This is a genomic window from Sulfuricurvum sp. (genome assembly GCF_028710345.1).
GTDB lineage: Bacteria > Campylobacterota > Campylobacteria > Campylobacterales > Sulfurimonadaceae > Sulfuricurvum.
This window is the reverse complement of record NZ_JAQTUH010000001.1, coordinates 288,358-490,255: the sequence shown is the minus strand read 5'-3', so window position 1 is coordinate 490,255 and position 201,898 is coordinate 288,358. Positions and strand designations below refer to the sequence as shown.

Genomic DNA, 201,898 nt, shown 5'->3' with positions numbered 1-201,898 from the left:
TACTTAGTTTTCAATGATCTCAAACTCAAACTTAACCCTTCTTTCGAAGCGTCTCATCGTTTGTGGACGGGAATTATAGGGGAAAATGAAATGAATGTCAAGAGCTTTTCGAAAGAATTTAAAAGAAATTGCAAAAAACTTTGAAAAAAGGAAATAATGTGCCGTTTTTCCTCCATCTTCTATTATATAGGAAGGGAATCATCACGTGAGACATCCACCATTACATTGAGTCTGCTCAGCCCACTCCCTTGAACGACCCCCTGCATTGGTGAACAATCGTCATAATCTCGACCATATCCCAATACGATATGTTGATATGAGGGGATGATATTGTTCGTTGGATCAAAATCGAACCATCCGAAGTTCGGTATAAATACAGAGAACCATGCATGAGAAGCATCGGCACCGAAAAATTTCTCTTCCCCCTCAAGTGGAAGTGTCTCTAAATAGCCACTCATATATCGGACACTCAGTCCAATAGAGCGTAAAGCGGTAATGGAGAGATGGGCAAAATCTTGACATACCCCTTTGCGTTCACGAAATACTTCCTCAACCGGTGTACTCAAGTCACTAAAACCTGAAACAAACTGAAAATCGTTAAATACACGATTCATAAACGCTTCAACACATCCATATAAAGATTTATCCGGTGCGAATGAGAGAAGTACATACTCTCGTAAATCATGATTAGCGAGTGGAATATAACGGCTGGGGAGGCGGTATTGCAGTGCATCGATGACATCAGGGGTATTGGCATGAAAGGCATCAAGCATCTCTGTGTAGGTAACACGCCGTGCTTCATGTGCCAATTTTGCATGGTGTTCAACCGCTTCATAATCGATAGCAACGCACGATCTGGCAGTGACTTTGAGATGGTGGTGGGGCTCACGAATCAGAAGATGACAAAGATGGTTACCGAAATAATCATCATAACTCTCCATCTCACTCACTATCGGGTCAGTGGATAAAGAGTAATCGACTAATGTTTGTGTCGGGGTATTTCGTGGCCGTAAACGGATTAAATTGTGACTAAAGCTAACCCACTGCTGGTACGAAAATTGGGTGCTATGAAAAATATGGTACAGCATGGTTACTCATCATAATGGGAAAAATAGGTTTTTGAAAGTTCATCAGCGGCGATTAACAATTTATCGGCGATTAAAGACAATAGATTATCCAAATTTTCACGGACAACCGTATCTTTATCCAAAAACGACAAATGCTCAATTCGCTCTAAACGTAACAATGAAAAAGCTTCAAAAAGGGGCTCTTCGTAACGGCTAAGATACATCTCATGTTTAAATTTCGGCAATTTCGGTAATGCTTTTAGCAGTTGATTTATTTCACTGATTAACGATTTTGGAAATTTTATATTGAGCACTAAAAATTCGCTGACATGGACTAAATTAATAGAGGCGCGGTAATGGGCACGATAAGCATTAAGGCTCTCACTGCTTCCTAATAGGGTCTCTAATATCTCGTATTCCACAAACGGTTCATAGACATTGGTTAGCATCGCACGTGCTTTAGAAATCAAAAGGTTGGAACGTTCTAAATGTGCACCGATATCGTAGAGTACCAGCCCCTGTTCTGCAAACAAACTCTCTTCAATCAACCCTTTATACGCCATCAAATGAACCAAAAGTTTATCGATTCCCGAAATCATAGCGCGTTGTGTCGGGGCTTTTTGGTGGGTGAAATCGTTCCATTCACGCATAAGGCGATCTAAAATTCTCCACCCTTCGATAGGGAGAAGGTTTTTTGTACTGGTACTGGCATTGAAAAGCATCCCCAACGCCTGAGACAATGATCCGATCCGAGCGTTATCCGACATTACCGACCAAATTTCTATTAACGGATCGGGAATTTCATCCTCATCTCTCCCTAAAAATCCCGGATAGGTCATTGTTAAGTGTGTAAGGGTCGTACACAATACCTCTTGAACCCTCTCATCTGCATGACGATCATAACGGGTAGCATTCACGAGACTTTTTAGGGTGAGGCGAATCATCCGTGCATTGGTGATGGAACGCATTAGATAACGCCCCAACCAAAACAGATTCTCGGCTCGTAGACTCGGTATATTTTCTAATGAATTTTCAGATGATCCTCGGGCTTTAAAAACATTGGTCATACTAAGAGGTAGTGTGGAGGGTAATTGAACCATACTTTGAAACATTCCGTCCATCTTTTGGGTCATTGTCATGGATGTACTGTTTTCTGAATCATCGGGCGTACTTAAAATCCATAAATCTTTACTGCTTCCCCCACCTTGTCCTGAAACCACCAATGCATCTGCACTGCTCTCAACCCGCACCAAAGCTCCCGGCATAACGGTATAACTCTCATCTGAGTGAATCGCGAATGATCGAATTACCACTTTACGGGGGAGAATTTTCCCTTGTGTGTAACTCGGTGCCGTCGCGAATTGAACCTCTTCTTGACCGACGTATCGATACGGTTCTGCCTCAATTTTTGCCCTCAGCGCGTCAAGTTCACCCGTAGAGAGGTTTTTACCCAAATACAAAGCACTACGGTCGATGGTTTTAATCATTAAGGTGGAGAGATGTTCCAAAACGTACTCACGCTCGTTGGGTTGACCACACCACCATGTCGCTATTTGGGGTAAAATCAACTCTTCATTGAGATAATAGTGTGCAAGACGCGGTAAAAACGGATAGAGTCCTAAATTTTCCAAAATACCGGCACCCAAAGGGTTTGCCATAGAAACCCCCTGTTTACGAAGCACTTGAACCAATCCCGAAACACCAAGTCTCGAATCAGCGCGCAATTCCAACGGGTCACAATAACTCTCATCTACTCGTCGGACTACCGCATCAATCCGTCGGAGCCCTTTGAGACTTTTGAGCCATAAAGCGCCCCCTTTGGCTAACAAATCCTGACCTTGGACGAGGGTGAGTCCTAGAAAAGAGCTGAGATAGGAGTGTTCAAAATAGGTCTCATTGTGCGGACCTGGGGAGAGTAAAACGTTAAGCGGATCATTGGAGTTGCTTTTGCTTAATCCTAAGAGCATCGTTTTGAACTTATCAAAAAAGAGGTGAAGTCGTCGAATCGAAAGGTGTTGAAAAAGGGTCTGCATCGCGCTGTTCATCGTCAAACGATTCTCTACCGCGTAACCCAATCCCGAAGGTGCTTGTGTACGGTCACTCACCACCCACATTTTACCATCAGGTCCACGCGCCAAATCAACGGCTAGAATCATCATCGGGTAGGCAATATCATTAAATAGTCCATGAACTTCACGCAAAAACCCGCTATGGGCAAAAATAACCTCACTGGGGATAATATCCTCTTTTAAAAGACGCTGTTCTCCGTAGATATCTTTAAAAATGAGATTTAGGAGGGTTGAGCGTTGTTTTACCCCCTCTTCGATACGTTTCCAATCATTCCCCTCTAATAGAAGCGGAATAGGATCGAGACTCCATGGTCTGGAGATACCGTTAGGGTCATTGTAGACATTATAGGTTACTCCATTATCTTCCAAACGCCAATCAATCTCCTGACGTTTCGTTTCAAGCTGATCGAGTCCTAACTCTTCGAGATTGGCTACTAGCTGTTTCCAGTGGTCTCGAACATTACCCTCATCATCAAACATCTCATCATACGATCCACTCTTATAATTCTCAAACATCATTGTTTATTAGGACTCCACTTACGGCGTAAATCTAATGTATGCGGATACTCTAAGCTCCCTGGAAGTTCTTGATACGCAAAACTTTTTTTCGCGGTATGTTTCTCAACAACTCGTCCTATTTTTTCATCTTTAGAGAGTTCTTGTTCTCGGATAATCGGCTCATGTACCTCTTCCATCTCCCCTTGGGTATGACCAAATCCCCAAAACCGACTGATACGGCGAGATTGTGCTTCAAGGGTATTGACTGGGAAAGTATCGTACGATCGTCCCCCCGGATGGGAGACAAAATAGGTAAAGCCCCCGACAGAGCGACGATTCCATGTATCGACAAGATCAAATACCAACGGCGTATCCACCCCAATCGTCGGATGGAGTGCTGACCACGGTTGCCAAGCACGGTAACGTACCCCTGAGACGTATTCCCCTTCTACTCCCGTATTAACCAAAGGAACTTTGACTCCATTACACGTCAATACATACCGCTCATCGACGAAATTAGAGACTTTAACCTGTACCCGCTCCAGTGAAGAATCGACATAACGGGCTGTCCCTTGTGAACTTGATTCCTCTCCTAAAACATGCCACGGCTCAATAGCACCGCGAAGTTCACAATGAACCCCTTCGATTTGTGTCATACCATAGAGTGGAAAGCGAAATTCGAAAAATGGATCGAACCAATCATTCTCAAACGCGTACCCTTCTGAGCGTAAAAACTCCACAATATCACGAATATCTTCACGAACATAATGCTCAATTAAAAACTTATCGTGCAGTTGAGTCCCCCAACGTACCAATTTATGACGGTACGGTTTTTTCCAGAAAAGGGAGACGAGTGTTCGAACTAACAACATCTGCACCAATGACATCTGTGCATGCGGCGGCATTTCAAATCCGCGCAACTCTAAAATCCCTAGCCGACCTGTCGAAGAGTCAGGTGAGTAGAGTTTATCGATACAAAACTCACTGCGGTGGGTATTCCCCGTCAAGTCGGTAAGCATATGACGGAACAGTCGGTCAGTCAACCAAAACGGGATTGGTTCACCATGAGGGATTTGGTTAAAAGCGATTTCGAGTTCATACAGATTTTCAAGTCTCCCCTCATCAACACGCGGTGCTTGGGAAGTAGGTCCGATAAACGCACCAGAGAAAAGATACGAGAGGCTTGGATGGTGTTGCCAAAAAGTGAGCAATGAACGCAAAAGCTCAGGGTTTCGGAGCAATGGACTATCACTCGGGGTAAGTCCTCCGATAGTGACATGATTTCCACCACCTGTCCCCCCTTGTTTACCGTCTTGCATAAATTTGAGTGTCCCTAGACGGGATTGATGTGCCTCTTCGTAGAGGGTGGTGATGACGTGACTTAGTTCTTCCCAACTCGTTGTTGGATGGATATTGACCTCGATTACTCCCGGATCGGGAGTAACTCTCATTTTTTCAATTCGTAGGTCATGTGGTGGTTCATATCCCTCAATCATGACTGCCATATTGAGTGCTTCTGCCGTCTCTTCGATGGAGGCTATCAAATCCAAAAAGGCTTCGGTATTGGTAATCGGAGGGAGAAAAATAAAGAGTTTATTCTCCCGTATCTCGATACTCAACGCGGTACGGACAAAAACTTCATAATCGGTTGAGGATTTAGTCTTTTTGCTCACTTTTTCTCCACGCACCTTTACGGCACTGTGATATTCACCTAAAGAGGGAAATGCCCCGAACAAATCGGGTTCAAAACTTTGTTCTAATTCAATATGGGGTTTATGCGCCAATGAATCGAGTGGGAGGCGTAATCCAACGGGAGAAGTACCTGGGGCTAAAAAGAGCTGTGGACGGCGAAATTCCCAACGACACGTTACCCAACGGGTCATCCCCCAGTTTAGTGGAAGGACGAACCCTGCGGGTTTATCAATACCGCTGGAGAGGGATTCTGCCAATGCACGACGTTCCAGTGAGTCTTTGAGGTTGGCTTTTTTGGGATCAATATCGATAGGTAACAATGACTCTTGGAGCAATGCTACGAGGGGATCGTTATAGGCATCGTGGATATTTTTATCGCTGATACCAAGATTTAAACATAACGTCTCTAAAAATTTGCGACCATCTTCGGGGGTATAGTCAAAATTTTGATCCAAACTTGCTAACAAATCGGGATTTTTCCAAATCGGCTGACCATCTTTGCGCCAAATGATCGTAGACATCCATCGAGGCAATGGCTCACCCGGATACCATTTACCTTGTGCGTGATGAAGCATCCCCCCTTTTCCGAAACTGTTCAGCAACCGTCGTGAGAGGACATTTGCCCGCTCACGTTTATGCTCCCCATCTGCTTCAGTATTCCACTGTTCTGATTCCATATCATCGATAGAGACAAACGTCGGTTCTCCCCCCATGCTCATACGTACATCGTTTGCCACGAGTTCTTTATCAACCGCATACCCTAAAGCATTGATTGCGTCCCACTGTTCAGTGCGATACGGTTTGGTAACACGGGGAGATTCAAAAATACGGGTGACGGTATTGGAATATTCAAATTCCACTTCACATTTATCCATAGCTCCCTCAACAGGTGCTGCCCCCTCAGGGCTTGGGGTACATGCGAGGGGAATATGCCCTTCTGCGGCGAACAATCCGCTGGTGCTATCCAAACCGATCCACCCCGCACCCGGAATATAAACCTCCGTCCACGCGTGTAGATCGGTGAAATCCTCTGCCGGCCCGCTTGGACCATCAAGCGATTGCACATCAGCAGAGAGCTGTACGAGATATCCTGAAACAAAACGGGCCGCAAGTCCTAAATGGCGAAGGACTTGGACGAAAAGCCATGCGAAATCACGACACGAACCGAGTTTTTTGCCCAATGTCACGGCACACGTCTGCACTCCCGGTTCCATGCGAACCGTATAGTTAAGATGCTGATTGATTTTCATATTGAGTTCAACCAAAAAATCATTAATAGGGCGCGGTGTTAAATCTATTTTTGACAAAAAGCTTTTAAGTTTTTTCCCATCTTCATCAATCTGAAGATAGGGTTGTAGCTCTTGCTTAAGCTCTTTTCTGTATTTAAACGGAAAATCAGATGCATACTCTTCGACGAAAAAATCAAATGGATTGATACTCACCAATTCCGCTTTTACTTCCACATTGATAGCGAGTTCAGTTGTCTTTTCCGGAAAAACGATTCGAGCAAGATAGTTACCGAAAGGGTCTTGTTGCCAGTTGATAAAATGATTATCCGGTTTGATCGTGAGAGAATAAGCTTCAATCGGGGTACGACTGTGCGGTGCGGGACGAAGACGGATTATATGGGGAGAAAGATTGATAGGTTTATCAAAAGCATAATGAGTTTTATGAGAGAGAACAACTTTGAGCGACATCGGGTTTCCTTGTGCAAGCTAATAAGTAAGGATAACATAGATCGTACTAAAAAAACGACCATTAGTGTTTAATTAATACTCATTTAACCATTAAGGTGAAAATTCATCTATTTTATATTATAATAAAATTTTATGAAGGGTAGAGAAAGAATGAACTTTATCGAATTTTTAGGAACCGGAGGGACACGAACCCCTACACAAGGGACTACGTGTCTACGTGTTTCGAAACACTGCGTTATCGATGCAGGAAATCTTATTAATGCTTTTGGAGATGATGTTTTTACCATCGAGCATATCTTTCTTACCCATTCGCATCTTGATCATATCATCGATATCCCTTTTCTTGCTGATCTTTTTGTCACCCAAAAATCGATCTCTCTTAAAATTTACGGGCTTAAAGCGACCCTCGATGATTTACGTCAGTTTATTTTTAACCACCGTATTTGGCCCAATTTTGAAGAGATTAGCCTCATTGGGCATACTGATAAGACGATTGAACTTATCGAAATAAAACTTGATCAAAAATATTATATTGATGATGTTTCCCTTACCCCATTTAAAACCGACCATACCGATGGAAGTTGCGGTTATCTCATCGAGAAAAATGCCCAAGGGATTCTTTTTAGTGCCGACACTTACAAATGTTCGAAAATATGGGAATTATTGGATAAAAATCACCATATTCACACCCTTGTTATCGAAGTATCGTTCCCCTCAAGCTTTGCAAAACTGGCACACGATAGTAAACATCTCACCCCTGCCCTACTCCAAAGCGAACTCGAAACCTGTTCACGCAACGATTTTAAAGTCTATGCTATCCATCTCAAAACCCTCTTTTCCCCTACTATCATCCATGAATTAAATACAATGGAGCTTCTGCGTAACGGCGGAAAAGTACTCGTTGATTACGATAAGGTTCTTTTTTAAATCTCAACCCCGATAATGGAGCCTAATTGACACCCTTGGGCTATCTCTAACATTTTCCAAACACTTGGGGAATACCCCTCAAATTGTTTGCCGCTTAGAAAAAGGGTTGTAGGTTGTTCCGTATGACGGACATGCAGTGCAACGCCGCACTCTTTTCGAGTAATGCCGCATCGATTGAGCTCATCGATATGGGGAAAATCAATCGCATCGGTGAGTATCAGCACCATCGACCCAGCACTGAGCGATTTGAGTGCCCCCACTTTTAAAAGCGCTTCGGATGTTTCGTGTAAATCACTCACCGTGGTGACGTACCCTTTGTTTTGTCCGACGATGGAGAGATAGGATGCGGGGGTATTATGGACTGAATTTTGAAATGCGGTGGGGCTTAGTGTCTCATGTGATGCAATCGCTTTTAAAATATCAAACGTCTCCGCAACCTCGCCATAGGCATTTCCTATAACGATAGGAGTATTCATCTCTCCGAGTTGATCGGCTAAATAGAGAGAGATACGGGCATTTCGGGTTAAACGTCTGCGCAACATCATATCGCTCACAATCACTTTTTCATTGAGAGCAGTGCACTTTTCAGCGTCTTCTACCACAGCAAATCCGAGTATTTCTAAATTAATCTGCATTGACTCTCCCTAATACTATGACGGCATTTCCCCCACCGAATCCAAAAGCATTCGACATCACATAATTGATAGAGGCAGGGGTCGGTTTTAGAGGGTGGTTAAGTCTTGAATCGATTTGCGTGTGGAGATTGACACAGGGTGGGATGATGTTTCGAAGAATAGACATCGCACCGATTGCCGCTTCGAGAGCACCGCACGCTCCTAAAGTATGCCCGCTCACCGCTTTGGTGGAGACAACAAACGGATGTGAGCCAAAGATTGCATAAATCGATGCACTCTCGATCTCATCATTGGCGATTGTTCCCGTACCGTGAGCATTAATATAATCGATCATCGAAGGTTCAAGTCCCGCCTTTTCTAACGCTTGAAGCATCGCGGCACGTGCCCCATCCCCCTCAGGATGGGGATGAGTGATATTGTAGGCATCACTGCTCAACCCACACCCCAAAATCTCGACACACTGCTCACTCTTTTGGCTCGAGAGGGCTAGTACCGCTATCCCTTCGGCGACATTAATACCATTTCGCTCCACATCGAAAGGGCGAGTCGCCTCATGCGATGCTATCCCCAAACAATCGAACCCATTGACGGCTGAACGGCTCAGTTCATCCGCCCCAATTACCACAACACTCTTCATAATCCCACGATGAATCAGATCATACGCGAAATCGATGGCAACTGAGCTACTGGTACAGGCGGTTGAAAAAGAGAGCGCCGATTTAAACCCGAATTTTCCAACGATTTCATCGGCTATGGCGCGCAATGCAAACTCTTCGACAGCAATGTTTTTACAATCTCCATCGCGAAAAAATTTCTTCTCAGCACGGCACATTCCCCCTACAGAAGAGCCTACTACCACCATCGTCTCAGCGGGGATTAACCACGGTGCGAGAGAGAGAATATTTTTAACATTCTCACTCAATAAGTCAAAAAAATCACCCTCATACGGGATTTTCCCCAACGGCATAGAAAATCCCTCAACGTATCCCTCTTGGTAACTAATCGCCGATTGTCCCGATAAGAGTGTCTCAAATATCTCTTCGATAGTGAGCCCTGCGGCACACGCACAGCTTGAAGCATTTAAATAGACCCGATGGCTCATAATTTAAGCCCTCGTAGGTAACGGTATACTTTCTCTTCCAGATCAATCGCCTCTTGAAGCTTCGATGCAATCTCTTCGACTGAGTACTCTGAACCCTTACACGCTTTGGAAGCACTTAGAGCAAAACGACGCCACGCATCTCCCGATTCTCCCATCATCGTTGAAGCTATTTTTAGCTCATCACGCCCTAAAATATCCGCCGCTTCAAATAAAAATCCGGCGTACATGAGACGAAATCCGCCACCGCCTGTACCAATCTCCTCTTGCATACGGATAATATGACCTAGATAAAGGGAAGCATACCGTTTATGGGGGTGATTTGGCAATTTTAAAATCGCCTTTTTCATCATCTTCATCCCCCGAATACCCACCCATGGAAAAGGGGTATAGAGCATCATTCCGGTAGTTCGTTTAATCGCTTTGGTGATTGCTTTTTTCAAATCAATCTCATGAGGGATTGACTCGATAGTGTAACACGCCCCCTTGGGTGCAAATACTCCTCGTGCAAAACGGGCTTTATCAAGATCATTGAACCCTATATGCATCGGATCTTCAAATACCGGATCACTAACATTGAACCCATTTTCATCTTGTCCGTAGACCAATAGGTTGTGTGCATTGAAATGAAATCGCATCTCCGGAGGAAAATAGGGGAGATAATAGACCGAAGTTTGAAGTCCGACCAATTTTCCCTCACGGAGCATCGCACTCAAATCATCACGTGCGACAGTCGGGTTTGGATAGGTTTTCATCCGTAGCACAAGCCCTAGACGTTTGGTAATGGTTTTAATAATACTTCGAGGGGGCATTCGATAGGCAATAAGAGGCATTCCATCGATTTTTACTATCGGCAAATAGGCGAACGTAAGACCGTTTCCGATACCAAATGCCATCACTTCACTAATCGGATAACCGCCATGGGTTATCAGTGAAGAGACAACGCCGCTTTCACAATGGGCAGAATGTCGGTGGGTAAATTCTCCCATTATATGCTCTCCTTTGGGTGATTTAATTCCTCTTCACTAACATCTAAGACGTCACAATAGAGTGCAATGGTTTTCGGATTGAGTTTTTTAAAGGTATCGTATTGCAAATGACGTTTGATACTCCATTGCCAAAAACCGCTGCATTCACTAAGCGTTTTGAGACTCATTCGGCGACGGTTCATCCATACTCCTAGAGGGGAGATACGTTTTTCAAGAAACCCTTGATACGCTTCCCTCTCTAATCGGTTAAACTCTTCAACCGCTTGGAGTGTCGCCATCTCCTCGATTGCCCATCCGCTACTTGGGGTTACGGCGTACTCACCGTTTGCTTTAGCCGCATAAAGGGCTTTTTTCCCTCCGCGATAAATCGAAATATTATCCTGCGGTGCCTCTTCTTCTCTCATTTAAACCACCTCCAACAACATAAATGCCGTTGAAAAACGTCCACTTTCAGGGATAAAACAGAGGATTTTTTCACCCACTTGAAGTTTTCCGGAATTAAATAGCTCTTCAAGGATAATATAGATAGAGGCACTGCCGGTGTTTCCTTTGGTCGTGAGATTGGTAAACCACTTCTCATACGGGATAGCAAATCCTATTTTTTCCATACCGGCAGCCATTTTGTCTCGAAAATATTCTGATGAATAGTGTGGTAAAAAATAGTCGATATCATCTGCACATAATTGTCGTTTTTCTTTGATAGATAACAAAGGTTTTTCAACGGTGTAATGGACAATATTTTCATTCAATAATTTGACATCCTGCTCAACCGCAAAAACATTATATTCACGCCACAATGACGAATGAACTTCTTTCCACGGTTGATAGACACCCTCATCACTATGATGCGCTCCGGCGATCATACAGACAGGCATCTCACCGGCATACGAGAGGATATCAATCCACTCGATTTTAAGCGATATCCCCTCACTATTGGGAGTAGGTTGTAATAGTGTTGCCCCCGCACCATCAGAGAGCATCCAACGTAAAAAATCTTTTCCAAAAGCAATCTCAGGGCGTTTTTCAACAGATTCAGCATCACCCGATTCTGCCATAAACATCTCAGCTCTCATCCCCATCGATGATGTCTCCGATCCACTGCTGATTGCACAAGCGTGCTCTTCGGAAGCAATCGCCATATAAGCGTATTTCATTGCGGTGACTCCGCTCAAGCATATCCCCGAAGTAGCAATCGCTTCACACGCATGAAGCCCTAATTCGCCTTGTGTCATCAGGGCATGATTGGGCATCAAATGATCCGGCGAGGTAGTTCCGCACACCAAACATCCCACATCAGAGAGCGAAAATTTCTCATCTTCGAGTAACCGTATCGCTTTAGCCGTTAATGATGCATTACTATAAAGGGGTTCTCGTGTTTTAGGGTCTAAAACATAATGGCGCGTTTTGATCCCATTGCTGCGTAACACAACATTTTTAGCTCTCGACTTTACCCCTCCGATACATCCCAAGACCTCTTCAATATGAGCATTATCAACAGGGTCGTTTGGTAAAAATGCTGCTATTTTTGTGATGTATACATTCGCCATACTACTCTCTTACCTGCCGGATGGGGCTTCTAATATTTCTCTTATTTTATCTATTTTTCCTTTAAATAAACGGCGAATCATTGCCTGAATCATCATATTTATCGGGACTACCGTAATAATTAACGTAATTAAAAACAGAATATAAAACGATAAAATCGGTAAACGTAATTTTGAACCTCTTTTACCGAAAAGACGGATAAGTGCTCCCCAAATTCGAAAGCTCCTTTTCCCAATTTTTTCGGCTGCAATAAAACGATCATCTACCTGTACCGCACCAAGATTTTTCAACATAGGTCCATTTATTAAATGGCTATTATCTTGAAGCTTTTCCACTAATCTTTTGCCGAAACGTTCACTCGAAACAATATCATCATCACTAATACCCGCACGCGAAAAACCTAAAAAAGAATCTTTTTTACCGCTCAGCATCCAACGAGGTGTTGTTATAAAACTCTCTAACGGCCCGCTTTGATCACTAAAAACGACGTTATCGATCAGCTGACCTTGACACTTAGAAATAAGCTCTTTTAGTGTTTTATGAGCCTCAATCCACATATTTCTACATCCGATAACCGTCATTACAGGCTTATCTTTTAAAATAATTTTTGCTTCATCCGAGAGGAGAAAAGCACTCATCGGCAAAGAGGGGGAGAGGAACCATGGCTGGTACCCTATAATGATCAAATCAAACTCGTGAGGATTTTCTAGTTCAAACGGTAAATTATTTGGAGGATCCAAATAGACACTTTCCGGAAAGGCATCAAAAAAACGCCAAAAAGACCACGGAAAAGTAAAATCTTCACTCGACTCGAGACGCACTATTGAGAGCTCGATAGCAGGATTTTCGTGAAGAGGAGAGAGCATTCTCTCTAATACTCTTGTTAATTGACCACTTTGAGAGTAATAAACAACCAATACACGTTTAATCATTCAAAAAAACCCTCATTTTAAGTAACTTTATTTTACCATTTGTTTTATAAGTTTAATGAGGAATCTGTATGCCAAATTCTCGTCTCCCCCATAAAGAACCCCTTATTTTCGTCGAATCACTCCTAGAGCAAAGTGACACTGAAGTAACCTTTCGTTCATCTTTCCCACTGACGCCGACATTAGCAATGTTTTGTGAAGCATCTGCACAGGGGACGAGCTATTTTCCCCTTTCACCGCACTGCAACATCGGTTTTGTCTCATCGTTTCGCAATGTCATCTTAGAGGAGAAGGCTAATGTTTGTAATCCCCTCATTACGATTACCCTACTCCATTCGTTTAACGACTCTTATCTCTTTAAATTTCGGGCGTTTAACGGTTTGAGCACATTTGCAACAGGAGAGATTGCCATGTTTTATATGGCAGCTTAAGTAATGACTTTGTGACGTATCTTTTTCCCTAAAGCTGTTTTGGCGAGGGCATCCACCATAATGATTTTACTCTCGATATGTATCCCCCCAAACTGATCATGAAGAGCTTTTTTTAACACGGTTTTATCAATTTTTGAGCTATCACCTACGAGATACAATGTTAATGTTTCACCCCGAAGCGATGAGGGATGGTACTCCACAAATCCCAGAGCCTCTTCAATCCCCTCCATCGTTTCTAAAAATGTCTCTATCTCTACCATCGAGAGTCGTTTACCACCGATTTTGACCAATTCGCTGGCACGTCCCACTATCTTGAATTGCTCACCCACTTTTTCAATAATATCGGTTGTCTGAAAAGGATTTGAGAGGGGGCGAAATTCATCGTCAAACACATAGCGAGACAGATACCGGGAACGTACACTCAAAATCCCCTCATCACTCTCGATAACGACACCGTTTAGAGGATTCCACAATGATTCTCCCCCCTCACGTATGGCGATTCCACCTGTTTCACTGGAGCCATAAAGTTGAACCAAACGGGTGGAGTATTTTTGCTCAAATTTTAGAGCCTCTTCACTCTCTAACGGTCCACTGGAACAAATAAAAAGGGTATCACGCAAATCAATATCGTCACGCAAACGGATCATGGAGCGGATAAAGACCGGATTGGTAATACACAAAGTCGGCTTTTGTTGACACAGCTTGAGAATCTCTTGGGGGAGGAAGTCCTCTTTGGTCACGATATCAAGACCCATACTCAAAGGGATAGCAAGACCGAAAAGATAGCCGTATATATGGAAAAAAGGGACAGTAACCAGACACTGCTCAATCTTATAATGTTGAAGCCACTCTATTTGTGCTTCGCACTCACTCACCAAATGCTCACTCCCTTTTAGAACCCCTATCGGATTGCCCGAAGTGCCTGAGGTAAAGAAAAGAACACAAGCCGATTGGAGATGTTCTGATAGGGGCAAATCGCGTAATCGGTGAGCTTTCTCATCACTGCTCTTCATCGTCGTATCATAGAGCAGCGGAATATCTCCTCGATGGATTGAGGCTACAATCTCTCTGATTTGCTCCATCTTATCATGGTGGGTGGGGATAATGCAGCGAGAATTCTCTGAGACAGGGGTATACCCTCTAAAATCGACGATTTCTTCCTCAATACGTCCATCGTTATACAGTACCGTTACGTGTGACATTGTTTCCCTTTTTGAAAGAAGAGGAGGAGTATCGCACCAAGACCTGCAATCGTCACCGCTCCTATCGAATCTACCGCCGGAACATCACTGAGAACCAATATCCCAAACCCTGCAAAGGTTGTTATGCATGAGTACAATACTGCCCGTAGTGACGTGGATATATCCCCGCGAGAGAGATAAATGCCATAATCGATTCCATAGACCATCATTAAGAAAAGGGCGAACAGATGCATCAGGTTATAACTGCCGTTTAGTGCTAGCATGGTTACGATAACCGCTATCGGGAAAAAGAGAAAATTGAGAGCATAAAGTGCTTGAGAACGTGTCACTGCGATGATAATGATAAGTAAAAGGGTAAACCCAATCCCTAAAAAGAGGGAGAAAGAGCCTAAAGCATTCGATGCACTGTGGGATAAAAGCTCCTTCCCATCCACTACGCTAATATCTGAGGAATGTGCTACATTAGCAACCTCATCGCGTGGAACATACCCCAATGTCACATAACGTCCATCCTCTGTTTTGAGAACCTCTATCCCCAACGGACGTAACCCCTCCGTATCGAGACGGTATGGGTTTAACGACTCCATCGATTTATAGGAATCTTTAAACATCCCTTCTCGAAATCCTGCTGTTTTTCCTGCATTGTTTAACATTGCACGTAATGAATCAAAATTATAAGCACTAATCGTTTGGAAACGCTCTTTGCTTTTTGCCTCACTGAGTGCGAGATTGGCGATGGTATAGCTCTTCGGAGCAACCTCTTTCACCTGTTCGGCATTGAGCATCAACGCTTCCATACTCTTTCCGTAAATCAATATCGGAAGGCGATTTTCTCCCAGTGAGCTTTCAAAAATTTTTTCTGCATTGAGTAGCGGTTGATTTTGATAATCCAAATGGCGAAAGTTGGAATCAAATACAAGTTTCGGAAACGATACTGCTATCAAAATCAGTGAGAGGAGAGTAAACACTATCGGAGGAACTTTTTGCCATTGAAAGATTTTTTCGATCAACGATGGGGCTTCTGAATCATCTTTTTCACGATAAAACTGCAATCTCGGAAAGATAAAAGCGAAAATAGTATACGACAATGCCAACGAAACAAATGCAAACAAAGCGAGCTGTGAAATGAGAGGAAAATCGATAAATACCAAACTAAAAAGACCTATTTCCGTCGCCGCAAATCCCCAAAATACAGACCAGTTAAACTGTTTTTTTGCATAATTATCATTCAAAAAGAGCATAAAGAGATAATCTTCGGCAATAGTAGCAATCCCCGCACCAAACGCAATCACCAAGATAGAGACATCTTTAAATACTGCATTAAGAATCAATACAGAGAGGAGTGCAGAGAGGAAAAGGGTCAAAACACTAAAGAGGAGCATCATTTTATTGCGCAAGAAAAAGAAATAAACACCAATAAGAATCATGATAGTGATGAGAGTGATACGCTGAACATCGTTATGGATATAGGCTGAATTTTCGACACTGTAAAAATTTGGGCTAAAAAGAGTGATACTGTTTTTATAACCCTCTAGTGCATGATGCACTTCATCGTACAGTTTTTGAGATCCTTCCATATCGCTAATAGAGGGACGAACGGAGGCAATAATACAATATCCGTGTTCAGGAACGATTAGCTTACCGTCTTTATGCGTCCCCATAACGAGGGAAGGTTGTGTAAAAAGTTTGAGAGGATCATTCCTATCCAATTGAACATACGCGCCGCTTTGCATCATCGATTCTGCTAACGCTTTTAGTTTGAGTTCTACCTCTTGTGAACTCACCTCACTTGCATTAAAATCATTCAAATAGAGCCAATTTGTAGCCAAATACTCTTGCGACTCCGGTGCGATATCACCTAAATCAAACAAAACACTCTCAACTTGACTTAGGTGTGATAGCTTTTCCTTGATAGCATAGGCGTGTTCTAAACTTTTCGCATCAAATCCCTTGACCAAAACAAAAAGTTTTTTAGAGGAATCAAATGCCCCATACTGCTCTAAAATTTTGGTAGCATTATCTTCAGGAAGCGCTTTGGAGAGCTCTCCGGCGAGGGGATATTTGATAAATACATAGAGTCCGATTCCACTAATGACAAGAGCGAGGAGGAAGAAACGGAGACGCTCAAAGTGCTTCGATTTCAATCACATCCCCGTTGGTAAAATTGATTACCATCCGCTGCATCTCATCACCGCGCAACGTAATCTCCATCTTCTCGATAGCCCGTTTTACTTGAGATTTTGGCAACAGATGATAAACATTTTTCTCTTTGGTCATCTCAAAATAGTTTTGAAGAGAACTAAAATCTTTTTTATGGATGGAGCGCATAAAACTAAAATAGAGATTCATATCGATCCGCTTAGAGAGATCGATGACCTGCGTTTTTTTCGATTCAACCTCTTCGATGGTGAGGGTATTACCCATTTGAGTTAATACTTTTTTCTCCGGTGACGTATAACGGACAATCGTACTATCATCATTCAGTGTGATAGAGCCTTTAAAAAGTGTTGTTTTATCCAGTGCGTAGATATACCGTTTTTCGGTAAATTCACCTTGAGCAAAAATAAATCTCGTCAACAAAATGAATAAAACTAGTAACTTCATGCATCACCTTTGATTTTTTTGCATACGATTAGTGAGTGAGAAAAACCGATATTATCATAGATATTATCAACATACAATCCTGCTTTGGATATATATTTGCTTATTTCGCCAAAATTAAACATCTTACTCGTACCGTTAGCCATTGCCGTAAAATAAGGGGATGTATTGATGATACAATACGCAGAAGTAGCATATTTTTGGCGATCCCACAGTGGCTCTAAGATATAAATATGTCCATCATCCGCTATCCCCTGTGCTACTTTTTTCAGGATTCGCACAATATCCTCTTCTCCAAAACAATCCAAAAATTGACTCATCCAAGCCGCATCAAATTCAGTGGGAAGCTTAGTTGTCTCATCCAACATATTGGCGAAATAGGTATCGATTCGATCAGAGAGCCCTGCTTTCTCATTTTCATTTTTTGCAACATCAAGTTGCCCCGGTAAATCAACGATAGTTACATGACAGGTAGGGATTGATGTTGCGCATAAGCGTGAAAATTTCCCCGTGTTTCCACCGATGTCTAAAAGTCTTTTGATATTGTATTGAGCTAAAATTGCTATCGCTTCTTTGAATGCCGAATCAGAATAAAAATGGTCAAAATCAAACCATGCTTTTTTAGCATCATCGGGTAATTTTGATAATCCCGGATAAATCGTATCATCGTTATTAAAAACTTTTAAACCGGATGGTTTTCCACTTTTTACCGCATTATCTAACTCATATAATCCTAAATAATTGACAAAATGGTTGAAATCCATATTCACTTTTGTCATCTCATCATTGAGGAGAAAATAGCCTATTTTTGTACCTGAAAATAACTCATTATTTTTAGCTACAATTCCCGCACTCAACCCTGTTTCGAGTAAAACACTCACTACATACGGGCTCATCGATAAATCATTTGCTATCTCATCACTGCTTAATCCCGCTCTATTACCATCCAAATGCTTCAATATTCCACTTGTTCTGAGCACTCTGGCTACTTGAAAAACGATAGGAGAAAATGCTATTTTCTGTGCTTCATATTGAGCATCTCCGGCAGACATTTTACTGACATCAAAAAAATTCTTCATCTTTATAACCCTTATTTATTGGCGAAATTTTAAAAAACACACTATTTATAGTATTGCATCATAATTATTTTAATTATAGTCATTTACACTTAAACTTTTAACCATTAACATTAAAAATTGATGTTGACCAAGCTGCGTCACATACGCAATTTGTTCGTCCACCCCCTCTTGGAGTGCTTCTACGAACATCAATCCACTATTTGAACCGATATATCCCCTGCTTTGGTTATCAGGATACGAATCATCGTGAATAATTTTCACCTCTCGCGGGAGATATGCTTCTACTTGTGCAAAAGTTTTAAACCGCTTTGATTCTACTACTTCTGCAATAGGGTTATTAGCATGGGTAGTTAAAGAGAGCCAATATCCCCCCTCATACAACTCCGCCACATCACCCATCCCTACTACCTCTTTAAATGCTTCCAAAGGGAGAGCGGCTTCATCAATACACCCAACAATAGCAGAGTTACTTTTACCCTCTACCATATCCCAATACGCCATATCTAATGCACATTCAAAAGGGGCATAACGGTGCGAAAGGGTGTAATTTCCACCATGCAGTCCTAATGCGTTGGCAATATGATAACTTGCCATATTTGTTGAAGAACCGATAAAGGTAAAGGGCATAGGGAGCAGTTCATCACGGTATATTTGCCCCAACATCGATACCGTTTCACTAATACATCCATTTTTAGTCCCGATATAAAGGGCGCTACTCTTATCAACATGGTTGATTTCAGGAAGGTTAAATACACCGCATAAACCTAAAAGAATATAGCGGTTAATACGGCGAAACTTTTGAGTGCTTAAAACCTCTAACTCTTTTTTCAAATCAGCACTGGGGTGATCTGAAGTACACATGAGGGATGTAACCGATTCAATATAGACTTTTTTCATTCACCTCTCCCATAACGGGCAACCAATACAGCTCCATTCCCCCCAAAACCGAAATGGTTCATTAAGACGATTCCACTGGATGACTCTACCTCAGTGCGCGTAGGGATAATCCCAAACTCTTCATCAACCGTACTAAAACCGAAACTTTTAGGGATAAATCCTGATTTAAGGGCAAACCACAAAACCGCCAGCTCAATTGCACCGCATCCTCCGAGAGTGTGTCCGACTAGTGGCTTCAACGTTAAAACAGGTGGCATATTGGCAAACACTCTATTTAACCCTTTCCCTTCCGCCATATCGTTGCTATTACTCCCCGTTGCATGTGCTTTGATTAAACTCACCTCTGTGGATGCAATACCCGCATCCAAAAGGGCATCTTCTATTGTCTGTGCAACGATCTCTCCATTGGGGTTATGAGAGGTCGGGGAGAAAAGATCGCATCTATTTTCACCCCCTAAAAGTGAAAATTCAAACAATTTATTCGGCACTGATGAATCCAGTACAATCGCAGAACACCCCTCACCGAGCATCATCCCCATCCGTTCTTTGTCGAATGATCTACTTCCCGCATCATCCAGTAAGCCAAGTGCTTCAAACCCCGACATGGTAAATTCGTTGTAAAACTCAAATCCAAGGACAATAGCACGCTTAAACCGCCCCGATTGTATCCCTCGCTCGGCATACAATAAAGCACTTGCCGAAGAGGTACACGCACTAATAAATAAACACACTTCTCCACCGATACCACACGCGTTGGCTAACGTTTCACCGATTCGTCCGTATCCGATCGAGGGGAGCATCTCTTGGGGAGTTTGTTGATAGAGGGCTTCAGAGCAAGGGATGTTCATCGAGGTCGAACCGATCAATAAGGGACACTCTTCAAGCTCTTCTTCACTTAGATTGGATTTTTCAATTACCTCGCGAAGCACTCTGCTTAAACGTTCAAAAAACTCATCATACCCTACAACTTTATGCTCATTCATCGCGCCATAGGGTCGCTCTCGTTGCTCTTTTCCAAACCGAAATGATTGTAGTGAAGCTTTTTTAGGGTTATGTAACGAAGAGAGTATCTCCTCTTCACTGCTCCCTAATGCACAATACACTACCGCATCACGAACATATACCCCCATGCTCATTCCGGTTGTAGATGATCTGCCAATGCATTAATCGACGTAAATACTCGTCTTAACTTTTTACTATCAGCTAAGACTACACCATATACCCTCTGTATCTCCATCGAAATTTGCAACGCATCGAGTGAATCCAATGCTAAAGCCGTCCCCTCACCGAACATAGGATCGTTATCTCCCACCTCATCAACACTCACCTCTTTCTCACACGCCTCAATAATCAATATTTTAAGCGAGCGTTTAAAATCCTCGTCTTGCGATCCTCTCATTGTGCCTCCTTTAACTCTTTATGTAAACGATAGGTTGCGAAAGAGAGACAAACAGTACCAAAAATCATTAAGCCACCTAAAGGAAAGATCAACTCACCTATGGATACTTGATGTAAAAAAAGTGCTAAAAATGCTTTTAACGCCCATGACATTGGGGAAATAATTGCTAAATTCTGCATAAAATCGGGCATCACAAACAGTGGAATCATGATCCCCCCAAGCGCGGCAAAGATAATATTTAACAACCCTCCGATACTCACGGCTTGATCGGTTGTTCGCACTATCGAAGCGATTGCAAGAGCATAGGTGATAGTTGCAAAACTGAGCACGATAGAAACAACAATCAATCCTCCCCAGACATCCCCAACAATTAGTGCATCTCCGCCGAGAATGGGGACAAGATAAATTCCCACCATCAGCATCAAGAAAAACTGTATTTGATTGATAAGAAAATAGGGGATAAATTTAGAGACTAATAAAGAGGTTATAGAGACATTCATCACCGCCAAACGGGCTAATGTCCCTAACCGTCGTTCATTGACAAAGGTATGGGAGATAGGGATGATAATAAAAAACATTGAAAAAATAAGCCAAGCAGGGACACTTTGCTGTACCGAGGTTGGCTGGAGACTGCCTCTTTTCTCCCCTTGAAAAAATTGCTCTTCGAACCATTGTCGATCTCGCAAAGCTGTCCCTTTTTCTTCAGAGGTCATCCACGGATTCAGCGCACTCATTTGGTTTATCATGCTGATTTTTGCAACACTGCCCGCTATCGCCGATTCAAATAACATCCGCACCATAGGAGTTGCTTTAGGATCAACCAAAACAGTAACACATTTTGCGACATCTCCATTGCTCAAAAGAGTTTTTTCAAACCCTTTTTTCACAACCACCGAAATCAGTACATCGCGCTCCATCATGGTATGGGAAAGTTCAGAAGATTGGGGGTTAACGCTCCATTCGAACCCTTCTATATGGGCAAACTGCGCTATCATTTCACGAGAAGCGGTAGAGTTTTCTTCATCCACCATAATCGCTTTGATATGTACGGCAGAGTGTTCCGAAAAAGCATCCCGCATCGCCAAACTCATAATGAGGATAAAAGCGGCCGGCATTACAAAAAGGACAAGCAGTGCATGGACATCCCGTTTTAACAGCCAAAACTCTTTGAGTATCCCCGCAACTATTTTTCTCATCGTACACCGTTACGCTGAAGATAACGCTCCAACGATTCATTTTGTAAATTTGCTATTGAGTCATCGGCAATCACACGACCGTGTTCGAGAATAATAAGCCGTTCACATATCCGTTCAACCTCTTCAAAGTAATGGGAAGTATAGAGAATAGTGCACCCTTGAACGTGTGCTAAATCACTGAGTGTTGCTAAAATAATCTCTCGTGTCTCTGGATCAACCCCCACCGTCGGCTCATCGAGATACAGAATTTGTGGATTACCCAACAATCCGATTGCTAAATTAAGCCGTTTTTGCATCCCACCGGAGTAATGGACAACCCGTTTATCAAGATGCTCTTCGAGTGCCGTTGCCACAGAGACATCGATAATCGATTGTTCTAATGCTTTACCACTCAACCCGATAATCGTTCCAAAATAGTGCAAGTTTTCACGACCGCTCATCTCCGGATAAAGAGAGGTTTTCTGCGGTACATACCCGATTAATGAACGAGCTTTCTCCATATCACTAAAGAGATCGACACCACCGACACGCACACTCCCCTCATCGGGACGCATAAGGGCGCATAAAATCCCCATTAACGTTGTTTTTCCTGCTCCGTTATGACCGATCAAGCCTGTAATTGAGCCGTGTTGAATCTCAAAAGTAACGTTATCTAAAACCTTGTTTACTCCAAATGTTTTAGAGAGGTTGCGCGCGACAATCACTATTTTTTATTTTGGTTAATATAGTCGGTCAAGGTTTTAATGGAGACAAAAATCTCTTTCGATTGACCTACATTGTCAATTTTAATCCCATATTGGTTATCCAAAAAGATAACCAATTCGATTGCGTCTACAGAATCAAGCCCTAAACCCTCGCCAAACAATGCTGCATTATCATCGATCTCATCCGCACTCATATCTTCTAATTGGAGAGCTTCTATTAATTGCTCTTTTACTGTTGCGTATTCAACCATCTGTTCAATCCTCTAAATAATAATCAATATTGGGATATTTTAACATTTTCTATCTTGTCACGAGCTAAAGCTTCTAATCAATAGGCTATAATTCCATCAAAAAACAACAGGGAAATAATGAGCACTCAACGCGGTAACGGCTTTGGACTTTACATTGTCTATCTTTTTTTTCGATTTTTTGGATATTGGGGTTTACGTATTGTTTTATGGTTTGTCGTCCTCTATTTCGCACTGACCACCCCTACTCTCAAGCGCCATTTACGCAAATACTATCTTCTTAACACCGAAAAATTTAATTTTTTTCTCTATTATCGTCATCTTTATACCTTTGCCCTCGTCTTCTCTGATAGTTTTTTGAGCAAACGGTTTCTCTCACGTTACCATTTCCAAATGCATAATAGTGAAATTGTCCATTTAGAGAAAGGGGCACTTTTTCTTTTCTCCCATATCGGAGATTGGAGCATGTGCGGACTCGTCCCAACCCAAAAAGATGTCCCCATCAATGTCGTCATGCACGAAGCAACCAAAGAGAGTATCCAAGAGTTTGCTAAATCAATCGAAGATACCACCCTCCCCTCTATGAAAATAATCGATCTTAGTGAAGGCGCCATCAGCGTTGCCGTTCGTATCGCCAAAGCGTTTCAAAACAATGAGATAGTCGCCATGATGGCGGATCGTCTTGTACGTGCAGATGGAGGGGTCGCTGTAGAATTTTTAGGAAAATCTATCCTTATTAACAAAAATCCGTTCGAAGTCGCCTACAACCGTAATGTTCCGATGATAGCCCTTTTCTCACTACGCGAGAGCGATTACCGCTACAATATTTATTACTATACTATTCCCCCTTTTGATCTCACCCTTCCTAAAGAAGAAGCCATTTCCAAAACAGCGCAAGAATATGCAACATTACTCGAAACCATCGTCCGACAATACCCTGACCAATGGTTTAACCATTATGATTTTTTTGCTTCACAGGGGGATTTATAGAGTTGTGCTATACTTTTTATACTAATTCAAAAGGTCGAACTATGACTACGACATTCAGGCTTAATACCGATGAAATGACTCCCGCTTTTTTCGACTCTCTTAAACTCCTCTTTCAGGGCAAAGAGATTGAGATTATTGCACGACCGATAGACTCAGAGTTCGAACGTGAAAAAGAAGAGTACGCACAAGCACTTCGCGAAATCGAAGCGGGTAATAGCTATCCTATAAACGAAAGTTTTTGGGATAAAATGCACGCTTCTATCGAAGCTGTCTAGCAACGATGCAACTGGAGCGAAGCGAAAAATTCGCCGAGGATTTGGAAAAAATCCTCCTCTATATCGCCAAAGACTCTAAACCATCCGCTCACCGATTCGTTAACGAACTGTATGAAACGCTTTATGGCATTGAACCCTATCTTTACAAATACCGCAAATCCATCTATTTTGACGATGAAACAATCCGAGATTGTATTTTCAAGGGGTATGTAGTTCCTTATAAAATCTCCGATACCAAAATCGTTTTATTGGGGATGACAAAATACCGTAGAGGACTGTGACCCGATTTACAGGACGAAATCTAAAAAAGGACACCTGTGTGTCGTTTTTAGCTTGTAGCGGGCATCGATGTCAAGCTTAAAAAAATGATAGCTTTAGAAAACTACCCTCTTATCGCACTCATCGCACTCCAAACACGCTCTTTAAACATCTCTAGCGTTTCATCCTCGGCTATCATCATCGGTTCTAGCATCGTGATGGTAATCACTACCCCTTTGGTACTGCTCCAGTTCATCGAACCTTTTTGAACCAATTTTTTCGTCCCTGAGATAATTACTGGGACGATGGGAACCCCCGATTCGCGAGAGAGAGAAAATGCTCCGTTTTTAAACGGATGGATCTCTCCATCATGGCTACGCGACCCCTCAGGAAATATCAATACATTACTTTTGGATCGTAGTTTTAGGAGTAGCTGATGGAGGGGATTTCCCCCTACGCCATCGATAACACCTAGTAGTATCGCGATAGGTCGGATAATCCACACAAACGCTTTTTTTTTGTTGGTGAGATGATACAAATCGGTGATATACGCCCCCATCAGAGGGTAATCGAGCCACGATTCATGGGAGGCGGCATAGATATAGGGGGTATCTCTTAAAATAGCATCACTTTTAAAAAGTTCAACCCTTGCCGTACCGGGGGCAAAGCGGAAAAAAAGTCGAAACATCGTGGCGGTAACCCGCTGAAAGATCACATGGGGTTTTGGGTGATGGGTAAGGAGTTGAACACTGTATCCTACCATCGCAGGCGTAAATCCCATCACGATTACCCCTGCAAAAAGTCCGTATCCCCAACCATTACGTCCCCACTGAATTAAATCGCGTCGATGGGCAAATCCCAGTTGGAGTATCATCGCACAACCAAATAACAGATACCATCCCGCAAACGAATAGAGTGCCCAAAAGGTTAGATTCGCGTTCATAACCAACATCAGATGTATGGCACTATTAAGCCCCAATACTGCTATCCAAAACCAATGGGAAATAATCACATCCTCTCTCTCTGTTAAAGTTAGAGGACGTTTTTTAAACTTCTCAACCCACCTGATGATAATATACCGCTTCATCACAACCGAAACAGTGAAATATGAGAGAAATAGCAATGAAATGAGGAGAGGGTAGAGTTTTAACGAGAGAAAATCGGAGGAAAAATAGGCACTTAATCCTAAAAAAATAGCGATTGATGGGGTAATGATCGCTTTAAGATGATGCTCTTTCCACCATCCCAAAAGAGCAAAACAAACACCAAGTACAGACAAAACTACCCCTGCCGTACTCACTCCGAAATAGAGATAAATACCAACAACTATAGGGACATAGAGGAGAGAAAAAAACATGACTCTCCCTTGGATTTCGATTAGTTAGGTTTGTGTGCTTCTAGTTGAGCAACGATATCCCCAACCGTTTCAATGGATGAGCCCATTTCACGTTCGAAATGGAAGTTGTACTCTTTTTCCAATGCACAAATGAGATCAAACATATCCAAGCTATCCAACTCTAAATCTTCAACCAACCGTTTATCGGCACTGATCTCATCCGGATTTTTTTCAAACTGTTCTACAATAATCTCTTGAACTTTTTCAAATACAGCACTCATCATTTACTCCTGAAATTTTTTAAGTATGATAGAGGTATTAATCCCTCCAAACGCAAAATTGTTATTCATTGCCGCACCGATTTGCATGTGACGATGAGTTTGAATATAATCCAGCGGTGCACAATCGGGATCAATCTCTTCTAAATTTTTATTGGCGGGTAGAAACGATTCATTAATCGCCATCAACGTCACAATCGTCTCAAACGCACCGCCTCCGCCAAACATGTGCCCCGTGTACCCTTTGATACTACTGATCGGCGTGGTACTTCCAAAAAGGTTGTGAACCGCCATCGATTCAAAAATATCCCCTTTGGGAGTTGCCGTTGCATGAGCATTAATATACCCAATCTCATCGGGATTCATGTTGGCGTCACGCAAAGCATCGCGCATTACCTGCTCCATTCCCGCTTGGGAAGGGAGTGTAATATGATTTCCATCGCATCCGGTAGCGTATCCGACGATTTCACCCAGTATTATAGCACCGCGAGCCTTGGCATGTTCATACTCTTCAAGTACCAATGCCCCTGAACCCTCAGCGACCACTAGTCCTGAGCGGGATTGATCAAACGGTCTCGATGCTGCCTCAGCATTATCGTTATATCCGATTGCTGTCGCCCCCATACTGTCAAAAATCCCCGCTTCGACGTAATGAAGACCTTCACCACCGCCGACGAACATCACATCCGACATGCCGTATTTGATCGATTCATACCCTGCGCCGATCGCTTGAGCAGAAGCTGTACATGCGGAACACGTGGGGATATTACGACCGATAATCCCAAACATCACTGCCAGATTTGCCGCAACTGTATGGCTCATAAAACGCAAAAATGCAGTTGCGTTTTGACGACCAAATCCATCATTATGAGAGACATCTTCGGCATATTCAAAGAGTGTTTCTAAACCACCCATCGCTGAACCAAACGAGAGTCCGGTACGGGGTGATTGTATCACCTCTTCTCCCAGCCCACTCTGTGCAATAGCCCGTTTAAGAGAGAGAGCACACATCATCGCTACCCGATCCATCGTCCGACGATTTGCACGGGGAATCTCACTAAAATCATTAGCAGGGACAACACCAGCGATACGTGCTTCGAGACCGTTTGCCCCTTCCCATTCACCCATGTAGCGTATTCCGCTCTTCATCTCTTCAAAACTTTGACGAAGCTCCACCATCGACTCACCGATAGGGGAATAAAATCCGACTCCCGTAATCACCACACGTCTCATTATCGCACCATCCCACCGGAAATATTGATCGTCTCTGCCGTTATGTAGCTCGCTTTATCGGCGAGGAATAAAACCACTTCTGCGACTTCATCCGCATTGCCAAACCGCTTCATCGGGATCATTTTTTCAAAATCTTTTTCATTGAATCCTGCCGTCATCTCCGAGTGGATAAATCCGGGAACGACACAGTTCACTCTGATTTTATAACGTGCCACTTCGAGAGCGAGAGATTTTGACATCGCTATCATCCCCCCTTTGGAAGCGGCATAGTTACTCTGCCCGATATTGCCTACCGTCCCCGCCACGGAGGCGATATTGATAATCGCACCGCTTTTTTGTTTTTGCATCGCTGGGAGCAACGCTTTAGTCACATAGTAGGTTCCAGTCAGATTGGTTTGAAGGATATCATCCCAATCGTTATCTTCGAGCCAAAAGAAAAGTTTATCTTTGGTTTTTCCGGCATTATTGACCAAGACATCTACCGTAATCCCCTCTAGCGCTTCACGTACGCTGGTAGATGATGCAATATCAAATCCTACCGCTTGGGCATTACCAAGTTCTGAAACCAACGCATCCGCCTTGGCTTGATTACTATGATAGTGGATATAAACGAAATAGCCATTAGCGGAAAACATCCGCGCGCACGCTTCACCGATTCCACCCGTCGCACCCGTTATGAGAACTTTTTTCACACCAACTCTCCGCGAAGTAGCATCTCACGTAACGTGATAATATCCCCATCCAAGCGACGATCTTCGATGAGAGGAGCAGAGACGGCACGGATTTTAGTATAGAGTGATTGGGCAAACGGTGAGAAGTTTTCCAATCCTCGAATATCCATTGCCTGAGCAATCCCGAGCATCGCAATGGCAAGCATCGAGGCGAACTCTTCGATTCCCCCTTTAAGACCTAACGCACCCGTTGTCCCCATACTCACTTTATCTTGGTTCATCGACTCGGTGGAGCGTGAAAAAGCGCTACTTGGAAGCATGCGCATCATCACATCGGCACTGAGTGAGCTGAGTGAAATTTGCATTGCTTTAAATCCATGATGATAGTGTTCTTTCGAGAGTTTGAGATTTTCACCCAAACCACGGTTAAATTTGTCATCGACCAACACCGCGAACTGTTTATCAAGCAAATCCGCCATATTTGCCAAACAGATTTTGAGAGTATCGGCAGAATGTGCCATATAACCGCCGTAAAAATTACATCCGGTATAGATAATCTGCTCATCACAGTTGATAAGCGGGTTATCGCTCACCGAGTTAATCTCCGTCTCAACCCATTTTTTCGCTATGGCAAGATTATCCCATGCCACACCCAGGATTTGAGGGATACAACGAATAGAGTAACGGTCTTGGATATTGTGATGCTCTGCATCAAAAAAGCTTTGGTAGCGAGTCAGACGGTCATGCACCAACGTCGCCCCTTCCAATTTTTGACGGAGGTTTGAGGCACATTTGATTTGACCTTCAAACGGTTTTACTTGGTGAACGAACGGCTCTAATGCGGTCGTGTCCGCTTCCATCGCTTCGAATAATCCCGCTGAAAAACTCTCCAAACCACGTAATAATTTTTCGAAATTTTCCAACTGAACGACCAAGATCCCCGTCATTACCGACGTACCGTTCATAATCGCCAATGCCTCTTTAGGCTTAAAGGTATATGGACTCAAACCACACTCCGCCAATACCTCAGCAGAAGAGCGCAGTGCGCCACGATAAAGCACTTCACGCTCACCCGCTAATGTTGCCGCAATGTACGACAACGGCGTTAAATCCCCGCTCGCACCGACAGAACCTTTAGAAGGGATAGCAGGTAAAATACCATGTTCGAGAAGTTTGAGTAGTGCTTCGAGAAGCTCCATACTCACCCCAGAATACCCTTTTGAGATACTGATGAGACGGACTAAAACGATATTAAAAATCTCTTTTTCGGAAAGTATCTCTCCAACACCACACCCATGAAAGCGATATAGATTTACCTGTAACGTCCGTGCATCTTCGTAAACGAGATAATTTTTACCCGAATCGCCATATCCCGTAGTGACACCATAAATAGGGTTCCCACCGCTAATCTCTTTGAGCAATAGTGCTTCTGCTGCTGCAATCCGTTCTTTAAACAAAGCTCCAGAATCGAGCAATACGCTTGTTGCATTGGCAACATTCTCAAAAGGGATAAATTGGTCGTTTATCGTTACTGTCATGCTAATCTCTCTCCATTGTGTTTTAAAATTCCTCTAAACAAAAAAATTCGTTGTAATACCAACTTGGTATGCAGTACAGTCATATAAAAATTATCTTTGAGCTTATCAAAATGGGTAATTCGGCTCTCATCATATACCGTTTTAACGCTCACTTCACTCACTTTTCCGCCACTCCATAAAAATCGGACAAGGTTTTCAATCTCAAACTCATAGCGCGTCGTTGATGAAGGGTAGCGGAGAAAATCTACCGGATAGAGTCGAAAACCGGTTTGGGTATCACTCACCCACACACCGCTCTCAACCCACACCCAAAAATTGCCGATACGTCGCCCAATCACTGAAGATTTAGGGGGATTACACTGTTCAAAATCCCGTACTCCGATGATAAGTTCATTCTCATCCGATGAAAATTTTTCCAAAAACTTCGGAATATCCTCGGCAAAATGTTGCGCATCTCCATCCATCGTGAGACAAAATTTATACCCCATCTCATACGCTTTGGTTGCCCCACTACGGAGAGCCACCCCTTTGCCGTGATTGGTTTCATGAGTCACCATGGTTACACCCTCACCGATCAGTGATGCTACATCACGCTCTGAACCATCATCAACGACGATGAGGGGGATACTATACCCCATCACCTCATTGACCACCTGAGCAATCGTATTTGGATTATTATAAACCGGAATAATAATACAAAGACTATTCGACTTCAAGTGTTATCTCACTGGCTATTTTACCATTTTTTACCCATCGTACACGAATTTTTCCTGCACGCTCTTCATGCTCCAGTACCACCTCATCATTAGGTAATAACGGCTCCATAAATTTAGAACGGGAAATTCCTTTGACCGAAAAACCCAAAATCTCTGCGGCAATATCCACCTGTAAAAAAGCGGGTAAAAGAGGATTCCCCTCAAAATGAGCTTTGAAGATAGGATGGGAAGCTTCGCCAAGTCGGACAGAAACACTTCGCTCCTCCGCACTCTCAACAGTGTAAAGTTTATCAGTGAAACTCTCTATCATTTCCAAACATAACCTTCTATAACTTCTAACTCACACTTATTATACTAAAACTTCCCCTTTCTATTGGTTAAATTCACCCTATATCTATCATGATATGTTTATTTTTAGTACAATACTATTACATTATTTATGAAAGAGTTTTTTCTATGTCAAAATCTTTTTATTTACTTTTATTACTCATAAGCTTACTTTTTACCGCGTGTTCTCCCACCCCACCAATCGCACCGCCAACCAAACAAACTCCCAAATCCAAACCTAAAATTGCTATTGCTTTTGGGGGAGGAGCGGCTAAAGGATTCGCCCACATCGGTGTTATCAAAGTGCTCGAACAAAACGGAATCAGACCCGATATTATCACCGGAACCAGTGCCGGTGCGGTTATCGGAAGCCTTTATGCTTCAGGGCTCTCCCCTATCGAGATACAACAAAAAGCAATGAGTTTAAAAGAAAATCAACTCACCGATTTTACTTTATCCACCGCTGGAATTATCAAAGGGGAAGTGCTCCAAGCATTTATCAACCATGAAGTACAACAAAGACCTATTGAAAAACTTCCTATCCATTTCGGTGCGGTATCTACGAACAAAGAGAGTGGTGAAGCTATCGTTTTTAGATCCGGCAACACAGGGCAAGCCGTCCGTGCATCTGCCAGTATCCCCAACGTATTTCTCCCCGTTAAAATCGGAAACAGTAACTACGTCGATGGAGGCTTAGTTCAACCCGTACCGGTTGAAGCGGCTAAAAACATGGGGGCAGATATCATTATCGCCATCGATATCTCCACTAAACCGACTAACGGAAATAAAGGTTTTTGGGCTACATTGGATCAAAGTTTCTCGATTATGAATCAAGCGGCACTTGATAAACAGCTCAAAATGGCTACTATCGTTATCCAACCTGAGATTAATACACTCAGCTCTGTTTTATTTGAACAACGCCACCAAGCGATACTCGAAGGGGAAAAAGCAGCCCTTGCATCTCTCCCTAAAATAAAAAAAGTGATTAGTGAAGCTTATTTGCAATAGAATCAAACATAATTTTACAATTTTTACATTATAATGGTTTTATCGGAGAGGATAAGATTATGGATATGATAACATTTTTAGGTGCAAGCGGCACACGTACTCCCAGTCAAGGAACAACCTGTTTACGGGTCTCTGAACATTGTGTCATAGATGCCGGTAATTTGATAGATTATTTAAAAAATGAAGTATTTTCGATTGAGCATATCTTTTTAACTCATGCCCATTTAGATCATATTATCGATATACCGTTTCTCGCAGACCTTTTTGTCACCAAACAACATAAGCCCTTAAAAATTTATGCTCTGCAAGAGACCCTTGCTATTTTAAGAGAACATATTCTAAACGATTTTGTATGGCCGAATTTCGAAGAGATACGACTGATTGAACACACTTCTAAAACCATAGAACTCATAGAAATAGAGGTAGATACCCCCTATTTCATCGATGGGATTACCTTAACCCCTTTTAAAACAAACCATTGTAGTGGAAGTTGCGGCTACATGATTGAAAACGATGGAACCGGTATCCTTTTTACTTCCGATACCTACAAATGTCCAAAAATCTGGGAGTTGCTCAACAACCATCCACATATACATTCATTAGTTATTGATGTTTCTTTTCCATCCTCCTATGAGAAATTAGCGTATGATAGCAAGCATCTTACCCCTAAACTCCTATCTGAAGAGCTACAGACCTCGGTTCGTAACGATTTTACCGTTTATGTTATCCATGTTAAACCGCTTTTTGAAACCGAAATTCAAAATGAACTGGATGAATTAGCTATTTTTTCCAACGGAGGATATATCCTCCATAGCGGTGATCGCCTCCCTTATGATTCCAAAATAACCCCGGATAAACAATCAAAATACAATTACTCTATCGTTTCACAAATGGCATCCATCGGAACAGCCCTCTCTTCGGAAAAAAATATCGATTCTCTTCTGGAAAAAATCATTATTCATGCCAAAAAACTCACACATGCCGATGCGGGAACTCTCTATCTTTATAATCCTCAAACCAAACAACTCGATTTCAAAGTAATCCAGAATGACACTTTGAATATTTCTATGGGGGGGACTTCAGGAGCTATAGAGTGGAAATCGTTGGATCTTTTTGATCAAAACGGTGTAGCAAATCATACGATGGTAGCAGTAGTTTGTGCCCTCAATAAAGAGATGACAATCAATATCCCCAATATTAGAGCATCTAAACTCTATGATTTTACAGGAACCATCGATTTTGATAAGCAAACCGGATATCACTCAGTATCCACCTTGGTTGTCCCTCTAAAAGATCACGAAGATAATCTAATCGGAGTTTTTCAACTTATCAATAAATTAGATGACCACGGTGTAATCACTCCGTTTAACATCTCTGATGAAGAGTTGGCGCTATCGCTGGCATCACAAGCAGCAGTTGCTATCAACAAACAACAGCTTATCAACGATTTAGAGCTTCTCCTCGAATCGTTTCTAAATACCATCAACGTCGCTATCGAAGAAAAATCACCCTATACAGCAGGGCATATTAATCGGATGGTTAAACTCGCACTTGCCCTTGCCAAAGCGATTAATGAGGATCAAGAGACGTTTCCGAACATGCACTACAACGAAGACCAATTAACAGAATTGAAACTATCCGCATTGATGCACGATATCGGGAAAATCGCCACTCCTGAGTATATTATCGACAAATCAACCAAACTCGAAACCATTTATGACCGTATCGAATCGGTAAAACTTAAATACGAAATTTTAAAACGGGATGCCAAAATTGCCTATTTGGAAAAAAATGCCCATACAACCGACGACGACGATCTAAAACAGTTTCAAGAAGATTACGATAACACCCTTAAAACGTTAGAAGAAGAGTACCATTTCCTCACCGAAGCCAACCAAGGTTCTGAATTCTTTAGCGACGAGAAAGTGGCGATAATTCATACTATCGCCAAACGAAATCTCTCTATCGGAGATCACCAAGAACCCATTTTAAATGAAGATGAACTCGAAAATCTTTGTGTACAAAAAGGGACTTTGACCGGTAAACAACGTCAAGTTATCAACAACCATGCCGAAATGAGTCTTAAAATGCTCAATCAGCTCCCATTTCCTCGAAAATTTTCCCGCGTAGCAGAGATAGCTTCCCGTCATCATGAAAAAGTCAACGGAAAAGGGTACCCTTTAGGACTAAAAGGGGATGAACTGAGTTTTGAAGCCCGAATTTTAGCGATTGCCGATATTTTTGAAGCCCTCTCGGCTTCTGATCGCCCCTATAAAAAAGCCAAAAAACTCTCTGAAGTGATGGAAATTCTCTATCAAATGGCAAAAGAGAATGATATTGACCGAGATATCTTTCGTTTCTTTTATGAAAGTGGTCTGTATCTCAAATATGCTTCTCAGATCTTACCACCGGAGAAGATCGACACCATCAACTTTGATTTTAATCTATAAAGGAGACATCCACATGAAGTACCTACTCTTGTCATTTGTAACCAGTGTATTCATTGTTAATGCCCAAGCAGCACTCAATAGTGAAGAGCTTCAACACTACACAGAAGCAAAAACTCTCTATAATGGACAATCTTTTAGCAGTGCCTATGAGATACTCTCATCCCTCTATCTAAATGCCCTCGATGATCCTCAACTCAACTTTTACTTAGGGCGTAGCGCATACGAAGTAGGAGAGTATTCGATGGCTCTCGCTGCATTTGAGCGGGTTAAAGATCTTGACCCCGATAATATCCGTAATCAACTTGAACTGGCAAAGACACAATACCGTGTCAAACTGTACGACGAATCCAAAGAACAATTCGAAGAGGTGCTTAAAACACCCAAACTTCCTGAAAATGTCCAAAAAACGGTCCAATATTATCTCAGCAATATAACCAAACAACAGCAACGGGGAGTTTTCTTTATCAATGCACGCGGAGGATTACTGTACGATTCGAATGTCAACTACAGCTCATCCGTTGACACCTTCACCCTCCCGGACTATGGAACGTTTCTTAACACTCAACCGATCAGTGATAGCGCCCATGAAGAGAGCTTAAGCTTTAGCTACCTCTATGATATTGGTGAACTTGGCGGAATGATCATTCGAAATGATGTTAACCTCTATCAACGACGCTATTTTGATGAGCATAGCTATGATTTATTCTTGCTCTCCTACGCCCCTTCCCTTATATGGAATACCAGCCGTTCTGCCTATGAACTCATTGGTGGAATAGATCGTTTCAGCCTTGGAGAGAAAAGTTATTATACCTCCTACTCACTCACACCAAAATGGACCTATACACTCACTCCGGCTCTTCGTCAAATAGTGTCATTAAAAGGGGAGACCAAACGCTATTTTGAGTTTGATAGCCTCGACAGCCATATGGGAGAGTTTGGGTATGGAGTTGAATACTACCCCTCCTCTTCCAGTGCATTAAAAAGGATCACGACAAATCGAAAATAAAGAAGTAGCTGTTAATATCAACTACACACAATACGGAGCGTCACTCCTTTATACTAACCAAATATTACCGATGAGCATTGCTCAGATTAGTACCTCTTTGCAAAAACGTGATTATGACGATTACAACACCCTCTTCCAATCGTATCGAAACGATACCACATGGTACGGGTCATTCAATTTTATTCAACGCATCAACTCTATTTTTTCAGCTGAGCTACAAGCCAATTATACTCATGCAAACTCAACCCTATCCGTATATGACTATGACAAATATACTGTGTCACTGAACTTATCCGGTCGATTTTAGGAGACTATTATGATACGCACCCTTTTATCCTTCATCCTTGCTCTAACCCTCTCTGCATCACTTCATGCAAGTGTTGCCAAAATAACCTCACTTACAGGAACTGCTCTAATCGAGCGAGATACCAAAAATCTTCCTGCTGCACTCGGTAATGATCTCGAATCCAAAGATACAATCGCTACCTCCGAAAATTCAAAAGCACAGCTCACCTTCAAAGACAACACCATCATCACAGTCGGGAAAAAGAGCCGTTTTTCTATCGAAGAGTATCTTTATGATAGTTCCGACTCTTCAAATGCAAAATTCAATATCCTCTCAGGAACCGTTCGAACCATGAGCGGTAAAATCGGAAAAATAGCACCGGAAAAATTTGCCGTTAAAACCAAAACAGCTACCATCGGTATTCGTGGTACCGACTTTGTGATCCATGTTGGGGATGAGGGAGAAATCTCCGCGTACTGTCTCCAAGGAGCAATCGTAGTCCTCAACAGTGCAAACATCCAAAATGTTGTTGATATGGGTAGCTATATATCGTTAAGCAAAGAGGGAGTGTTTAAAGAGAAACAAACCTTTACCCCTGAAGAGATTAAAACGCTTTTGGGTAAAAACTTTACCGTCTCAAAAACCTCTCAACCCTCTAATGAATCGGTTACATTCGAAACGGCATTAGCCCCTATCATTGCAGCAGAGGGGAGTGGCGATCTCCTCCAACATGATGAATCATTAGATAAGCACACCAACATAGAAGAGATAGTCTCTACAATAAAATCCGATAGTGCAATAGTTGCCCCTAAAGAGGCTCAAACCTATACCGGACTCATGACATCACTTTTTGATTATGGCAGTTGGAGCCATATCAAAGAGGGTGCAGTGACCCTCGTATCAGATCCATCAACACAAACCGTTACGGGTGATATCGGAGTCCCCGCCCTCTATAGTACTATCCATCTTGGATCAACCACATCGTATTCGAGTGTCAATACATTTGATACCCAGCTCGCCTCCATCGAAGACAGTTCTGGTAACATAATTCCCTTACCAAGCGGCTCATATTTAAAAACATGTGCCTGCAATACGGATGACTATTTTACATGGGGAGAGTGGGAAAAAGTCAGTGATCCTAACGTTTATGGCGATCCACAAGCACACGGGTATTGGGTAGCAGGGGTAGAGACACCATCATCCGTTCTTGACGCCTACCGAAGCAATTCCCAAACTTTAAATTATACCGGTACTACATTCGGCTCGGTCAATACGGTCAATGTTGATGGATTCCTCACCGGAACAGAATCATTTAGCGGCAGCTCCGCGATCAATATTAACTTTGAAACCGATACGTTCACTGCAGCATTTGCTTTTTCAACACCCAATGATCAATATAACTTGGAATTCACGAACGGCTCAAGTTACGCGAATACCCTTTCAGCCGGCTCCATATCTACTTTTGGAAGTACTAATTTAGGAGATATGACATCACAATCCCCAACCGGTAATCTCCAAGGTAAGTTTTACGGAACCGATGGTAAAACCGTAGGGGGGACGTTTCATACCTCTTCGACAATACCTAATAGCAGTGATTCGCTAATCTTGCAAGGTGCTTTTAAAGCAAAAGCACCCTAATGCATTTTATTACTTATCGTCTGACACGGTTTATACTTTTTGTATTGATTAGTGCAACGATATTGTATGGCTATCTTTTTTTACCGGCGACCTATCAAAATATCGATGATAAGCTTCGCGATTTTTTATTTATTGCACGGGGAGTCACCCCTGCTAGTGAGGATATCGTTATTGTCGATATCGATGAAAAAAGTCTCGAAAGTCTAGGGCAATGGCCGTGGGAGCGAAATGTTATTTCACGGATGTTGCAAAACCTAACGAATGCGGAAGCCGGAATCATAGGATTGGATATCGTCTTCTCCGAATCGGACAAAAGCTCACCCCACCATTTTGCTCAACAATTTCATCTCTCTGAAAACGTACCAAATTATGATTTGCAACTCGCCAAAACCGTTAGCAATACCCCCACGATTTTAGGATATGTCTTTAAATTCGATCAAAAATTTCATTCCAATTCTCTCATCACCCCCGATATTCCCGCTATTTTTATCGAGAAAAACCTACCCGATACACACTATCTGCTCCAACCGTTTGGGATACTAACCAACTTAGAGTCCATCCAAAAAAGTGCTTATTCGAGCGGGTTTATTAACAACGTACCCGATGCTTCGGGGAATATACGCAGTGTTCCTCTTATTATGCGTTACAATGAGAGTATCTACCCCTCACTCGCTTTTGAGATGTTTCGCATCGCCAACAACGCCAAAAAAGTGACGATTAATTACTCACCCACTGGGGTATCCTCTATTTTTGCAGGAGAGATCGAGATTCCAACCGATCGCAACGGTCGAATGTATCTCAACCATCGAGGTCCCGCCAAAACATTTCACTACCTCAGTGCAAGCGATATCGTCAACAATACTTTTGATCCTGCCCAAGTCAAAGGAAAATACATCCTCGTCGGAACTTCCGCGTATGGATTGATGGATTTGCGTTCCAACCCTTTTGATAACATTATCCCAGGTATTGAAATCCATGCGACACTGATTGATAATCTTATCCAACACGATATGCTATTACGCCCTGAGTGGATCGAGCTAGCAGAAATCGGGATGATTCTAGCCCTTTGCGCTATCACTATTTTAGGGTTATCTCTATTACGCCCTTTTTTACTACTTGGAGGATTTATAGGGTTATTAACAGGGGTAATCTATCTCAACTATACCCTTTTGTTTACCTACCACATCATCCTCAATCTCTTCTTCACGCTCCTCACACTCGGAATCTCTATTGTTGCCGTTTTAGGGATGAACTACTTTTTTGAACAACGCCAAAAAGAACGTGTAAAGAAAAAATTTGCCCAAAAAGTCTCCGAACAGGTTATGGAAGATTTAATGAATTACGAAAGCGGTTCTGCTTTGCAAACGAGACAAGTTGACGTTACCATATTCTTCTCCGATATCCGCTCTTTTACCCTCATCTCCGAAACACTGGGCTCACCAGAGACACTGGTCTCCTTTTTGAATCAATACATGACAGTGATGGTTGAGCCGATCATTCAAACTTTCGGAACTATCGACAAATTTATCGGCGATGCCATCATGGCATACTGGAATGCCCCTAATCATGTCGAAAATCACGCAGACATGGGTGTTAAGTCCGCCCTTAAACAACTGCAAATGCGCGAAGCCCTCTCACAAAAGCTTTATGCAGAATTTGGTGTGCATCTTGATTTTGGTATTGGGCTAAACACAGGTGCCGTTACAGTAGGGGATATCGGTTCTGAGGGGCGATCGGATTATACGATTATCGGCGATCCAGTCAACCTCGCTTCACGACTGGAAGGGTTGTGCAAATATTATCATGTCCGTCTCATCATCTCTGAAAACACCTATCATAATCTCAAAGAGAGCTATATTATCCGTGAGCTTGATCGTGTCCGTGTAAAAGGGAAAACGGAACCTATTCGGATTTATGAAGTATTAGGGGAAGGGGAAGCAGAACCATCCGTTGCTACCGAATTAGAACACTTTCATCAAGCGCTCGAAGAGTATCAGCGCGGAGCATTTATGAGGGCTATGGAGCTTTTTGCAACACTCGAAGCAGATACTCCCCATCCATTATATACCCTCTATAAAGAGCGATGTATCCATTTAGAGGGTATGCATCTTGAAACTTTTGATGGAATTTACGAATTCCACGAAAAATAAAAAAAATTTACTGATAGTACACTAAAGCTACCCGCATCTTTCGGATGCGGGAGATTATTGAGCTATATATTTACTGTTCTAGCTGTACTGCAAGCTCTGAATAAACACGTGCTTTAGCAATATTGTAACGGTGTGATTCTCCACTTTTTTCCAAGGCTGCTATTTTTTGATTCAACTGTATCATACGAGCATTAATAGAGTTGCGGTTTTGGACTACTTTTGACTTGTCATCACCGTTTGGCTGAGCTAATCCCACAAAACTTTTTGCTTGATTCACATAATTTCCCGTCGTATCCAACGCATCGGCGATACTTTGTGTCGTTGCCGCCATTGCCGCAGTAGAAGAGGATATTTCATTAAGCGAATTTTCGAGATCTTTCGCATCGCTGAGTAATTTTGTATCCGCGTACACTGCCAACTTTGATATATCCGATGCTTTGGCAGTAGAGCGGTTTAGTTTATCGAAACCAGCGAGAAACGTCTCAGAACTGTTTTTGTATCGGTTAAGTGTACTTGCCGCACCACCGAGATTCAACACCGTTTTAGAGATCAGTTTTGTAGTATTTGAAACCTCTCCCGCATAAGGGATCGGCAAAAATCTCACCACATTACTGATATAGAGACTCGATTTAATCATGTCCGAATAATTATCGACCGTCCCTTTCATGACCGTGATAAATATCTCAAACGACTCAATATTTTTTTTGTCTTCCCGCAATAATTTGGCAACTTTTTCGAGATGGTCATACCCATACCCATTAAGTTGTCCAGCACTCATACATGCTTTTTGAGGTTGTGGGGGAGTAGGTTCGGGGACACACCCGCTTAAAAACACCATGGCTAATATGGATAAAAACAACGATTTCATATCTCTCTTTTTCCCTTTTACAAATGTAGATTCAATGTGAAATCATATTCTACCCAATTTAAAATATCATCTGAAAAATATTATGCTATAGTTTCTCCACCAAAATGAGAGAAATAACCCTGATGAAAACATCCCCTCTCTTTGTATTCCTCTTTTTTATTACTTTTCCCTTTTTTACTATGGCAAAGGGTGATGAAATAATTCTCCCTTCGTGTGAGCAATTAATCGAATACAAAAAATCTCCCCGATTCGATCGTCTGAGTTACCCTATTGAAACGGCACGTTTTTACAACCAGCGATGTGAAAGTTCTGAACTCATAGCATGGTTGGATCACAATGCGACCTTGACACCCGATGCTGTTGAACTCATCACCGCTATCGAACGCTCTTATGATGAAGGGTTAAACCCCCAACGCTATCACCTCCGTGAAATTCAAGAAATTCTTGAGACGCTAAAAAGCACCCCTTCTACTACATCAAACAGTGCTGAATCTCCTCTCTTTTGGCTCGATCTACTCCTGAGTGATGCCTATATCTCCTTAGCAAAAGATCTCCATGAAGGTCTTTGCCAATGGGATGAACTGCATGAATACAAAAAAGGGAAAAATGAAAAATTTGCATGGGATCGTCCGGCATTTGAACCGATCGTATATCCTGAATATCTTGCCGAGTATTTGAAACTTCACCGCATCTCCCGTTCCCTCTCAGCCCTCTCACCCGATTACGAAGAGTACCGCAAGCTTCGAGATGCACTCCATACCTATCGCACTATCGCAGAGTCTGGCAAACCTACCGCCTCCACCCAAAAAATCATCCAAAAATTGCTTATCAATCTTGATCGATTTCGATGGCTACCGCGCGGAATCGACAAAAACAGCAACTACATCGATATCAATATCCCCTCATTTACCCTCAGAGTAATCGATCACGGCTATGAACTCTTAGAGATGAAAACCATCGTCGGAAGAGACTCACGCCCCACCCCCATCCTCTATAGCAAAGTATCTCATGCAATGCTCAATCCCTCATGGACAGCACCGCAAACCATCATCCATAAAGATATCCTAGAGAGCAAAAATATCTCCGCATTTCTCCAAAATCACGACATACGAGTCTATGAACACTCAGGCGGCGAACTCAATGAGATTGACCCCACCCAAATCGATTGGAGTCTCCACAGCGGGAAAAAAAATATCCCCTATATCTTTAAAACCGATGCCGGAGAGACGAACCCTCTAGGAAAAATCAAATTTCTTTTCCCGAATACCCATTTTGTCTATCTCCACGGTACCAACACCCCTGCTTTATTTAAAAAAACCGACCGCGCCCTCAGTTCAGGATGTATCCGCCTCAGCTCTCCGCAAAAACTCTACGACTATCTGATGGAGAAGAGGGAAAATCTTGAGGATAAAAATCCAAACACCCTGCAAGAAGCCGACATCTCCGTTCAACTCCCCAAAAAGCTCCCGATACTTTTACGTTACATGACGATTCATGCAGAGACGAACGGCAGAGTGACCCTTTATAACGATATTTACGGTTATGATGAAGGACAATGGGCGATTCTAAAGAAAAAAGGGATCAAAACAGAATAAAGTGATATGGTGGAGGCGTCCTCTATCAGATAAAGGCTACATAATACTTATCTCTTTCCTCGTTCCCAACGTCCTCGTTGGGAATGAATAAGTGTGTAAATACTTAGAAACCAAAGGCTATACACTCCCAAACAGGAGTTTGGGAGCGAGGAAATAGTCGTCAAGAAGTGCCTTACTTTGACACAGTTTGGGCACACCCATATTACTTCAGATTCCATAATTCTAATTCTTTTTATTTGATCTTGTTACAATATCCATTATAAAATATAGAAGGTTAATATTATGGGCAGTTTTGACATTGGAAAATGGGTTATGAAGTTAATGACTACGTCTCACTCCTATTTTACATTATTGGAATTTGCTAATGATAAACATACTTTTCATTCATATACGAATCAAAAAGTTATTTATAGTAGTTCAAATGACACCGATGAACTAATTGAATTAAAAATGGAAGAATCCCCTCATAAAGAAGACTTTCAAAAAATGATTTCTGATGAAATCGATCATGCTTTAGAAAATTATTCGAATCAATTGGTTGTTATATTAGCAACATATATAGAAACTATGCATTCAGAATTTTTTCAAAGTTTATTTAATTATAATAATAAATTGATATATGATTATCTCTTTTCTAATAATGATAATAAAGATTTTAATATCTTAAATTTAATTTTCGATGCAGAATCTAAAGATGAAATAATTGAACAACTTATAAATAAGGCTAAAAAAAATATTGTTAATGGCTCATTGAAAAAAATCAATGAAAGAATTTTAAAAATGACTGAATATCAAATTGATAAAACTATTATTGATTCTATTCAACTAGATATTTTAGATAATCGCAATATGATTATTCATGAATCTAAAGTCATTAAAATAAAAGATGATGAGATTAAAATATATTTTAAATTAACTGAAAAATATTTATTTGAATTAGGAAATGCTTGTAAAAAATGCGGATCTTCTTATATAGATCAAGCTAATTGGTTAAAATAAAAACATAGGTTAAGAAAAGGAAAAGGGGACAGGCTACTTATTCCCCTTCTCTACACCACTCATTCTGATTAAAAATTTTAAAAAAGCTTTTTTGTTTTGTAGTTGATAGTGCGATGTAAAACCCTGCCGATAATGACGGTTGGTAATATTTCATCGATTTTATAGAATACCAAATAGTTCTCGATAATCAGAACACGGCATTCTCTGCGGATATGTTTACGTTTGCACATAACACCCAAGTGTGGAAAATCGGCTAATTTCAAAATGCCGTTTTTGAGAAATTCGAGGTATTCGATGGCACGAGAGGGAGAATCTTCTGCAATATGATCTAAAATGATTTCAAGATCAGTGTAAGCGTGTTCGAGATAGACGATCTTATGAGGCATATTTTGTGCCCAATTTGGCAAATACCTCTTCATGCGTCCCTATAAGGGGCGAATTGAATCCTTCGTCGATCATTGATTCGAGTTCTTCCTCATACTCTTCTTTTGAGAGTTTTACAGTATTTTCTGGAAGTGATTTGAGAAATGCAATCACTTTATCTGCTATGGATTCGTCTTGTAATTCAAGATGATAGGCTAACATATTGTCCTCGTTTTCAGGAAAGTTGATTGGAAAATTATATCATGGATTGTATGTGAAGTGATGGTGGAGGCGTCCGGGATTGAACCGGAGTCCTAAACCAAGGAAGTAAAGGCGTCTACATGCTTAGTAACGTTGTTTGTTTTTCAGATAACTATCACACAACGTGCAAAGCTACATCATCCAATTCTCTAAATTCATTCAAGTCCGAGACATTCCAAGAATATAGCTATCACAGGGGTTATACGCCAAGCCCTTCCAGTTATAGCATAGGAAGGTAGCGCAGTCCTAAAGTTTAATTAAACTTACGCTACAGCGTAAGCAGGACGGTAATTAGTGTTGTTTGCGTTTAAGCAAGTGTGAGCCGTATAACGGAGCTGCTCAGTCCGGCGATGCAACCTAAACCTTCTTGATCCAGTCGAAGCCATGTCGCCCCCACGTGGTAACCGAAGTTATGATGGAATTATAGCGGATTTTTAGACAGATTTTGTCATCCCGTACTTGATACGGGATCCATCTCTTGCATTTATAAAGTATTGGATCCCGTGTCGTAGCACGGGATGACAGTGGTGCGATAACACGGAATGACGTTTAAGAATTAATGAGAGATTTGATGGTGCGGGTTATCTCACAGCATCTAGCGATTTTTTGGGTTGCTGAAATAGTATCGTCCAACAAGACATTGACGATAGCCGATCCGACGATGACACCATCTGCCCCTTGCACTTTTTCACGTGCTGTTTTTTCATTCACACCGAAACCGACGTAAACAGGAGTTTGTGTATGGCGTTTAATCATCTCTAAAGTCGGAGCTAAATCTTCGGCTTTACCACTCCCCGTAATCCCCGCATAAGCGACAAGGTAGATAAATTTACGCGCTTCAGCGGTAATCAATTTAATACGCTCTTCCCCATCGGTCGGAGCGACGAAGGTGATGTTGGCTAAGGCGCGTGATTCAAAGAGGTTGTGATAGTTTTTTGCCTCTTCATACGGAACATCAGGGATGATTAAACCGTTTACGCCGATACTTGCAGCTTTATCAAGCAACGCTTCCATCCCGTATTGGTAAAACGGGTTGAAATAACCCATCCATAATGTGTCAATTTTAGGGGCGACGGCAGTCGAAATCTCGATCAAATCGGTAAATTTGAATCCATTGGCGAGTGCCGCATGATTTGCCGCTTCGATTACAGGACCATCGGCTACGGGATCGGAAAACGGAACGCCGAGTTCTAAAGTATCGACACCGTTTTCACCCAGTGCTAATGCGAGATCAACAGTAAAATTTTTATCAGGGTAACCTGCGGTGATGTATGCTACGAGGTGCTTCACGCCTTCTCCATATCGGGTAAAATTAAAAGGGAAAAATTGATTTTGGAGAGTTCATTGTCCATTTTGAAATCTTCTTGCCATTGCTGGAACATATCAGAAACACTGATAAGCCACGTAATCGTCTCTTCATTAACAATACGATCGCGAGTTCTTAGTTGCTCTAAGGCATCTTCGACAAATGAAGAGAGACGTGTCATCGGTTCAATTTGTAAATATCCGGAAGCTGATTTAATATTATGAAAAATACGGAAAAGCTCTTCAATACTTCGATGAACACGATCTTGGATACCAAGATCAATAATCATTGGTTCCATAATCTCCACCATCATGGCAAAATGATCTAAAAATTCATCGATAATTTCAAAATCGAAATTGTTCTCCAAATCGGTTCGTACACCCATGATTTTCTCCTATTTGAAACGATTATACCGCTTTTTGTATAATAGATGCTTTAGCTAAATATGACAAAATGACATATTCAAAGAGGGTAATACTTTTTTTGGGTAAACTTCTATCTATGAAAAAACTAACACTTAGCGCTCTCAAAAAGCGTAAAAACAATCTTCCTATTGTTATGATAACAGCGTATGATGCCCTTTTCGCCCGATTATTAAGCGAAAGTGCCGATATCCTACTCGTTGGTGATAGTCTCAACATGAGTTTCGGAGGCAATGCGGATACCCTCAGTGCCACGATGGATCAGATGATTTATCACACTAATGCGGTATGCAAAGGTGCTCCTGAGACGTTTGTTATCACCGATATGCCTTTTGGATCGTACAGCGATGAGGGCATAGCCCTCTCTAATGCACTGCGTGTTTATCGTGAAACACCTGCCGATGCCATCAAAATCGAAGGGGGAGCCGATAAAGCCCACCTCGTGAAACATCTCGTAGACAACGGCTTTGCGGTGTGCGGACATATCGGGTTACTTCCCCAAAGTGTTCGTGCTGAGGGTGGGTATAAGGTAAAAGGGAGATCCGAAGAAGAAGCCCTCTCCCTCATTGCCGACGCACAAGCTATCGAGCAAGCAGGAGCATTTATCATCGTTATCGAAGGGGTCATTGCTGACGTTGCGACACGTGTAGCTCAAAGTGTCTCTATTCCTGTAATCGGAATCGGTGCGGGGAACGGCGTGGACGGTCAAGTGCTCGTATTCTCCGATATGCTCGGTCTCTATGAGCCGTTTGTTCCGAAATTTGTCAAACAATACACGAATGGTGCAACCGTTGTCAAAGAGGCAGTCAACATTTATAAAAATGAAGTACAAAATAGAGAGTTTCCAGATGAAAATTTTATTTATTAAGATTATTACCATATTCATTACATTATTAATTAGCGGGTGTTCTATGTCATTTTCAAAGGATCATAAAATTTCTACCCCTTTAAATACTCCATTTGCATACTCCTATGATCACCCTGTAAGAAGTAACCCCTGCATCTCTGGCACAGAAAACTATCAAAAATGTCTCAATAATTCTGATTTAAACCCTTCAATGACAGGAAAATATTAAAATTTATGGAACGCATCGTCGAAATCGAGAAATTTACTGCCGAAGAGGTCACAGAAACTTCACTTCGCCCTAGCAATTGGGATGGGTACATCGGACAAGAACAAATCAAAAAAAATCTAGGTGTCTTTATTGAAGCAAGTTCCAAACGACGTGAAGCTCTCGATCATGTCCTTTTTTATGGACCTCCAGGTTTGGGAAAAACAACCCTCGCCCTCATCATCGCCAACGAGATGGGAAGTAACATCAAAGTAACTGCCGCACCCATGATCGAAAAAAGCGGTGACCTCGCCGCCATCCTCACAAACCTCGAAGAGGGGGACATTCTTTTCATCGATGAAATTCACCGATTATCCCCTGCGGTTGAAGAGATTCTTTACCCCTCCATGGAAGATTTCCGCCTCGATATCATCATCGGCTCAGGCCCAGCTGCCCAAACAGTTAAAATCGACCTCCCACGTTTTACCCTCATCGGTGCAACGACCCGTGCGGGGATGCTCTCCAATCCCCTGCGCGATCGTTTCGGAATGAATTTTCGGATGCAGTTTTATACACCTGAAGAGCTTTGTACTATTGTTACCCAAGCCGCGATGAAACTGGGAAAACATATCGATAAAGATGCCGCTCACGAGATTGCTAAACGCTCACGCGGAACCCCCCGTATTGCTCTAAGATTACTAAAGAGGGTTCGAGATTTTGCTGATGTTGCGAATGAGAGCACCATATTACACGAACGTTCCCGCTATGCCCTTGACCAACTGGGGATCAATGCCAACGGTTTTGATGAGATGGATATACGCCTTCTAAAACTCCTCATGGAAGCAAAAGGGCGTGCGATGGGATTATCCACTATCGCGGCGGCGCTGAGTGAAGATGAAGGGACAATCGAAGATGTACTCGAACCCTATCTCCTCGCTAATGGCTATTTAGAGAGAACGGCACGCGGTCGTATCGCCACTCCCAAAACCTATGAATTACTCAAATTTGGTAATCCTCCTCTACACCTTTTTTAATTAACATTGTTAACACTCCGTTGTTGATTTATTGATTCTTTTCCTCTATCATGTTATTATCAAAACCAAAAGGATATCAACATGAAAAAGATTCTAAGTATCGCACTGATTCTCGGTGCTACAGCGTTAATGGCGTGCCCAATGCAAGGTGGAGCATGTGGCGATAAAGGTGGCATGATGAAAAAATGTGAGTGTGACACCTCTAAACTCCCTAAACCATTTGAAAAATTGGGTTTAAATGATGATCAAAAAGCACAAATCCAAAAAATTCGTGAAGAGGGCAAATCATTCCATAACCAACAACACGAAAAAATGATGGCAGTACTTACCCCTGAACAACGCAAAGCGTTCGAAGCTAATGCTCCTAAAATGTGCCCTAAAGGGGAAATGAAAGGGATGAAAGGGGACAAAATGCCAGAAGGTGGCATGGGCTGCAAAAAATGTGAGGAAAAAAAGTAATCGATGATTAAAATCCTCCTTATCGAAGACGATCTCGAAATTGCCGATCTTTTGACGCAATATTTGAACCGTTATCAAATGGAGGTTATTTCGTATCCTCATCCCAAAGCGGCGCTTGCGTCATTGGGAATTGAGTCCTACGATCTCGTTTTACTCGATCTTACTCTGCCCGATATGGATGGATTGGATGTTTGCAAAGCCCTTCGTGAGCGTAGCGACATCCCCATCATCATCTCCTCGGCTCGGAGTGATTTGGGAGACAAAGTCATCGCCCTCGAACTCGGTGCCGATGATTACCTCCCCAAGCCCTATGAGCCCAGAGAGTTGGTAGCCCGTATACAAAGCCTCCTTCGTCGCATCAACGGAAAAACAATCCAAGCAAGTAGTGAAATGTTCCGTGTCGATGAAACCGGAATTTACAAAGAGGGGGAACTTCTCCCTCTTACCCGCGCCGAATTTGAACTACTCAGCCTCCTCATCAAACACCGACGTCAAATCATTTCCCGTGATTTTATCGCCAATAACGTCGAATCGATAGGATGGGAGAGCAGTGAACGGAGTATTGACGTTCTTATCAGCCGAATCCGTCAAAAAGTAGAACCCAATCCCAAACACCCTACCCTTATCCGCTCTATTCGCGGAATGGGGTATCAGTTTACCCTATGATTAGCCGTCGTCACTCTGTTTTTTTTAAACTTCATGCCTTTTTTGCCTTAGCTCTTATCGTCCTTTCATTGCTTTTTATTTCTGCATTGAGTGAGCAAAAAGAGCAAAAATTTCATCTTCTTGCCCACCGTTCTATGGAGTTATCACGTATCCTTGAAGAAGCACCTATCCGAACCTGTATGGAACAAAATCAAGAGCTTAAAGAGGCTGGATTTAGACCTATTGAGACCTTATCTCCCCATTGTGAACCGATTCCGATACCCCCGCCGATGCGTGCGAAGCTTCAATCTCGCAACGTCAAAGTTACCATTTACAAAGACCATAACGGATTTGTCTACGCCTTGGCACGAGAAAACTGCACAATGTATTATCGCGATACGGCAGAAGAGCCGACCTATTATTTTGTTTGGTTTTTGTTCTTTGCTCTTTTGGGCGGATTAGTGAGTATGTACCTACTGTTATGGAGCAATCTCAAACCGCTCAAAGCATTGTACGAAACGATTCACCATTATGGTGAAGGGGAAGAGATGTCTATCTCTCATTCCAACGGAAAAGACGAAATCGCCCTTATCTCGAATGCCCTCAGTGATGCATTGGAAAAACAAAATAGATTAAAAAAATCACGTGAACTTTTTTTACGCAATATGATGCACGAGCTCAAAACCCCTATCACCAAAGGTAAATTTATCGTTGAGTTGGAAGAAAACACCCCAAATATTACTTTGCTGGGGAAACTATTTACGCGCATGGAACATCTCATCAGCCAAATGGCACAAGTGGAAAAGATGCATGCCTTCTCCCTCTCAACACACCCTTGTTCGATTAAAAACATGATAGAGTCTACTATCGACAACCTCTTACTTAACGAGGAGAATATTGAAATACAGGGATGTGATAGAGAGATCGAGGTCGATTCAGCCTTATTTACCAGTGCTTTGCAAAATCTCATCGACAATGCGTATCGCCATGCAACAGCGTACCCAATTTTAATTCGATGTGACGCACATAAAATCTGCATACAAAACAGCGGTGAACCTCTTAAACGTCCAGTCGAAGAGGCGTTGCAGGCATTTGTTACAGAACGTGGTGATGGAGGATTAGGATTAGGGCTTTACATCGCCCAATCGGTATGCGAATTACACCGTTTTAGTCTCGAATACCATTACGACGAGGGGATACACTATTTTTGTATCCGGTTTTGAGCGGAGCCCTTTTTAAAATAGACCCACAAAATCGCGGATACTCCCGCCATCGCGAAACTAAGTGCCATACCCAGCGTCATCCATTGTCCGATGATATAGCCGATCTGCGCATCAGGAGCACGATAAAATTCGACCAAGCCTCGCCCGATTCCGTAACTAAAGCCATAGAGTAAGATTAGCTCCCCCTCGAACGCTTTACGGTGACGATACGCATAGATGATAACAAAGACCACAATCCCCTCAACAAACGCTTCATAGAGCTGTGAGGGATGTCTGAGAGTGTCATAGACATAAATCCCCCACGGCACATCGGTAGCACGTCCGACAAGCTCTTGATTGAGGAAATTTCCGATTCGCCCGAACACATATCCTAGCGGAACCGATACCGCAACCAAGTCCATCAACCGTCCATATGGGATACCGTGACGGCGATGATACAGATATGAACCGATTAAAAATCCGAGTATCGCCCCGTGAAAACTCATCCCACGAATACCAACAAACACTCCGTCGATAAATGGATTAAAAATTTGCCATGGTTGCGTGAGATAGTACATCGTATGGGTATCATAAAAGAGGATATACCCTAATCGTGCCCCCAAAATCACCCCAATCTCCGCATAGATGAAATAATCATCCAATTGCTCTTTTGTAATCGAAATATTGTCTTTTTCAACAATCCATTTTGCAATCACTAAAGCACTGAGAAGAGCAAGAACATACATCAATCCATACCAATGGACGGGGATAGAAAAAAGATGAAAAGCTACAGGGTTAAAGTGTTCGTAAATATGATTCCAGTATTCCATCAAAACGTCACCACTTTCCAATCACTTTTAAGCGCCTGCGTCAAAAACTCTCCAGTATGGGTTGGCTCAATCCCCAACGTTCGAAGCTCTTCGGTCACTCCGTAATCATCACTGCATACGACACACACGGAAGCTTTTACCCCGCTCTCTATCACTTTGGTAACCATCTCTTGCAGCTGCGTGTTTTCAGCCAAGAGCTTTGCCGAAGGACCCCATACCATCAAATGGGCTTCGTCCCAATATCCACGTGGCAAAATAACACTACCATAAAGTAATACCAGCTTTTTAGCGACTTCAATTTCGCCACTGCTCCAAACGATGAGAAGTTTATCCATTGCCATGACCCCTTTGGTGTTGAGCTATAATTTGCGTTAACACCTCTAAATTTTCATTCAACCGATACGCCTTGCCAAATCCCATCACGACACTGCCGCTTTTAGGAGAGAGTTTGAAGAGGTGGAAATCTCCCATTTGGGTTAATGAGGTGACCAGTTCCGCATCAAAGCGAGCTTTTAAAGACTCAATCACGCTGATATATACATCATTCTCTCGACTCATCTCCGATGCAATAGCTTCAATCGTTATCCGTTTACGGGCAAAGGGTTGTGTGCATTGGGACTCATCTTCGACAAAGAGAAGTGAGACGTTAGGATTAGATAGGAGATTGCGCCCGTGTTGTGCTACGGTGCTGATAAGGATATAAAAATCATTTCCGACTCGTACATAGGGAGCAGTGCTTGCGTGTGGAGCACCATCAGGAGTGAGAGACGCCATAATAAGAGTTTGAAACGTCTCTAAAAAAAGTTCTACCTCTTGGGTTGTCATTTTCGTAACGCTTCTGCTATCAATTCAATCGGGTTTTTAAAGACAACATCCACATTTGCTTCATTCATCGAGTTGTTGATTTGCATACGGCACGCACTGCACTCAGCAGTTACCACTTGCGCTCCCGTTTTAGCAATCATGGCGGCTTTTGGTCTCCCCACCGCTTGAGCAAAATGAAACTTCTCCGTCTGCATTGTCACACCGCCAAAACCACAACAGGCATTCGGATCGCTCATCTCGGTAATCGTGTAATTTTGCCCTACCAAGGCACGCGGTTCTTTATAAACCCCTTGCATTTTGCGGGCATGACAAGGATCGTGATAGGTGACGCTAAGATTGTTTTTCCCTTTGGAGGCTAAAAGCTGTTTCAGCTCTGTTTTTTGCTCCAGCCATTCGGTTGCCATAAAGATTTTTGGTTTGAGCTTTTGGGCGCGTGCCAACCACTCAGGCTGATCGTGGAAAAAATGCTCATAATCGATTTTAATCATCGCACTGCACGTCGCTTCGGGGATAATAATCGCCTCAACCTCATCGATAAAACTCTCGAAATACTCTATGTTCTTTTTGGCATTATGATCAACCGTCGCGAAATCCCCCGTAAAATAAGCAGGTGCCCCACAGCACAGCTGTTTTTTCGGGATAAAGGCATCGACGCCTAATGCCTCCAAAATCTCTAAAAGCCCTTTTCCGATTTCGGTGTAGTTGTAGTTCGCCAAACATCCGATGAAAATCGCCACGCGACGTTTTCCGCCATTAGGAATATTCTCAGGATAGCTGTTTAAAAAAGAGGTTTTTCCCATAGAGGGTAAAAGGCGATCTTTTTTAATGATCGGGAGATTAAATCTCGGCTGCATTGAGTTTAGCTCTGCTTTGATTTTAAACCCACACGTCTGAAATACATATCCCAATTTAAACAAAATATCCATAGTGGTACGGTGACGTAAGAGATAGAAAAATGCTTGCTTAAACCATGCGATTCCGTATTTATCGGCGAGATCGGCACGTACTTGCTCAATCACCATATCCGTAGGAAGTGCTTTAGGGCAGACATCAGTGCAGTTGGTACACAAAAAACAGCTCTCAAATATCTCTTTCGCATTCAAATCAAGCTCTAATTGTCCCCGTTGATACGCCCCTAATAGATCGATAAATCCACGTGGAGAGGTAACTTCATCGGCATTGACATTGTGAATCGTACAAACAGGGATACATTTTCCACATTTGATACACGCGTCCGATGTCTCGGTAAAATTAAAAATATCGTGAGCCAACACCGACATAATGCTATACCGTTTTACTGAAAGTTTTTTGATTCGATACGTGACGCTTCATGTAGGCATCAAAAGGGATTGCAATATTACGGATTAACAGTGTCCCCGTCGGTGAGCACTCGATTGATTTAGGGGTAATGGTAAGTAACCCATCCGCTTCAAAAGGTTTTAACTCCTCTAATGCATCGGCAAAATAGGTAGAGAAGGTGACGTTATAGAGTTTTTCAAACCGCTCAATATCGAGTTTAAAATTGCTCATTAGCTCCATAATAACGTATTGACGGATACGATCATCTTCGTTCAGTGCAACCCCACGCTCATACGGCAGACGCCCTGCATCAATAGCCGCTTCGTACGCTTCCATCTCTTTAAAATTTTGTGCGTAATAATCAACTCCTTCACCGATAGAGGTAAGTCCTACTCCGATGAGATCAGCCCCACCCTTGGTGGTATAGCCTTGGAAATTACGATGCAACTCCCCTTTGTCAATCGCTTTAAAGAGTTCATCTTTGGGTTTAGCGAAGTGATCCATCCCGATCATTCGATACCCAAGCTCGGACATATGATCGATGGTATAGCGCATAATGGCAAGCTTCTCTGCCGGATGTGGCAGAGTCGTCTCATCGATTTTACGCATCGTTTTTTTAAGCCACGGCACATGGGCATAGTTGAATACGGCAAAACGGTCAGGATCGAGAGAAATCGCCAAATCGAGCGTCTTTTTAAAGGTCTCCAGAGACTGATACGGCAATCCGTAGATGAGATCGACGTTGACACTCACCATATTGTATTTGCGCGCCAATTCCATCGCCGCTTTAGTGATGTCATACGGTTGCACACGATGAACAGCAACTTGTACTTTTTCGTCAAAATCTTGGATACCGAAGCTGACACGGTTAAATCCCGCCTCGCTCATCACTCTCATTTGATCCTCGTTAATATGACGTGGGTCAATCTCACAACTGATTTCGGCATCTGCGGTGAAGTTTTTAAAATGGCTTTTAATCGCGCTGATAATTCGGTTTAATTGATCCGCGTCGAAAAACGTCGGGGTTCCTCCGCCGAAATGGAGCTGAATCACAGGGCGATTGACATCGATATGTTGGCTCAGGATTTGAAGCTCACGGGTGATGTAGTCGATATAACGCTCTTTTTTATCCTCTTTGGAGGTAAATACGACATTACAGCCACAAAAATAACAGGCATTTTTACAAAACGGCAAATGAAAATAGAGAGACAATGGACGCGTCGGATCCTGTGAATGGAGTTTCTCCAAATAACCATCATAACCAAAAGCATCGCTAAATTCTAACGCAGTCGGATAACTTGTATAACGAGGTCCAGGCTTGGAATAGCGAGTATATTTATCAAAATCAAGCATTTTTAGAGATCCAGTCAAGGGTTTAATGTCGCGATTATACTCTTTTGGATTGAATATCGCCTAAAATCCAAATATTACCAAGATGATTCACTCTTTCACAGCAGTGACGTAAATAATAAAGAAAATTACATCAACCATCACAAATCCATATTTAAATTTTGAAAAATGTGATAAAATAATCAAAAAACAATCAAGAAGTATCCCATGTCAGCAATCAAAGTTCTTATTATCGAAGATGATGATGTTACTGCCCTTAATCTAAAGATGTCATTAGAGAAATTTGGATATGAAATACTCTCTTTGGCAAACGAGGAGATTAGTGCTCAAAATAAAATTAAAATCTACAATCCCGATATTGTCCTCATCGATATTGGACTCAAACGTAATGATGGGGGAATCGAAGTAGCCAATTTTATCCGAGAAAAAATGCCTCGTCCGTTTATTTTTCTCACCGCTCATTCCGATAGTGCCGTTTTGTCCAAAGCGAAACTCACTGAACCGTTCGGCTACATCGTAAAACCTTTTGATCCGCTCAATCTCCATACCACTATCCAAATGGCAATCTACCGTTTTGAAGAGGAACAAAAACGGATTCAAAATATCGATATGCTCAAAACAGACAAAGAGCATCTTGAAAAACTGCTCTACGCTAAAAAGCTCTCTACCCAGCCGGCTGTTGAGTTTGGAGATGGGTATCGTCACGATATTTCGATGGGTGAAACATTTTACAAAAATCAAAAAATAAAACTCACTAAAAAAGAGAACGCATTTATTCGATTATTGGTTGCGCAGCTTGGAAGTGTTGTTGATTTTTCACAAGCAACCGATTATGTGTGGGGAGAAGAGGGGGCAAGCGATAACAGTGTTCGAACCCTCGTATGGCGTTTACGCAATAAGCTACCAACCGATGTTATTAAAAACGCTTCGGGAATCGGTTACTATCTCGAAGAGTAGCCGCTACTCAATCTCTTCGACTTTTGGAAGTTTGTAATACTCATTTTCAAATACTGACAAAGCATCTTCAAAATCAAATCTTTCTTGATCACGAGTCGCTGATTCCTCTAATATGGCAGCCAACCGTGAAAACTCTTCAAATCTAAAATTCGCGCTGGAGCCTTTAATGGTATGGGTAACACCTGCGATTGTTTCAAAATCTTTTGCTTCGATTGCCAATCGTAACTCTCTGAGCATGCGTCCCATATTCGTATGAAACAACTCTAAAAGTTTTTTGATTTGTTCCGGTTCAAGCATCAAGGCTTTTTGCATCCTCTCCATCTCTGAAACATGACTATTATCCTTGAGCATTGGTTTTTCAAAAGACAACTTACTTTCGAGATACATCTCTAACACCAACTCAAGTTCACTGATATTAAAAGGTTTTCCCATAAAAGCATCGTATCCATGTTGAAGGGCTCGTTCACGCGCCCCTTTAATTACATTGGCACTTAATGCAATAATCGGAAGATGGCGAAGATTATTTTCTCGTTCATATAGACGTATTTTTTTGACTGCCTCACTCCCGTTCATCACGGGCATCTGCTCATCCATCAAGACAAAATCATAAGTGTTCGTTTTAATATATCGATAAGCATCTAATCCATTATCCACAATAGTCACATTTAATCCATAACGCTCTAGCGTCATTCGAATCAACTCTTGATTTGCTCCATTATCTTCAGCAACAAGGACATATCCATAATACGCCCCTATATTGCCTCTGGAAGCTTTTACCTCACACGTCTCGTCTTCGGTGATTGTCACAGGAAGTCTCACCACAAATAAACTACCCCAACCAATTTTAGACTCAAGGGTAATCTCACCACCCATTTGCTTAGCAAGCTGATTACAGATAGAGAGCCCTAATCCACTGCCGCCACCTGATTGTTTCATCCCTTCAGATGATTGATAAAAAGGGTCAAAAATACGTTGTTGGTCTTGCTGTGATATACCAACACCGAAATCTCGAACCTCAATAATTAACATGGATTGTTCTGGATCAAAATCAACCCTCACTTCAATCGGAAGATTGGGTGAGCTAAATTTAATAGCATTGCTTAAAAGATTTCCTAATATTTGCTGTATTCGAAACGAATCAGCAACAATACAATGGGGAATTTTTGGACTAATCGTATAGTCGATTGAGAGCGATTTTACATGTGCACTGGGGACAAAAAGTTCTAGTGCATTTCTCATCTTGTTCTGGATATTAAAAGGCAATGGTTCAATAACAAATTCACCGCTACGGAGCTTGCTAAAATCGAGAATATCATTAATGATATGAAGAAGATTCTCTCCACTTTGGGCAATAATATCAAGATAATCGTCAATTCGCTCACCCAAACTTTCCGATTTCAGCAAATTGACAAATCCTAAAATTGCATTGAGCGGTGTACGTATTTCATGTGACATATTGGAGAGAAAATATTCTTTGGCTTTATTGGCTTCAATAGCCTCTTGCTCTTTTTGATAAATAGTATCGTTATAGAGGGTTAAAATACTAGAGAAATTGGTATCAAACAGATAGCTGACTGCTTCAAATAATCCCTGAGTATTAATACCTGAACGGTAAGTATTATTAATAACAGAACGTTTAAAGTGAGTACACAATAAAAAAAGCTCATCTGAACGAATCTCTTGATTTTTCAAATAATCAATAAATTCTTTCATAACAGGACATTGCCCGAGCTCTACCTCTCCCGCAACAACCCCCATGAAATAATCAAACACGGCAGAAGCATATTTGGATTTAAACCATTTTGGATCAATAGAATGACGTCCTAAAATAGCTGCACACTGCTTTTGCGAAATCCATTCATCTAATATAGAATCTTTTTGAGTTGCCAATGTTTCCTGGGCATGATAAAGGTACGAAAAACTTGGAAAATCCATTATCCTGCCTTGAATCTATTGTGGTTATTTACAAGGAGCAATCCAGAGAAAAACACCTAATGCGACAATGAGTAATTGAAGTGTCATAATCGCAACCGTGCCGATAATATTGCCGATTTGACAACTGGTACACTGTTTATACAGTTTTGCTTCGTGTTGCGAATAAAAGAAATAAATTATCATTAAAAGTACAACACCAACAAGCGTATATTTATCTACTCTATAAATCATTTCTCGCATAGATGGCGAAACAAAAAGAGGAGTAATAAAACTAAGGGCTACACCGCCCATAAGATATTTTGCCCCTTTTTTAAAATAATCGCGAACAAAAACGGTTGGGCACGAAACACCAAAGTCATAAATCCCTTCATGTTGAGAAACCAAAACCTCTTCCGCCATTTTTCGTGCATCTTTGCCGAGTTTATCCAAAAGTGTTCCACCAAAGAGAAAATCCATCTGACGCTGTAAACGAAATGATAAATCACCTTCAGCATCCAAATGGCGTAATTCCCCATGACGGTTTTCATACACTACCTTAATCTTACTGTAGCGTTTAATTTTTGCGCTAAACCCTTTTGGAAAATAAGGGTTCACTTCATCTATCTCTTCGGCTCCTTCATTCATAATAAGGCGTGCATTGACCATTTCTATGATCTCATCGCCGTTTTGAATCAAAATAGCACTAAAAGGGATAGCAATTTGTATCGCAGAGATGGCATCAAGTCCGTGATGTGCCATCGTATCATGCATGTTTTCCAGCAGTTCAAACAACTCATCATCATATTTTCGGATATCGGCGGAAATATATCGGATCCGTTCATCAGGGTAGGTGATCAATTCTTTAAGCATTAGAAAACTTTCATTTGGAAATAAAGCCCCCAAAGGGGCTTGAGGTTAGTGGCTTTTACGAACGACGATCAACATTTTGATGTTGATGACGATAAAGCGGAATAATTGCCAAATTTTACAAGTACGAAAAAATTTAACAAAATTTGTCGGTACCATTGTCGTAAAGTTTGCATCGTATGGTTTAACGTATTTTTCGATTTCATTCATGAATAGTTTCTCCTTTTTTCTTTACTCAGGGATCATTGTCCAGCCCGGATTGAGCTTGGCTTTATAGATAAACATGTGGTGTAGGATGTGTTTAATCCAGTGACCTGCAAGACCGATTTCACCGAATGTGTAATCCAAATCACGTCCAAGACCAGGATATTTTTCAAAATCCGGAACAACAGGATAAACAGTCAATGCTGCTGCTGTACCGTCAAATAAACCTTTACCTGCTGATGCAACACACGCCGCACCCATCTCTGCCATAGACGCTTCATGCAAGTGAGCGCTTGGTCCTTTTTTGATCAAATCACAAACACTGTGCGCAACCGCTTTACCGATAATACCACTTGGCATACCTGTACGTGGAGGTGTAGGGAAAATTTGTGTTCCGTTTGGAGTCGTCATCGGTTTAGAGATCGGATGCGGAGGAGCAAACGCGATACCTGCTGCGAAGAGATTTTTGTACGTCGGATTTTGGTATGTACGTGGCCAGTCAGATGCTTTCCAGTTTTCATACGCACCGGCACTGTAGTTCGCGTCAACTTTCATAAATCCATTTGGTGCAAATACGGTTGCAGTGATATCTTCACCTGCTTTGTCGTATGCTTTAAGACCGACACCTGCGAACGGTGGAATCAACATCGCAAAGTCAAATTCTTGTTCACCCATTGAACCATCAAGAAGCTCATAAGAAACTTTACCTTTTTCAACTTTGTTAACGTGTGCACCGATCAACCATTTAACACCACGCTCAGAGTATAACGATTCTGCGAAAAGACGTGATGATGCTGCATAACCGCCGCGTTTCATGTGCAATCCACCGATACCGAAGTCACCAAGGAATGATTCGTTAGAGATCCATTGCATATCCGCCATGTCACGAACGCCTGCTTTACGAAGTTCATGTTCAATATTGAAAATGTACTCAAATGCTGCACCTTGACAAGTACACATACCGTGACCTGTTCCGATAAGGAATTTTTGACGTTCCCCTTTTTTCATTTTTTCAATAGCTTTAGCAAATTCGTGTGCTGCATGATCTGCGTGATCCGCTGTACATACTGAAACAGTAAATTCACCTAAACCGTTTGCATCTCCAAGACCCGGAGTTGCAGCGAAGTTAAGTTTTGGTCCGGTAGCGTTGATAAGGTAATCATACGTTACTTCTTCACTTTTTCCTGCTTTACCTTGACCGGTATACTCGATAGTAACAAACGGTTTATCACCACTTGCATTTCCTTCAGGATTAAGGCTTACTGCTTTTGCTTGTTTATAGGTAATACCTGCTTTTTCATATACAGGAGCAAGGTCGAAAGTAACCTCTTCTTTTGTCATTTGACCGACTCCAACCCAAATATTTGAGGGAATCCAGTTCCATTTTGAGTTAGGGGTTACTACCACTACCTCGTGATCTTTTCCGAGCCAATCTGCTGCGAACGTTGCTGCAGTATGTCCGGCGACACCGCCACCGAGGACGACTACTCTTGCCATTGCTTCTCCTTCGTTGAATAATTCCATAAAAGTTGATTATAACCCTATAACATCACATTTATATCACATCCTTAAAATTAACTCTGTATTTTAGACTAAATTTAATACAAAAGCACTCAGTGTTACATTTTTTCCCAATTAAAAGCAACTCAACCCTTAAATTTATTATCATCCAATTTTATTATCCTTTGAGAGTTATAAAAGATAATTAATTTTAAAGTCACATCATTTGTTTTTTTAATATTTATATTTATAAAATATTATATATCAAAAATTATTCACAATTGACGTCATAATTGCAAATCCTATTGACTTTATTCGTCATAACACATATAATTCATTTATATAATTAATAAAAGGCATTATTATGTCATACAAAAAAGTTGTGATTTTGGGTGGCGGTATAGCTGGTGTCGAAGCTGCAATTTATTACCGTAAAGAGGGGTTTGACGTTGAACTCATCAGTGAGCGGAGTTACCTATTTATCTATCCTATTGCAATCTGGATCCCTGTCAAAACGGCTCATTTTGATGATGTTTCATTTTCCCTCGACAAAATTGCCGCACGCCATAATTTTACACTCACTATTGATCGTGTTGTATCCATTAATGCCTCTGAAAAAACTATTACACTCCAAGAGGGGGGAGTACGAAAAGCTTCTCATCTAGTCATTGCAACCGGTGCCGCTAAAGTCAAACACGAAGGGTTAGAGCATACCCTCTCTATCTGTGGAGCACCCGAACAATCGGTTGAACTCAAAAAGAAAATCGACGCATTAATCGCTAAAGGGTTTGGAAAAATCGCCTTTGGTTTCGGCGGCAATCCAAATGACCCCAGCGGTGTACGAGGAGGTCCCGGCTTTGAACTTTTTTTCAACCTCCATCATAAACTCAAAAAACTCGGTATTCGCAACAACTATGAGATGACATTTTTTGCACCGATGATCTCTCCTGGAGCAAGAATGGGAGAGAAGGCACTAAAATTAATGGCGACAATGTTCAAAAAAAATAATTTCAAAGAACGATACGGTAAAAAAATTAAGCGTTTTGAAGAAAACAGTATCATTTTTGAAGATGATAGCGTCCTTGAAAGTGATTTAACTATGTTTATCCCTGCGGGTAATGGGATGGATCTCATAAAAGAGTCAGATCTCCAAAAAAATGGCGCCGGCTTTATCCGTATCAACAATTATTGTGAAATTGAAGGGGTGGAACACTGGTATGCCATCGGGGATGTTGCCGCGCTAGAGGGACCCGATTGGAAAGCAAAACAGGGGCATATTGCCGAAGTGATGGCTCGAAATGCTGCCCATAACAGTGCAATCACCTTAAGACTTAAATCAGGTGAGAAAAAAACCTATCAAGATCATATCAACATCCTCTGCATGATGGATATGGGTAATGGTGCCGGATTTGTTTACCGTGACGATAAAAAAGCCCTCCTTATCCCGATGCCAATTATAGGGCATTGGATGAAAATAGGATGGGGCTGGTATTACAAAATGTCGAAAATGGGTTATATCCCCCGTATACCCGGGATGTAGAATAGATTACTCTACTTCTAAAATCTTTGTGATAATCTCATAGACATTATTGGAAAGCCCCTCATGATTTTTAATCCGTTCTAACTGAGTTCCCATATCCTCTTTTAACAGGGGAGAGAGTTTCGAGTAACTTTTAAATGCTCCGGCAAGCCCTGAAGCGATTTGGGGATTCAGTGCGTCCATCTCGATCACTTTATCGGCGATAAATGCGTACCCTTCGCTCGTATGAAACGCTACTGCGTTACGTGAGAATGCTCCATAAAGTGCACGTACCAGATTTGGGACTTTGATATCAAACGCGCTATCTTCTTGGAGTGCTATTACCCGCTCTAGTGTTCCTTCGCGTTGTGATGATGCCAAAAGTGCAAAGTATTTGTTCATAATCAACGTCTCGTGAGAGTGTTGTTGATAAAAATTGTTCAACGCTTCACCCGCGAGTTCAGGGGCATAGTTTTCGAGTAAATCCAAAGCGACCAAACGGCTGCTCATCGAGAGTGATTCACGGTAATGGTTGAGACACATTGCCGAAACTGCCTCATTTTCGAGGCTCATCAACACCCCTAAACAGCGGTTAAGCAATGCACGATTAGCCATACTCACAGCATCGATGGAGGAGTTTTGAGGAGTATAAAGTGCCGAAATATCCCGAATCAGTAGCTCTTTATAGGTGTGTGCTAACTCTTTTTTCACGGTTTCTATCGCACGGTGGATGGCGGGGACATCGAGGATTTCTTGACGTTGCATCATTGTGTTGATGCTCGGAAGGGCTAGGAGTTCCGCTTTAAACATCGCCTCTAATGATGTATCTTCTAAAATCATCCCATACGCTTTGATGAATTGGGGATTAATCTCTTCGCCTCTCATCATATCCTCCAACGTCTCCATCGCAAACACTTGGGACGCTTCGTAGCGTACAAATCCATCGCTATCGTGCGCCATTAAAAACGGATAGTCAATCTCATCGCATACGATTTTAACAGGGGTGCTAAAGTTGCGATTGAGAGAGAGTTTCGGTTGAGAAGCAATATCCTCAAACACCAACTCACTTATCGCTTCATCAATCCAAACAATCCCATCTCGAACCATCTTTGCATTGGAACTTTTGAGAATAAACTCTTTTCCCTCGCACTCTAATAATCCCAGCGCAAAAGGGAAGGCATAGGGGAGCTGTTCTCGTCCATGGGTGTCTTTTGGAATGGTTTGGATGATTTTCAGTTTTAAACGTTGATTGTTTTCTTCATACTCGCTGGAGATAGTAAGAATCGGTGTCCGCTCTTGGGAATACCACCGTTTAAACTGACTCAAATCAATAGGGCTTTGAGACTGCATTGACTCCAAAAACTCTTCGGTTCCCACCGCTTGTCCATCAAATTTTTCGAAATAATAGTCTGTCGCGAGGCGGAATTTCTCTTCCCCCAAAAGGGTATGGAGCATCCGAATCACTTCAGCACCTTTTTCATAAACGGTGGCGGTGTAGAAGTTGTTAATCTCGATAAAGTGATCAGGCTTGATCGGATGAGCAGTGGGGCCTGCATCTTCTAAAAACTGCCGTTCACGGAGCGATTTCACGTCATCGATACGCTGAATGAGGGGTGAATTCATATCGGCACTGAAACATTGGTCTCGAAAAACTGTCAACCCCTCTTTGAGGGTGAGCTCAAACCAGTTTCTACACGTGATACGATTCCCCGTCCAGTTATGAAAATACTCATGGGCGATAACCGACTCTATCCCCATAAAATCCCCATCGGTTGCACTTTTCTCATCGGCTAACACATAATGGGAATTAAAAACATTGAGCCCTTTATTCTCCATCGCCCCCATGTTGAAACTATCCACCGCAACGATGTTATAAACCTCTAAATCGTATTCGCGTCCATAGGTAACCTCATCCCACTCCATCGATTTTTTGAGACTGCGCATCGCATGGTGACATTTCTCCTCATTGCCACGGTCACAATAAATCGCCAAATCGACCTTCTTGCCACTCATCGTGATAAAGGTGTCGTGAATACTCCCTAAATCCCCCGCCACGAGAGCAAACAGATAACACGGTTTAGGAATCGGGTCTTCCCACAATGCCATGTGTTTTCCATTCTCTAGCGTCGCGGTTCCGCGTAGATTACCGTTGCTGAGGAGTATCGGACATCGCTCTTGGTTGGCTATAATCTTGGTGGTAAAGCGAGTCATGACATCGGGGCGGTCGATAAAATAGGTGATGCGTCGGAACCCCTCAGGCTCATTTTGGGTACACCAGATGCCACCTGAGCGATATAACCCCTCTAGCGCGGTATTCTCATCAGGATAGAGTCTCGTAATAGCCCGTATGCGCGCCGAATCGGTATCGAGAGGAATCACTATCGCATCATCATAACGTGCATACCTCCCCTCCTCCATCAATACATCATCCACCCACAAAAGTTCCAACTCCATCATCTCACCATTGAGGCGAAGCTCTTTGGCATTAGGGTTGGTTCGGACAACCTCCATCACATTATCGACACGGGTAGAACCGCTATCGATAATAAATTCAAGGCTACACGTAGGTATCGTATAGTCACTCGGGGTATAATCTTTAAAATAAGTAGGTTGCGGAAGTTGCATTATGGTATCCCAAAATAATTTTTCATATAATACTTAAAAAAATGGAGAGTCGCGTCGTAGAGGAGGTGAAATTATGGACAAAAGCAGTACACCTCGTAATGAGGTGCGCACTGAGTTAACTCATAGCATTCATAGAAATTAGTAATTCATCCATTTTATCATCAACGGTTGCAACATAACGGGTCAAATCCATCATCTCATCCATATTTTGGTTCAAAGATTCGCTGTTGTCATTGATCGCTTGAATCAAAACATTAATCGTTGCAGAGATTTCAGAAAGGGATTTTTGGGTACGTTCAGCGAGTTTTCGTACCTCATCGGCAACAACCGCAAATCCACGACCGTGTTCACCTGCACGTGCCGCTTCAATCGCAGCATTGAGTGCTAGAAGATTTGTTTGATCGGCAATATCTCCAATCGTTACCAATATCGCTTTCGTCTCTTGGGCATTTCCAACGAGTGTTTGGAGATTACCTGAGAGTTCGTGCTCTTTACTGGCAACGCTTTGGATACGCTCTACGGTAGAGTTAATCATTCCGTTAAGTTCCACAAATTTGGTCGAGCGAAGATCTTCTATCGTTGCTTTGAGGTTTTTCGTATTGTTATCCAAAACCTCTTTGGCTTCATTGTTTTGGTGTTCCATTGACTCTAATGCAACACCAAGTTCGTTGATTTTAGAGAGCATTTTCCCCATTTTACCTTCAACATTAACCGTCGTTCGCATGGAGAATTTCCCCTCACTCAACGCTTCTAAAATCTTGATTGCACAATCGAGATTTTTTTCAGTTGCATCCAACATATTATTCATTGTTTTTCGAAGCAAATGAACATGAGGTGTTTTAGAATCGCTCCCTACACGGCACGCATAGTGTCCCTGTCGTACCTTATCGGCTAAAAGTACCATCTCTCCTGCTACAAGTGTATCTTGTAACAGCATCTCTTCGTGTGCACTCGCTAATGCATTTAATTTTGCTTCAGTGCTCCCGCTCTCTCCAACCATTTTTGGAATACGATTACGTTTGAACTGCATTAGTTGTAAAAATGCATCCAGTTGAGTATTAATTTTTAATTCACCCTCATTTGTTGAACCAATCAACCAGATAGCAGTTATAAGAGTAACAATAAGTGCTCCGATAAGAACACCGACACTTTGCGTCAAAAGTCCTATTGTCGCACCAAGCACAGATAAAATGACCAAAATAGTTATTTTTGTTGAATTGTTCATGCCATCTCCCTTAGCTCATCGTTTTATACAAACGTGTTGCTTCGGAAATTTCATCCATAGAAGCTTTACGACGACAAGACATATATCCACAAACACCATTATCACATGCGATATTGGGATATACCGTAGCATAAACCCAATAAAATCCTCCGCTTTTAGTCACATTTTTAACGTAACCGCTCCACACTTTACCACTTTTAACGGTATCCCATAAATCTTTGAATGCGGCACGTGGCATATCGGGATGACGAACAATACTATGAGGTTTTCCAACTAATTCATCCAGTGTATACCCTGCGATTTTACAAAAATCTTCGTTTGCAAAAAGGATTTTTCCCTTTTCATCCGTTTGCGATACCAAAAAATCGGTATCTTTTAGTACAGTTTCTGAGCTCATTTTCACCCCGTATGTTTTTTGCCTTAGTGTAAGTATTCATACTAATGCATATAACATACTATTTAACTTAAAACTACGTATTTATTACAAAAAATAATATTTACTGTTACTTTTACATCAGCCCGTTAAGCATTAGATAGCGATACATCGGTTGAAGCATATATAAATCGAACGCCCACCAAACCCATCGCGGCTGCGCCGGATCGAGAGGGAATGACGGTGCTAAGCCATCATAGTTAAACTCTGCCATAATGATTTCACCATAAGAGACTTTAAGAGGACACACAGTGTAACCGTCAAATTTCAATGTAGGCTCTTTTTTCTCCATCACTGAAATAAGATTTCCGACAACAATCGGTCCTTGGTGACGTGCGCTTCCCCCCGTTTTACCGATAGGGATACCACACACATCCCCGATCCCGAAGACATTTTTGTAGCGACGATGTTGCAATGTCTCACGATCCACTTCGAGCCACCCTTTAGCTGAGCCTTTTTGCCATCCAAGGAGTGAATTCGCTACCGCGTCAACTGCCGCTGTAGGAGGGGTAATATGGATAAAATCGTATTCGATATCAATATCTTCTTCTTTATCAATCATCTCGTATTCATTGTACTCTTTGTCAAACTCACCCTTGACTTGATATTTGTGGTGGAAAGTTGCTATTTTTTTCTCAGCATCGATACGGATCAGCTCATGTCCGAATTTATTGGTGATATTGCCATACCCTTTTTGGACTTTGTCCAATGCCGCTTCAATCTCAGGGAGAGCAAACAGTTTTTCACCCGCCGTTGCAAAGGTGAACTCAGCGGTTAGTTTATCCCGCTTGAGGAAATCATCGCTGAGATAAAGGATTTTTTGTGGAGCGCCACCACATTTGAGCGGAGTGGATGGTTGAGTACAGATAACACGCGGTTTAGATGTTTTTGCCGCTTCTTTGAGTGCTTTGAACCATTCGTGCGTTATCGTTCCCCCCTCAGCCGTACCTGCGGCGAGGTCACTCTGATAGACACTGGCAATGCCGTTTTTACCGAGCATATCCACAGTGAGTCCTTCAATTTGCTCATAGTGGTACTGAACCCCTGTCGCGACAACAAGATAGTCATACCCGACAACCGTCCCTTTTTTCGTCGTGATTTTGTTATTGTCGGGGTCAAACGTAGCCGCTTCGTCTTTGATCCATGTTACATCGTCCCCGATATAACCGGTGTTATCGAAAATAATATCCTCAGGAGCATACTCACCTGCCGCGACAAAAATTTGTCCCGGTTGGTAAACGTGTTTTTCATTGGGAGCGATAATCGTAATATCGGGATTAGTAAGAGCGCGACGCAAGCGCGCAAGCACCATCAGCGCACCCGATCCTCCCCCCACGATCACGATTTTACCGACCGCATTGGAGGATGCCGCTTGCGCCGTTGCAGGAGCGGCAGTTCCAGCTAACACCGAGGCCGCTATCGGCGAAAGTGCCATCATTTTTAAGGCATCACGGCGAGTAAGTCCCTCTTGTGCTTTTATCTTTTTCATGATTTCTTCGGTATTCATTATTAACTCCTATTTGATATTAATGTGAGACGTTCTTATACACATTATCACCGTGAATAGATTAAAGTTTCTTAAAAGTGAATAGGTTTTCAGTGTAAAATTACTAAATTTTAACGACGCTCGTTTCCCAGCCGTCATACGCGCCGTTAAATTGAACGGACAGATTGATCAAATGGAGGCTCAACGTGTCAATATCGTAATAAAACGGTTTATCTTGACGATAAAAACTGATCCCTACCATCGGAGTGTTTTCATTCGCATCGATGAATTCTTTCACCTTAAACCCTTCCACTTCGATTGCACTCACAAATTCGGAGCGTTTTTCGAGTGTTTCAAAATAAGCTTTGTGCTCAATCGCACGCGGTAGATGGAGCGAATCGCCTTGCGATTTTAGATGATCGCACACTTTGTGGTTTTGGATAATCTGCCATTCCATAGGGGTTGGGAAAAGGAGTTTATGATAGACATCCCAATCCCCGTCCATTTTTGAGCCGCTGGAATACTCATAATCAGGAAATGCCCCCATCGCCGCTTTCACGACATCAGGCCATTCAAATTCGTGTTTGAGGTAGTAAATAAAGGTCATCTCGCCATTAGAGACGATCTTTCCGACGTAACTGCCGATACGGTAGCGCAACGCCTCCATCTCAATTTTATCTTCGATAAACGAGAGCTGTGCCTCTTCATCTTCCGAGATCAGCCCGCGATCATTCGGTGCTTTCATGGTGAGCTTGATAAATCCGACATAGAACTTGTCTTCACTCGGCAACTCTGCCGAAATCCCTGCATTAACCAACACCGAGGCGATAGCACCATCGATGGTTTTCATATATAATTCCCAATACTCTTGCATACCCTACTCCATCTCTAATGACATTAAAAACATATCTTCACCGTCTATCACTTTGACATCCAAACTCTCACACGCGGGGCATTTATAGTAAACTTCATCCAACGTCGTCTGCACACCGCACCCTTTACACTCGATCACGAGCGGCTGAATATTTAGGACAAAATCGGCACCGTCACACACCGTTTTCTCTTTAAATGTGTTAAACGCGATTTCGAGCAAGTGCGGTTCAACGCCTGACATTTTCCCGATCTTTACGACGATTTTAGAGACCGATTCGGCTTCGTTCTCACGGGCTATATCCTCGCACTGGGTTAACAATGCTTGTACGATTGAGTATTCGTGCATTAGCAGATCCTCGGGAGTAGTTCACCGTTTGGGGTCTCTAAAAATCGAGACGTCCCCCACGGGCTTTTCAAGATCACTTTTTGTGGATACTTTTGGGTTACTACTCCCACCACTGAAGCCATCGCGCACACCTCGAAGCCTCCCAGTATCTCTAGGGCTTTTGCGGCGGAGTCTTTGTGGATCGCCAACACAAACGTCCCCTCATTCGCCAAAGCCGTCGCTTCGAAGCCCAGCATCTCACAAATCCCTTTGACCTCATCGCTCACGGGGATTTTTTCCTCTTCGACCTCGATACAGACGTTCGATTGTCTCGCCCACTCGTTGAGTACCGCCGCAACCCCTCCGCGCGTCGCATCCCGCATCGCCGTGATCTTAATCCCTGCATCCATAAGGGCTTTCACCTGCGGATAGAGCGAGTTACAGTCACTTTTGAGGGTACTGCTCATTTCCATCCCCTCGCGCGCGGCAAAAATCGTCGCCCCGTGGCACCCGATGTCGCGGTTGATAAGGATCACATCCTCTTCGCTCACGTTGTTCGAGCTGATCCCCGCTTGGACGATTTCACCGAGTCCTGTGGTGTTGATGAATATCTTATCCACGCTCCCCTTCGGTACTACCTTGGTATCGCCGCTTACGACCACCGCACCGTTGATCGCTAACTCGCTTCTCATGCTCTCGACGATCCGCTCCAGTGATTCAACCTCAAACCCCTCTTCGATGATGACACTGCACGTCAAATACTTAGGCTGTGCACCCATCATCGCGAGATCGTTACACGTACCGCACACCGCGAGCTTACCGATGTCCGCCCCTGCAAAAAAGAGGGGACTCACCGTAAAACTATCCGTCGTCATCGCCAAATTCCCGATCACCGCCGCATCTTCACTGCGCTCTAAAATTTCGTTTTTAAAAGCTTTGTAAAATACCTTTTTAATCAGTTCGTTGTTCTCTTCGCCGCCGTTGCCTTGGGCTAATGTAATTGTTTTTGTCATTTATAATATCCCTGTTTCGATGAAATTGTTTATTTTTCGAATGCTTTCTTCACTTACATCTTTGCGATATTCTAATTTTGTTTCTAATCTCCAATACGACCAAATAATATCTGCATATTTATTCACTATTTTTAAATCTTCGGTCAATTTTTCAGTTGGTTTTGTTTCTGCTTTTTTATTAGGTTCATTTGTATTTTTATAATCTGAAGATATAAAATTTTTTAAAAGATCAATCAATTCCAATTGCGTTCTAAACTTATCACGACTTTGAAAAAATGGATTACTCAATGAATTAACTAATTTAATTGTTAAATCTTTTTGCTCAGCAAAAAATGATGGTAAGTTAAAATTATTTTCAAGAGACGGATCACTATAATCATAAAATTTAAAGACAATATGAAAAAGATTGAAATTTATTAGTGCAAGTACAAAATATCCTATTTCCTGCTCTGTCATTTCTGGATTTTTTTGACTATATTCTTGAAAACTCTCCAAAATATTTTCATAGATACGAGCATTTAATAAACTAAACTCATTTATTGCATTGAGAATAATCGTTTTATGCTTTTCATCCAACGTATATTTATTGAAAATAATCTCAAATAAATTCTCTGCACTTGGATTGAATTTAAAAAATTTACTGACAGATTTTTCTTTCAAATCTGCAAATAATTTTTTCTCTTTCCCCTCAAAAACATCACTATTCAAAATCAAAACAATTTTGCAGTTAAAATTCAGAGCCAATTGAGTTATGAAACCAAAAAGGTCATTTAAATCAACATCTTTCGATTTTCGCTCAAAGTCATCAAAACAAATCACAGCATTTTTTTGTAATGATTTTATTGCTTTTTTGTGTTTACTTTCTACAACTAATTTCTCACTCTCTCCTGCATCAATAATCGATACAGGTTTAAATACCCTTGCGTATGTTGTAATGAGCGTTGAAGATGCTTTACTGATAAAATCACCCTCTTTATTTACATTGCTGTAGATTTGCATGTATAAATCATTTTCAATCGAGGCAATAGATGTTTTACCATACAAACTTACATATGCATAAGGTTGTTTTTTAAATTTTGGTTCGATCTTATTTTTCCAAAAATGGGTCTTTCCGCTTCCCCATTCACCAGAGATCATCATGGCTTTGCCGTTACTCAGTTCTTTCAATAAATACCCATTGTCGCCTATCAGGTATTCTTTTAGCTTTTCGATATTACTCATACCAAATTCCCATACTTATAATACGCCGAACACGCACCCTCGGAGCTGACCATACAGCTTCCAACCGGAGAAGTCGGTTTACACGCGGTGCCGAAAATAGAGCACTGCGGCGGTGAAGCTTTCCCTTTTAGTATGTCACCGCAAATGCAGAGTTTGTGATCGTTGATCTCCTCTTTCGGCAATATCGCATCGTAAATCTTCTCGGCATTGTAGCGATCATACTCGCTCCGCAGACCCATCCCGCTTTGGGGAATGTCCCCCAAACCGCGCCAGCGAAAGTCCACTTTATGGAAATATTTATCATTCAACGCTTGGGCTTTTAGGTTCCCATCACGCGTCACGGCACGATTATACTCCACTTCGAGTTCGCATCGATTTTCGATAAATTGTTTGACGATCATGCTGATCGACTGCATCACGTCCACCGGCTCGAATCCGCTCACGACGACGGGTTTATGCCAGTCGCGCGGGAACTCTTCGTAGATTTTGCTTCCGCTGATAACGCTGACGTGTGAAGGCCCTAAAAACGCATCGATGATACACGCCTCATCGCTGATCAGAGCGCGCATCGGTTCAGGCACCGTAACGTGGTTGACGTGCAAGAGGATATTTTTTACATCTTGGCGGATCACCGTATCCAAAAGTGCGGCCGTCATCGGGGTCGTCGTCTCAAATCCGATGGCAAAGAATATCACCGTTTTATCGGGGTTTTCTTGGGCGATCTTGAGACAATCCAGAGGCGAGTAGACAAAACGGACATCCGCACCTTTGCTTCGCGCATCTTGCAGACTTCCGTTGCTGCCGGGGACTTTGATCATATCGCCCAGCGTCACCAAAATAACGTTCTCTTGCATACTCAACACATAGGCATGGTCGATCCGCTCTTTGGGCATGATGCACACGGGGCATCCCGGACCGTGAACGAAATGGATATTGGAGGGGAGCAGTTGCAACACACCGTATTTCATGATGGTGTGGGTATGACCGCCGCATACCTCCATGATATTGATCGGGTAGGTCAGTTTTTGAGCATCTGCGGCGATGATTTTGGCGTATGCTTTTATCGTGTCCGCATCTCGAAAATCATCATAAAGATTTTTGAGTTCCAATCCCATCTCAGGCTCCGCCGCTCGGACAATTATCACTCTCTGCTATCGCGGCAAGCCTCTCTTGTTCATCCATAACGTCCAGTATCTCTTTATAAACCCTAAGCGATTCGAGGGCATCTTCTTCGTCGATCTTGTTCATGATAAATCCGATATGAAGGAGTACATAATCGCCGATTTGGACGGAACCCTCTTCCATCAAATCCAGCCCTGCATTACGCTGAACACCCATCGTATCGACGGTTGCGATATTGTTTTCCGTGTCGATACTGACCACTTTGGAGGGGATAGATAAACACATATTAATTTCTCATCTTTCGTTTAAATTCAATCCAATCAATCACCTTCATGATAGAGGCTTCGTCGTTGATATTCACTTCCAAAATATCGACGTTCGGTTTGATCTTCCGAGCTTCCGCTTTCTCCCGCTCGATGTCGTATTTAAAATACGGCAACAGATCGGTTTTGGTGATAAGAATCAGATCGGCACAACGGAACATGACGGGATATTTGGCGATCTTGTCCTCCCCCTCAGGGATCGAGACAAGGACGATATTGAGATGCGATCCCACATCGTAGCTCGCAGGGCAGACGAGGTTCCCGACATTTTCGATAAAGCAGACATCGAGCGGTGCTAACGGCAAATCATGCAACCCTTTGTGTACCATAAACGCATCCAAATGACACGCACTCCCCGTCTGAATCTGTACGGCAGGAATCCCCACTGCGGTGAGACGATCCGCATCGCGTGACGTCTCCAAATCCCCCTCGATAACTCCGAATTTAAACGGTGCCAAACTGCCCATTTTTTCCAGAAGTGTCGTTTTTCCGCTCCCAGGAGAGCTCATCAGATTGATCGCCAATACTCCGTGTTCGTTAAAGTGTTCACGATTGTGGTGCGCCTCTTGGTCATTTTTGTCCAAAATCTTTTTGATGACGGAGATCGTTTTCGCATCATTGAGCTGAGGGTTATGGTGCAATGTTTCATGCGCCGCTTGATGGGTATGAGAGTGTTCATCGTCGTGGTGATGGTGATGATGCCCCCCCTCGTGAGCGTGTTCTCCAGCATCATGGTCATGGACGTGGGTAAATTCTCGTCCGAACTCATCGACATGAGTATGTCCGTGCTGGTGGTTATTGGTAGTAATCGAGCATCCGCAATCTTTACACATTATTATTTCCTTTTTTGTTTGTTTAAATTATCAATCCCGCTCGGGTGAGGAGATCGATTTCATACGCATTTTCACTGGTTCCATCGTATAGGATTTTACCTTTTTCATCCAAAATGACGACACGCTCACCGAGTCTCGGTGCGATAGCCAAGTTGTGCGTCGCCGTAATCGTCGTGATGGGGAGCGCGGCGATAATGTCGAGAAATTTCGCCGTACTGGCAGGGTCAAGCGCGCTGGTCGGCTCATCGAGCAGTAACACTTTCGGCGAGAGCGACATGACGCACGCTAAAGCAATTTTTTGTTTTTGCCCGCCGCTGAGTTTGAAGGGGACATTTTTCAGATACGGTGTTAATCCGAACAGTTCGGCATAGTTGCGTACCCGCGCATCGACATCGTCAAACTCCAGTTGACGGGCACCGAAAGCGATCTCATCATAGACGCTCGGATTAAAGAGCATCGCATCGATATTTTGAAACACCAGTCCGACGTTGCGGCGAAAATATTCATTGGTTTGCTTCTGTTTCAACGCACTTTTACTCAGTGGGTTTCCCTCAAACAAGAGCTCACCGCTATCAGGGAACTCCAAGCCGTTGAGCAGTTTTAACAGGGTGCTTTTCCCGCTCCCGTTAACCCCTAAAAGAACCACTTTTTCCCCTGCGCCGATATGGAGGTTCAGGTTTTCAAAAACGGTATTGGCCTCTCTTTTGAGAGTGACGTTTCGGATGTCAAACATGAAAACCTCGCGATTTCATCGCTTCGAAATTCTCTTTTCCTTCTCGGATATTTTTATCCAAAAATCCCGCTATAGCAGAACCCAAATACCCGTATATCTGCTGTCGAGACGGTTTTCGCAGTGTACGTGATTTCAACGCATCGGTGTAATCGGCGAACGAGCGCTGCATATTCATGATTTTCGAGACGCTCAAAACCAGTAAAAAACTCAAATCTTTGGAAAACGCGACCGCCTCATAGATATTGACTCTGGAGGTAAAAAGGAGCGTCAGAAAGATCATATCAAACGAGCGCAAATTGACGGTCACAAAGTAGTGCCAAAACGACTCATCTCTCAAATAAAGGGTAAAAGAATAGCTCAACGTGATAAACAATGAAAAAAGTGCCACCAAGATAAAGGATCGGCGGGCAATTGAAAGTACCGATTTACCCGACATGATCAATAGCAAAGCAAGGACGATCAAGAGCGGCTCATAACTCTTGAGAGTCGATATGGCTATCAAAGCACCGATATAGAGGAGAAAATAGGTTTTAGCTGGCACGTTTACTCAACTTTTTGATACCTATCATCACGGCAAAGATCAAACCCGCACCGAGCGCCGCACTGATCCATGTTGACATCAAAGCACTCACACCGCTGATTTCATAATCGGGTATGATCGCCGAAATCAAAGGTTTTGTAGTTTCGATCGATTGGGGCACGTAGCCTATCATCGAGCGGATCTCATCCACGCTCCACTCACCCCATGCAGGTCCTTCGGCGATTAACCCCAGCGGAGTTAAAGCGATCACAACGAGGATAAAAATCACTAAATATTTCCCGTTTTGACTCATACCGTAGCTCCTTTGGCGGTGCTTTGATTTTTGATTTTTTCGACAAAACCCATAACCAACATTGTCGCAAATCCCTCTACCACTCCGAAAACAAGGAGGTGAGAACCGACAACGGCGGGGAGTGTGACATTAAGACCGAACGGAAAATAGATCGGATGCCCCGCCGCATCAACACCCAACAGAGGCTGAATCCCCAAAGCCACGGCAACCACAACGGACGCGGCAACGATACCGCTCCACCCTGCTAAAAACAGCGCAAGATTGTTATTCACTCTATTATGGAGCAGTTTGTGGACGTAAAATGCGCTAAATGAAGCGACAAATCCCATCGCCAAAGAGTTGATGGCAAAGACGCTGAGACCTCCGTCACCGAAAATAAGCGCCTGAATAAAGAGGGTCAACGATAGACAAAACGCCGCCACCCAAGGACCGAACAATATCGCCAAAATAGCCGCTCCGATAGCGTGCCCGCTGGTTCCTCCGGGAATGGGGATATTGAACATCATGATGACAAACGAAAATGCCGTCAATGATGATAAAAACGCATAAGACTCATCATTGATCGCCTCTTTGGTTTTTTTCCACGCTACAATCAACAAAGGGATCGCCGCAACCGTTGCGGGTATATAGGTAGAGGGGGATATAAATCCGTCCGGTATATGCATCTAAACACCTCTATGAATAGTTATTCAGTATAGTGGTAATTATAGAAGATTTATCTATAAAGAAGTTGAAAAAAAGTATTTCTTAGTTGTTTTTAGGACAAACATCTTAGAAAATACCCACCGAACCCTTTAGAGTTTACGAGCAACGCTTCCCTGCGGATGGTTATACCAGCCCGGATCGGAGTAATCCCTTTTGGGTTGATTAGCGCGGACTTTGACAAGGGTGAACATTCCCCCCATCTCGATAGGTCCAAACGGCCCTTGTCCACTCATCATCGGTAATGTATTTTCCGGCAATGCCATCCCCATATCTGCCATATCCTGCATCTCAGCCATCCCGTTTTTCCCCATCGGCATATACATATACTCCGGCATCAGATCGCTTATTTTTTCGGTGAGGTCGTCTTGTTTCACCCCAAGCATATTGGGGACACTGTGTCCCATTGGACCCATCGTGTGGTGTGATTTGTGGCAGTGAAACGACCAATCCCCCTCTTGAGTTGCGACAAACTCAAATGCTCTCACTTGCCCCACTCCGATATCTATGGTCACTTCCGGCCACCTTGCATTTTTAGGAACCCATCCCCCGTCGGTACAGGTCACTTCGAACGGATGCCCGTGCATGTGGATCGGATGGTTGGTCATGGTGAGATTCCCGACACGGATACGGACACGATCACCGACGCGAACATTCATAGAATCGATCCCCGGAAAAACACGGCTGTTAAAACTCCAGAGATTAAATTCGGTCATGGTCGAGGGATTTGGGGTATAAGTTCCCGGTGCTACATCGTAACTGGAGAGGAGAAAACAAAAATCGCGATCCACCCGATGCTCTTGCGGTTTTTTCGGATGAATAATAAACATCCCCATCATCCCCATCGCCATCTGCACCATCTCATCGGCATGGGGGTGATACATAAACGTTCCGCTTTGACGCAGAGTAAATTCATAGACATAGGTTTCACCCGTAGCGATAGCACTCTGAGTCAAACCACCGACACCGTCCATCCCGTTGGGGAGAATCAGTCCGTGCCAATGGATCGTCGTATGTTCGGGGAGCTTGTTAGTGACGATCAGCCGTACCCGATCCCCCTCCACCGCTTCGATGGTGGGCCCAGGACTCGTCCCATTGTATCCCCAGCAGTTCACCACCATACCGGGGGCAAATTCCCGTACTACGGGTTCGGCGATAATGTGAAATTCCTTAACCCCCTCCTTCATCTCATAAGGGAGGCTCCAGCCGTTAAGAGTGACGACGGGATTGTAGTTTTTCCCCTCTGGGGGGGTGATAATCGTAGCCGGAGAGAGAACCCTTTTAGGATTGTTTACGAAGGTGAGCTGGCGCTTTATCCCTCCATGTGCAGTATGGTCATGTTCGGATGCTTTGAGATTGGAACTTAGTGCTGCGGATGCGATCAGTGCCGCACCCAACCCTAAAAATTCCCGTCTATCTTTGTGTTGCATTGTTCTCTCCCCCCAGAGTGTAGATCAAATCGGCTTGTGCTTTTTGGTATTCACCGATCGCTTTTAGCGACTCTATTTTTGTATCTCGGTATCGGCGCTGATCACCAAGAAGCTCGTAAATACCGTCCAGCATACCGTTATAATAGAGCTGTGTCTGCTCCAAAATATCGCGATTGATCGCTATGGAGTTTTGATACTCACTTGCCATATCGTAGTTATAGCGTGCCGTAGCATAGGCTTCACGAACCTCGGATCGGATGTTGACCGCCAAGCTGACTAAATTCTGCACACTTTGGTTGTACAGAGACTGGGTACGGCTCAAACGCCCCTGCCCCATATCAAAAATCGGTATGGGAATTTTCACCCCTATACTATTGATACGGCTCTCACCGGTGCTTTTTTCGCTTCCGAGTTCTACGGTGACCTCATCCAAAAGAGCGGTTTTTTTACTATAGCCCGCCTCTTTTGCCGCATATTCGACCCTTTTTTGCGCTGAGGCAAAATCAAGACGATGTTTAAGTGCAATACGTTCCAAAGCGCCGTTTTCTCGGGGCTGATTTCCGAGGCTAAGCGGCTCTTTGGAGAGGGTGTAGTAGGTTTGTCCCCCATAAATCCCTAAGAGTTTATTGAGGGCTTCGCGCGCGATGGCACTCTCTCGGTTGAGGCGGATCGATTCAAGCCGTGCATGGGCGTATTCGTCTTGGATTTTCAATACATCACGCTTCGATAAGTTCCCCGCAGTGTATTGACGCGTCGCCAACTGCAACGATACTTCGTGCGATTTGAGGACATCGTCATTCAGCCGAACCGATTCTTCCGCCACCCGCGCATCGATATATCGTTTTTTCGCATCCCGAAGCGTTTGCAACACCGTATCACCGACACTCAGTTTCGTCTCTTCGAGCGCCAATCCTCCGAGTTCACGACGCAGTGGAATCCACAACAGATCTAAAAAAGCGAGTTCCAATGTCACTCCCGATTGACGGATACCGCCACCACGCCCGATGGAATAACCGAGCAACGGATTACTCATTAACCCCGCTTGGACAAGATCGCTTTGGGAAATTCCGATTTGCTCATACGTTTGCTGTAAGGCGCGATTGTTGATGAGGGTTATCCGAACGGCATTCTCTTCACTAAGCGGCTCTTTTAACAACCTCTCTACCTCAGAGCGAACCGCTTCTTCCTCTTTTGCGGATTTGATCCACGTCAACTCTCCCGAGCCTTTGGAAGAGGTCATCTGATTCATCGAATCAAATACGTCGCTTTGAGAAAGGGTCGAACAACCGGAGAAAAGTACCGCTGCTGCGAATGAAAAAACAACAACTTTTCTCATTGTTTTCCCCCTTGATGGGTCGTATTTTGATCACGTTCCTGAACACGGGATTCTTCACGAAGATCAATCGGAGGCTTTAGGGGAACATATACGCTCTTCCCTTCTGCACCATCCGCTGAAACAGGCGACTTCGCCCCTTGATCCGCACTGAGAAAAAGCGCTATCGATATGAGGAGAAAAGCCCCGTATTTCATTGTTTTTTCATCCGTACTATGACATTTTTTCCGTCTTTTTGGATAAATTCAAAATCGACTCGATCCCCGACTGACAACGGATGGGTTAACTCATGATCGATAACGTCAAACGCCATCACCATTGATGACCATCGCAGCTCTGGAATGGGATTATGAAAAATACGGACACTTTCATGATTATCGGCGATTGCTTTGATCGTTCCGCTGGCATGGATCGTATTCTCAGATACTGCGGTACTTTTCGGATGGGAATGATTTTCACCCATATCCATCCCCCATACCATAGGAGTAACAGTTACTAAACCGACACATACGGCGCTCAATAATTTCGATTTCATAGACTCTCCTTTTTCTCTTATGAGAGCAGTATATCACTGATGTGAACTAAACCCTTTAACCTAATAATAACGGTGTTAACAACCTCTCATTCGCTCATAAGCTATAATTACATATCTATTTCATCCAAAAGGTCTCTATTGCGTTCTCTCCTCTTCCTCTGTATCTCCACCTCCTTGTTTGCACTCGTGACCATCGCTCCCGTCGACATTGGCGCAAAGCCCGGTTTAAGCGGTAACGTTTCGGGATCACTCAGTTCCAAAAGCGGCAATACCGAAAAAGATGACTACTCTTTGGGATTACAAGTGCAATACGATCAGGGACTCGACTATGTCACATGGGGAACACTTACTTATAATTACGGCAAATCCAACGGGACAAAAAATGAAGATAAGCTCTATGCCCATATCCGTTACATCCATGCTATCGATGATGCACAAGAGTGGATTGGTGAAATCTTCCTCCAAAGCGAGCAGGATAAAATTAAAGATATTAACGAACGCTCACTCATAGGTGCGGGAGCACGCTGGCGTTTTCTCAACTCTAATGAATGGGGAAAAGGGTACGCTGGAGTCGGCGGGATGTTGGAAAAAATCGATTATACCCATCCGCAAATCAATCCGAATGAAAACAATAACCGCCTCAACAGCTATCTTGCATGGGCTCAGACTTTCACCAACACCACACGACTTAGCTTCGTAGGCTATTTTCAACCGAAATTCGATAATACTTCGGATTATGTCTCATTGCAGACACTGGAACTTATCGTACCGATATACGGAAAATTAAATCTCTCTTTTACCGCCAAATACGGTTATGACAGTTGCCCTCCTGCTGATGTGAAAAAATCGGACAGTGTCTATGTAACCAATCTGCTCTGGTCATTTTAACAACAGTACCCTTTTTCCTTTGCTACAATGTCTTTTATGAATGTAACAAGCCATTGTATCTATTGCCACCATACCCTCTATCATCTCAGTGATGGTATGGTGAAATGCTCCGTCTGCAAAAAAAAATACAGCCCTCAACGCATCCATCAAATCAAAACTTTAATCAAAGCATTTTGCGACGATGAAAATGCCCTTTTGGCTTCCAAAACACTCAATCTTAGTTACGGTAGCGTTTTGAAGTATTACCAAAAATTTCGCCATTTGTGTGCCGAATATTGTGAAGAGCAATACCAACTACACCGTACCTCCGACACTCAGTATGAAGAGTACCTCTATATCGAAAAATCCAAACGTCACGATAAAACCGCTATTTTTGATTCCCATAATTTTTTGACTTTTAGTTATGGAGAAAAAGTTTATACATTGCTAATGCCCTCACTGGGGATGTTTAAACAGCAGTTTGTGGCAGATAACCTCGAAGAGGTCTATTATAAAGAGTTCTCCAAATTCATGCGTACCAGTAAGATTATCAAAATATCCGAATACGACAATGTTATCGAGCAGTTTTGGCACTATTTTGAAGAGTTCATTACTGGTTTTAAAGGGGTGAGCAAGGAGCACTTCCCCTACTATCTCAAAGAAGCGGAGTTTAAGTTTAACACTCATCTAAAAGAGCGTCCTAAAATACTTGAACAACTCTATTTTCACCCTATCGACTAGGGTATTTAAACTCCTCTATAATCTCTAATAGAGCCTTGTGAACCTCTTTGGGTGTTGCATCAATCTCTAGTGTTCTAAGATAGTTAATAACTGTATTTATATAGCTACTAAAATGTTCACTCAGTTCATCGCTCAGCCCCATATTAAACGTAATGCTTTTGGGGATAATCCCGATGACGTTGGACTCAGGGAGCGGATGTCCCATTAACTCGATCATATCCAAACACTGCATCACCCCGACTTCATGCGCACCGCCGCTGTTAAGCCCATAACCGCTTAGCTCATACGAGGGGATATTGTAGATACTTCCCGCCTCATCATCGAGATTGATTGTATCGAGGATAATAATTCGGTCATTCTCCATAAAGAGGTTGAGAAGATTGATCCCCTCGACTCCACCATTGATAATCTCTATGTCAGGGGTGAAGGTATAGTTGGCGTTTAGATAGGCGCATGCGTATATCCCAACGCCGTCGTCCTCTTCCAGAACATTGCCGACACCCAATACCACCGTGCGCATCAGAACCCTTTGGAGTGTTCGATGCTCGGATTAGCAAACTGCTCTATGATCTCATCCAGACTCATGACCTCATTTTTTAGCGTAGCCGTGATACCGCATTTGGCGAGTTCAGATACGATCATCCCGATATAGCTCTCCCAATGTGCGCGAAGAGCGGGGGTTATATCGACGCAGACACTGATGATGTCTTCAGGGACGATACTCACCATTGTTGTTGCCGCACAATGAGACGCCATCGAGCAGATTTGAAGCATCTCGGTAATCTCAACTTCGTTCGCCGTTTTTTTGATCCCTTGATGCTCTATCAGCTCATCGCCACTCATCACCACTATCGTCCCCACCGCCAAAGCATCATTGGAACTGGTGTTGACGATCAATACATGCTCATACTCTTGGAGCAGCGGCATCAAACGAAATCCTAGCGTCCCCCCATCGACAACATCGAGCGAAGGCTCATAGGTGAAGTTCTCTTTGAAGTATTTACCGGCATACAAACCGATCCCCTCATCCATAAAAAATGCGTTTCCCGAACCGATTAGGGCTACTTTAGCGTCCATGATTTTCCTTTGCAATTACTATCTCATCATCTATCTCAAATACTTCATAAAGCTCGTTTAGCTTTCTTTGTAATATTTCTTTGGGGATAAGCTTGGTTTCATATTCAGCTATCACGGCAGGGCTGAGAGATCTATTGAGTGCGTATTTAACTACTTCATCATCTTTTTTTCTGCACAGTAACACACCGATACTCGGATTTTCATACTCTTGTTTAACATCTCTATCCAATGCTTCAAGATAAAATTCCAGTTGACCTAAATCACTTGGTTTAAATTTGCCAGTTTTTAATTCAAACGCCACCAAACATCTTAAATCTCTATGATAAAAGAGCAAATCAATATAAAAATCATCATTACCAACCTGTAACCTATACTCTTGCCCCATAAAAGCAAACCCAACACCTAATTCTAAAATAAAATCTTTCAGTGAAGATATAAGTGCTTTTTGCAAATCTTTCTCTTTATGATTTTGCGGTAAAGCCAAGAAATCCAAAGTATAACTATCTCTAAACACATTTTTAGTATCTTGTGGAAATTGTGTCATCACTGCTGAGAGTTTTTTGTTTGCCAGCACTGTTCGTTCAAATATTCCACTTTTGATTTGTCTTTCTAGCTCTCTTGATGAATAATTTGCTTTACTGGCCAATAACATATAAAATTCTCTCTCTTCATCACTTTTTGATGATGATAAAATAAGTAAATGATTTGTCCATGTTAATTGTGTCAGCAGTGCTGACAGTTTTTCATTCTGATGATACATTTCATAAAATTGTTTCATCCGCCAAAGATTTCTATCCGTAAATCCCTTGAGTGTCGGATCATTTAGCTGTATAAAATTGGCTAGTTCTTTAACGACACCTTTACCCCAATTTTCTTTAGTTGTTTTATCAGATAGATACTCTCCTATATTCCAGTACAACTCTATAAGTAACGTATTTACAGTGCTAAAGGCTTTTTGCTTGGAAGAACTGATTAGCTCTAAAATTTCTGAAAAATTTTCTTTTTTTTGAATACTCATTTCATACTCCCACTGTTTTTATCTTATCATATCGTTTACTCATTTTGATTTAGCCTTTGTGTCATGCTGAACTTGATTCAGCACCTATCTCCCTTGCTCCTACTCTCCTAAGTGGAAGCAAAGGATATTGTTGCCATTAGTGTTTCTCCTGTGTTCCAATTGTTATGCTATTAACCGAACCATCTTCGTTGGTAAAAATACCGATGTATCCCTTCGATTTCTCACTCTCTTTGAAATATTCCATAACCAAGTTGCCGTATTCCGACGTCGCCGGTGATGGGGTCCAGCTGTCCGTAAACGTCTCCCGCGCATCTTTCTTGGTCCACCCTCTCCCGAATACCGCTTCGGCCTCTTCGAAAAAAACCACCCCGCTTTCAAAAGCTACATGAAATGAGCCACCTTTCCCTTTTCGATAACCAGCTTGAATACCATTAAGTATCAGTTGAGCTTGTTTATCAGAACGGTGTTGACGGTATTTGAAGTTATGCCCATATGATTGAAGCTTTCCATTTTCAATAAGGTGATTAACCTCGTCCCCTTGATTATTGAAATAATAGGTATGGAGTTCATCGTTATGGCTCCCCAACACACGCTTGAGAGTTTGTTCCGCGTAGAAATCGTCGTTCAAAAACCAATCGTGATCATAGGCGTATTTGAGGTTTTTCAAAAGCTCTTCGACTGTTTTAGGCTCTTTGAGAACGGCATATTTTTTTATCTCTTTTGTAGGACTCTTCATCTCTACGGCATTTGCATGTGTTGCCAAACCTATGGCTAAAACAGATACAAGACAAATGGTTTGAATCGATTTTTGAATGATAAAGGAAAAATTTGAGTACAACAAGAACAGTTCCTAAGTATTAAAATACAAAAATTATAGCGGAATTCATGAGAAGCTTTTTTCCGCATTATGTATCGCATAATAAAGCTGACCAAGAGCAATCGATCCATCATTAATCGGCGTTTGCTGTTGGGCATAAAATCGCCCTGCGCCAAAGCGGCGATAGAGCCGTGCCATCAACGCACGGTTTTGAAAAACCCCTCCTCCAACGACTATCGACAATGCAGGATATTGATCGGCATAATAGCTCATGATCGCTTCTACCGTAGAAATAAAACGGCTGGCAATCTGTGTTTTATCCCCCTCTAGAGAGATAATTTCTCGAACCATAGGGGAGAGGTCTATCATCCCATCTTTTACCTCAAAAGCAAACGCTCCGGTGATGGAATCCTCCACAAACGACTCCATCATCATCCCCCCCTGCCCCTCGTAGTCGAGACTTTGGACAAATCCCCCCAAGGATGCCACCGCATCAAAAAGTCGTCCCATTGATGAGCTTCGGGGAGCGTTTATATTTTTGAGCCACATATGGTGAAGGGTTCGGATCTCGTGGGGTAAAAAGGCTTCCACCGTCGGTGATTTTAGACTCATCACCTCATCGAGACTATAACTCTCAAACAGCAATGACAACGCAATCCGTCTCGGTTCTTTGATCGCTTTGTCCCCTCCTAAGAGGGCAAAGGGTTTGAGATGTCCGACTCTCTCATAACCGTGCGTGTCTGCGATCATCACCTCTCCCCCCCACAGACTCCCGTCCGATCCGTAACCCGTACCGTCATACGCAAAGCCGAGCACTTTTTCACTCAAAGCATACTCCGCCATGCAGGCGAGGATATGGGCATAATGGTGCTGGAGTCCGTAGTGCTCTTTTTTTTGCGACACTACAAATACACTCGAAGCGTACTGCGGATGGAGATCGTGCACGAGCACTGAGGGTTCAACGTCATAAAACCGTTTAAAGGTCTGTACCGTCCGCTCAAAATAGCCATCGGCTTCGACACTTCCCAAATCTCCGATATGTCCACTCAATACCATGTTCTCTTTGACCCCAAGGGCGATGGCACTCTTTTGATGGGCACCGAGAGCTAAAACCGCTTTGTCGCTAGGGTGTTGCAAAGCAAAAGTATGGGGAGCAAATCCGCGACCCAGACGCAACATCACCACCCGATCCTCGGCAATCTGAATCACCGCATCATCGAGGGCATTGATAATGGTACGGTCATGATCGAGTATCCCATCCACTACATGACTAAGACGGTTGAGGATTTCGGAGGAACGGATCATAATCGGCTCATCGCTGATGTTAGCACTGGTTGCAACGAGAGGGAAATCAATCTGCTCAAATAACAATCGATGAAGCGGAGTATAGGGGAGAAATACCCCTAATCTTTGAATATGGGGGGCGATTTGAGGGGATAAGTTTGTCCCCGCTTGTGCATCAACAATCACGATAGGCTTAATAGAACCCGTGATATGGTTTCTTTCCACCTCATTGATCGATACATACGTTTCGAGTTGTTCGATGGAGCCGAACATCACCGCTAACGGTTTGGCTTTACGGTGCTTTCGTCTTCGTAACTCTGCTACCGTTTCATCGTTAGTCGCATCGCACATCAGATGAAATCCCCCCAGCCCTTTGAGGGCGATGATTTTCCCCTCTTTGAGCAACCTCACAGCAAGATCAATAGGATTACCTGCAATCTCAATCCCCTTATTATCAAGGAATTTTAATTGCGGTCCACATTTAGGACAAGAGATAGGTTCGGCATGATAACGGCGAGAAGTTGGGTTGTTGTATTCCTCTAAACACTCAGGGCACATCGTAAAATGTTTCATCGAGGTGCGGACGCGATCATAGGGAGGGGTTTGGATGATAGTATAGCGAGGGCCGCAATCGGTGCAGTTGATAAATGGATAGCGGTAACGTCGATTGAGAGGATCATCCATTTCGGCTTGACAGGCGGAACACAAAGCAGTGTCGAGAGGAATAGCAACCGATCCAAATCCCAAAGTACTCTCACGAATCTCAAAATCGCTGAACGGCGTAAATTCACACGCTTCAATCTCCATCGAATCGATACGGGCACGGTCAGGGAGGTTTTCTCTCAACGCTTTTATAAACGACTCACACTGCATCCCGTGGGCTTCAATCACGACACCCTCTGGAGTATTGCAGACAAATCCGCGAATGCCGTAACGGGTTGCTTCACGATAGACAAACGGACGAAACCCTACCCCCTGAACAATACCGCGTATAATGATTCGGACGTTATCGGATTGTTCAGACACCTTTTCTCCTGTTAGGATAAAACTTACGCTTTTCCTCTAGCTTCGTTAATCATATCATTAAGTACCCCGAAAAGGATAGTACTTTGACGTTCTGTCTCTCCAAAAGCGACTGAAAGTTCATCACGACGTTCAACACAATCGTCTCGTTTAACACACTCTAAAGCACGAAGAACATTGTCATGAATAATTTTATGTGGCTCTTCAAGTCGACGATACGCATTGGTATTTCCAAAAGCAGTTTTTCCATCACCATGTTCATACCATTTACCCAAACGACATCCGTGATGATCACCAAACTGTGCTTTGAGTTCATTATCAAAAATTGATCCGTAAGCATTAAGTTTAAAAACTAAATGGTCAAGTTTTGCTAATATACCAAAAATTTCATACGAAATAAACTGATTATCCCGTTTAATAATCCCTGATTTTTCGATTAACTCGCTCAATGATTGCGTAAAAGCATCAAGTTTTCGGGTCGAATCATCTGCATATTCTTCAGTTGTTTCACTGCTCTCAACCATCGAACCGGCACTTTGTTTGAGCATATTAATCGACATTTCTACCTCAGAAGTCGCTTTTTGAGTACGCTCAGCCAGTTTTCGTACTTCATCAGCAACAACAGCAAAGCCACGACCATGCTCCCCTGCACGTGCTGCTTCAATCGCTGCATTCAAGGCTAAAAGATTGGTTTGATCCGATATATCTTTAATCAAAGCAATCACCTGAGATATGTCACCGATACTTTTTTGCAACTGTTGAGCATTATCACGATTTTCATTAATCATTTCAGAAATGTGATTAATTGAATCAATAATTCCTCCCGTACTCTCTTTAACCTCAGCTACCACTTCAGCAGTTGATTCATTTAAGATATTTACATTTCCTAAACTAGCTACTGCATGTTGTGCCGATTCTTGCAAATCTTTGGCTCCGCTCACAGCCCCTCCTGTCATATGACCTGAGAGATTAATCATCATCTCAGAATGGACAAGACTTTTTTTAGCCTTTTCATTAGCAACATGTGAACTCTGTGCATCACGCTGTGCATCACGGGCGATATCGGCTACTTTGTCCAAAAATCGGTTAAAAGAGTTTGCCACTTCCACAATCTCATCGTGCCCTTCAAAGTTAATACGACGAGAGAGATCCGCATCTCCACTGGAGAGAGCATCGGCTACATTTTTAAATTCACTCAAACGTGAAGTGATACGTCGTGTTGTAAGAAAAAAGAGGAGAAAAGCAACAATAAATCCACCAATTGCAGCAAAAGCCATTTTTACGTGCCCTGAGCTGACCAATCCATCCGCAGCTGTTTCATTGGCTTTAGCTTGTTCTGTAGCTTCTTTAACTATAGGATTAATAGTCTCAAAATGTTTTTCAAACGCCTTTTCGAGATCCCCATGTGCAAATGCTCGCGCTTCATCAATACGTCCCTCTTTAACGAGAGGAATTAATTTATCGTTGACCAATGCAAAATAGTGTTCTGCCGTCGTTTTTGCTTCACTGGTAATCATCGATTTTAATTTCGAATCCAACCCGCTTTTTTCCCAATATTCTTGGCGGTCTTTAAAATCTTTCTCCAAACTCGAAATTCGTTTGACATTACTATCAAATTTTTTAGAATCTTCTACGAGTTCAAGACTTGCTAAGCGTGCTTCGATAATGTATTCGGGAGGGGGAAGTATATCGGCTATAAGATCTTTGGAATCGGCAATCTGATTGTATGCTGCACCTTTAATACGAACCGATTCAGTTGTAGAATAGGATAAAAAGCTCACTATAAGAAGAACCAACAGGGTTAATCCTGCCGTCATCATAAGTCGATTATGTATGGTCATGTACAAAGCTCCATGCTTAGAATTAAAATAACTAAAACAGATTATAACAGTTTTTTAATCTCACGACTGTCTATTTTTTAATCATAAAAAGACTCCACCGACAACACAATTTTCCTTCCCTATCGGGTAACTTCGATTCATCAAAATCGGAGTTGCTTTCAAATTTCTTTGTAAACGACTAAAGAGCGACTGTCCTGCAAAATACGACCCGCACAACACGATATCGGTTGCTTTTGTTTTCCCTTTTATTTCTGTGAGGAGTTCACTAAAATAATCTCCAAAAGATTCGAAAATTGAATAGCTTAAATACACTGAACCGACACCCGCGAGGCGATAACTGATGATACTTGCCAAAAAGGCAACATGGTTGAAACGGTTATCCTCCACCTTGGTATCGATTTGGAGCCCCCCTTTACCGATAAACTTCAAAGCCTCTTTTACAACTCCCTCGAAACTCTCCTCAGGAAGACCCAAAATCATCGCTGTCGCTTCAAAAAGATTCACATTGCTATTTTCGATTCTCATTAAAATTTCATGCAACTGCGGATGGTTTTTTTCGACACTCTCGATAAGGCGATCCGACCCCTCGCGTAATCCTCGCATTTCTTCGATGATACCGCTCCCACTAAAGTGTTTCGGAGGGACAACCCGAATCACTTTTTTGCCGTCATAATAGAGAAACGACGGTTCCCCCTCGAAATAAGCACCCACGACTTTGGTTCCGAATTTATTATGCTCGGCGATCACCGACATAAACGAGGCTTCATCGGCACTTATCGGATGAAAGTTAGCCGATTCTACGGCAGGTGTTTCAGAGTCCAATTGATTGACTTTCAGCGTTGATGCGCTCTCAAAGCGACCGATTTGATCGAACAGTACTCCTCGCTCATCTCTGATACCAACAAGACCATGTGCGATGCTCAGAGTATCAGCTCCATATGCTAAACGAGAGGGAAACGAAACCCTCTCCCCTGAAGCGATAAATTTAATGTCCTTGTTGATAAACAATCGCATATCGCTTTGATGATTGAGTTCTAAATCAAAATCCATTACAAAATCGGCTTCACATGGCTCTTCTAAAGAGGTATACGCGATAAAATCAATCCCTAAAAGGCTCAGCTCTTTAGCGAGAAGAATAGAGAAACCCTCATCAGGGTATTTGACATCCACCGAAGCTCCGAATGTCTCGCGCAGTGCTTCATCTTTGAGTGCTACGTGTAAAATCGGACGCTCAATACTGAGTAATGCGTTAAACTCATCATTGATGAGAGAGCAATAGTCGGTGATTTTCATCGCATTAGAGAGCATTAATACGGAGCCTTGAGGAAGCTTGTCTAAGCGTTCAAACAACCGATACCCCATCGTTGTTTTCATGAGGAGTGTTTTGCCATCACGCAACGCTTTGGCGGCAACTTCAAACAACGTTCTAAAACTCCCCGCATCGTTCGCATAGCGCTCTTTATCTTTGTGAATCAGTTTGACAGGGATGCCGCAAGAGTGACAAGAGTTCAGAACCTGCTTTTCACGACGCCCAAAGCTTTTGCTCTCTTCTTCACATACAGGACACGGTACAAGATACTTTAATGCAGTGTTTTCGCGCAAGTACGGATACTTTTCAAAAAAACCGTATTGCCCACCGCAATGGGTACAGTGGGTAAAAGGGTAATAGTACCGTTTTGAGGAGGGATCGAACATCTCTTTTTGACACGAGGGGCATAATCCGAGTGACGGCGGATATTCCACATCGAAATCAGGAATTGATTCGGGTTCCCCCTCTAGCTCATAGTGCTGTGAGCTACTCATAAAACACGAAGCGGGCAACGTATTAGCAATCACTTCCAAACATCCCTGAAGCTTCTCGTCACTCTTATCAAACGCGCAAATAATTTTGTTTTTTTGTTGATGAACGACCGCTTTGAGTCCGAAAGAGCGAATAATGGAGATAACATAATTTTTAATCGTGGGTTGGGAGAACGGAGTTATCAACTCCAATGCGAATGCCATGATGGACCTTTGATCATTTTAAAGTATAGTACTTTGACCACATTCACATTTGAAAGTGATAAAAAGACTATTTTTTTCTGTCATCTTGTACTAACATTTGTCATGCTGAACTTGATTCAGCATCTAATTATGAGACCCTGAATCAAGTTCAGGGTGACGAGTTCACGATGACAGAATTAACTCGCTAAATTATTCTTTGACGAATTTAGAACCGCCGATAACGATGGCAATATCGCCTTCTTTCCAGAAAATCGTTCTCCACACTTGGTAGTAGATATGAAACACGACCCAGCAGATAATCCACCACATAGTTTCATGATGTGAAATACGGACATCCATCAATGTTCCGCCCGTAAATGGAATCGTCCAATCGGTTGCAATATGCAACAACCACGGCCACCATGCCCCGATAGAGCTGATTCCCGATTCCAATCCATGTACATACATTTGTAGCCCTGTGAGAAGCATCCAAATGAGCAGTATATGAAAAATCGTAAAATAGACGGTATTAAAACTGTCTGCATGCGATGAATCAAATTTTTTACTACGATTTAGCGTCAATAAATTGACCAAAACGGCAATAAATTCAGTTACATTTTTTCCATTGGGTATCAATTTTTTATACGGTTTTTCAAAACGGCTGAAAAAATACAAATAGGCGATGATCACCGATGTAACATCAAAAATAATCGCAATCATAAAGTGCCCGTAACGATTCCATGCCATCACATATTTATCGACTGCACCATCAGCGATGAACGTTTGATAGTACGGATGACCGATATAAAGCCCTGTTATGACAGCACCAATCATACTAAACGCATTCACCCAGTGGATGATCCGCATGGCGGGAGTCATCCGTTTAACTTGTTTGTAGCTCATAATGCTCTCCTTAGATACTACAGGAAGTATCTACTTTGTAAACAGCAAGCTCTTTACCTTTGGTATCGACAACGTGAACCGCACAAGCGATACAAGGGTCAAAACTGTGAATAGTACGTACTATCTCCAACGGTTGTTCAGGGTTGGCTACTTTCGTCCCGATCAAACTCGCTTCATACGCACCCAAACGATTTTTATGATCACGTGGTGCCGCATTCCATGTCGATGGAACGATAGCTTGATAATTCGCTACTTTACCATCAGCGATGCTTACCCAGTGACCGAGTGCTCCACGAGGTGCTTCCGCCATACCGCGACCTTTTGCACTCACACTGACTTTATCAAAGTCAAAATCAGTCCATGTGCTTTTATCACCCGATAAAACGTTTTTAGCGAGTTCATCAATCCACTCCACCATCACATCCGCCATAAGTTCCGTCTCAACGGCGCGAGCCGCAGTACGTCCAACGGTACTAAAGAGGACAGTAACCGGAAGATTACCCCGTTTGAGGAAGTTGGTCACGTATTTGGTAATACGCTCATCTTTAGCCGCCACACCGATAACCATACGTGCCAACGGCCCTACTTCGACGCGAGCATCGTTATAAATCGGTGATTTAATCCAGCTGTATTTCTCTTTGGTTTTAAGATAGGCGTTTCCATCTTCTTTGCGATCAAGACCTGTATATTCTGGGATTGTTTGCCCATCATACGGATGGAGAGGTTTATCCCCTTTATACCATGAGTGGGTCACGTCTTCCATGATTTTTGCTTCATCCAACGGAAGGACTTTGGAGATATCTCCACCCATCACGACCCCTTTAGGGAAGAGAAGTGCTGATTTATAGAATCCTGTATCATCGAGACGGAAATCTCCGTAACTCATAAAGTTGAGCAATCCGCCGCCGGTTCCACCGACCCCTTTGCCCCCCATCAATTCACTGAAAGTTGCTTTAGAGTCTGTTGCTTCACCCGCATACATCGTTCCCGCCATGTAAACGTCTGGCAAATAGGCTTCTTTAACAAACTTCGTCCCTTGAAGAAGGAGCGATTTAAACAATGCAAGACGTGCAGGGTTTTGAATATCCTGAACACAGGTTACCCCACCGACAACGATAGATTGCGGATGCGGGTTTTTACCCCCGAAAATCGCCTGCATTTTTGCCATATCGCGTTGAACGTCAAGTGCCAACAAATAGTGGGCAACTCCGATAAGGTTTTGTTCCGGAGTGAGTTTATAGTGAGGATTACCCCAATAACCGTTTCCGAAAATCCCCAAACGCCCTTGTTTAACAAATTTTGCGACACGCTCTTGAATTGCTTTAAATTCGCTCTCACCGTCGATGTACGGCGTTGAGCCTGCTACGGTTGCCCATTTACGAGCTTCTGCCGCTGTTTTAGCCGGATCAGCTGAGAGTGCGGAGACGACATCCACGAAATCGAGCGCATGGAGGTGATAAAAATGGACGACATGGTCGTGCACATACAACGCACCTTGGATAAGGTTACGCACGATACGAGCATTCTTAGGAATCGTAATAGCAAACGCATCTTCTACTGCTTCGATAGAGCGTTGATAGTGAGTACCGGTACAAACACCGCAAATACGCATCGCCAACAATCCGCAGTCACGAGGATCACGCCCTTGCAAAATCGTTTCAATCCCACGGAACATTGTCGATGCGCTGTACGCGTCTACAATCGTATTGTTGTCATCAATAACCGCTTCAATACGTAAATGCCCCTCAATACGGGTAATTGGGTCTACTACAATGTGCTTACTCATGGCTCTCTCCTTCTTCTCGTTTACCTGCTACGGCGCTTGCTGCTGCATGAATCGCAATACCGATACCGGCTGCGGTCAACATGCCCAACCCGAATTCATCCACACTTTTCTCTACGCCGCCCGTCGGTGCTTTGATTTTAGCATCCGCCATCGGACGTTCATACGCATATTTATCCCAAAAATCAGGTTCCGAACAACCGATACATCCGCGTCCTACCCCGATAGGCCAGTTCACCGCTTCGTTGTAACGGACGATAGAACAGTTATTAAACGTCATCGGTCCTTTACATCCCATTTTGTAGAGACAGAAGTTGTTTTGAGCACCCTTATCGCCCCACTCTTCGACGTATTCACCCGCATCGAAGTGTGCACGGCGTTCGCAGTTATCATGGATACGATAACCGAATGCAAATTTCGGACGGAGAAGTGAATCGAGTTCAGGTACTTGTCCAGTTAATACATAGTGCAAGATTACACCCACCATATTGGCAGGGTTCGCAGGACAGGCGGGGATATTGATAAGAGGTTTGTTTTTGATAACGTCCATAACTCCAACAGCACCCGTAGGGTTCGGAGCCGCAGCAGGAATCCCTCCAAATGTCGCACAGCTTCCGACTGCGATAACCGCAGCGGCATTTTCAGCACAGCGGACGAGATGATCATGGAATGTTTCGGCTTTAATCCCGATGGTTCCGTATTGACCATCCATTCCCATAGGGATAGCACCCTCTACGAAAAGGAGGTATTTACCTTTGAAATGTTCCATTGCTTCATCGAGCTGTTTCTCAGCCTGATGACCTGCAGCGGCTTGGAGCGTTTCATGAAATTCGAGGGAGATGATGTCGAGGACAATCTCATCGATTTTCGGTCCATCGGCACGCAAAAGAGCTTCGGAGTTACCCGCACAGTCTTGAAGTTCCAACCAAATAACAGGAGCGCGATTCATCATCACCGCCGCGTCCGCAACAAGCGGTGTAAACATAGGAGGGAGCATCAACATCGCTGTCGTTGCACTCGCCCATTTCATAAACTCACGTCGATCAATCCCGTTCTCTTCTAAAAGATCGCTAAAATCGAGTTTGTTTGCTGGCGCAAGAGCACGCATCTCATTCAGACGCGCCTCACATTTTTCGAACAGGTCTTGATAATACGACTCACCTTTGTTCGTTTCGACGCGCGAACTTTTCGAAGTGAACAGCTTTTTAACCGCTTCTACTCTATCGGACATAATCCCCTCCTCAAATAATTAATGAACAATCATTCAGTATTGTATGCCTCGATAACTTAAACGAATATTTAAAAGATAAAATTTAATTTAATAAATTAGTTTGTTATTTAATTTTAGGACAAATAGAGATGAAGGTGAAATATTATATTGCATACTCTAAATTTTTATAAAAGCTGGATTCCCGCCTTCGCGGGAATGACGCCTTTCGTCATCCTCGTGCTTGACCCGGGGATCCATCCCAAAAGAGTTATTCAAGAAGTTCATTTAATCAACCAGTACAATCCCCATCGATTCGAGAAGAAACAGTGCCTCATAACGGTTGAAAATTGCCCCTTTGAGATGGTTGGAGCGTACATCGATAGAAGTGTTGGAGGAGTCGGTAAAATTCACCCCTTCGAGGTGGGTGTTTCCGAACAACGCCCCTTTGAAATCGCTCAAACTAAAGTCTGCTTTTTGAAACGTCCCGTTGCGAAAATCAACCTCTTTGGCTCGGCACTCCCGCATCACCAACCCTTCCAAATTCAGACCGAAAAAATTGCTGTCATTGAGGATACACTCACGAAAACGCAAGGGGTCGGCATTAAGCAAACTCTTCCAATCCGCCATCGTCCAATCGATCCCGATCATCTTGCACGAGACAAACTCGACATCGCTCATTTTGCTACTGGTGAGTTTCATCAGGCTCAGATTGCAGTTTTCAAAACGGCATTCGGTAAATTTGCAGGAGGAGAAAAAGGTCTCGCTAAAATCACACGAGACGAAAGTGCAGTCATCGAATTCGGCTTTGATAATCTTTTTGCCGTGGAGATCGATGTTCTCGAATTTCTCGGCGAATACGTCCATGTTGTCGGTGATAGGTGTCATAACATTATTTTAGATATTGATTATTGCAAATTTTACATCGATAAATAGCTGAACCATTAGTATTAAGTCCGCTTATAAGATGATGATATTTAGCATCTTTTTCAAAACAAACTTGACAAAATGGTACTTCGTCACCTTCCATCCAATACATATCATTTTTAAATGTTACTTTTTCTTTTTTGGAAAGTAATTTTTCCAATTCTAAAATTTTTTCTTCTTTTTCTCTTTGTGATACTTGAACCTCTGAAAGCTCAATTTTTATATCAGCGAGTGTACTGATAAGGTCTGCCATTTTAAGTTTGATTTCGGCTTCTTCTAAAGATGTATTACTATCTTTAATCAGTTTAGCAATATCTGTTGCCGTCTTGATACTAGAAAATATTGCACTTATTGTTGTGACTGGTTCCATTTCAATCCATTATATATATTTTGCATCAAACACCCTTCGACAGGCTCAGGGCGAACGGGATACTCAAAAAATTTATTTATAAATCCCTTCGTACTCTTTCGGGACTTTTGAGGTGATTTCACCATCTGGCATTTGAAAATAGGGTACTCCATCGCGACGATATACATTCGGTACACCGTTAGCAAGGCTCCGTTCTTGTGCCTCTTTGATCGCTTTTTTTCCGATTTTTAGGATCATGTCACGGAATTTGTAATTTTCGATTGTCTTCATTGTAGTCCTCCTACAATTGATAAAAAGCATTCTATCTCAAATGTTATTTAAAGACGATAGAACGTTTACTCTCGTTAATGCGTCGTACAAACCGAGCATACATCAAAAGTGCGAAAGATGAGTGACGCTTTGGCTATCGATTCGGCTCCGATCATCGCCTTTTGCGCCACACCGAGATTGGAAGCCGTTCCGTTACCCAGATTCCACTGCGTCGGGGTGATGATCGAATACTCTACTATTTTCCCCTTCTCAATTTTGGCACGATGGATTAGCGATCCGCGCGGAGCTTCGACGATTCCTACCCCAGAACCGCTGATACTCAGAATGGAGGAAGGAGGTGTAAACGAAGGTTGCGAGAGGTCAAGGGATGTGAGCAATGAGCGAACATGAACGATCAATGTTACCATCTCATCGATACGGGCACTCAAGCGTGTCATAGCACAATCCCCATACTTCTGATAAAGCGATGATATCCCCTGACGCTCAGAGATAAGAGCGCGGGCGAGTGGTCCGCCCTCGTAAAATGCTCCTCTGTAGAGGGCATTTTTAGCATGAGTTTTACCACCGTGAGCAAAGGTGTGGGAGCTGTCTTCGCTCACGAGGGCAACATCGGCGACGCTTCGTTCACCGTTGTCGAGTGAGCCTCCGTTATCGGCTAAAACCAAAAACCGTCCGTGGCTTTTTCCCGTATTCAGCAGATTTAACTTCTCAAACTGGTGCAAGAGTTTCGAGAAATCCCCCTCCAGCGCACGGTGCGAATCGCTTTTTAGATGCAACTCGAACTTCTCTAACGGACATCCCAAAACCTCTTTGGCAACGAACTGCTCTACCTCACTGAGGATTTTCAACGCCTGCATCACCTCGATATGGGTTGGATCGCACGTCACCCCTCCGGGGATGGCGTAGGAGCTGTGTGGCCATTGCCCGCTGAAAAGGGCACTGAGTTGGTTGATTTGCGAGGTGACATAAAGGGCTTTTAGCGATACATTCGCCTCTTCTCCCAAGAGTTTACCGCTCTCATGGAGCATCACGAGATAGAGCCATTTGATATGGTTTTGGATCAGTTCGCACTCTAGGGTGATTTCGCGGATTGCATGCGCTTTGGGGCTGATAGAAAGCGAAAATCCCGCATCGATGTAGACGTTCTCAATCATCCGCACCGCCGCGATGAGATGGGAGTGTCCGCAGATACCACAAACACGCGGAGCGATGACGAGGGCATCGAGGGCGTTACGCCCCTCCAAAATCGCTTCCATCCCCCGAAAATGGACAAATCGGATGTCGGCTTCTTGGACGGTTCCGCTTTTGTCGGTTCTAAAATCAAGTACCGCTTCCCCCTCGATTCGCTCGATTAGTTCATGCGTTATCATCGATTAATTTCCCCTCAAGCCGTTTAATATGAAACGATTTCGCCGCCCCCGCAAGGGCTAGATAGCTCCGTTTCGGTATTCCCAGCGGCATCTCAGCGGGAATCGACATATAGGTTTTGGTGCTAAAGAGTTCTGTTCTCGGATATGAGGGTTCGGTGCATCCGACGCACGGTGTTCCGGCGCGGGTTTTGGAGCTCACTTCGTTCCAGAGAATCTTGTTACAACTACCGTGGGTAAAGGGGCCTTGGCACCCTTGGGCGTAGTACAAGCACCCCTCTTTGGTTCCGAAATGATCACTGTCTACTTTCCACTCGAAATACTCATTACGCAAACAGCCGTTGTGGACGAGATAGCCGTACAACTCTTTGGGACGGCGGTACTCATCGAGAGTGATTTTTTTTCCCTGAACGATCATATCGAGGACAAAACTGAGCCATTTAGGATGGATGGGGCATCCGCTGAGGGTAATCACTTTTTTACGCAGTGTCTGCAAAGGACCGCTCTCACTCTCTTTATCAAAAAGTATTCCGCTGATATGTTCGGGGGAAGCCTCTTTAAAAATCCCTCCGAAACTCGCACAACTGCCCAATGCAATAATATGTTTGGTTTTAGAGGCAAGGGTAACTAAAAGGGTTTCCATCTTCACCCCTGCACGCTCAAAATCGGCTCGGTACGCCCCCTCGAAAATCAAAATATCCGATTTAGGAAGTTTTTTGACGAGTTCTTTGAGTGTTTTTTTACAGGGTAGAATCGGATGGTGGATGAATTCGATAGATTCTAAAAGAGCCCCCAGTGAGGGATCGTTTAGAAACGAGTGGGTATTGCCGTTGCAGGTAATCCCTTGTAGCCAGATGACTTTAGCGGGTTTTGAGGGCATAGTAGATATTTTCGGCGATGGTGTGTTCATACTCTTCTAACGGTTTGGGGAGGATATTTTCTCCATGGATAAATACCATCCCCCCCAAATACCCCATAAAAAGACCGAACGCACTAAAAAAATCTTGGTCTCTCAACTCACCGCACCGAACACCCTCTTCGAAGAAAATCATCATCTCGGTGACAAATGCGGAGACGCAAATCATCCCCTCACAGCAGTTTTGAAATACTTCGCGGTTAGAGAGATAAACCCGTAAAAAATACTCGATGGTCTCAGGTCGATCTTTAGCAACACGGAAATACATGTGGACAATCGCTTCGATTTTCTCTTGCGTACCCACCCCGCTTTCATTGATGGCTCGGATTTCTTCACCCAAAATATTGGCAATGTAGAGGATGAGATCTTTTGCCAGCATCTCTTTGGAGGTAAAATAGTTATAGAGGTTACCCACACTCATCCCGATTTTTTCGGCAATGGTGGGCATTGTGGTTTGGTAAAATCCCTCTTTGGAGAAGAGCTCCAATGCTTTGGTCATGATGGAGATTTTACGTTCTTCTTTTGTAGGTCGTGCCAAAATACTTCCTTTACATTGTCATCTTCGGGCTTGACCCGGGGATCCATCTTAAAAAAAGAGCCGGATTTACCCGCAGGGGGCACAATGCCTGCCTACGCGGGAATGACGAATGAAACAAATTCTATTTTGTATTATACCGAACAACTATTCATTATTTTATAATGTGATAATTCTTTTCCCGTCGCATCGATTACATGCACCGCGCACGCGAGACATGGATCGAATGAGTGAACCGCGCGTAACACCTCTAACGGTGCAGATGGATCGGCGAGGCGAATCCCAATCAACGACTCCTCATACGCTCCGCGTCCCTCTTTGGCTCCCTTGGGCGAAGCATTCCACGTCGTCGGGACTACCGCTTGATAGTTGGCGATTTTAGCCTCCTCGATACGGACAAAATGACCTAAAACCCCGCGCGGCACTTCGAAAATACCTGCTCCCTTTGCTTCATGGGGAAGCTCTTCAAACACATATTTCGTCCACGTCGTCTCATCGTAATATTTGATATTTTCGATCAAATCACTCATCGTGTCAAACAGATAATCGCAACAGATTTGCGCTTCAACAGCGCGCGCGGCATTGCGCCCTATCGTCGTAGAGAAATCAATCAGCTCCATCCCGGAGCGTTTCATAAATCGCTCCATATAGGGACGAACGACGGGAGAGTTTTGGACATATCCCATAATCATACGAGCTAAAGGTCCCACCTCCATAACTTCGCCATCATAGCGAGGTGCTTTGACCCACGTATATTTTCCCTCGGTTTTGAGAGATCCATCATCGTTTAAATCGGTATAAAACGGTGTCGACTCTCCCTCATACGGTGAGAGGGGAGCATCGTTCTCATACCATGAGCGAGATGCCTCTTCTGTGATTTTGCTCGAATCAAACGGCTCGACACTCTCAAAATCATGCCCTTTAATCACGCCGCTACTAAAGAGCTGCTGATCTTTACCGAATCGGTATCCGCCGCAGCACATAAAATTACCGCTAGCGCGGCCCTCACCTGATTTGATAGAGTCACGGTAGGCATTGACGAGCATCACCATATCGGGGATATAGGCACGTTCGATGAAGTCCCTCGTCTCTTTGATGATAAACAAAAAGTCGTTCAGTCGCTGAGGGTTGAGCATATCGGCTACGCTTGTCACCCCTCCGACAACGAGATTTTGAGGATGGGGTGTTTTACCCGCAAAAATCGCCACTGCCTTAGAGAGTTCACGCTGTATACGTAACGCTTCAAGATAGTGATTCATATGGATCAGATTCTCTTCGGGGCTGAAACGATAAGCAGTGTGTCCCCAGTAGCCGTTGGCAAAGAGTCCCAATCGTCCCGCTTTGACAAACCCTTCCAGCTTCTCTTTGATCGCTTCGAGATGCCCATCCGAATTGCGATAAGGGTGTTCACCCCACTGCTCTGCATCTTTGGCAGCTTTGCTACAATCGGCACTGAGCGCACCCGTTATATCGACGAAATCGAGTGAATGGAGGTGATAATAGTGGACGATATGATCTTGAACGAACAACGAGAGGGTGACGAGGTTGCGGATAATCTCGGCATTATGAGGTATTTCAATACCGTACGCCGCTTCCACCGCACTGATCGAAGCGCGATAATGAACATTCGTACACACCCCGCAGATGCGCTGAGCGATCAATCCCGAATCGCGCGGATCACGCCCTTTTAAAATCGTCTCGATCCCTCGAAACAGCTGACCTGAAGCCCATACCTCGGTAACCACATTATTCTCATCAATCTCCACTTCGATCCGTAAATGCCCCTCGATTCGTGTAATCGGGTCAATAATAATTTTTTTAGTGCTCATTTTCACTCTCCGGTAGTTTACGATTATTAGCATAGCTATCAAATGCGATTTTCCCCTGACCGCAGGCGAAACATCCATGCCCCGCCTGTACCGGCCAACTCGTCCCCTCATTAAATTTCACGAGGGAGCAGTTGAGATCGGCGTATGGCCCTTTGCACCCCATTTCAAAAAGGCACCACCCTTTCTTCGCCCCCTCATCGCCCCACTCACGGACAAATTCATCGGCATCGTAATGCCCTCTGCGTTCACAGTTATCATGAACACGGAAACCGTACGCCCATTCAGGGCGGTTATTGGAATCGAGTTTCGGGAACTCATCGAACATGATGTACTGCAACAGCGTTCCGACGATATTGATCGGGTTGGTCGGACAACCGGGGAGGTTGATAATATCAGTTCTTCCCAATGCTTCGGCAACCCCGACCGCACCCGTCGGATTAGGCGCGGCGGCAACGACACCGCCATCATAGGCACATGATCCCACCGCGATCACCGCTGCGGCATTTTTGGCGACGCGACGCAATAAATCGACCCCCGTCTCGCCCTTAGGACCGATACGCAAGAACTTCCCATCCATCCCTAACGGAACTGCCCCCTCGACGATCAAGACATATTTGCCGCTATCATTATGGAGTATGCTCTCCAGAGCAGACTCCGACTGATCCCCCGAAGCCGCCATCAATAGCTCATGATAATCGAGCGAGATATATTTGAGGATCAAATCGTCCACTTTTGGGTGTGAGGTTTTAATAAACGCCTCCGAATTACCCGTACAGTCTGAGAGTTCGAGCCAGATGATCGGGATTTTGTTGAGTTGTGTCACCCCCTCTTCCACGACCCCCTCAAACTGCGGATGCAGATGCATCGATGCGGTAATCATCGAAATCCAGCGGTTAAACTCACGGCTCATTTCAAACGATTCTAATGCCTCATGGAAGTTCTCGGCACTCAGCTGATTTTTTGGGTGAAGTCGGTTGTATTTTTCGATCCGAGCGCGCACTTTTTCCAGTTCTGCTGCCTGAGCTGCCGCTACTTTTTCAGCACGTAACCGTGCCGCTTCCTCATGATCGACGGGAGTTGCGCTGATAATCGCGCAAATATCCTGCTTGCAACGTCCGCACGTTCGTCCCGCTTTTGAGTGTTCTTTGAGCTCAGCGAACGACGTCACCGCATTCTCTTTGATAATCTCGACCAACTCCAGTTCATGCACCCCCTCACAGCTACAGACGAGTTTCCCGTATTCGGACATCAAACGGTTCGAGTAGAGATACGCCGCATCAATCGGTGAATTAGTTTCAATCAACCGTTTGAGTGCCAGAAGATCGATGTTGGTGTTGATCCCGATAAACCGTTTCAGACGATCATTATTAACGATATACTGATCGATCCGATCCCCATGCGTGATCAAAATCGTTTCGTTCTCACTATCTTTGGGGTTGAAATCGGTCGCGGTGACATCGGCGAACAAAAATGATCCCACTTTGAGTCCGTCGATCGAGACCTCTTCTTTAAATGATGAGTTTGCATCTCCAAGCAGATGTGCGACAGCCACATCTGCTTGGAGAATGCATTCTTTGACCCGTCCTGCGATAAATCCTCCATCACGTAGCTGTGCCGCTTCGCCGACGCAGTAGATGTTCTCATCCGAGGTACGCATCCTCTCATCGACCAAAATACCTTTGTCACATTCGAGGAGGTCACGCGCGTAGGGGATATTGGGATCGATACCGACCCCGAAAATAATAAACGGATTGTCGATCTCCCCTTGCTTGGTCAACACCTTGGTTATAACATTTCCCTCAACCTCTTTATCCACGATTTGATCGCCGAATCGGATACTTACACGGCTGTCCGCTTCGAAAATCCCCTGAATCAGTGCCAATCCCTCACGGCTAATTACCTCGGAGTAGAGATAGTTTTTACGCACAAGCAAGGTGATACTCTGCGGAGCGTCACTGCGCATGAGAGTATCGAGCAATTCGAGCGCGATCGGTCCCGCTCCGACGATCACCACATTGCGACCTATCATCCCCTGCGCAATTTGTTCACAATCTTTTTGAGAACGGAAAGTTGCCGCATTCTCAATGTGTGAAATATCAAACAACGATTTGGGCACCGATCCCGTAGCAAGTATCAGCTTATCGTAATGAAATGCGGCATGTTCACTGAAAACCCGTTTTTGAGCGGGATCAATCGAGATGATTTTTTGATCTAGTTCCAGCTTCACTTTCGGGTGCAGTTCCAGCTCAATCGAGTCAACACAGTTACAATCCTCTACCAACTTACACAAATGGATCCGATCATACGGAGGGTGTTTCTCATCCGAAACAATCACCACCTCGGATTTTGGAGCCTTCTCCATCAGAGAATTGGCGATATAGACAGCGGCGATCCCGCCTCCTACGATAACAATGCGCATCATCTACTCCTCACTCTTGTTTTGAATTTTAGCCGATTTTTTAGCAGCCGCGTATGCTTCGCGACTCTCCTTGCACGATGCTTCCCACACGAACCACCCATCGTTTGCCCCATCTTCTTTTAGGGCAGATTGCTGTTTCGTTTCACTTTGCCACAATGCCTCCTGCGGTTTCGGGCAGGCGCGAACACATTCGCCACAGTAGATACAGAGCCACGGGTTATAGCGATACATTTTCGTCCCATCTTCATTCTGAAAAAAGAGGATCGCCCCAGGAGGACACACTTTTTCGCATTTATCACAGAAAATACACGCATCTATCCCGTATTCGATCAGTCCCCGATACCCGCTCGGCAAAACTATCTCTTCGGCAGGGTATTGGTGGGTTCGGATCGGTCGAAAGAGATTCAAAAATGCTTCTAACATTGATTTAAACATCTGAACCTCCTACTTCGCCGTACACGACATACACGGATCGAACGAGGCGAGGATAGCGGGAGCATCGGCATACTCAGCGCCTTTAAAGACCTCCATCATCGCCGGAATCGCCGAAAAGGTCGGAGTTTTGATCCGAACACGATCCAGCATATTTTGACCGCTCCCCCGCACCAGATAAAAGAGCTCACCGCGCGGCGCTTCGACGCGAACCACCGCTTCGCCGCTGGGTTTCCCTTTTGCCTTCTCTTGGATCTCTCCTACTGGGAGGTTATTCACAATATTTTGGCACATTTCTATCGAATTAACGATCTCTCGAAGGCGGATGAAGTTACGGGCATGGATGTCTCCGCTAGATTCAAGAATCATTTTATACCCGATATCTTCATAAGGAAAATCACTCGTCTCAGCGCGGACATCGGTTGCCAATCCCGCCGCACGAGCCAACGGTCCCAGAGCATTGTAGATGTACGCATCTTCCAGACTCAGCACCCCTACCCCTTTGTATTTGAGCGAGAGCGACCAGTTATTGTCAAACATTCCGATCAGCGTATCAATTTTATTTGATAGTAATCCGAGGTTTTTATGGATCAGTGCCACCAATTCGGGAGTCAAATCACGGTTCACTCCGCCGATGGAGATATAATCAAACTGGACACGATTCCCGCTAATCGCCTCTTGAACGTCCATAATCAGTTCCCGATCCCCCATAATCTGCATAAAGAGGGCTTCAAATCCTGCATTCTCCGCCGTATGGGCGAGACAGAGCATGTGGGAGTGGATACGATCCAGCTCCACCATCAACATCCGCAGATATTTAATCCGATCATTTGCAACATAGCCCAATAGTTTTTCGACGGCTAACGTATACGAGAGCGAATGGGTAATAGCGCAAAGACCACAAACACGGGCGACAACATACCCCACCTGTTTAAACTCAAAACTACGAGTACATGCCAGCTCCACCCCGCGATGGACAAACCCAACATCGGCATCTACCCCGATGATTTTTTCGTTCTCGCACTCAAACTTAAACCGTATCGGCTCCAATAGAGAAATATGCTGTGACCCCAGAGGGATTTGGATCGTTTTTTTCATGATTCCCCCCTAAGCGGATGCGGCAATGAATCCTCATCGAGATAAAGTCCACTCACCGCACCTTCCACTTTCAGCCCGAACATATCAACAATTTCCCTCTCTCCCATAAATGCGGAGGGGATCAGAGTGACAATCGAGGGGACAGGGGTTTCATAATCGCTCAGGGCATAATAAATCACCACTTCATCTTTAACCCCATATTGTGAGAAAATCCATTGGAGCTCGATCTTCCCTTCCCCCAAATCGATCCCGTTAACACTTAGAAAATGCCATTTTTTCGCTTCGTAAAACGCTCCGATGTCGCTCAACAGCGTCGTGAGTGTCGTTTCAATCTTTCGCATGAGGTTCCACCTTTGTTGCCATGTTGAGGCGGCTGAGTTTATTATGTATCGTCTCTATTGCACCGAAGAGTTTGAACGGCTTTTCGATCTCTTTACTTTTCGCTTCGAGCACTTCCAGAGCTTTAACTATCGCATCGATAATGAGTTGCGGCGATGCGGCACATCCGGGGACATAGACATCGACGGGGATATAACGATCGATCCCGTCTTCGACGTTGTACATCCCCCGAAACACACCCCCCGTCGCCGTACACGATCCCACCGCCACGACCACTTTTGGTTCAGGGATTTGGGAGTAGAGCTCGACGAGACGCTCGCGGGAACGGTAGGTCACCGGACCCGTCACGAGGAAAATATCGGACTGTTTCGGATTTCCCGTGTTAATCACCCCGAAACGTTCCAGATCGTATTTGGGGGCGAGGGAGGCGAGGATTTCGATGTCACAGCCGTTGCAACTCCCCGCATTGTAGTGCAATACCCACGGTGATTTTTTCCGAAAAGGGGTAAAGAATTTCATAGGAGCACCCCCGTGAGATTGAGTATTGCCAAGCCCATTGCAACCGTATAGATGATTTTTACCATCTGCGCAGGTCTCACACGGACGGTCGCATTATCGACGAGATTGACGAGCAAAAAGACCCCCGCGACCAATACTGCACCTAGCCAATGCGACTCGCCGCCGAAAAGGTAAACAAAACTGTAGATAAAGATATATTCGAGAAACCGCGACATATACAAAAACTCGTAAAATACCCCGCTGTACTCGATCTCGACCCCACCGACAATCTCCTGATGCGCTTCACCGACATCGAACGGCGATTTTTTCACTTTGATCGGGATAATCATCAACAATGCGGCAAACAACAGCGGCAACTGGCTCAGGTAACCGCCAGATTTGAGGATCTGTGAAACCTCGAAACTTCCGCTCACCAGATACAGCCCCACCGCCACCAAAATCAGTATCGGCTCATACGCCACCACCATCAGCAATTCTCGGTTCGCTCCTACATGCGAATAGGCGGAGCGTACGCTGTATCCCGCTAAAATGAGGAGAAGTTGGGCGAAAAGGTGGAGAAAAATGATATAGAGGAGATTCCATCCCAAAAAGATCGCCGCGACACTGAACCACAAGACGAAAAAATGGGCGAGTGCGAGGAGAGCATGAGGAGCGTGGACGATCAATGTCCGTTTATCGAGAAGTTTGAACATATCGTAAAACGGTTGCAAGAACGGAGGGCCCTGCCGTCGCTGCATCCGAGCCCGTAATACCCTCTCTCCCCCATAGACCAATCCTCCTAAAATCGGAGCCAAAGCTATCCATACCCAAATCATGACAACGCTCCTACCATCGCTACGGCGACAAAGAGAATTCCGAAACCCCAATAAAGAAGCAACTGAACTTTGTTAGAGGGTTCATAATAAACTAACGCCGCATCAAACGGCTCTTTTTCACCGCAATGATACGGCTGTGAACGGTCATACCGATCCATCCGACGAATCAAGGAGGGGAGAGCAAAAACAAAGAGCATCGGCAACGCCAACAGTACGACAAAAATATTGTGTTGCATCATAATGTAGCCGAGCGCCCCGATCACAATGAAAATACTCAACAACACCAACGGCACATTAAAACCACTCGGGATCGCAATCGCTTCGGAGGCTTCAACATCGCAAGGGGCAGAGAGAAGTGCCGACGCCACTTTAAAATAGAGAAGTACCATCAAAGCGCTTCCGACGATCAGTGAGAGGAGGATGATCAGATTGGAGGGGTGTTCTTTGAGCAGTGAGGCGATAGAGCTGATCGCAAAGAGTTTCCCCATAAACAGACCGAACGGCGGGAGGGTCAACGAGACAAATCCAAAGAGGATAAATCCGACGGTTTTGGGCGAACGGGTCACCATCCCTTTCATATCCTCAATATCTTTGGCGTGATGAAGACGCTCCAACACCCCTGCAGAGAGAAACAGCAACGCTTTAGAGAGGGCATGAAAAAGCATCAACGCCATCGCGAGGTTCATACTCTCCTCACTCCCGATAGCCGCCAATGACATCATCAATCCCAACAACGCCACGGTGGAATATCCCAAAATCTCTTTGAGCACCGAGCGTGAGAGTGCCAAATACGAAGCGCTCACGAACACCAACGCCCCGATAATCGAGATAATCCCTCCGACCATACTCACCGCCAACGCAGGGGCAAGCTTGAGGATCAGATAGGGGGCGATTTTAACCATTGCCGCCGAATGGAGCATTGCGCTCACGGGTGTGGGTGCCACCATCGCCCCAAGCAACCACCCCTCGAACGGAATCGAAGCCCCCTTCACCAAAGCCGCCATCGAGAGAAGTGCGATAGAAAACAACACCATCCCCCCTGAACTTTGTAATAATGTATCGAACATGACTGTCTTAAACCCGATGATAGCCACCAAAGCTCCCAGTAAAATCACCACTCCGCCGATCTGATTCATCCAGAGGGCTTTGAGGGCATTGGCACGACTCACTTCATCATTTCTAAAGGCTATCAACAGATACGATGCGAGTGTCGTCATCTCGAACAAGAAAAAGAAGAGGAGGATAGAGTTAGCGATGACGATGAGATTCATCACCGAGAGAAACACCAGCATCCCCCCGACAAAAAGACGCTTTTTGAGAGGAGACGTCGGTTCATCCTCCATATATTTGACCGAATAGAGGACGATAATCCCCCCCACTCCATTGATAATCAAAAACATAAATGCAGATAGATTATTGACGACAATCTCTGCCGATCCCGCCTCTGGAGCAATAGACTCGATATATCCATACAATACCAACTGTACCGCTGCAAGCGCCATCACTTTTGAATGATGAAAGAGTTTACCTTGATAAAAGAAGAAAAGAAGCAGTACGACATCAGCAGCAACAATCGCACCATTTATCGTATGAGAAAGGTGAAACGATAATACCTCAACACGATTAAATAGGGATAAAGAGACCACACTGAGAATAAACAAAGTTATCACGGCAATAGTATATTGAACCCTTTTTTCAGGGAATAAGAGTAAAAGCAATGATGCCAAAATCGGCAATCCAATAAGTGTTAATACCATCTCCATCTGTGACCCTTTAGGAACGGTTATCCAGTGATTATATCACATTAAAAACTAAAAAATGTTACAAAATCGATTATTTTTTACTAAAAAACACACTATCGAAAAACCTTATGATTTATTCTTGAAAATCATTATAAAAATACGCTACACTTCATAATATCTATAACATAAAGCCAATAAAAATATGACTAAAAGACCAACTTTAGCACGTCAGCCTATTCTTAATGGGGATGAAACGATTTTCGGATATGAGTTTTATTATCGGGATGAAGAGGGAAAATGTAGTTTTGATGACCCCCGTCGTGCTACCAGTTCCGTGTTAGTCAATCTACTGAATCAAATCGGGACCAAGTCGAGTATCGGTGATCATTTGGCATTTATTAATACCGATGGTCCACTGCTCCTCACCGATATTATCCGTACCCTACCCAAAGATAAATTTGTCTTTGAGCTGACCGAAGATATGCGCCATACGGCTCAAATACACGAAGCGATCCGCTATTATCACTCCATCGGATACCGTTTTGCACTCGACAACGCCTCTTTCAACCCTGATTATTTTGAAAGATTTGCCCCCATTTTTGAATGTATGGAGTTCGCCAAATTTGATGTTAATCAAACCGATATTGAACAGTTAAACTCTCGCCCAAACCCTTATGGACAGATGAAACTCATTGCTCAACGGATCGAATTTTTGGAAGTTTTTGAAGCCTATCGAATGTTAGGTTTTCACTATTTTCAAGGATTTTATTTCGCCAAATCCCATCTCATTACCCACAACCATATTGATCCGAAAAACGGTGATGTCCTCTCCCTCTTCTCACTTTTACAAAGCGATGCCTCATTCGAAGAAATTTATAACTCCTTCAAACAGCAGTGTGCATTATCGTTGCAACTCATCCAGTTTTTAACCTCAACAACACCCCAACATCTTGATAAAGCCTCATCAGTAAAAGAGATGATAGAGAGAATGGGGAAAAATGCATTTATGCAATGGTTATTACTCATTATCTATTCCAAATCAGGGACAAGCTCTACAGGTGAAGTCAACGAATGTACTCTGTTATCTCAAAAACGGGTAAATTTAGTACTCAAACTACTTACCTTAGCATCCCCAAATGCCAATCCTTCCCTTATCGAAAGCGCACGCTTGGTTGCTTTGTATTCACTACTTGAAAATTTACTCAATATTCCAATAGAACAAATCATACACGATCTTCACCCTAGCGATGAGATCAAAGATGCTCTACTCGTCTCATCGGGTATACTTGGCAGAGTGTATAGTGCAACAATAAAACTTGAGAATGGTGATATTACCACCGCTTCATTATTACTAAAATCGTATGGTGTTACGCATGAACAATTAGAGATGATTATCCCTAACCGTTAGTTAGTCGCATTTTTCCATGACTTACAATTATCCATGGTTGAACCATAATAAAAAGTACTCTCTTCGCCATTAGGAGACTTCATCTCTATTTTTGCTCTATTATCATCCATATATACCGTTACTACTGTCTCAGAATCATTCATAATAGTACGAAAACTATCGAAGTAGCCACTCATATTTTTCGCCACATACCCTTTTGTAATAGGTTTTTGGCTCATCGTAGCATTAAACAGTTCTAATGTCGGATAACATTTATCTTCTTTTTCATTATATATCCACTGAAAATCTTTTAAACCATCTCTCATGTAATCGAGTTGCATATCATTACTACTCACCAACGCTTGATGCGCTAAATCTTTTTCATTCCACACGGTACAGCTATCTTTATCCGAGAAAAAGATGATATTGATATCATCGTCATTCACTTTTCCTTTACAAAAGATATCAACACTTTTTTCTTCTTTATTCTCAAAAGCTTTACATTTGCCTTTATACGCTTTTTCAAAATCCTTGACCATAAATGTTAAAGCATCATCTTGATTTTTAAATGTTTTGTCGTAGCTATTTTCAACCAGTACTTGTGAATATTCGCATGTATCAGTATCCCTATTGATATAGTATTTCAATTTATCATGGCTTACTTTAGAAATCTCACCGGCATTTATCGCTATAGCCATTGTGACAATACTCAATACTACTCTCTTCATCTCTGTCCCTCATAATGATTTATGACACATAGTATAGAAAAGTTTATATTTTTACGTTTAAATTGCGACAGAGAGTTCTTTCATCCAGAGCGTTCCTTGTAGTGATCGAATTCTCACAATATGCAATCCTTTTGAAATCGTCACACTAAGTGATGAACTAACATGAGCCTGACCATCGACGAACCCCTGAAGTGTCCATATACCTGCTGATATACCGTCTATAAGAATTTCTATCTGAGCACCTTGTGGGGGATCATAATTGACAAGCGAGACGCGATAAACTTTTGTTTCTGCACTGCGAACAGGAATAAGTGCAAATTCGCCATGTGTAGTATCGGTTCTTGGACTTAGACGATACGCCATACCATCGTACCCCCATCCTGCCTCACTATCCATTATAATTGATTTATCCATGTCATGAAGGCTGATTGTAGCAGGCAAAAGAGTACCCAACGTGGGAGCCGATTTTGGGGCATAACGTATAAACTGTGTCGCCTGAAGTTTAGTTGTATTAGTATCTGAAACTAATGATGGTGTTACATCATTGACAAAACTCCATGGAATGGAACTGCTATAAACGTAGTAGACAAATAATTGACCACCATTTCCTTCAAAAATTCGGTGGGCATCAATCATTCGTTCTTTCATTCTTGTATCTGCATTGTACAAAGCGGATAGGGTTGAGTTTCCATCAGTTCCTCCTAATGCACTTCCACCAGGTTCTGGCCCCCCCTCATAAGCGACATTCGCCAATCCAAATCCTCGTGTCCATGTAGCATCAATAGCAACCATTTTTGCAAAATCATCCGTTGGAAGCCCATCAAAATACCCTTTCATTGTAGCTTGAGATGAACTTGACGGAGAGACATTTGAATCGTAGTAAGCCGCTCCACCACCTCCCCACCACAATTCATTAACAGTTCGAAGAGTATCGTTATAGGGAGCATTGTTGCGAATCTTTCCATAAAATCCCTCTGCCCACTTAAGCTCCTCACTCAAATATGCATTCCCGTTACTCGCTTGAGCAGAGAGGATGGGACGTACCGTATTCATCATCGCTTTATCGCCAAAAGTCCTTCTAAAGGTTAAACTGATCACGGAGGAACGATACGCTATCCAACGGCGAAGTGCCAGATATTGATCATCCGTAACGGTACCGTCATAATTTATGGGATGATTTAACTGAGCGCGAGCTACATCAGCAAAATCGCGAGCCCAATAAAATCCACTAAATCCCGGTCCAGGATTCCAAAGCTCATTTCCATATTCAACATAAACACGTATCCCCTCTTTTAAAGGTGGGTAGATAGGATTTTGTTGCACTGATGTATAAGGATTTATCCCATCTGATCCATAACGTAAAAGTTGAGAAAGCTTAGTGATGTAGTCATCATTTGCTCGAGTAGGAACATTAATCCATAGATCATTACCCGTTTCATTTGCCAAGAGAACCATTAACTCCCAAGGTTGTTCACGACCACTTATCGGTCGTCCCAAGTGTCGCATCGTTGTCCGTTCTGACCAATTCACCGAATCATTTTCATTGGTAGAAATAAACTCCATACATCGAATTAAATGGAACGATTTCATTGCCCTAAGAAACTCTTTGGTAAAAATAACTGAACCATCTGTTGGATAGCTCGAACGCCATAAATGGATATCCGTAACACCACTATGAAATGCAGATGTTGATGTACGACGAGTGTTGCTAAAATTAATATACGAATTATTAGTAATAACGCTTGGGATTACAACATCAGCTGTTGTAAGATTGTGTGTTGCATCATAAACAAGATTTGTAATATAAGGGCTTGCTTCACCATCTATCTCAGGAGTACCGGAGACATAAAGCTCAGCTTCTCCTTTAAAGACAAGCTTATACGTCCCGATTGCAACTCTTCGTGATGAAAAAATGAGATTAAAATCCTGTGTAGGAGCTCCATCGACATCTGCTCCTACATCGTATCCCCATTCGCTAGATCGAAACTCAGATTCAAAAACCATGTCAACCATGGCATTTGCACCGTCCCAATAACTCAATTGACTAATATTAATGCCGATATACGGGGTGCTACTGTTTATATCAATACGATCTATACTGACAACACTATCAGAAGTTGACGAATTATCAGAAGAGCCACATGATGACAATATCAAAACTATACTAAAGATACTGATTAGGAAGGAAATTGAGGCTCTCATTATATACCCTTAACATATTTGAATCCAAATAATTTAAATAAGTTTAGCATATATTTTAAATAATGTATTTGATTTGATTTGGTTTTCCACAATTAATCAAATTAGTACACCCTCCCAAAGCAATGATTGGACAGCTTTGAGAGTTTTATTGAGAAAAGTTAATGACTAGAATTTGTACTGAAGACCAATATAACCAAGACCTAGGACTTGGGTATATGTTTCACTTGTAGAACCAGTATCCAATGATGCAACATATGCATCAGCAACATACGCTACACGAACCCCTAACCCATGTAAAAAATCCGGTTCGTACTGAAGTCCAAGCCCATAATGAAATGAAACCGCTGAATCACTTAATTTACTTGCATAGTAAGGGAGGTTTTTCCAGTTCGCTTTAAGATAACCTAATCCCGCAACAACATAAGGACGAAGCTGACCATCTAAAAATGAGTAGCCGACATTAGCAGCAAAATTCATATTTTTCGGCTCTTGAGAAAATCCATTGCTTCCGTTAGCAAATTTACCATAATCGATATAAGATGCTTCGATTCCAACTATATTGTTAAACTGATATCCCAAATAACCGATAGTTCCCGAATCATCTGTATTTGCTTTACTGGTCACATCAAGAGCTTTAGTAAAACCATCATCACTATAACTCGTATTTCCTACACCCGCTCCAACATAAAATCCAGATGAATTTTCACCGGCAAACGCCAATACAGATGTTAATAACACGATACCTGAAACGATTTTTTTCACAATGCAACCTTTGTAATTATATTTAATAATAATGTTACAAAATATTCACTTAGAGCTTTCTTGCAATCTAGTAAGGAATATTGGAGAAGTATTATGGCTATAAAACGGGGGTCATTCCACTGCCTACGTTCACAGCGGGATTTGAAGTTACCTTTAACATAACATTCATTATATGAAAACTGACCTCTTACGAGTTAAGTTTACCGTGTATGGCACACGTCATATAATGTGATGTTGATGTTAACCATCGCTTTTTTGTCCATCTGATGTTAATCGCTCAAACGCCACTAGGCTTTTATTGGTCGTACTTTCCATGGTATAGTATTTTGTTACGGACTGTAATGCGAGCAATAACCAATTAATGTTTTTAGGTTTAAAAGTCACAAATTAAGTTGAAATACTATAAACTTATTAATATATGTTACATATCAAAAGAAGTGATTTCTGTAATGAAATAAAGGATTGCATATTATGAAAAAAATGTTAAAACCGCAAGCTCTTATTCCTGTAATAGGTTTATTTTTACTGACTGGATGCTCATCGCATCAAGTAAAAATCGAGCAAGCTCCACCCGCAAAATATGAAACTCTAGGAAAAGCGGAAGGCTCTGCAAGTGGTTCACTTGGATTGCTTGGCACTGCATATTATTTTATTCCAATGGGAATAAACTCACGTAATGAGCGTGCATATGAAAATGCTCTAGAAAGCGTCCCTGGTGCTACTGGCTTAATGAATGTCACCTATCAAGAAAATTGGTTTTGGTGGGGTATTGGAACAGCTCGTACCGTTACAATCACAGGCGATGCAATCAAGGAGGTAAAATAATGAATCAGCTAAAGACATTTTTGAATATTTCAGCTATGGTAATTTTTGGTATTTGGTTAAGTGGATGTGTAGGCAAGCCAATTACCTTTAAAAGCGTTGATCCAAAGAGCTATGAAGACGTAAAAGATAAAGGGCGAACCATCACAGGTAAATCAAGTGGATTTCAACTTCTATGGCTTATTCCAGCAGGTATCAATGGACGTCATGAAAGTGCGTATGACGAGTTAATGGAAGAGGCAAAAGGTGATTATGTTACTGATATTACCATTCAAGAATCTTGGTCGTACGCTTTTATCGGGACTGTGTACACAACAACCATTACAGCTACCGCTTATCCTAAAAAGTAAAAGGGGAAACATATGACTTTATTAGACAATATATCAAGATGGGTGTCTTTTTTGGAGGTGCCAACTTGGAGTTAATAGACGAAGCTGAGGGCAAAAAAATTGTTTCCGAACTGGAAATGGCTACAAAAGGGCTTTGTAGCAAATAATACAAAAAGATGTTTAGTAAGATTTTCAATTCTGCATTCCCGCTCTACAGAGTGGGAAGATTGAAGCACAAATAAGTACGAGACTCAAAAACCAATCACACAACTTCGTATTGTCTAAATCATATTCGTCGTCTGTAGGGCTTATATGGAGCGTTCAGTGACTATCAGAACCACTGACTTGCAGAAGAGTTACCCTTTCACTCATTCTGTCATATTTTTCCTCTCATCGATCCGATCTCACTACAATGTTACATGTGTATAAACGCCATAAATGCCTGAATTTTTTGACTGAAATTTAGATACAATTCAACAAATAGAACTTGACTATGTACTTAAGTAAATGCTAAATATAAGTGATTTACATAGTTTTAACACCTTATCAAAACTTCAATGTGCATAGCCTAACAAACTTGGAATAAAATGAAAAATAGTAATGAAAAAAATCAAAAACCTAATCTTAATGTATTTTCTCGTGAATACTTATCTAGGAGTAAGCTTTCTTATTTTCTAACTTCACCGTTTATACTTATGATGATAATTCCCGCCGTATTTGCTGATATTTTAGCTAGTATCTTCCAAGCAATCAATTTTACTATATATGAAATTCCCAAAGTAAAACGAAGTGAATATGTTGTTGTTGATAGACATCATTTGAAATACTTAAATTTTATGGAGAAGTTTTATTGCATTTATTGTGGATATGTAAATGGAGTTATACAATATACTGCAGCAATAGGTGCAAGAACAGAAGAGTTTTGGTGTCCAATTAAGCATAATAGAGAGATGAAGCATGAGCATTCTAGATACGGTAATTATCTTGAATATGGTGATTCAGAATCGTACCATGCAAAACGTAAAAAGATAAGACTTCAAATGAAAAAAGATTTAAAAGACAAGTGACTTATACAACATGCATTTTAAGTTTCGACGAAAAATAAAGAATAAAGAAACCAAGGAACTCAAAGCACGGCTCAAAAAAGAAAAGAAGTAGCATTTCCGCTACTCTACAGCCGCAATAATCAATCACACCATCGGTATCCTCTAATCCATATTCGTTCTCTGTAGGGGCTTATATGGTGCGTACAGCGGCGATTTCACTCCTATCTGCTTATAGAACCACTGCTCCACAACAATCTTCTACAATTCAGGATATGGATCATTTGGATGCTAATGATGGGCTGTGGTTGGGCTTGAATGAACAAAATCACTATATTATCCCCATCGATCAAATAAGGGATAGTATAGCCTTGGTGTATTAGCTCTCGGTTTCCATCATCGTTTAACCGTCCTTTGCGGGGGTTATCGGTTAACGTCTCGATGTAGGCTTTAACTTTAGCTAAAATTCTTTGGCGGCTTTGCTTCACGGTTAAACTGTGGGTCGTAAACGATCTTCACGCCTTTATTTGTCTCTCAATGCTCTCCCACATTTCGTTATGCGGTACAGTCTCCATATCTCCGGCACGGTATTGATCCGCGCGGCGTTTCACCTCATCGGCATACCATGGGCGTGAAGATTCTACTTCTACGGCATCTTTGGGTAGCGTTTTTAAAAACGCCATGACTTGATCGGCAAAGCTATCTTTGACAGTAATGGTCATTCTTACCCCCTAACTTGCTTGATACGATATTGTACTACTCTAATAAGTAACTGATATTACTCACCTATTGCACTTTTGTAAAATTTACATGTGAAATGCTATTTTTGGAAGTGAGGCTTTAGCCTCGCCTAGTTGCTTTATGATGGAAATTACAAAGCAAGCAAAGCTTTTGGCGGGGCTAAAGCCCCACTTCCTATGAGGTGCGTAAGGTTACGGTTAACAGATTATGGTTCATTTATTGTAATTCAGCTTGCCTCTGTTTTCAAAAAATGAAGATTGAATACCTGACCCCTATTTTGCAGTATTTACATCTTTTCAAAATCATCAATAAAAAATAGCCAATTACTTGGCTATTTTAACCTGTCCCTTTTATTAAATACTTTTTATTCTGTAGCCACTTCAATATTTTTTTCAGAATGCAGAACTTCAATCAAATCAGGAAGAGATTTTGTGATACTTTTTACGAACGATTCACGCCCACTATAAAATATTTCTAAAAGGCTCTCTTGTTTAATTTGTTGCAAAAAAACTATCTGGTTTTTATTGAATATAAGCTTATCGTTATCTTTTTCTTTTAGACTTGCAAAATTGATTGTTTCAAGTTGAGGACCATTGTTGTGTATGGCGTTTTGTTGGATAGACCATAAAACAGAAAAGATTTTAACTATCTCATCTTCACTCAAGAAAGCACTACATTCCTCTTCAAGGATTTTTGCAGCACTATCAAAGGCACTTTTAAGTGCATCTCCAACAAAAGCGAACCGAATCTTATCGATTTCATCGTATGTGTAATTACACAAAAGACCGTAAGCATCTTTCACGTCTTTCTGAAAAATAACTTCTAAATCTTTACTGATAAATCGCATGCCGCTATAATCATTCAATAATCGCTTTATATGTTCCTTCGCTGACTTTTTGGTAACATATTTTTTCCATTCGTCTATCTTTATTGGGATTGATGATACGGCAATAAAATAAGCAAAAATATACATTTCGGCATTTTCGTTTGCGATAGTCCCTGAAGTATCTTTATTGAATTTACTATATTCTTCAAAAGAATAATATTCACTGACAATACGTTCCAATTCAATATTACTTAGACCAAGGAAACGAACGCACCAATCTGCCAATCGTCCTGCATCTTGGGTTGATACTCCCGAAAGAAGAAGAGAGCGTTTGACTGCTGCTATCGTGTTCTGAACAGTATAATTCGCTTCTTGTTCAGTTGGTATAGATTCTGATAGAATTTTTTTCGGGTTGAAACGTTTTAAGGATAGTTTCCGTCCTTTAGCCAACTGTTCATACCATTCAATATTTGACTCTGTATACCGAGATAAGCGTTCTTTAAAATTATCATTCTTGAGATATTTTACTTTAAAAGGAGGAATGTTAGCTAAATACATAAACCGATCTAATGCAACAATGATTTGTTTACGTTTCTCATTTTTTGATGGTATTACACAGAGTACAACTTCTTCTTCGCCATCAAGTATTACTAGATTTTCTTTGAATGGAAATCTAGTATAAAATGCTTCATATCCTTCTTTGGTAACATCAAAAAACTCTATATGGAGATCTTTAAATTCTTCGACACATATACTAGCTAAACGATCATAAGTTGTAAATCCATATTTAGTGAGTGTTTCCATTGGATTCCCATCTGGATTTGTATAATCATGAACTTTCATGACATATTCAAACATTCCATCACCCATTTGTTCACGTATAGCATCCATAAAGCGGTCAAAATATTCATTGCCGGATGTTCTTGCTGGCATAGTGATATTTTTATTACGTTGACTTTTAGTTTCAGTTTTACCTAGTAAAGCTTGTGCAGTATTATAGTTTTCATATCCAAACGCTTTTGAGACGACATGTAATAATGAGACATGAGGAATATGCACATTGTGGTCTGATAGCGGAGTCTTTAATGATTTGGCAAGGTTTCGGATCTGTATGATCGACTCTGGAAATAGTTTTTCAGGCGTGCAGGTTGCTATCCCGTGCTTCATTGTTTATTCCTTTGAATGTTTATGTAGCGAAAACTGCATCTATGTGCATGTTAAAAGTGTTCTTCCATTCACCTTCTTGTTTTCGCGAAAACGCTCAAAGCAACAAAAGTGAAACTAACCGAAATATCAATCTAAATCAGGTTGTATAAAAATAAATCAGGTTTACCATACTTTCAAAATGAAAGCGGAAGAGGTAGGCGGACTGTCGGCCTTAAAGAAATTATAACATAAATTATAAAGTGCCACGACAATAGGGTCTATCTGTAATGGATGGTGAGATTTTATGAAGTTTTGAATATGTGATTTTAAAGAAAGATGGTGGCGGGGGGGGGACTCGAACCCCCGACCTCCGGCTTATGAGACCAGCGCTCTAACCAGCTGAGCTACCCAGCCATCTTTATGTTTGGAAGAGTGGAATTATAGTAGAGCATTGCTTATTAAAAGCTAAAAGTAAAACAAACATAAACACAACATTTAATATGTATAATACAAGCTCATATTAATTGAGTCATAGTGACTAAGAGTATTGACAATTAACCCAAACTCGTGTACAATCCCGAGCATATAAACATCATATTAAAGGGAAATGTAATGAATTTTCAACCACTTGGAAAACGAGTCTTGGTTCAACGTCTCGAAGAATCATCAACAACTGCATCAGGTATCATTATTCCTGATAATGCTAAAGAAAAACCTTCTCAAGGGACTGTTGTTGCGGTAAGCGATAAAGTTAGCAATGTAGAGGTTGGTAATGTCGTTGTTTTCGGTAAGTATTCAGGAACCGAATTAACACTTGAAGGTAAAACCTATTTGGTTATTACTACAAGTGATTTACTCGGAATTATTAAATAATTATCTATTATTAAGGAAATATAAACATGGCAAAAGAAATCCATTTTTCAGATGATGCTCGTAATAAACTCGCTGCAGGGGTACAAAAGCTCACTGACGCGGTAAAAGTAACGATGGGACCACGCGGACGAAATGTCCTTATACAACGCAGTTATGGCGCACCGCTTATTACCAAAGACGGTGTATCGGTTGCCAAAGAGGTAGAACTCAAAGATGTTTTGGAAAATATGGGGGCTCAACTCGTTAAAGAGGTTGCTTCCAACACAGCAGACGAAGCGGGAGATGGTACGACTACGGCAACTATCCTTGCAAATGCAATTTTTCGTGAAGGTCTTCGCAATATCACGGCAGGGGCAAATCCTATCGAAGTAAAACGGGGTATGGATAAAGCTACTGAAGCGATTTTGACAGAGCTTAAAACGGCTTCACGCATCATCAACGATAAAAAAGAGATCGCACAAGTGGCAACCATCTCTGCAAACTCCGATGAGCGTATCGGTGCGATGATCGCTGAAGCGATGGATAAAGTGGGTCGTGATGGTGTTATCACCGTTGAAGAAGCCAAAGGGATCAACGACGAACTCGACGTGGTCGAGGGGATGCAGTTTGACCGTGGTTACCTCAGCCCGTATTTTATCAACAACTCAGAAAAAATGACCGTTGAACTCGATCATCCGTTTATCTTGTTGTTCGATCAAAAAATCTCGAATCTCAAAGATTTGCTTCCTGTATTGGAACAAGTACAAAAAACATCACGCCCTCTTCTCATTATCGCAGAAGATGTCGATGGTGAAGCGTTGGCAACATTGGTTGTTAACAAATTACGCGGTGTACTCAACATCACAGCGGTTAAAGCTCCCGGATTCGGTGATCGTCGTAAAGCGATGCTCCAAGATATCGCTATTTTGACCCGTGCTCAACTGATTTCAGAAGAGATTGGACGAACACTCGACAGTGCAACTATCGCTGATCTGGGTCAAGCGTCACGTGTAGTCATCAACAAAGACAACACCACTATCGTAGATGGTGCAGGTGATAAAGCAATGGTTGAGATGCGTATCAAAGAGATTCGTACCCAAATCGAAGCAACCACCAGCGAATACGATAAAGAGAAACTTCAAGAGCGTTTGGCAAAACTTGCCGGCGGTGTTGCGGTTATCAAAGTCGGTGCGGCAACCGAAACCGAAATGAAAGAGAAAAAAGACCGCGTAGACGATGCGCTCTCAGCGACCAAAGCGGCAGTTGAAGAGGGGATCGTTATCGGTGGCGGTGCGGCATTAATCCGTGCGGCGGCAAAAGTGAAGCATGACCTCAGCGGCGATCAAAAAATCGGATGGGAGATTATCCTCCGTGCGATTACTGCTCCTGTGAAACAAATCGCTGAAAATGCGGGATACGATGCGGGTGTTGTCGTTAACACTATCGTTAGTGCAACCAATGAGAATATCGGATTCAATGCCGCTACGGGTGAATACGTCGATATGTTTGAAGCAGGAATCATCGATCCACTCAAAGTGGAGCGTGTAGCATTGACCAATGCAACGTCGGTATCGAGTATGCTTCTCACTACCGAAGCAACAATCCATGAGATTAAAGAAGATAAACCTATGCCGGATATGAGCGGTATGGGTGGAGGCATGCCTGGAATGGGTATGTAAAAACGTCCTCTATGGACGTTTTTAGGTCTAAAAGTAAAAGTGCCGAACGAAGTGAGTAGTGAGACTTAGCTTAAAAGATAAATTTTTATCTTTGCGCTACATACTCTTCAAATGCTTTAGCATCCATCGGTTTAGCAAAATAATACCCCTGCACCTCATCACACCCATAACGTTCCAATATATCTAATACCTCTTTAACTTCTACACCCTCTGCAATCGTTTTAAGATTAAGATTTTTTGCCATTTGAATAATGGTATTGACGATAGCTGCATCTTCTTGATCTTGGACGATATCTCGAACAAATGACTGGTCAATCTTGAGCTTATCAACAGCAAAACGTTTGAGATATGCAAGAGACGAATATCCCGTACCAAAATCATCGATAGAGAATTGAATCCCCAAAGCTTTTAGATTATGGACAGTTTCAAGGGTACTCTCAATATCTTGCATCATAATTGATTCTGTGAGTTCTAACTCTAAAAATTTAGGATTTAATCCTGAATTAATAAGTGCTTTAATGATGACCGATTCGAGATTACCACGTCTAAATTGAACGGCAGAAATATTAACAGCCACACTAATTTCTATCCCATTTTGATGCCAAAGAGCTGCTTGAGTACACGCCTCTTCAATAACCCACTGACCGATTTGGACGATTTGACCGCTGGATTCAGCAATCGGAATAAAACTCATCGGAGATATCATCCCTAATTGGGGATGATTCCAACGGATAAGGGCTTCAACACCCATAATACGTTTACTACTTAACTCGATTTGTGGCTGATAATGGAGAATGAATTCTTCTCGTTTCAATGCCGTTTTCAGATCGTTTACAAGTTTGAATTGCCCAATCATATTATGATTCATTTGCTGAGTATAAAAACAATATCCGTTTTTTCCCTGCTCTTTCGCTTTGTACATTGCGGTATCGGCACTTTGAAGAAGTACTTCAAAACTTTCCCCATGATCAGGATAAAGAGATATCCCAACCGAAGCAGACAAAGATAAAAAATGGTTATGAACATGAAAAGATTCTTCAAAAACATGGAGAAGTTTTTCGGAAATATTTATCACTTCACCCACATCTTTGATATCAGAGCAAATCAATAAAAATTCATCTCCCCCTTGGCGACTGAGGATATCGTTTATCCCTGTCACTTCCATCAAACGCGAAGCGACCATTTTAAGTACCAAATCTCCTAATGAATGCCCCAAAGAATCATTGATCGACTTAAAACCATCGAGGTCGATAAAGAGAATAGCAACTTTATTATCTAGCGATTTCCCTTTTTCAATAATCTTTTCGGTATGCATTTTTGCTAAAGCGAGATTCGGTAATCCCGTTAGAGCATCATGATGTGCCATATGTTCGATTTTTTTTTGAATATTTTTTTGCTCGGTGATATCTTGTACCGTTCCAATGCTACGAATCGGATTTCCATCCTCATCATAGATGGTTTTACCCCGTTCTTGAACATATTTAATCCGTCCATCGTTCATCAAAAGGCGGTGAACGATATCATAAGGTACTTTGTTTTTTACAGACTCGTCAAAAATTGTTTCGAGTCTCTTACGATCTTCGGGATAGATAGTGTTAATATACTCTTCATACGACGCGTGTGATACTGTTTGTTCTATCTCAAAAATACGGTACATCTCATCTGAAAATGTGAGACTTAAATCAGGAAACAAATATTCCCAACTCCCAATTTTTGCAATTTTTTGGGCTTCTTTCAGACGAGCTTCATTGTATTTTATTTCATCTTCCATCTGTTTACGTTCAGTGATATCTTGAAGATTAACAATTCGTTGTTTAATACTCCCCGATTCATCTTTTATCACCGTAATATGAACCGAAACATATACCGGTAAGCCATCTTTACGTATATGGGTAGCTTCAAATACGATATCGTTTATTCCACATGATAAACTGTGCTCAAATTCATTTAATCGTAACATACATTCAGGGGCAAAAACTTCATTGGAATAGGTCCCGATCAGCTCATGAGGTTCATAGCCATGAATATGAGCAAATGCCGGATTCACCATCTCTAAACGATTATTCTCAGCATTGCAAATTGTAATCCCTACTTTAGCATTATCGAAAATATATTTTAATTTTTCTAAATTTTGTTCTTCTACAGACATAAAAAAACTCTATAGTTCATCATATAAACTATTCCTCTAATTTAAACTTAATCCTTGTAATCATATCAATATTTAAGTCACGAAACGGTCATATATATTCTCTGCTATAAGACCATTATATGACCGATTTAACAGTAAAATAATTTTCAGTATAGTATTTTAAATACACAAAATAGATGGAGTCTATTATGAGTAATGAAAACAGTGATGAAACTATTTGTAAAGCATTTAATCAAATATTTACCACAATAAAATCTTTACAAAAAATCGAAAATCGTATAAAAAATCAAAACATCAGTGCATTGAAAAAGTGTAAAATAGAGATAGAATCTCTTCTTTCTAAAGAAAAAGTTTTGCCCTAATGGATACTTTTAGTTAAAGATACTCCATAACGGATATTTTCATATTCAAAGTAAGTCATTGTAACCAGCACATCAATAATACAATCCTCTTTTGTTTTGTGCTTAGTCTCGAATGTTACTGTTTTTTCCCTATCAACACTACTCTCAATAACGCTTAATTGTTCTTTGGACAAATAAACGTCCACCTCATAGATTTTCATAGAGAGTAGCTCATCTTTTGTATAGCCTAGCATTGTACATGAAGCATCATTGGCATAGATTATCGAACTATTGTCATCTATGACGTAAATAGCATCATTGGCATTGTTGAGTGCAATTTCAAGGAGTTTAAGCCGTTTTTCCGCTTCAATCCGGACCGTTATATCACGTCCAATCACCATGACACTGATAACATTGTGGTCATTATCAAATTCTGGAATAATCCGCTGATTTCCCCAACGTTTCTCACCCCATGTAGTGAGGTACTCCCCTTCATATTCAATTTCAGTTCCCGTACGAACTACCATGTTAAAAAGCTGTTCGAACTTTTCTATATCAGGGAGTGGGGAGAATTTATGTGGAGTTTTGCCTAAAATTTCCTCTAATGGTTTCCCTAATAGATATTGCATCATCGGATTGACATAGGTACGGCACATTTGTAAATCATAACGGCTGATAACATCTGGGGAATTCTCTACAATAGCACGAAAAGTTTCTTCTCTTTCTCTTAAAATATGCTCTATTTTTTTTCGTTCGTCAATCTCATATTGCATAGTCATAAGCACATTTTGAAGCTGAGCGGTCCGGATTTGGACATTGTTTTCCAGTGAAGCATTAAGTTCTTGAATAGTCTTTTCTGCTTGTTTTCGTTTGGTGATATCCATGTTAAAACAGGTAAGTCCAATAATCTCGTTACTCTCTGAGTAGATAGGGGCGTAATATATTTGCCAGTAATGACGTGAGAGGCCTTCATCCCCGTATTCCTCTTCAGCTATAAAACTCTCTCCTGCTAATGCTCGATCAAAGCTTCGTTTTGCAACATCACTATCAGCATTAGAACCTATCACGTCAAACATATCCATATCGATAGCGATCTCTTTGCCGAACATCGTACGTATTACATAAGCATGTTTGGAATCAAAGGCAATATAGCGATAGTGTGTATCAAGAGCAAAAGTGATCACATCAGGAGAACTCTCTAAGATAGCGTGGAGGAGATTTCTATTTGATTGCAGTTTGTCTTCGATTTGTTTGCGTTCGGTAATATTCCTGATAGTCCCTATGAGATACTCTTTTCCATCCCTGCCGACAAACATCGATTTGACGGTTTCAATATGGTGTGTAGTACCATCAGTGGCGGTGAAGGACTCTTCGTTGTGATTGCTTTCGCCTGATTGAAAAACAAGCTCGTCTTTTTCCCAAAAAACATCAGCTTCTTCTTTCGGGAAAAAATCATAATCGGATTTTCCAATTAACAATTCCCGCGATTGACCGATTAATTCACAAAAAGCTTTATTTAACAATACCCAAATATGTTCTTTATTTTTGACAAAAATAGAATCGGGAACGGAGTCGATTAATTGATTTAGAAATGCATACGAATCAGATAGTTTTTCTTCCAACTGTTTGCGTACTGTGATGTCTTGCACCGTCCCTATCGAATACAGCTGTATGCCATCATGGTCATATACATGTTCACAGCTCTCGATAACATATTTAATTCTACCGTCACGCATAACAATCCGGTGCTCTATCTTGTAGGGGAGCTTCGTATTCAAGGATTCTAAATACGGTGCTTGTACCATCTCCCGATCCTCAGGATGAACGCACTCGTAGAAAGCTTTATGGAGATCATCTATATGCTCTTTATCAAACTCAAATATCCTATAGGTTTCATCCGACCATGTGAGGATATCATTACGTATATCCAAATACCAGCTACCCGTATGAGAGACACGTTGAGCATCGATGAGAAATTTACGCTCTTTTTCTAGTAAGGCTTCCAACTTTTTGCGTTCAGTAATATCGTGTACGTACCCATACCAAATAATTCCACCTTCTGGATGCAATTCTGGTTTTGTATGACTCTCCATCCATCGGATCCCTCTAGTTGGATGAATAATGCGGTATTCTTCATGCCAAATACTCATTGACTGAGCTGATTCAAGGATTGATGTATGTATTCGTTCGGTATCCTCTGGATGATTTAGAGCCATTAGGAGTGTCGCATCTTCTCTCACATCGTGAGGGTTTAATCCAAAAAGTTCTATAATATTAGGGGAAACATATGGCATACTAAATGAACCGTCAGAACGGAGATGAAATGCGCCCATCATTCCAGGTGATGAATCAGCTAAAGCTCGAAGTTCTCGTTCTCTAGCAACCAATGATTTGTGTGTATGTTTTTGCTCCGTAATATCTTCAAGAAGAACAAGCACATAGTTGACACTGCGATCATCATTTCGAACACAACTTACGGCAAGTTTTGTATACACGATAGTTCCATCTTTACGATAGAAACGTTTTTCGAGCATATAATCATCAATTTCACCCTTTAATAGTTGCCCAAAAAGTTCCAAATCAGCAACAATATCATCAGGATACGTTAACTCAACACAGGTGTGCCCATCGAGCTCTTCATGTGTATAGCCAAGCATCTCTTGTAGCTTTTGATTTGTTTGTAACCATTTTTTATCCGATGAGACAATCGCCATACCAACAAGTTGTCGCTCAAAGAAAAGACGCATACGCTCATTATCTTTTTGCTGTTCAAGAAGCTTGCGTTCAGTAATGTCTCGTGCGACAGCAAGGCTGTATTCGGTCCCATTATATTCAAAGTAATTTGAACTTACCTCGATGGGATAGATACTACCATCTTTTCTTTTATGTTGTGTCGGTGTAAGTGTTGTTCCAAGCCTTTTAATATCTTTCCAATGCTCTTTCCAAAATGCAGTAGATACATTAGGATCAATATCGCTAACACTCATAGAAAAAAGTTCCTCTTTGGTATAGCCTAAAGCACTACAAGCTCCCTCATTGACATAGTGGAACATGGAATTTTCATCAATCAGATATACCGCTTCGTTGATAGTATTAAGGGCAAACTCTTTGAGGAGAAGCTCTTCCCGCGCTTTTTTCTGTTTTGTAATGTCCCTAGTAGCGGCAAATGAATACGTCACGCCATCGTGCTCGAAGAAGCTAGCAACAATTTCTACATCCAATATTCGCCCATCTTTTGTACGATGTTGCCTCTCCACTCGATAAGTTATATGCTGTTCAACATTATCTTTAATGGCGTTGATATGTTCTTCCGTTACGTCAGAATCGATATCTGAAAGGGTCATTACTGCAAATTCCTGATGACTATACCCTAACATCTTACATGCCCCGTCGTTAACCTGAATAAAGCGATCCCTTATCATGATATAGGTCGCTTCATTCGTATTGTTAAAGGCTTTGTTAATGAGTAAAAGATCTCTTTCAGCCGCTTTTTTCTCACTCAAATCCCATATATTTTCCATATGGTAGAGGATTTCCCCCTCTTCGTCTTTGATAATAATAAGCTCAACTGATACGGGAAACGTAGAACCATCTTTGCGTTTATGTACCGCTTCAAAAGTAATATACCCTTTTACAAATGCCTCTTTTTGAAGATTTTCGAACATTGGAAGCGACTCAGGGGTAAAAAGTTCAGAGACACTCAACGTTTTAAATTCAGCAGCAGTGTATCCGTATAGTTTTTGAAATGCAGCATTTGTTAGCTCGAATGTATTACTAGTCCCTACATGAATAGCTATGGCCCAGTGCGCTTGTTTGAAGATATCTGCCCATTTTTTGAGGGCTTTTTCAACCTCTTCGAGTTCGATGATTTTATGGGAGAGTTGATTGATCCGCTCTAAGGTTAATTGCTCATCGACAGTAATGATATTATTATGGTGCTCACTATATTCTTCATAGGGGAGTTCTATTGTAAAACATGCGCCTCTCTTTTTATTTTTAACTGTTATCTTCCCACCGAAACGATTCTCGATGATATTTTTTGTCATAAAGAGCCCCAATCCTGAACCGCTCTCTTTGGTCGTAATATGAAGATCAAAAACCATATCAATCGGCTTGATACGGATTCCTCCAGCATTATCGGACACGATAATAATAGATGTTTTTTCCTTCTCTAATACCTGAACACTAATCGTAGGATTTACAATTTTTTCATCATCAAAAGCATCTTTAGCATTGAGAATTAGGTTCAGAATCGCGTGGGTGAATTCGTTGGCATTTCCCCGAATAGTTGGGTTAACTTCCAATTCAAACTTCAGTACGATATTACTATTTTTAAACGAATATTCGGTAATTTTTCGTACCTTTTCGAGCTCTTCAGAGATGATAAAACTCATCTTATCATCCCCTCTCTGGGCTAAAAAACTGTAAAAAGTATCGATTGTTTCTGCTAAATGCTGAAGAAGTTTAAAACTGGTTTCGACAGAGTTTAAAAGTTTCTCTTTAGAAATTTCCCCCTGAAAAATGAGCGCAGCTTTAATTCCGTTTTGAATCGTTCCGATAGCATTTAACGGTTGCTTCCACTGATGAGCGATATTTCCAAGCGTCTCTCCCATCGAGGTATAGCGCGATTTTAAAAAAAGAACTTTTTCATCTTCTTTCGTATCTTGCAACAGTCGATGATGCTCTTTTTGAAGTACTATTAGCTTATAGCTAAGGATAACAACCAAAGATGATGTCAGCCCTAATAAGATTAGAAGCAACATCTTTTAGCTCAAAACTTCACTATTATAAAGTCTGTACCCTATTCCGCGAACAGAAACAATAATATCTGCGCCTAGTTTTTTACGTAATCTCAAAATAATATTTTTTATAGCTGAATCACACATTGGGTCAAACGGCCAAAGGGCTTTTCCTATCTCGTCTTTAGTAATTGTTTTATAACGGTCCTTTAAAAGTAACAACAATAGCTCTTGCTCTTTTATTCCCAAAACGACAACTTTCCCATTCTGATAGAGCTCTTTTGTGGCAAAGTTATAATAAAGATGGTTACTTAACACTATAAGCCCTTCATCTTTATAAGTACGCTGAATCGCTTTGGTAATTGTCGACGTAAGCTTTTCAAGCTCTACCGGTTTAACAAGATAACCATCAATCGAAAGATTTGCCGCACTCAAAAGTAACTCTTGCTCGGCAAAACTGGTCATCAAAATAATGGGAAGTTTATAATTATGTTGACGTATTCTTCGAATAAGGCTTAATCCATCTTTTTTCGGCATTTTAATATCAGTGATGAGTATATCCGGGGATGTATCTTCATAAAGATAGTAAGCTTCTTCTCCATCACTGGCGACATATACTTTGGCAAATAGCATCTCTAATATTTCTGTCATTTGAATACGAGTGATCGTATCATCTTCAGCATAAAGGACACTTTTTTCTCTGAGCATTTGTAGATCAGATTGCATCATGACAGCGCTCCTAAAAGTTAATATATTATAAATACAGCAATACTTAAATTATTTAACTCAATTTTACCATTTTATTCCACATAAATTAATCACAATGAAAAAATTGCAACAATTCACACACAATCATCTCCTAAAATTAGATAATCATTTCTATGTAAGGGGAATAAAACAATGTGTAAACCTCAATTCACAAACTATGGTCTTATCATAAAACAACAACTTTTAAACGAAATGCATTGTGCAACCACCGCACATAAACGTTTAAATCGACGCATTAAACATATGGCGGATAATTTACCTGTGGATGTAACAACCATTCCACAGGATTTGAATAATTCAGAATTTTCAAAATGGTTTTTTGGTCGCTCTGTACAGTTTAAAAAGTTTCCTGAGTTAAAAAAATATGTCTTAAACATTGAACTTTTCTACAATGAACTTCAACCAATTTATCAAGAAATTCATTCCACATATACCAAAGAGATAAAATCTTCCTATTTAAAAACACTTTTAGGACTTAATCCTTCGGTCATTACAAAAAAAGATCAGCAAAAAATACAACAACTTTTTAGCCGTTTCGAACAACTTTCTGATTCAATAATTACCGCACTTAATACCCTTGAGGGTCATATTGCTATCCATCCAAACGAAAAGCTTCTTGTTTTTATCTAACATAAAACTTTTCATAAATACAAACCCTTGACATTCGTGGTAAAACAGACTATCTTCTTTTCCACTCTTTACCACGCAAGGAACTTTTATGAATCCTATCTTTGGAGATATTATCGGCATCATCGGCGTTTTTATTATCGTTGTAGCCTATATTTTAATGCAAGTCGATCGAATGAATCCAAAAGGATTCTCGTTTTCACTTTTAAACACACTTGGTGCAATCATGATCCTTATATCGTTATTCTATTCATGGAACCTTGCTTCTTTTATAATGGAAGCTATCTGGTTTACCCTCAGTCTCTATGGAACTCTAAAAGCTTATCGCACCATCAAACACTCACGATAATATTTTTTAATATTCTATAAGGATTTATCTTATAGAATAAACAAATACTATTTTGGAGACAACTATTGAAATCATTTATACTACTTCTCTCTTTATTATCTATCGTCAATAGCGCTGAGATAAAAAAAGAGTTTTATCCCAATGGGAATATCGAACTCGAAGAGAGTTATGAAAATGGGGTTAAAAACGGTCCTGCTAAAAGTTATTTTGAAAGCGGTAAGCTTGAAGCTGAAATGAATTATATCAACGGCAAACGTGACGGTATCACCAAAAGCTATTTCGAAAACGGACAGCTTGAATCGATTGTTACCTACACCAAAGGTAAGCAGAACGGATTAGTACAAAGTTATTACGAAAATGGGAAATTGGAATCCGAAGTAATGTTTCAAAACGGCACTCCCATAGGGAGTACTAAACGGTATGCGCGTTAAATTTGATTGAGCTGTCGGTTTTCGTATATCGAATGGATGAAAGCGATGGATATTAATCCAATCCCAATGGTTCCAGTCACCATTTCACTTACCGGCATGGTGATTTTCATCAACATAATAATCGCTAAAATACCGATTGCATAGTGGGCACCGTGTTCAAGGTATTGAAATTGAGATAATGTTTTGTGCTCAACAAAATAGAGGGTAATACTCCGTACAAACATCGCACCTACACCCAATCCGATCATGATAATGAAAATATTACTGGTGAGGGCAAACGCTCCGATGACACCATCAAAACTGAAACTTGCATCGAGTATTTCGAGATAGATAAATCCAGCTATCCCACTTTTTAGTGTATCGGATGAGAGGAAATGATCCAGCATCCCCAGTAATGAGTGAAGCAATACCCCATACATAAATGCCAATACGACACCAAAATCTTGTGTCACATGTCCCAAACCAATCCCTACGATTATCGCTGTAATTAACTCAATATTAGCAATCCCGGAAACGTGTTCCATCGCTTTAGAACCTTCGACAAACGTCACCCACTTAACATCATGTTCGTCGAAGAAAAAGTCTAAAAATACCATCAACAAAAATGCCCCACCAAAAGCAAAAATAGTCGATTCTGCCCCTTTAAGTGCTTTTTCATATACATCCGGTTGATTCATCGCAACTTGTAATGTCTCTATAAGTCCCATCCCCGTAACAATCGAAACAATCGCAAGGGGGAACACAAGACGCATACCAAAAACAGCTATCGGAAGACCAAAATAGATAAACCGCTTTTGCCAAATCGGCTCCATCGTCTCTAACACTTTGGCATTGACAACCGCATTGTCAAACGAGAGAGAGACTTCAAGGACGATTAATAAAAAAGTGATGTAGACAGCGGCAAGACCGCCAAGATAAAAAGCGGCTATCAAACCGATAGCCATGATTAAAAAGGAAGAATAAAAGTAGCGCATAACACACCCTGAGTTAAGATGCGATATTATAGACTATTTAGCCTATTAAAGAATTATTTATGACTAAAAAAGCCTAATCGTCGTCCTATCCTCTTTTGCTTTCGTCGAACAAAAAGTTTGGCATTTTGATAACTTTTTAAATATTTTTGAGGGTGAACCAATATCATAACACTTTTTGCCCCCTCTTTTAAACGCGGCGCATAATTATTACATGCCATTTTACATCTCTCAAACGGTGATTGGTTCACCGACATGGATAAAAAGATATCATCTAAAGCTATACGTTCACGTTCGCTTAAACAACTCATTTGCCACCTTTTAATTTATTAATACGTCGCACCACACGAATTATCTCTTCATCCTCTAACATCCCTAGCATTTCTAGCACCGCATTGGCTGCTTGAGGTTTAGCATTACCTAACCGCCAGTCTTGGTAGGTGCGCATGGAAATACCCAATGTCTCTGCCATCTCTTTTTGCGATATTTTTTTCCCGTTACGCTGTGCCTCAAGAGCATTATGCAAGAGATTAAAAAGATCGTTTGTTTCCATCAGAGCAGTATACGTTTTTTTGAATTAAATAAGTATTAAACTGAATTTAAATACTTAATATATATATTTTAATGTATTTTATATGATTATTTATACTTTATAATTACTATTAAAAACACTATATATAGTTAAATATATATTTTAATATATATTATATACGGTTTTTCGTATGTTTATTAAATGAATAATTTTATTTTTTAGAAGTATTTCAATGCAGTTATTACATAAAAATGGAAGCTAATAAGTAGTTAATATTATGGTACTGTACAAAGTAATATTGTTATGTATCTTTTGAAGAGGGAAAGTAGATTAAAAAAGTTTGCTTCATTTGATTATTGAAGTCAACTATTAGATTTTATCCTCGGTATATCTGAAAATTATTTTTTCCATTATTTTTTGCTTCATACATTGCTTCATCAGCTGTTCTGATTAACGAACGAACATCATGCGCATGTTTTGGAAAGCAGCTAACACCTATGCTGGCTCCTACCTTGACGTATTGTCCTTCCAAAGCTACAGGAGTTGATACTGCAAAAATAACTTTCTGTGCGATTTGTTCAATCGATTCAAGATTAGATGTACTCTCAATAATCACAGCAAATTCATCTCCTCCGATACGAAAAATAAAATCATTTTGTCGAAGAGTATGGATAATACTTTCACTGACATGACGTAGTAACATATCACCAACATCATGTCCCATACTGTCGTTTACTATTTTAAAATCATCCAAATCGATCATCAAAAGATAACAAACTGTTCCATAGCGTTCAGCATTCCCTACAGCCTGAACAATCCGTTCTTCAAAGTAATGACGATTTGCAATTCCACTCACGCGATCATAATACGCAAGTTGCTGCATTGAAAGATCCCGCTTATGAATCTGAGACATCATTTCCCCAAAAGCTTTTGAAAGTTTCCCTACCTCATCTTTGGAATCAATTGATATTGAGGCATTATAATCTTGTACAGAAGTCACTTTTTGTGCTACAGCAATCAAATGCATTAATGGTTCTGTAATAGTATGACTGATCTTAGAAGCTACGTAACGGGCAAGTACAAATCCAAATAGTGCTACCGATAAAATAAGTATCCAAAAAAACGATAAACGCGTATAAAAGGAATTTAAACCACTAACAAGTGTCAATGATCCAACATACTCCGTGCGCAAATAAATTGGCTTTACAATCGTAACCTCAGAAAAAGAGAAATGTTCATTGTACATGACAGGAGTATTTAAAGATTTCAAATAAGGTGGCTTAGCTTTCTTAGAATAATAAAAACTTTCAAATAATCCTCCATTAGGAAGAATTAAATACGCGGCAATCATATCTTCTGACCCATTTAATGACGCAAGAGTCTCAAACGCCGATTCTTTATCACTAAATGCCATTGCTGCTGCGGAACTTTCCCCTATAATCTCCGCTTGAACTCTTATTTCATGTAGCACAGCATTACGTAAAGCATAATATTCGTACACAACCATCACTAAAAATACGGGTAAAAAAGCAAGAAAGATACCTAACATGTGTGAATAAATCAATTTTTTTTGGATAGGCCATTCATTTAAACGATTGAGAAAAATCACTGTTCAACCTTACGTGCCAATTTCAATAATCGAGAGCTCAATAATAAATTACTATATTTTAATGCTTTCAGACTAATATCAAAAGCAAGTTTTCGTCCTTCTCGAATAATAACAATATGAGCATCATTGCTACTCGCATTTTCTGAAACGATTAGAACCGGTGTTTTGACCAATTGACGGATCATTTTTTCACCGTTTTGCCCCTCACTTTCAGGGATAAAAAGCATTTGACACCCTTTAGCTTCTTCGGCAGTCGTCACATTTAACACTTTAACTTTTTTATTTCCAACTATTTTATTTTGAAGAGCATCAGAAGCACTCCCCAAGTTTTCTTTATAAAAACACATGTTAAACCCAGTTGATTCTTCCTCTTTCGGCCAATCGGTCAACAGGGCAAAATTATATAAATACGCTGCTTTAAGTGTGTATTCTGGAAGAGCATCCGCTCGAAGTCCCGCTGAAAGCATGACAGCTACAAAAAAGAGTACGATTATCTGTTTCATCGGAAGTTATACTCCCATTGAATCCAAAATGCCCGCCCATTTTGAGGATAAAGTAAATCTCCGTTGCTTTGCGGATCAACAACATCCCCATACGTTTTATTAAATAGATTACTCACTTTTAGCGAAAGATCACTCTTAGGAACCCATTCATGTGAAAGAAGAGTTAGATTCGTCAATGTATGAGATGGGGCATACTCTTGACGTGCATCCGTATAAAGTGGACGAGTTCCCAAATACTGTATATCTAGCCCCATCCGTAATTTTTCGTCCACAAATGGTACCGAAAAATTCAATTTGGCAATATGGTGTGGTGCGTTTACTAATGCAAGTCCGGTATCCGACTCGCTTACATTTTGATAGGCGTAACTCGTCCGCAGACGGGTACGATTATCCCAATATTTCTCAAATTCCACTTCCACACCACGAGCATCAATCCCGTTATTATCTTTTTTAGAGATTTGGTCCCGAAGGCGATACTGATAAAAAGAGGTTAGAATTTTGTTTTGATGATCCAATCTCTCTTCAATAACAAGTTCATTTGTATGTACACGCTCAGGTGTTAGAGTTGTATCCTCTGAAGGGGTTGCTTGTCGATGGGTTATACCGGTAGAGAGTTTAACTTCTGTACTTAAGCGGGGTTTCCAAATCAATGCCGCTTGCGGAGTGAACGCATGATATCCATTATCACTTTTTTCATACCGAGCCCCATAATTTAATTCCCATACTTGAGACCATCTCCACTCGTCGTAACCATAAACACTGTATGTTTTTCTAGCCGGATAGCTCCCATGATATGACCACCAAACATCATTTGCCACAACATCGGTAAAAACATGGGAGTTATCCCATCGGTAGTCATGACGGTATTCTGTTCCTATTGAAATAACATGATCATCAAACCATGTTCCAACCAATTTTACATCACCACCATACCATTTCGCATCATCTTTAAACTCCATCAAAGAATCCATTGAGCTCATCGATACAGAATCTTCTAATGCATATTGATAAGAACCATACCAAACAGAAGAAGAGAATTTTAAATAATTGGTTATATCGAAATCGGCAGCCAATCGAATAAATCGGTTCTCATCATGATTGTGAATCGCTTGGTCGTTCCATTCACCGGCATAAGGATAAGAAGGAATATCGACATTACGCTTTGAGTATGCAGCTACAAGAGAAAAGTATTCATAAGAACCTTTAACGAAAAGTTTTTTTGAGTTTTCACCATGCTGATTACTTTGAAGCGTATCAATGCCATTTATATTATATGTATAACTTTGACCGTTACTATCATAATCTGAAAACGATGTTACGATATCAACACCATTTTCAAACCGTTTACCAAATGTAGCCCGTCGGCTTAAAGTTTCATAACGTCCAAAACCAAGTGCCACCTGAGTTCCATCGATGTCGGAGCCTTTTTTGGTGATAATATTGATTACACCCAGTAATGCCCCGTTACTGTATCCGGCCGAACTCCCACCGGGGATATATTCGACACGCTCAATCATCGAGACATCCAGTATTCCGTCATTGCCGAGATACGCTTGCCCAAACATACTATCATCAGCGCGGTATCCATCAATCAGTACCGCGATTCGACCTGCATACTCTTTTGGGGTACTGTAACCACGCCCTGCTAAAAAAGTATACGAATAATCTTGAAAGGTATGCAATCCACGCATACTCCCCAAGATATCCCCTAATGTTTGATAACCGTAATCTTTTATATCCTGCGCTGTAACAATCGATACGGCTGAAGCGGCATTACTGATTTGATTAGCGATGTGACTGGCGGGGATATATTCGGTTTGGAGAAGCTCTTCTAAAGGGATTGTTGTCACATCTTTAGGAGTGTCATCTGCGCTCAAAAATGTAGTAAGAGCTAAAGAAATCAAAAAAAGGGATCGTAAGCGTGACTGACTCATAAGCATAACAGCTTATATCCCCCTCTTCAGAATAAAAATAATTCTCTATTCTACCAAAAAATAGATTAGGTTATGCTCCTAATTCTTTATAGTGCATTATGCCATTGAACAAGAGAGAGTCGAAACCCCTCTTTGACAGGAAGCACTTCATGAGAAAAATAAGGGTTACTGAGAAAAACTACCATATCTCCCGCTTCGGGGCGAAGAGTTATCGTATTGCCATACTGATCACAGAGATAATTAAAAAGTAGCTCTCCACCACTAAAATGATCCGTATCCGTCGGATGGGGAGTATAGGAGGTGGTAAAGAGGACGGTGGTAAGGACTCTCTCTGGAGCGACTGTTTTGTAACCAATTGTATCGCCATCATGATTACGAAGTTCACTCGCATCATCACTGTGTTTGAGATAAAATCCCCCCTGCTCGTAACCTAATACTTGTACATCGGTTGGTGTACTAAGCGAAAGAGCAAAAAACTCTTCTATCTCACGACGAACCGCATCAAAACGGTGCTCATACATGAGGCGATGTTCAGGGCTAAGGGTATGAATATCGGTTTTACGAATAGCAGTATCAAGAGCACGTCCACGAAGTTCTGCCCGTACCGCTTCTTTATCTGACAATGCCCAAGCGGTAATAGCGCGACACTCAGCGGGGCTAAGAACCCCCTCTAATACCATATAGGGAAAATCATTATACGGATTAGGAAGACGCTTAGTCGGAATATCCCAACCTAAAAGTTCATCCTGAGCATAAACGTAATTACTGATTTGATGCATCGTTATTTTTGCTTATCGGTCACAATATAGAGCTGTTCATGCCCCAGACGTTTGAGAACATCCATCACTCCGACGAAGTTTTGGAATGCCGCATCTTTATCGCTATAAAGCACTACTGTCATCTCTTTTCCCCCTGAAACAACCCGTTGTTCGAATTGTTCTAAACTCACCGTGGTGGTTTCATCAACCCAGAGGGTTCCATCTTTTTTGATGGTGAGTTTTAGTTCTGATGGTTTATGCTCGGTTGCGCTCCCCTTGGCATCCGGTAAATCAACGGGGATAAGTCCGGTTCGTATAAAGGTCGCGGTGGTAAGTACCATGACGAGCAGTACGAGCATAATGTCGATAAAGGGGATAACGTTGATGGTATCCATACGTTTCATTTTCATGGGTTACCCTTTGTTTTTAATTTCCCACATAGTGAGGAGTCTCTCCATTTTACGGAGCAGGATGTTATAGAACACGATAGAGGGGATAGCGACGACGAGACCCATTGCGGTTGCTTTAAGGGCGAGTGCCAATCCTGTCATAATTTTTTTGGGATCGACTGCTCCGATATCACCTAGGCTATAGAAGGTAATCATAATTCCCAGTACGGTTCCTAGTAGTCCAACGTAGGGTGCGTTTGATCCTATGGTGGCGATAGTGCTCACGTTATTACCCAAATCGAGTTCGAGTTCTTCTTTATTTTTGTACTCTTCGAGTCGGAGTGAGCCGTAGCTCATCATTCTCTCGATAAAGAGCCATAATGAGGTGATACTCATGATAATAAGGATTCCGATGATTCCGTAATCTACTCCCATATGGGCGAACTCTAACATGCTGCTGTTTTCCATTTTTTGTCCTTTTTAGATTTTAACCATTTTTTTTGCGTGGTAAATCAAGGGTAATACACGTCCCCTCACCCACTTGCGATTGAACACTTAACACTATACGATGACGATCACAATAGCGTTTAACCAGCCCCAGCCCGATTCCATATCCCGCCATTGTTTTATCACTTTGATAATACGAATCAAAAATTTTCATGAGGGTCACCTCATCCATACCGCACCCTCGGTCACAAATACTCATCGCATTGTTAAAGAGTTTAATCGTGATATATGGCTCTGTAGGGGAATATTTTACCCCGTTATCCACCAGATTATCGATTACTTTAGCCATACCGATAGGATCGAGATCTACAAGAAAGGATTCACAACGGATATCCCATTCTACACTCGGGTATAAACCATTCAAAAAGACAAATCTCTCTTCGATTAGCTCTTTAAGATCAAAGTTTTTTATAACTTCACGTTCCATCTGTTTTTGTATCAAATAATCGAGCTCATTATACCGTTCTTTTAACATCTTCGCAGCCAATTCTATCCGCTCAAGCCGTTTTTGAGACTTCTCATCGATATGGGTTTTACGCAACATCTCTACATTTGCTGTGATAGTATTGATAGGAAGATTGAGTTCATGAAGTGTCTCTTTTGAAAAACGGTCGAGATGATAAAAATGCTCTTTAAGCGGTTCAATGGCGATATGCGAAAGGATTTTTCCCAATCCGATAGAGCCAACTAACACCCCAAGCGCAATCACCCCCCATTGATTGATATGAGCTATCTCATGGAGCGTGTAAATGACCGCAACAATAACGGCAACCCCCATCACAAAAAGGGCAATCAGGGCAATTTCAACACTACGGAACAAGCCGATACCCCAATCCTCTGACATTCAGGATACGTTCATTACCTATCTCTTGCTTCAGTCTGGTGATGTAAACACGAATCGCTCCTTCACTGGAAGGTTCAGAAGCACTCCATAGTTCATTGGTTATCATCTCTTTGGTTACCACTTCACCCGCATTTCGGATAAAAAGTGTCATTAACTGATACTCTTTCGGTGAGAGAAGTATCTCCTTTCCTTCCACTAAAACTACTTTATGCTGGGTGTCGATACTCAAATCACCAACACTTTGAATCTCTTTCGCTCCACCACCACTCCGACGTAAAAGAGCATGGATACGGACTAGCAATTCATCCGTTGCAAACGGTTTTTTTAAATAATCATCCGCACCGTTTTTAAACGCTTCGGTCAGTACAGTAAGCTCTTGGTGAGAAGTGAGAAAGATAGCAGGGGTTTGATCATGTGAACCGCGTAATTCACTCAAAAGTGATAATCCATCTATCAATGGTACATTAATATCAAATAAATACAGGTCGTATTGATGCTCATAGGTCGAGCTCAAAGCCTCTTGTCCATTAGGGCAAAGAGTTACTTCAAACCCCTCTTCCTCTAAAAAATCTTGAATCGATTCACCGAAGAGAGGATCATCTTCGAGCAGAAGTATTTTACTCAACACGTTCGATTGACCATTTTAAAGTTTCTCCCGCCATCATCGGTACAACCTCCCCATACATCTCAGGAACCACAAAATCGTGTTTTATAAGCACTACCTCTTTAAAATCGGGACATATCCCATAGATTCTCTGTGCATTATCACTCACAAACGCTTGAAGATTATCGAGTTTTTTATGCGCATCAAACACTTCACAAAGCAATTGCAAGGCAATCGGAGCGGTAAATACCCCTGCTCCACACCCACACGATTCTTTAGTATGTTTTGGGTGGGGTGCGGAATCGGAGCCAAACATCACTTTCGGATGGGCTTCAAGTGCCACTTTTAAAAGTGCGCTACGATCTTCGGGACGTTTGGCAATTGGTTTGCAAAACAGATGGGGGCGGAGCATCCCTCCCGCTACATCGTCAAGGGTAATCATCAAATGATGAACAGTAATCGTCGCATATAAGTTCTCATATTTATCAAGCATCTCAACAGCTGCGGCCGTGGTGATATGTTCCATAATAATTTTTAGACGGGGAAAATTAATGGCAAGTTTTTCATACACACTCATAAATTCCGCTTCGCGATCCATTACAAACCCATTTGTCTCACCATGTACTGCAAGAATTATCCCCAAATCGCTCATCGCTTCAAGCGTCTCACGCATCGGCTCAATGTCAAAACTAACAACACCACCCTCAGAGTTTGTGGTAGCACCACTGGGGTAAATCTTAATAGCGGTGATATGGTTCTGCACACTCTCCAAAAACTCACGGGTGTAGTTTTGGTAAAAAAGGGTCATATAGGGTTCAAAATCATCCGCTTCCATTGCCACTTTAATACGATGCCGATACTCTTTTATCCCTTCAAGTGTCGTTAGCGGAGGGACAAGATTAGGCATTACCAAAGCACCGCTAAAACTGTACGAAGTTAGCGGAGCAACAATATTTAGCATATCTCCATCACGAAGATGTACATGCATATCCAGTGGCATAGTTAGCGTTAATGATTTCATAGATATACCTTATTCAACTCATTTTTAAAATCAATAGACATAGTTTCCCTTTGCATACAACATTAACAAATTATACAATGTGAACAGTAAAAGAGTGTTATATGGGGCAAAAAACCCCACTGAAAGAATAATAAAGAAGTGTTACAGAAGTGTTAATAAAGCGCTGATTCTGCGCGCGGGCATCGCGCCGAGCGAAACTCAGCGTTAGCGTAGCCAATCGGGACGCGTTCCGATGGCGTAATAAATCAAATGGCTCTTTTAAATTCAGGATAGGCTTCAAGCCCGCATTCACTAACATCAAGCCCTTGCTGTTGTTCCTCATCGGTTGCACGGAAAGGGAATACCTTATTAAGGAGATAAATAATAATAAAAGAAACAGGGAACACAAACAGTGCTATTTCCGCAACCCCTTTAAACTGATTTATAAAAGTGATATTTTTTGCGGCATCACTTGCAAAAATACCGACAGCCAACGTCCCCCAGATACCGTTCACAAGATGAACAGACAATGCTCCAACCGGATCATCAATACGCACTTTATCAAACAGTGGAATAGCCAAAACAACTAAAATTCCACCGATAAATCCTACCGCTAATGCATCATAAAGGGAAAATAAATGAGCACCTGCAGTTACTGCGACTAAACCGCCTAATGCACCATTAAGAATCATTGTAATATCAAAAAGTTTATAACGTGCATAGATCAACATTCCCGCAGAAATTGCCCCTGCAAGACCGGCAACGTTGGTATTAAAAACCGTCAAAGCAACGCTATCGGCCATCTCTTTAGTGGCAATACTCCCCACAGATCCACCGTTAAAACCGAACCATCCGATCCACAACAACATCGCTCCCAAAACAACAAGAGGAATATTGGATGCAGGGATAACACGCATTTGATCCCCTACGTAACGCCCTTTACGTGAACCGATAACCAATATTGCCGCAAGCAATGCCCATCCACCCGTAGAGTGAATAACGGTAGAACCTGCCAAATCAACCATATTCAAATCAAAAATAGTATCCTTAATCCAGTCGCTTCCCCAGCTGATATTCACCGCCGTTGGATAGATAAAGCCACCCATTACAACCGTAAAAAGGGTTAATGGCAGTAATTTTGCCCGTTCACCGACTCCACCGCTCATAATATTGATTGCTTTTCCGACAAATGCCATTTGGAACATAAAAAATGCCCAATAACTCATCGTTTGTGTAGGAGCATTTCCAAACGCTAGATGAAATCCGACCAAAATAAACGCCATTGAAGCCACCGCGTAAATCATTACATTGACGGTCAAAACGCTAGAAACGTTTTTAGTACGCACCAAACCCGCTTCGAGCATCGCGAAACCGGGAACCATTAAAATAATCAATGTGATTGAAAAAAGGGCAAAGAGAGTGTCGATCACGTATGCAGTATCCATGCATCACCTTTAATTAGAGATAAAGGTGTGCATTATATAACCAATTAAATGGTCTTAAGAAGAGTTATTGATTAAATTTTAATCAATGTGATCAAATAGCTTCGATATCTGTTTCACCGGTACGGATACGGATAACTTTGTTAATATCACTAACGAAGATTTTACCATCACCGATTTTACCGGTACGTGCTGCTTCGACAACCGTGTTGACCACTTGATCAACCATCGCGTCATCCACAACCATCTCCATTTTGATTTTTGGCAAGAAATCAACAACATACTCAGCACCGCGATACAATTCACTGTGCCCTTTTTGACGACCGTAACCTTTTACTTCACTGACCGTCATACCTGTAATGCCGATTTCAGCAAGTGCGTCTTTTACATCTTCTAGTTTAAATGGTTTAATAACCGCTTCAATTTTTTTCATTGTTAAAGTCCTTAAAATTAGGTTTCTTAAATAAAGCGTGGTAAGCCACGCAAGAGCTCTCTGCTGAAGAGAACCTAGTGTTAACGCAGCTATTGGGACGAGTTCCAATAGCGTATGTAATTATAGATTAAATCCACGCTCACCGTGTACAGATTCATCGAGACCCATGCTCTCTTCTTCTTCATTAACACGTGATCCACCAGTAAGAGCCATAGCGATATAATACACTACAATCGTTCCAACCAAGGTAAATGTACCAACAATTGCTACCGATTGAAGTTGTACCATAATTTGTCCCATACGATCACCCGAATCTTTAAGCGGTCCTGCCCAAAGAAGTGCTTTATCATTGACAGCGAAGATACCGGTTGCAATCGCACCCCATAGACCTGCAAGGAAGTGTACCCCAAAAGCATCCAATGAATCGTCGTAACCCAATTTTTTCTTCAATACCATTACTCCGAAGAATGCAACCAATGCTCCGGTGATACCGATAGTAAATGCACCCGATACCAAAACGAATCCGGCAGCAGGAGTAATCGCAACAAGACCGGCAATCGCACCAGACGCTGCTCCAAGCAATGTTGCTTTTTTGAACACCATGTATTCAAGTAAAATCCATGTTACTGAAGCAACCGCAGCCGCAATAGTTGTAGATAAGAATGCTACACCAGCGATAGCATTTGCACCGAACGCTGAACCGGCATTAAATCCATACCAACCAAACCATAGGAGAGATGCACCAAGAGCTGTCAAAATAACACTCGCAGGTTTCATCGCTACTTTTGGATATCCAGCACGTTTACCGATTAATACCGCTAACACTAAACCAGCCAAACCGCCGTTCATATGAACAACTGTACCACCTGCAAAGTCAAGAGCACCAAGGTTAAAGAGGTAACCGCCACCCCATACCATGTGGGCAATCGGAGCATAAACCACTACTGTCCAAATCGCTGCAAATACCATCCATGTAGAGAACTTCATACGTTCAATAATAGATCCCGCAACGATGGCAATCGTAATCGCCGCAAATGTCCCTTGGAACGCTACAAACACAAATTTAGGGAACAATAAACCTAATTTTGGATCTTGTAAATCATCCCATTTAATACCGTTAAGCATTACATTACTAAATCCACCGATTACTTGATTCATTGAACCATCTGCTGTACCGAATCCTACAGAGAAACCTGCAACGATCCATGCAATAAATGCGATAACAAAAGCACCAAATACCATTGCATAAGTATTCAAAATATTTTTAGAGCGTGTCATACCGCTATAAAACAATGCCAAACCAGCCGGTGTCATCAACAAAACAAGTGCTGTTGATATCATCATCCATGCAGTATCTCCATGGTCAAGTACCGGTGCCGCTGCTGCTACTGTTTCAGCTGCCGCTGTTGCTGTTGCTGCTACAGCATCGGTTGCTGTTGCTACTGCCTCGTCTGCGAATGCCATAATAGGCGTAAGCGCTAATGGCCAAATGAATTTCTTCATTTTCTCTCCTTTTAAATGTGTTATTGAAAACTCAACCACCATTTTACCTATGAAAGAAGGCATAAAAATGCAAATAACTGATTAAAATTTAATCAATAGTGATTCTTAGCCAAATCTTATAAACATTAAGCCTCACTCCGCTATAATAGGCGACTTAATCTTCACTTTTTCGGGGACTGCATGAACGATCTGTTAGACAACAGCGAAATCAACGACATTAATATAGAAGACACATTAAAGAGTAGTTATCTTGATTACTCTATGAGCGTAATCATCGGGCGGGCTCTTCCCGATGTTCGAGACGGACTTAAACCGGTACATCGTCGTATTTTGTACGCGATGGACAAACTCAGTCTATCAGCAGGTGCAAAATACAAAAAATCTGCCCGTATCGTCGGGGATGTTATCGGACAGTATCATCCACACGGTGATACTTCGGTTTATGATGCCTTGGTTCGTATGGCACAACCGTTTGCGATGCGTGCACCGCTCGTAGACGGTCAAGGGAACTTTGGTTCGGTTGATGGAGATAACGCGGCAGCTATGCGTTATACCGAAGCACGTATGACCCGTTATGCGGGAGAGTTGCTCAAAGATTTGGAAAAAGATACAGTCGATATGATTGATAACTATGACGGCACAACGCAAGAACCTGCCGTTCTCCCGACCCGTGTACCAAATCTTCTCATTAACGGTTCATCCGGTATTGCCGTCGGGATGGCAACCAATATCCCTCCGCACAATCCAAAAGAGGTTTTGAGTGCACTTGTCTATTTCATGGACCATCCGGATGCTTCACTCATCGATATTATGCAATTTATCAAAGCTCCCGATTTTCCAACCGGCGGAACCATTTATGGTAAAAAAGGGATTTTAGACGCATACGAAACAGGTCGCGGACGTATCCGTGTACGTGCGAAAACCCATATTGAGAAAAAATCCAACAAAGACGTTATCGTTATTGATGAGCTCCCGTATCAAGTTAATAAAGCTCGATTAATCGAAAATATCGCTGAACTGGTTAAAGATAAATTTATCGAAGGGATCAGTGAAATCCGCGATGAATCAGACCGTGAAGGTATCCGTGTCGTTATCGAACTTAAACGGGATGCAATGAGTGAAATCGTCCTCAACAACCTCTATAAGTCAACCAATATGGAGACCACTTTCGGAATCATTATGCTCTCAGTTTTCAACCAAGAGCCACGTGTTTTTACCCTTTTAGAGATGTTGGGTCATTTCGTCAATCACCGTAAAACGGTTATCATCCGCCGTACTATCTTTGATTTGGAAAAAGCAAAAGCACGTGCCCATATCTTGGAAGGTTTGAAAAAAGCGCTTGACCATATCGAAGCAATTATCAAACTTATCCGTGCAAGTAAAGATGGTGAGACTGCTAAAAACGGGCTTATCGAAGAGTTTGGATTTTCCCCTATTCAAGCCCAAGCTATTTTGGATATGCGTCTTCAACGTCTTACAGGTTTAGAGCGTGAAAAAATCGAAAATGAGCTTAAAGAGATTTTGGCACATATCGACTACCTTGAATCAATCCTCCGAAGTGAAGAGGTTCTCAAAGGGATCATTAAAGAGGAGTTCATCGAGCTCGTAGAACAATTTGATATCGACCGTGTAACCGAAATCGAAGACAATTATGATGATATTAATATCGAAGATTTGATTCCGAACGAGCCAATGGTTGTTACCATCAGCCATCGCGGATACATTAAACGTGTCCCTCTCGCGGCGTATGAAAAACAACGTCGCGGTGGAAAAGGTAAAGTTGCTGTCACCACTTATGATGATGATTTTATCGAACGCTTTTATACCTGTAATACCCACGATACCTTGATGTTTGTCACCGATCGCGGTCAGCTCCACTGGTTGAAAGTGTACAAAATCCCAGAAGGTTCTCGTACCGCAAAAGGTAAAGCAGTCGTTAACCTCATCAATCTTGAAGCCGATGAGAAAATTCGTTCTATCATCCCGACCAGCGATTTTGATGAAAATAAATCGTTAGTATTCTTCACCCAAAACGGTATTGTCAAACGTACTGCACTCAATGAATTCTCTAACGTTCGAAGCAACGGTGTCCGTGCAATTGTTCTCGATGATGATGATACACTGATCACCGCACACATCGCCAATGAGGAGACAAAATATCTCTTTATCGTCACTAAATTTGCCCAATGTATCAAATTTGAAATTGAGAAAACCCGTGATCAAGGACGTAGTACCCGTGGTGTGCGCGGTATCAAATTCAAAATAGAGGGTGATGTTGTTGTTGATGCCAATATCATCAAAAACGATGAACAAGAGATCTTGATGGTGAGTGAAAAAGGGATCGGTAAGCGTACAACAGCCGAAGAGTACCGCCTCACGAACCGTGCCGGAACCGGTGTTATCGCTATGAAACTCAACGCCAAAACAGGAACTACGGTTGTCGGATGTCTGATGGTCGATGAGACTATGGATATGATGGCACTCACCAAAGCGGGCAAAATGATCCGTGTAGATATGCAAACGATTGCAAAATCAGGACGTAACACCAGTGGTGTTTACATTATCAAAGGGGATGATGTAAAAAGTATCTCTCGATGTCCGAAAAAAGAAGAGGACGAAGAAGATAGTGAAGAGGGTGAAGCAACTGAAGGAACATTAATTTTGGAATAGTAATTGCTTTAATTAGCTATTACTAACCCTTCAAAGGACATTCATTATGAAATATTCGACAATTTTAGCATTATGCCTTGCCGTATCATCACTTAACGCAGGCATACTTGCGTCGGATGATCAAAAAGTACGTTGTGTGTATAGCGGAACTGATGGTAATTGTGTAGAGCCCATACTTAATTCCTCTCAACAGCTCGTTATTACTGTTTTTGGACAAGGGGTTGCTCCTACCGTAATCGCTTCTCCCGCACAAGCATACGCACTTGCTAAACGTGCTGCACTTGCCGATGGCTATCGTCAAATTGCAGAACGGGTCAAAGGGGTAAATGTTGAGGGACAAGATACTGTCAAAAATATGATGTTGCAACGCTCAAGCGTTAATACCTCCGTTGCGGCTCTTGTTCGCGGTGCTAACATCGTTGATGCTACCTTTAAAGATGGTTTGTGCGAAGTCCAACTCGAAGTTGTCCTCTCTTATTCACAACTCTCCAAATAATTTTTTCCTCTTGGCTTATGGGAGATGACTACCTAATTGGGTATCGTCTCACTACCAATAATGCTACTTTGCAAAATGAAACACTCTCAATTTCTAAAGCAATGGTTCCCTGCAAAGGAAATTTAACCTCTTTTGTCCGTTTACAACGCACGTCAGATGAATCACTTAAAACTACCATCCAAAATCATGAAGAAGAATTTTTAAGCTTTGCAATGCAACAACCAATACAGCTCAAAAGTAATAGTCTCATTTCTCCTCTTTTTCAGAATTCACACGATACATTAACATTGCCTGCCCAATGTTATGCGGTCGATTTTAATGAGGATTTTGCTACAATCACCCTATTACAATAGGGGTGGATTACATGAAAATCGCAATCGTCGAAGATGATATCAATATGCGTAAATCGCTCGAAATTGCGATGTCAGACTATCCTGACTATGAAGTCCATACCTATAAAAACCCTAAAGATGCCCTTAAAAAACTCGATGATAGCTTTGATCTCATTATCAGTGATATTAATATGCCGGGAATGGATGGTATCGAATTTGCCAAAACCCTTGGCGGAAAATTTGAACTTATTTTTATTACCGGTAATGCTACCCTTACTCGTGCTATCGAGTCGATACAACTGGGGGTAAAAGATTTTTTACTCAAACCTTTCGAGATTGAAACACTAATAGCTGCTATCGAGAGAAGTGCTACTGTTCAGAAAAAAACTCCAAAAAGTTCCCCTTCTCATCCACAATCACCACGTAAATTGGGCTCATTTTTGGGAACTTCGCCATCACTCGAAAAGCTTCTCGGCTACATTAACAAAGCGGCTCGAACCGATGCGAGTATCATGCTTTTAGGAGAAAGTGGTGTCGGTAAAGAGGTATTTGCCCACCATATTCATGATCAATCGTCTCGTCATGATAAACCTTTTATCGCTATTAATATGGCTGCCATTCCTGAAAACTTGATTGAAAGTGAACTTTTTGGCTTTGAAAAAGGCTCTTTTACCGATGCGATTGAGAGTAAAATCGGTCAATTTGAACTGGCAGATGGAGGGACACTTTTTCTTGATGAAATTGCCGAAATGCCCTACACTCTTCAAGCTAAGTTGTTGCGTGTTTTACAAGAGCGTGAAATAAGACGATTAGGATCGTCTAAAAGTGTCAAAATCGATGTCCGAATTGTATGTGCCACGAACGCCAATCTTCAACAAAATATTACAGATGGAAAATTTCGTGAAGATCTCTATTACCGTCTCAATACTATCCCTCTGATTATCCCACCCTTGCGGGAACGTCGAGAAGAGATTCTCTCTATTGCAACATCAATATTAGAGCAAAACTGTGCCCAATACGGTTTCACACAGAAAAAATTTGATGAAGAGGCAAAAGCCGCCTTGCAACTCTATGGATGGCCGGGGAATATTCGAGAACTTATCTCCGTTGTCGAACGTGCCGCAATACTCAGTGATGGTGACATAATCGGATCCAATGACCTCTTTTTAGAAGCACGAGGATTTGGAAGAATTTAGCCCTCCGTCATTGCGGGCTTGATCCGCAATCTCAGATCCTGAATCAAGTTCAGGATGACAACAATTTAATACAGTTTATTCCAAGCCCTCTTTCGCTATAATCGCGCCAATAATACACCCTTTTTAGGAACATACGAATGAAACGTTATAATGTTGCCGTTGTCGGTGCCAATGGTGCTGTCGGAGAAGAAATTTTACGTGTTTTGGAAGAGATTGATTTCCCTCTTGCTAACTTAATCCCCCTTGCCAGCGCTCGAAGTGTTGGGAAAACCGTCACATTTAATGACGAAGAGCTCCCTATCCAAGAACTTACCCCTACTATCTTCGATGAAGAACATATCGAAATTGCTCTCTTTAGTGCCGGTGGTAGTGTATCAGCAGAATTTGCCCCTTATGCAGCTGCTGCGGGTGCTGTTGTTATCGATAATACCAGCCATTTTCGTATGGTTGAAGATGTCCCTCTCGTCGTTCCTGAAGTCAATCCTGAAGACATTGCTCAATGGAAAAATACCGGTATCATCGCCAATCCTAACTGTTCCACCATCCAAATGGTGCAAGCACTTAAGCCTCTCGATGATGCGTATGATTTGCAACGTATCGATGTCAGCACTTATCAAGCGACTTCCGGTGCGGGTAAAACGGCAATGGAAGAGTTGGTTGAGCAAATGCAAGCCTTTTTTGCATTTAAACTCGATGATGCAGAACCAAAAAAATTCCCTCATCGCATTGCTCTGAATGCTATCCCTCAAATCGATTCATTTACCGATAGTGGCTACACCAAAGAAGAGCTCAAAATGGTGAATGAGACCCAAAAAATTATGCACAAAGATATTGAAGTAAGTGCCACGTGTGTCCGTATCCCAACCCTTCGCGGTCATGCAGAAACCCTTACTCTCACTTTTGATGGGGCTGTTGATGCTGATGAAGCACGTGAATTATTGAGTAAAGCACCCAATATCATCGTCCTTGATAATCCGTATGAGAGTGTTTATCCAATGCCTTCTCTTTGTATAGATCAAAATGAGACGTTTGTCGGACGTATTCGCCGCGATTTAACCCGTGATAATGTTTTACACATGTGGGTGGTTGCCGATAATCTCCGTGTTGGTGCGGCAACCAATGCCGTCCGCATCGCCCAAAAATGGGTAGAGATGCAAGGAGAATAGTGATGAATTTCATCGAAAACCTATTTGAACACGGCTTATGGAGTTCACGATTCATCATTGTTTTAGCAGTCGTCTTTGGCTTGCTCGGTGCAATCTTGCTCTTTACAATTGCCAGTTTTGATATCTATCATACAGCATCATACGTTCTTAATTCCTACCTCACACAAGGACATCCAGAACATTTTCACGAAGATGTCATCGGGGGGATTATCGGTGCGGTTGATCTATACCTTATCGGTGTTGTAATGATTATTTTCTCTTTCGGTTTATACGAGCTCTTTATCTCCGATATCGATCCTGCCAAAGATGAACACGGAAAAGAGAATCAACTCCTCGCTGTCCATTCCCTCGATCAACTCAAAGATAAAATCTCAAAAGTTATCGTTATGGTTCTCGTCGTCGGTTTTTTTCAAAAAGTTGGACGTACAGAGTTTAATGGAGCATTAGAGTTATTTTATCTTGCTCTCTCCATCACGGCCGTTTCTGTCGGTCTTTATTTCCTGAGTAAAGTTGGTCACCATGAGTAAAATATTCGTCGATGCATGTTTCGGTAAAGAGACCCCTTACACCCCTGTTTGGATGATGCGCCAAGCGGGACGTTACCTCCCTGAGTATATGGAAGTGCGCAAACGTGCCGGAAATTTCCTTAACCTTTGTCATGCACCCGATATGGCGGCAGAAGTGACCATTCAACCTGTCGATCTTGTCGGTGTTGACGCGGCGATTTTGTTCAGTGATATCTTGGTTGTCCCAAATGAGATGGGGATGAAACTCGATTTCATCAAAGGTGAAGGTCCCGTTTTTGATTCTCCCATCGCATCTGAAGAAGATTTGGATGCGCTCATCGGCGGAGAAGAAGCTGCCTCTAAACTTACCTATGTATATGAAACGATCAAGATTTTGCGTACACAGCTTGATGCGCGTGACGACAACAAAGCCCTTATCGGTTTTACGGGAGCACCGTGGACATTGGCTACCTACATGATCGAGGGGCAAGGGACAAAAACTTATAACATCTGCAAAAAAATGATGTACTCAAATCCTGAACTTCTCCATAAAATCCTCCGTAAAGTGACCGAAGTGGTCAAATTTTACATGGAAAAACAGATTCAATCAGGGATTGATGTTGTCCAAATCTTCGACAGTTGGGCAGCCGCTATTGAGCCAAGCAAATACGATGAGTTCTCGTGGAGCTATATGGTCGAAATCGCTGAGTATTTAAAAGAAAAATACCCTCATGTCCCCGTTATTATGTTCCCAAAAGGGATTCCTGCCTTTTTAGATAAAGTGTACGGAAATTTCGACGTATTCGGAGTTGACTGGAGCACTCCAATGGCATTGGCGAAAGAAAAACTTGGGGATCGCTACGTCCTCCAAGGAAATATGGAACCGTGCCGCCTATACTCTAAAGAGCAAACGACCGTGTGTGTCGAAGCGATCCAAGAGATTATGGGTGGACATCGCCATATCTTCAACCTCGGTCACGGGATTCTCCCCGATGTTCCGGTTGAGAACGCGCAACACTTCGTTCGTGAATGCCAACGCGTGAGTAAAAAGTGATTAAACTTTTCGTCATTCCCGCGAAGGCGGGAATCCAGCTATCGTTTTTTAATATGGATCCCCGGGTCAAGCCCGAGGATGACGGATTTTTCTAACCATGTCCACTATTTTCGGTCCCGTCTTTTCACGCCGTTTCGGTGCGTCATTAGGGATCGACCTTTCCAGTTCTGACAAACAATGCAACTTTGATTGTCTCTACTGCGAGCTTGCCCCTGCACCTGCCATGGCATATCAGCATACCGTCACTCCCATAGAGACAATCATTACCGATTTAAAAGAGTCTTTAATAAAACACTCTAACATCGATGTAATCACGATCACTGCAAACGGTGAGCCCACGATGTATCCTTATTTGGACACTCTTGTAGAACAGATTGATATGATCAAAGGTGCCGTCCAGACCTTGATTCTCTCCAACAGTGCCTGCTTAAGTGATCCTACGGTATTTAACACCCTTTTAAAAATCGATCAGGTGAAACTCTCCCTCGATGCGGCGACTCCCGAAACCTTTAAAAAGATTGATCGCCCCGCAGAAGGGATTGAAATCAGCACCATTATAGAGAGTATCACCCGCTTTTCCAACGTCTATACGGGAAAACTTTTTTTAGAGATATTGTTTGTCAAAGGGGTTAATGACTCTGACACAGAAGTAGATGCATTAAACCGTATTCTCGACAAAATTCACTGCAACCGTATCGATATCGGTACGATTGATCGTCCTCCTGCGTATGCAGTGCAAGGATTAAGTTTTGAAGCGTTATACACCATCGCACACCATTTTGATCCTGAGTTACCAATCCATATCGTTTCACGCACCCATGCTTCAGCGACACCAAGCATGTACAGTGATCACGAGATCCTTACTACCCTCGATAAACGTCCGCTGAGTATAGATGATATCAATGCCCTTTTCGATACTGAGTCCAAAACACGCTTCGAAAACTTGCTCAGCCACGGTAAAATTACTCAAATCGAACGCTCAAATATCATTTTTTTTATCCCAACTGCAAATATTCATCGAAAACGCTCTAAATAACCCCTTTTTTATTGACATCCAACGCAACATAGCGTATAATTGCGCCTCTTAAAGATTCCGAATTAGCTCAGCGGTAGAGTAGGTGACTGTTAATCACTTGGTCACTGGTTCGAATCCAGTATTCGGAGCCATTTTTAAGATTTCTTCATTGTTTTATTCCGAATTAGCTCAGCGGTAGAGTAGGTGACTGTTAATCACTTGGTCACTGGTTCGAATCCAGTATTCGGAGCCACCCCTCATATATACACCATCATTTTAAAATTGTTTTTCATAAGTCACTAACCAATTTCGACCTTCTCTGAGTATACCATCATGTTTAGCACTGTATGAAGGATAAATAACCGCTTCATTAAAAAGATTTTTCACACTTACCGTAATCATTGACAAATCATCGAGATGATACGACAATGTCTCATCTACCACCATTGTCGAACCGTAGGTCTGAGTATTGCCACTTTCACGTATATATCCACGTTTTGGACCATTATAATACCATGCCGTATTAAGCCCAAACTGCTCATTCAGTGGATATAGGTAATATCCTTTAATCATCACTTCTGAAATCTCTGGGCTTTGATATTCAATAGGAGTACTATAATCTGGCGAAAAATATTCTGTTGTAACATACGAAAAATTGCCCATCAGTTCAGAACCATTATTAAAAGAGCGGGTTAGCTCCATCTCTAACCCTTTTTCATTTCGCTGTCGATGATTTGCATAATCACCTATAAACGCCTCAGGTTCATTTTGAATACTATCAATCACATCATGTAAAATCGAATAAAAAACATTGGTTCGAAAGATAAACTCTTTATTTTTGTAGGTGTACGCTAGTTCATAGGTATCAATCGATTCTGGTTTTACATTTGGATTCCCCGTTTTAAACCCTTTTTGAGATGTCTGAAAAGCTTCTACGTATGAAGGTGCACGATACGAACGTCCAAAAACTCCTTTAAAAATATTATTATCATCGAATCGATAAACACTCCCCACACGATAACTTACCATATCACCAAAGAGTGCATAACTGTCCAATCGTAGATTAGCCGAAATATCCCAAGCGTCATTGAGTGAATATATCTCTTGCGCATAGAGCGATTTTACCCACTGATCATTATCTCCCGAAATTAAGCCATACTGACCATCCAAATACTCCATTGACCCCATAACGATAGGACCGCCATCGTTTTGATCTCTATAGGTTGTCCCAAAAACATTTTTAATCGTATTAATTTTTCGAGCATTAAGACCAATCATCCATTCATTATCATCGATATTTTTTCCTCTAAGATTCATCTCAACATTAGTATTTAACTGCTCAAACGTCGGGTTCATCCGTATAGTTAGCCCACTATTGTTATAATTTTGATACAGTGTAGAATCAAAAGTAAATGCATAATAGTTGAACCCGATTTTTGATTCCAAATCTACATCACGAGCCAGTGAATAATTGTTTTGCAATTCAACGATACCGCTTTTATTATGCTGATATCCGGTAGTAACCGGTTCGAGCTCTTCGTTTAACCCATAAAAGTTATCCGTAATTTCCGATTTGTATCGTGCAATCAACGTCCAATCATCATGTTTCGCCGTTATACCGATAGAATAATCCTCAAAATTTTCCAAACTATTATAATCCGAACGCATATAAGCAGTTTCACTATTCGCTTTAAATTCTGGACCTGCTTCTAAAGTTTTATTGCTGTGTTGATGATAGCCATCAATTCCGAGTGACCAATCCCCACTGTTGAGATGTTGTACAAATCCCCCTTTAGTATAGCCATAAGTGCCGATTGAACCAAAAACTTTGTCGTTTTCCTCCGGCTGAGAACTAATCGTTATGACATTAATAGCCGCACTAAAGGCTCCTGGACCGTAAACTGTTGAGGCTGACCCGCGCAACACTTCAATACGATCAATCAGTTCTATCGGAAAATCAAGATAATAGTAGCTGGTGCTGTAGAGATCACTACCAACATCTACCCCATCGATATAGAGTTTGTATTTGTCAAATACGAAAGTATCAGGATTATAAATCCCCCGTACGATAACCTGCTTCCATCCGGTATGCAGCATAGACGTTTCAATTCCCGGTAAAAGAGCTAGCGCTTCATGCAGATTACGAATACCTGTTTTTTTAAGCTTATCTGCATGAAGAACAGAGACTACAGAGGGTTGATAGTCAATATTTAATTTGCTTTTTGTTGCAATAGCGGTAACTTCGTCTAATAAAGAGGTAAGATCACTCTCATCCGCCGCTACTTCATGTGTAAGCACCAAAAACGCAATCAGACTTTTCCAAATACCTTGCATGATAGTCTCCATTATTATTATGGTGTTAAATTGTACCAAAAATTTAAAGAAATATTAACAATAACTTATATATCATCATTTAATGTTAATTGGTATTGGATTTTAATAATGCACTCTTTGATTGCTAAGTTTGCTATTTTCTTTTGGCTCCTATACATTGCAGTCACCGCTCCTATGTTTATCTTTATCCATACACATAATTCTGCCGTACTCAACGAAGAAGAGCGTTCTAAAATTAGATTGGTAACCAACACACTTAAACCGATTATCTCTACCTATCTGAGTTTTGATCAACAAAATCTCCTCAATGAAACTATGCATACTTTTTTTCAAAACCCCAGTATCACTCGTATTTCTTTGATGGATACCCATAAAAAAACACTGTTTGAACAATATGCCCCCCATTCAAAAATCAAAGGCTCTATCACCCTCTCAGAACTACTTAAAGATCCCATTACAGGAGAGTTACAAGCCACACTCTATATCAGCTACTCCAATACGCATGCTCAAGAGTTACAAAATAAACTTTTTGATCAACTGGTACTTATATCACTTTTTGCGTTATTGATTTTTTCCTTTACATTCCTCTATTTTAGAAAGCAGTTTTTTGTTTTAAGTGAAATTTCCGATTGGATGGGTGAATACATTGTTGATCAGCCAACGAAACCTTTTCAATGCGACAATAACAATAAAGAGATCCGTACAATCATTTCATCAACGTATAAAATGCTTGGGACTATTGACAATTATAAAGACCAAATGGAAGAGATTAATTCAAAGCTTGAACAGCGTATTGAAACGGAGATGGAAAAACGTCGCCAAAAAGAACAATTACTCATTCATCAATCAAGACTTGCGGCAATGGGCGAGATGATTGAGAGTATTGCCCATCAATGGCGACAACCTCTCAACGTTATCGGTTTAGCAATGAGTAATATGGAGATGAAGCGGCAACTTGGTATCCTTAATGACTCAGAGATTCAAAATAATAGCGATATTATCACGACAAATCTCACCTTTATGTCTAACACGATTGATGATTTTAGAAATTTTTTCAATCTCAATAAAGAGAAAATTACGTTCAAACCAACTCAACCGATTAACGATATTTTTCACCTTTTAAGTGAACAACTCCACTATGCCAAAATTACCTATGCCATACATAACGAATGCAGTGCAGAAATTTATGGAGTTGTAAATGAATTCAAGCAAGTTATTTTAAACATTATCAACAATGCCAAAGACGCTATTGTTGCAAATTCCAACCAAAACGGAGGAAGAATCGATGTTGTGCTTCGGTGTGAAGCAAATCGTCTCATCATCGATATCTCTGATACAGGGGGAGGTGTTCCGTCTGATATTTCCAAACGGATTTTTGAGCCCTACTTTACAACGAAATTTCAAAAACAGGGAACCGGTATTGGATTGTATATGTCCAAAGTAATCATTGAACAACATTTTGAGGGAAACATCAGTGTTAGCAATAATGTTCAAGGGGCAATTTTTACTATCAGCCTCTCCTTGGATCGTTCATGAAGTACTTAATTTACTTTTTCTTCTTGGTGATTCCATTGACCCTTTTGGGAGAGTCATACGATACACCGTTACTCCAAATTAGCTCAAAGCTTTTCCCAAAAATTCTATTCATGGAAAAAGGTACAAAAGAGCGAATACAATCCTCTATCAATCTTGCCATTGTCACCTCTCCAGCCAATCAAGAAACTGCTCGACATTTTTCCAGTATGGTTCAAAATCACTATCCAGATGGGATTAACGATCACCCTATTCACCTCTCAATCGTATCGGCAAAAGAGGCCTTAACTATGAAAAATATTCACGGTATCATTCTTATGATACCACCGGATAACACTCTGCTCGAAGCATTAATCCAAAATTCCTATGAAAACAAAATAGTAACCTTTTGTTTTGATCCGACATTGCTAAAAAATGGTGCACTCATCTCTCTGTACATAAGAAAAAATGTCAAACCTTATCTCAATATCTCTGCTCTCAAACAAGCCTCATTTACCTTTGAATACAGTTTCATTAAACTCTCTGAACCGTATGAATAGTTAAAACAAATATACCATGTCATTGCTCTTTCTTTGATTTTTTAAGTCAATTTATGTGACAATTTGAATATTATTAATTACCTAATATTTTACTCATCTTTTATTATCAAAAAATGGATTTATTTATGAAAAAAAATTCCTCAATACATGTTTGTTTGTTTCCAGCAGCCGGGTATGGAACACGTTTCCTCCCTGCAACCAAAGCAATGCCTAAAGAGATGCTCCCTATACTCACTAAACCCCTTATCCAATACGGTGTTGAAGAGGCGATGGATGCAGGAATGAACACTATGGCAATCGTTACCGGACGGGGGAAGCGGGCGATTGAAGATCATTTTGATGTCAGCTATGAGTTAGAGCATCAGATCAAAGGGACTACGAAAGAAAAAATGCTTGCCGATATCCGTCATATTATTGATAAATGTACCTTTGCATACACGCGTCAAGTAGAGATGAAAGGGCTTGGCCACGCTATCTTAACCGGTGAACCACTTGTTGGAAATCAACCGTTTGCAGTCATTTTAGCCGATGATTTATGTGTTAATGATTCTGAAGGGGTTTTAACCCAAATGGTCACGTTGTACAACAAATACCAATGCTCTATTGTTGCCATCGAAGAGATCAATTCAAAGTATACCGACAAGTACGGTATCATTGCCGGAGAAGAGATCGAAAATGGAATATATCGTGTGAACACAATGGTCGAAAAACCCTCTCCAGCAGATGCACCAAGTAATCTTGCTATCATTGGGCGCTATATTCTTACTCCTGATATTTTTGAGATTCTAAAAAATACTAAACCGGGTAAAAGCGGTGAAATTCAAATTACGGATGCGTTAATGGAGCAAGCAAAATCTGGCAATGTTATTGCTTATAAATTTCAAGGTAAACGCTACGATTGTGGTAGCATCGATGGATACGTGCAAGCAACGGTTGAACTATATGAAAAGGAGAAAAAATGAAAGGGATTATTTTAGCTGGAGGAAGCGGAACTCGACTCTATCCCATTACAAAAGGGGTCTCGAAACAACTCGTCCCTATCTATGATAAACCGATGATTTATTATCCCCTCTCTGTTTTAATGCTTGCAGGGATTAAAGAGGTATTAATCATCTCTACACCTACAGATCTTCCCCGTTTTGAAGAGCTATTGGGAGATGGATGTGATATCGGTATGCGATTTGAATATTGTGTTCAACCCTCACCAGACGGACTTGCACAAGCATTTATTTTGGGAGCCGATTTTATTGGCAATGATGATGTCTGTTTGGTTCTTGGAGATAACATTTTTCACGGTCATGGATTAACGAAGATGCTTGCACAATCGGTTCGAAATGTTAAAGATGAAGGGAAAGCAACCGTCTTTGGCTATTGGGTAAAAGATCCTGAACGCTATGGAGTTGCCGAGTTTGATCATGTGGGAAATGTCCTCTCTATCGAAGAAAAACCTAAACATCCAAAAAGTTCGTATGCCGTAGTAGGTCTCTATTTTTATCCCAACAGTGTCGTCGAAATTGCAAAAAAAATTACTCCAAGCGAGCGTGGGGAATTAGAGATTACCGCGGTTAACCAAGAATATTTGGCTCAAAATGCTCTCAAAGTAGAATTGATGGGACGTGGGTATGCATGGCTCGACACAGGAACCCATGAATCGCTTTTGGAAGCAAGTATGTTTATCCAAACGATTGAAAACCGTCAAGGGCTTAAAGTTGCTTGTCTCGAAGAGATTGCTTATGAAATGGGATACATCACGAAAGAAAAACTTCTCGAGCTTGCACAACCATTGAGTAAAAACCAATACGGACAATACTTGATTCGCAGAGCAAATGAGGGGATTGTGCAATGACCTTTGAGCGTACAGCCATTCCTGATGTGGTAATCATAGACCCTAAAGTTCATGGTGATACACGAGGATACTTTGTTGAGACGTTTCGTGCCGATAAACTTGAAGCTTTTTTAGGGTTTAAAGTCCCTTTTTGTCAAGATAATGAATCATCCAGTTCGTACGGAGTATTGCGTGGATTGCATTACCAGCTTCCTCCTCATGCTCAGAGTAAGCTGGTACGGGTAATCGAGGGTGAAGTACTCGATGTCGCAGTCGATATCCGACAAGGGTCACCTACTTTTGGTCATCATGTAGCGGTTCGATTATCAGGTGAAAACAAGCGTCAACTCTTTATTCCACGCGGATTTGCCCATGGGTTTGTCGTATTAAGTGAGAAATGTACCTTTGCGTATAAAGTCGATAATTACTACAGTACGGAATGTGACCGTGGTATTTCGTTTAATGATCCTGCTATAAATATCGATTGGATTGTTGAACACGAGAAAATGCAACTCTCTGCCAAAGATACCACGCAACCTTTATTAGGCGATGCCGATTTATTCGAATACGGAGTCAACCTCTATGCTTAATATACTTGTAACCGGAGCAAACGGTCAACTGGGTTCTGAGATTCAGTTGATTAGTTCGTATTATCCGCAATACACTTTTACTTTTGCCGATAGAACAATACTGGATTTGAGTAATCTCTGCACAATGGAAGATTTTTTTGAAACTAAATCTTTTGATGCCATCATTAACTGTGCTGCTTATACTGCAGTAGATCGTGCAGAAAGTGACACTGAACTAGCAAATACCATTAATCACCGATTTGTCTCAATGCTCGCAAAAATCGCTAAAAAAAACCATATCTCTTTAGTTCATATATCAACCGATTATGTGTTTAACGGACAAAATTACCGCCCTTATATCGAAACTGATCCCACTGAGCCCCAAGGAGTTTACGGAAAAACAAAATGCGATGGTGAAAATGCAATCCTTAGTGTCGCTTCTGCAAACACCGTTATCATCCGTACCTCATGGGTCTATTCCTCTTTTGGAAATAACTTCGTCAAAACAATGCTCCGTTTAGGTCGTGAGCGCGATAGCCTCGGAGTCATTTTTGACCAAGTGGGGACACCAACCTATGCGCGAGATTTAGCACAAGCGATTTTAGAGATTCTTCCAAATATACAAAATGAATCTCCTGAAATTTACCATTACAGTAATGAGGGATGTGCAAGCTGGTACGACTTTGCTAAAGCAATATTTGAGCTCTCAGAAGTGGAATGTCTCATCAATCCGATCACCACCGATCAGTACCCGACTCCCGCGACTAGACCTCACTACTCTCTACTCAACAAAACAAAAATCAAAAACGATTTTAACCTCACCATACCGTATTGGAGAGATTCACTCAAAGAGTGCTTAATTACCTTAGGAGAAACCAAATGAAAACCATTTTAGTCACCGGATGTGCCGGATTTATCGGAAGCAACTTTGTCCCTTATTTTTTAGAAAAATATCCGGATACCCGTCTCATTAATCTTGATTTGCTCACCTACGCGGGGGATATGAATAATCTCAATGATGCTCCCCAAAATGATCGCCATATCTTTATCCAAGGGGATATTTGCGATCGTCCTCTCATCGAATCACTCTTTGAACAATATGACATTCGCGGTGTGATCCATTTCGCCGCTGAGTCTCACGTCGATAACAGCATTAAAAATCCGGGTGTGTTTGTCCAAACCAATGTCAACGGCACCTTTACCCTCATCGATGTAGCCTACAAAACGTGGATGGAAAAACCGTTTGTCTACAAAACTGGATTCGAGGGGTGCCGTTTTCATCATATCAGTACCGATGAAGTCTACGGAACACTCACAGATGATCCAAGTGATCTATTCACCGAAGAGACTTCCTATGCACCTAACAGCCCTTATAGTGCTTCTAAAGCAGGTTCAGATATGATTGTCCGTTCTTACCATCATACCTATGGGATGAATACGGTTATTACCAACTGCTCGAACAACTACGGACCAAAACAGCACAACGAGAAACTAATCCCGACCGTTATCCGCAAAGCACTGAATGGAGAGAATATTCCCGTTTATGGTGATGGCAAAAACATCCGTGACTGGCTCTATGTGTTAGACCACTGCAAAGGGATCGATATTGTCTATCACACAGGACGTTCAGGTGAAGTGTACAATATCGGCGGACGTAATGAGCGTAACAACAACCAAATCGTGGATCGTATCTGTTCATTGCTCGATAGTATGCAACCCAGATCAGACGGCACAAGCTATAAAGAGCTTATAACCTACGTTGAAGACCGCGCGGGGCATGATCGCCGTTATGCTATCGATGCAACCAAACTTGAAACGGAGCTTGGGTGGAAAGCAGATGAAAATTTTGATACCGGTATCATAAAAACCATCGAGTGGTATTTGAAAAAATACACATCAACGATCTAAATGTCTACGTCACGCACAATCAAACGCGCACTAATCCTCCGTTGCGGAGCACTCGGTGATTTGATTTATGCCACAGCAGTTATCGATGCTTTACGCACACAATACGGAGACATTAGTATCGATTTTATCACTACACCAGGAACCGGAAAATTGTTCGAAAATGATCCTCGCGTCCATCAAATTTTCCCTCTGAAACACAAAAAAATCCCTATTTGGCTTAGTCCCCAAAAACGTGCCATTATCCGCGCTTCCAAAGAGAATCCGTATAACTTACTCATCTCATTGGAATTCGGTAAACAATTTAAAAGCCTCATTAAAGCGATTCACGCAACACATAAGACAGGGATGGGGATATTAGAAACAGCAGAAAATCAAACTATCAATCGAGGCGAAGCAACTAAATATTATTATCGAGATATCATTGATACGGCTATTCTTACAAACGCCAAACCAACCCTCTTTGGAACATCCTTGGATCATCTCAAAGCAAAAGTTTCTTTACCAGAACACTATCTTGTCATTGCACCCAGCAACTCTCACAACCAGAAAAAAGGGCTTAACTACCGAGCATGGCCATTTGAACATTGGCGTACACTCATCCAAACACTCAGCACCGAAATAGCGATAGTTATTGTAGGTGCACGTGGTGAAGAAGCTTTTTTTGATCATATAAAACCCTATCCAGCTAATGTAACTGATTTGGTCGCTCAACTGTCAATCTCGGAACTTATAACTACCGTTCAACATGCACAAGGGCTTATCTGTACCGATTCAGCGACAGGACATATCGGAGCAGCGATCGATACTCCAACGTTTGTTTTAATGGGTCCTAACAACCCTATCACCGATAGCCCCTATAAAAGTAATACCAACTCGGTGCACCCTATTTCATTACAATTACCCTGTTCACCATGTTATAAAACCCAAACGATGAAACAGTGCACTGATAATATTTGTATGTCTCAAATCACGCCGACAATAATTTTAGAGTCGTTAAAATCAGCCAATATCCTATAAAATAACGTTACCATTTCTAGGAGATTTAGTCTATGCCTTATCCTAAAACCACTATCATTATCTCCGTATACAAAGACACTGAAGCACTTGGGTTTATTTTGGAGAGTTTAGAACATCAAACCCTCCATGCTGATGAGATTATTATCTCTGAAGACGGTGATTCCATAGAGATGCGAGAGTTTATCGCTACTCAAAAAGATCGTTTTTCTAACCTCATCCACCTCACTCAAGAAGATGACGGATGGTGGAAAAATAAAGCGATGAATAACGCTATCCAAGCTTCATCCAATGAATATCTGATCTTCATCGACGGTGACTGTGTTCCTTATAGCACCTTTATCCAAGCCCATGCCGAAAATGCCGAATGGGGAACTGTCCTCTGCGGAAAACGATTCGAACTTGGGCCCAAATTTACCGAACGCTTCAAACACCATGAACTCACCATCCATGACATCGAAAAAAAGTTTTTGTGGTATTTACCCGCTATGATTCGTGATGATGCACGCCATCCCGAAGATGGATTGACCTTTAAATCCCACTCCTTTATCAGCCGCCAGATACATAAGCGCTACGTTCGCCATATCATCGGATGCAACTGGTCATGCTATAAAGAGGATTTTCTAAAAATAAACGGCTTTGACGAAACATACCGTTTACCTGCGGAAGGTGAAGATGTCGATCCGAGCTGGCGATTTCGAGGAGTTGGGATTGAACTCAAATCATGCCGTAACAACGCCAATATCCTCCATCTCTATCATCCTAAACGCTTTAGCGCTATCGAAGGTGATGTGAACAAAGCGATTATGGAAAGACATCGCGCAGACAATGCATTTTATTGCAAGAATGGGATTGTCAAACTTTAAAACTTGAAAAATATTCCTCACATTTTTCGACAAAATGGATAACCGATTCATTCGATTCACCCTCTTGCTTCTTTATGTATTGCAGTAGTAAAGGGCGTGTTTGAATCGCATACTCTATATCATCAAATCCATACGCTATACCATACCGATTTTCTTCATTCGGTTGCCATTGATCTTTTGATATCCCATCCTCAGGAATCACAATAGGAATACATCCGCACATAACAGCATAAACGTTATACATTGTATGCGTATCATACGATATACAATATTCTACTTCATTAAACACTTTAGCTGTCTCTTCATGTGACAATCCATCCACTAATCGCGTACCGGTTATATCATGCACCAACTCCCTCTTGTATCCTTTACGAAGTAAATAGCAAGAGCCTTTCCGTGTGCCATTATTGGTAACGTTATACACATCCGATCTTTGAGAAACTATGTGTAAATGATTTTCAGGAAATTTGTTATATCGGCTATCATCAAACGCTTTATCATAATAAAAAAAGAGATCATTTGCCCCAAAATCTATCTTACCTCCGTTATTAAATCCCGGTTTATGCAATAACCATCGCACTACATTTTGAGCTTTCAAAGGATTTCCGACAACTACCTCAGGGTAAATAACCACTGCATCCTCTAAATCATCATACGATGCCGTTGGAGTATTTAGTTTTGGATTTTTTTTAAATCCATATTTTATCCCTTTACGAAAATATCTTAAAAAAAGATAGAGTGTTTTAAAAGGGCTTGTAACATCTAAAGCGGGCTTGAAAAACGGCCAAAGGTATGCTTCATGCCCTAGTGTATTGAGTCTATCACAGAGCTGATGAAGAACAACAATCCCTCCAGAGTTATCATCATATCCACCAGATACAATTATAAACTTCATAACGCTTCATCTTTAAAATTAATCCGCTCTGATTCAAATACGCGGGGACGTTTTAAAATTTGTGTATAAATAGCACCGATGTATTCTCCAATAATCCCAAGAAAAAAGAGGACGATCCCAAACATAAAGGAGCTACCAATAATTAAGGGAGCAATACCAAGCGGCATACTGTTCCAATTAAACAATTTAACAACCGTATAAATGATAGCTGTCATAAAGCTCACAAATGAGAGTAAAAATCCTAAAAATGTCGCTATCCGCAACGGCACTTTTGAGTTGTTAATAATCCCCAAAATCCCCATATCGTAGAGGGTATAAAAGTTGTTTTTAGAAATACCGCGCGGACGGGCGGGTTGCGTGTAGGGTATCTTTGCCGCTTTAAAACCGATCTCAGCGATAAGTCCCCGAAAGAATGGGTACGGATCATCAAATTCGCGCATAAAATCGATGATTTTTTTATCATACAGACCAAATCCCGTAAAGCCTTTGAATATCTCTACTTCTGAAAGTCTATGGAGTAGATTATAGTATGCTTCACGAAGCTTAAACATCCATTGTGCTTCATAACTTTGCTCTTTAACCCCAATAACAATTTTATACCCTGCTTCCCATTGACGGACGAAATCAACAATCATTTCCGGAGGATCTTGTAAATCGGCAACAATAGAGATAACCGCGTCACCGCTACATTGCATCAATCCATGAAACGGTGAGCGGATATGTCCGAAATTACGGGCATTGACGATTACTTTGACATTCGAATCATTCGCTGCAATACCGCGCAAAATCTCTACTGTTGTATCTTCTGAGGCATTGTCGATAAATACGTGTTCATAGTAATATTCCGGTAATTTTGTCTCAAAAACTGCTTTAACTTGAGCATATACCTCGGCGATATTCTCTTCTTCATTGTAACACGCCGTCATAATACTAATACATTTCATAACTTTCTTCTCCATTCAAGCAATATCAAATTTTTTGATAAATTTTTAATGCATTTAATTCTTCTTTTAAATCATCTGGTGGGCCAATTTTTTGTGCAATTATATCAACATCTCTAGCTTTGGCGGTCATATTAATTCGATCAAATTTCTCAAATTTATGTTCCCACATTTTATCTTCTTTCAAAGACTTTCCTTCACTTATAATTTCATTGACTGTAAATTGAATATCTGATAGATTCAACTCATTCAAAGATTTATTCAGTTGACTTGGATTTATTACCTGATATTCCAGTGTTATTAAATTATTTGAACCTATTTCATTTCCAAAAATATCATTGCTATAAATTTGATATTTTATTAATTTATAATTTCCTGCCAGCACCATTGAATTAAAATATCTAGGGATTTCTGATTGGAGCTGTGGCGATTTTTTAATTTTTGTATGTACTGTATATGCTAATGCCGTTGGAGTAAGGATAATAACTATTTTTGGTTCTTGTTTCTCAACTTTGAGAATTTCATTTTTCATATTTTTATTTGTTATAACATCAAACCACTGAACAGGATTTTCAGTGAGAGGTCTCTTGTTATGTAATTGATAAAAAATAGGTATATTTGGAAATAAATAAATATCATCACCAACAGAATGACGATCAATTGCTTCTTTCACGTCCTTAAATAAGAGAAATGTTGCTTTATCTACATAAAGATATTTCAATTGCTCATAAGGTAATGAGTATTGCGCTTCCTTAACATTAGATTGATTTCCCCACCAATGATACGGATGCTTTGCTTTGTCTTTCAGATGTGCAATAAGAACAATACTAATTAAAAATAAAATCATGATTTTGAATGTATGATACGCTAATATTCTTCGGTAATATAATAGAACTTCAGCAATGAAAAAAGCAGCGATTATGAAAAGGTAAATCATTGTAATATCCGCTGTCAATGTATTTGCATATACCAAACTAAAAAAGATTAATAGCAAGTCATAGTTTTGAATATCTTGTCGTAGGCTAAACAATTTTATCCACAAAAAAGCAATGGTAGCAATAATAATATACTGAATGATATTTGATTGATGATCAAAAATATGCTTTACTATTATTAAAATTGAAATAAATAATATTATTTTAAATAGCATATCTCTATATCGATATTTTTTTGTAATCAAAAATAAAAAACTCATTACTAGTGAAGAATAAAAATATTTTCTATTTGTTTCATTTAGTATAAAATTGAAAATAATATTGACTAAACTTCCTTTTGAATCATTTTGAAGTGTTATGTTTACAAACTCTTGTAGAGACAATCCCATCCATATAGAAACATTTGCAAAAGCACCAATATAAATCAAAAGGTAATAAATGAAAGGCAAATAATTTTTTCTGAAAATCTCAATAAAAAAAATCAATAAAATAGCAAGTGAAAAAATCAAACCAACATTTTGCTTAACAAACAGTAATCCATTTAGAGACAATCCTAAGCATACCATATAAACCAATTGCATTATTGGCTTATTTTCATTTCGATACTGTACATAGAAATACAAACTTAAAATGGTTAATAAATTAACAAATGTATGATAATCATTTGGAATAAAAAGATAAAGATTCATCATCAAATATATCGCAAAAAACGCTGTATAGTAAGCAATTTTTTGATGATAAAAGTTTCTTAATACTTTAATAATGAGAAAAAATATAATAAATATTTCTATGACACCAATCAACCTATAAATAACATAATAATCTGTTATTTTTAATAATAGTGCATTAAAATATATAAATAATGGCGGAAATGCCATATGAAAATCTATATATGGTGTAAGTCCTTTATTTAGCAAAAACCCATACGTTTGCCACCAACCCTCTGTTGGAGGAAAAAAGAAAAAGATATAAAAGTTCATGAACAATATTGCAGTTGATAAAATTAATAATTGTATATTTGTACTTAAATTATTATTGAATAATGAATACATTTTAATAATAATTTTGTTCATATATATCCCTTTTAAATTATGTCAATATTTTTTTTCGTTATTACATTTTTTATAAACAGAAATCAAATATCCTTTTTCAATTAATTGATAATCCGATGCTATGCTCTGAAATATCTTATTCAATAAATTCAATCGTTGCACACGCCAAATAGATTCTTCGTTAAAATCTCCAATTTGTGGAAATTTTGGATCAATAATTTCATTATTAAGATTTCGATCTATTCCTGTATCTACAAACAGATATTCAGGTTTATTTTCTCGTAATGTAGCAATACTTTTATGCAATTCTTGCGGTGTTACTATGTACCATTTCATATCAAAAAATGGCATCAAACTATATTTGCTCGATAAAAAAGGCAATATATTGTCATACTCCGAAATAATGTAAACTCCATTGTTATGTAAAGAGTATTTTTGAATTAATTGCACACTATTTTCAAATAAAGCAGGATTCATGGTCGAAATAAATTTTGCTTTCTCTAAATTCCATGTATAAGTTGTATGTGTATCAAAAATAGCATCATGACTATGCTTTGATTTCATAAAATGTTTTAAGCTTGTTCCGTATACAAGCAGTGTCCCTATTATTACGATGTTTGATAATCCTATAGAATACTTTTTCCATTTTGGTTGTTCCAAATATAGAGTATTGATTAATAAAGCAAAAGTCAAAATATAAATAAATGATCGTGGTAATAAGCCATCATAATTATAATGCCACATTACATATACAATTAAAGCCTGTGAATACAAAAACAAAAAGATTATATGAAGATATGGAATTTTAGTAGAACGTTTATTTAAGATAATAAAAAATAAAGAATATCCCACAATAAATACAGATAAAAAGACCATTAGATCACTAAATGGAACATGAAAACCGAGTGCTCCATCAATATAATATTTTCCAAGAACATTCTCGCTTGAAAATTTAATATACAGGACACCTGCAATCATTGTTGAAATTAACGTTCCAATAAAAACTTCAGTTTTAAGATAATTTTCATAAATACTATAAAAAATTGTACTCCCGATAAATGCTAAGAAAATCATCAAACCTATTTGTGGATTTAGCATGATGGCTAATAAACTTAACACCAAAGCAACAAACAAATATAATAGCTTTCGTGAAAGTGCAAATCTATAGAGAGTATATACAACAAAAATATCTATAAAATGACGCCATGGAGCTTCTGCTGGTCCTAATAATATAAAATCGTATTTTCTATTATTCAATAAAGATAATGAGAGTAAAAAGACAATACTTGTTACTCTTACATCTCGTGTAATTAACCATACAATCATTACAAAAAATATAAAATAAATATAATAAAAACTATAATTGAGTTTAAGCCAATTATCATAGGTAATTCCTGAGGTCATACGCTCTAAAAAAAACTTCATAACATAGGCACTTCCAAGACCATATTGTGCATTAATTTCAGAAATAGGACGATTTAATCCTAGTTCATTAATGGGTGAAAGCATAAAATTTTGGTGATGTAAAAATCCTCGACTATAGATTCCCCATTTAATTTCATACGCATTTTTATTTAAAAAACTTTCTTCTTCACTACTATAGTTTTTGATTTTTAATTCTTCATTTGTATTTTGATTTTGTAAAATCAATGGGTAAAGCTTTATTTTAGCAGATTCACTCAATTGACTATAATCTAATATTCCATTTATACAAACTAATGATTCATTAAAAGAAAGATTGTAATCATCCATTAACGGCGGTAAAATTCCTAAATCAGATAAAGCCCCTGAAATACAATTATTACAATAAGCCTCGCTTGTCACATCTGTTTTATGCGTTATAGCCGAAGAAAAATGTTGATTGAAAAATATAGTATTATCAATAGCATTTGTATCTTGTTGCAAATATGAAGTTTCAGGAATATTAAAAAACTCATTTGTAACTTTTGCTTTGAAAAAAATTGGGTCTATAAAAATATATATTAGTTGTAAAAAACCAAAAAAAAGTATAAAACTATAGAACCATGATGATTTGATTAGAGATATCGTATTTATCTTCTTGATACTATTACCTAAACTACTTATTTTTTTTTGAATTTGAAAAGGAAATCCTATTAATATGCTTAATAAAACAATCTCAAATATAAGTTTGATTTTTAATACATTCTGCGTTTGATTTAACTCAATCATTATGATTAATATTGGAACAATAATACATGATAATACTAATACAGCAAAATACTTTTTATGACGAATTATTGGAGCTAATATTTTGATAATCTTCAACTTATAGCGCTGCAAATAAGAGTTTTTTTGAATGATCATAAAAAAGAATAAACCTAAAAATACGATATGCAAAATATACTCTAAAAGTTCCCGTTTTTTATTAGCATTAAAGAGTAATGCGACTCCCTCAAAACGATAGTAATCTGGGAGTTTTATATGGATTAACAGCGCAGTATAATGAATCAGAAAAACAATATTTATCATAACAACTAAAAGATAACCTATTTTTATGTTTGCCCATGTCATTTTCATGTTATACCTTAAACGAAAAGTTTTTGTGCATTATATAACTCCCAATAATTGTCAGAAAAGTTACAAAAGCTTGAGCTACATACATATTTAATCCACCTACCTCAACCAAAAACGGGAGAACAATCAAATTAACAAGAAATGCTGTTCCATAAACAACATAAAATCGAAAATATTCTCTAACTATATTTCCTTTGGTTTTAAAAACAAAAAATTTATATCCTACGTATGCGTTAGTGATGCTAAGAATGTAGCTTATAGCGAGAATCACCAAATAATGTACAGAACCCTCCAACCAAAAGTATAAGCCGGCGAATACACCGTATCCAAAAACAGTATTCCATCCACCCACAATCAGATAACGAATTTTTTGTTCGTGCTTACTCACAAATCGTTTCATAATTTTTTTGCAACAGCAATTTTTTTTGCTAAATCATCGCCTCTGATCTCATCCACATCAATCTGTGGCAATATACCTCGATAGTAATCCATCAGACGTGTGATAGTTTCCCTGTGTGTTGATAAGTGAAAACGATACTCACTCATTATGCGATTGTTTAATGAAGTATATTCTAGATTTAAACCCAAATTTTTAACGGTAATATCTGATTTAAATTCACTCACTTCATTGATCGTTTGCGCCAAAGTTACTAAATCTACTTTCTCCCCTTTGGAGATATTATAGGTGCGATATTGTCCATCATGCTCAATAAAATACTTAATCATTGCCACCATATCATCGATATCAATATAATCGAAATAGACATTTTGCATAATCTCTATCGGAAGCCCTAAAAGATTTTTGACGATGGCATTGGAGATAAATTTAAATCGATAGTTCTCATATTTCCCGTATGCTCCAAAAATACGGAGATTATAAATATTGTCACATCTATCAATATAACGGGCACAGATAGATTTATAAAATCCATAATCATCCTGCGGCAATGCCAATAAAGCATCCACTTCGAGAGCATCTACTATCGGTTTATGTTTACCGTACTCCGCACCACTTCCTAGGTGAATAATCTTTTTTACTTTTGTGGATTGTTTAGCGATATTAAAAAACATCCGAAGATTCGTATGAACGACATCATTTATCTCAGCAGTATCGCGCCCGCCTCCTCGGTTAGCACCATGTATGATAATCTCTATATTATGGTTGCTAACGTATTCATCAACTGCATTTTCATCCAATAGATTGAGTTCACTGCTTTTAGGGGTAAATAATGTGTATTTGGATGTACGACTAAGATACTCGGTTAAATTACGACCGACAAAGCCGTGAGCTCCGGTAATAAAAATATTCATTTTTGCCCTAAACGTTTTTCCAACATCTCAATTCTTTTTTCATCTTCACTTTTAATACGTTGATAATATCTTCGTTTGCTTTTAAGCCATAGTAGTTCAAACTCAACACCCGCTAAAATACCATCCGAAATGTTATGTATTGCATCTTTATTATAGACAATTTTTCTAGTTTCATATTTATCGATCAAATTTTGTGAAACCAGTGATTTTATAAATTCAGACGAATTAGTAGATATTGCTCCGCCCAATCCACATTTGAGACCTTTTGCTCTCGATTTTTGAAATATTTTTGTACAATATTCAAGCATTTCATCACTATCCGCAAAATTTCTGTCTTTCTCCATGGATGCTGTAAAATCTACCCTACCGATAGTAACACCAGAGAGTAAATTAATATTTTCAAGACTTAAGATATCATCAATATTGTTATAAGCGGTAATAGTTTCCACATTGAATGCAAACTCGATATCTTCACGATTATCCTCAGCAACAAATGTATCCACAGCATTGACAAATTTACTTACAGCAAACTTCGTTTCTGCCATTGGAGCTATTATCCCTGATACTCCCAGCGTAATAGCATTATAAATATCGGTAATTGCTTCAACTCCTCCGATTTTGATAATAATCGGTAAATTTACTTTTCCGGCAACATCTTTTAATCGCATGAGTTCGTCTTGTCTACTACCCTCATTTTCATATTCAGCTTTAATCTCAATGACACCATACTCATTTTTAAGCTTTGTTAAAACCTCTACCATCTCGCGTTCGATAATATTCATATTGTTCTCCCCACTAAAAAATTTCTCGTCACGTTTAACGCATAATCAAACTCTTCTTCTTCTATATCGTCCATCTTCTGCATTGCAAAAGAGCTATCCGGTATAATTGCCGTTAAAGCCTTGCCGATACGCTTTTTATCATTTTTCATTGCCTGTAATAACCGTTCTCGATCAAAATGACTATCCTCAAGATTTAGCGGTATATTTGGGGCAAAGAGCTTTTCATTGAGATGATCAAATAACTCTATACTCATCCACCCTCGTTTCAGAGAAACAGCATTAGCAAAAATCATCCCTACCGTCACTGCAATACCATGCGGAACATAATAATCGGTTACCGTCTCGAGCGCATGACCTAAACAATGCCCGTAATTGAGTAAATTGCGTCGCCCCTGATCAAATTCATCACCCTCCATATAGGAGAGTTTCACCCGCATATTATCTTCGATCAATGGTAATAGCTTAGTACGATCTTGTTTCGCTTTCTCGATCGTTTCTATAATCTGATCAAAGTTTTTATTAGGTTCTTCTTTCATAAGTTGAAACTTGATCGTTTCTCCGATACCGCTATAAAAATCAAGAGGGGTTAAAGTTTGTAAAAAAGCGGGGTTGATGTAGATTTTGGACGGTGGGTAAAATGTTCCCAATAGATTTTTAAAGGATTTAAAATTGATCGATGTTTTACTCCCGATACAACTGTCCGTCTGTGCTAAAAAAGTAGTCGGAACAAAAATCCAGTTTACACCACGATAGAGTGTTGAAGCAATAAAACCAGTCAAATCTTGAGTAATCCCTCCACCGATCGAAATCACTGTCAGATTCTTTTTGGCTGCTTTCGCAATGATTTGTTCGATCAATATACTCGCATAGTCCAGTGTTTTGTTCTCTTCGATGGCATCAAATAAAATGATCTCATCTTCTTTAAACACTGCATCGAAATAATTTTGATAGAGGGTAGCAACATTACGGTCAATCATGACACATTTATGCTCAATCTCTCTAAATGATTGTAAAAAATTAAAATTCTCTTCAAAAGAGACCGTATAATCTCTGAGATTCGAGTGTATTTGAAGTTGTGTCATGCCAAGAAGCCTCCATCAATGATTATCGTCTGTCCTGTTATGTAGGTATTATCCGAAGAGATCAAAAAAGCTACCGTTTTTGCAATTTCACTTGGTTCAGCAAAACGTCCCAAGGGGATAGTCGCTTTGATTTTTTGTTGTTCTTCGGGCGGAACATTCTTTTGGGTTAATTCGGTATTGACATATCCAGGGCACAGCGAGTTGACCAAAATATTATGTTCACCTAATTCTCGCGATAGTGCTTTTGTTACCCCATTAAGAGCAAATTTTGTTGCGGAGTACAATGTCCGATTCTCTTTTGATCGTATTCCCCAAATCGAGCTGATATTAACTATTTTCCCAGATCCACTATCTTTCATTGATGGGACTACGGCTCGAATTAAAGCGATTGGTCCGATTAGATTCGTCCCTAGCATCGTATCCATATCATCATCGCTAATGCTATCTACCGCACCGAGAATATTAATTCCGGCATTATTAATCAAAATATCAATAGTAGGATGTTGTGCACAATACTTTTTAATAGACTCTTTGCTTGAAAGATCAAGTTCATGATGAGAAGGGATCAATACCTCATAAATATTTTGCTCTCTTAATAAATCGGCAATTGCTTTACCGATCCCTTTGGATGCTCCGGTAATAAGAACAGTTTGCTTATTCATCGATGGTCTTTACAATCATGTTGGCATTAAATATTTCTCGATCTAAGAAAGGAAACATATCTTCCAACGGTTTAGAAACCATTCGCCCATCCGGTTTCGCTTCAGAAGAGAGTTTCGGTTCCATCTTTTCGCTCGGACTGAGCATCACTTCACACACTACCGGTCCCTTCATAGCAAGGACTTTGGATATATCATTAGCAAGATCGTTTTGATTGTCAATTTTATAGGTTGTAAAACCATATGCCTGAGCGATTTTAATCGTATCGGGGCAACTCACTCCGCTCTCATGGGTTGAACCGACATAGTGCCCTTTGAAAAAGCCCCCTTGAGTATTGCGGATAGAGATATAGCCGTCATTGTTGAGGACGAACAGTTTAATCGGGAGCTGATTGTGGATAATCGTTTGGAATTCTTGGATATTCATTTGCAAACTTCCATCACCCGTCACACAGATAACATCATGCTGATCATTCGCATAGCACGCTCCGATAGCAGCAGGCACATCGTATCCCATCGATGCACAACCGGAATTTACCACCACTTTTTGGTTTTTTCGTAAACGCAAACTCTGGTAAGATGCTACACAGGCTGTACCGTTTCCGAAAACAAAAATATCGTCATCTCTTGAAACGTTTGAAAATACATCATACAAATTATACGAATCTACTACGTCGTTAACCACTTGACGCTCAGTTGTAATCGTAGGAAAATCACGGCGATAGTGCTGACATCGTTCAATCCACTCACTGTATGATGGTAATTTGGCAGAATCAGTCGCTTCTAATAACTCGCTACAAAAAACTTTGGCATCCGCTTCAATCGGTATATCAATTTCTACCGTATGTTTTTTCAACTCGTTCGGGTCAATGTCAACCACAATTTTTTTGGCTTCACGGGCAAAAAACTCCCAGTTATAACTAACTACCCGAATATTGAGTCTTGCACCGATGGTGATAATCAAATCACTGTTCTGAACTACAAAATTTCCAGCACGATGTCCTAATGATCCCGAACGTCCAAAATAAAACGGGTCATCGTCTTTGACAATATCATAACGGGCAAATGTTGCAATAACAGGGATATTAAGTGTCGATGCCAGTTTTCGAAATTGTTCTACACCACCAGAGAGAGTAATGCCATTTCCGGCAATGATAACTGGACGTTTTGCATTTTTAAGTGCATCGATTACTGTATCAATTTGACAATCATACAGAGGTTCATCAGGGGGAATAAACCCTACCAGTGCATCCTCTTCGACCATTGCACCCTGTATATCAAGTGGTACATCGATCCATACGGGACCCGGACGGCCGTTTTTCGCCCAATAAACCGCTTCCTCTAAATGAGCACGGATTTTATTTTTATCCCTCACCATAACGGCGTATTTGGTAATCGGTTTGACAATATCGACGATATTGATCTCCTGATCACCGATCTGACGGAGATTGAGTTCTGGTTGAGAAGCAATCGTTGTTTCAAATTTCACCTGACCTGAGATAATGAGCATCGGGATTGAATCGACCCATCCGCCCATCACACCTGTAATCGCATTCGTCCCTCCAGGACCAGTGGTTACGACAGCAATACCTATTTTATTGGATACTCGTGCATACCCCTCTGCGGCTATTGCACACGCTTGCTCATGGTGATTACACACATATTTCAACCCACTATTTTTGCCGATTCCGTCGATAATATGCATATTTCCGCCACCGGAAACGAGAAAAACTGTTTTAGCCGTATCATTATGATCTGCTAAAAATTGGGCGATGAAATCACTAACTTTTATCAATTTGTCACCTTTTTATTATTAGAGTTGTTTGATAAAACTATCAATATTAAAGAAACCATAATTAATGGGTTTAGTAAAATTGATATTGATATATTGGCATATATAAAATAAAAATTTTTGGGAATCAATAGTAATGCGAATAGTACAATTGGAATCATTCCCATAGTATGATGTGTATCTTCTTCACGAATAAAATAAAAAATCGGGATAAAAACAAATAGTAATTTATAATCAAAGCTTACAAATGGAAAAAGCAACATACTAAATGTAATAATAGTTATCTTTTCCCATCTTTTTAAATTTTTACGCCACATAAAGTAAACAAGTGAGCTATAAATTGATATTACAGTTATAAAATATACTAACGATAATAGCTTTATACCTATTACTTTTTTCATTGCTAAATTAACAAATTTGAGAATTCCAAAAAGGCTGTTGTTGTAAGCCAATCCTCCAAAATCAGCTAAAACATAGTTATCTTTAAAAAATTGCTGCCCTAGTAAAATATTTTTATACGTTTCATTTAATTCACCCGAAAAACTATACATGGAAATTAATGTAATCAACGATGTTAAAAGTATCGTTTTTACCATTACTGTATATTTTTTATCAAGTAAAAAAAGAGTCAAAAAGATTATTGGGTAGAACTTCATACTTACAGCCATGCTTAAAAAAACAATTGCTAAATTATGTTTGTTTTCATAGTAAAAATACAAAGACCAACTCGTAAATAAAAAAACCATCCACTCAATATTAGCTCTATCTAAATCAAAAAGAAATGGATATGAGAGAAATATTAACAAAAGGATATTTTTATAACTACTAAAATGTTTAGGCTTAAAATAACTATTGGCAGTAAAAACAAATAAAACAGTAAAAACACCGATACTCAATAATAAAGAATATTTCCCAAATAATGAAAAAACATATAATAGAAGGTAAGAAAAAGGGTAATAAACAGCTTTTACAACACCATTATCATTAGTATATGGATTTAGATTACTTGCTAAATTAACCTCACTAATGAAATCAGTAAATTTAACCTCTGGAATAAATAAAAATGTATTATAGGGATAAGCCATTTTTAAATAATAACCATTAATATAAGAAATCACAACTGATAAAAAAAATCCAAAAATTACTATCGCTGATATGATTTCAATTTTTGTGTCTTTAGTCATTACCATCTCCTATTCACTAACTTATCTTGAATAAAAAGTTTTAAAAATGTTTTTAAATAGGATGCGATAAAAGCTACTAGACTTCTTTTTGTGATACCAAAAAGTCTTTGTTTAAAACTATAAGGAAGCTCTTTTAATCTAAATTCTTTTTTGTTTCTTACGAGTTTAAAGAGTATTTCTTCAACTACATCAAAATTGTTACAACTAAGAGTTAATTTTTTCAATTGATCCGCATTATATAATCTAAAACTATTTGATACATCATAGCACTTTATACCAATAACAAATTTATACAGTATGTTTACTATCTGAGACATAACGACTAAAATTTTATTATTTTCAGTATATCCACCTTCAATATAACGTGAAGCAATTATCAAATCATAATTTTCTCTATCCTCTAACATGGTAAGAATAAATTCTGGAGAATGGGAACCATCCGCATCCATAAATATTATATATTCACCTCTACACTCTCTCAACCCTGTTCTTACAGCATCCGCATAATAATTATGAGGTTCACGATTAATATATCTTATGCGCTTGTTTAACTGCGTTTCACAAAATTGTTTTGTTCCATCTAACTCTTTATTCGTATCCACAATAATAATTTCATAGTCATAAAGTTCTAACGTCGATTCTAATCTTGGGATGAGCACTCTAAGATTTTCTTCTTCTTGATAGCAAGGTAATACAACAGAAAGCATACATACACTCACGCTAAACTCTCCAACCAATTCATACTATTTCTCACCCCATCTTCTTTTGTTACATTAGGATACCATCCTGTACGTTGCTCAATTTTTGATAAATCTGCAACAAAAACCTTTTGATCACTTTCTCTAGGAGGAAGCTGAATATAGCTCATCTTGATATTTAACTCTTTTTCTAGAAATAGAAATAACTCAAGCAAAGAAAAAGAATTTTTCATCCCTCCTCCAATATTAAATGCTTCCCCTTTTAGTGCATTAATTTTTTCTGGAGCTAAAAGATACAACTTAACAATATCATCTGCATGCAGTAAATCTCTAACTTGTTTCCCATTGCCCGAAATAGTAAACATATCTTTTGCCGTTTCATTTTTAATTTCAATAGCTTTTTGAATAAACCATCCAAGCCAACCTTGATCGTAAGTTGAAAACTGACGGCCACCGTACATTGATGAGTGTCTAAACACGACTGTTTTTAATCCAAAAATTCGAGCATAGTCTAGCATGTATTGATCTGCGGAACCTTTGGATACACCGTATGGAGAATGAAAATCAAGCGTGATTGATTCACTAAAACCTTTTGGAAATGTCAAGCACGAATACCTTGATGTTGTTTCTTCATATTCAAATTGCTCTAAATCTCCATATACTTTATTTGTAGAAGAATAAACTATTATGCTTTCAGGTGAGAATTTTCTTACAGATTCAAGGAGATTAAAACTACCTAAAACATTTATTTCAAAATCTAACCTAGGATTTAAAATTGATGTTGTCATTGCAACTTGTCCTGCTAAATGATATATTATATCCGGACGTTGTTCTTTAATAACCATTTCTATATCATTTAAATTTCTTATATCTCCATGAGTGAATGTAAATTGCCCTTGTTTGTTTAACCATTCAAGATTTTGATCACTTCCATACCGACTTAAATTATCAAAAATAATTAAATCATCCCCATTTTGTATAATTTTATTTGCAATGTTTGAACCTAAAAAGCCACATCCACCAGTTATAAGGTACTTCATATATTGTTTTCCTCAATTAAAATTGTTTTTTTGAGCCCTTCTAATAAATCTATTTTTGCTTCCCATCCTAATTTTTTCAAAGCAATAAGATTTACATGACTTTCCATCGGCTCATTTTTTCTATAGGGAACTGCACCAAAATTAAGTAGAGTATTTTCATTAATTGTAATAACTTTTACCATTTTAACAAACTCTTCTATTGTTGTTAATTCTCCCGTACCAACTTCATACTCTATAAATCCACAAGATTCATTCTTGATTGAATTAACAAGTGTTAAAAAAACTTCTACAACATCATCAATATATATAAAATCCCTTTTTTGTTGTCCAAGAGTTAAATCAAGTTGTTTCACATGATCAAGCATAGATTTAATCACATACGTCGTAAATTTACTTGGATCATCATTTGGACCATAAAAATGTTCAAGTGCAATATTAATTGCATAAATTGAATCAGAATAAATTTTAAGCCAATCTAAAAATTGTTTTTTAGATAAAGAATACTCATTTACTCGCTTGTCCAATAAAGTATCTGTATTTATAAAAGTTTTAATCCCGTGTTCGATCCCAAGTAATAGTAGTTTTAATGGAAGCATTAAATTTGCTTCTACTATTTCATCTGCTTTTCTTTGAGATCGTCCATAGTTGGTAGCACAATGAATAATCATTTCAATGTGAAATTTTTTAAAGATATCAGCAAGATGCTGTTTATCAATATCATACATAACTATATTATTTATTAAATGTTTTATCCTATTTAATTTACTGGATGAACGTTTGAGTATGATAACTGTATGTCCTTGAGCCACTAAAGCATCAAGAATATGACTACCTAAAAATCCTGTTGCACCCGTTAATAATATAGTCATACAGCCACTTTCATTAATTTAAACACTACATATTTCCGTATTTTAAATTATGAGTACTCACATAGCTGCCCCAGTAACTCATTTTACAAACTCCCGAATCTTAGAAACCATATATCCGATGGCATCATCACCCATCCCAGGATAAAGACCAATCCAAAAGCTGTCGTTCATGATTTTGTCAGTATTTGGCAAATCACCGATTACTCGATAATCACTCCCCTCTACCATGCTATCAAACATCGGATGGCGAAGCATATTTCCGGCAAAAAGATTACGGGTTTGGATATTGGCATTTTCGAGATGCTCTACCAGTTCGTTACGACTAAAAGTGACACCATCTGCAAGCGTAATCATAAATCCAAACCAGCTTGGGTCACTGTTAGGTGTTGCAGAATTTAAAATCAATCCTTCAGCACCTTGGAGTCCTTCGTACAGCTTTGCAAAATTTTCTTTGCGCTTTTCAACAAATGTTGGGAATTTTTCGAGTTGTGCTACACCGATAGCCGCTTGCATATCGGAGACTTTGAGGTTGAAACCGAAATGACTGTAGACGTATTTGTGATCATACCCTTTTGGCAACGTTCCAAAGCTTTGTGAAAAACGGCATCCACAGGTATTATCCACACCACTCTCACACCAGCAATCTCGTCCCCAGTCGCGCATACTAAGCATGATTTTTTTCAAAAGTGGATTATCGGTATAGGTCGCGCCCCCTTCACCCATCGTCATATGGTGAGGAGGATAAAAACTCGATGTTCCGATGTCACCCCATGTCCCCGTAGGTTTTCCCTCATAGGTAGAGCCAAGCGCGTCACAGTTATCTTCAATCAGCCAAAGGTTATGGTTGTCACAAAACTCTTTTACCGCACGGAGGTTAAACGGGTTCCCCAACGTGTGTGCGATCATCACTGCTTTGGTTTTTGGGCTGAGTGCCTGTTCGAGTTGGGTAACATCGATATTAAAGTGGGTTAATTCCATATCGACGAAAACAGGAACAGCACCGTATTGGACAATCGGAGCAACCGTTGTCGGAAATCCTGCTGCTACGGTGATCACTTCATCCCCACGCTTTACTTGTCGCTCTTTTAACAAAGGAGAGGTAAGAGCGTAAAAAGCGAGCAAATTTGCCGAGCTTCCACTGTTAACCAAGAATGTCCATCGAACACCGAGATAATCAGCAAGTTTTTTCTCAAATTGTTTCGAGTAATCACCGTAAGTAAGCCAAAAGTCAAGACTGCTATCAACGAGGTTAATCATCTCTTTTTCATCAAAAACACGACCTGCATAGTTGACTCGGCTTTTTCCGGATACAAATGCTTTTTCTTGCATCGGCTTATGTACGAGCTCATAATACTCTTTAGTTTTGGCTAAAATCTCTTGTTTGAGTTGTTCTGCTTGGGTCATCATTATCCTCTTGTCCATAGTAATTTTTTAGTTTTTGCCTCAGTTATATAGTCCAATAAATCTTTTTCAGTGGTGACATTGCCGCTTTCGTAAAAATTTTTATACCATTTCACCGTCTTTTCAAACGTAGTTTCGCTATCCCACACATCTTTCCATTGTAAACGGATATGGGCTTTTGAACAATCGAGTTTCAAAAGATTGGCCTCATGAAGTTGATGGGGATCTCGATGGATCTCATAATCGATTTTATCCCAATGTTTTTTGACATGGTTTACGACCTCTTCAACCGTAATGCTTCCCTCATCACTAGGACCAAAATTCCACGCTTCACCAAATTCCACTTTCTCTTCTAACAACTTTTGCCCAATAGCCAAATAGCCGCTCAGAGGTTCAAGGACATGTTGCCACGGACGGGTAGCATAGGGGTTACGGATACTCACTTTTTTACCTTGTGACACAGAAAGCATAATATCGGTCATAAGACGATCTTTTGCCCAGTCTCCACCGCCAATTACATTACCCGCACGGCACGATGCCAGAAGAGTGTTATGTGATTTTTTATATTCGGCAGGATTGAAATAGGAGTTCCGGTACGAGTTGGCAAGCAAATCGGCACACCCTTTGGAAGAGCTATAGGGATCATATCCTCCCATTGGATCATTTTCACGGTATCCCCAGACCCATTCACGGTTTTCATAGGCTTTGTCACTGGTGATATTGACGATTGCTTTAACACTGTTTGCACGACACGCTTCGAAAACTTTTAGCGTTCCAATCACATTGGTTTCATACGTTTCAATCGGATTTTCGTACGAAAGACGCACAAGTGGTTGAGCGGCAAGATGAAAGACGATTTCAGGTTTATAAGTTGCAAACGTTTGATTAAGTTTATCCAAATCTCGGATATCACCAATAATAGAGGTGATATCGAGATTGAGCAATTCAATGTGATTTGGTTCTGTAGGGGCAGGAAGCGAATAACCGATAACATGAGCACCCATTTGATGAAGCCAGTATACTAACCATGAGCCTTTAAATCCCGTATGACCGGTTACTAAAATAGTTTTATTTTTATAGATTCCGCCAAAAAGTTTATCCATTACCAAACTTTCCAAGGGGCATTCTTACTATCCCAGAGCTTATTCAAATCCGTTTTGTCTTTTAAGCTATCCATCGGCTTCCAAAAACCGCGATGCTTATAAGTCATAATCTCACCTTCTCGCGCCAACGTTTGAAGTGGAGCTTGCTCAAATACTGTATTGTCACCATCTAAGATATAATCAAAAATTTTGGGTTCACAAACAAAAAAACCAATATTAACCCAGCCACCATCACCTTTTGGTTTTTCTAAAAAATTAGATACTTGACCATTTTCTTCTATATTCAATGCTCCAAAACGTCCTTCGGGCTGAGTAGAACACATTGTCATCGCTTTACCATGTGAGGTATGAAATTTAACCAGTTCATCAATATTAACATCACTTACTCCATCTCCATAAGTAAGCATAAATGGCTCATGTCCGATAAAGTGCTGTGCCCGTTTAACACGTCCACCTGTCATCGTCTCTAATCCTGTGTCAAGTAATGTCACTTTCCATGGCTCACTTGAGTTATTAAGAACTTCCATCTTCCCATTTTGCATGTCTATCGTTACATCACTCTGATGCAAAAAATAGTTGGCAAAATACTCTTTGATGTAGTAACCTTTATATCCTAGAAGAATAACAAAATCATTAAAACCATAATGACTGTAAATTTTCATTATATGCCATAGTATTGGTTTTCCACCAATTTCTACCATTGGTTTTGGTCGTATATCGGTCTCTTCACTTAAACGTGTTCCATATCCACCAGCTAATAATAAAACTTTCATCAAAACTCCATTATATAATACGATTTATAACATAATAAAGGTAATTTTTTCGTAACAACCAATACATTTTTGAATGATATTATGGATAATTTTAACTATTTAACGTGAGTATTGATTCCTATCTCACATACAAATCGGTTTTTCTCTTTATTTTTGAGCATCTTTTCCCAACAATCTGCCCCGACGTCTCGTTCATTGAACGTATGCCATAGATGAAATTGATTAGCCACATTCTTGCATGATTTGATCTCTAATCCAGCAGCACGAAACCGCCAATCCAAATCAGTATCATCACTAATCGAATTTTCACCATACGATTCATCAAACCCGTTCAATGCGATCATATCTTCTCGAAAGCATGAGAAGTTACACCCTAAAATCGATGTATTTCTTTTGCGAAGTTTCGATAGAAGGGGATATAACCACCCTCTAGGTGAGAGATAAATACCATACTCATATTTGGAATTTTTCTCAAATGCCAAACCGATATATTTATAGAGCCGTTTTTCGATATCTAGTAAATCAAGCGTTTTAGATTTCACTTTTTTAGTCAAGGATTCCGATAAATTAACACGTCTACCCGATAAAACCGTCTTTGGCTTGGCTAATGCTACATGAGCTTCTACAAAAGTCGTATAAGGGACACAATCACCATCGATAAAAATAAGGTACTCTCCACTGCTGGCAATAATTCCATTATTTTGAGAACGTGACTTACGTACTCCGGTATCTTCGTGTGTTGTATGTTTCACATCCAAATCGGTGATGTTCATCACATATTCTCGCATTTGAGGATTTTCTCCGTCTTCGGCGATAATCACTTCGAAATTTTTATAAGTTTGATGCTTTAACGCCTCTATGATTAAAGAAAGCGATTCTACATCTTTGTAAACGGCTACGATCACACTGGCTCTCATAAATTCTCCAAAACTTTTTGTAACTGTTCAAACTGCTTTTCACTCTCAAATACTTCTAACGCTTTGATTCTTCCTGCTTCGGCAAATACCTGACGAAAAGTACTATCACGGTAAAGTAATATTAGCTTGTCTGCCAGATCACTACTGTCAAACGTTTTAAAGAACAATCCATTAACATGATCATCGATAATTTCCAACGGTCCACCGCTGGCACTTGCAACGACACACACCCCACACATCATCGCTTCTATTAGTACCAAGCCAAATGTTTCATTCTCCGTTGCCAAGACAATCACATCACATAACTGCATCATCGTCTGAGCTTCACGGGTAAATCCAGTAAATACTGCAACATCAGCATAGTCGTTTTGAAGCTTTTGGAGATACCCATCATCCATCGCATGACCGACAATCATTGCTTTGGCATCGATACCGTTTTGATGCAATGACTTAACCGCTTCAAGGAGAATATGCTGTCCCTTCGGCTCTTCGATTCGCCCGACAATCCCCACCGTAAAAGAATCGTTAAGCCCAAGTTGACGTCGGCGTTCTACACGTTCCTCAGACGAAATTAGCGCCGGCTGTTCTGCACCGATGTAGAGCACCTCGGTTTTAGGTCGAATATCGAAAGGGATAAATTTTTCAATCTGTGATTTTACCTGATGAGTTACAGCGAGCATCATGTCGAGATTTTTATAGAGGAATCGGTGATAAAAATCGTCTTTGAAACGGGTCATTGTCATGTGACGAGACTGCACAACTTTAGGACGACGCTTTGAGAGGAGTTTAGCCATAATCGCCAAAGGTAAATCTTTCGTCCAGTGCAAATGGATGATATCGATCTCTTCATCATCAATAATACGGGCAAAGTGACGGGCATTGAGCCATGAAAGGAGAACATTACGTCGTTTTAGCGTTGCATAGCGATAAGAGGTATTCTCATAATAGCCCTTTAACTTCCCTTTTTCATTGATAACACTAATACAGGTATCTCCCAAATAACGCGAAGCACGCATCATATAAAGTTCTAATCCTCCCAAATCGGGAGAGAGACATAATTCACAGATTTTAGTTGCCACGTTTACTCTCTTCTTCTAAGTTCATCTCATACAGTTTAATGTATTTGTAAAAATTGGTCGCCATATGAGAAAATGCGATAATTAGCCCCGCATATCCGTCCAAAAATCCCCGCTTGAGAATATAGGTTCGGAAAAATGAGTAGAGTCCGTTAAAAAAAGCTTTGGAGGGAGATGATGATTTTTTACCGACATTATCGGTCGCAAAAAGGGTTGAGTAGCGCTCAAGTTTGACAATAAAATCAGAGATACTCATGTAGCTATAGTGTTTCATGTTTCCAGCAATGGGGAGCTTTTTCATCCCCTCATCGATAATGTTTTCATGGACAAAATTATCATTAAAGCGCGTGACACTTCGGTTGTAAAGACGGCGTATTTTTTGGTTATTCCAACCGCAATGACGGATAGGAATCTCTTTATAATAGGCGAGAAAATTGACAATATAGATGGTTTTTGGATCCAGAATTTCGGTTTTTAGTGCGTGCAACAACTCATCATCAACCACCTCGTCACTGTCGATAATCAAAATCCAATCATTCTTGGCAAAACTTGCCGCACGATTTTTGGTCGTTCCAAATCCGTCAAATTCCCCTTCAATCAGATTTACATTGGAAAACTTACGGGCTATCTCTTGTGTCCCATCACTCGAACCGTTATCGTAGACAATAACATCATCAAATTCGCTCAAACTTTCAAGTGAACGTTGAATGGTATGTGCTCCGTTTTTGACAATCATTACCGCCGATACGTTCATCGTAACCCTTTTACTATTTTTACCACGGTTTTAAACCAAAATCCTAATTGTTTGAGGGGGGCAAATAACTCATCCGCTCTTTGTAGTCCATCCCCTTTTATCCGATAAATCAGTCCTCCGATACCATCCCATGAAGGGTTGAGGGCATTACCGATTCGAAACACGTAAGAATAATGTTCACGAGCCAATGCAACTACTGCATCATTGTATTTACCATAGGGGAGGACAAACGAATCAACCCTAAACCCTAGTTTCTCTTCGAGTGCGACTTTTGAGCCAAAAATCTCTTGCTCCAAATCAACCCCATCTTCACTCAAATTAAGATGGTTCATCCCATGAGAAGCGACCATTACATGTCCGCTTTTCACCATCTCTCTTAGCTCCGCATAGGTACAAAACGGAGCGAAAGTTTGATAGTTTTCGTAAATTTCGCAATGTTTTAAAGAGAGACGTTTTTCCAGTGCAATCTCGGTATCATCGAGGATATAAGCCGAAGGTACGGCAAGAAGAGCTTTAAGATTGTACTTTTTGAGCAATGGAAATACATAATGATAAAAATCAAAGTAGGCATCATCAAACGTCAAACAAATAGAGCGTTTACTTAGCTCATCACCGGGGAAAACCGTCGTATAACGCTCCGCAATCAATGCTAGATGCTCTTCCATCATCGAATCACTGTTAGAGAGGGGGAGGTCATCACTGTTGATATGATGGTACATAATGACATTCAACATGAGCATCCTCTTTTTATTCTATGACGTTAATTATACGTTATAACGACTGTTTTGGAAATAAATGGTTATAATACATAATAATTCATACATAACAAGGAATACAGATGTCAGCTACATTGCGTAAAAATTTCGTTTTTGACAGTACTGTTGTTGCCCACTTGGAAGAGATCGCCAAAATAGAAGGCCTCTCATTAACCAAAGCAATCAGCGAAATGATTGAACAACGTTATGAAGAAATTGCAAAACAAAAGAGACTAGAAGCGGCGATGAGCATCGTAGGTAGCGCTTCAGGCGTATTTGGAAATTTAACTATTCAAGAAATAAAAGCACAAATGGATGTTTAAGCGACTCTTTTTGGATGCCAATATTTTGGTGGACTTTGTGGATGATACAAGAATATCGCATATTCAGAGCAAAAAAATAATTATTGATTCACTGCAACGAAACGTACACCTTTTTACGAGCTGCGACATCGTAACAACGGTTTATTATCTTAGTGCTAAAAAAGACAAAAAACAAGCACTCAATGAAATTACAAAAATCAATCGTTTTTGTAAAATAATTGATTTTTCAAACAATGAAGTTGAAGAGACCTGTGCACTTATGGCTCAAAACAGTTATTTTAAAGATTTGGAAGACACCATCCAATATATCCTCGCTAAAAAAGCTTTATGCGATTGCATTATTTCCAACGATCAACGCTTTTATAGCCCCGATATTCTTCTCCTAAGTAGTGAACAATTTTGTGAAAGGTTGGGATTATGAAATTTTCATTAACCACTCCTCTTCACTACGCTTATCTCTCTGACTCATTGGAATCAATTCAAACAATCTTTACCGGTGATAATCACTCTATACATAAAGCCCGCAATGAACTCAAAATCATTGAGATAGAGGGGATTAAAACGGTTGTTAAATCGTTTAAAGTCCCCCATCTGCTTAATCGTATCGTCTATACCTATTTTCGTAAAAGCAAAGCGTACAAATCGTATCACAATGCGCTTCGCCTAAAAGAGTTAAACATCGCTACCCCTGAACCTATTGCGTTGATTGAATTTTTCGAATCAGCTCTATTGGCGGATAGCTATTTTATCTCAGAATTTTTCGACTACGATTTCACCATCCGCACACCCCTACTTGAACCGCTCGAAGATAGGGAAGCCATTTTCACCGCATTTGCCACTTATACCTATGGTTTACACCAAAAAGGGGTATGGCATCTCGATTATTCGCCCGGTAATATTCTCATCAAAAAAACAGAAAGCGGGTATCAATTTAGCATTGTTGACATCAATCGGATGGAGTTTCGAGAAATTTCTCCTCTACAGGGTTGCGAAAACTTCAATAAACTCTGGGCAAGCGATGAGGAGTTAGAGATAATGGGTCGGGAATATGCAAGATTGAGCGGATTTAATGTGGCCGTGACGATTGCGGAGATGAAACGGCATAATGACACTAACAAACGGACTAAAAATTTTAAAAAATCACTTAAGCGATGGCTGAGAGGAAATTTCTCAACTCCTGCTTGACCTGCTCAAACATCTCTGCGCGCCCTTTTGGCTCTAATGGAATCATAAAATGGTGCTGTTTACTCTCCTCTCCGATACTTTTCCATCGTAACGCAGAAGCAAATCGTGAATCACCGAAAAAAGTAAAGGTTTCACAACCGCTGGCAGATGCTAGATGATACGTCCCCGTCGAGGTGCTGACAAAGAGTCTAAATCGGCTAAGAAGAGCTGCGAAATCGACCACACTTCCACGTGAGCGGTAAAGTTTCACCCTCCGCTCATCCACTAACTCTTGTGCCTCATGGTACAATTTTTCTTCATCGGGGCCAAATGTCATGAGTATATCGACGCTCTCAAATTCTTGGGCAATCCATACCAGTTCAACGTACTCATGGAGTGTCCAATTCGCATCGGATGATCCTCCGAAACCGGGGTGAAAAGCGATGATGGGTTTGGTAATCGTAAATTCCTCACAAAAGGTTTTGAAAATATCCTCATCAAAATGGAAAAGGGGTTTGGGAAAATCCAACGATATCTCAGGAAAAAGTGCACGGGTAAGCTGAAGATTGTACTCGAACTCTCCCATTTTTACTTCACTGCGACGTTGCGTAATGCGGCGATTGTAAAAGATTTGAGCTATTTTAGTGGCGGGGGCGATTCGGATGGGAATGCGGGCAATCCACTGCACCAGCGCGACGCGAGTATTGGAAAAAAGGGTGATTGAGGCATCGATATGGGCGTGTTTCAGTTTCAACGCCAGTGCTAAAATATCTTCACCATTATCGATAATCACCTCATCGATAAAATCGCACGATTCGGCGAGTTTACGGTTTAGGGGAGCTACAAGGGCGATGATTCGGTTTTGCGGGTTATGGTGTTTAAGGACATACAATGTCGGCAATGCGGTAATAAAATCACCCAGTTTATCGTTGCGTACCACCAGTATATTCATTCTCTCTCTTCCTTCAAAATAACCGTTTTTCGTCATTCCCGCGAAGGCGGGAATCCAGCTAGACTCCTGCCTTCGCGGGGATGACAAATCTATGAATTGGTATTTTACCCGATTCGATGTAAAGATAACGGTATAATACGTATATGAAACAACCATTTTCTTGGGATTACTACTCCGACCAGCCCTCTATTATTCGTGATCGTGCACTTAAACGTGCCATGCGTCGCAGTGCCCTCCCCTCTCTTATTAAAACATTTTTTATTGCCCTCATCCTCCTCCCAATAGCCATACTATTGATACCATTTATTCCACGCCGCTCTCTTACAGGGGAGTCATTTTTCGGAATGGGGGTGAATCTGGACAAAGAGCCCAATACAACCCCTTACTTAATTGATGAGTTAGGTGTCAAAAAACTTCTTATCCGCATTCCGTTGTGGGAGATGGAGAAGCTACATGAATACGTCGCGTTTATCCGTAGTTTTACGAACAAAGAGATTACGGTTGCGCTGTTGCAAGATCGTGAACATATCACCTCTCCAACCCTCACTAAAGATCATCTCATCCAAATTTTCGAAGCACTGGAGGGTCTCTGCACTACCTATGTTATCGGTAGTACCATTAACCGCGCTAAATGGGGATTTTTCAGTGTCAACGAATACCTCGATTTTTATGCTGTTGCGTATGAGCTGAAAAAAACACGCTTTCCCCATCTCAAACTTATCGGTTCGAACGTAATCGATTTCGAGTACCATTTCACTGCGCACACCCTCTTTAACCTCGCAAAAATCAAATTTGACGCACTCGGAAGTCTCCTCTATGTCGATCGTCGCGGAGCACCTGAAAATACACAAATGGGGTTTTCCCTTATGGAAAAAATCAACCTTTTAAGCAGTTTGATCTCTCTAAGTCCTAAAGTCTCTAAGGAACTTATCATCACCGAAACCAACTGGCCGATAAAAGGGACTGCCCCTTATGCTCCAACGAGTGAATATGAGTGTGTCAGCGAAGAGGATTACAGTGATTACATGGTTCGCTACCATCTTCTCGCCTTTGCTTCACAACAAGTGAGCTGTGTTTATTGGCATCAACTCATCGCTCCTGGATACGGTTTAATCGATAATCGTGAAGGGCTTATCCGGAAGCGAAGCGCTTTTGAAGCGTATAAAACGATGGTTTCTCATTTACAGGATGCCCAATTTATCCGCTATACGCAACGATCAAATGAATACAACCTGATCTGCTCCACCCATAGAGGAGAGTTACATATCACATGGACTCCCACCTCCTCCCCTATCTATACCTATAAGGCAGAGTCATGAAAATACTCATCATCCTCCCCAACTGGCTCGGTGATGCAGTGATGGCGACCCCTGCAATCGAAGCACTGTGTAAAATCTACCCTGAAGCCGAACTCACTTTAGTGGGATCATTCGTGAGTATCGAAGCGTTAAAATATCACCCTCAATGCAAACGCTATATTATCGATGAGACAAAAAAAGGGGGAAATCGTCTCCTCAATACTTATAATTTTGCAAAAGAGTTGGGTGCGCATGATATAGCGATTACCTTTCGCAATCAGCTCCACTCATCACTGCTCCTCTATTGGAGCGGTACACCAATCACAGCAGGGCGCAAAAGTTGGCATTCATCATTGCTACTCACACATGCTATCACACCTTCACACCCCTCCCATCTGGTAGAACAATATCGTGATATTGCCCAAAGCCTTAGCTCCGCTTTGCTCATCATCGAAAACCTCAAACTTCATATCCCACCGCACCGCTTTTCGCGTCCAACATTAGGGATTAATCCTGGGGCAACGTATGGGAGTGCCAAACGGTGGTATCCGGACAAATTTGCCGAAGTGGCACGCGCCTACAGTGATCGTTTTGAAATTATCCTCTTCGGAGGACCCAATGAAGTGGGGATGGCAAACGATATTGAATCTCGCCTAGAGGGGATCAATGTTACCAATCTTGCAGGGAAAACATCGATTGTGGAGTTGTGTAGCTTTATCGGCGGGTTGGATCTCTTTATCACCAACGACAGCGGTCCTATGCACGTTGCGGCAGCGTATCAAGTCCCCACCGTTGCAATATTCGGACCGACACGTCATTTAGAGACTTCCCAATGGATGAATGAAAAAAGTATCATTGTACGACACGATATGAAGTGTGCACCGTGTATGAAGCGCGAATGTCCGTTAGGACATCATGAGTGTATGACAAGTATTACCGCAGATGAGGTGATTAAAGCTGTTAATACTATCGCGCTTCAAGGGCATCACGCCGAGTGAAACACAGCGTTAGCGTAGTCTACGGAGCTTCGCTTCGAAGACGTTAGAACAATAAAAAGCGCGAATGCCCGTTGGGACATCATGAGTGTATGACAAGTATTACCTCAAATGAGGTGATAGAAGCAATAAAGAAGATTATTTAAAAATCGAGTCTCATATTAAAATACCATGAATCGTTATAGGTAACATTACGCATGATCAAATCAGTATCGATACTGCGGTACCCAAAACCAATTCGCGCATGCTCTATCGGCTCAAAATCTACTCCAACTCGAATCTCCGTATACCCATCACTATCTTGAAAACTAAGTGCTGAGGGTGCATAATAAAAAGCACCGTTCATATAGGTAGGAAAAGGGAGCTGAAGTGGAAGTTGTAATTCACCCTCAACACCTAAAGGAGCAGCGAGATAATACGACCCGTCAATCTTAGTGTATTCAGTTTTAACCCCAAAACCAACTTTTAGTTCTGGTACTCCACGTACAGATTGCATCACCATAAAAGAAGCTTCTAGTAATGGATCAGTATCATTAATCGTATCACTGTTTCTTTTATCTCCATTGAGCACTCGCGCACCGATATAAGCATTGTTTATCGCATAACCCATACGTCCCAAATCCAAGCGAATATCGCCACCTACATCGTGTTCGTTTACATTGATACCTACATGATTCTCCGCAAAAAGAGCGGTACTTACCAATAATGTTAATGCTATCTTTTTTAGCATGTTGTCCCTTTATTAATTTTTTCTATTGTTGCTGTCGTACTTTTACCATCGACAAATTGAACCAGTCGTAATTCACTAGCAAATTCTGCTCCAACAACCGCTTTTCCCTCATAATCTCCCCCTTTGACGAGGATATCGGGGGCAATACTTTTGATCAACTCATACGGAGTCTCATCACTAAAAAGGACCACATAATCGACCGCTTCCAATGCGCCTAAAATATAGGCACGATCCTCTTCTCTATTCACTGGACGGGTCGGTCCTTTTAGGGTACGGACAGAATTATCGGTATTGAGCCCGACGATCAATACATCCCCATAGCTTTTTGCCTCTTGAAGATATTTGACGTGACCCACATGGAGAATATCAAAACAGCCGTTGGTAAAGACGATTCGTTTGTTTTTCGCTTTAAGACGCTCTACAATCTCCACAATTTGAGTGTGTGTTTTGAGATGATCGCGCGAATCACTCTGATGAAGTGATGCTTCATACTCTTCTATTTCATCGAGCGTTACGGTAGCCGAACCGATTTTACCCACCACCACGGCAGCCGCGCGGTTAGCGAACTTGGCAGCGTCATCAATACTCATACCACAAGAGAGAGCAAAGGAGAGTGACGCGATGACCGTATCACCAGCCCCCGTCACATCAAACACCTCACGAGCCACCGTCGGAAAACGGCGCATTGTCCCATCATCGATTGCAATACCATCTTCAGAGAGGGTAATCATCGAACACTCCAAATCACACGTCTCTTTCAAAGATAAAAGAGCTTGTCGTAACGACACATCATCATTAATCGACATTCCCGTTGCTTCTGAAGCCTCTTTTTTGTTTGGAGTAAGAAGATAAGCACCCCGATATTTGGTGTAATCTTTCCCCTTAGGATCGACCAATACTTTTTTCCCAAAAGCACGAGCATGGGAAATAATCCCCTGCGCAACAGCGTCAGTAATGACCCCTTTGCCGTAATCTGAGAGAATAACGACATCGCATTGATCCATAATACTTGCGGCATACGCTACTACGGCGTGAGCAGAGGATTCAGAAATTGCCTCTTTCGATTCACGGTCATAACGGAGGATTTGTTGATTTGATGCTACGATACGACTTTTTTTGGAAGTTTTACGAGCCTCTTGAATCACTAGACCATCCGTAGAGACACCGAGATTATTCAACATTTTTTGAAGCTCTTCCCCGATCTCATCATCTCCGATAACACCGGCAACAAATACGCTCGAACCGAGTGCCGCTAGATTATTGATAACATTCCCAGCCCCTCCAAGTACCGTCGTTTCACGGGCAATATCTACCACTTGTACCGGTGCTTCGGGACTAATACGCTCACACCCTCCCCACAAATAGTGGTCAATCATCAAATCACCGATAACGAGAATACGAGGTTTAAAATGGCGCATCATGAAAGCTCCTCCGCAAACAGACGTTTAATCTCTGGAATATAAGCTGCTATCCCCTCTTCAAAACTAAAACGGGGCTCATATCCTAAAACGTCACGTGTTGTTTGAATATCTGCTTCGGTGTGGAATTGATAACGTCCGATAAAAGGGTTCGGGACATACTCACACACATACGATGTTCCCAACTCGCTTTGGAGAATATCTACCATCGATTGAAACGATCGCGCATTCCCTGTCCCTACGTTAAATACACCCGATTGACGAGGAGATGCCGCTAAAATATTGGCTTGCATGATATCCTCAATGTAGATGAAATCACGAACAATCTTATCGGAATTTTCAAAGAGTTTCGGATTTTTACCGCTTAAAAGCTGATGACCGAATTGCACCACCATCGATGCTGTCTTATTTTTGAAAAATTCGCGCGGGCCGTAAACATTAAAATAGCGTAATCCGACGATACTAATATGGTTATGTTTTTGGCTATATTTACCTGCTAGATGATCCATCATTAGCTTCGAAAAACCGTAAACGTTTTGAGGGGCTTCCCGTCCCACTCTCTGAGGAGAGGGGGCATCTCCATAAGTAGCACCCGATGAAGCATAAATCATATTAGCCCCATGAGCCACTGCTACATCGAGTAAATCTCCAAACGCATTAACGTTGGTTTGAATCATCAAATCCTGTTCCAACGCCGTTGTATCTGAAATCGCCGCTTCATGATAAATATAATCAAATGTATAACGCTCACGTAAATCGAGCAAAAGAGCTTTATCATTGATATCGCCGCTAATCACCGTTCCGCGAAATCCTAATAAATTTTTAAAATGACCGAAACTTTTAAGATTACCGTTTGATAGGGTGAGATTGGAGCGAAATGAATCCAAAACCACTACATGCGCCGCAGGATAGTTCTCTTGAAAATAAAAAGCGAGGTTGGAACCGATGAATCCTGCCCCTCCCGTAATGAGAATAGTTTTGGTGTTAAAATCAACATTGCTATAGAGCATAAAGAATCCTTCTTAAAGGTAGTATCATATTGTAACAAACTCTTTATTAAAGGTGAAACAGTTGGAGTGCTTTAAGATTGATAGGATTATAATATCACCGAAATTTTTAATATGGAGAAAACAAATGAAAAAAATTGCTCTTGCAATGTTATTCGCTGGTGTATCAATGATGGCTGCTGATGGAAAAGCACTTACTGCTAAATGTGCTGCTTGTCACGGTGCTTCTTTCGAAAAAGCGGCTCTTGGTAAATCAGCTATCGTAAAAGGTCAATCAGAAGCAACTATCGAAGCTTCTTTGAAAGCATACAAAGCTGGTACACAAAACAAAGCGGGTATGGGTGCATTGATGAAAGGTCAAGTTGGAGCAATGTCTGACGCTGATATCAAAGCAGTTGCATCATACGTAGCAGGAATCAAATAATTTAAACACCAAAGGGTTTATCCCTTTGGTTCTTTATCCATTTTTCTTTTAGTTTTTTTATTCCGGTCTGTAATCTTTCTTTTTTAGTGCTTCCCGTTTTTTCTGTTGATCTGCTAAATCATTCAAATCTTTTTCATCATCAAACTGTACTTGCGACATCATCTTCTTTTCATCATCAAATTGACCGTTTTTAATGCCCCATAAAAAAGCAATTAACGCAATACCACCCAATACCAATGAAGCCCCTAGCATCATTGCAATTACCCAAGAATCCATAATTTTTCCTTTTTGCACTGTCATCCTGAACTTTGATTCAGGATCTATCTTTTTAGATTCCGTGTCGAGCACGGAATGACAAAATTATTTATACATCCATCGGCTTCGCATCGAGTTGCTAACCACCAATAAAGAACTAAACGACATTGAAATCGCCGCTATAAGCGGTATCACATACCCCATCATCGCCAATGGTATCGTAATGCTATTATAGAGCAATGAAATTCCAAGGTTTTGCTTAATCAATCCATACGTACGGCGACTGATTGCAAACGCCTCTACGAGTGAGGTCAATGAGTCATTGAGCAATACTACATCACTCACTTCGATAGCAATATCGCTTCCACTCCCCATAGCAATCCCGATATCAGCCCGCGCAAGTGCTAAGAGGTCATTCACCCCATCTCCCGCCATTACCACACCATACCCCTCATTATGAGCTTGTGCTATAAACTCAGCCTTCTGCTCTGGAATTAGGTGTGCATGCACCTCTGTAATACCCACTTCACCCGCTACTCGCATTGCAGCACTCTCATGATCTCCGGTGAGCATTACAATACGTAGCCCGAATTGTTTTAATGCTTCAATCGACTCAAGAGCTCTCTCTTTTGGCAAATCTCTAAGCTCAAACGTGGCAATAAGTTCTCCCTCTATCGCATAATAAAAAAGGCTTTGCTCACTAAAAGATTCGATTTTAATCCCCAAATCATCCATCAGTAAAGCATTCCCTCCGGCAATCATTTTAGTATTAGAACGTGCGACAACTCCCCGTGCTGAAATCTCACGCACTTCGTCTAATGAGCTTTGTTCAAACATCCCCTCAGACCGTTCTAAATACTCCGCCACCCCTCGACTGATTGGGTGTTTAGAGGCACGAACGAGGGAATAAAGCTCTTTAACATCATACCCTTTATGGATAGTTGCATAGACCACTTCAGGTCGCCCCTGAGTAATCGTCCCTGTTTTATCGAGCACTACCATCGTCGCTTTTGCCATCGTCTCGATTTGAGCGGCTGATTTAAAGAGTATCCCCCGCTTCGCCCCCAAGGCTAATCCCACCAGCGTTGCCACCGGAGTCGCTAATGCCAAAGCACACGGACAAGCGATAATGATGACCGAAATCCCCACCATGAGAGAGCGATCAAAAGAATGAGGCCAAAAATACCATATCCAAAACGTTGCAATCGCTAAAAAAAGTATGGTCGAAGAGAAATGTTGAGACAGTCGATTTGCCAACTGCTCGATATGGGGTTTTTTCGACATCGCATTCTCTAACAGATTGACCAAATGCGAGAGGGTTGAATTGGCAAAATCCTTACTCGCACGATAATTCACTACCGCATCGATACTGGTTGTCCCACTGATAATCAAATCCCCGACACGTTTAAAAATCGGCTCTGATTCCCCCGTGAGATTGGACTCATCAAAACTCCCCTCACCGCTTAACACCTCTCCATCGATAGCGGCTTTCTCTCCACTACGGATACGGATAACATCCCCTACTTTGACCTCAGAAACATTTACCTCTCGAACACTCTCCCCCTCGACAATGCTCACTTCGCTCGGGATATGTTTACTCATAACATCGAGGGTATCAGCAGCATTTTTACGGCTTAAGACCTCTAAAAATTTCCCGAATAGTACAAAAGTGACAATCATTGCTACCGAATCGAAATAGGCTTCCCCTTTTTCAAAAACAGTAATATAAATAGAATAAAGATACGCCAAACTTGAACCCGTCACCACAAGCAAATCCATCGTTACCGCTTTGTTGCGTAAACCGTAATATGCTCCGCGATAAAAGACCCATCCGCTGTAAAATAGGACAGGAGTTGCTAAAAACCACTCGGCAACATTGAGAATCGTCTTTACATCTTGTGCAATACCGGTAAAATACCCCGCATACTGAGCCACGGCAATCCACATCATATTCATCGTCGCAAACGTCGCTACCGCCATCCGCAAATAGTAATCTTTACGCTCCTTGTTGGCTCTCACCTCTTGAAACGTTGCATCATACGGAAATGCGTTATATCCGATAGCACGGATCATATCGATAATCGCAGAGAGCTTGAGAGTGTCACCATCCCATGTAATACGAGCTTTATTATTGGTGTAATTGATATGGGCTTCAATGACACCGGGTAACTTATGGAGTGCTTTTTCATTGAGCCATACACATGCCGCGCAGTGTATCCCCTCAATTACTAAAGAGACTTGTTTTAGCCCCTCTTTATCCATCGTAATAAAACGCTCGGCAAATGCAGGGGTATCAAAGTTGGTACTCGCTTCAAACTGCTCCGTTGGAGGAGCGAGAGTGGTGTCTCCCATTTTGGCATAAAAACTCTCTAGCCCTTCATCTTGGAGAAGATGAAAAATCCCTTGGCACCCTTTACAGCAAAAGCGATGATCGCCATCGTGGATCATTACCGAATCTGAAAATTCTAAGTGACAATGGTCACATTTAACTTTGGACATAGTAAAACTTTCCGATTTCTCGATTTTTAGATACATGATTGTATTGTCCGCATACCCCTTGCATCACAATATAAACCCCACTGCATGAACGCTGAGCAAACCCTATCGCCATTGCCAGATTTGCCGTTGATTCAATCGGATCAATATGAAACGGTACCATTGCACCGGTAAAAACCACCGTTTTTTTCAGATTCATTACTGCAACTGCTTCGGCACTTAACTCCATCGTGTCGGTACCGTGAACAACGATAACGCTTGTCTCAGAACTTTGCCGAATCGTTTCACAAAGTATTTCTCTATCCGCATCATCCATCTCTAACGAATCTTTATAAATAACTCCATCAATGCGTATATCAATCACCAGTGATTGTAAAATCGATTCAACAGCACGATTATCACGCGGAACAAACAACTCCCCCCCTATCGGGTCATAACGTTTATTAAAGGTTCCGCCGGTATTGAGTATAACCATTACAAAAGCTCTTTCAATGAGGTAATGATACGCTCTGCTTTTGATACAGTCACATCGGATGATAATAGAATATTTGTTTTCACTCCGGCACGCAATGATGCTTCAATATCCCGCTCATTATCTCCAATCATCACCGATGCAGACATATCAAGATTATAGGTTTGTTGCGCTTCTAAAAACATTCCGGGTTCAGGTTTTCGACATTCGCATACTCCATCGATACTCTCATGATGAGGACAATAGTAAATATGGGTGATTTCGATACCGAAGCTTTTGAAATGTTCCACCATCCAGCGACTCAAAATTGCAAAATCCTCTTCGGTGTAATACCCTCTTGAAATCCCTGACTGATTCGTGACGATGATAATCAGATACCCCTGCTCTTGATACCTACGGCACACCTCGATGATCCCCTCCATGAGTTCAAAATCATCGATTTTATGGAGATAATTTTTCTCCACATTGACGACACCATCACGATCCAGAAATAAAGCTTTGTGCACCTTACGCAACTCCACCTGCAAAGAGCTCTTTTTCGATGATATCACAGAGGATATGACCGATTAAAATATGAGACTCTTGAATACGAGGTGTCGCATTGGAAGGGATGATAATCGCGTAATCCGCCATATTGGCCATTTTTCCACCATCACGCCCGACAAGTGCTACCGTTGTAATCCCTTTGTGTTTAGCTGATTCAAAAGCGTTAATGATGTTTTGAGAGTTCCCTGACGTAGAGATACCGATAAAAATATCCCCCTCTTGTCCCATCCCCTCTAACTGGCGAGAAAATACCTTGTCATAACCATAATCATTACCGATAGCGGTGAGGTTAGAAGTATCGGTGGTCAATGCCAATGAAGGGATAGAAGGTCGATCAAATCCATAACGCCCAACCAATTCCGCCGCAATATGCTGTGCATCGGCAGCTGATCCCCCATTACCGGCAAGCATCGTTTTTTTACCTGCTCGATATACCTCTACACACGCTTGCGCTACCGCTACAATCGACTCCAAAAGGGGTTCATTCTCTAAAATAGCTTGTTTCGTTGCCGCTGAATCGGCGATTTGTTTGATAATGTAATTTTTCATTTGTTCTCCTGCATTTATGTCATCCTGAACTTGATTCAGGATCTCAGATTGCGGATCGTGTCCGCAATGACGATTAGTATTTAATCCCCGTAACCGAACGGACCTTTTCGATAATCGGTTGCGCAATAGCACTCGCTTTGGAAGCACCGCTTTGCAAAATCTCTCTCACCTCATCTTGGTGCGCTTCATAATAGGAGCGTTTTTCTCTAAATGAGCGAAAATACTCCCACATCACTTCGGCGAGATAAAGCTTGAAATGCCCGTGACCTTCACCACCACGAGTATAGCGCTCTTGCAATGCGACACGCTCATTCTCATCCAAAAAAAGTTTCACAATATTATACACATTACAGTTTTCGAATTCTTTTGGCTCTTCGACACCGATTACTTCGGTTACGATTTTCTTCACTGTTTTAAGTTGCGCTTTCTCTTCGCCGAAAATCGTAATCGTATTGCCATAACTTTTTGACATTTTTTGTCCATCCGTTCCGGGAACAGTAGCCACATTTTCATCGACACGAAATTCAGGTAATGTAAAAATATCACCGTATTGGTTGTTAAATTTAAGGGCGATATCACGGGCAATCTCAACATGCTGAATCTGATCTTTCCCTACTGGAACGACTTGCGAACCAAAAAGTAAAATATCGGCTGCCATGAGGACAGGATACGAAAAAAGACTATGATTGGATGCTATCCCTTTAGCCGTTTTATCTTTATAGCTATGAGCACGCTCTAACAATCCCATCGGTGTAAACCCTGAGAGAACCCAATAAAGTTCCAAGACCTCTTTGACATCCGATTGCACCCAAAAGGTACTTTTGAGAGGATCCATCCCCAGCGCTAAAAAGTCCGTAGCCGCCTGCATGGTCAGTTTTGAGAGCTTTTCACCGTCGTTGAGACTCGTCATCGCATGATAATTAGCGATAAAGGCAAATACTTCATGATCGTTTTGTGATTCAATCATAGGGAGGATTGATCCAAAATAGTTTCCGATGTGTAAATCACCGGATGGTTGAATACCTGTTAAAACGCGCACTTTATCTCCTTGAATAAAGATAATTCTACCGCAATGTCACTTAAGCTTCCTCTTAAGAAAAAGTGTGTTACATTATGCTCATATCTACCTATAAAGGATTTATTATGAACGTTCAAATTCGCGCAAAAGAGATTACTCTCACCTCTCACCTAAACGACCATATCGCAGCCGCTATTGAAAATTTTAAACGCTACCATTTGGATATTACCACTGTTAATGTCATGATTAAAAAAGAGAAACAAAATGTTGCCGTCGAATTTGATATGCATATTGCTCACGCACAACCGGTGGTTATCTCCGATAGTGACCACGATATTGATACCGCTATCGATCTTGCGATCGAGCGTGCGAACAAAGCACTCGGACGGCTTCACGATAAAATGAAAGACCACCACGCAACCTCTCTTCGCGATATTGCTCTCCCCGAAGAAGTAGAAGCGGAGTAACCTCCAATGAATAAGATTAATGTGGTATGCCCCCATTGCGGGGGTGTAAATGCCATTCCTCTAAAAGAGTCTTACACAAAAGCTGCGTGTGGTCACTGCAAAGGCTCACTTCTCGAAACCAAACCACTCTCACTCAACACCACGTCGTTTGATAAACTGATGGTGAACGATGAACGTCTCATTATTGCCGATTTTTGGGCACCATGGTGTGGACCGTGTCGCAGTATGGCACCTTCGTTCGAAGAGGCGGCACGCAGTTTCCCCCTCAAAGCACAGTTTGTCAAAATCAACACCGAAGAGGTTCAAGAACTTGGCTCGCGCTTTGGTATCCGCTCTATCCCGACCATTATTGCCTTTAAAAACAACCGCATCGTCGATCAGTTTAGCGGAGCTTTACCAACCCCTCAAATTATTGCCTTTGTTAAAAAACATCTGTAACTTTTAGCTTCCTTTTGCTAATCTTTCCAAAATTATTATGAGGAAAAATATATGTACAACTGGATGCTTTGGTTTCATATTATCTCCATGGTGTCATGGTTTGCAGTACTCTTTTATCTCCCCCGTCTTTTTGTCTATCATGCAGAACATGCCGATAACAGCGGTTTTATCGAAGTGATACAAATCATGGAGATGAAGATTTACAAATACATCGGTGTCCCCGCATTTTGGGCAACCTTACTCTCTGGAATCGCATTAATCGTGATGTCAACCGCACACTATGGAATCAATATCTTTAAAATGGGGGGATTTATGCACGCCAAGCTCACACTAGTAGCTATTCTCGTCGCTTACTTTTTTTCATTGGGACATTATCGCCTCAAACTCAAAGAAAATGCTAATTATAAAAGCGGGAAGTTTTTTCGGATGTATAATGAAATACCGACCCTTTTACTGATCGGTATTGTCGCGCTGGTGGTTGTTAAACCGTTTTAGTATCTTTGTCATACCCTATAAAACAAAGTAGCTTATGCCGATTGAACCATTTCGTGATTTTTGGCAAGAAGACGCATAAGAGTACGCAATGCTTCATTCACAGATTTAGAATCGGGAAATACTTTTGTTACATCTTCATCTATCTTAACGATATTGACACCTTGATGATACTCTGACGCATATTTACCGCGAACACCTTTGCTGAAATCATACTCGTCCAGCATATCAGGTTGTTTTTTCATTGCTGTTCCTCATAAAAAATTTGTTCATTTTTAGTAGCACTTCGTGCCGAAATAATCCGAATTGCTTCGTATCTTTCAACATGGACAACAACTAAAGTATTGAGATACTCGGATTTCCCGATGATAATCAATCTATTTTCATCATCAGAGTGCAAAGGATCTTCGATTGTAATAGCAAGCCAATCCCCAAAAACCGTACTTGCTTCTTCGAACGAGACACCATGCTTTTTCAGATTAGAAATTGCTTTTTTATCATCCCATTCAAATTTCAAGCCCATCCCTAGCCCCTTTGCTGATGAGATTATTGTAGCACAATTTATATCAATGAAATCTTCCCCGTCATACCCAATAGGATATGTCAAAGGATAAATTCATGGTTTGACATGCTCACTACTACAAAGAATAAATCAAATTATTTTGACCATATAAATAGTTTTTTACGTGCTTGATTAATCTCATTATTCTCTATTCCATGATTTTTTTCATATACATATAAAACAAGAAAAATTACTAATGCGAATAAATGGGCTACTAATCCAAAAAGTGACCATAAAATATATTTTTGATTCAATTGTTTGGATATAACATAAAGCCAAATTGCAATCACAAAATGATGTAGATAGTTTATTATAATACTAGCACTTGCATATCCCCAAACTACCAATGATGATGTATCATTAGTAGATTTAATATGCGCTCCGATTATAAAATCAAAAACTAAAGCAACTAATAGTATTGGTACATACCAATAAATTAATTTTTCAATTTCTTTTCGCAAGTTCATATTTATACTCGTTATTTTTTTGTTTGAATAAATTGTAGCATAATCAATATGAATTTTATTTTTTTAGAAGCTGGATTCCCGCCTTCGCGGGAATGACGAAGAAAATACCCGTTCGTGGTGAGCTTGTCGAACCATGAACATCTATGTGAATATTCACCCTTCGACAAGCTCAGGGCGAATGGGGAAACATCAAAGCAAAGAAGTGAAACTTACCACATCGAACGTTTTTTATGCGGTTGCGGTTTTCTGCTTGCATTTTTTGCTTTCGCTTTAAAAAGTACCGGAGTCCCCTCAAAATCGAACTGTTCTCGTAACTGATTCGTCAAATATCGGCGATAACTGAAATGCAACCCTTGTGGCTTGTTCATGATGAGTGCAATACGCGGTGGGCGGATATCGTACTGCGTCGCGAAATAGAGACGGATGTTCATACCGTTGATACTTGGCAAGATATGTTTACGCATCGCCGCTTGAATCACCTCATTGAGCTTACTGGTTGAGATACGTTGTGAATAGTTCTCATTGATTTTGAGCAACATCTCGAAAATCTTATGTACCCGTTGTTTGCTTTGTGCTGAGATGGTGATGATTGGTGCGTAGCTGAGAAATTTAAAGCGATCCCGTACTTCGGCGATAATTTTCTCATAATCCTCTTTGGGAGCCATATCCCATTTGTTGAGAACGATTAAACATGCAAGACGATTTTTATCAACAAACCCCGCAATCTTCTCATCCAAATCCATAAACGGTTGTGAGGCATCAAGGACGAGGAGTGCGATATCGGCATTTTCCAACATCTCTTCGGTGCGCATCAGGGCATATTTTTCAATCCCTAAAATTTTACCCCGTTTACGAATCCCCGCCGTATCGATAAAGGTAATCTCTTTTCCTTCATGCTCGATGGTCTCATCGATAGGATCGATGGTCGTCCCCGCAACCGAACTCACAACAGAGCGATCTTCTCCCAAAAGAGCATTTAGAAGCGAACTTTTCCCGACGTTGACGCGACCGATAATCGCTACTTTCATCTTATCGATATCACCAGGTTCATACTCTTTGACAATTCCGCGATACACCTCTTCGAGGACTTCGATTGAAGTATCCTCTTCCTCGTCATCCTCTTCAGGGATAAAGAATCCATCGTCATTATCTTCGTCGTCAAACTCATCATCGTCTGCTGATGCACTCATAGCAGCATCAAAACCATCCATCTCATCGGCTTCCTCATCCAACTCATCCTCTTCAGTTTTCACGATTGCAGAGTCTGGAAGTTTTGATGCAACCCAATTGAGGAGCGGTAAAAGGGAGCGGTTATGGGCAACCGATATACCAAATATATGGTCGGTTCCAAACTCATAATATTCCCACAACTTCTCTTGCATCTTATCATTATCGATTTTATTGACGACCAACGCAACCGCTTTTCCCATCGATTCGAGTTCATAAAAGAGTTTTTTATCGTCCTCTTCAGGCAAACTTTTCCCATCCACCATATAGAGGATGATATCGGCTTCGTACGCTGCTTTTAATGATTTTTCTTTGATACGGTCAAAGAGTTCACATCCTTCGTCCAGTCCACCTGTATCGAGAATTTCAACTTGTTTATCGACAACTACAGCGATACGTTTTTTGACATCACGCGTTGTACCCGCTTGTTCAGAGGTAATTGCGTCACGCTGTTTCAGTAAACGGTTAAACAAAGAACTTTTGCCGACGTTTGGTTTACCGATTATGGCTAATTTATACATATTTTTCCTTATACGTCATCGGAATCGAATCCCGATTGACTACGCTAACGCTTAGTTTACTTCGGCAGTAAGCCCAAATACAATGTTATTTCGTAAATTTTAATGCTTTATTGTAGCGTAAATGGACTTAGGGTATGATTTTAGGATGATATACTATGACTTTGAACGCTTTAAAAACGATATTCCGAACCTTGGAACACTTTGTGAACCTTTCAGACCTGATACGATTGTTGCCGTCGCGCGCGGAGGAATGACATTAGCCCACGCTTTGTGTATGCATTTGGATGTACGGAATCTTCAAAGCATCCGATGTGAAAGTTACGACGATATGGAACAACGAAACGATATAACGATTATAGGTAACTCTACTTTTGCAACTTCCAAACGGATTTTAATAGTTGATGACATTGTCGATAGCGGCAAAACACTTTATGCCCTTTTACCGCTATTACAGCAACACAATCCCGAAGTTGTTTTTAAGACGGCTTCTCTTTTTACCAAATCAACCGCACTGATTCAACCCGATTTTTCCTTACACGAAGCTACCGATTGGATTGATTTTTTTTGGGAAAGAGATTTTTTAAAATCTGATTCGCTATAATCCGCATTAACCACAAAAAAATCAATACTTCCTTCAAGGATTTTTATGCCTAAAGAATACATTTTCACCTCTGAATCGGTCACCGAGGGTCATCCTGATAAAATGGCAGATCAGATTAGTGATGCGATTTTAGATTACATTATCGAGCACGATACCAAAGCACGTGTCGCGTGTGAAACACTCGTGTCAAACGGATTTTGCGTTATCGCCGGTGAGCTTAAAACTACGGCATACGCCCCTATGCAAGAGATTGCCCGCCAAGTTGTTCGTGAAATCGGGTATACCGATGCAACCTACGGTTTTGATTACCGCTCATGTGCTGTCCTTAACGGTATCGGTGAACAATCTCCCGATATTAACCAAGGGGTTGACCAAGCGAGCGGTGATATCGGAGCAGGTGACCAAGGGTTGATGTTTGGATATGCGTGTCGTGAAACCGATGTCCTTATGCCATTACCTATTTATCTCTCTCACCGTCTTGCAGAGCGTTTAGCCCAAGTACGCAAAGAGGGGATTATCCCCTATCTCCGTCCCGATGGTAAAACCCAAGTGAGTATTAAATACGTCGATGATAAACCGGTCTCAGTTGAAACAGTTGTCGTCTCAACCCAACATGCCCCTGAAATCTCTCAAGAGAAACTGCATGCTGATGTCATTAAAGAGGTTATTGAATACGTTATCCCTGCTGATTTACGCTCATCCAATATCATCTATCACATCAACCCGACAGGAAAATTCGTTATCGGTGGTCCTCAAGGGGATGCCGGTCTAACAGGGCGTAAAATCATCGTCGATACCTACGGCGGAGCATGTCCTCACGGTGGTGGAGCATTCAGCGGAAAAGATCCGACCAAAGTAGACCGCTCAGCTGCCTATGCAGCACGTTACGTTGCCAAAAACCTTGTAGCATCCGGTGCGTGTGAGCGGGCAACTATCCAAGTCTCGTATGCTATCGGTGTTGTTCAGCCTATCTCTATTATGGTAAACACCCACGGAACCGCTGTGGTCGCAGAAGATAAAATCGAGAGTTGTGTCAAAGAACTTTTCGATCTTACCCCACGCGGTATTATCGAAGGGCTTGATTTATTACGCCCAATTTACCGTAAAACAGCCGCTTATGGCCATTTTGGTCGTGAATTACCTGAGTTTACTTGGGAAAAAACTGATAAAGCAGAGGCTATCAAAGCCTATTTGAACCTCTAAAATCTTCCGTGTACACCACGGAATGAGAATTGCATAGGATAAAG

At 41.2% G+C, this 201,898-nt stretch carries 203 protein-coding genes, 3 tRNA genes and 1 other RNA gene; 62 read left to right on the top strand and 145 right to left on the bottom strand.

What is annotated here, in order from left to right; translation table 11 throughout:
- Positions 1-182: 182 nt before the first annotated feature.
- The 3 genes from PHC76_RS02545 to PHC76_RS02535 are packed head-to-tail and all read right to left on the bottom strand — an operon-like array spanning position 183 to position 7,023.
- Positions 183-1,088, bottom strand: coding sequence for a transglutaminase family protein (locus tag PHC76_RS02545; RefSeq protein ID WP_299972544.1), 906 nt, complete (start codon positions 1,086-1,088; stop codon positions 183-185).
- A 2-nt stretch (positions 1,089-1,090) separates the two neighbouring features.
- The gene (locus tag PHC76_RS02540) at positions 1,091-3,652 is read right to left on the bottom strand and encodes a circularly permuted type 2 ATP-grasp protein (protein ID WP_300209774.1); all 2,562 of its coding nucleotides are present in this window, start codon (positions 3,650-3,652) and stop codon (positions 1,091-1,093) included.
- Positions 3,652-7,023: a DUF2126 domain-containing protein gene (locus PHC76_RS02535; protein ID WP_299972547.1), complete on the bottom strand. Its 3,372-nt coding sequence runs from the start codon at positions 7,021-7,023 to the stop codon at positions 3,652-3,654. Before PHC76_RS02535 ends, PHC76_RS02540 begins: the two co-directional genes overlap by 1 nt.
- A 150-nt stretch (positions 7,024-7,173) precedes the next feature.
- Here PHC76_RS02535 and PHC76_RS02530 point away from each other — a divergent pair, with 150 nt between their 5' ends.
- On the top strand, positions 7,174-7,950 hold the full coding sequence (locus PHC76_RS02530; RefSeq protein WP_299972548.1) for an MBL fold metallo-hydrolase: 777 nt from the start codon (positions 7,174-7,176) through the stop codon (positions 7,948-7,950).
- Here the strand turns inward: PHC76_RS02530 and PHC76_RS02525 are convergent.
- The 6 genes from PHC76_RS02525 to PHC76_RS02500 are packed head-to-tail and all read right to left on the bottom strand — an operon-like array spanning position 7,947 to position 13,150.
- On the bottom strand, positions 7,947-8,585 hold the full coding sequence (locus tag PHC76_RS02525) for a beta-ketoacyl synthase chain length factor (RefSeq protein WP_299972550.1): 639 nt from the start codon (positions 8,583-8,585) through the stop codon (positions 7,947-7,949). The genes PHC76_RS02530 and PHC76_RS02525 overlap by 4 nt on opposite strands.
- Positions 8,575-9,687 (bottom strand): beta-ketoacyl-[acyl-carrier-protein] synthase family protein, encoded by a 1,113-nt coding sequence (locus PHC76_RS02520; RefSeq protein WP_299972552.1) that lies wholly within the window; start codon positions 9,685-9,687, stop codon positions 8,575-8,577. Before PHC76_RS02520 ends, PHC76_RS02525 begins: the two co-directional genes overlap by 11 nt.
- Positions 9,684-10,673, bottom strand: a complete 990-nt coding sequence (locus PHC76_RS02515) for a BtrH N-terminal domain-containing protein (protein ID WP_299972553.1) — start codon at positions 10,671-10,673, stop codon at positions 9,684-9,686. Before PHC76_RS02515 ends, PHC76_RS02520 begins: the two co-directional genes overlap by 4 nt.
- A complete protein-coding gene (locus PHC76_RS02510; protein ID WP_299972555.1) occupies positions 10,673-11,077 on the bottom strand; it encodes a helix-turn-helix transcriptional regulator in 405 nt (134 codons plus the stop codon). The genes PHC76_RS02515 and PHC76_RS02510 overlap by 1 nt, the downstream gene beginning before the upstream one ends.
- Positions 11,078-12,220: a beta-ketoacyl-ACP synthase III gene (locus PHC76_RS02505; RefSeq protein WP_299972556.1), complete on the bottom strand. Its 1,143-nt coding sequence runs from the start codon at positions 12,218-12,220 to the stop codon at positions 11,078-11,080.
- Positions 12,221-12,229: 9 nt separating this feature from the next.
- Positions 12,230-13,150: a dialkylrecorsinol condensing enzyme gene (locus PHC76_RS02500; RefSeq protein WP_299972558.1), complete on the bottom strand. Its 921-nt coding sequence runs from the start codon at positions 13,148-13,150 to the stop codon at positions 12,230-12,232.
- A gap of 68 nt (positions 13,151-13,218) precedes the next feature.
- Between PHC76_RS02500 and PHC76_RS02495 the strand changes: the two genes are divergently transcribed.
- The gene (locus PHC76_RS02495) at positions 13,219-13,578 is read left to right on the top strand and encodes a hypothetical protein (protein ID WP_299972560.1); all 360 of its coding nucleotides are present in this window, start codon (positions 13,219-13,221) and stop codon (positions 13,576-13,578) included.
- On the opposite strand, the gene PHC76_RS02490 is transcribed toward PHC76_RS02495, so the two are convergent.
- The 10 genes from PHC76_RS02490 to PHC76_RS02445 form a co-directional block, all read right to left on the bottom strand.
- A complete protein-coding gene (locus PHC76_RS02490; protein WP_299972562.1) occupies positions 13,575-14,780 on the bottom strand; it encodes an AMP-binding protein in 1,206 nt (401 codons plus the stop codon). The genes PHC76_RS02495 and PHC76_RS02490 overlap by 4 nt on opposite strands.
- A complete protein-coding gene (locus PHC76_RS02485; protein WP_299972564.1) occupies positions 14,768-16,924 on the bottom strand; it encodes a hypothetical protein in 2,157 nt (718 codons plus the stop codon). Before PHC76_RS02485 ends, PHC76_RS02490 begins: the two co-directional genes overlap by 13 nt.
- On the bottom strand, positions 16,905-17,384 hold the full coding sequence (locus tag PHC76_RS02480) for a hypothetical protein (RefSeq protein WP_299972566.1): 480 nt from the start codon (positions 17,382-17,384) through the stop codon (positions 16,905-16,907). The genes PHC76_RS02485 and PHC76_RS02480 overlap by 20 nt, the downstream gene beginning before the upstream one ends.
- Entirely contained in the window at positions 17,381-18,460 is a 1,080-nt protein-coding gene (locus tag PHC76_RS02475) for a cyclopropane-fatty-acyl-phospholipid synthase family protein (RefSeq protein WP_299972568.1), read from the bottom strand. Before PHC76_RS02475 ends, PHC76_RS02480 begins: the two co-directional genes overlap by 4 nt.
- 69 nt (positions 18,461-18,529) lie before the next feature.
- On the bottom strand, positions 18,530-19,357 hold the full coding sequence (locus PHC76_RS02470; protein ID WP_299972570.1) for a beta-ketoacyl synthase N-terminal-like domain-containing protein: 828 nt from the start codon (positions 19,355-19,357) through the stop codon (positions 18,530-18,532).
- Complete coding sequence (locus PHC76_RS02465; RefSeq protein WP_299972572.1) at positions 19,354-20,493, bottom strand: beta-ketoacyl synthase N-terminal-like domain-containing protein; 1,140 nt, start codon at positions 20,491-20,493, stop codon at positions 19,354-19,356. The genes PHC76_RS02470 and PHC76_RS02465 overlap by 4 nt, the downstream gene beginning before the upstream one ends.
- Complete coding sequence (locus tag PHC76_RS02460; protein ID WP_299972573.1) at positions 20,490-20,756, bottom strand: phosphopantetheine-binding protein; 267 nt, start codon at positions 20,754-20,756, stop codon at positions 20,490-20,492. The genes PHC76_RS02465 and PHC76_RS02460 overlap by 4 nt, the downstream gene beginning before the upstream one ends.
- A complete protein-coding gene (locus PHC76_RS02455) occupies positions 20,753-21,952 on the bottom strand; it encodes an ABC transporter permease (RefSeq protein ID WP_299972575.1) in 1,200 nt (399 codons plus the stop codon). The genes PHC76_RS02460 and PHC76_RS02455 overlap by 4 nt, the downstream gene beginning before the upstream one ends.
- A complete protein-coding gene (locus PHC76_RS02450; protein WP_299972576.1) occupies positions 21,949-22,656 on the bottom strand; it encodes an ABC transporter ATP-binding protein in 708 nt (235 codons plus the stop codon). The genes PHC76_RS02455 and PHC76_RS02450 overlap by 4 nt, the downstream gene beginning before the upstream one ends.
- Positions 22,656-22,907, bottom strand: a complete 252-nt coding sequence (locus PHC76_RS02445) for a phosphopantetheine-binding protein (RefSeq protein ID WP_299972578.1) — start codon at positions 22,905-22,907, stop codon at positions 22,656-22,658. Before PHC76_RS02445 ends, PHC76_RS02450 begins: the two co-directional genes overlap by 1 nt.
- 117 nt (positions 22,908-23,024) lie before the next feature.
- Here PHC76_RS02445 and PHC76_RS02440 point away from each other — a divergent pair, with 117 nt between their 5' ends.
- The 3 genes from PHC76_RS02440 to PHC76_RS02430 are packed head-to-tail and all read left to right on the top strand — an operon-like array spanning position 23,025 to position 24,450.
- Entirely contained in the window at positions 23,025-23,894 is an 870-nt protein-coding gene (locus tag PHC76_RS02440; protein WP_299972580.1) for a hypothetical protein, read from the top strand.
- 41 nt (positions 23,895-23,935) lie between these two features.
- Entirely contained in the window at positions 23,936-24,169 is a 234-nt protein-coding gene (locus PHC76_RS02435) for a hypothetical protein (protein ID WP_299972581.1), read from the top strand.
- 5 nt (positions 24,170-24,174) lie between these two features.
- Positions 24,175-24,450, top strand: a complete 276-nt coding sequence (locus tag PHC76_RS02430) for a type II toxin-antitoxin system RelE/ParE family toxin (protein ID WP_299972582.1) — start codon at positions 24,175-24,177, stop codon at positions 24,448-24,450.
- Positions 24,451-24,551: 101 nt separating this feature from the next.
- Here PHC76_RS02430 and PHC76_RS02425 read toward each other — a convergent pair whose 3' ends face one another.
- The 7 genes from PHC76_RS02425 to PHC76_RS02395 are packed head-to-tail and all read right to left on the bottom strand — an operon-like array spanning position 24,552 to position 30,509.
- A complete protein-coding gene (locus PHC76_RS02425; protein ID WP_299972583.1) occupies positions 24,552-25,784 on the bottom strand; it encodes a lysophospholipid acyltransferase family protein in 1,233 nt (410 codons plus the stop codon).
- A 20-nt stretch (positions 25,785-25,804) separates the two neighbouring features.
- A complete protein-coding gene (locus tag PHC76_RS02420) occupies positions 25,805-26,044 on the bottom strand; it encodes an acyl carrier protein (RefSeq protein WP_299972585.1) in 240 nt (79 codons plus the stop codon).
- 3 nt (positions 26,045-26,047) lie between these two features.
- Entirely contained in the window at positions 26,048-27,274 is a 1,227-nt protein-coding gene (locus PHC76_RS02415) for a beta-ketoacyl synthase N-terminal-like domain-containing protein (RefSeq protein ID WP_299972587.1), read from the bottom strand.
- Positions 27,274-27,966, bottom strand: a complete 693-nt coding sequence (locus PHC76_RS02410) for an SDR family NAD(P)-dependent oxidoreductase (protein ID WP_299972589.1) — start codon at positions 27,964-27,966, stop codon at positions 27,274-27,276. The genes PHC76_RS02415 and PHC76_RS02410 overlap by 1 nt, the downstream gene beginning before the upstream one ends.
- Positions 27,963-29,483: a histidine ammonia-lyase gene (locus tag PHC76_RS02405; RefSeq protein ID WP_299972591.1), complete on the bottom strand. Its 1,521-nt coding sequence runs from the start codon at positions 29,481-29,483 to the stop codon at positions 27,963-27,965. Before PHC76_RS02405 ends, PHC76_RS02410 begins: the two co-directional genes overlap by 4 nt.
- A complete protein-coding gene (locus PHC76_RS02400; protein WP_299972592.1) occupies positions 29,480-30,199 on the bottom strand; it encodes a glycosyltransferase family 2 protein in 720 nt (239 codons plus the stop codon). Before PHC76_RS02400 ends, PHC76_RS02405 begins: the two co-directional genes overlap by 4 nt.
- Entirely contained in the window at positions 30,186-30,509 is a 324-nt protein-coding gene (locus tag PHC76_RS02395; RefSeq protein ID WP_299972593.1) for a hypothetical protein, read from the bottom strand. The genes PHC76_RS02400 and PHC76_RS02395 overlap by 14 nt, the downstream gene beginning before the upstream one ends.
- 146 nt (positions 30,510-30,655) lie before the next feature.
- Between PHC76_RS02395 and PHC76_RS02390 the strand changes: the two genes are divergently transcribed.
- The 6 genes from PHC76_RS02390 (at position 30,656) to PHC76_RS02365 (ending at position 39,064) form a co-directional block, all read left to right on the top strand.
- Positions 30,656-31,534 (top strand): patatin-like phospholipase family protein, encoded by an 879-nt coding sequence (locus PHC76_RS02390; protein WP_299972594.1) that lies wholly within the window; start codon positions 30,656-30,658, stop codon positions 31,532-31,534.
- Positions 31,535-31,593: 59 nt separating this feature from the next.
- On the top strand, positions 31,594-33,984 hold the full coding sequence (locus PHC76_RS02385; RefSeq protein ID WP_299972595.1) for an HD domain-containing phosphohydrolase: 2,391 nt from the start codon (positions 31,594-31,596) through the stop codon (positions 33,982-33,984).
- Positions 33,985-33,997: 13 nt separating this feature from the next.
- Entirely contained in the window at positions 33,998-34,990 is a 993-nt protein-coding gene (locus tag PHC76_RS02380; RefSeq protein WP_299972596.1) for a tetratricopeptide repeat protein, read from the top strand.
- Positions 34,991-35,087: 97 nt separating this feature from the next.
- Entirely contained in the window at positions 35,088-35,297 is a 210-nt protein-coding gene (locus tag PHC76_RS02375; protein WP_300209773.1) for a hypothetical protein, read from the top strand.
- Between the two features lie 9 nt (positions 35,298-35,306).
- Positions 35,307-36,914: a FecR family protein gene (locus PHC76_RS02370; protein WP_299972599.1), complete on the top strand. Its 1,608-nt coding sequence runs from the start codon at positions 35,307-35,309 to the stop codon at positions 36,912-36,914.
- Positions 36,914-39,064 (top strand): CHASE2 domain-containing protein, encoded by a 2,151-nt coding sequence (locus tag PHC76_RS02365; RefSeq protein ID WP_299972601.1) that lies wholly within the window; start codon positions 36,914-36,916, stop codon positions 39,062-39,064. The genes PHC76_RS02370 and PHC76_RS02365 overlap by 1 nt, the downstream gene beginning before the upstream one ends.
- A 70-nt stretch (positions 39,065-39,134) precedes the next feature.
- Here PHC76_RS02365 and PHC76_RS02360 read toward each other — a convergent pair whose 3' ends face one another.
- Entirely contained in the window at positions 39,135-39,932 is a 798-nt protein-coding gene (locus tag PHC76_RS02360; RefSeq protein ID WP_299972603.1) for a hypothetical protein, read from the bottom strand.
- 104 nt (positions 39,933-40,036) lie between these two features.
- Here PHC76_RS02360 and PHC76_RS02355 point away from each other — a divergent pair, with 104 nt between their 5' ends.
- A complete protein-coding gene (locus PHC76_RS02355) occupies positions 40,037-41,527 on the top strand; it encodes a L,D-transpeptidase family protein (RefSeq protein WP_299972605.1) in 1,491 nt (496 codons plus the stop codon).
- Between the two features lie 282 nt (positions 41,528-41,809).
- Positions 41,810-42,526 carry a hypothetical protein gene (locus tag PHC76_RS02350; RefSeq protein ID WP_299972607.1) on the top strand — a complete coding sequence of 239 codons (717 nt, stop codon included), beginning with the start codon at positions 41,810-41,812 and terminating at the stop codon, positions 42,524-42,526.
- A gap of 77 nt (positions 42,527-42,603) precedes the next feature.
- On the opposite strand, the gene PHC76_RS02345 is transcribed toward PHC76_RS02350, so the two are convergent.
- The 5 genes from PHC76_RS02345 to PHC76_RS02325 all read right to left on the bottom strand — a co-directional run bounded on the left by PHC76_RS02345 (position 42,604) and on the right by PHC76_RS02325 (position 44,841).
- Complete coding sequence (locus PHC76_RS02345) at positions 42,604-42,912, bottom strand: type II toxin-antitoxin system RelE/ParE family toxin (protein WP_299972608.1); 309 nt, start codon at positions 42,910-42,912, stop codon at positions 42,604-42,606.
- On the bottom strand, positions 42,902-43,111 hold the full coding sequence (locus tag PHC76_RS02340; RefSeq protein ID WP_299972610.1) for a hypothetical protein: 210 nt from the start codon (positions 43,109-43,111) through the stop codon (positions 42,902-42,904). Before PHC76_RS02340 ends, PHC76_RS02345 begins: the two co-directional genes overlap by 11 nt.
- Positions 43,112-43,172: 61 nt before the next feature.
- Positions 43,173-43,545: a transfer-messenger RNA gene (ssrA, locus tag PHC76_RS02335) on the bottom strand.
- Between the two features lie 154 nt (positions 43,546-43,699).
- Positions 43,700-44,440: a tryptophan synthase subunit alpha gene (gene trpA, locus PHC76_RS02330; RefSeq protein WP_299973266.1), complete on the bottom strand. Its 741-nt coding sequence runs from the start codon at positions 44,438-44,440 to the stop codon at positions 43,700-43,702.
- A complete protein-coding gene (locus PHC76_RS02325; RefSeq protein WP_299973269.1) occupies positions 44,437-44,841 on the bottom strand; it encodes an Hpt domain-containing protein in 405 nt (134 codons plus the stop codon). Before PHC76_RS02325 ends, trpA begins: the two co-directional genes overlap by 4 nt.
- A 116-nt stretch (positions 44,842-44,957) precedes the next feature.
- On the opposite strand from PHC76_RS02325, the gene panB reads away from it, so the two are divergent.
- From panB to PHC76_RS02300, 5 genes are all read left to right on the top strand, one after another.
- Entirely contained in the window at positions 44,958-45,746 is a 789-nt protein-coding gene (gene panB / locus PHC76_RS02320; RefSeq protein WP_299973272.1) for a 3-methyl-2-oxobutanoate hydroxymethyltransferase, read from the top strand.
- A gap of 213 nt (positions 45,747-45,959) precedes the next feature.
- On the top strand, positions 45,960-46,964 hold the full coding sequence (gene ruvB, locus PHC76_RS02315) for a Holliday junction branch migration DNA helicase RuvB (protein ID WP_299973275.1): 1,005 nt from the start codon (positions 45,960-45,962) through the stop codon (positions 46,962-46,964).
- Between the two features lie 81 nt (positions 46,965-47,045).
- The gene (locus PHC76_RS02310; protein WP_299973278.1) at positions 47,046-47,423 is read left to right on the top strand and encodes a hypothetical protein; all 378 of its coding nucleotides are present in this window, start codon (positions 47,046-47,048) and stop codon (positions 47,421-47,423) included.
- Positions 47,424-47,426: 3 nt separating this feature from the next.
- On the top strand, positions 47,427-48,089 hold the full coding sequence (locus PHC76_RS02305; RefSeq protein ID WP_299973281.1) for a response regulator transcription factor: 663 nt from the start codon (positions 47,427-47,429) through the stop codon (positions 48,087-48,089).
- Entirely contained in the window at positions 48,086-49,291 is a 1,206-nt protein-coding gene (locus tag PHC76_RS02300) for an ArsS family sensor histidine kinase (RefSeq protein ID WP_299973284.1), read from the top strand. Before PHC76_RS02305 ends, PHC76_RS02300 begins: the two co-directional genes overlap by 4 nt.
- Here PHC76_RS02300 and lgt read toward each other — a convergent pair.
- Genes lgt through hemN form a run of 5 tightly spaced genes read right to left on the bottom strand, consistent with a single transcriptional unit; the run spans position 49,270 to position 53,577 of the window.
- The gene (gene lgt / locus PHC76_RS02295) at positions 49,270-50,100 is read right to left on the bottom strand and encodes a prolipoprotein diacylglyceryl transferase (RefSeq protein WP_299973287.1); all 831 of its coding nucleotides are present in this window, start codon (positions 50,098-50,100) and stop codon (positions 49,270-49,272) included. The genes PHC76_RS02300 and lgt overlap by 22 nt on opposite strands.
- Positions 50,100-50,435 (bottom strand): DsrE family protein, encoded by a 336-nt coding sequence (locus PHC76_RS02290; protein ID WP_299973290.1) that lies wholly within the window; start codon positions 50,433-50,435, stop codon positions 50,100-50,102. Before PHC76_RS02290 ends, lgt begins: the two co-directional genes overlap by 1 nt.
- Complete coding sequence (locus PHC76_RS02285) at positions 50,428-50,925, bottom strand: HugZ family protein (protein ID WP_299973293.1); 498 nt, start codon at positions 50,923-50,925, stop codon at positions 50,428-50,430. Before PHC76_RS02285 ends, PHC76_RS02290 begins: the two co-directional genes overlap by 8 nt.
- Positions 50,922-52,205, bottom strand: a complete 1,284-nt coding sequence (locus tag PHC76_RS02280) for a (Fe-S)-binding protein (RefSeq protein ID WP_299973296.1) — start codon at positions 52,203-52,205, stop codon at positions 50,922-50,924. The genes PHC76_RS02285 and PHC76_RS02280 overlap by 4 nt, the downstream gene beginning before the upstream one ends.
- Before the next feature lie 4 nt (positions 52,206-52,209).
- Entirely contained in the window at positions 52,210-53,577 is a 1,368-nt protein-coding gene (hemN, locus tag PHC76_RS02275; RefSeq protein ID WP_299973299.1) for an oxygen-independent coproporphyrinogen III oxidase, read from the bottom strand.
- Positions 53,578-53,781: 204 nt separating this feature from the next.
- On the opposite strand from hemN, the gene PHC76_RS02270 reads away from it, so the two are divergent.
- Entirely contained in the window at positions 53,782-54,531 is a 750-nt protein-coding gene (locus PHC76_RS02270; protein WP_299973301.1) for a response regulator, read from the top strand.
- 3 nt (positions 54,532-54,534) lie between these two features.
- Here the strand turns inward: PHC76_RS02270 and PHC76_RS02265 are convergent, their stop codons facing one another.
- The 4 genes from PHC76_RS02265 to PHC76_RS02250 are packed head-to-tail and all read right to left on the bottom strand — an operon-like array spanning position 54,535 to position 59,013.
- A complete protein-coding gene (locus PHC76_RS02265; protein WP_299973304.1) occupies positions 54,535-56,466 on the bottom strand; it encodes an ATP-binding protein in 1,932 nt (643 codons plus the stop codon).
- 24 nt (positions 56,467-56,490) lie between these two features.
- The gene (locus PHC76_RS02260; RefSeq protein ID WP_299973306.1) at positions 56,491-57,315 is read right to left on the bottom strand and encodes a peptide deformylase; all 825 of its coding nucleotides are present in this window, start codon (positions 57,313-57,315) and stop codon (positions 56,491-56,493) included.
- 45 nt (positions 57,316-57,360) lie between these two features.
- Positions 57,361-57,522, bottom strand: a complete 162-nt coding sequence (locus PHC76_RS02255) for a hypothetical protein (RefSeq protein WP_299973309.1) — start codon at positions 57,520-57,522, stop codon at positions 57,361-57,363.
- Positions 57,523-57,543: 21 nt separating this feature from the next.
- The gene (locus tag PHC76_RS02250; protein WP_299973312.1) at positions 57,544-59,013 is read right to left on the bottom strand and encodes an FAD-dependent oxidoreductase; all 1,470 of its coding nucleotides are present in this window, start codon (positions 59,011-59,013) and stop codon (positions 57,544-57,546) included.
- Positions 59,014-59,380: 367 nt separating this feature from the next.
- Here PHC76_RS02250 and PHC76_RS02245 point away from each other — a divergent pair, with 367 nt between their 5' ends.
- The gene (locus PHC76_RS02245; RefSeq protein ID WP_299973315.1) at positions 59,381-60,556 is read left to right on the top strand and encodes an FAD-dependent oxidoreductase; all 1,176 of its coding nucleotides are present in this window, start codon (positions 59,381-59,383) and stop codon (positions 60,554-60,556) included.
- Positions 60,557-60,562: 6 nt separating this feature from the next.
- Here the strand turns inward: PHC76_RS02245 and pepN are convergent, their stop codons facing one another.
- From pepN to PHC76_RS02150, 19 genes are all read right to left on the bottom strand, one after another.
- Positions 60,563-63,160, bottom strand: a complete 2,598-nt coding sequence (pepN, locus tag PHC76_RS02240) for an aminopeptidase N (protein ID WP_299973318.1) — start codon at positions 63,158-63,160, stop codon at positions 60,563-60,565.
- 115 nt (positions 63,161-63,275) lie between these two features.
- Positions 63,276-64,385: a methyl-accepting chemotaxis protein gene (locus PHC76_RS02235; RefSeq protein ID WP_299973321.1), complete on the bottom strand. Its 1,110-nt coding sequence runs from the start codon at positions 64,383-64,385 to the stop codon at positions 63,276-63,278.
- Between the two features lie 10 nt (positions 64,386-64,395).
- Positions 64,396-64,782 (bottom strand): PAS domain-containing protein, encoded by a 387-nt coding sequence (locus PHC76_RS02230; RefSeq protein WP_299973324.1) that lies wholly within the window; start codon positions 64,780-64,782, stop codon positions 64,396-64,398.
- 112 nt (positions 64,783-64,894) lie between these two features.
- Positions 64,895-66,325: an FAD-dependent oxidoreductase gene (locus PHC76_RS02225; RefSeq protein WP_299973326.1), complete on the bottom strand. Its 1,431-nt coding sequence runs from the start codon at positions 66,323-66,325 to the stop codon at positions 64,895-64,897.
- A 103-nt stretch (positions 66,326-66,428) separates the two neighbouring features.
- The gene (locus PHC76_RS02220) at positions 66,429-67,178 is read right to left on the bottom strand and encodes a DUF695 domain-containing protein (RefSeq protein WP_299973328.1); all 750 of its coding nucleotides are present in this window, start codon (positions 67,176-67,178) and stop codon (positions 66,429-66,431) included.
- Positions 67,179-67,181: 3 nt separating this feature from the next.
- Complete coding sequence (gene hypA, locus PHC76_RS02215; RefSeq protein WP_295012684.1) at positions 67,182-67,523, bottom strand: hydrogenase maturation nickel metallochaperone HypA; 342 nt, start codon at positions 67,521-67,523, stop codon at positions 67,182-67,184.
- Positions 67,523-68,515: a hydrogenase expression/formation protein HypE gene (gene hypE / locus PHC76_RS02210; RefSeq protein ID WP_299973333.1), complete on the bottom strand. Its 993-nt coding sequence runs from the start codon at positions 68,513-68,515 to the stop codon at positions 67,523-67,525. The genes hypA and hypE overlap by 1 nt, the downstream gene beginning before the upstream one ends.
- A complete protein-coding gene (locus tag PHC76_RS02205; RefSeq protein ID WP_299973336.1) occupies positions 68,516-69,736 on the bottom strand; it encodes a P-loop NTPase fold protein in 1,221 nt (406 codons plus the stop codon).
- The gene (hypD, locus tag PHC76_RS02200; protein ID WP_299973339.1) at positions 69,733-70,851 is read right to left on the bottom strand and encodes a hydrogenase formation protein HypD; all 1,119 of its coding nucleotides are present in this window, start codon (positions 70,849-70,851) and stop codon (positions 69,733-69,735) included. Before hypD ends, PHC76_RS02205 begins: the two co-directional genes overlap by 4 nt.
- A 1-nt stretch (position 70,852) precedes the next feature.
- On the bottom strand, positions 70,853-71,143 hold the full coding sequence (locus PHC76_RS02195; protein WP_299973342.1) for a HypC/HybG/HupF family hydrogenase formation chaperone: 291 nt from the start codon (positions 71,141-71,143) through the stop codon (positions 70,853-70,855).
- A 1-nt stretch (position 71,144) separates the two neighbouring features.
- The gene (gene hypB, locus PHC76_RS02190; protein WP_299973345.1) at positions 71,145-72,014 is read right to left on the bottom strand and encodes a hydrogenase nickel incorporation protein HypB; all 870 of its coding nucleotides are present in this window, start codon (positions 72,012-72,014) and stop codon (positions 71,145-71,147) included.
- Positions 72,015-72,036: 22 nt separating this feature from the next.
- Complete coding sequence (locus PHC76_RS02185; RefSeq protein ID WP_299973347.1) at positions 72,037-72,747, bottom strand: ABC transporter ATP-binding protein; 711 nt, start codon at positions 72,745-72,747, stop codon at positions 72,037-72,039.
- A complete protein-coding gene (locus PHC76_RS02180; RefSeq protein ID WP_300209770.1) occupies positions 72,740-73,288 on the bottom strand; it encodes a hypothetical protein in 549 nt (182 codons plus the stop codon). Before PHC76_RS02180 ends, PHC76_RS02185 begins: the two co-directional genes overlap by 8 nt.
- The gene (locus PHC76_RS02175; protein WP_300209768.1) at positions 73,278-73,580 is read right to left on the bottom strand and encodes a PDGLE domain-containing protein; all 303 of its coding nucleotides are present in this window, start codon (positions 73,578-73,580) and stop codon (positions 73,278-73,280) included. The genes PHC76_RS02180 and PHC76_RS02175 overlap by 11 nt, the downstream gene beginning before the upstream one ends.
- Positions 73,577-74,245 (bottom strand): cobalt transporter CbiM, encoded by a 669-nt coding sequence (cbiM, locus tag PHC76_RS02170; RefSeq protein WP_300209766.1) that lies wholly within the window; start codon positions 74,243-74,245, stop codon positions 73,577-73,579. The genes PHC76_RS02175 and cbiM overlap by 4 nt, the downstream gene beginning before the upstream one ends.
- Before the next feature lie 129 nt (positions 74,246-74,374).
- Positions 74,375-75,712 carry a copper oxidase gene (locus tag PHC76_RS02165; RefSeq protein ID WP_299973926.1) on the bottom strand — a complete coding sequence of 446 codons (1,338 nt, stop codon included), beginning with the start codon at positions 75,710-75,712 and terminating at the stop codon, positions 74,375-74,377.
- Positions 75,696-77,048 (bottom strand): TolC family protein, encoded by a 1,353-nt coding sequence (locus tag PHC76_RS02160; protein WP_299973923.1) that lies wholly within the window; start codon positions 77,046-77,048, stop codon positions 75,696-75,698. The genes PHC76_RS02165 and PHC76_RS02160 overlap by 17 nt, the downstream gene beginning before the upstream one ends.
- Positions 77,045-77,242 (bottom strand): hypothetical protein, encoded by a 198-nt coding sequence (locus tag PHC76_RS02155; protein ID WP_299973920.1) that lies wholly within the window; start codon positions 77,240-77,242, stop codon positions 77,045-77,047. The genes PHC76_RS02160 and PHC76_RS02155 overlap by 4 nt, the downstream gene beginning before the upstream one ends.
- Positions 77,239-77,580, bottom strand: a complete 342-nt coding sequence (locus PHC76_RS02150; RefSeq protein ID WP_299973917.1) for a copper-binding protein — start codon at positions 77,578-77,580, stop codon at positions 77,239-77,241. Before PHC76_RS02150 ends, PHC76_RS02155 begins: the two co-directional genes overlap by 4 nt.
- A gap of 138 nt (positions 77,581-77,718) precedes the next feature.
- Here PHC76_RS02150 and PHC76_RS02145 point away from each other — a divergent pair, with 138 nt between their 5' ends.
- Both PHC76_RS02145 and PHC76_RS02140 read left to right on the top strand, forming a co-directional pair.
- Positions 77,719-78,468, top strand: a complete 750-nt coding sequence (locus PHC76_RS02145) for a DUF481 domain-containing protein (protein ID WP_299973915.1) — start codon at positions 77,719-77,721, stop codon at positions 78,466-78,468.
- Between the two features lie 36 nt (positions 78,469-78,504).
- Entirely contained in the window at positions 78,505-79,188 is a 684-nt protein-coding gene (locus PHC76_RS02140; protein WP_299973912.1) for a transposase, read from the top strand.
- Here the strand turns inward: PHC76_RS02140 and PHC76_RS02135 are convergent.
- From PHC76_RS02135 to PHC76_RS02020, 24 genes are all read right to left on the bottom strand, one after another.
- Positions 79,178-79,708, bottom strand: a complete 531-nt coding sequence (locus PHC76_RS02135) for a HyaD/HybD family hydrogenase maturation endopeptidase (RefSeq protein WP_299973909.1) — start codon at positions 79,706-79,708, stop codon at positions 79,178-79,180. The two genes, PHC76_RS02140 and PHC76_RS02135, sit on opposite strands and share 11 nt — an antisense overlap.
- Positions 79,708-80,265 carry a hydrogenase maturation protease gene (locus tag PHC76_RS02130; RefSeq protein WP_299973906.1) on the bottom strand — a complete coding sequence of 186 codons (558 nt, stop codon included), beginning with the start codon at positions 80,263-80,265 and terminating at the stop codon, positions 79,708-79,710. Before PHC76_RS02130 ends, PHC76_RS02135 begins: the two co-directional genes overlap by 1 nt.
- Positions 80,255-81,283, bottom strand: a complete 1,029-nt coding sequence (locus tag PHC76_RS02125; protein ID WP_299973904.1) for a PDDEXK nuclease domain-containing protein — start codon at positions 81,281-81,283, stop codon at positions 80,255-80,257. Before PHC76_RS02125 ends, PHC76_RS02130 begins: the two co-directional genes overlap by 11 nt.
- A 136-nt stretch (positions 81,284-81,419) precedes the next feature.
- Positions 81,420-82,124, bottom strand: coding sequence for a hypothetical protein (locus tag PHC76_RS02120; protein WP_299973901.1), 705 nt, complete (start codon positions 82,122-82,124; stop codon positions 81,420-81,422).
- A 42-nt stretch (positions 82,125-82,166) separates the two neighbouring features.
- Positions 82,167-84,410, bottom strand: a complete 2,244-nt coding sequence (hypF, locus tag PHC76_RS02115) for a carbamoyltransferase HypF (RefSeq protein WP_299973898.1) — start codon at positions 84,408-84,410, stop codon at positions 82,167-82,169.
- A gap of 23 nt (positions 84,411-84,433) precedes the next feature.
- A complete protein-coding gene (locus tag PHC76_RS02110; protein ID WP_299973895.1) occupies positions 84,434-86,248 on the bottom strand; it encodes a methyl-accepting chemotaxis protein in 1,815 nt (604 codons plus the stop codon).
- Between the two features lie 81 nt (positions 86,249-86,329).
- Positions 86,330-88,252 (bottom strand): hypothetical protein, encoded by a 1,923-nt coding sequence (locus PHC76_RS02105; RefSeq protein ID WP_299973892.1) that lies wholly within the window; start codon positions 88,250-88,252, stop codon positions 86,330-86,332.
- A gap of 189 nt (positions 88,253-88,441) precedes the next feature.
- Positions 88,442-89,134 carry a cytochrome b/b6 domain-containing protein gene (locus tag PHC76_RS02100; protein ID WP_299973889.1) on the bottom strand — a complete coding sequence of 231 codons (693 nt, stop codon included), beginning with the start codon at positions 89,132-89,134 and terminating at the stop codon, positions 88,442-88,444.
- Positions 89,135-89,144: 10 nt separating this feature from the next.
- A complete protein-coding gene (locus tag PHC76_RS02095) occupies positions 89,145-90,920 on the bottom strand; it encodes a nickel-dependent hydrogenase large subunit (RefSeq protein WP_299973886.1) in 1,776 nt (591 codons plus the stop codon).
- Positions 90,913-92,148 (bottom strand): hydrogenase small subunit, encoded by a 1,236-nt coding sequence (locus PHC76_RS02090; protein ID WP_299973884.1) that lies wholly within the window; start codon positions 92,146-92,148, stop codon positions 90,913-90,915. Before PHC76_RS02090 ends, PHC76_RS02095 begins: the two co-directional genes overlap by 8 nt.
- Before the next feature lie 264 nt (positions 92,149-92,412).
- A complete protein-coding gene (locus PHC76_RS02085; protein ID WP_299973882.1) occupies positions 92,413-93,012 on the bottom strand; it encodes a pentapeptide repeat-containing protein in 600 nt (199 codons plus the stop codon).
- Between the two features lie 4 nt (positions 93,013-93,016).
- Positions 93,017-93,421 (bottom strand): hypothetical protein, encoded by a 405-nt coding sequence (locus tag PHC76_RS02080; protein ID WP_299973880.1) that lies wholly within the window; start codon positions 93,419-93,421, stop codon positions 93,017-93,019.
- 72 nt (positions 93,422-93,493) lie between these two features.
- Positions 93,494-93,691, bottom strand: a complete 198-nt coding sequence (locus PHC76_RS02075; RefSeq protein WP_299973877.1) for a hypothetical protein — start codon at positions 93,689-93,691, stop codon at positions 93,494-93,496.
- Between the two features lie 74 nt (positions 93,692-93,765).
- On the bottom strand, positions 93,766-95,061 hold the full coding sequence (locus tag PHC76_RS02070) for a nickel-dependent hydrogenase large subunit (protein ID WP_299973875.1): 1,296 nt from the start codon (positions 95,059-95,061) through the stop codon (positions 93,766-93,768).
- Entirely contained in the window at positions 95,048-95,938 is an 891-nt protein-coding gene (locus PHC76_RS02065; protein WP_299973873.1) for a hydrogenase, read from the bottom strand. Before PHC76_RS02065 ends, PHC76_RS02070 begins: the two co-directional genes overlap by 14 nt.
- Positions 95,919-96,512: a TetR/AcrR family transcriptional regulator gene (locus tag PHC76_RS02060; RefSeq protein ID WP_299973870.1), complete on the bottom strand. Its 594-nt coding sequence runs from the start codon at positions 96,510-96,512 to the stop codon at positions 95,919-95,921. The genes PHC76_RS02065 and PHC76_RS02060 overlap by 20 nt, the downstream gene beginning before the upstream one ends.
- Positions 96,513-96,643: 131 nt before the next feature.
- Positions 96,644-98,338: a nickel-dependent hydrogenase large subunit gene (locus PHC76_RS02055; RefSeq protein WP_300209764.1), complete on the bottom strand. Its 1,695-nt coding sequence runs from the start codon at positions 98,336-98,338 to the stop codon at positions 96,644-96,646.
- Positions 98,328-100,757 carry a hydrogenase small subunit gene (locus PHC76_RS02050; protein WP_300209763.1) on the bottom strand — a complete coding sequence of 810 codons (2,430 nt, stop codon included), beginning with the start codon at positions 100,755-100,757 and terminating at the stop codon, positions 98,328-98,330. Before PHC76_RS02050 ends, PHC76_RS02055 begins: the two co-directional genes overlap by 11 nt.
- 3 nt (positions 100,758-100,760) lie before the next feature.
- Positions 100,761-101,192, bottom strand: coding sequence for a 4Fe-4S dicluster domain-containing protein (locus PHC76_RS02045; protein WP_300209761.1), 432 nt, complete (start codon positions 101,190-101,192; stop codon positions 100,761-100,763).
- A gap of 9 nt (positions 101,193-101,201) precedes the next feature.
- A complete protein-coding gene (locus tag PHC76_RS02040; protein WP_300209759.1) occupies positions 101,202-102,287 on the bottom strand; it encodes a nickel-dependent hydrogenase large subunit in 1,086 nt (361 codons plus the stop codon).
- On the bottom strand, positions 102,284-102,628 hold the full coding sequence (locus PHC76_RS02035) for an NADH-quinone oxidoreductase subunit C (RefSeq protein WP_300209757.1): 345 nt from the start codon (positions 102,626-102,628) through the stop codon (positions 102,284-102,286). Before PHC76_RS02035 ends, PHC76_RS02040 begins: the two co-directional genes overlap by 4 nt.
- Positions 102,615-103,145 carry an NADH-quinone oxidoreductase subunit NuoB gene (gene nuoB / locus PHC76_RS02030; protein ID WP_300209755.1) on the bottom strand — a complete coding sequence of 177 codons (531 nt, stop codon included), beginning with the start codon at positions 103,143-103,145 and terminating at the stop codon, positions 102,615-102,617. Before nuoB ends, PHC76_RS02035 begins: the two co-directional genes overlap by 14 nt.
- Positions 103,142-103,960, bottom strand: a complete 819-nt coding sequence (locus PHC76_RS02025) for a complex I subunit 1 family protein (protein WP_300209754.1) — start codon at positions 103,958-103,960, stop codon at positions 103,142-103,144. The genes nuoB and PHC76_RS02025 overlap by 4 nt, the downstream gene beginning before the upstream one ends.
- Positions 103,957-105,723 (bottom strand): proton-conducting transporter membrane subunit, encoded by a 1,767-nt coding sequence (locus tag PHC76_RS02020; RefSeq protein ID WP_299975192.1) that lies wholly within the window; start codon positions 105,721-105,723, stop codon positions 103,957-103,959. Before PHC76_RS02020 ends, PHC76_RS02025 begins: the two co-directional genes overlap by 4 nt.
- A 181-nt stretch (positions 105,724-105,904) precedes the next feature.
- On the opposite strand from PHC76_RS02020, the gene PHC76_RS02015 reads away from it, so the two are divergent.
- Positions 105,905-107,110 (top strand): hypothetical protein, encoded by a 1,206-nt coding sequence (locus PHC76_RS02015; protein WP_299975189.1) that lies wholly within the window; start codon positions 105,905-105,907, stop codon positions 107,108-107,110.
- On the opposite strand, the gene PHC76_RS02010 is transcribed toward PHC76_RS02015, so the two are convergent.
- From PHC76_RS02010 to PHC76_RS02000, 3 genes are all read right to left on the bottom strand, one after another.
- Complete coding sequence (locus tag PHC76_RS02010; protein WP_299975186.1) at positions 107,107-107,817, bottom strand: hypothetical protein; 711 nt, start codon at positions 107,815-107,817, stop codon at positions 107,107-107,109. The genes PHC76_RS02015 and PHC76_RS02010 overlap by 4 nt on opposite strands.
- A 57-nt stretch (positions 107,818-107,874) precedes the next feature.
- The gene (locus tag PHC76_RS02005; RefSeq protein WP_300209753.1) at positions 107,875-110,019 is read right to left on the bottom strand and encodes a hypothetical protein; all 2,145 of its coding nucleotides are present in this window, start codon (positions 110,017-110,019) and stop codon (positions 107,875-107,877) included.
- Between the two features lie 165 nt (positions 110,020-110,184).
- Positions 110,185-110,781 (bottom strand): porin family protein, encoded by a 597-nt coding sequence (locus PHC76_RS02000; RefSeq protein WP_299975180.1) that lies wholly within the window; start codon positions 110,779-110,781, stop codon positions 110,185-110,187.
- A 471-nt stretch (positions 110,782-111,252) separates the two neighbouring features.
- Between PHC76_RS02000 and PHC76_RS01995 the strand changes: the two genes are divergently transcribed.
- From PHC76_RS01995 to PHC76_RS01985, 3 genes are all read left to right on the top strand, one after another.
- Positions 111,253-111,606 carry a hypothetical protein gene (locus PHC76_RS01995; protein WP_299975177.1) on the top strand — a complete coding sequence of 118 codons (354 nt, stop codon included), beginning with the start codon at positions 111,253-111,255 and terminating at the stop codon, positions 111,604-111,606.
- On the top strand, positions 111,606-111,953 hold the full coding sequence (locus PHC76_RS01990; protein ID WP_299975174.1) for a hypothetical protein: 348 nt from the start codon (positions 111,606-111,608) through the stop codon (positions 111,951-111,953). Before PHC76_RS01995 ends, PHC76_RS01990 begins: the two co-directional genes overlap by 1 nt.
- 566 nt (positions 111,954-112,519) lie before the next feature.
- Complete coding sequence (locus tag PHC76_RS01985) at positions 112,520-112,999, top strand: hypothetical protein (RefSeq protein ID WP_300209751.1); 480 nt, start codon at positions 112,520-112,522, stop codon at positions 112,997-112,999.
- Positions 113,000-113,199: 200 nt separating this feature from the next.
- Here PHC76_RS01985 and PHC76_RS14900 read toward each other — a convergent pair whose 3' ends face one another.
- From PHC76_RS14900 to PHC76_RS01965, 4 genes are all read right to left on the bottom strand, one after another.
- Positions 113,200-113,463, bottom strand: coding sequence for a type II toxin-antitoxin system RelE/ParE family toxin (locus tag PHC76_RS14900; protein ID WP_366519973.1), 264 nt, complete (start codon positions 113,461-113,463; stop codon positions 113,200-113,202).
- A gap of 27 nt (positions 113,464-113,490) precedes the next feature.
- Entirely contained in the window at positions 113,491-113,697 is a 207-nt protein-coding gene (locus PHC76_RS01975) for a hypothetical protein (protein WP_299974033.1), read from the bottom strand.
- Positions 113,698-114,080: 383 nt separating this feature from the next.
- Positions 114,081-115,709 carry a hypothetical protein gene (locus PHC76_RS01970; protein WP_299974032.1) on the bottom strand — a complete coding sequence of 543 codons (1,629 nt, stop codon included), beginning with the start codon at positions 115,707-115,709 and terminating at the stop codon, positions 114,081-114,083.
- Positions 115,710-116,025: 316 nt separating this feature from the next.
- Positions 116,026-116,102: transfer RNA gene (locus PHC76_RS01965), tRNA-Met, on the bottom strand.
- A 198-nt stretch (positions 116,103-116,300) separates the two neighbouring features.
- Between PHC76_RS01965 and groES the strand changes: the two genes are divergently transcribed.
- Together groES and groL are read left to right on the top strand one after the other, a co-directional pair.
- Positions 116,301-116,561, top strand: coding sequence for a co-chaperone GroES (gene groES, locus PHC76_RS01960; protein ID WP_299974029.1), 261 nt, complete (start codon positions 116,301-116,303; stop codon positions 116,559-116,561).
- A gap of 26 nt (positions 116,562-116,587) precedes the next feature.
- On the top strand, positions 116,588-118,219 hold the full coding sequence (groL, locus tag PHC76_RS01955; RefSeq protein WP_299974027.1) for a chaperonin GroEL: 1,632 nt from the start codon (positions 116,588-116,590) through the stop codon (positions 118,217-118,219).
- Positions 118,220-118,304: 85 nt separating this feature from the next.
- Here groL and PHC76_RS01950 read toward each other — a convergent pair whose 3' ends face one another.
- Complete coding sequence (locus tag PHC76_RS01950; RefSeq protein ID WP_299974025.1) at positions 118,305-120,368, bottom strand: GGDEF and EAL domain-containing protein; 2,064 nt, start codon at positions 120,366-120,368, stop codon at positions 118,305-118,307.
- 188 nt (positions 120,369-120,556) lie between these two features.
- Here PHC76_RS01950 and PHC76_RS01945 point away from each other — a divergent pair, with 188 nt between their 5' ends.
- Positions 120,557-120,730: a hypothetical protein gene (locus PHC76_RS01945; protein WP_299974022.1), complete on the top strand. Its 174-nt coding sequence runs from the start codon at positions 120,557-120,559 to the stop codon at positions 120,728-120,730.
- Here the strand turns inward: PHC76_RS01945 and PHC76_RS01940 are convergent.
- Together PHC76_RS01940 and PHC76_RS01935 are read right to left on the bottom strand one after the other, a co-directional pair.
- Positions 120,727-125,472 carry a PAS domain S-box protein gene (locus tag PHC76_RS01940; RefSeq protein WP_300209749.1) on the bottom strand — a complete coding sequence of 1,582 codons (4,746 nt, stop codon included), beginning with the start codon at positions 125,470-125,472 and terminating at the stop codon, positions 120,727-120,729. The two genes, PHC76_RS01945 and PHC76_RS01940, sit on opposite strands and share 4 nt — an antisense overlap.
- A 3-nt stretch (positions 125,473-125,475) precedes the next feature.
- Positions 125,476-126,177, bottom strand: coding sequence for a response regulator transcription factor (locus tag PHC76_RS01935; protein ID WP_299974018.1), 702 nt, complete (start codon positions 126,175-126,177; stop codon positions 125,476-125,478).
- Between the two features lie 171 nt (positions 126,178-126,348).
- On the opposite strand from PHC76_RS01935, the gene PHC76_RS01930 reads away from it, so the two are divergent.
- From PHC76_RS01930 to PHC76_RS01920, 3 genes are all read left to right on the top strand, one after another.
- On the top strand, positions 126,349-126,846 hold the full coding sequence (locus PHC76_RS01930; protein ID WP_299974015.1) for a hypothetical protein: 498 nt from the start codon (positions 126,349-126,351) through the stop codon (positions 126,844-126,846).
- Positions 126,847-126,934: 88 nt separating this feature from the next.
- Positions 126,935-127,192 carry a hypothetical protein gene (locus tag PHC76_RS01925; RefSeq protein WP_299974013.1) on the top strand — a complete coding sequence of 86 codons (258 nt, stop codon included), beginning with the start codon at positions 126,935-126,937 and terminating at the stop codon, positions 127,190-127,192.
- Between the two features lie 65 nt (positions 127,193-127,257).
- A complete protein-coding gene (locus PHC76_RS01920; RefSeq protein WP_299974010.1) occupies positions 127,258-127,623 on the top strand; it encodes a toxin-antitoxin system YwqK family antitoxin in 366 nt (121 codons plus the stop codon).
- Here the strand turns inward: PHC76_RS01920 and PHC76_RS01915 are convergent.
- The 15 genes from PHC76_RS01915 to PHC76_RS01845 all read right to left on the bottom strand — a co-directional run bounded on the left by PHC76_RS01915 (position 127,620) and on the right by PHC76_RS01845 (position 140,652).
- The gene (locus tag PHC76_RS01915; RefSeq protein WP_299974008.1) at positions 127,620-128,597 is read right to left on the bottom strand and encodes a DUF475 domain-containing protein; all 978 of its coding nucleotides are present in this window, start codon (positions 128,595-128,597) and stop codon (positions 127,620-127,622) included. The genes PHC76_RS01920 and PHC76_RS01915 overlap by 4 nt on opposite strands.
- Before the next feature lie 53 nt (positions 128,598-128,650).
- On the bottom strand, positions 128,651-128,905 hold the full coding sequence (locus PHC76_RS01910; protein WP_299974005.1) for a hypothetical protein: 255 nt from the start codon (positions 128,903-128,905) through the stop codon (positions 128,651-128,653).
- The gene (locus PHC76_RS01905) at positions 128,902-129,147 is read right to left on the bottom strand and encodes a helix-turn-helix transcriptional regulator (RefSeq protein WP_299974002.1); all 246 of its coding nucleotides are present in this window, start codon (positions 129,145-129,147) and stop codon (positions 128,902-128,904) included. The genes PHC76_RS01910 and PHC76_RS01905 overlap by 4 nt, the downstream gene beginning before the upstream one ends.
- Before the next feature lie 355 nt (positions 129,148-129,502).
- Entirely contained in the window at positions 129,503-130,735 is a 1,233-nt protein-coding gene (locus PHC76_RS01900; RefSeq protein ID WP_299973999.1) for a sensor domain-containing diguanylate cyclase, read from the bottom strand.
- A complete protein-coding gene (locus PHC76_RS01895; protein WP_299973996.1) occupies positions 130,732-131,238 on the bottom strand; it encodes a YfiR family protein in 507 nt (168 codons plus the stop codon). Before PHC76_RS01895 ends, PHC76_RS01900 begins: the two co-directional genes overlap by 4 nt.
- Entirely contained in the window at positions 131,235-133,172 is a 1,938-nt protein-coding gene (locus PHC76_RS01890; protein WP_299973993.1) for a TonB-dependent siderophore receptor, read from the bottom strand. Before PHC76_RS01890 ends, PHC76_RS01895 begins: the two co-directional genes overlap by 4 nt.
- Positions 133,173-133,258: 86 nt before the next feature.
- Positions 133,259-133,951 carry a 2OG-Fe(II) oxygenase gene (locus PHC76_RS01885; RefSeq protein WP_299973990.1) on the bottom strand — a complete coding sequence of 231 codons (693 nt, stop codon included), beginning with the start codon at positions 133,949-133,951 and terminating at the stop codon, positions 133,259-133,261.
- A 2-nt stretch (positions 133,952-133,953) separates the two neighbouring features.
- On the bottom strand, positions 133,954-134,340 hold the full coding sequence (locus PHC76_RS01880; protein ID WP_299973987.1) for a biopolymer transporter ExbD: 387 nt from the start codon (positions 134,338-134,340) through the stop codon (positions 133,954-133,956).
- Between the two features lie 3 nt (positions 134,341-134,343).
- A complete protein-coding gene (gene exbB, locus PHC76_RS01875) occupies positions 134,344-134,787 on the bottom strand; it encodes a TonB-system energizer ExbB (protein WP_299973985.1) in 444 nt (147 codons plus the stop codon).
- 19 nt (positions 134,788-134,806) lie between these two features.
- Positions 134,807-135,670 carry a HAMP domain-containing sensor histidine kinase gene (locus PHC76_RS01870; RefSeq protein ID WP_300209747.1) on the bottom strand — a complete coding sequence of 288 codons (864 nt, stop codon included), beginning with the start codon at positions 135,668-135,670 and terminating at the stop codon, positions 134,807-134,809.
- Entirely contained in the window at positions 135,636-136,298 is a 663-nt protein-coding gene (locus PHC76_RS01865) for a response regulator transcription factor (RefSeq protein ID WP_299970880.1), read from the bottom strand. Before PHC76_RS01865 ends, PHC76_RS01870 begins: the two co-directional genes overlap by 35 nt.
- A complete protein-coding gene (gene pyrC / locus PHC76_RS01860) occupies positions 136,288-137,295 on the bottom strand; it encodes a dihydroorotase (RefSeq protein WP_299970877.1) in 1,008 nt (335 codons plus the stop codon). The genes PHC76_RS01865 and pyrC overlap by 11 nt, the downstream gene beginning before the upstream one ends.
- A gap of 245 nt (positions 137,296-137,540) precedes the next feature.
- Positions 137,541-138,719 carry an ammonium transporter gene (locus PHC76_RS01855; RefSeq protein WP_299970874.1) on the bottom strand — a complete coding sequence of 393 codons (1,179 nt, stop codon included), beginning with the start codon at positions 138,717-138,719 and terminating at the stop codon, positions 137,541-137,543.
- 91 nt (positions 138,720-138,810) lie between these two features.
- On the bottom strand, positions 138,811-139,149 hold the full coding sequence (locus PHC76_RS01850) for a P-II family nitrogen regulator (RefSeq protein WP_299970872.1): 339 nt from the start codon (positions 139,147-139,149) through the stop codon (positions 138,811-138,813).
- Positions 139,150-139,269: 120 nt separating this feature from the next.
- Entirely contained in the window at positions 139,270-140,652 is a 1,383-nt protein-coding gene (locus PHC76_RS01845; protein ID WP_299970869.1) for an ammonium transporter, read from the bottom strand.
- 180 nt (positions 140,653-140,832) lie between these two features.
- Between PHC76_RS01845 and gyrA the strand changes: the two genes are divergently transcribed.
- From gyrA to PHC76_RS01795, 10 genes are all read left to right on the top strand, one after another.
- Entirely contained in the window at positions 140,833-143,322 is a 2,490-nt protein-coding gene (gyrA, locus tag PHC76_RS01840) for a DNA gyrase subunit A (protein WP_299970866.1), read from the top strand.
- Positions 143,323-143,368: 46 nt separating this feature from the next.
- Positions 143,369-143,818 carry an LPP20 family lipoprotein gene (locus PHC76_RS01835; RefSeq protein ID WP_299970863.1) on the top strand — a complete coding sequence of 150 codons (450 nt, stop codon included), beginning with the start codon at positions 143,369-143,371 and terminating at the stop codon, positions 143,816-143,818.
- Positions 143,819-143,886: 68 nt separating this feature from the next.
- Entirely contained in the window at positions 143,887-144,171 is a 285-nt protein-coding gene (locus PHC76_RS01830) for a hypothetical protein (protein WP_299970860.1), read from the top strand.
- 11 nt (positions 144,172-144,182) lie between these two features.
- The gene (locus tag PHC76_RS01825) at positions 144,183-145,346 is read left to right on the top strand and encodes a sigma-54 dependent transcriptional regulator (RefSeq protein ID WP_299970857.1); all 1,164 of its coding nucleotides are present in this window, start codon (positions 144,183-144,185) and stop codon (positions 145,344-145,346) included.
- A 137-nt stretch (positions 145,347-145,483) separates the two neighbouring features.
- Positions 145,484-146,512: an aspartate-semialdehyde dehydrogenase gene (locus PHC76_RS01820; protein ID WP_299970854.1), complete on the top strand. Its 1,029-nt coding sequence runs from the start codon at positions 145,484-145,486 to the stop codon at positions 146,510-146,512.
- A gap of 2 nt (positions 146,513-146,514) precedes the next feature.
- Complete coding sequence (locus PHC76_RS01815) at positions 146,515-147,039, top strand: YqhA family protein (RefSeq protein ID WP_299970852.1); 525 nt, start codon at positions 146,515-146,517, stop codon at positions 147,037-147,039.
- The gene (gene hemE / locus PHC76_RS01810) at positions 147,032-148,072 is read left to right on the top strand and encodes a uroporphyrinogen decarboxylase (protein ID WP_299970850.1); all 1,041 of its coding nucleotides are present in this window, start codon (positions 147,032-147,034) and stop codon (positions 148,070-148,072) included. The genes PHC76_RS01815 and hemE overlap by 8 nt, the downstream gene beginning before the upstream one ends.
- Positions 148,073-148,169: 97 nt before the next feature.
- Positions 148,170-149,108 carry a radical SAM protein gene (locus tag PHC76_RS01805; protein WP_299970848.1) on the top strand — a complete coding sequence of 313 codons (939 nt, stop codon included), beginning with the start codon at positions 148,170-148,172 and terminating at the stop codon, positions 149,106-149,108.
- A 56-nt stretch (positions 149,109-149,164) separates the two neighbouring features.
- Positions 149,165-149,239 (top strand) — tRNA-Asn (locus tag PHC76_RS01800).
- A 26-nt stretch (positions 149,240-149,265) separates the two neighbouring features.
- Positions 149,266-149,340: transfer RNA gene (locus PHC76_RS01795), tRNA-Asn, on the top strand.
- A gap of 23 nt (positions 149,341-149,363) precedes the next feature.
- Here the strand turns inward: PHC76_RS01795 and PHC76_RS01790 are convergent.
- Positions 149,364-151,421, bottom strand: a complete 2,058-nt coding sequence (locus PHC76_RS01790; protein ID WP_299970845.1) for a TonB-dependent siderophore receptor — start codon at positions 151,419-151,421, stop codon at positions 149,364-149,366.
- Positions 151,422-151,529: 108 nt separating this feature from the next.
- Here PHC76_RS01790 and PHC76_RS01785 point away from each other — a divergent pair, with 108 nt between their 5' ends.
- The 9 genes from PHC76_RS01785 (at position 151,530) to PHC76_RS01745 (ending at position 159,675) form a co-directional block, all read left to right on the top strand.
- A complete protein-coding gene (locus PHC76_RS01785; protein WP_299970842.1) occupies positions 151,530-152,957 on the top strand; it encodes a HAMP domain-containing sensor histidine kinase in 1,428 nt (475 codons plus the stop codon).
- Positions 152,954-153,493 carry a hypothetical protein gene (locus PHC76_RS01780; protein ID WP_299970839.1) on the top strand — a complete coding sequence of 180 codons (540 nt, stop codon included), beginning with the start codon at positions 152,954-152,956 and terminating at the stop codon, positions 153,491-153,493. The genes PHC76_RS01785 and PHC76_RS01780 overlap by 4 nt, the downstream gene beginning before the upstream one ends.
- A gap of 125 nt (positions 153,494-153,618) precedes the next feature.
- Positions 153,619-154,455 carry a UTP--glucose-1-phosphate uridylyltransferase GalU gene (gene galU / locus PHC76_RS01775; protein ID WP_299970836.1) on the top strand — a complete coding sequence of 279 codons (837 nt, stop codon included), beginning with the start codon at positions 153,619-153,621 and terminating at the stop codon, positions 154,453-154,455.
- Positions 154,452-155,339 (top strand): glucose-1-phosphate thymidylyltransferase RfbA, encoded by an 888-nt coding sequence (rfbA, locus tag PHC76_RS01770; protein ID WP_299970834.1) that lies wholly within the window; start codon positions 154,452-154,454, stop codon positions 155,337-155,339. The genes galU and rfbA overlap by 4 nt, the downstream gene beginning before the upstream one ends.
- Entirely contained in the window at positions 155,336-155,908 is a 573-nt protein-coding gene (gene rfbC / locus PHC76_RS01765) for a dTDP-4-dehydrorhamnose 3,5-epimerase (protein WP_299970832.1), read from the top strand. The genes rfbA and rfbC overlap by 4 nt, the downstream gene beginning before the upstream one ends.
- Positions 155,901-156,770 carry a dTDP-4-dehydrorhamnose reductase gene (gene rfbD / locus PHC76_RS01760; protein WP_299970829.1) on the top strand — a complete coding sequence of 290 codons (870 nt, stop codon included), beginning with the start codon at positions 155,901-155,903 and terminating at the stop codon, positions 156,768-156,770. Before rfbC ends, rfbD begins: the two co-directional genes overlap by 8 nt.
- Complete coding sequence (gene rfbB, locus PHC76_RS01755) at positions 156,767-157,795, top strand: dTDP-glucose 4,6-dehydratase (RefSeq protein WP_299970826.1); 1,029 nt, start codon at positions 156,767-156,769, stop codon at positions 157,793-157,795. The genes rfbD and rfbB overlap by 4 nt, the downstream gene beginning before the upstream one ends.
- The gene (locus tag PHC76_RS01750; protein ID WP_299970824.1) at positions 157,796-158,812 is read left to right on the top strand and encodes a glycosyltransferase family 9 protein; all 1,017 of its coding nucleotides are present in this window, start codon (positions 157,796-157,798) and stop codon (positions 158,810-158,812) included.
- Between the two features lie 32 nt (positions 158,813-158,844).
- Positions 158,845-159,675 (top strand): glycosyltransferase, encoded by an 831-nt coding sequence (locus PHC76_RS01745; RefSeq protein WP_299970821.1) that lies wholly within the window; start codon positions 158,845-158,847, stop codon positions 159,673-159,675.
- Here PHC76_RS01745 and PHC76_RS01740 read toward each other — a convergent pair.
- The 21 genes from PHC76_RS01740 to PHC76_RS01640 all read right to left on the bottom strand — a co-directional run bounded on the left by PHC76_RS01740 (position 159,665) and on the right by PHC76_RS01640 (position 182,208).
- Positions 159,665-160,570 carry a hypothetical protein gene (locus PHC76_RS01740; protein WP_299970818.1) on the bottom strand — a complete coding sequence of 302 codons (906 nt, stop codon included), beginning with the start codon at positions 160,568-160,570 and terminating at the stop codon, positions 159,665-159,667. The two genes, PHC76_RS01745 and PHC76_RS01740, sit on opposite strands and share 11 nt — an antisense overlap.
- A complete protein-coding gene (locus PHC76_RS01735; protein ID WP_299970815.1) occupies positions 160,567-161,514 on the bottom strand; it encodes a glycosyltransferase family 2 protein in 948 nt (315 codons plus the stop codon). The genes PHC76_RS01740 and PHC76_RS01735 overlap by 4 nt, the downstream gene beginning before the upstream one ends.
- Positions 161,515-161,539: 25 nt before the next feature.
- Positions 161,540-163,519, bottom strand: a complete 1,980-nt coding sequence (locus PHC76_RS01730) for a hypothetical protein (RefSeq protein WP_299970812.1) — start codon at positions 163,517-163,519, stop codon at positions 161,540-161,542.
- A 21-nt stretch (positions 163,520-163,540) separates the two neighbouring features.
- Positions 163,541-166,036 (bottom strand): hypothetical protein, encoded by a 2,496-nt coding sequence (locus tag PHC76_RS01725; protein WP_299970809.1) that lies wholly within the window; start codon positions 166,034-166,036, stop codon positions 163,541-163,543.
- A 1-nt stretch (position 166,037) separates the two neighbouring features.
- Positions 166,038-166,421: a GtrA family protein gene (locus tag PHC76_RS01720; RefSeq protein ID WP_299970806.1), complete on the bottom strand. Its 384-nt coding sequence runs from the start codon at positions 166,419-166,421 to the stop codon at positions 166,038-166,040.
- A gap of 8 nt (positions 166,422-166,429) precedes the next feature.
- Positions 166,430-167,344 carry an NAD(P)-dependent oxidoreductase gene (locus PHC76_RS01715; RefSeq protein WP_299970803.1) on the bottom strand — a complete coding sequence of 305 codons (915 nt, stop codon included), beginning with the start codon at positions 167,342-167,344 and terminating at the stop codon, positions 166,430-166,432.
- Positions 167,341-168,126 carry an aldolase/citrate lyase family protein gene (locus PHC76_RS01710; protein WP_299970800.1) on the bottom strand — a complete coding sequence of 262 codons (786 nt, stop codon included), beginning with the start codon at positions 168,124-168,126 and terminating at the stop codon, positions 167,341-167,343. The genes PHC76_RS01715 and PHC76_RS01710 overlap by 4 nt, the downstream gene beginning before the upstream one ends.
- Complete coding sequence (locus PHC76_RS01705) at positions 168,123-169,208, bottom strand: AroB-related putative sugar phosphate phospholyase (cyclizing) (RefSeq protein WP_299970797.1); 1,086 nt, start codon at positions 169,206-169,208, stop codon at positions 168,123-168,125. Before PHC76_RS01705 ends, PHC76_RS01710 begins: the two co-directional genes overlap by 4 nt.
- Entirely contained in the window at positions 169,205-169,870 is a 666-nt protein-coding gene (locus tag PHC76_RS01700; protein WP_299970795.1) for an SDR family oxidoreductase, read from the bottom strand. The genes PHC76_RS01705 and PHC76_RS01700 overlap by 4 nt, the downstream gene beginning before the upstream one ends.
- Positions 169,863-171,662, bottom strand: a complete 1,800-nt coding sequence (locus PHC76_RS01695; RefSeq protein WP_299970793.1) for a thiamine pyrophosphate-binding protein — start codon at positions 171,660-171,662, stop codon at positions 169,863-169,865. The genes PHC76_RS01700 and PHC76_RS01695 overlap by 8 nt, the downstream gene beginning before the upstream one ends.
- Positions 171,659-172,843: a glycosyltransferase 87 family protein gene (locus tag PHC76_RS01690; RefSeq protein ID WP_299970791.1), complete on the bottom strand. Its 1,185-nt coding sequence runs from the start codon at positions 172,841-172,843 to the stop codon at positions 171,659-171,661. The genes PHC76_RS01695 and PHC76_RS01690 overlap by 4 nt, the downstream gene beginning before the upstream one ends.
- Positions 172,843-173,550, bottom strand: a complete 708-nt coding sequence (locus PHC76_RS01685; protein ID WP_300209745.1) for a glycosyltransferase — start codon at positions 173,548-173,550, stop codon at positions 172,843-172,845. The genes PHC76_RS01690 and PHC76_RS01685 overlap by 1 nt, the downstream gene beginning before the upstream one ends.
- Positions 173,551-173,558: 8 nt before the next feature.
- Positions 173,559-174,581, bottom strand: a complete 1,023-nt coding sequence (locus PHC76_RS01680; protein WP_299970786.1) for a GDP-mannose 4,6-dehydratase — start codon at positions 174,579-174,581, stop codon at positions 173,559-173,561.
- The gene (locus tag PHC76_RS01675; protein ID WP_299970782.1) at positions 174,578-175,450 is read right to left on the bottom strand and encodes an NAD(P)-dependent oxidoreductase; all 873 of its coding nucleotides are present in this window, start codon (positions 175,448-175,450) and stop codon (positions 174,578-174,580) included. Before PHC76_RS01675 ends, PHC76_RS01680 begins: the two co-directional genes overlap by 4 nt.
- Before the next feature lie 78 nt (positions 175,451-175,528).
- Positions 175,529-176,854, bottom strand: a complete 1,326-nt coding sequence (rfbH, locus tag PHC76_RS01670; protein WP_299970889.1) for a lipopolysaccharide biosynthesis protein RfbH — start codon at positions 176,852-176,854, stop codon at positions 175,529-175,531.
- Between the two features lie 2 nt (positions 176,855-176,856).
- The gene (gene rfbG, locus PHC76_RS01665; protein ID WP_299970778.1) at positions 176,857-177,954 is read right to left on the bottom strand and encodes a CDP-glucose 4,6-dehydratase; all 1,098 of its coding nucleotides are present in this window, start codon (positions 177,952-177,954) and stop codon (positions 176,857-176,859) included.
- Complete coding sequence (gene rfbF / locus PHC76_RS01660) at positions 177,954-178,727, bottom strand: glucose-1-phosphate cytidylyltransferase (protein WP_299970776.1); 774 nt, start codon at positions 178,725-178,727, stop codon at positions 177,954-177,956. The genes rfbG and rfbF overlap by 1 nt, the downstream gene beginning before the upstream one ends.
- A 95-nt stretch (positions 178,728-178,822) precedes the next feature.
- On the bottom strand, positions 178,823-179,644 hold the full coding sequence (locus tag PHC76_RS01655) for a glycosyltransferase (protein ID WP_299970775.1): 822 nt from the start codon (positions 179,642-179,644) through the stop codon (positions 178,823-178,825).
- On the bottom strand, positions 179,641-180,723 hold the full coding sequence (locus tag PHC76_RS01650; protein WP_299970772.1) for a glycosyltransferase family 4 protein: 1,083 nt from the start codon (positions 180,721-180,723) through the stop codon (positions 179,641-179,643). Before PHC76_RS01650 ends, PHC76_RS01655 begins: the two co-directional genes overlap by 4 nt.
- Positions 180,713-181,474, bottom strand: coding sequence for a glycosyltransferase family 2 protein (locus PHC76_RS01645; RefSeq protein ID WP_299970769.1), 762 nt, complete (start codon positions 181,472-181,474; stop codon positions 180,713-180,715). Before PHC76_RS01645 ends, PHC76_RS01650 begins: the two co-directional genes overlap by 11 nt.
- Positions 181,471-182,208 carry a polysaccharide deacetylase family protein gene (locus tag PHC76_RS01640; RefSeq protein ID WP_299970767.1) on the bottom strand — a complete coding sequence of 246 codons (738 nt, stop codon included), beginning with the start codon at positions 182,206-182,208 and terminating at the stop codon, positions 181,471-181,473. The genes PHC76_RS01645 and PHC76_RS01640 overlap by 4 nt, the downstream gene beginning before the upstream one ends.
- Before the next feature lie 104 nt (positions 182,209-182,312).
- Here PHC76_RS01640 and PHC76_RS01635 point away from each other — a divergent pair, with 104 nt between their 5' ends.
- Genes PHC76_RS01635 through PHC76_RS01625 form a run of 3 tightly spaced genes read left to right on the top strand, consistent with a single transcriptional unit; the run spans position 182,313 to position 183,737 of the window.
- Positions 182,313-182,552 (top strand): hypothetical protein, encoded by a 240-nt coding sequence (locus PHC76_RS01635; RefSeq protein WP_299970764.1) that lies wholly within the window; start codon positions 182,313-182,315, stop codon positions 182,550-182,552.
- Positions 182,545-182,973, top strand: a complete 429-nt coding sequence (locus PHC76_RS01630) for a PIN domain-containing protein (RefSeq protein WP_299970761.1) — start codon at positions 182,545-182,547, stop codon at positions 182,971-182,973. The genes PHC76_RS01635 and PHC76_RS01630 overlap by 8 nt, the downstream gene beginning before the upstream one ends.
- Positions 182,970-183,737 (top strand): lipopolysaccharide kinase InaA family protein, encoded by a 768-nt coding sequence (locus tag PHC76_RS01625; protein WP_299970758.1) that lies wholly within the window; start codon positions 182,970-182,972, stop codon positions 183,735-183,737. Before PHC76_RS01630 ends, PHC76_RS01625 begins: the two co-directional genes overlap by 4 nt.
- Here PHC76_RS01625 and PHC76_RS01620 read toward each other — a convergent pair.
- Positions 183,697-184,668: a glycosyltransferase family 9 protein gene (locus tag PHC76_RS01620; protein ID WP_299970756.1), complete on the bottom strand. Its 972-nt coding sequence runs from the start codon at positions 184,666-184,668 to the stop codon at positions 183,697-183,699. The two genes, PHC76_RS01625 and PHC76_RS01620, sit on opposite strands and share 41 nt — an antisense overlap.
- Positions 184,669-184,811: 143 nt before the next feature.
- On the opposite strand from PHC76_RS01620, the gene PHC76_RS01615 reads away from it, so the two are divergent.
- Entirely contained in the window at positions 184,812-185,987 is a 1,176-nt protein-coding gene (locus PHC76_RS01615) for a glycosyl hydrolase (RefSeq protein WP_299970753.1), read from the top strand.
- The gene (gene waaF / locus PHC76_RS01610; RefSeq protein ID WP_299970750.1) at positions 185,984-186,964 is read left to right on the top strand and encodes a lipopolysaccharide heptosyltransferase II; all 981 of its coding nucleotides are present in this window, start codon (positions 185,984-185,986) and stop codon (positions 186,962-186,964) included. Before PHC76_RS01615 ends, waaF begins: the two co-directional genes overlap by 4 nt.
- Before the next feature lie 139 nt (positions 186,965-187,103).
- Here the strand turns inward: waaF and PHC76_RS01605 are convergent, their stop codons facing one another.
- Genes PHC76_RS01605 through rfaD form a run of 3 tightly spaced genes read right to left on the bottom strand, consistent with a single transcriptional unit; the run spans position 187,104 to position 190,119 of the window.
- Positions 187,104-187,691: a YfaZ family outer membrane protein gene (locus PHC76_RS01605; RefSeq protein WP_299970747.1), complete on the bottom strand. Its 588-nt coding sequence runs from the start codon at positions 187,689-187,691 to the stop codon at positions 187,104-187,106.
- The gene (gene rfaE1 / locus PHC76_RS01600) at positions 187,685-189,109 is read right to left on the bottom strand and encodes a D-glycero-beta-D-manno-heptose-7-phosphate kinase (RefSeq protein WP_299970886.1); all 1,425 of its coding nucleotides are present in this window, start codon (positions 189,107-189,109) and stop codon (positions 187,685-187,687) included. Before rfaE1 ends, PHC76_RS01605 begins: the two co-directional genes overlap by 7 nt.
- Positions 189,109-190,119 (bottom strand): ADP-glyceromanno-heptose 6-epimerase, encoded by a 1,011-nt coding sequence (rfaD, locus tag PHC76_RS01595; protein WP_299970743.1) that lies wholly within the window; start codon positions 190,117-190,119, stop codon positions 189,109-189,111. The genes rfaE1 and rfaD overlap by 1 nt, the downstream gene beginning before the upstream one ends.
- 124 nt (positions 190,120-190,243) lie before the next feature.
- Here rfaD and PHC76_RS01590 point away from each other — a divergent pair, with 124 nt between their 5' ends.
- Positions 190,244-190,540 carry a c-type cytochrome gene (locus PHC76_RS01590; RefSeq protein WP_299970740.1) on the top strand — a complete coding sequence of 99 codons (297 nt, stop codon included), beginning with the start codon at positions 190,244-190,246 and terminating at the stop codon, positions 190,538-190,540.
- A 57-nt stretch (positions 190,541-190,597) separates the two neighbouring features.
- Here PHC76_RS01590 and ccoS read toward each other — a convergent pair whose 3' ends face one another.
- The 6 genes from ccoS to trpS form a co-directional block, all read right to left on the bottom strand.
- Positions 190,598-190,816 carry a cbb3-type cytochrome oxidase assembly protein CcoS gene (gene ccoS, locus PHC76_RS01585; protein ID WP_299970736.1) on the bottom strand — a complete coding sequence of 73 codons (219 nt, stop codon included), beginning with the start codon at positions 190,814-190,816 and terminating at the stop codon, positions 190,598-190,600.
- An 84-nt stretch (positions 190,817-190,900) separates the two neighbouring features.
- Positions 190,901-193,294 (bottom strand): heavy metal translocating P-type ATPase, encoded by a 2,394-nt coding sequence (locus tag PHC76_RS01580; RefSeq protein ID WP_299970734.1) that lies wholly within the window; start codon positions 193,292-193,294, stop codon positions 190,901-190,903.
- A complete protein-coding gene (locus tag PHC76_RS01575) occupies positions 193,281-193,766 on the bottom strand; it encodes an asparaginase domain-containing protein (protein ID WP_299970732.1) in 486 nt (161 codons plus the stop codon). Before PHC76_RS01575 ends, PHC76_RS01580 begins: the two co-directional genes overlap by 14 nt.
- On the bottom strand, positions 193,766-194,269 hold the full coding sequence (gmhB, locus tag PHC76_RS01570) for a D-glycero-beta-D-manno-heptose 1,7-bisphosphate 7-phosphatase (RefSeq protein ID WP_299970729.1): 504 nt from the start codon (positions 194,267-194,269) through the stop codon (positions 193,766-193,768). The genes PHC76_RS01575 and gmhB overlap by 1 nt, the downstream gene beginning before the upstream one ends.
- A 1-nt stretch (position 194,270) precedes the next feature.
- Positions 194,271-194,858 (bottom strand): D-sedoheptulose 7-phosphate isomerase, encoded by a 588-nt coding sequence (gene gmhA / locus PHC76_RS01565; protein WP_299970726.1) that lies wholly within the window; start codon positions 194,856-194,858, stop codon positions 194,271-194,273.
- Positions 194,859-194,931: 73 nt separating this feature from the next.
- Entirely contained in the window at positions 194,932-195,897 is a 966-nt protein-coding gene (trpS, locus tag PHC76_RS01560) for a tryptophan--tRNA ligase (RefSeq protein WP_299970723.1), read from the bottom strand.
- A 104-nt stretch (positions 195,898-196,001) separates the two neighbouring features.
- Here trpS and raiA point away from each other — a divergent pair, with 104 nt between their 5' ends.
- Genes raiA through hemJ form a run of 3 tightly spaced genes read left to right on the top strand, consistent with a single transcriptional unit; the run spans position 196,002 to position 197,276 of the window.
- Complete coding sequence (gene raiA / locus PHC76_RS01555; RefSeq protein WP_299970721.1) at positions 196,002-196,343, top strand: ribosome-associated translation inhibitor RaiA; 342 nt, start codon at positions 196,002-196,004, stop codon at positions 196,341-196,343.
- Positions 196,344-196,349: 6 nt separating this feature from the next.
- Positions 196,350-196,781, top strand: coding sequence for a thioredoxin TrxC (gene trxC, locus PHC76_RS01550; protein WP_299970719.1), 432 nt, complete (start codon positions 196,350-196,352; stop codon positions 196,779-196,781).
- Positions 196,782-196,832: 51 nt separating this feature from the next.
- Positions 196,833-197,276, top strand: a complete 444-nt coding sequence (hemJ, locus tag PHC76_RS01545) for a protoporphyrinogen oxidase HemJ (protein WP_299970717.1) — start codon at positions 196,833-196,835, stop codon at positions 197,274-197,276.
- Positions 197,277-197,308: 32 nt separating this feature from the next.
- On the opposite strand, the gene PHC76_RS01540 is transcribed toward hemJ, so the two are convergent.
- The 4 genes from PHC76_RS01540 to der all read right to left on the bottom strand — a co-directional run bounded on the left by PHC76_RS01540 (position 197,309) and on the right by der (position 200,050).
- On the bottom strand, positions 197,309-197,518 hold the full coding sequence (locus tag PHC76_RS01540; RefSeq protein WP_299970714.1) for a hypothetical protein: 210 nt from the start codon (positions 197,516-197,518) through the stop codon (positions 197,309-197,311).
- Positions 197,515-197,796 (bottom strand): BrnT family toxin, encoded by a 282-nt coding sequence (locus PHC76_RS01535; protein ID WP_299970711.1) that lies wholly within the window; start codon positions 197,794-197,796, stop codon positions 197,515-197,517. The genes PHC76_RS01540 and PHC76_RS01535 overlap by 4 nt, the downstream gene beginning before the upstream one ends.
- Positions 197,797-197,930: 134 nt before the next feature.
- Positions 197,931-198,302, bottom strand: a complete 372-nt coding sequence (locus PHC76_RS01530) for a hypothetical protein (RefSeq protein ID WP_299970708.1) — start codon at positions 198,300-198,302, stop codon at positions 197,931-197,933.
- Between the two features lie 209 nt (positions 198,303-198,511).
- Positions 198,512-200,050 (bottom strand): ribosome biogenesis GTPase Der, encoded by a 1,539-nt coding sequence (der, locus tag PHC76_RS01525; RefSeq protein WP_299970705.1) that lies wholly within the window; start codon positions 200,048-200,050, stop codon positions 198,512-198,514.
- A 145-nt stretch (positions 200,051-200,195) separates the two neighbouring features.
- On the opposite strand from der, the gene PHC76_RS01520 reads away from it, so the two are divergent.
- Both PHC76_RS01520 and metK read left to right on the top strand, forming a co-directional pair.
- Positions 200,196-200,651 (top strand): phosphoribosyltransferase, encoded by a 456-nt coding sequence (locus PHC76_RS01520; protein ID WP_299970702.1) that lies wholly within the window; start codon positions 200,196-200,198, stop codon positions 200,649-200,651.
- Between the two features lie 45 nt (positions 200,652-200,696).
- Positions 200,697-201,854, top strand: coding sequence for a methionine adenosyltransferase (gene metK / locus PHC76_RS01515; protein ID WP_299970699.1), 1,158 nt, complete (start codon positions 200,697-200,699; stop codon positions 201,852-201,854).
- Positions 201,855-201,898 lie beyond the last annotated feature (44 nt).

Excerpts from the sequence above, each read along its gene's own strand:
- waaF (WP_299970750.1), top strand. The coding sequence starts at position 185,984 with ATGAAAATACTCATCATCCTCCCCAACTGGCTCGGTGATGCAGTGATG.
- PHC76_RS01680 (WP_299970786.1), bottom strand. The coding sequence starts at position 174,581 with ATGAAGTACCTTATAACTGGTGGATGTGGCTTTTTAGGTTCAAACATT.
- PHC76_RS02285 (WP_299973293.1), bottom strand. The coding sequence starts at position 50,925 with ATGACAACCCAAGAGGTAGAACTTTTTTTAGAGACGTTTCAAACTCTT.
- PHC76_RS02465 (WP_299972572.1), bottom strand. The coding sequence starts at position 20,493 with ATGAGCATGGGGGTATATGTTCGTGATGCGGTAGTGTATTGTGCATTA.
- PHC76_RS02140 (WP_299973912.1), top strand. The coding sequence starts at position 78,505 with ATGAATGTAACAAGCCATTGTATCTATTGCCACCATACCCTCTATCAT.
- PHC76_RS02035 (WP_300209757.1), bottom strand. The coding sequence starts at position 102,628 with ATGCGAAAGATTGAAACGACACTCACGACGCTGTTGAGCGACATCGGA.
- PHC76_RS02515 (WP_299972553.1), bottom strand. The coding sequence starts at position 10,673 with ATGGGAGAATTTACCCACCGACATTCTGCCCATTGTGAAAGCGGCGTT.
- PHC76_RS01930 (WP_299974015.1), top strand. The coding sequence starts at position 126,349 with ATGTGTAAACCTCAATTCACAAACTATGGTCTTATCATAAAACAACAA.
- metK (WP_299970699.1), top strand. The coding sequence starts at position 200,697 with ATGCCTAAAGAATACATTTTCACCTCTGAATCGGTCACCGAGGGTCAT.
- PHC76_RS01750 (WP_299970824.1), top strand. The coding sequence starts at position 157,796 with ATGTCTACGTCACGCACAATCAAACGCGCACTAATCCTCCGTTGCGGA.
- PHC76_RS02425 (WP_299972583.1), bottom strand. The coding sequence starts at position 25,784 with ATGTTTTTTTCTCTCCTCTATGTCCCTATAGTTGTTGGTATTTATCTC.
- hemN (WP_299973299.1), bottom strand. The coding sequence starts at position 53,577 with ATGCTTGATTTTGATAAATATACTCGCTATTCCAAGCCTGGACCTCGT.
- PHC76_RS01945 (WP_299974022.1), top strand. The coding sequence starts at position 120,557 with ATGAGTAATGAAAACAGTGATGAAACTATTTGTAAAGCATTTAATCAA.
- PHC76_RS02050 (WP_300209763.1), bottom strand. The coding sequence starts at position 100,757 with ATGCGCATTGTTATCGTAGGAGGCGGGATCGCCGCTGTCTATATCGCC.
- PHC76_RS02445 (WP_299972578.1), bottom strand. The coding sequence starts at position 22,907 with ATGGTTGAATACGCAACAGTAAAAGAGCAATTAATAGAAGCTCTCCAA.
- hypB (WP_299973345.1), bottom strand. The coding sequence starts at position 72,014 with ATGTGTAAAGATTGCGGATGCTCGATTACTACCAATAACCACCAGCAC.
- PHC76_RS01880 (WP_299973987.1), bottom strand. The coding sequence starts at position 134,340 with ATGAAAATGAAACGTATGGATACCATCAACGTTATCCCCTTTATCGAC.
- PHC76_RS01995 (WP_299975177.1), top strand. The coding sequence starts at position 111,253 with ATGAAAAAAATGTTAAAACCGCAAGCTCTTATTCCTGTAATAGGTTTA.
- PHC76_RS01805 (WP_299970848.1), top strand. The coding sequence starts at position 148,170 with ATGTCCACTATTTTCGGTCCCGTCTTTTCACGCCGTTTCGGTGCGTCA.
- PHC76_RS02045 (WP_300209761.1), bottom strand. The coding sequence starts at position 101,192 with ATGTTTAAATCAATGTTAGAAGCATTTTTGAATCTCTTTCGACCGATC.
- PHC76_RS02055 (WP_300209764.1), bottom strand. The coding sequence starts at position 98,338 with ATGAGCACTAAAAAAATTATTATTGACCCGATTACACGAATCGAGGGG.
- rfbG (WP_299970778.1), bottom strand. The coding sequence starts at position 177,954 with ATGGATAAACTTTTTGGCGGAATCTATAAAAATAAAACTATTTTAGTA.
- PHC76_RS02540 (WP_300209774.1), bottom strand. The coding sequence starts at position 3,652 with ATGTTTGAGAATTATAAGAGTGGATCGTATGATGAGATGTTTGATGAT.
- hypA (WP_295012684.1), bottom strand. The coding sequence starts at position 67,523 with ATGCACGAATACTCAATCGTACAAGCATTGTTAACCCAGTGCGAGGAT.
- PHC76_RS02440 (WP_299972580.1), top strand. The coding sequence starts at position 23,025 with ATGAGCACTCAACGCGGTAACGGCTTTGGACTTTACATTGTCTATCTT.
- hypE (WP_299973333.1), bottom strand. The coding sequence starts at position 68,515 with ATGACAAAAACAATTACATTAGCCCAAGGCAACGGCGGCGAAGAGAAC.
- hemJ (WP_299970717.1), top strand. The coding sequence starts at position 196,833 with ATGTACAACTGGATGCTTTGGTTTCATATTATCTCCATGGTGTCATGG.
- rfbC (WP_299970832.1), top strand. The coding sequence starts at position 155,336 with ATGACCTTTGAGCGTACAGCCATTCCTGATGTGGTAATCATAGACCCT.
- rfbH (WP_299970889.1), bottom strand. The coding sequence starts at position 176,854 with ATGACCCAAGCAGAACAACTCAAACAAGAGATTTTAGCCAAAACTAAA.
- PHC76_RS02300 (WP_299973284.1), top strand. The coding sequence starts at position 48,086 with ATGATTAGCCGTCGTCACTCTGTTTTTTTTAAACTTCATGCCTTTTTT.
- PHC76_RS02155 (WP_299973920.1), bottom strand. The coding sequence starts at position 77,242 with ATGAAATACGGGGCTTTTCTCCTCATATCGATAGCGCTTTTTCTCAGT.
- pepN (WP_299973318.1), bottom strand. The coding sequence starts at position 63,160 with ATGCAACTTCCGCAACCTACTTATTTTAAAGATTATACCCCGAGTGAC.
- PHC76_RS02525 (WP_299972550.1), bottom strand. The coding sequence starts at position 8,585 with ATGCAGATTAATTTAGAAATACTCGGATTTGCTGTGGTAGAAGACGCT.
- PHC76_RS02420 (WP_299972585.1), bottom strand. The coding sequence starts at position 26,044 with ATGAGTGCTGTATTTGAAAAAGTTCAAGAGATTATTGTAGAACAGTTT.
- PHC76_RS02530 (WP_299972548.1), top strand. The coding sequence starts at position 7,174 with ATGAACTTTATCGAATTTTTAGGAACCGGAGGGACACGAACCCCTACA.
- PHC76_RS02250 (WP_299973312.1), bottom strand. The coding sequence starts at position 59,013 with ATGGCAAGAGTAGTCGTCCTCGGTGGCGGTGTCGCCGGACATACTGCA.
- PHC76_RS01625 (WP_299970758.1), top strand. The coding sequence starts at position 182,970 with ATGAAATTTTCATTAACCACTCCTCTTCACTACGCTTATCTCTCTGAC.
- PHC76_RS02245 (WP_299973315.1), top strand. The coding sequence starts at position 59,381 with ATGTCATACAAAAAAGTTGTGATTTTGGGTGGCGGTATAGCTGGTGTC.
- PHC76_RS02015 (WP_299975189.1), top strand. The coding sequence starts at position 105,905 with ATGACTAAAAGACCAACTTTAGCACGTCAGCCTATTCTTAATGGGGAT.
- PHC76_RS02305 (WP_299973281.1), top strand. The coding sequence starts at position 47,427 with ATGATTAAAATCCTCCTTATCGAAGACGATCTCGAAATTGCCGATCTT.
- PHC76_RS01715 (WP_299970803.1), bottom strand. The coding sequence starts at position 167,344 with ATGAATATTTTTATTACCGGAGCTCACGGCTTTGTCGGTCGTAATTTA.
- PHC76_RS02360 (WP_299972603.1), bottom strand. The coding sequence starts at position 39,932 with ATGAAATCGTTGTTTTTATCCATATTAGCCATGGTGTTTTTAAGCGGG.
- hypD (WP_299973339.1), bottom strand. The coding sequence starts at position 70,851 with ATGGGATTGGAACTCAAAAATCTTTATGATGATTTTCGAGATGCGGAC.
- PHC76_RS02350 (WP_299972607.1), top strand. The coding sequence starts at position 41,810 with ATGGGCAGTTTTGACATTGGAAAATGGGTTATGAAGTTAATGACTACG.
- PHC76_RS02260 (WP_299973306.1), bottom strand. The coding sequence starts at position 57,315 with ATGCTTAAAGAATTGATCACCTACCCTGATGAACGGATCCGATATATT.
- PHC76_RS02175 (WP_300209768.1), bottom strand. The coding sequence starts at position 73,580 with ATGAGTCAAAACGGGAAATATTTAGTGATTTTTATCCTCGTTGTGATC.
- trxC (WP_299970719.1), top strand. The coding sequence starts at position 196,350 with ATGAATAAGATTAATGTGGTATGCCCCCATTGCGGGGGTGTAAATGCC.
- rfbA (WP_299970834.1), top strand. The coding sequence starts at position 154,452 with ATGAAAGGGATTATTTTAGCTGGAGGAAGCGGAACTCGACTCTATCCC.
- panB (WP_299973272.1), top strand. The coding sequence starts at position 44,958 with ATGAAAAAACTAACACTTAGCGCTCTCAAAAAGCGTAAAAACAATCTT.
- PHC76_RS01845 (WP_299970869.1), bottom strand. The coding sequence starts at position 140,652 with ATGAAGAAATTCATTTGGCCATTAGCGCTTACGCCTATTATGGCATTC.
- PHC76_RS02495 (WP_299972560.1), top strand. The coding sequence starts at position 13,219 with ATGCCAAATTCTCGTCTCCCCCATAAAGAACCCCTTATTTTCGTCGAA.
- PHC76_RS02080 (WP_299973880.1), bottom strand. The coding sequence starts at position 93,421 with ATGGAACCAGTCACAACAATAAGTGCAATATTTTCTAGTATCAAGACG.
- PHC76_RS02340 (WP_299972610.1), bottom strand. The coding sequence starts at position 43,111 with ATGTTAGCCTATCATCTTGAATTACAAGACGAATCCATAGCAGATAAA.
- der (WP_299970705.1), bottom strand. The coding sequence starts at position 200,050 with ATGTATAAATTAGCCATAATCGGTAAACCAAACGTCGGCAAAAGTTCT.
- PHC76_RS01520 (WP_299970702.1), top strand. The coding sequence starts at position 200,196 with ATGATATACTATGACTTTGAACGCTTTAAAAACGATATTCCGAACCTT.
- PHC76_RS02520 (WP_299972552.1), bottom strand. The coding sequence starts at position 9,687 with ATGAGCCATCGGGTCTATTTAAATGCTTCAAGCTGTGCGTGTGCCGCA.
- PHC76_RS02090 (WP_299973884.1), bottom strand. The coding sequence starts at position 92,148 with ATGTCCGATAGAGTAGAAGCGGTTAAAAAGCTGTTCACTTCGAAAAGT.
- PHC76_RS02480 (WP_299972566.1), bottom strand. The coding sequence starts at position 17,384 with ATGAAGTTACTAGTTTTATTCATTTTGTTGACGAGATTTATTTTTGCT.
- PHC76_RS02025 (WP_300209754.1), bottom strand. The coding sequence starts at position 103,960 with ATGATTTGGGTATGGATAGCTTTGGCTCCGATTTTAGGAGGATTGGTC.
- PHC76_RS01885 (WP_299973990.1), bottom strand. The coding sequence starts at position 133,951 with ATGCATCAAATCAGTAATTACGTTTATGCTCAGGATGAACTTTTAGGT.
- PHC76_RS01745 (WP_299970821.1), top strand. The coding sequence starts at position 158,845 with ATGCCTTATCCTAAAACCACTATCATTATCTCCGTATACAAAGACACT.
- rfaE1 (WP_299970886.1), bottom strand. The coding sequence starts at position 189,109 with ATGCGCCATTTTAAACCTCGTATTCTCGTTATCGGTGATTTGATGATT.
- PHC76_RS01940 (WP_300209749.1), bottom strand. The coding sequence starts at position 125,472 with ATGTTGCTTCTAATCTTATTAGGGCTGACATCATCTTTGGTTGTTATC.
- PHC76_RS02470 (WP_299972570.1), bottom strand. The coding sequence starts at position 19,357 with ATGAAAAAAGTCTATATTGAATCGGTTACATCCCTCATGTGTACTTCA.
- PHC76_RS01825 (WP_299970857.1), top strand. The coding sequence starts at position 144,183 with ATGAAAATCGCAATCGTCGAAGATGATATCAATATGCGTAAATCGCTC.
- PHC76_RS02135 (WP_299973909.1), bottom strand. The coding sequence starts at position 79,708 with ATGCGCACGGTGGTATTGGGTGTCGGCAATGTTCTGGAAGAGGACGAC.
- PHC76_RS01690 (WP_299970791.1), bottom strand. The coding sequence starts at position 172,843 with ATGACTAAAGACACAAAAATTGAAATCATATCAGCGATAGTAATTTTT.
- PHC76_RS02165 (WP_299973926.1), bottom strand. The coding sequence starts at position 75,712 with ATGCAACACAAAGATAGACGGGAATTTTTAGGGTTGGGTGCGGCACTG.
- PHC76_RS01710 (WP_299970800.1), bottom strand. The coding sequence starts at position 168,126 with ATGAATATTATCGAACGCGAGATGGTAGAGGTTTTAACAAAGCTTAAA.
- PHC76_RS02325 (WP_299973269.1), bottom strand. The coding sequence starts at position 44,841 with ATGGGTGTACGAACCGATTTGGAGAACAATTTCGATTTTGAAATTATC.
- PHC76_RS01905 (WP_299974002.1), bottom strand. The coding sequence starts at position 129,147 with ATGGAAACAAACGATCTTTTTAATCTCTTGCATAATGCTCTTGAGGCA.
- PHC76_RS02255 (WP_299973309.1), bottom strand. The coding sequence starts at position 57,522 with ATGAATGAAATCGAAAAATACGTTAAACCATACGATGCAAACTTTACG.
- PHC76_RS02220 (WP_299973328.1), bottom strand. The coding sequence starts at position 67,178 with ATGCAAGAGTATTGGGAATTATATATGAAAACCATCGATGGTGCTATC.
- PHC76_RS02545 (WP_299972544.1), bottom strand. The coding sequence starts at position 1,088 with ATGCTGTACCATATTTTTCATAGCACCCAATTTTCGTACCAGCAGTGG.
- PHC76_RS02070 (WP_299973875.1), bottom strand. The coding sequence starts at position 95,061 with ATGATAACGCATGAACTAATCGAGCGAATCGAGGGGGAAGCGGTACTT.
- rfbD (WP_299970829.1), top strand. The coding sequence starts at position 155,901 with ATGCTTAATATACTTGTAACCGGAGCAAACGGTCAACTGGGTTCTGAG.
- PHC76_RS01780 (WP_299970839.1), top strand. The coding sequence starts at position 152,954 with ATGAAGTACTTAATTTACTTTTTCTTCTTGGTGATTCCATTGACCCTT.
- PHC76_RS01950 (WP_299974025.1), bottom strand. The coding sequence starts at position 120,368 with ATGTCTGTAGAAGAACAAAATTTAGAAAAATTAAAATATATTTTCGAT.
- PHC76_RS02150 (WP_299973917.1), bottom strand. The coding sequence starts at position 77,580 with ATGAAATCGAAATTATTGAGCGCCGTATGTGTCGGTTTAGTAACTGTT.
- PHC76_RS01630 (WP_299970761.1), top strand. The coding sequence starts at position 182,545 with ATGTTTAAGCGACTCTTTTTGGATGCCAATATTTTGGTGGACTTTGTG.
- rfbB (WP_299970826.1), top strand. The coding sequence starts at position 156,767 with ATGAAAACCATTTTAGTCACCGGATGTGCCGGATTTATCGGAAGCAAC.
- pyrC (WP_299970877.1), bottom strand. The coding sequence starts at position 137,295 with ATGAAATCATTAACGCTAACTATGCCACTGGATATGCATGTACATCTT.
- PHC76_RS02160 (WP_299973923.1), bottom strand. The coding sequence starts at position 77,048 with ATGAGAAAAGTTGTTGTTTTTTCATTCGCAGCAGCGGTACTTTTCTCC.
- PHC76_RS02195 (WP_299973342.1), bottom strand. The coding sequence starts at position 71,143 with ATGTGTTTATCTATCCCCTCCAAAGTGGTCAGTATCGACACGGAAAAC.
- PHC76_RS01590 (WP_299970740.1), top strand. The coding sequence starts at position 190,244 with ATGAAAAAAATTGCTCTTGCAATGTTATTCGCTGGTGTATCAATGATG.
- PHC76_RS01735 (WP_299970815.1), bottom strand. The coding sequence starts at position 161,514 with ATGAAATGTATTAGTATTATGACGGCGTGTTACAATGAAGAAGAGAAT.
- PHC76_RS02185 (WP_299973347.1), bottom strand. The coding sequence starts at position 72,747 with ATGTTTGACATCCGAAACGTCACTCTCAAAAGAGAGGCCAATACCGTT.
- PHC76_RS01675 (WP_299970782.1), bottom strand. The coding sequence starts at position 175,450 with ATGACTATATTATTAACGGGTGCAACAGGATTTTTAGGTAGTCATATT.
- PHC76_RS01655 (WP_299970775.1), bottom strand. The coding sequence starts at position 179,644 with ATGAGAGCCAGTGTGATCGTAGCCGTTTACAAAGATGTAGAATCGCTT.
- PHC76_RS01730 (WP_299970812.1), bottom strand. The coding sequence starts at position 163,519 with ATGAACAAAATTATTATTAAAATGTATTCATTATTCAATAATAATTTA.
- PHC76_RS02390 (WP_299972594.1), top strand. The coding sequence starts at position 30,656 with ATGTCAAAATCTTTTTATTTACTTTTATTACTCATAAGCTTACTTTTT.
- PHC76_RS01915 (WP_299974008.1), bottom strand. The coding sequence starts at position 128,597 with ATGCGCTACTTTTATTCTTCCTTTTTAATCATGGCTATCGGTTTGATA.
- PHC76_RS02415 (WP_299972587.1), bottom strand. The coding sequence starts at position 27,274 with ATGAGACGTGTGGTGATTACGGGAGTCGGATTTTATTCCCCTATCGGT.
- PHC76_RS02010 (WP_299975186.1), bottom strand. The coding sequence starts at position 107,817 with ATGAAGAGAGTAGTATTGAGTATTGTCACAATGGCTATAGCGATAAAT.
- PHC76_RS01530 (WP_299970708.1), bottom strand. The coding sequence starts at position 198,302 with ATGAACTTGCGAAAAGAAATTGAAAAATTAATTTATTGGTATGTACCA.
- PHC76_RS01620 (WP_299970756.1), bottom strand. The coding sequence starts at position 184,668 with ATGAATATACTGGTGGTACGCAACGATAAACTGGGTGATTTTATTACC.
- PHC76_RS02130 (WP_299973906.1), bottom strand. The coding sequence starts at position 80,265 with ATGGACGCTAAAGTAGCCCTAATCGGTTCGGGAAACGCATTTTTTATG.
- PHC76_RS02270 (WP_299973301.1), top strand. The coding sequence starts at position 53,782 with ATGTCAGCAATCAAAGTTCTTATTATCGAAGATGATGATGTTACTGCC.
- PHC76_RS02475 (WP_299972568.1), bottom strand. The coding sequence starts at position 18,460 with ATGAAGAATTTTTTTGATGTCAGTAAAATGTCTGCCGGAGATGCTCAA.
- PHC76_RS02075 (WP_299973877.1), bottom strand. The coding sequence starts at position 93,691 with ATGAAGACAATCGAAAATTACAAATTCCGTGACATGATCCTAAAAATC.
- PHC76_RS02310 (WP_299973278.1), top strand. The coding sequence starts at position 47,046 with ATGAAAAAGATTCTAAGTATCGCACTGATTCTCGGTGCTACAGCGTTA.
- PHC76_RS02385 (WP_299972595.1), top strand. The coding sequence starts at position 31,594 with ATGGATATGATAACATTTTTAGGTGCAAGCGGCACACGTACTCCCAGT.
- PHC76_RS02125 (WP_299973904.1), bottom strand. The coding sequence starts at position 81,283 with ATGAGTATTCAAAAAAAAGAAAATTTTTCAGAAATTTTAGAGCTAATC.
- PHC76_RS02280 (WP_299973296.1), bottom strand. The coding sequence starts at position 52,205 with ATGTCGGTGTTGGCTCACGATATTTTTAATTTTACCGAGACATCGGAC.
- PHC76_RS02355 (WP_299972605.1), top strand. The coding sequence starts at position 40,037 with ATGAGAGAAATAACCCTGATGAAAACATCCCCTCTCTTTGTATTCCTC.
- PHC76_RS02345 (WP_299972608.1), bottom strand. The coding sequence starts at position 42,912 with ATGCCTCATAAGATCGTCTATCTCGAACACGCTTACACTGATCTTGAA.
- PHC76_RS01540 (WP_299970714.1), bottom strand. The coding sequence starts at position 197,518 with ATGAAAAAACAACCTGATATGCTGGACGAGTATGATTTCAGCAAAGGT.
- PHC76_RS01925 (WP_299974013.1), top strand. The coding sequence starts at position 126,935 with ATGAATCCTATCTTTGGAGATATTATCGGCATCATCGGCGTTTTTATT.
- PHC76_RS01890 (WP_299973993.1), bottom strand. The coding sequence starts at position 133,172 with ATGAGTCAGTCACGCTTACGATCCCTTTTTTTGATTTCTTTAGCTCTT.
- PHC76_RS01580 (WP_299970734.1), bottom strand. The coding sequence starts at position 193,294 with ATGTCCAAAGTTAAATGTGACCATTGTCACTTAGAATTTTCAGATTCG.
- PHC76_RS01685 (WP_300209745.1), bottom strand. The coding sequence starts at position 173,550 with ATGCTTTCTGTTGTATTACCTTGCTATCAAGAAGAAGAAAATCTTAGA.
- PHC76_RS01725 (WP_299970809.1), bottom strand. The coding sequence starts at position 166,036 with ATGAAAATGACATGGGCAAACATAAAAATAGGTTATCTTTTAGTTGTT.
- PHC76_RS02290 (WP_299973290.1), bottom strand. The coding sequence starts at position 50,435 with ATGGATAAACTTCTCATCGTTTGGAGCAGTGGCGAAATTGAAGTCGCT.
- cbiM (WP_300209766.1), bottom strand. The coding sequence starts at position 74,245 with ATGCATATACCGGACGGATTTATATCCCCCTCTACCTATATACCCGCA.
- PHC76_RS01815 (WP_299970852.1), top strand. The coding sequence starts at position 146,515 with ATGAATTTCATCGAAAACCTATTTGAACACGGCTTATGGAGTTCACGA.
- PHC76_RS02020 (WP_299975192.1), bottom strand. The coding sequence starts at position 105,723 with ATGGAGATGGTATTAACACTTATTGGATTGCCGATTTTGGCATCATTG.
- PHC76_RS02040 (WP_300209759.1), bottom strand. The coding sequence starts at position 102,287 with ATGAAAAAAACGATCCAAATCCCTCTGGGGTCACAGCATATTTCTCTA.
- gmhA (WP_299970726.1), bottom strand. The coding sequence starts at position 194,858 with ATGAAAAATTACATTATCAAACAAATCGCCGATTCAGCGGCAACGAAA.
- PHC76_RS02500 (WP_299972558.1), bottom strand. The coding sequence starts at position 13,150 with ATGATTAAACGTGTATTGGTTGTTTATTACTCTCAAAGTGGTCAATTA.
- PHC76_RS01635 (WP_299970764.1), top strand. The coding sequence starts at position 182,313 with ATGTCAGCTACATTGCGTAAAAATTTCGTTTTTGACAGTACTGTTGTT.
- PHC76_RS02405 (WP_299972591.1), bottom strand. The coding sequence starts at position 29,483 with ATGACAGTAACGATAAACGACCAATTTATCCCTTTTGAGAATGTTGCC.
- PHC76_RS01575 (WP_299970732.1), bottom strand. The coding sequence starts at position 193,766 with ATGGTTATACTCAATACCGGCGGAACCTTTAATAAACGTTATGACCCG.
- PHC76_RS01850 (WP_299970872.1), bottom strand. The coding sequence starts at position 139,149 with ATGAAAAAAATTGAAGCGGTTATTAAACCATTTAAACTAGAAGATGTA.
- PHC76_RS02235 (WP_299973321.1), bottom strand. The coding sequence starts at position 64,385 with ATGAACAATTCAACAAAAATAACTATTTTGGTCATTTTATCTGTGCTT.
- PHC76_RS02370 (WP_299972599.1), top strand. The coding sequence starts at position 35,307 with ATGATACGCACCCTTTTATCCTTCATCCTTGCTCTAACCCTCTCTGCA.
- ruvB (WP_299973275.1), top strand. The coding sequence starts at position 45,960 with ATGGAACGCATCGTCGAAATCGAGAAATTTACTGCCGAAGAGGTCACA.
- PHC76_RS02205 (WP_299973336.1), bottom strand. The coding sequence starts at position 69,736 with ATGAGTAATATCGAAAAGCTAAAAGAATACCTGATAGGCGACAATGGG.
- gyrA (WP_299970866.1), top strand. The coding sequence starts at position 140,833 with ATGAACGATCTGTTAGACAACAGCGAAATCAACGACATTAATATAGAA.
- PHC76_RS02365 (WP_299972601.1), top strand. The coding sequence starts at position 36,914 with ATGCATTTTATTACTTATCGTCTGACACGGTTTATACTTTTTGTATTG.
- PHC76_RS02095 (WP_299973886.1), bottom strand. The coding sequence starts at position 90,920 with ATGAGTAAGCACATTGTAGTAGACCCAATTACCCGTATTGAGGGGCAT.
- PHC76_RS02505 (WP_299972556.1), bottom strand. The coding sequence starts at position 12,220 with ATGGCGAATGTATACATCACAAAAATAGCAGCATTTTTACCAAACGAC.
- hemE (WP_299970850.1), top strand. The coding sequence starts at position 147,032 with ATGAGTAAAATATTCGTCGATGCATGTTTCGGTAAAGAGACCCCTTAC.
- nuoB (WP_300209755.1), bottom strand. The coding sequence starts at position 103,145 with ATGAAATTCTTTACCCCTTTTCGGAAAAAATCACCGTGGGTATTGCAC.
- PHC76_RS02265 (WP_299973304.1), bottom strand. The coding sequence starts at position 56,466 with ATGGATTTTCCAAGTTTTTCGTACCTTTATCATGCCCAGGAAACATTG.
- PHC76_RS01990 (WP_299975174.1), top strand. The coding sequence starts at position 111,606 with ATGAATCAGCTAAAGACATTTTTGAATATTTCAGCTATGGTAATTTTT.
- PHC76_RS02105 (WP_299973892.1), bottom strand. The coding sequence starts at position 88,252 with ATGGCATTCGCATTGGAGTTGATAACTCCGTTCTCCCAACCCACGATT.
- PHC76_RS01705 (WP_299970797.1), bottom strand. The coding sequence starts at position 169,208 with ATGACACAACTTCAAATACACTCGAATCTCAGAGATTATACGGTCTCT.
- exbB (WP_299973985.1), bottom strand. The coding sequence starts at position 134,787 with ATGGAAAACAGCAGCATGTTAGAGTTCGCCCATATGGGAGTAGATTAC.
- PHC76_RS02430 (WP_299972582.1), top strand. The coding sequence starts at position 24,175 with ATGCAACTGGAGCGAAGCGAAAAATTCGCCGAGGATTTGGAAAAAATC.
- ccoS (WP_299970736.1), bottom strand. The coding sequence starts at position 190,816 with ATGGATTCTTGGGTAATTGCAATGATGCTAGGGGCTTCATTGGTATTG.
- PHC76_RS01700 (WP_299970795.1), bottom strand. The coding sequence starts at position 169,870 with ATGAATAAGCAAACTGTTCTTATTACCGGAGCATCCAAAGGGATCGGT.
- PHC76_RS02490 (WP_299972562.1), bottom strand. The coding sequence starts at position 14,780 with ATGTCACACGTAACGGTACTGTATAACGATGGACGTATTGAGGAAGAA.
- lgt (WP_299973287.1), bottom strand. The coding sequence starts at position 50,100 with ATGGAATACTGGAATCATATTTACGAACACTTTAACCCTGTAGCTTTT.
- PHC76_RS01855 (WP_299970874.1), bottom strand. The coding sequence starts at position 138,719 with ATGGATACTGCATACGTGATCGACACTCTCTTTGCCCTTTTTTCAATC.
- raiA (WP_299970721.1), top strand. The coding sequence starts at position 196,002 with ATGAACGTTCAAATTCGCGCAAAAGAGATTACTCTCACCTCTCACCTA.
- PHC76_RS02230 (WP_299973324.1), bottom strand. The coding sequence starts at position 64,782 with ATGAGCTCAGAAACTGTACTAAAAGATACCGATTTTTTGGTATCGCAA.
- PHC76_RS01835 (WP_299970863.1), top strand. The coding sequence starts at position 143,369 with ATGAAATATTCGACAATTTTAGCATTATGCCTTGCCGTATCATCACTT.
- PHC76_RS01820 (WP_299970854.1), top strand. The coding sequence starts at position 145,484 with ATGAAACGTTATAATGTTGCCGTTGTCGGTGCCAATGGTGCTGTCGGA.
- PHC76_RS02460 (WP_299972573.1), bottom strand. The coding sequence starts at position 20,756 with ATGAGAGGATCGCAAGACGAGGATTTTAAACGCTCGCTTAAAATATTG.
- PHC76_RS02510 (WP_299972555.1), bottom strand. The coding sequence starts at position 11,077 with ATGAGAGAAGAAGAGGCACCGCAGGATAATATTTCGATTTATCGCGGA.
- PHC76_RS01975 (WP_299974033.1), bottom strand. The coding sequence starts at position 113,697 with ATGACCATTACTGTCAAAGATAGCTTTGCCGATCAAGTCATGGCGTTT.
- PHC76_RS02380 (WP_299972596.1), top strand. The coding sequence starts at position 33,998 with ATGAAGTACCTACTCTTGTCATTTGTAACCAGTGTATTCATTGTTAAT.
- PHC76_RS02395 (WP_299972593.1), bottom strand. The coding sequence starts at position 30,509 with ATGATAGAGAGTTTCACTGATAAACTTTACACTGTTGAGAGTGCGGAG.
- PHC76_RS01535 (WP_299970711.1), bottom strand. The coding sequence starts at position 197,796 with ATGGGCTTGAAATTTGAATGGGATGATAAAAAAGCAATTTCTAATCTG.
- PHC76_RS01640 (WP_299970767.1), bottom strand. The coding sequence starts at position 182,208 with ATGTTGAATGTCATTATGTACCATCATATCAACAGTGATGACCTCCCC.
- rfbF (WP_299970776.1), bottom strand. The coding sequence starts at position 178,727 with ATGAAAGTTTTATTATTAGCTGGTGGATATGGAACACGTTTAAGTGAA.
- PHC76_RS02085 (WP_299973882.1), bottom strand. The coding sequence starts at position 93,012 with ATGACACCTATCACCGACAACATGGACGTATTCGCCGAGAAATTCGAG.
- galU (WP_299970836.1), top strand. The coding sequence starts at position 153,619 with ATGAAAAAAAATTCCTCAATACATGTTTGTTTGTTTCCAGCAGCCGGG.
- PHC76_RS01895 (WP_299973996.1), bottom strand. The coding sequence starts at position 131,238 with ATGAAACAGATAATCGTACTCTTTTTTGTAGCTGTCATGCTTTCAGCG.
- PHC76_RS01785 (WP_299970842.1), top strand. The coding sequence starts at position 151,530 with ATGCACTCTTTGATTGCTAAGTTTGCTATTTTCTTTTGGCTCCTATAC.
- PHC76_RS01790 (WP_299970845.1), bottom strand. The coding sequence starts at position 151,421 with ATGCAAGGTATTTGGAAAAGTCTGATTGCGTTTTTGGTGCTTACACAT.
- PHC76_RS02435 (WP_299972581.1), top strand. The coding sequence starts at position 23,936 with ATGACTACGACATTCAGGCTTAATACCGATGAAATGACTCCCGCTTTT.
- groL (WP_299974027.1), top strand. The coding sequence starts at position 116,588 with ATGGCAAAAGAAATCCATTTTTCAGATGATGCTCGTAATAAACTCGCT.
- PHC76_RS01910 (WP_299974005.1), bottom strand. The coding sequence starts at position 128,905 with ATGAGTTGTTTAAGCGAACGTGAACGTATAGCTTTAGATGATATCTTT.
- PHC76_RS02065 (WP_299973873.1), bottom strand. The coding sequence starts at position 95,938 with ATGCCCTCAAAACCCGCTAAAGTCATCTGGCTACAAGGGATTACCTGC.
- PHC76_RS01870 (WP_300209747.1), bottom strand. The coding sequence starts at position 135,670 with ATGTCAGAGGATTGGGGTATCGGCTTGTTCCGTAGTGTTGAAATTGCC.
- PHC76_RS02225 (WP_299973326.1), bottom strand. The coding sequence starts at position 66,325 with ATGAATACCGAAGAAATCATGAAAAAGATAAAAGCACAAGAGGGACTT.
- PHC76_RS01740 (WP_299970818.1), bottom strand. The coding sequence starts at position 160,570 with ATGAAGTTTATAATTGTATCTGGTGGATATGATGATAACTCTGGAGGG.
- PHC76_RS02455 (WP_299972575.1), bottom strand. The coding sequence starts at position 21,952 with ATGAGAAAAATAGTTGCGGGGATACTCAAAGAGTTTTGGCTGTTAAAA.
- PHC76_RS01970 (WP_299974032.1), bottom strand. The coding sequence starts at position 115,709 with ATGAAGCACGGGATAGCAACCTGCACGCCTGAAAAACTATTTCCAGAG.
- PHC76_RS02005 (WP_300209753.1), bottom strand. The coding sequence starts at position 110,019 with ATGAGAGCCTCAATTTCCTTCCTAATCAGTATCTTTAGTATAGTTTTG.
- PHC76_RS01615 (WP_299970753.1), top strand. The coding sequence starts at position 184,812 with ATGAAACAACCATTTTCTTGGGATTACTACTCCGACCAGCCCTCTATT.
- PHC76_RS01935 (WP_299974018.1), bottom strand. The coding sequence starts at position 126,177 with ATGATGCAATCTGATCTACAAATGCTCAGAGAAAAAAGTGTCCTTTAT.
- PHC76_RS02100 (WP_299973889.1), bottom strand. The coding sequence starts at position 89,134 with ATGAGCTACAAACAAGTTAAACGGATGACTCCCGCCATGCGGATCATC.
- PHC76_RS01985 (WP_300209751.1), top strand. The coding sequence starts at position 112,520 with ATGAAAAATAGTAATGAAAAAAATCAAAAACCTAATCTTAATGTATTT.
- PHC76_RS02110 (WP_299973895.1), bottom strand. The coding sequence starts at position 86,248 with ATGACCATACATAATCGACTTATGATGACGGCAGGATTAACCCTGTTG.
- rfaD (WP_299970743.1), bottom strand. The coding sequence starts at position 190,119 with ATGCTCTATAGCAATGTTGATTTTAACACCAAAACTATTCTCATTACG.
- PHC76_RS02535 (WP_299972547.1), bottom strand. The coding sequence starts at position 7,023 with ATGTCGCTCAAAGTTGTTCTCTCTCATAAAACTCATTATGCTTTTGAT.
- PHC76_RS01645 (WP_299970769.1), bottom strand. The coding sequence starts at position 181,474 with ATGAACGTATCGGCGGTAATGATTGTCAAAAACGGAGCACATACCATT.
- groES (WP_299974029.1), top strand. The coding sequence starts at position 116,301 with ATGAATTTTCAACCACTTGGAAAACGAGTCTTGGTTCAACGTCTCGAA.
- PHC76_RS01605 (WP_299970747.1), bottom strand. The coding sequence starts at position 187,691 with ATGCTAAAAAAGATAGCATTAACATTATTGGTAAGTACCGCTCTTTTT.